Source organism: Methylobacterium sp. AC690 (assembly GCF_979256535.1).
On the sequence record NZ_CEEDOX010000003.1, the window covers coordinates 1 to 226603 of the forward strand.

Here is a 226603-nt window from a genome sequence, read left to right on the forward strand (position 1 = left end):
CGTTAAACGCACCAGCGCCCATGGTACTGTGTCTCAAGACACGGGAGAGTCGGTCGCCGCCAGACCTGCACAGAACACGTGACGCTCACACCGAGCCATTCCCTCAAACGATCCAAGGTGGCGCGGGGTGGAGCAGCCCGGTAGCTCGTCAGGCTCATAACCTGAAGGTCACAGGTTCAAATCCTGTCCCCGCAACCAAACCCAAACGCCGAGAGGCCCGCCGCGCAACACACGCGACGGGCCGCTCGGCGTTCTAGGCCTATACAAACAAAAGCCCGCCCCGGTGAAAACCATGGTGGGCTTTTCGGCGTTCAATGGCCTCACACGGCTACCGCAACCAAGACGTGAAAAAGTAGATCAACAGGATGATGGGGATCGGGATACCGATCAGCCAAAGCAATCCGCCCTTCAACATCGACTGGTTCCTCCCTCACGATCTGTTGTTCATCAACGGCGTCGAGAGGAAAGCGGTTCCGCCTACAGCGTTTCGCGCTGAGGCTTGCCATTGCGCTCGTAATAGTACGGGATGGTCCGGTAGGGCGCGAAGCCTCCCTGGGCCTGCGCCTCAAGGTCGTCGAGGACGACCCGGGTAATCCGAGGCAGATCGAGAGCGCGCGCCTCTGCGAAGCTCACCCAGACGAGTTCCACCAGTTCCGCGTCGGGCGAGACGACGCCAGGGATCTCGTCGGCGATGGCAGTCCGGTCCGCCGCGAAGAAGCGGGTGTCGAACCGGCGCGGGCGGCCCGGCGGGGTGATCGCTCGGGCGACGAAGTGCAGGGCCTCGAGATCCGGAAGGATGGCGGCCTCGCGAAAGGCGCTCCAGGTGCCGGCCGGGGCGGTATCCGGGGGGCCGTAATCGCGGGTTCCGAGCAGGAGGCCGGTCTCCTCGTAGGTCTCGCGGATCGCCGCGAGGGCGAGCACGCGCCCGAGGCCTTCACCCCCCCGTGCGACCTTCACCGCCAGGGCGTCGTTGCAGCGCGCCGGCAGCGCGCCGGCCACCGGCATGTGCCGGTCGCCCGGTTCGATCCGGCCTCCGGGAAAGACGAACTTGCCGGGCATGAAGGCGAGGCTGGCATGCCGGCGCCCCATCAGAATCCGAAGTGCACGCTTGCTCCGGTCGAGCAGGATCAGGGTCGCGGCGTTGCGTGGTCTCAGGGCCGCCTTGCGGGCTGATGCCTCAGGCGGGACCGAATCCGGCCGCTCGGTCGGCGGCACGCCCGTCGGCTGGTCCATGCGGCCTCTCCTCGCCCTGCGGCCCCGTCGCCGCGCCCGGCACCGGTAGCGTGGCGAAGCCGTGCATGCCAAGCGCATATTGCAGCCCCACCACTGCGCCCTTCACCGGCTGCAGCAGCCCCAGCGATCCGAGCAGGGTGACGAGGGGCCAGAAGGTCAGCTGAAACCAGAGGGGCACGTCGTAATTCATCTCGGTCTCGAGGAGGAAGTACCCGACGATGTGACCGACGATGAAGATGACGATGTAGGGCGGCAGGTCGTCGGCCCGGTGATGCGACAGTTCAAGGCTGCAGACGTCGCAATGCGGCCGGACCTTGAGGAATTTTCCGAAGATGCGGCCCGCGCCACAATGGGGGCAGCGGCCGAGGAAGCCGCGTCCCAACGCACGCAGGAGCGGGGTGCGTTCGGCCTGGGCCGGCTCGACGGTATCGGTCATCTCGACTCCTCGCATGGCGCTCAGCCTAGACCCTTCGCCTCAGCGACGCGAGCCGCGGTGGCGCGACCCGGTATTGCGGATGCCGGCCGGCCGGCCAGGAGCGCCGGGCTTGCGAACCGAGCGGTTCGGCCCGGGGCGCGTTCCGCGTTCCGGCCGTGCCTGTCCCTCCGACAGCAATTCGAAGCGCAGTGCTCCGGCGACCGCGGCCGCCTCCACCAGGCGGACCTCGACCCGGTCGCCCAGCCGATGGGTCTCGCCCGAGCGCTCACCCACCAGGGCATGCTTGGCCTCGTCGTGCCGGTAATAGTCGGCCCCGATGGTGGAGATCGGCACGAAGCCATCGGCCCCGGTCTCATCGAGCTTGATGAACAGCCCGGAGCGGGTGACGCCGGAGATCTGCCCGGTGAAGGTCGCGCCGACCCGGTCGGCGAGGTGATGGGCGATGAGGCGGTCGATGGTCTCCCGCTCGGCTGCCATGGCGCGGCGCTCGGCCGCCGAGATCTGCTCTCCGATCTGGTCGAGGGCCGCCACGGACATCTCCGAGGACAGGCCGTCCGAGCCGAGGCGGCACGCGGTGATCAGGGCCCGGTGCACGATGAGGTCGGCGTAGCGCCGGATCGGCGAGGTGAAGTGCGCGTAGCGCCGGAGGTTGAGCCCGAAATGGCCGAGATTCTGCGCGGCGTAGACCGCCTGCGCCTGGGAGCGCAGCACGACCTCGTTGATGAAGATGGCGTGCTCGGTCTCGGCCACGGTGGCGAGGATGCGGTTGAACAGGGCGGGTCGCAGGATGCCCTCCTTCGGCAGCTTGATGCCGATGGAGGCGAGGACCTCGCCGAGCGCCCGCATTTTCTCCAGGGCCGGCTCGTCGTGCACCCGGTAGATCAGGGGTTGGCGCGCCTGCTCCAGGGTCTCGGCCGCCGCGACGTTGGCCTGGATCATGAACTCCTCGATGAGCCGGTGCGCGTCGAGGCGGGCCGGGACCACCACGCGATCGACCGCCCCGTCCGCCGTGAGCAGCACCTTGCGCTCCGGCAGGTCGAGCGCCAGCGGTCCGCGGGCGTCGCGGGCCCGGCGCAGAGCCTCGTAGGCAGCCCAGAGCGGACGCAGCACGGGCTCGAGCAGAGAGGCGGTGGTCTCGTCGGCGAAGCCGTCGATGGCGGCCTGGGCCTGGGCGTAGCTGAGCTTGGCCCGGGAGCGCATCATCACCCGGTGGAAACTGTGCCGGCGCTTGGCGCCCTCGGCATCGATCACGATGCGGACGGCCAGGGCCGGCCGGTCCTCGGCCTCGCGCAGGGAGCAGAGGTCGTTGGAGATGCGCTCCGGCAGCATCGGCACGACCCGGTCGGGGAAGTAGACCGAGTTGCCCCGCAGGAGCGCCTCGCGGTCGAGGGCCGAACCCGGGCGCACGTAGGCGGCGACGTCGGCGATGGCCACGGTGACGACGAACCCGCCCGGATTGGCCGGGTCGGGATCGGGGTTCGCCATCACGGCGTCGTCGTGATCCTTGGCATCCGGCGGGTCGATGGTCAGGAGCGGCACCTCGCGCCAGTCCTCGCGTCCGTCGAGGCCCACCGGCACCACGGCGTCGGCTTCCGCCAGGGTGGCAGCGGCGAAGACATGGGGGATGTGGTGGAGATGCAGGGCGATCAGGCTGATCGCCTTCTCCGAGCCGAGGGAGCCCAGGCGCTCGCGCACCCGGCCCTGGGGCAGGCCCAAGCGGCTCTCGCGCTGAAGGGTGACGCTGACGAGGTCGCCGTCGCGGGCGTCCCCCTCCTCGCCGGCGGGAATCGCGACCTCCCGGCCCTGCGCCCGCTTCTCGACGGGGATGATCCGTCCGCCCTGGGGGCCGGCGCGGAAGATGCCGATGATGTCGGACTTGTTCTTGCCCAGCACCTTGATGACGCGGCCGGTGTAGCGGCCCGGCTCGCCGGCACTGGCCTCGACCCGCATGAGCACGCGGTCGCCGATGCCCGGCGCCGGCTGGCCCGGGCGCTTCCCGCCGCGGGGCGTGGCGACGGTGATCTTCGGGGCAGCGCCGTTGCCGATATCCCACTCGGCGGGACTTGCCAGGAACTCACCGTCGCGGTCCCGGGCGGTGATGTCGGCGAGCACCACGGGCGGCAGGCGGCCGGAGGGTGCGAGGCCGCCGCGACCGCGGGCGATGGCGCCGTCCTCCTCGATCTCCTTCAGGATGCGCTTGAGGCCGATCCGGTCGGCACCCTTGATGTTGAAGGCCGAAGCGATCTCGCGCTTGCCGACCTTCTCGGTGGAGGCGGCGATGAAGGCGAGGATCTGCTCGCGGGAGGGAAGGCCGGCGGCGCCGGGATTGGGATTGATGCGTTTTGCCAAGGGATCCGGCTCGCTGCGCGGGCGCGAAGCCGTACGCGAAGAGGACGTGTCTCGCCGGGGGCGGGAGCGCGACCCGACGACAGGTCCTTAACATGGGCGCTGGACCCCGCCCCGGCAACGGCGTGGGCCCGGCCCTCAACATGGTTCAGCCGGTGGCGGCGGACTTCCGCAGGCGCTCGACCGCCGCATCGACGTCGAAGCCGGGCGCGGTGAGTTCGGCCAGGGTGAACGGACAGAGCGCTGGGAAGCCGAACTCCACCTGCGACTCGGCCGCACGATACTCGGGCGCCTCGGCCTCCCTGACCGCCAGGGTCCAGAAGCCCTCGACATTCAAGCCTGCGAGCTTGGCCGGTTCGGCGGCCAAACCCGCCTGACCCTGCCGGGCGGCTTCGCGCCAGAGGGCGCTCGCCCGGTCGTCCGACATCAGGGCGGCTCGCACGAGGTTGGCGAGGAGCGTACGAAGTTCCGTGGTGGTCTCGGACATGAGGGGCACTCGGCATGAGGAAATCGACCCGGACCCTGGGGCAAGGCTCGCGCCAGACCGGGTCCCGACGCGCCTCAGTAGGGCGTTCCCTTCGCCCGCCGGGCTTGCAGGGCCTCGGCGTACCAGACCAATTCGTCGAGGAAGCGCTTCGCCGCCTTCGGCAGCCAGTCGTCCTGGGCCGCACCGGCCTCGTCCAGGACCTTGCCGATGCGCGGGATCGGCAGGAGCGAGGGGATGCTCGAAGCGCCGAGCTCGGCCATCATCGCCCGGAGCTGCATCGCCGCGCGCACGCCGCCGTACTGGCCGGCCGAGTAGCAGACGATGCCGGAGGGCCGCCAGGAATACTCCTCCAGGAAATGGTCGAGGGTGTTCGACAGGGCGGGCGGGATCGCGTGGTTGTACTCGGCCGAGACGACCAGGAAGGCGTCCGCGCGCCGGTACAGGGTGGCCAGATCCTCGAGGACGGCCGGCGCCTCGCCCTTGGGGTATTCCTTGTACATCCGGTCGAGGAGCGGGAGCTTCAGCACCGCCGGGTCCACCAGCGGCGCCTCGAGGCCGCGGCTCTCCAGTTCGCGGATGACGAAGCGGGCGGCGCGCAGGCCCTGCCGGTCGGAGCGGACGGAGCCGAGAATGACGGGGACGACGAGGGACATGGGATGACCTCCGGGGGATGCCGTCCCTGGATACGCCCGGGTGGCGGCGGCCACCAAGCCCGCCGCCCGGACAGCCCTGTCGTCAGAACCGCGTCGTCAGCCGCGTGAGCCAGTCCGGGGAGGCGTCGACGAGGAGTGTTTCCAGCGCCTTGTCGGCGCCGAGCACGATCGCGAGCCCCGTCACCACGAGGATGAGGCCGAGGGCGACCTTGAGGCCCTTGCCGAGGCTCATCATCCGGTCGCGCCAACCCACCAGGGTGGCGCGGGACAGGGTGCCCAGGACGCAAAGGGGAAGGGCGGCCCCGAGGCCGAACAGGAACATGGTGAGGGCGACGGCGCCGAGGTCGTGTCCCTGGGAGGCCAGGAGCGAGGCAGCCCCGAGGGTCGGCCCGACGCACGGGCTCCAGACCGCGCCCAGGAGAAGGCCGACGCCGAACTGTCCCGAGAGGCCGGTGGTCGAGAGCCCGCCGAAGCGCGTCTCGGTCCAGTTGCTCAGCGGACCGGCGGCGACCGCGAGACGCGTCTGTGCCGCCGGGAGCATCAGCACCAGGCCGAGCAGGATCATCAGGATGGCGGCGCCCGTCCGGAAGATCCCGGTGTCGAGCCCGAGGCCGAAGCCGATCGTGGCCACGAACAGGCCGATCGCCACGAACGAAAGGGCCAGGCCCCCGGCGAGCGCCAGGGGCCCGAAGCGGTGCTCGGAGGCTGCGGCACCGAGGACCAGCGGCAGCAGCGGCAGCACGCAAGGCGAGAGCACCGACAGCAGGCCGGCGAGGAAGGCCAGTCCCAGGCTGGTGCCCACCGCGGCGTCCTAGAGCGTCTTCTCGACGAGACCCTCGATCCACTCGGGCTGGGTCTCGCCCACCGAGCGGCCGGTCTCGGTCTCGCCCTTGAAGGCGATCAGGGTGCTCTGCATGCGGGCATTGAACTGCCGCAGCACGTCCTTCCGGGTGTCGAAATCGACATCGAAGATGACGAGGTCCTTGAACCGGGGCTGCTCGGCGAGCGTGGCCAGGATCGGCTTCTGGGTCTTGCAGATCGGGCACCAGGGCGCGCTGACCTCGACGAGGATCGGCTTGCCCGCTTTCTGCGCGGCCGCGAAGGCCTCGGGCGTGAACGGCACCGGTTCGGCGGCCGCGGCCGGTCCCGCCAGGGCGAGGGGTGCGAGCGCCAGCAGGGCGAGAAGCGAGCGGCGGTACAGCATGGAAGGCTTAGCCTCGGCTTGGAGTGAATCGGGCCTCAGGGCCCTGCGCCGTCCTTGGCGCGTCGCGTCCAGATTTCGTCGGGGTGGATCGCCGCCGTGTCGTGCCGGTCCTGCCAGTCCTCGATCCCCTCCGGATACCAATGCACGTTGCGGTAGCCGAGATGGACGAGGCGCTTGCCGAGGTTCCAGCTGCCCCAGCAATCCGGGTGGCAGTAGGTCACGATCGCCCGGCCGCGGTCTCCCTGCGTCAGGGCCGCGATCCGTGCGGCGAGGGCGACCTGCTCGGGCGCCGAGAGGGTCCCCGATCCCGCCCCCGGCAGCCAGGTGCTCTCCGGGATCGCCCGGTGGATCGGCCGCCACAGGCGTCCGGCCGGCGGGTTCGGCGGCGTCGGGTCGGCCTCCGACACATCGATCAGCACGGCCGGCCCGGCCGCCAGGAGGGCGTCGAGCCGAGGCCCGTCCAGCACCGTGGCACCCGCGAGGGACTTGGGGGTGTAGCCCTGGAGCGCGCCCTCCCACAGGCCGGCGGGTTCGGGCACGTCGACCGGCGAATCCGCCGGGGCCGCCGCGGTCAGAACCGTGGCCGCCAGGCAAGCGACGAGGCAAGCGACCGAGAAAGCCGCCGCGGCGCGGCGGAGGCGCTCAGTTGCTGGCGACCGGTGCATCGAAGCTGTGCTCCCAGCGTCCGCCCTGGTTATCCTGCGTCACCACCGTGATCGGGCCCTTGCCCTCCGGCAGCATGGCGAAGTTGATCACCGGATTGGCCGAGATCGAGATATCGCCCTCCATCACGAAGACGTTCTTGCTGCCGTAGGTGACGCTGATCCGGTTGATGTAGCGCGCGGGCGTGTACTCGCGGCTGACCTGGTTCATCTGCAGGCCGGTGAAGTTCGGATGGCGGATCATCAGGGTCGCGGCGATGGGTTTGCCCGGGGCCGCATCGGCGAATTTCAGGCGCATGTCGCCCATGCCCTTCATCGCCTCCTCGTCGGTCATGCCCATGGGCGCCGAGCAGCCGCCGGAGGCCTTCACGAACTGGGTGGTCTGCACCAGCGCCCCGTCCTTGGTCTCCGCGACCGCGTGGACGTTGGTGTAGGTGTTGACCCGGATGCGCAGCTTCAGTTCCTCCGGATCGGCCGCGGGACCGAAGGTGAAGTGGGCGGCGAGGGGCGCCGGGTTGTCGTCGATGACGAGGTAGAGGCCCTTGATCCGATCCTTGTCGGCGATCGTCATGGTCAGGGGCACGAGGGAGGCGTCGTTGGCCCGGTCCGGCAGGTCCATCCGCACCAGTGGCTTGGCGGTCTCCACCGGACGATCTCCGAAGATCGATTGCTGCAGTTCCTTCCAGCGCGCGTCGCGCTCGGCGGCATCGTCGCCCGCGGCGGCCCAGGTGGTACCGGGCACGGCCAGGGCCGCGAAGAACAGGCCGGCGCTCAGGGCAGCGGCGCGGTGGGACATCCGCATGGCGTTTCACTCCTCGCACGATCGTGCAGGCCTTGCCGCGGAAGCGGCGGTCTTTGCAGCCTGCTTACGCCAAGGCGCCGGGAAAGTCCGAGATCGGATCGCCGTACGCGGAGATATCTTGCGCAAGTTTGCGTGACGAGGCGCCCGGCGCGTCAGGGTTCGCGATAGGCCGAGCCCTCTGCAGCCGTCGCCGGCTTGGCGACGTAACGGCCCTGCTTCGGCACTGCAATGCGGTCGAAATCCTGCGCCAGCGCGTCGAGGGCGCGGCGCAGCTCCGGTCCCTGGAGCGGGCGCCCATGCCCGGTGACGGCTCGCTCCGGCTTCAGGGCGGCAAGGATCTCGACGGAGTGCCGTGCTGCCGCCCAGTCGGTGGTCAGGTACATGGGCGGGCCGTGCAGCTCGGGCGCCTGCGTCGCCACCGCGTAGGCGGATTCCTGCGCCGTGGTCACGAAGGCGTCGCCAGCGATCAGGGTTCGGTCGCCCTCGCGCCAGAGGGAGACATGGCCGGGCGCGTGCCCCGGCGTGTGGATCCAGCGCCAACCCGGCATCGGCGGCACGCTGCCATCCTCGGGCAGCAGGCGCAGGCGCTTCGAGACGTCCACCGGGCGCGTCGGATAGAGCGGGGCGATCCGTGCCATCAGGCCGCCGCCGACGCTTGGGTCGGGCGTCGGGTAGGCGGCCGAACCGTCGAGGTAGGGCCGCTCCAGGGCGTGTGCGTAGACCGGCACGTCCCAGGCCTCGGCCAGATCCTCCAGCACGCCCACATGGTCGAAATGGCCGTGGGTGAGGACGATGGCGGAGGGCCGCGCCCCGGTGCCGTACCGCGCGGCCGCGGCAGCCTCGATCCAGCGACGCGAGCCGGGGATCCCGGCATCGATCAGCACCCAGCCCCGGTCCCCGGCATCCGGCGGCCCGGCCAGAATCACGTTGACCAGGGCGAGGCGGCGATAGGCGAGATCCTCGGCGACGGGATGGGTGCCGCCGCCCGCGCCGTCGCGATCCTCGAAGTCGCGGTCCGTGATGACGGCCTCGCGCGAGACCGGAACCTGCTGTGCCATTGGTAGTCTCCCGGGGTCGTCTTCCGACGTGCTGTGCTCTTCCGACGTGGTTCGCTCCGCGGCTCGGCCCCTTAGGTCAGCCCCGGAGCAGATGCAGGCTGAAGCCACCCTCCGTGCCGGCCCAATGCCGCACCGGCGTCCAACCGTTCGCGGTCGCCAGGGCCGCGAAGGCCTCCGGCGTGTACTTGTGCGAGGTGTCGGTGCGGATGCTGTCGCCGGGCGCGAAGGCGAAATCGGTGCCGTCGAGCCGCGCGGTGGTGGCCTGCTGCGCCACGAGGTGCGCCTCGACGCGGAAGGGGGCGTCGCAGAGCCGGACGGCTTGGGCGAAGGCGTCGGTGTCGAATTCGGCGCCGAGCTCCCGGTTCATCCGCACCAGGATGTTGCGATGGAAGGCGTCCATCAGCCCGTCGGCACCGCCATAGGCGACCCGCAGGATGTCGGGGTCGACGGTGGGGTCGGCACCCACGAGGAAGAGGCAGTCGCCGAGGGCGTCCCGAGCCCGGGCCAGGAAAGCGCCGGCCTCCGCGGGCGTGAAGTTGCCGATGCTGGTGCCCGGGAAGAATCCGAGGACCGGCCCGCCCCCCGCCGGCAGGGGAAGGGTGAACGGCTTGGCGTAGTCGGCGCAGACCGCCTGCATGGCCACCCGCGGGTAGTCCGGAGCCAGCCGCCGGATCGCCTCGGCGAGATAGTCGCCGGAAATGTCCACGGCGATGTAGGCCGCGGGCCGATCAAGGGCATCCAGGAGGGTGCGGATCTTACGGCTGGCACCGCTGCCGAACTCCACCACGGTGGCCCCAGGCCCCACGTCCGCCGCCACCGCGAGAGCCACCTCCGGCAGCAGCGTCATCTCGCGCCGGGTCGGGTAATAGTCGCGGGTGTGACAGATCCGGTCGAACAGATCGGAGCCGATCGCGTCCCAGAGGTACTTGCCCGGCAGCGTCCGCGGCTCGGCCGAGAGCCCGGCCAGGGCATCGCGCAGGAACTCGGCACGTTGGGACTCGGCGCGGTCGGACTCGGCGCGGTCGCATTCGGCAGGCTGCCGCTCTATCACCATGCTCATGCGCGCGTTGCCGTGAGGATCACGAGGGCGATGCGCTCGACCCCGGCATAGGCCGGGTCCTCCAACTCCTCGCCGTAGGCGTCGGGATCGAACTCCCGGTACTCCCATGTGAGCCCCGCCGCCTCGCACAGGCCGCCGGCGGCTTGGCGGAACGGGTCCTCGCCGTCGACGATCGCCGCGCCGGTGAACAGCACGAGGCTGCCGCCCGGGGCGAGGCGCTCGCGGGCCGCCTCGACGACGCGCAGCGAGAGCCCGGCGCCGAGGGGGCCGCCGCCGTGGCGATAGGCCCGTGCGCCGCGGTCGATCATGAAGGGCGGGTTCGAGACGATGAGGTCGAAGTCCCCTTGTACCGCCTGGAGCATGTCGCTCCGCTGCAGGTGGACGTTGCCGACCCCCGCCGCCGCGGCATTCACTTCGGCGGCACGCAGGGCGGCCGGGTTGATGTCGACCAGGCAGACCGCCGCCTCCGGTGCCCGCTTGGCGATGCAGATGCCGGCCGCGCCGGAGCCGCAGCCGATATCGACCGCACGCCGCACCGGTGTCGTCCGCTCGGCGAGGTGCGCGAGCACCCCCGAGACGAAGCGCAGGGTGTCGGGACCGAAGAACACCGCGTCGGCGGCGCTCGGCGGGTAGGCCGAGTGCAGGAAGAGCTCGCCATCCAGGCTGGAGAGCCGGACCGTCGGGCGCCATGCCGCGCCGTCTCGGGTCACGGCACCGGCCCGTTCGAGGGTGGCGAGGAGATCGGGCGGCAGGAGGTCGGGCGTGAAGGGCCGGCTCCAGCCGAGCACGTCGCGCAGGGTCTGCGCGCGTCGGTTCTCGGCCCGCGCGTTCACCCGGGCATGGGTGGCGGGGGTCACCGTGGTGAAGCCGTAGCCCGTCTCGCGCACCGCCCGCGTCAGGGCGAGCAGCGCCTCGGGCGCGACCTCGGGGAATGCGGGGGCGGCGCTGCGTGCTTCCATCCTCAGCCCTCCATGCCTTCGGCCACGAAGGCGCCGTTGCGCAGGGCGGCGATCACCTCGTCGCCGTCCCAGGCCGCCGGCTCGGCACGGCGCTGATACGGGCAGGTCCAATCGTCCGGCACCGCGCGACCGCTGAACTGGCGTGCGGCGGAGCGCTCGCCATGGTCGGCCAGCATCGGGTTCGCGGTTCCGGCCAGGGCGACGTCGCGGGCGACGATGCTGTCGCGCAGGCGTTCGTAGCGCCCCTCCGCCCGCAGGCGCTGGAACTGGTCGTGCAGGTTGAACACCAGGGCCGGGGCCGCGAAGCGGCGGGCGAGGCGGCTCGCCGCCGGATGCAGACCGACGATGAAGAAGCCTTCGCCCCCGAGGCTCACCGAGAAATGCGGGTCCTCCGGGTCGGCGGCGACGCGGGAATCATGCGGCTGGCCGAGCTGGCCGTCGCGGTCGGTGAGGGCCTGCACCCGCGTCCACAGGGCGGCCTCGAATCCTTCCTCCGAGTCCGGTGCCTCGCCGTCGAACAGCACCGCGAAGCTCTGGAACAGCTCCGGTGCCTGACGGTAGCGCCAGACGAAGGCCAGGAGGGCCGCGTAGATCCGGGCATCGTCGGCCGGGGTCCCGATGCCCCGGGCCACCACCAGGGTCATGCCCCCGCGCGACAGGGCCGATTTGGCGCCGACACAGGGAAAGGGGCGATGGCGAATGAAGTCCCGGAAGCGCTGAGCCAGGGGATGCGACGTGTCATCGGGAGGCAGAAGCATAGCAACTCGAAATCTCGACCATCATCATCGTGCTGCGATGCGTCGATGTCCGAATTCAGACACAAGCAAGACCAACCAAGTGCCTGACGAGGCGGTGATGGCGGCCTTGGCGATACGCCCGCAGCCTCAGATGAAGATCACCCGCGTGACCCGTGTTCCCTGCAAAACTGCCGCAGGACTGTGGATAACCACGCGTGTCGAGCGCGTCCTACCAGAGCGAGAATTCGGTGCCGAAATCCGTGCTCTTCAGCCGCTCACAGGTCTGCGGTTCCGCCTGGCAATTCGCCTTGGCCTTCAGCGTGAGGGTGCCGTCTGGACCTGTCTCGAAAGTCAGGAGCACCGGGGGCTCGTCGCCCTTGGTATAGACGAGGCTGACCTCGAAGCGGACGAAGTCGAAACGGTCACGGTCGGCGTACACGATGAGATCGCGCGAGACCGATTCGCCGGGATTCAGGTCGGAGGGTTCGCCCCCCGCTTCGGTGGCGCCGGCGAAGAGTCGGCCCTCGCGCAGGATCGCCTCACCGGGGCCCGTGAAGCCGTAGGCGCGCGCCGTGGTGGTGCGATCGGCGGGCGCGCGTTCGCCCGCTGGCGTGCCGCTGGGCGCCGCATCGAAGCGCACCCGCACCCCGGTGACGTTGTAGACGAGGCCGAGCACGCGTACGCCGGTCTGGCCGACGTTCTTGCGCGTCACGGTGGAGCGGATGGCCACGTGCCGGTCGCGCTCTCCTGCCCGAACGAGGCTCGTCGTCACCGAGACGGCGGGCGGCTCCAGGGCCGGCTTGATCCGGGCCTCATAGATGAAGGTGTAGACCGCCCAGGCGCCGGCGGCGAGGATCGCCAGGGTCTGCACCAGGGCATTGGAACGCTCCAGGCGGTCGCTCCGCTGGGCTCGGGGAGTCTGGTCGTCCCGCTGCATCTCGGTCCCGGTCTCCGCGTCGGGGCGGCAAGCGCGCCGGAGCCGCGAAGGTTCCGTGGGCCCGGTCCCTCCCGGACAACCGACGCCCGGACCGTTCGGCGCGGTATCGAGGCCGGCCCACGGAAACGCGAAACGCCGGAGCCCCTCGTGAGGCTCCGGCGTTGCGTCGTCGTCCGGTGAGCCGGGCGCGCGGCCCGGCACGCGCGCTCAGAGCGAGTAGTACATCGTGAACTCGACCGGGTGCGGGGTCATCTCGTAGCGCATGACCTCGGTCATCTTCAGCTCGATGAAGGAGTCGATCTGGTCGTCGGTGAAGACGTTGCCGGCCTTCAGGAACGCGCGGTCGCGGTCGAGGTTCTGCAGGGCTTCACGGAGCGAACCGCAGACGGTGGGGATCTTCTTCAGCTCGCGCGGGGGCAGGTCGTAGAGATCCTTGTCCATGGCCGCGCCCGGATCGATCTTGTTGATGATGCCGTCGAGGCCGGCCATCAGCAGGGCCGAGAAGGCGAGGTAGGGGTTCGCCATCGGGTCGGGGAAGCGGACCTCGACGCGCTTGGCCTTCGGGTTCGTCGTCCACGGAATGCGGCAGGAGGCCGAGCGGTTGCGCGCCGAGTAGGCGAGCAGCACGGGAGCCTCGTAGCCGGGCACCAGCCGCTTGTAGGAGTTGGTCGACGGGTTGGTGAAGGCGTTCAGCGCCTTGGCGTGCTTGATGATGCCGCCGATGTACCAGAGGCACTCCTGCGAAAGGTCGGCATACTTGTCGCCGGCGAAGAGCGGCTTGCCGTCTTTCCAGATCGACTGGTGCACGTGCATGCCCGAGCCGTTGTCGCCGTAGACCGGCTTGGGCATGAACGTCGCCGTCTTGCCGTAGCTCTGGGCGACCTGATGGATGCAGTACTTGTAGATCTGCATGTGGTCGGCGAGCAGCGTCAGGGTGTCGAACTTCATGCCCAGCTCGTGCTGAGCGGAGGCCACCTCGTGGTGGTGCTTCTCGACCTTCACGCCCATGGACTGCATGGCGGCCAGCATTTCGCCGCGCATGTCCTGCGCCGAATCCTGCGGCGGCACCGGGAAGTAGCCGCCCTTGGTGGCGACGCGGTGGCCGAGGTTGCCACCCTCGTAGTCGGTGAAGCCGTTGGTCGGCAGCTCGGTCGAGTCGAGCTGGAAGCCGGTGTGATACGGGTCGGAGCCGAACTTGACGTCGTCGAACACGAAGAATTCGGCCTCGGGGCCGACATAGATGGTGTCGCCGATGCCGGTGGACTTGAGGAAGGCTTCGGCCAGCTTGGCGGTGCTGCGCGGGTCGCGGCTGTAGGGCGCGCCCGTGGAGGGCTCGAGCACGTCGCAGACGATCGACATGGTCGAGGCCGAGAAGAACGGGTCCATGCAGGCGGTCGCCGGGTCAGGCATCAGCAGCATGTCGGATTCGTTGATGGCCTTCCAGCCGGCGATCGACGAGCCGTCGAACATCGTGCCTTCGGAGAACATCTCGTCGTCGATGAGGGAGACGTCGAACGTGACGTGCTGCCACTTACCGCGCGGATCGGTGAACCGAAGGTCGACGTACTTGACGTCGTTGTCCCTGATTTCCTTCAGGACGTCGGCTGCAGTCTTGGCCATCCTTGGGGGTCTCCTTCATGTCTCGGCCCGTTGCGGCCGTGGTTTTGCCGCAGCGGGCACCGGCGCGCCGCAGAGCGGAAGGGTCTTGGGCGTCGAGCGTTTAGCGCAGCTGAAGCCTTCCGGCCAGCGTAATTTCACGCCGCCCGCCGTGGAACGACCGGGAGAAGATCCGCAAAAACAGAAACTTAGATCTGTCTTTCCCCCGATGGGGCCGGTCCGGGAGGGCGTGACGAAATCGGGTGATCGTGACGCGGCGCGCCGGACCGCCGGGCTTCGGGGTACGCTGGGCGGCGTGCCGGGACGGCGGACGGTTCCTCGAGACGGCGTCGCCGCCCCCAAGGGCCGGACTGTCACGCGTCGAAGCAAGCTGCCGCTTCCCGACCTTCTTCCCGGCGTCACGCCCGTCCTCGGGAGTCGGGTCCTGCCGCGTGGCCCGGAGGCCCGACGCCTCAGATCGCGTCGGTGCCGGTCTCGCCGGTGCGGATGCGGATGGCTTCCTCGATGGTGGAGACGAAGATCTTGCCGTCGCCGATGCGGCCGGTCTGGGCCGACTTGCGGATCGCCTCGACGGCGCCCTCCACGAGGGCGTCCGACAGGACGATCTCGAGCTTCACCTTGGGCAGGAAGTCGACCACGTACTCGGCCCCGCGATAGAGCTCGGTGTGCCCTTTCTGGCGCCCGAAGCCCTTCGCCTCGATCACGGTGATGCCCTGGAGGCCAACCTCCTGCAGAGCTTCCTTCACCTCGTCCAGTTTGAAAGGCTTGATGATCGCTTCGATCTTCTTCATGCCGGGCGGGCCTGACCTCGATGCTGCTTGATCCATCGTTGGTATCATCGCCGTCCGGCCTTCGCCACGCCGATTTGTTCGGTAAGGGCGGAAAACTGCACAACAACCAAGCACGTGCCGCAAATCGTTTGAGCGGAAGCCCGGCCTGAGGCGGTTTCGTGAGCCTCAGACGAGCAGCCGGGCAACAATCCCGGCATGCATCCCAGGAGAAAACCCCCATGACCAGCCTGCGTCTGCTCAACGTCGAGGCGATGCGCCGGGTCGATGCGGCCGCGATCGCGGCCGGAACCCCCGGTCTCGCCCTGATGGAGCGGGCCGGGGTCGCCGTGGCCGAGCGCGCCCGCGCACTGGCCGGGGCGGGGGCCCGCATCCTGGTCCTGTGCGGGCCGGGCAACAACGGCGGCGACGGCTACGTGGTGGCCCGCCGCCTCGCCGAGGCCGGCCATCCGGTCGACCTCGCCGGGCTGGTGCCGCCCAGCGCGCTGTCCGGGGATGCGGCCGAGGCGGCGAAGGGCTGGACCGGACCAGTGTCCGAGCTTTCGGCGGTCGGCGACCTCTCGGCCTACGGCCTCGTCGTCGACGCGCTGTTCGGCGCAGGCCTCGCGCGCGACCTCGAGGGGGCCGTCGCCGCCCTGGTGGAACGGCTCGGGCAGGCCGTCTGTCCCATCCTCGCCGTCGACGTGCCGAGCGGGATCGACGGGGATACCGGCGCTATCCGCGGCGTCGCGGTGAGCGCCACCGAGACCGTCACCTTCGTGGCCCTGAAGCCCGGGCATCTTCTCGAGCCCGGACGGAGCCATTGCGGCACCCTGCAGGTGGCCGAGATCGGTACCGGCGCGGACGCCCTGGAGGCGGGCCTCGCTGGGGCTGCGCCGGCCTGGCGCAACGGACCCGGCCTCTGGGATGCGGTCTTTCCGCGGCTGAGCGCTGCGAGCCACAAGTACACGCGCGGGCACGCCCTCGTCCTGTCGGGGCCCGCCACCCGCACGGGGGCTGCCCGGATGGCGGCCCGCGCCGCGCTGCGGGTCGGTGCCGGCCTCGTCACCCTGGTCTCGCCGAGCGCGGCGATGGCGGAGAACGCCGCCCACTGCACCGCCATCATGCTGCGCGCCTGCGACAGCGCCGACGACCTCGACGACCTCCTCGTGGACGAGCGTCTCAACGTGGTCCTGGCCGGCCCGGGTCTCGGGGTCGGCGCGGGCACCCGCGATCTCGTGGCGGTGGCCGCCGCGGCGGGGCGCACCCTCGTCCTCGACGCCGACGCCCTGACGAGCTTCAAGGGACAGGCGGCCCTCCTGGGGGCGCACCTCTCCGACGGTGATTCCGCCGCGGTGCTGACGCCGCACGAGGGCGAGTTCGCCCGGCTGTTCGAGGGGACGGACGCGGTGGATCCGGAGGCGGACAAGCTGGCGCGCGCCCGCCGGGCCGCTGCCCTGGCCGGTGCCGTCGTGGTCCTCAAGGGCGCCGACACCGTCGTCGCCGCCCCCGATGGCCGGGCCGCCATCAACGATCACGGCACGCCCTATCTCGGCACCGCCGGCGCCGGCGACGTCCTGGCCGGACTCATCGCCGGGCTCCTGGCCCAGGGCATGGCGCCGTTCGAGGCCGCCGCCGCGGCGGTCTGGCTCCACGGCGATGCCGGTCTGCGCCACGGGCCGGGCCTGATCGCCGAGGATCTGCCGGACATGATGCCCGAGGTCCTCGGCGCGCTGCTCGGGGCCTAGGTGACCTCGAACAGGGTCCAGAGACCGGTGTCGAAGCGCTCCAGCACCGTGGCGCTGATCAGCCAGCGCCCGGGATTGTCCGCCTTGAAGGCGATCCGCGCCGTCCGGCCCTCAAGGAGCTGGAAGGTGTCGAGCCAGTAGGGCTCCCAGCCGTCGTCGAGGGGGTGGAGCAGCCGGAAGACGTGGCCGTGCAGGTGCAGCGATTGCGGGAAGGCGGTCTCGTTCCGGATCGCCAGCACCACCACCTGGCCGCGCTTGACCGAGAACAGGGGCGCCATCCCGGCCGTGCCGGGGGCGCCGTTCACCGACCAGACCCGGGAAGGGTCGCCGGTATAGACCGGCTCGGCGGCGGGCTTGTCCTTGTCGACCCTGGCGCCGCCCGTGATGGTGATGTCGCGCCGGACCGCGTTCTGAAGCTTCACCTCCGCCGGCAGCAGCGGATTGTCGCCGATCTTGGCGATCGGCGGCCGCGGCGGTGCGGCGGCCTCACCCGTCGCCGCGAGGGTCGCGAGGGCGATGCCGTTGCCGATCAGCGCCGTGATCGCGCCCTTGGCGCCGGCCTCGGTGGGCATGTCGAGCATCAGGTCGTAGCGGGTGCCGGGCGGGAAGGGCAGGGTGGCCCGTAGGGGCTCGAAGGTGTCGGTCGGTTGGCCGTCGACCGCCAGCACGTAGACCTTCACGCCGTCGAAGCGGATGCGGGTGGCGCGGGCGTTGCAGACGTTGCCGAGGCGCAGGCGCAGGCGGCTGCCCGGCCGGGCCGTGATCGGGGCCGGCACCGGCACCCCGTTCAGGGTGACGAGGCTGCCGAGGCGCCCGGAGCTCGCCGCGAAGATCGGTTGGCCGAAGGGCAGCAGGGTGGTGGCGTCGTCGAGCCGCCAGTCCTGCATCAGCAGGGTCAGGTCCTGGTCCACGGCGGGGGGCGTGGCCTCCTCGACCACCAGGGCGCCGGCGAGGCCCCGGCCCGAGGGCTCGCTCGACCCGCCGACCACCAGGGGGCGAATCAGGAAGGTGCCGGCATCCGGCGGCACGAACGCGTAGGTGAAGTCGGCACCCGGGGCGATCGGCGCCTGGGTGACGCCGCCGACCCCGTCCATGGGATTCTGGTTGCGCACCCCGTGCCAGTGCAGGCTGAGCGGCTTGTCCGTCCTGTTCTCCACCTTCAGCCGCGCCGTCTCGCCGAGCCGGATCCGCACCACCGGGGGCGTCGCCCGGCCGTCGAAGGACCAGACCGGCGTCGGGGCCGCCGGCTCGGGCTTCAGGCGCAGGGTGCCGGGGGCCGCCGTCAGGGCGCGGGCGGATCCCGCCGCCGTAGGAGCGCTCGGGACTGCGGCGGGGGCCGGCGGTGCCTTGGTCCCCTGCGCGCGAGCGCCGCGAGGCAGCAGGGCCAGCGCCGCGACGCCGCCCAGCAGGGCGCGGCGCGAGGCCGAGACGGGATCGTTCGGGACGAGCGATCGGGTGTTCGGCATGAAACCTCGGTATCGGGGGAGGGCAGGACCGGGCGCGAGCGTCCAGGCGGTGTTCGTGGTCCGGGCAGCGCTTGTAGAATGCGGATTCGGCGGACGCCAAATCGTCGTCCGGAGGCGTCTGCCGGCGCCGGGACCGATCCGCGGCGAGCCCTGATTTTTTTGCTGCGGCCCGTGGCGCGCGTGCTATAGGACCCCGCTCTGGCGGCGGAAAGCGCGCTGGGCGTTGGCGCTTGCGGGCGTGGCGGAACTGGTAGACGCGCTGGATTTAGGTTCCAGTGTCGCAAGACGTGGGGGTTCGAGCCCCTCCGCCCGCACCAGTCCATCGCCATCGGGAACGGATTGGCTCAGTGCGATGGCCGGCCGGCCCGCTGCAGGAAGCCGGCCCCCGGCGGCGCATCATTCCGGCGCCGACCTCGTGGGGCCCGCAAGGGCGGGCTGCGAGGGACAAACCGAATTTGCGCGATCACACGGACGACAGCGGAAAGACGACCATGCAGGTGACCGAGACACTCTCCCAGGGACTGAAGCGCGAGTTTCAGGTCCTGCTCGCCGCGAACGAGCTCGAGGAGCGCCTGACCAGCGAGCTGTCGACCCTCAAGGACAAGGCCCAGATCAAGGGCTTCCGTCCCGGCAAGGTGCCGGTCGCGCACCTGCGCAAGCTCTACGGCCGCTCGGTCATGGCCGACGTGCTGCAGAACGCCGTCAACGAGGCGAACCAGAAGATCGTGACGGAGAACAATCTCAAGCTCGCCCTCGAGCCCAAGATCGAGTTCCCCGGCGAGCAGTCGATCGTCGAGCGGGCCCTCGACGCCAAGGACGACGTCTCGTTCAACGTCGCCCTCGAGGTGCTGCCGACCTTCGATCTCGTCGACCTGTCCGACGTCAGCCTGACGAAGCAGGTGGCCAAGCCCTCCGACGCGGAGGTCGATGAGGCCATCACCCGCATGGCTTCCTCCAACCGCGCCTTCGCGCCCCGCGAGGACGGCGCCGCCGCCGAGACCGGCGACCGCGTCACCATCGACTTCGTCGGTCGCATCGACGGCACCGAGTTCGACGGCGGCAAGGGCGAGGGCATCGACCTGGAGCTCGGCTCCGGCTCGTTCATCCCCGGCTTCGAGGATCAGCTCGTCGGCGCCAAGGTCGGCGATCAGCGCGTCGTGAAGTCGACCTTCCCGGAGGCGTACGGCGCCGCCCACCTCGCCGGCAAGGATGCCGAGTTCGACGTGACCGTCACGGCGATCCAGGCCCCCGGCGAGACCAAGATCGACGACGAGCTCGCCAAGACCTTCGGCATGGAATCTCTCGAGAAGCTCAAGGAGGCGGTCTCCACCGCCATCGGCAGCGACTTCGAGGCGCAGTCCCGCCGCAAGCTCAAGAAGGACCTGCTCGACGCCCTCGACACCAAGTACGCCTTCGAGCTGCCCCCGAGCCTCGTCCACCAGGAGTTCGCCGCCGTGTGGGCCCAGGTCGAGCAGGACCTGAAGACCCGCGAGAAGACCTTCGAGGACGAGGGCACCACCGAGGAGAAGGCGACCGCCGAGTACCGCAAAATCGCCGAGCGTCGCGTCCGCCTCGGCTTGGTGCTTGCGCAGGTCGGTGAGACCGCCGATATCAAGGTCTCGGACGACGAGGTGAACCAGGCGCTGATCGCCCGGGTGCGGCAGTATCCCGGCCAGGAGCAGCAGGTCTGGGACTTCTACCGCAAGAATGCCCAGGCGCTCGCCGAGCTCCGTGCGCCGATCTTCGAGGAGAAGGTCGTCGACCACGTGCTCGCGCAGGTGAAGCTGGTCGAGGAGCCCGTCTCGAAGGAGGCGCTGTTCGCCGACGAGGACGACGCCGAGGGCAAGTCCGAGCCGAAGAGCGAGACCGACGAGTCCGCCTCGGCCGGAACCGACGAGGGCCTGCCCGCCGTCGCCAAGGCCGACTGAGCCTCGCTGCTCCCACGAGGGCGGCGGGCCGAGAGTAAGGCGATGTTCACCATCGCCGTAGTTCGCTGAAACGTCCGGTGCGCGCCCGATTCGTGGCGCGGCCGGACCCCTTGTAGCTGGGGCACGTGATGATGAGAGATCCGGTCGACTATTATAACAGCGCGCTCGTGCCCATGGTGGTCGAGCAGTCGAGCCGCGGTGAGCGTGCCTTCGACATCTACTCGCGCCTGCTGCGCGAGCGCATCATCTTCCTCACCGGCCCGGTCGAGGATTACGGCGCGTCGCTGATCGTCGCGCAGCTGCTGTTCCTCGAGGCCGAGAATCCGAAGAAGGAAATCTCCTTCTACATCAACTCGCCGGGCGGCGTCGTGACCTCCGGCCTGTCGATCTACGACACCATGCAGTTCATCCGCTGCCCCGTGACCACGCTCTGCGTCGGCCAGGCCGCGTCGATGGGTTCGCTGCTCCTCACCGCCGGCGAGCCCGGCCACCGCTTCGCCCTGCCGAACGCCCGGATCATGGTCCACCAGCCCTCCGGCGGCTTCCAGGGCCAGGCCACCGACATCCTGATCCATGCCCGCGAGATCGAGGCCCTGAAGAAGCGCCTCAACGAGATCTACGTGAAGCATACCGGCCGCGACTACGACACCATCGTCCAGGCCCTCGAGCGCGACAACTTCATGACGGCCGATGCCGCCAAGGAGTTCGGGCTCATCGACGAGGTGATCCAGAAGCGGCCCGAGCCCGTCGCCGCGTAAACCCGACCGGGACCGCCGGGCCGTCCGGCCCGGCGCGTCGTTTCGAGGCGGGGCGCTTTTTCGGTGCCTGCCTTGATCCCGTCGCGGTCGCGTGCTTGCATCGCCAGTCTGATCGAAGCCGGCAGATGCGCGCAGGTGACTGTTTCTTTAGGCGGACGCCATTAAATTCGAAGGATGCGTGTGCGCCCCGGACCGGCGCCATGCCCGCGAACGGAGACCGATATGAGCAAGACTGGCGGCAACGACTCGAAGAGCACGCTGTACTGCTCGTTTTGCGGCAAGAGCCAGCACGAGGTCCGCAAGCTGATCGCGGGCCCGACGGTGTTCATCTGCGACGAGTGTGTCGAACTGTGCATGGACATCATCCGCGAGGAATCCAAGTCCTCCCTGGTGAAGTCGCGCGACGGGGTCCCGACCCCGAAGGAGATCCGCCGCGTCCTCGATGACTACGTCATCGGTCAGGATTTCGCGAAGAAGGTCCTCTCGGTCGCGGTCCACAACCACTACAAGCGCCTCGCCCACGCCTCGAAGCACAACGACGTCGAGCTGGCGAAGTCGAACATCATGCTGATCGGGCCGACCGGCTCGGGCAAGACGCTGCTGGCCCAGACCCTGGCCCGCATCCTCGACGTGCCGTTCACCATGGCGGACGCCACCACCCTCACGGAAGCCGGCTACGTCGGCGAGGACGTCGAGAACATCATCCTCAAGCTGCTCCAGGCCTCCGACTACAACGTCGAGCGGGCGCAGCGCGGCATCGTCTACATCGACGAGATCGACAAGATCTCGCGCAAGTCCGACAACCCGTCGATCACCCGTGACGTCTCGGGCGAGGGCGTGCAGCAGGCGCTGCTGAAGATCATGGAGGGCACCGTCGCCTCCGTGCCTCCGCAGGGTGGCCGCAAGCATCCGCAGCAGGAGTTCCTGCAGGTCGACACCACCAACATCCTGTTCATCTGCGGCGGCGCCTTCGCGGGCCTCGAGCGGATCATCTCGGCCCGCGGCAAGGGCACCTCGATCGGCTTCGGCGCGACCGTGCAGGCCCCCGACGACCGTCGCACCGGCGAGATCTTCCGCAACGTCGAGCCCGAGGACCTGCTGAAGTTCGGCCTCATCCCCGAGTTCGTCGGCCGCCTGCCCGTGCTGGCGACCCTCGAGGACCTCGACGAGACCGCCCTGAAGCGCATCCTGCAGGAGCCGAAGAACGCCCTGGTCAAGCAGTACCAGCGCCTGTTCGAGATGGAGAACGTCGACCTGACCTTCCAGGAAGAGGCGCTCTCCATGGTCGCCCGCAAGGCGATCGAGCGGAAGACCGGCGCCCGCGGCCTGCGCTCCATCCTGGAGACCATCCTCCTGGAGACGATGTACGACCTGCCGGGCCTCGAATCCGTCGAGCAGGTCGTGATCGGTCCCGAAGTCGTCGAGGGCAAGGCACGGCCGCTCTACATCCATGGCGACCGCAACAAGGAAGCCCCGGCCAGCGTCAGCGCCTGAGGCCCTTCCGGGTCGCGTCAGGTCTGGGTTGAGCCTCGGGGCGGATGCTTGAAAACATCCGCCCCGATTTCCATCTGAAGCCTCAGCGCGATGGCCGCACGCTCACCCTCTGAGGTGCGGTGTCCCGCCACCAGCCGCACAGTCCAAGACCGTTTTCCAGACTGTCTCACCAAGACTGTTCCACCAAGACACTTCCGACCCCCTCGCGGCCCGGTCGGCCCCTGGCAGGATGCTTGCTCCCTGGGAGGAGTGACTGCCCGGCGTCCATCATGAGGAAGTCCGATATGACTCAATCGAAATCGCGCCAACCCGTCGTTCCGGGCTCGACGGGCTCTTACGCCGTCCTCCCCCTGCGCGACATCGTCGTGTTCCCCCACATCATCGTGCCGCTCTTCGTCGGTCGCGAGAAGTCGATCCGCGCTCTCGAGGAGGCGGTCCGCACCGACCAGCACATCCTGCTGGCGACGCAGATCAACGCCAGCGAGGACGATCCCTCGACGGACGCCATCTACAAGATCGGCACCCTGGCCAGCGTGCTGCAGCTCCTGAAGCTGCCCGACGGCACCGTGAAGGTGCTGGTCGAGGGCGCCGGCCGTGCCAAGATCTCCCGCTTCACCAAGTCCGACACCTATTACGAGGCCGAGGCCGAGACCCTGACCGACGAGCTCGGTGACAGCGTCGAGGCGGAAGCCCTCGCGCGCTCGGTGATCGCCGAGTTCGAGAACTACGTGAAGCTCAACAAGAAGATCTCGCCCGAGGTCGTCTCCGCGGTGACCCAGATCGACGAGCCCTCGAAGCTCGCTGACACCGTCGGCTCGCACCTGGCGGTCAAGATCGCCGACAAGCAGGCGATCCTGGAGATCCCCACGGTGGCGCAGCGCCTCGAGCGCGTGCTGTCGCTGATGGAGAGCGAGATCTCCGTGCTCCAGGTGGAGAAGCGCATCCGGACCCGCGTCAAGCGGCAGATGGAGAAGACCCAGCGCGAGTACTACCTCAACGAGCAGATGAAGGCGATCCAGAAGGAGCTGGGCGACTCCGAGGACGGCAAGGACGAGCTGGCCGAGCTCGAGGAGAAGATCGAGAAGACCAAGTTCACCAAGGAAGCCCGCGACAAGGCGGTGGCGGAGCTCAAGAAGCTGCGCCAGATGTCGCCGATGTCGGCCGAGGCGACCGTGGTGCGCAACTACCTCGACTGGATGCTCGGCATCCCGTGGGGCAAGCGCTCGAAGATCAAGAAGGATCTGCTCGGCGCCCAGGTCATGCTCGACGAGGACCATTTTGGCCTCGACAAAGTGAAGGAGCGGATCGTCGAGTACCTCGCCGTGCAGCAGCGTGCAAACAAGCTCACGGGCCCGATCCTGTGCCTCGTCGGTCCCCCCGGCGTCGGCAAGACCTCGCTCGGCAAGTCCATCGCCAAGGCGACGGGCCGTGAGTTCGTGCGCATGTCCCTCGGCGGCGTGCGCGACGAGGCCGAGATCCGCGGTCACCGCCGGACCTATATCGGTTCGATGCCCGGCAAGATCGTCCAGTCGATGCGCAAGGCGAAGACCTCGAACCCGCTCATCCTGCTCGACGAGATCGACAAGATGGGCATGGACTTCCGGGGTGACCCGTCGGCCGCACTGCTGGAGGTTCTCGACCCGGAGCAGAACGCCACGTTCAACGACCACTACTTGGAGGTGGACTACGATCTCTCGAACGTGATGTTCGTGACGACCGCCAACACGCTGAACATCCCTGCGCCCCTGATGGACCGCATGGAGGTGATCCGCATCGCCGGCTACACCGAGGAAGAGAAGCTCGAGATCGCGCGCAAGCACCTGATCCCGGGCGCCGTGAAGAAGCACGGTCTCGACGCCAAGGAGTGGCAGGTCGACGATTCCGGTCTGTTGATGCTCATCCGCCGCTACACGCGGGAGGCGGGCGTCCGCAACCTGGAGCGTGAGATCTCCAACCTGATCCGCAAGGCGGTGAAGGAGATCCTCATCACCAAGGTGAAGGCCGTCAGCGTCACCGAGGAAAACCTCCCGGTCTTCCTCGGCCCGCCGAAGTTCCGCTACGGCGAGATCGACGAGGAGGATCAGGTCGGTGTGGTCACGGGTCTGGCCTGGACCGAGGTCGGCGGCGAGCTGCTGACGATCGAGGGCGTCATGATGCCTGGAAAGGGCAAGATGACGGTCACGGGCAACCTGCGCGACGTCATGAAGGAGTCGATCTCCGCAGCGGCGAGCTACGTCCGCTCGCGGGCCGTCGACTTCGGCATCGAGCCGCCGCTGTTCGAGCGCCGGGACATCCACGTCCACGTTCCCGAGGGGGCGACCCCGAAGGACGGTCCGTCCGCCGGCATCGGCATGGCGACCGCGATCATCTCGACGCTGACGGGCATCCCGGTGCGCCGCGACGTGGCGATGACGGGCGAGGTCACCCTGCGGGGCCGCGTGCTCCCGATCGGTGGCCTGAAGGAGAAGCTGCTCGCCGCGCTCCGCGGCGGCATCAAGACGGTCCTCATCCCGGAGGAGAATGCCAAGGACATCGCCGAGGTGCCCGACAGCGTGAAGAACGGGATGGAGATCATCCCCGTTTCGCGGATGGATCAAGTGCTCCAGCACGCCCTGGTCCGCGTCCCCGAGGCGATCGAGTGGGAGGAACCTGCTCCGAAGGTCCGCCCGGTCATCGCCGACGAGGATTCCGCGACGGTCATCGCCCATTGAGCGCGATGCGACCCTGACTCGAAGCGAGGCCCCGGCAACCCTGCCGGGGCCTTTTTCGTACCCGGACCCGGGGCCCGCCGGGGGAGGGGGTTGCGCCCCCGCCCGCCCTTCCGGTACGAAGCCTCGCATCGCGCGCAAACCTGCGGTGGCTCGGGCGGTTAGCTCAGTTGGTAGAGCGTCTCCTTTACACGGAGAGGGTCGGGGGTTCGAGTCCCTCACCGCCCACCATGCATTGCAACGACTTAGCCGTTTTGATTTTGACGGGCTGGTGGCCGATCCCCGAAAATCCTCGGAAACCCCGATTATGGGACTGATTTTGTCCTCTGAACCGCGTCGTTTTCCGACCCTAGGCGCCACATCGAATTGGCTGAAGCCTTCCGCATCGAGGCCGCTAGCAGCTTCGCCGTGGCCTACGTCTCTTTCTGCCACGGACGAAGAAGGACGGTCGGCGTCGGCGTTCCGGCGAGACGGGATTCGCCCGCTGAAGCGGGACTGGCGGACTCCAAGATCTTCGTTGATTGCGGCCTGAGCGGAGCAACGCGACCTAAGGCCTCGGCTCATCGAGCGTAAGCTTGACGTTCGAGACGTCGACCATAGCCCCCACCGTTCCGGTTAGATCGCATGTTTGCTGATCCGAACCACCGACCGCAGTGACGTCGCTCCATTGGCCATCCGGAATGTTCCGTGCGGTCGGGGTGCCCTGGCTTTCCCAGGCGAACCCGATCGCACCCCAGAGGCCGCCCCAGTCATTGGCTCCGAGGCCTGCTTTCCAGGTTCCTGGCGCACCGACCTTGTCACCTTTGATGCGCAAGGTGACGCGCGTCTTGGTCGACGTGACGGGAAAGGACTGAACGTACGAGCGACCGAGTTTGGAGAGCGATTTGTAGCCGAGCATCATGATCGACGCCGTGCAGTTCGGCAGTCCCGACGAAACCACGTCGAAGGAAAGCGTCGCATCTCGCGCCTCGGGTGTCCCATATCGGAAGCCCACGGCGTCCGCGGCTTGAATGTCCTGGTACAGGAAATTGCCCTGGTTCCCGTAGAACGTGACCTGTTGCCCCTCGATGACGGAGACGCCTGCCGGTGCCCCGGCCGGCGAGACAAGGGCTTGGCTCAGCGTGACGGTCGTATCTGTTTTGCTGACGACGTAGGTGCCGCGCCGGATCCCGTTGTTCGACCTGAATTGAGCGTCGAAGGCGAACTCCACGTTTGCGCCTCTCTGCACGCCAGCCGTGTTGGCGAAGGTCAGCATGGTGCTGCCTGCGGGAGACGCCGCCGACGTGACGAGCTTCGTTTGGCCCTGCTTCGTCGTACCCGATGCGCCGATCGTCCAATGATCGACGATACCCGAGCCGGCTACGACAGCGACATCCAGGACAAGCTTCGTACCCCTGTACGAAGCGATCGTTCCACGCATCGATTTCGAGTGATCGTGGGCCGCAACCGCATTGACCGGGAAACCAGCGGCAAAATTCAAGCCGCGAGCCACGGTGAAGGTCTTGAAGCCGGTTCCGATAGTGACCGGCCCCGAGGCTGCAAAGCCGTTGAGCATCCGGATGGCGGTGCTGCCGTCTGCCCACGTCACGCGCTGCCCGGTTACGTAGGGAGTCAGGGTTACCTGCTGGAAGATCCAGCGCCGAGGTCCGTAGACGCTCAGACCGTCGTTGTGGACGACCTTGGGGACCTGATCACCAACGGCACCATCCGGGTTGACCCACAGATTGCGCGATGCGCTGTCAATCCGACCCTGCCAGGGAAGCTGGTCAGCCTGAGAAGGCGTGCCAAGCAAAATGCCGGTGAACGCAGCAATGATAGTAGGAAGAGCAAGGCGGACCGAGGTGGATGTCATAGGTGGACCTAGCACGAGCGTACGCAGAACCGGAAACAAAGTGAGCGGGACCGCTATGACGGCAGATGACGGGCGTGATAGCCTGTTTTGGGACGGTAGCCGGAAATCGTGTGGATCGAAACTGATCAAGCTTACGCAAGGCTACAGTAATAAAAATTTGGACGACAAAAATGGCAAGTCATATCAATTTAAATGACCCGCAGACGATCACTTATCTAAGTGTTAGAGCGTTAATAGCCTCGGAAGAGGATAGTGCAGATAAAAATATATTTATTTTGTCTGACGGTTCGGTGGCCATACTCCATCAAATTGGTGCTAGATCCAGCAACGTTACGCGTGTCAAATTAGAATTGAGTAATGGGGGAAATAGGCGCTGGGGCGCTAAGGCTGTGCGTGACAGCGATTGGATCATAAAAATCCATGACGAATTGCTTCGCCAAGTACCCAATCAACATAAAGGATTTATTGAGGACTAAACGACTCGCGCCGGCGGACCCAATCAGCCGCCGGGCGACCTGCGTATGCGCATCAAGACTTTAAGTTCGCTTGATCAGCTTCATCGTAGAGCGTGCCATGCGGGTAATGACACCGCTGCTTCTAAGGTTGCCTAGAACGCTGGCTGGTGATGCGCCCGCGCCACGAGTGCTGTGCTCTAAATGCGAGAAATGCAGAGCGCGATCTAGATTGTCTGGTTCGTATGAATAAAGCGGCGGCGGCTCGAAAGTAGGCGTTCCAGCACAGTTGAGATTGATCTCATCACCTATGCCGCTACTCTCAAAGCAGTAGTGCGCCAAATAATGGGCCCGAGACCTGATCGAGTGAGCTTTAAGTATCTCGCTGCTGACAGCCTTGAGCGCCTCTAGAAATTGGTGGGGATATTTCCACGTTAGAGCGTTTGGATAAACAATATCTCGGCTGCTATGGAACCTTGTAAGGTAATTTTCTGCAATTAGAATGGGGATTCCCGCTCCCATGACTTCGAGCGTAGTTCTTGCGCCGCCAATCGGAAATGACGCGATGAACAGATCGACTTTTTTCTCAATCAGAAGTTCCCACAGATCTTTGACCCATGGGACGTGAACGAACCTCTGCGGGTCAACGCCCTTTTGTGCAAGTTCTGCCTTGATGCTTACCAGGTATCCATTGGGTATATTGCCTACATGGATATGAATTCCCGACCTCACTACAAGCCTATCTACGATCAGGCTTGTATAAGGATATAGATAGAAAGCAGCAAATTTATGAAATGTCGCGCAAGAACACGTAATAAGCTCATCGTTTTCGATAAAAATCGCACCGCTTCGATTGGATAATTTATCTCTGACGACGAGCGGAAGATAGACATTATCCCTGATCAGCTCTTTCTCTCTACAGTTGCAGTATCCAACGTTGTGTGGATCTACGTGGGTGACTCCTTCTAGATGGACGCCAAGGCACATGCTGTAATCAGCATGGTGATAAAATAGGACTTTGGTCTTTTTTAGAAATGGTTGGACCGCTGCAATAATTACCGAGTCTTGGTGATGGTTTAGTAGAAAAATGCGCGCTGGTTCTAGTTGGTCTATTTGTTCAATTATCCACTCTAATTTAGAGACTGCATTACCTTTGGGGCAGGTCAACAAATCAGCGGATGTATCGCCTATTCGCGCCGCGCTGATGTCCTGCTCGGTCATATCGTTGAGATAATCTGTAGCAATTACAGTGCATTCGCTTCCCGGGTGTGCCTTGATGAGATCGGCGATCACCAGAGATGTTCCACCGTATCGGTAAAGCCCTGTACAGATGAACAATACACGATCATTGCGGGCGGCAAACCCAGACTCAATCTTTTTGTCTTTTTCTGCGAAGACAGAGTACGAGGCGCCAATGCGCGCGCATAAAGCATCCAGCTTCGGTGATCCGTTGATGTTGCCGGGCGAAAACTGAGCATGCAGCATGGAGACGACAAAATCTCTGACGGAGTCGAGAGCTGCGGAATAATTATTTTCCACTAGTTTGTCGGTAACATATTGTTCCAAGTTATAGAAGGCTGAGTACATCCCTGACCCTGTTCGTATAATTGGAAGTCGATACCGCTAGCTTGGTAGCAACAATTGTTCCGTGCCAGCCGTCTGTGCTAATTGGCAGGCGGCAGACAACATCGTCAAACAGTAGTGCTTCCACACTCGAGGGAGCGGGAAGCTCGCGGAGTGATAGCAGGGATCAGATGGTGTGTCGCCCGGCCAAGCTCATGACAACCTTGCTGCGAAGACCGGCCAACGCGCGTCGACGTTAGCCTGGAACGACAAAAGCTCCGGGGCCGAAGCTCCGGGGCGCTGTGGACAGCCGTAGATAGCCGGGATCAGCGTGGCTTGAATTGACCATCCTCAAGACGGGCGAGGCGCTCGCCCTCTGCGTCCTCCGCGCGGACAGCCGGGCGACGTGGGCCTGCAGAGCCTCGCGCTCGTCTTGCGTCCATTCCTGCTCGTGAACCCACCGGGTAATTTCGTCGGTCTGCATCCTTGCAACGTCGGAGGTGATACCCGCGATCGGTGTTTCGATCGGCGCTCTCCACGACACGCCGATTGATCCGCGCATCATCAGCATTGCCGTGAAGTAGGAGATGTAGACGGACCACTACGGCTGCGAGCGCTTGTCCACCTTCTCGCCGTGGGAGTTGACCGCTGTGGCTATGCTCTGGACCGTGCCGATGATTCCCTCGACGCGCGTCTCGATTGCGCTGAGCCGCGCGGCTACGTGCCGGCCGTTCCGTGTCATGTCGGCCCCCAGACCAGAGGCCCGACGGTGTCCGGTCGCGCGGAAGAGGATCAGCGCGCCAAGTCGCGGCGAACGCTGTCGATCCAGTACACGGCACGAGCGCTGCAGGCGGTCTTGGCGTGGTCGAGCGCTTTGGCCTCGCCGATCAACTGCACCGCGTCCCGCTTCGTCAGCGCTCGGTCCGGGATCTGAAGGAAGGACCGGCGTAGGCATCAGGATTTGAGCACGAATAAACGGTGGGTTCGGCGTTGGGATTAGACGGTGCGGTTCAACGAGCCTGTATCCCTTCAGGTGTCAGTGTGAGGGAAGTAGATGGGACGCCTGCCACGGCGCGCCGCGCGCGATACGGAGATCGTTTCTGCGAACGTGCGCACGTTCTCAAGGGACGTGCGGCGCTGGTAAGCGCGCGTCGAAGGTTGTAAATCAGCGCACATCTGATCGACACGGAGAGGGGGGGCGGGGGTTCGCGGCACTCTCCATCCGTCATATGATGCAACGCGGCGATCGCGACCCTGCCCCAACGCTGAGGTGTCCCGTGGCGGATGATGCCGAGATCCAACCGCGGCCGGCCCGGGGATTCCCGCCGCCCTGGATCGTGGTCGAGCGCGACGGCAGCTTCTGCGTCGAGGACGGGGAGGGGTTGGCCGTGGCCTGGACCTACTTCTCCGAGGAAGCCGACGCGCGCACGGCCACGGGCGCGATGACTCGGGAGGAGGCGCAGCGCATCGCCAAGGCAATCGCCATGGTACCGGAGATGCGCACGATCATTCGCTCGCTGCAGGACGGGCTCGCCGAGGCGGATGCCGATGATGCGTAGGGCTGAGCCGCCGCGATCGGCTGGGACCGCGCGATGACCGGGCTCGGCATCGATGGGGTCGAGGCCATCGGCTATCTCGGCACGGCCCTCACCATCACGGCTTCGGCGATGACGACGATGATCCCCCTGCGGATCATCGCCCTCGTGGCCAGTGCGGCCGTGATCACCTACGGGATGCTGATCGGAAGCTGGCCGGTGGTTCTCACCGAGGCGATCCAGATCCCCTTCAACGCCTTCCGCCTCTGGCAGATGATCCGTCTCGTGCGCCAGGTGGAAACGGCGGCGGAGGGCGACCTCTCCCTCGACTGGCTCCGGCCCTTCGGCAGCGCGGTCCGCTTCAGGGCGGGGCAGACGGTTTTCCGCAAGGGGGATGACGCGGGCGAGATGTTCTACGTGGAGAGCGGCAGCTTCCGCATCCCGGAATACGGGATCGCGGTGCGGCCGGACGGGGTCGTCGGCGAACTCGGGCTGCTCTCGCCGGGCAACACCCGCACCGCCTCGCTGGTCTGCGTCGAGGCGGGGCAGGCACTGCGGATCTCCTATTCGGAGGTCAAGCAGCTCTACTACCAGAATCCGGAATTCGGCTTCTTCTTCCTGAAGCTCACCAGCGAGCGCCTGTTCCAGGGGGCGCAGGAGCAGGCCCAGTCCCGAGCTGCGACGGGACTTGCGGCCCCGACCGGGGCGCTCTGAGGCGTGTCCGACGGCGCCGAGGCGCGCGAATGCCTCAGCCTCCGGCCATGACCAGGGCCCAGTAGCGCTTGTAGCGCGTGCCCGGCGCGTCGACCCGGGCGATGCCGATGCGCCGGAGCTGCGGGATCAGCATGTTCTTGTTGTGCTCGCTCGAGGCTTTCCAGCGCGCCAGCACCTCGTCGAAGGTGGCCGAGCCGGCGCTGAGGTTCTCCGCGGCGTAGCTCCGGCCGAAGCCGGCCTGGGCCATGCGGGAATCGAAGGTGCCGCCGATCTCGTGGCTGAGGCGGCCGGCCTTGGCGTTCGACGCGGCCTGATAGGAGGCGGCCCGGATCAGGCTCGAATCGATCACCACCGGACCGAGTCCGTGCTGGGCCCGGTAGCGCGAGATCGCGGCGGCGGCCGCCTGCTCGTCCAGGATGACGAGGCTGGTGGGCTGGTCGGGGGCGAGGAGAGTCGGCGTGCCGCAGCCGGCCAGCGCCAGCAGGACGGTGAGGCCGAGGGCCGCCGTGCCGAGGCGGAGCGACGGGCGCAGAGGGGCGGAACGGAAAAAGCGCATCGGTGCGGACGGATCTCGAGGCTAGGGCTGTCGGCCCTCCGCCTCGGCATTCCATGCGGCGAAAACGCGGCGGTCTTCACGGGTTCGCTCGCCAGAGGAGTGCCTGTGTCTCCCGGGTCACGGGGCGCTGTCAGATCCGGGTTCCGTGATCGCGGGGCGGTGCGCCGCAGCGCCAAGCCGTAATGCGGAACTCGGGATGGCTGCCGATCCACCGTGCCAGCTGCGGCTGCGCCACGTGCAGGCAGGCCGGGGCGTCCTCGACGTCGAGGGCGAGCTTGCGCGATTCGCAGGTATCCGGCGCGCGGGTGAGGCAGACGGTGAAGTAGAGGAAGAAGACACCCGACATCCGTCGCCCTCCGGCACAGTCCTCGACGAGAGGATAGGGCGCGGAACTGGAAAGACGAGATGGGTGCATCTGGGACGCGATGGCGCGGGCGACGGGACTCGAACCCGCGACCTCCGGCGTGACAGGCCGGCACTCTAACCGACTGAGCTACGCCCGCTTGACGTCCCGCCCCGTTTCCGGCGGTGTCGGGGGTGTAGGTTCAGTGCCGGGGGCTGTCAAGCAATCCCGGAGCGCATTCGGCCGGGAATTTCAGGTCCCGCGCCGGCTTCGAGATGCGGCCCCGAGAACCGGCCCAAGATCCGGCCCCGAGACGCGGCATTGAAACCGCGTCGCTTTTCTGTCATAGCCCCCTCGCGTTGAACCGCCCGGCCGATCGGGCTGCCGTGGCGGTTCGTGCTGCTCCATCAGAAGCATCAACCGAGCGCATCTCTTCGATCCAACCGGATCGGAGCCGCTGCGCGTTCAGGAGAGCCAAATGCCCAAGCTGAAAACCAAGTCGGGCGCGAAGAAGCGCTTCAAGATCACCGGCACCGGCAAGGTCATGTATGCCCAGGCCGGCAAGCGCCACGGGATGATCAAGCGGACGACGAAGCAGATCCGCAACCTGCGCGGCACCACCACCCTGTTCGAGGGCGATGCTGCCAACGTGAAGAAGTACTTCCTGCCCAACAGCCGGTAAGCCTTCACGACGCCGACACTGCTTTTTTCGTAATCCAGGAGAACACCCATGGCCCGCGTCAAGCGCGGCGTGACCAGTCACGCGAAGCACAAGAAAGTCCTCAAGGCCGCCCGTGGTTATTACGGCCGCCGCAAGAATACGATCCGGATCGCCAAGCAGGCGGTCGAGAAGGGCATGCAGTATGCCTACCGCGATCGGAAGAACAAGAAGCGCACGTTCCGCGCCCTCTGGATCCAGCGCCTCAACGCCGCGGTCCGTGAGCATGGCCTGACCTATTCGCGCTTCATCAACGGCCTGTCGAAGTCCGGCATCGAGGTGGACCGCAAGGCCCTCTCCGAGCTCGCCATCCACGAGCCCGCCTCGTTCGCCGCCGTGGTCGAGCTGGCCAAGGCCGCCCTCCCGGCTGCCAAGGCCGCCTGAGTCGGGTTAGCCCGATTCGAGGCTGCCCGAGCCGGGCGCTGTTCTTCACGAAAGGCGCGGCACCCCTGGGGAGCCGCGCCTTTCGTCTTTCTGCCCGACGATCCGGGATTTTCGGCGCCCGACCGCTTGCGTTGCGGCCGGGGACCGGGAAAACCCACGCCCTGAAGCCGATCCCCCGATGCCGATCGAGCCCGCCCGGTCCCGCAAGGGGCCGGCGCCGCAGCCGGTGAGTGGAACCGATGACCGATCTCGACACCCTCGAAGGCGACCTGCTCCGTCAGGTCGCGGACGCCGCCGACGAGGCCGCCCTCGACGCCGTGCGCGTCGCGGCCCTGGGCAAGAAGGGGTCGGTCTCCGAACTCCTGAAGACCCTCGGGGCGATGACGCCCGACGCGCGCAAGGCGCGCGGCCCCCTCATCAACGGCCTGCGCGACCGGGTGCAGGGCGCGCTCACGGCCCGGCGGGACGCCCTGGCGGAGGCGGCCCTCTCCGCCCGCCTCGCGGCCGAGCGCATCGACGTGACCCTGCCGGTGCGCGAGGCGCCGGAGGTGCGCGGCCGCGTCCACCCGATCAGCCAGGTCATGGACGAGATCACGGCGATCTTCGCCGATATGGGCTTCTCGGTGGCCGAAGGGCCCGACATCGAGACCGACGACTACAACTTCACCGCCCTGAACTTCCCGCCCGGCCACCCGGCGCGGGAGATGCACGACACCTTCTTCCTGGCCCCCGACCGCAACGGCCAGCGCAAGGTGCTGCGCACCCACACCTCGCCGGTGCAGATCCGGACGATGCGCGCCCAGCAGCCGCCGATCCGGGTGATCTGCCCGGGCCGGACCTACCGGCACGATTCCGACCAGACCCACACGCCGATGTTCCATCAGGTCGAGGGCCTGGTGATCGACAAAGCGGCCAACATCGCCAACCTGAAATGGGTGCTGGAGGAGTTCTGCCGCAGCTTCTTCGAGGTCGAGGCGGTGAAGATGCGCTTCCGCCCGTCGTTCTTCCCCTTCACCGAGCCCTCGGCGGAGGTGGACATCCAGTGCTCGCGCAAGGGCGGCGAGATCCGCTTCGGCGAGGGCACCGACTGGCTCGAGATCCTCGGCTGCGGCATGGTCCACCCGAACGTGCTGCGCAATTGCGGCCTCGATCCGGACAGCGTGCAGGGCTTCGCCTTCGGCGTCGGCATCGATCGGATCGCGATGCTGAAATACGGCATGCCGGACCTGCGGCCCTTCTTCGAGGCGGACGTGCGCTGGCTGGACCATTACGGCTTCCGGCCCCTCGACATCCCGAGCCTGGTGGCCGGGCTGACGGGCTGATCCCCGGCTTTCGCGCCCCGGCCCCGGCCGGACGAGACCTTTCCTTTCCTGTTCGGCGCCGGCATCCCACCCTCCCGGGAGCCTCGGACGCCAGGGGATTCAAGCGATGAAACTCACCCTCTCCTGGCTCAAGGATCACCTCGACACCGAGGCGTCCCTCGACACCGTGGCCGAGACCCTGACGCGGATCGGGCTCGAGGTCGAAGGCATCGAGGACAAGGCGGCGAGCCTCAAGCCCTTCGTGGTCGCCCACGTGCTCACCGCCGAGCCGCACCCGAACGCCGACCGCCTGCGCGTCTGCACGGTGGAGACGGGCGACGGACAGCCCGTTCAGGTGGTGTGCGGCGCGCCCAACGCCCGCGCCGGGATGAAGACGGTGTTCGCGCCCCCCGGCACCTACGTGCCCGGCCTCGACAAGACCCTGGCGGTGGGCACCATCCGGGGTGTCGAGAGCCTCGGCATGCTGTGCTCGGGCGCCGAGCTCGGCCTCGGTGAGGAGGCCAGCGGCATCCTCGACCTGCCCGCGGACGCGCCCACGGGCCAGGCCTACGCCCTCTACGCCAAGCTCGACGACCCGGTGGTGGAGATCAATCTCACGCCGAACCGGCCCGACTGCACCGCCATCCACGGCATCGCCCGCGACCTCGCGGCGACCGGCCTCGGCGACCTCAAGCGCCCGCCGCAGCCGCCGGTGCGCGGGGAGGGCGCCTGCCCGGTGCCCGTCACCCTCGATTTCGCGGCACCCGACGCGGGCCTCTGCCCCTACTTCACCCTGCGCCTCGTGCGCGGCGTCAAGAACGGCCCCTCGCCGGACTGGATGCAGGCGCGCCTGCGGGCGCTGGGCCTGCGCCCGATCAACGCCCTGGTGGACATCACCAACTACCTGACCTTCGACCGCGGCCGACCCCTCCACGTCTTCGACGCCGCCAAGGTGGCGGGCGGCCTCGTGGTCCGCCGCGCCCGCGACGGCGAGGCCCTGAAGGCCCTCGACGGCAAGACCTATACCCTGACCGGCGACACCGTGGTCATCGCGGACGACAACGGCGTGGAGTCCATCGGCGGCATCATCGGCGGCGAGGCCTCCGGCTGCGATGCCGCGACCACCGACGTGCTGATCGAGTCGGCCCTGTGGGACCCGGTGAACATCGCCCAGTCCGGCCGCCGCCTCGGCGTCATCACCGATGCGCGCTACCGCTTCGAGCGCGGCGTCGACCCGGCCTTCACCCTGCCGGGCCTCGATCTCGCCACCCGCCTCGTGCTGGAGATCTGCGGCGGCAGCCCGAGCGAGCCGGTGATCGTCGGCGAGCCGCCCCAGACCGAGCGGGTCATCGACTTTCCCTGGACCGAGACCCGGCGTCTCGCCGGCATCGAGCTGTCCCGGGCCGAGATGAAGGTCACGCTGGAGGCCCTCGGCTTCCACGTCGCCGGCTCGGGCGACCGGGTGAAGGTGCTCACGCCCTCCTGGCGCCCGGATGTCGAGGGCAAGGCCGACCTCGTCGAGGAGATCGTGCGCATCGCCGGCCTCGACCGCATCGAGCCCAAGCCCCTGCCGCGCATCGAGGCGGCGGTAGGCAAGCCGGTGCTGACCGTGATGCAGAAGCGCACGCGCTTGGCCAAGCGGGCCCTCGCCAGCCGCGGCCTCGTCGAGGCCGTGACCTGGTCGTTCATTCCGCACGAGGATGCGGCGCTGTTCGGCGGCGGCGGCGCCGACCTCGCCCTGGCCAACCCGATCGCCGCCGATCTCTCCGACATGCGCCCGAGCCTCGTGCCGGGCCTGCTGCGCGCCGCCCAGCGCAACGCCGACCGTGGCAGCCCGGACGTCGCCCTGTTCGAGGTCGGCCAGTGCTTCGCCACCGACCAGCCGGAGGGGCAGACCATCCGGGCCGCCGCCATCCGTCGTGGCACCGCGACCCAGGCGGGCGCGGGCCGTCACTGGGACGGGCGCACCGACGGCGTCGACGCCTTCGACGCCAAGGCCGACGCCCTGGCGCTCCTGGCGGCCATGGGTGTCCCCAGCGGCGGCCTCCAGGTCGTGGCCGGCGGGCCGGACTGGCTGCATCCGGGCCGCTCCGGCACCCTGCAGTTCGGGCCGAAGAACCCGGTCGGCTTCTTCGGCGAGGTCCATCCCCGCGTGATGAAGGCCCTCGACCTCAAGGGCCAACTCGTCGCCTTCGAGATCACCCTCGATGCGGTGCCGCTGCCGAAGTACCGTCCGACCAAGGTCAAGCCGGCGCTGGCCCTCTCCGACTTCCAGCCGATCTCCCGCGACTTCGCCTTCGTGGTCGGCCGCGACGTGGCGGCCGGGGACGTGGTGAAGGCGGCCCAGGCCGCCGAGCGCAAGCTCATCACCGGGATCGACGTGTTCGACATCTACGAGGGCGTCGGCATCCCCGAGGGCGCGAAGTCGGTGGCGATCGCGGTCCGGCTCCAGCCGGTGGACCGGACCCTGACCGACGCGGAGATCGAGGCGGTCAGCGCCCGGATCGTCGCCGAGGTCGCGCGCAAGACCGGGGCGACCCTTCGCTCCTGACAGAAGAGACCCCCCATGCTCGATCCGGATCTCGTTGCCGCCCTCTCGGCCGCCAAGTACCTCCCGGTGCCCGAGATGCGCGCGGCCCTGGCGGAGCCGGATCGCATCGCCGACGCGGTCCTCGCGGTCCTCGATCGGGCCGCCCGGGAGCCTGACCTCGAGGAGGCTGAGGCCGACCTCCTGTTCTGGGGGCTGCACGTCCTCGCGGCGGCCCGGGACACCCGGGTCTACCGGCCGCTGATCCGGCTGCTCGCCCTGGACGGCGAGACCCTCGATGACCTCCTCGGCGACGCGGTGACGACGACCCTGACCCGGATGCTCGTCAGCGTCTTCGACGGGGACGCCGCCCCCCTCGGCGCCCTGCTGGTCGACAGCACGGTCGACGACGCCGTGCGGAACGAAGCCTTCGCCGCCCTGGCCTACCTGACCCAGACCGGCCGCATCCCGCCCCGGGAGACCCACGACCTCCTGGTCCGCTTCGACGACAAGCGGGCCGCCGTCGAGGGGGACCTGGCCTGGGCCGGCTGGGAGGAGGCGATCGCCCTCCTCGGCCTGCGCGACCTGGGGGACCGCGTGCTCGCCGCCCGCCGGGACGGCCGGCTCACCCCGTCGAACAGCGACCCGACCTGGTTTCCCCGGGCCCTGCGCGAGGCGGAGGCGGAGGGCGACGACCTCGCCCGCTTCGATCCCCAGCGCTTCGCTCCCCTGGAGGATCCCCTGGCGGACCTCGCCTGGACGGCGGAGGGCTTCGGCCAGCCGGTGCGCAATCCCTGGAAGAACGTCGGCCGCAACGACCCATGCCCCTGCGGCAGCGGCAAGAAATTCAAGAAGTGCTGTCTCGACAAGGCCGTCGCCTGAGGGGACCGCGCCGCGTCGATCGTCGCCCTGCGACGACCCGGCATTCCGGCGGGCGCTCAGACGCGGAGAGCTCCGATCTCACCACGGACCTTGGGGCCCGACTTGGTTAATTCCCCGCGCGCGCAATGCTCGCATGGTCAGGTCCCATTTTAATCCCTGCCGGACCGAACAAAATACCAGCATAGCCCCGTGCGATTCAGGGCTTTCAGCCTTGGCCGGCCCCTTGTGCAGGGCAGCGTGACCGAACATATTTCGCCGTGAGGCGCCGCTTGGCGCCAAGAGGTCCTGTGCGTGAGCCTCCTTCCGAAACCACACGCTGAGAGAGCGTCCAAGGGAAACTCCCATGGCATTCGATAACAGCCCCTTCCGGTATGGCGCCCAGCCGACCGGGTATGCCGGCAGCCAGGTCGAGATCGACCAGGGCCTGCGTACCTTCATGCTCGGCGTCTACAACAACATGGTCATCGGCCTCGGGATCTCCGGTCTCGTCGCGCTCGGCCTCAACATGGCCGCCGTCGCGCAGACGGCGACCGGTCGCGTCGCCCTGACGCCCTTCGGCCAGCTACTCTACACCAGCCCGCTGAAGTGGGTCGTCATGCTGGCGCCGCTCGCCTTCATCTTCATCTTCTCGATGCGGATGGACCGGATGTCCGCGTCCTCGGCGCGCATGACCTTCTTCGCCTTCGCGGCGGTGATGGGCGCCTCGATGTCCTCGCTGCTGCTCGTGTTCACGGGCGCGAGCGTGGTGCGGGTGTTCTTCATCACGGCGGCGACCTTCGGCGGTCTCAGCCTCTACGGCTACAGCACCAAGCGTAGCCTGTCGGGCATGGGCTCGTTCCTGGTCATGGGCCTGATCGGCCTGATCATCGCCTCGCTGGTGAACATCTTCCTCGCCTCTTCGGCGCTGCAGTTCGCGATCTCGGTGATCGGCGTGCTGATCTTCGCAGGCCTCACCGCCTACGACACGCAGAAGCTCAAGGAGATGTTCCTCTACAGCGGCGCCGATGCCGAGGGCGCGGCCAAGCTGTCTGTGAACGGCGCCCTGACCCTGTACCTGGACTTCATCAACATGTTCCAGATGCTGCTCTCGCTCCTCGGCGACCGCCGCTAAGCGAACCCAGTCTCTCGGACGCGTGACGCGAAGGCCCCGGCGGATCACCGCCGGGGCCTTTTTGCTGGGTTGAGCATCGGGAGGCGAAACATCGCGTTCGGCGGTTTCGCGCGGCTTCGGGGCGGGACGGTGGACTTATCCGTCGACCGCGACCGGAGGCGCGCCCGAGGCTTGATCCTGTGCGCGCCGGCCCCGTTTCCCCGAACGCTGCTCGGGCCGAAGCCGCGGCGGGGCAGCCAGGCCATGACGGATCCCCTAATCCGGAATGCCGGAAGACTGCGCGGGTCGCCGCTCCCGGCAGGCGAGGAGACCTCGCGCTTCCGGCGTCGATCCTCGGGGCGATCTCTCCGAGCCCATTCACGCGGCGGTGCGGTCAGACCGCCCGTAGCGGCGGCTCCAGGACGGCCAGGACTCGGGCCAGGTCGGTGCCGCGCTTCATCACGAGGCCGGAGGCCGCGACCACGGCGTAGGCGCCCTGGCGCCGGGCGAGCTTGGGGTCCTTCTCGACCCGGTACAGGGGCATTTCCGAGCTGCGCCGGTAGATCGAGAACACCGCCTTGTCGCGCCGGAAATCGAGGGCGTAGTCGCGCCACTCGCCCTGCGATACCATCCGTCCGTAGAGATTGAAGAGGACGCGCAGCTCGGCGCGGTCGAAGGCGATCTGGGGCTGGACCGGCGCGGTCGGGAAGGGGATGACCCGGGCAGCCGCCTCGGGCAATCGCGAATCAGCACCGGTTCTCTCGCTCATCGTCACTCCTGCTGCGGACCGATCCTTCATCATGGTGCCGGGCTTTCCCGGCCGCAAGGGCGGCGATTCGCGCCGGCGCGGGGAAACACATCATCACGATTTCGCCGCCATAAGGCCCAGCGTCGGCCTTGATGAGGCGCGACACCTGTGGCCGAAACTTCGTCGATCCCGTCCCGACGCGGCGTCCGATCTCCACGGCTCCCCAGCTTTTCGGACGGTGCCCGGTTCGGCGGGACCGACACTCCAGAGGTTTCGAGACCCAAGGACTTCAGGCCGCCTCTTCGGAGCGCGGCCCTTTTTTTGGCAGGCGCCGCGGAACGGGTGCCGGCGTCCCCGTCTCCCTGGGTGATCCAGCGCCCGCGACAGAACCCGCGAGACACCCGTGCATTCCTCGCAAGAGGGGCTGACACGACGACAGCGGAGCAACCGAGTGGCACGCTACTTTTTCGATATCCACGATGGGCGGGAGTTCCTCCAGGATTCGATCGGGCAGGACTGCATCGACGGGGACCACATCCGTCGCGAAGCGATGCGCGCCCTGCCGGAGATCGCGCGCGACGCCATTCCCCATCGCGGCGCCGATGCCCAGGCCTTCACGGTCATCGTCCGCAACGCCGACAACGCACCGGTCTACACCGCGACGCTGACCTTCTCGGGTTTGTGGATGAGCCCCCAGGCTCAGCTGGGTGAGCCCACCGACTGAGGGCCGGACGGCGTCGAGACCGTCGAATCGCGGAAGGCCTTGCGCGAAACTTCCGCTCCGCGGAGAAACTCCGTCTATGAAGGGGCGAGTTCATCGCCGGGGACGGGTCGTGGTCAGCTTCGATGCCGAGTTTCGCCAGACGCTCGCGACCCTGTTCGCCTGGCGCCGCGACGTGCGCCGGTTTCGGACCGACCCGGTGGACGAGGCGCTGCTGCGCCGCTGCCTCGATCTCGCGCGCTTCAGTCCCTCCGTGGGCAACAGCCAGCCCTGGCGCTTCGTCCGGGTGGCGGACCCGGCACGTCGGGCCCAGGTGCTCGCCAGCTTCGAGCGCTGCAACGCCGCCGCCGCCGAGGCCTACGCCGCCGAGCAGCGCGAGGCCTATGTCCGCCTGAAGCTCGCCGGCCTGCGCGAGGCCCCCATCCATCTCGCGGTGTTCTGCGACGAGGCCACCGCCACCGGGCACGGCCTCGGGCGCGCGACCATGCCGGAGATGCTGCGCTACTCCGTGGTCACGGCCGTCCAGACCTTCTGGCTCGCCGCCCGGGCCCACGGCCTCGGCGTGGGCTGGGTCTCGATCCTTGAGCCCGGCACGGTCTGCGAGACCCTGGAGGTACCCTGCGCCTGGAGCCTCGTGGCCTATCTCTGCGTCGGCTTCCCCGTGGAGGAACACGAGGACCCGGAACTCGTGCGCCATGGCTGGCAGCAGCGCCTCGACGGCGGAATGCCCCTGATCGAGCGCTGATCTTCCGGGCACTGTCAGAGTCAAGAAAGTCCGAAGGCGAAGCGGACGATTTACAGGGATTCCGGGGGCCGTGCTTTACCGCGCCGGAGGATTCCCGGGTATGACTGCGCCCGAGCACTTCGCTTTACCGGAACGCGAACCTGCCTCCGCCATTGATGGTCGGGCAAACGGTCACGCTTTCGGAGAGACAGGTCATGGTTCGGCACGGCAAGCTTCGCCCTCGCGCGTGGGCTGCGGCAATCCTGGGCGCCGCCCTCGGTGCGGGTCTTCTGGGTGCGCCCGCCCAGGCCCGGGAGGTGGTGGCCTTCCACGACGGCGTGATGCCGGGTTCGATCATCGTGCGCACCGCCGAGCGCCGGCTCTACCTCGTCAACGGTGACGGCACAGCGATCCGCTACCCCGTCGCGGTCGGCAAGCCCGGCAAGCAGTGGAGCGGCGCGACGCAGATCGACGGCAAGTACGTCGAGCCGGCCTGGTCGCCGCCGCGCGAGGTCAAGCGCGACAACCCGCGCCTGCCCGCCGTCATCGCCGGCGGCTCGCCCTCGAACCCGATGGGCGTCGCGGCGATGACCCTGGCCGGTGGCGAGTACGCCATCCACGGTACCAACCGGCCGAACTCGATCGGCACCTACGCGTCCTACGGCTGTATCCGGATGTACAACCAGGACATCACCGACCTCTACGAGCGCGTCTCGGTCGGCACGCAGGTCTACGTCACCCGCTGAGCCTGCAAACCCGCGCGACCGCGGCACGGCCGCGCGGGCCTTCCTCAGAGTTTAGCGCGCCGGCGGCGACGTCGCCTCGACGGCCGTGAAGGCCTCGAGGATGCGGTAGGTGTGCTCGGCGCCCTCGGGCACCAGCCAGGAATCGCCCGGCTCGAGCACCACCGTCTCGCCCTCGACGATCAACTCCGCCCGCCCGGCGATCACGTAGCCGACGGTCTCGTAGGGGCGCTTGGCCATGGGCTTGTCGGCGCTCGGCGATTCGTCGCGCCACATCCGCATCGCGACCACTTGCCCCCGGGCCAGGGCGACCTCGCCATGCGCACCCTCGCCCGCGTTCTTGCTCGAAACCTTGATCGCCATCGTCGTGCTCCCTCCGGTATGTCCGTGGCCGGAACAACGGGAGGGGATCGCCGCCGTTCCGGCGACGAAGTGCCCTCAGAAGTCGACGGCGATGCCCTTGATCTCCCAATCGTCGTAGCGCACCGGCTCCAGGCCGCCCCGGCCCTGGCGCTCCCGCTGTGCCGCGATCTCGGTCGCACGGGCATCGATCGCCGCCCGACGCTCCGCCGCCTCCGCCAGCGCCCGCGCCGCCTCCGGGGTCAGGGTCCGGGCCTCGGCCGGGGCCTCATCCGCAGCGTTTTCCGTCGGTTCCGGGCTGGTCATGGCTTGCATCTCGGTGTCTCGGGTGGAAGGGCATCGCAGGGAGGCCCGCCGCGCACGGGCTCATGGCTTGGCGGGTATTGGCTCGGCGGGCACGGGTTTGGCGGGCACGGGCTCAGCGGGCTCATGAATTAGGAAGTGGCACTCATGACGACACGCCGCAACACGGATGCGCCGATGGCGCCGCTCGATCGCGGCGTCGCCGGGCTCGGCGCCCGTCAGGTCGCGCACGGCGCGGTGGCCGACCTCATCGGCAAGACCCGCGGCTTCGCCCTCGAGGACGCCCTCGCGCAGGCGAGCCGGAATGCCGGCCTCGACGCCGCCGATGCGGGCCTCGCCCGCGCCATCGCCACCGCCACCTTTCGCCGCCTCGGCTTTCTCCGCCGGGTGCTCGCCGCGCGCCTGTCGCAGGGCCTGCCCGACGACCAGCCGCGTCTCGTCGCGCTCCTGGCCACCGGCGCCGTGCAGATCCTCGACCTGAACGTGCCGGACCACGCCGCCGTCGACCTCGGCGTCCGCCTCGCCAAGGCCGATCCGCAACTCCAGCACCTCTCCGGCCTCGTGAACGCGGTCCTGCGTCGGATCGTGCGCGAACGGTCCGAGATCGTGGCCGATCCCGGCGATCCGCTGGCCGACAACACCCCGGACTGGCTCGCCCGCCGCTGGCGCGCCGCCTACGGCGAGGAGACGGCCCGGGCCATCGCGGCGGCTCACCTGCAGGGCGCGGCCCTCGACATCACGGTGCGGGGCTCGGCCGCCGCGTGGGCCGAACGCCTCGGCGGGGTGGCCCTGCCGACGGGCAGCGTGCGCCTGCACGACGTTCATGCCGCCGTCGCGGACCTGCCGGGATACGCCGAGGGCCAGTGGTGGGTGCAGGACGCCGCCGCCGCCCTCCCGGCCCGGCTCCTCGCCGTACAACCCGGAGAGCGCGTCGCCGATCTCTGTGCCGCTCCGGGCGGCAAGACCGCGCAGCTCGCGGCTGCCGGCGCCTCGGTTCTGGCCGTGGACCGGTCCAGCCCGCGCCTGGAGCGCCTGTCGCAGAACTTCGCCCGTCTCGGGCTGGAGGCGGAGATCCGCGTCGGCGATGCCCTGGCGCTGCCCGACGATCTGGCCTTCGATGCCGTCCTGCTCGATGCGCCCTGCTCGGCCACCGGCACGCTGCGCCGCCACCCCGACGTGGCCTGGACCAAGACCGAGAGCGATATCAGCCGCTTGATCGGGCTGCAGAAGCGTTTGTTCGACAAGGCCGCCGCCCTGGTGCGCCCCGGCGGACGCCTCGTCTACTGCACCTGTTCCCTCGAGCGGGAGGAGGGGGAGTATCAGGTCGCGACCTTCCTCACCCGCAACCCCGCGTTCGAACGCGTCCCCGTCGAGGCCGCTGAACTCGGCGGCCTGTCGGAGCCGATCGACGCCGCGGGCGACCTGCGGACGCTGCCTGCCCACCTCGACGGCGCCACGCCGGAGCGACTCGGCGGCCTCGACGGCTTCTTCGCAAGCCGGCTGCGCCGAAAGACCTGAGCGATGCGCGCGGTCCGGTTCGGAGGCGCCCGTCACGGATTGGCATCGGTCCTGGTCCTGCTCGCAGCGCTCGCCGCGGGCGCGATGCCCGCCCGGGCGCAGGTCGATCCCCGCATCCTGCCGCTGCGGCCGGCCTACGCGCGCAATCCCACCTGCGCGCCGGTCGCGACCAGCATTCCCTTCGCGGCGCACGAGGGAACGCGCGACGTCGGACTGTCGCCGTCCCCGCGCGAGATGCCCCTGAACCAGGGCGAGAGCGCCATCTGCTTCGCCTACGCCACCGCCGACATGATCTCGCATCGGCTGGGGCGCCAGATCGCCCCCCTCGACGTCGCCACGAAATACTATTTCGCCGATCCCGAGCGCCTGACGGCCATTCCGGCCCTCCGCGAGCACCTGAAGGCGCATCCGAACTGGCGCGCCGACATCGCCTGGAGCCGCAACGCCGCCGAGATGTCGAGTCTCGGGAATCCGAAGCTGCTGCCCTATTTCGACAAGATCGAGGGGGGCGAGGAGGATACGGCCGCGCTCCTCTACAACATCGATGGCCTGTGCGAGGACCGCGACCTGCCGTCCAACGACGGCTACCGCTACGCCGCGCCGACCCTGCATCGCCTGCGCTATCGCAGCCGCCTGGCGCCCCGGCCGATGAGCTTCCGCAGCCTCGCGGGCACGGTCCCGCACCTTCGGCATCCGCGGACCGACACCTTCAATGCGGGCTGGATCGCCCATGTGGATGCCCGCTGTCGACGGGCCAGCCTGCCGGTGCCTCTGCTGCCGGTCTCCTATCGGGTGGCAGCCAATCAGGCCGAGTTCGTCGAGATGCGGGATTCCGGGACGCCGCCGAGCCCGCGGGCGATCAGCCGGATCCTGGCGATGATCGATTACGCCCTGGACCACCGCCGCGTGCCCACCATCGGCTACAGCTGGTACCTCCTGGAGGACCGCGATCCCAAGGACCCGGACCTGCACGCGGATCACGCCAGTCCCGTGATCGGGCGGCGAAGGATCGGCGGTCGCTGCCAGTACCGGGTGCAGGACAACACCGGCGAGTACTGCGCCCGCATGCGATCGGGCATGCGCGAGGCCTGCGAGAATGGCCGCGTCTGGGTCGACGAGGAGGCCCTGCGCCGCACCCTCTACAGTGTCACGTACCTGCGCTGAGCTGAGCGCCGACGCGGTCTTCGTTCGGGGCGGAAACAAACGACAGCCTTGGCCGTTGCCCCGTTAACCATGAGGGAGCCGAATATGTCGTCACGCTGGATGACCCTGCAGGACATCGCCGAGTCCCGCAGCATCAGTCTCGATCAGGCACGCCGCTGGGTCGATGCCGAGCATTGCCCGCGGGTCTTCCGCGCCGAGACCACGCTCTACCTCGTCTGAGACCGTCCGGGTCTCAGAGCAGGCGCCGGTCGAGCCTGAGGATGCGACAGGGGTCGCCGGCCTTGGCGGCCGGTGCATGGGGCGCGCGGATGAGCAGCGCTTCGGCCGAACCCAGGATGAAGAGCATCGAGGAATCCTGGCGGTTCTCGGGATGGACCACCGGGATGCGGTCGGGCCCCGTCTCGATCCGCGACCGGAGATAGTCCTGGCGCAGGTCGTTCTCGGGCAGATCGCTGCCGAGGATGGCCGGTTCGGACAGATCCGCGGACGCGCGCGGATCCCCCAGCAGGGCCCGGATCGCCGGGACCACGAACAGCAGCCCGCAGACCACCGAGGCCACCGGATTGCCCGGCAGTCCCAGAACGGCCATCCGGCCGAGGCGACCGTGCATCAACGGTTTGCCGGGCCGGAGCGCGACGCGCCAGAAACCGAGTTCGAGACCGCGGGTGGTCAGGGCCGATTGCACGAGGTCATGGTCGCCGACCGAGGCCCCTCCCAGCGTGATCAAAAGATCCGCATCGGCCGCCACCGCGCGCAGGATCGCGTCGTCGAGGGCCGCGAGCGTGTCGCCGGCGATCCCGAGATCGATGGCGTCCGCCCCGACCTCCCGGACCAGGGCCGCGACGGCGAGCCCGTTCGAAGCGACGATCTGGTCCCAGCGCGCCGGTTCCCCGGGCGCCACCAACTCGTCCCCCGTGGCCAGGATGGCCACCCGTGGGCGCCGCCGGACCGGGAGTGCGCCGTGCCCCCCGGCAGCCGCGAGGGCGATGCGGCGCGAATCCAGCACGTCACCGGCGGCGAGCAGGCGATCGTCCCTCCGGAAATCGAGGCCGCTCGGGCGGATGAAGCGACCCGCCGGTACGGGGTCGCGTCCGGTCACGCGGTCGGATGTCGCCTCGGCGTTCTCCTGGATCAGGATGGCGTCGGCCCCCTCCGGCACCGGCGCACCGGTGAAGATCCGCACGGCCTCACCGCGTCCCAGCACGCCGGCGAACCCGTGGCCGGCGGCGCTGCTGCCGATGAGCCGCAGGGTCGCGGGTGCTTCGGCGAGGTCGGCACTGTGGACCGCGTAACCGTCCATGGCCGAGGCCGGGAATGGCGGTTGCGTCCGGGTCGCCCGCACATCCGCCGCGAGCGTACGCCCGGCGGCCTGCCCGATCGGGACGGTCTCCGTCTCGACCGGTCCCGGAATGGATTGCAGGATGCGCGCCAGCGCCTCGGCGACCGGGATCATGCCCCCGGACCGCGATTTCTTCGAAGACATGCCGCTCAAGCGTGATCCTCGGCGCGATAGGCGCCGGAGCGGCCCCCATCCTTGGCGAGCAGCCGGATCCCCTCGATGCGCATGCCGCGATCGGCCGCCTTCACCATGTCGTAGATGGTCAGGCAGGCCACCGAGACCGCGGTCAGCGCCTCCATCTCCACGCCGGTCGGGCCCAGCACCTTCACCTCCGCGGTGACCCGAAGGCCCGGAAGGCTGTCATCGGGCTCGCAATCGACGCGGACCTTCGCGAGCAGGAGGGGATGGCAGAGGGGAATGAGCTCGTGGGTGCGCTTCGAGGCCATGATCCCGGCGAGACGGGCCGTGCCGATGACGTCGCCCTTCTTGGCGTCGCCTTCCCGGATCAGCCGCAAGGTCTCGGGCAGCATGACCACCGAACCGGTGGCCCGCGCCGTGCGCGTGGTCGCGTCCTTCTCCGAGACATCGACCATGTTGGCCGCGCCGGAGGCGTCCAGGTGAGTGAGTTCGGCCATCGCTGCGCTCAGGCTTTCGCGTCGCCGAAGAGCAGGCGGCGGGTTGCGGCGGTGACGTCGGCCTCGCGCATCAGGCTCTCGCCGACCAGGATGGTATCGAGACCGTTCTCGGCCAGCCGGACCACGTCGGCATGCCCGGCGATGCCGCTCTCGGCCACGGCGATGCGGTCGGCCGGCACGCCCTCGGCGAGGCGGATCGCCGTCTCGAACGAGACCTCGAAGGTCTTGAGGTTGCGGTTGTTGATGCCCACCAGCCGTGTACCGAGGGGCAGGGCCCGGGCCAACTCCTCGGCATCGTGGACCTCGACCAGCACGTCCATGCCGAGGTCGTGGGCCGTCTCCACCAGGGCGGCGGCCTCCTCGTCGTCGAGGCAGGCCATGATCACGAGGATGCAATCGGCGCCCCAGGCCCGCGCCTCGAACACCTGGTAGGGCTCGAACAGGAAGTCCTTGCGCAGGACCGGCAGGGCGCAGGCCGCGCGCGCTTCGGTGAGGTACTCGGGCTTGCCCTGGAACGAGGGCGTGTCCGTGAGGACCGAGAGGCAGGTGGCGCCGCCGGCCTCGTAGGCCGCGGCCAGGATCGCAGGATCGAAGTCGGCGCGGATCAGGCCCTTCGAGGGCGAGGCCTTCTTCACCTCGGCGATCAGCGCGGGACGCTTCTGCGCGATGTGCGCCGCGATGGCATCGGCAAAGCCGCGCGGTGCCGTGACATCGGCGATGCGCTTCTCGAGCTTCGTCTGCGGCACCCGCAGCTTCGCCTCGGCGATCTCGCGCCGCTTGTAGGTCTCGATGCGGGCGAGCACGTCCTTGCGCTCGGCCGGAGCGATCTCGGGGACAAAGCCGGGTTTCGATTTGGACTCGGACGTGGGCTCGGACATGACGGGCTTTCAGGCGTTCGAGCGAAGGTTCGAGAGACGGACCAGCGTCTGTAGTGTGGCGCGCGCAGCGCCGCTGTCGAGGGCCTGCGCCGCCCGGGCGACGCCGTCGGCGAGCGCGTGTGCCGCCTCGGCCACGACGAGGGCGGCCCCGGCATTCAGCACGGCGATGTCGCGATACGCGTTCCGCGCCCCGTCGAGGACGTCGGCCAGCGCCGCGGCGTTGTGCGCCGGATCGCCGCCGCGCAGGGCGTCCAGGCTGTGTAGGGGCAACCCGACATCGCGCGGATCGATGGTGAATTGCGAGACCCGGCCCCCCTCCAGGGCCACCACGGCCGTGGGACCGGTGACGGTGATCTCGTCGAGGCCGTCGCTGCCGTGAACGGTCCAGACCCGCTCGCTGCCGAGCTCGGACAGCACGCCCGTCAGCGGCTCGGCCCAGGCGGGCGACGAGACGCCGAAGAGCTGGCGCCGGACGCCGGCCGGATTGGCCAGGGGGCCGAGCATGTTGAAGATCGTGCGCGTCGGGAGCTCGGCCCGCACGGGCGCCACGTGGCGCATGGCGGCGTGGTGCGTCTGCGCGAACATGAAGCACAGGCCCGCTTCGGCCAGGCAGAGGCTCAGCTCGTCCGGGGCGAGCCCGATGCGCACGCCGAGGGCCGCGAGCACGTCGGCCGCCCCGGAGCGCGAGGTGGCGGCGCGATTGCCGTGCTTGGCCACGGGGACGCCGCAGGCGGCCGTCACGATCGCCGCCAGGGTCGAGACGTTGTAGCTGCCGGAATGATCGCCGCCGGTGCCCACGACGTCGACGGCCCCGGGAACGCTGCGCACCGGCAGCATCCGGGCGCGCATGGCCTCCACCGCCCCGACGATCTCGTCCGGCGCCTCGCCGCGGACCTTCAGGGCCATCAGGAAGGCGCTGGCCTGGACCGGGGTCACCTCGCCCGACAGGAGGTCGTCGAAGGCCCGGCGGGCCTCGTCGCGCGTGAGACTCGCACCCGTAGCGACCTTCGCGAGGAGGGGTTTGAAGGATTCCATGGGTCTCGGGCGTGAAGATCCGGCGCGGGAGGCCGGGATTGTTCCTGACGAGCGACAGGCTTCGTCAATGCACGCCGTCGCGGCCCTTGTCACGCGTTGCGTTCCAGGCCGCCGCGATGTCGAGGAAATTGCGCAGGATCTGCGAACCGTGGTGCGAGAGGATGCTCTCGGGGTGGAACTGGACCCCGTGCACGGGCAGATGCGCGTGCTGCAGCCCCATGATCAGGCCGTCGGCCTCCGCCGTCACGGTCAGGTCCGTCGGACAGCCGCCGCGCTCCACCACCAGGGAATGATAGCGCGTCGCATCGAAGGGCCCGTTCAGACCGCGGAAGATGCCGGAGGCCCGGTGCTGGATGCTGGAGACCTTGCCGTGCATCGGTGCCGGGGCCCGCACGACGTCTCCGCCGAAAGCCTGCCCGATGGCCTGGAGCCCGAGACAGACGCCGAAGATCGGGATCTCGGCCGAGAGGTCCTTGACCACGTCGAGGCAGATGCCGGCCTCGTTCGGCGAACACGGTCCGGGCGACAGCACCACGGCGTCGGGCCGACGGGCACGGATCTCCGCGGTGGTGATGGCGTCGTTGCGCACCACGTCGATCGAACCGCAGAGGGGGCCGATCAGGTGGACGAGATTCCAGGTGAAGGAATCGTAGTTGTCGATGACGAGGACGTCGGACATGGGCGGCTCACGCGCAGGCATGGAAGCGGTTTGACCGGACTCCCGCGAGGGGTCAACACATCCGGGGTCGACGCATCCATGTCGACGGATCGGGGTCGCCCCCGCCCGCACCGGGCGCTACTGCCCCCGCCGGGCCCGGCTCGCGAACAGCACCGCATCCTCGGCCGCCCGGAACAGGGCCTTGGCCTTGTTGACGCATTCCTGCTGCTCGGAGGCCGGGTCGGAATCGTAGACGATGCCCGCGCCGGCCTGCACGTGCATGCGGCCGTCCTTCACCAGGGCTGTGCGGAGCACGATGCAGGTGTCCATCTCGCCGCGCGCGCCGAAATAGCCGATGCAGCCGCCGTAGGGGCCGCGCTTCTCGTGCTCGAGCTCGTCGATGATCTCCATGGCCCGCACTTTCGGGGCACCGGAGACGGTTCCGGCCGGAAAGCCGGCGGCGAGGGCCGCGAGCGCATCGTGCTTCGGGTCGAGGTCGCCCTCGACGTTCGAGACGATGTGCATGACCTGGCTGTAGAATTCGAGGAAGAACGAACCCGTGACCGTGACGCTGCCGATCCGCGCGACGCGGCCGACGTCGTTGCGGCCGAGGTCGAGCAGCATGAGGTGCTCGGAGCGCTCCTTCGGATCGGCCAGCAGTTCCTCGGCCAGCGCCTTGTCCTCGGCGGGCGTGGCGCCGCGCCGACGCGTGCCGGCGATCGGCCGGATCGTGACGCGATCGTCACGGACCCGAACCAGGATTTCCGGCGAGGAGCAGACGAGCTGAAACGCCTCGAAATCGAGGTAGCACAGGAACGGCGCCGGGTTGGTCCGGCGCAGCGACCGGTACAGGGCGAGGGCCGGCAGGGTGAAGGGCGCCTCGAAGCGCTGCGACAGCACGACCTGGAAGACGTCGCCGGCGACGATGTACTCCTTGGCCCGGGCGACCATCCCCAGGTATTCGTCCGGTGTGGTGTTCGAAACGGGCTCGGGATGCGCGATGGCGCGCGGGTCGATCCGCGCCTCGACGGGGAGGGGGCCTTCGAGGATCTCGGCCACCCGCTCCAGCCGAGCCAGGGTCGCCTCGTAGGCGGCGCGTGCGCCGACCCCGGCGGCCGGGCGGACCGGGCCGACCACGGTGATCAGGTCGCGAACCGAGTCGAAGACCACCATCAGGCGCGGTCGCACGAGGATCGCGTCCGGCACGCCGAGCGGATCGGGGTTCGGGCGACCGAGGGTTTCCATGGCCCGGACCATGTCGTAGCCGAGGTAGCCGAACAGGCCGGCCGCCATCGGCGGCAGCACCTCCGCGTCGCGCTCCGCGCCGATCGCGCTCTCGGCGATCAGGTCCCGCAGGCTCGCCAGGGGCGCCGCTGCCTCGGGCGCGAAGACCGACAGGTCGGGACCGCGCGCGATCTCCGCCCGGCCCTCGCGGCAGCGCCAGGCCAGGTCGGGGTCGAGCCCGATCATCGAGTAGCGTCCGCGGACGACGCCGCCCTCGACCGATTCGAGCAGGAAGGCCGTGCCGGAATGCTGCGCCCGCAGCTTCAGGAAGGCGGCGACGGGCGTTTCGAGGTCCGCCACCAGGGTGATGTTGAGGAGGGTGGGACGACCCGCCTCGTAGGCTTCGACGAAGGCCGTGAAGGCGGAGTCCTCAGACATCGTCGGCTCAGTACTCGCCGCCGCCGATCGCCCGGCGGAAGGCCGCCTGGTTGATGGTCACGCCCACCGAGGTCTGCACGTCGCCGATGTACTGGCCCAGGACATCGTCGGCGATGGTGGGCTGGAAGCGCTTGGTAATCGCCTCGTCCTCCGGCGAGCCGGGAACGAAGGCGGGCATCGTCGCAGCGGTGACCTTGAACAGGGCGCGACTCTCGCCGGCCTCGGCGGAGGCCGACTTCTCGACCGCCGTCGCGAAGACGCGGTTGACCACCTCGGCCGTCAGATCGCCCTGGGCCTGGTTGCGGGCCAGGTCGGTGAGGGTCTGGACGTTCAGGCCCGCTTCCGCCGCGAGGGCCTCGACGGTCTCGCCCTTGTCGAGGCGCGCCGACAGCTCCTTGGCCTTGGCGAGGAGGCGGCTCTGGACCTCGGCGGCGCGCCAGCGGGCGACGACCTCGTCGCGCACCTCGTCGAGGGGCTTGTCATGGGCCCGGTCGATGCCGGTCACGTCGTACCAGACGTATCCCCCGGTCTTGGTGCGCAGGGGCTCGTTGTCGCCGCCCATCTCGGCCCGGAACAGGGCGGTCAGGGTGGTGTCGCGATCCGGGATGCCCTCGACGGTCTTGCCCGCGGGATCGAGGCCCTGCGCGGTGACGGCCGGGATGGTCGTCAGCGGCAGGTCGCGCTCCTTGGCGATGTCGGCCAGGGGCTTCGAGTTGGCGCGCTGGTCCTCGATCGCGTCGTGCGTCGTGTCGAGGCCGCTGTTGGCGCGCTCCAGGGCGATGGTCTTGGCGATGTCCGCGGAGACGTCGGCCAGCGGCTTCACCGTCTCCGGCGCGATGGCGGTGACACGCAGGAGAACGGTGCCGAAGCGGCCCTTCACCGGTGCGCTCACCGTGTTCAGCGGCAGGCTGAAGGCCGCATCCGCCACGGCGGGATCGAACAGCTCCGCCTTCGACAGCGTCCCGAGCGAGAGGTTCTTCGCATCGGCGCCGGTCTCGGCGGCGGCCGTCTCGAACGGCTTCTCACCGGCCTCGATCGCCTTGCGGGCCGCCTCGGCGGCGGCCTGATCCGGGAAGACGATCTGCTGGATCGTGCGACGCTCCGGCGTCCCGTAGCGCGCCTTCTCGGACTCGTAGCGCTGGGCGATCTCCTCGGCGGTCACGGCCTCCGGCTTGGCCATCGCCTGCGGGTCCAGGACCAGCAGGGTGACGGCGCGGGCTTCCGGCGCGCGGAAGGCGAACTTGTTGTCCTCGTAATACGCCTTCACCGCCTCCTCGGAGGGGGCCGGGATGTCCCCCGCCACGGAGGGCGGCAGCATCATCAGGGCGACCGAACGGCGCTCGGTGGTGTAGCGGTGCACCGCCTCGCGCAGCGCCTCGGGGACATGCAGGTCGGCGGCGACCGCCTCGGCGAGCTGCAGGCGGGCGGCGACCGAGCGCTGCTCGCGCACGAAGGTCGCCTCGTTGATGCCGGCCCGCTGGAGCGTCTGGTAGAACAGGGCGGGATCGAACTTGCCGTCGGCGCCCTGGAAGCTCTTCTCCTCCTGGATCGCGCGCAGCACGGCCGCATCGGGGATGCTCAGGCCGAGGGCCGCGGTCTGCTGGTCGAGGGAGGCTTCGCTCACGAGCTGCGCCAGGACCTGACGGTCGATGCCGAGCGCCCGCGCCTGGTCGGGCGTCAGGGTGCGGCGGGTCTGGCTCTGGTAGCGCTGGAGCTGGTTCTGATAGGCGCTGCGCACGGTCTCGGCGGAGATCTGCGCCCGGCCCACGGTGGCCACGCTGGTGGACGAGCCCGCCCGGAAGAACTCCTCGACACCGAAGATCGCCACGCCGGCGATCAGGAAGGTGAAGACCACCGTGAGGATGATCTTGCCGAGCCAGTGCTGGCTGGCCTTGCGCATGTTCTGCAGCATCGAACGTCCGGGTACCCGTCGCGTGGGCGCCGGAAGCGCCCCGTCATTCCTGGGAAGGTCGCCCGCGATAGACCATCCGCGCTGTCACCGCAAAGGGCGTTCGCGGTTTGCGCCCTTCCTGAGGCTCTGTTAGGGCCGGCGCGACCGCGAAGCGAAGCCATATCAGCGAGGAACGGGATGACGAAGTCGGGGCGACGGCCGCTGGTTGCCGGCAACTGGAAGATGAACGGCCTGCGCAGCTCTGTCGCCGTCGTGGAGGCCGTGCGGAGCGGCCTGACCGCGGCGTTGCTCGACACGGTCGACGTCCTCATCTGCCCGCCCTCCACGCTGATCGCGTCCTGCGTCGCCGCCGCCTACGGCTCGCCGATCGCCATCGGCGGCCAGAACCTGCACGCCAAGCCGAACGGCGCCTTCACCGGCAGCATCTCGGCGGAGATGCTGGCCGATCTCGGCGCCACCTACGTCATCGTCGGCCATTCCGAGCGCCGGGCCTACCACCACGAGACCGATGACGGCGTCCACGCCAAGGCGCTGGCGGCCCGCCGCGCGGGTCTCTGCGGCATCATCTGCGTCGGCGAGACCAAGGAAGAGCGCGAGGAGGGCCGGACCCTCGACATCGTTCGCGCGCAGCTCGCGATCGGCGTGCCGAAGGGCGCCTCCGCCAAGGACACCGTCATCGCCTACGAGCCGGTCTGGGCGATCGGCACCGGCCTGACGCCGACCCCGGCCGACATCGCCGAGGTTCACGCCTCGCTGCGCGAGATGCTCGGCCAGCTCATCGGCGCCGAGGCACAGGCGGTGCGCATCCTCTATGGCGGCTCCGTCAAGCCGAGCAACGCCCGCGAGCTGATGGCGGTGGAGAACGTCGACGGCGCCTTGGTGGGCGGCGCCAGCCTGGTGGCCGACGACTTCCTCGGCATCGCCCGCGCCTACCTGCGCTAGGGATCGGGCCCGGACAGTCCACTGCAGCGGACGTCCGCAGCCGGACCGTGACAGTCCGGCTCCGGCAGGAGTGGCCCAGGAGGCATCGGCGGACATGATCTGGCAGTCGGACGAGGATCGCGCCTGGGCCGTCGAGGAGGCCTGCCGCAACGCCCGACCTTCGCCGCTGGAGATCGGCCTCGGGGGCTGGATCCTGCGGGCCTCGGGCGGTCCGACGCGGCGGACGAACTCGCTCAATCCCCTGCGCGGCTGGCGCGACGATCCCGCCCGCATCATCGCGGAGGCCGAGAGCCTCTACAGGAGCCTCGGCCGGCCGCTGATCGTCCGGGTGCCGGATCTCGTGCCCGAGATGGGCGCCGTGCTCGATGGTCTCGGATATCGCTCCGAAGGAGAGGCCTGCACGCTGTTCGCGGCGCTTCCGCCGGACGACCGCGCGGTGCCGGACGACGTCATCCTGACCGATGCCCCCGACGCGGCATGGCTGGAGGCCCATGCCGCCTGCGAGGGCGTGGTGTCCGAGGCCGCTCTGCGAGCGTATCGCGACTCGCTCGCATGCCTGATCCTGCCCAGGATGTTCGCGCGTCGGATCGAAGCGGATCGGACGGTGGCCGTGGCCTACGGCGTCCTGCATCGCGGGATCCTGGTGTTCGAATCCGTCGCGACGCACCCGGCCCATCGTCGGGCGGGGCATGCGCGCAGCCTGATCGCGACGCTGATGGCCTGGGCGCGGCAGGAGGGAGCGACCGGCGCCTGCCTTCAGGTGATCGCGGGCAATGCGCCGGCGCGGGCGCTCTATGGCGGGCTCGGGTTCTCCCGCAACCTCTACGACTACCGCTACCGCCGCCGCGACTAGGCGCTGCGAGCGCGAGATCCTTCGGCGCGAGATCCTTCGGCGCGAGACCCTTCGGCGCGAGACCCTTCGGCGTCGGACACGCCGCGGCGCCGGATCTGCGCCGAAGCCTCGGTCCGGTTGGCGCGCGCGGTCATCTGGTGTATGGCCCCGCGGATATGTCGGCGGCGCCAGGACTCTCCGGCCCGTAATGCACCCGTGGCCGGTTCCCTCCCCGGAACCAGCGCGCGGATGACGAAGCTTCCGGAAACCCGATGCAGACCGTTCTGATCTCGATCCATCTCATCGTCGTCCTCGGCCTCATCGCCGTGGTCCTGCTCCAGCGCTCCGAGGGCGGTCTCGGTCTCGGCGGGGGTGGCAGCGGCGGTGTCGCGGGTTTCATGACGGGGCGGGGCCAGGCCAACGCGCTGACCCGCGCGACCGCCATCCTCGCCGCCCTGTTCTTCACCACCAGCATGGCGCTCGCGATCCTGTCGCACCGCAGTGCGGCCCCGCGCTCGATCCTCGAGGGAACCGGGACCAGCCAGCCCGCGACGCCGCCGAACGCCGGCAACCTGCTCGACACCCTGCGCGGGCAGAGCGGCGCCCAGCCCAGCACCCAGCCCGGCACCCCGGCGCAGGTGCCCGAGACGGCACCGGCCCAGCCGGCCGTGCCGCAGGCGCCGCAGTCGCGCTGATCGGGCGGTTCAGGGCGCCACGAACGTCGCCTTTGACCCCGTCTTAACCGCGGCGTGTTCGCTGGGGCCGGTCGCTCGCTGCGAGCGCCCGGGTGATCGAGATACGCGGCGTCCGAGGGTTCAGACGCCGATCATCGTTGCAAGGCCGATCGAACGGCGTCCTCGCCCCGCATGCGCAGACCTCGCGGGGGATAGGCGTTTTTGTTGTTTGGCGAATCGTCTTCCCTTGTTTATGGACCGAGGCCCATGACGCGGTACGTATTCATCACCGGCGGCGTGGTTTCCTCGCTCGGCAAGGGTCTCGCATCGGCCGCCCTCGCGGCCCTGCTCCAGGCACGGGGCTACAAGGTCCGCCTGCGCAAGCTCGACCCCTACCTGAACGTCGATCCGGGGACGATGAGCCCGACCCAGCACGGCGAGGTCTTCGTCACCGACGACGGTGCGGAGACGGACCTCGACCTCGGGCATTACGAGCGCTTCACCGGCCTGCCCGCGACCCGGGCGGACAACATCACCACCGGGCGGATCTACCTCGACATCATCACCAAGGAGCGCCGCGGCGATTACCTCGGCGCGACGATCCAGGTGATCCCGCACGTCACCAACGCGATCAAGGACTTCGTCCTCGAAGGCAACGAGGCCTTCGACTTCGTGCTGGTCGAGATCGGCGGCACGGTCGGCGACATCGAGGGCCTGCCGTTCTTCGAGGCGATCCGGCAGCTCGGGCAGGAACTGCCCCGCGGCGCCACCGCCTTCGTGCACCTGACCCTGCTGCCCTACATCCCGTCCGCCGGGGAGCTGAAGACCAAGCCGACGCAGCACTCGGTGAAGGAGCTGCGCTCCATCGGCATCCAGCCCGACATGCTGCTCTGCCGCTGCGACCGGCCGATCCCGACGGACGAGCGCCGCAAGCTCGGCCTGTTCTGCAACGTCCGCGAGACCGCCGTGATCGAAGCGCGCGACGTCGCCTCGATCTACGACGTGCCGCTCTCCTATCGCGAGGCCGGCCTCGACCGGGAGGTGCTGGCGCATTTCGGCCTGCCGTCGCAGGACGAGCCGGACCTGACGCGCTGGCGCACCATCTCCGAGCGGGTGAAGAACCCCGAGGGCGAGGTCTCCATCGCCATCGTCGGCAAGTACACGGGCCTCAAGGACGCCTACAAGTCGCTGACCGAGGCGCTGACCCACGGCGGCATCGCGCATCGGGTGAAGGTCAACTTGGAGTGGATCGAGGCCGAGGTCTTCGAGCGCGAGGATCCCGCGCCGTTCCTCGAGGGCATCCACGGCATCCTCGTCCCCGGCGGCTTCGGCCAGCGTGGCGCCGAGGGGAAGATCCGCGCGGCGCGCTACGCCCGCGAGCGCAAGATCCCCTATTTCGGCATCTGCTTCGGCATGCAGATGGCCGTGATCGAGGCGGCCCGGGCCCTCGCCGGCGTCTCGGACGCCAACTCGACCGAGTTCGGCGAGACCAGCGAGCCGGTGGTCGGTCTCCTGACCGAGTGGCTGAAGGGCAATGAGCTGGAGCGCCGCGCCGCGGCCGGCGACCTCGGCGGGACCATGCGTCTCGGCGCCTACCAGGCCAGCCTGCGCCCGGATTCGAAGATCGCCGAGATCTACGGCACGACCGAGATCTCGGAGCGCCACCGCCACCGCTACGAGGTCAACATGGCCTATCGCGAGTGCCTGGAGGCCAAGGGCCTGCGCTTCTCGGGCCTTTCGCCGGACGGGCTCCTGCCGGAGACCGTGGAGCATGTCGGGCATCCCTGGTTCATCGGCGTGCAGTTCCACCCGGAGCTGAAGTCCCGCCCCTTCGAGCCGCACCCGCTCTTCGAGAGCTTCGTCGGCGCCGCGATGGTCCAGAGCCGCCTGGTCTAGCCCCGGAGGGGACGGTCGCCCGCCGACCGTCCCTGCCGGAGCGCGGCCCGATACGCCGGCACCGGCCCAGGGCGAGAACCGACGACGGTCCGACGGAGCGCGGTTCCGGCCGGGCGCGGACGGACGCCGCCCGGACCGCGCACCGGACGAGCCGGCGACGCTTCTGCCGGGGGGAACGTCACCCCCGTTGCTCCATTGACTGTCCACACGGGGTCGCTTCCCCAGATGGAGTCATGGAATGCCGCCGATCTTCACCGCTGATTTCGAGACCCGCCGCGATGCCGAGATGAGCGTGGAGCACCTCGTGCAGGAGCACGGCCTCGACCGGAAGGCGATCACGGTCGTCTCGACGGGCGAGCGCAACAGTGCCGGAACCGAGCAGGCCGGCGGCGATCTGGAGGACGGGCGGAAGAAGGGCGAGACCGAGGGCGAGCCCGCGCTGACGGCGGCGATCCAGGTTCGGGTCGACGCCGATGCCGCGCAGAAGGGCGTCATCGACGAGTCGTTCTCTACCTTCGGTGGAAAGACCGTTCAGCGCTGACGCGCGAGGTTCAGGCCGCGAGCGCGGTGAGGCTCGTCTCGGGCCGCGCCGTGTCGCGCGGTCCGAACAGGTGCTGGTGCAGGGCGTTCGGGCAATGGACGCGCCCCGAGGGATCGGTGATCTTCACCTCGGTCATCCCCGCGGTCATCAGCGACCAGCCCTGCTCCACGGCGCCCAGGATCGAGCTGTGGCGGAAACTGAAGCACCGCTCCGAGACGCGCGCGCTGACGGTGAAGCTCACGGACTGAGATCCTTGGCTGATCGCTCGGTCACCCGGTCGCGGGTCGCCGGCGAGAATGGGGGGAAGAGACGACGATCGGGGGAAGACAGTTGGGCAGCGCCTGGGGTTGCGCCGCCGCCGGGTTGCGTGTGCACCGCAATAATGGCTTCCGGTTGACGAAGCCTGAGCAAAAACGAGCCCGGTGCGATTGAGACCGCGCTCACGCGGGAACGTGATCGGCGAGGGCGCGGACCGCGCCCAGGACGGCGTCGGGATGCTGGTGATGCAGCATGTGCCCGGTCCCCGACAGGAGGGTGAAGGCGGCGCCCGGAATCCGGTGCGAGGCCCAGTATCCGTGTCGCGGCGTACTGACCACGATGTCCGAGTCGCCGGCGAGGATCCGGACCGGCACCCGGCAGGCCTGATAGGACAGGGCGCTGCGGGTCAGGCCCGACATCAGGCCGGCCGCATCCTCCCCTTCGGCCACCAGTTGTTCCGCGGTTCCCGCGAGGCCGAACGGGTTGGCGGCCGCGTAGCCGGGGGGCATCGTGGCCGGCAGGAACATCGCGTTCCAGAGCAGGGGCAGCAGCGCCGGGTCCATCGCGCGGCCGAGGACGCGCGACGCGAAATGTCCGCCGGGGGCCGCCCGGGGGCCGAAGAGAAGGTGTTCCAGGCGCGGCTCGGGGAAGCAGATCGGCGCCAGGGCGACGACGCCGGCGATCTCTTCCGGGAACTGGAGGCCGTAGGCCAGCGCCACCGCACCACCGTAGGAATGCCCGACGATGATCGGCCGCTCCAGGCCGAGCGCCCGAACGCCGTCGCGGATCAGGGCCGCCTGTTGCCAGAGATGGGCATCGCTGGCGCCGCGGCGCCTGCTGAAGCCGTGGCCCGGTCGGTCGACGGCGATGACCCGGAACTGCTCGGCGAGGCGAGGCACCGGTCCGAGCCACATGTCTTCCAGGGTCATCAGCGTGCCGTGGATGACCACGACCGGCGCTCCGGTCCCGGCTTCGGCATAGGCCAGCGTGCGCCCGTCCGGCAGGTCGAGGGTCGATCGGGGCACGAGACGCTCGGAGACCGCGGGCGAGACCCGGCCGACCGGGCTGACGAGGGATCCGGCCGCCATCAGAGCGGACGCCGGCGACGGCGGCTCTGTCCGGCGAGGAAGGCGGTCGCGGCGAGGCCGAGACCGAGCCGAAGCGCCGTCGAGGCCGGATGAAGGGACGCCCTTGTGTAGGTGCTGCTTCGCTGCACGTAGCCGGGCTGGTCGCCCCGCGTCTCGCCGTCCTGTCCGGGGCCGTGCAAGGTGCCGTCGGGATTGCGCGGGGCCTCGCGGCGCTTCTGGAGGGCGATGATCGCGGGCGCCAGCAGATCGTAGGTGCCCGGCGAAAATTCCTTGAGACTGGTCAGGGCTTTGCCCCCGCCGCCGACGACGATGTCGCGCTCGGGATGCACGGCGGCATGCAGGATGGCGCGCGCCACCTCTTCCGGCCGGTAGACCGGGGGCGGCAGCATCGGCTCGTGATCCATGTAGTTGCGCGCGCGGTGCGGCAGCGGCGTGTCGATGGAGGTCGGCTTGATCAAGGTCACCGAGATCGGTGCGCCTTCATCGGCGAGCTCCATGCGGAAGGCGTCGGTGAATCCTTTGATCGCGTGCTTGCTGGCGCAGTACATGCCCTGGAAGGGGAAGGCGAGGTCGCTCGCGACACTGCCGATATTGATGATGCTGCCCCCCCGCTCGCGCAGGTGATCGGCCGCGATCAGCGTGCCGTAGACCGTGCCCCAGAGGTTGGTCTGAAGCAGGCGCTCGTGATCGGCATCGGAGACCTTGCTGAGTGGCCCGTAGATGGTCAGGCCGGCCACGTTCACCCAGGTGTCGAACCCACCGAAGGCAGCGATGGCGCGGTCCGCGACGGCCTGGACGTCGGCGCGCTGGCCGACATCCGCCGCCACGGCGACGGCGTGACCGCCCGCGCCCTCGATCTCCCGCGCAATGCGCGCGAGGGTGTCGCCGCTGCGGGCCGCCAGGACCACCCGGACCCCGGCCTGGGCTGCCATGCGGGCCGTGGCGAGACCGATGCCGCTCGAAGCTCCCGTGATCACCATCACCTGATCGCGCAGCGCCTTCCGGTGTCGCATCGTGCCCATTCCCCGCCCGTTCGCACGGATCGCCACCGGCGTCCTCGAACGCTTACTCGCGGGAGGCCCGCGGGTTCTGTTCCCAGGGCGCGCCTGCGCGGTTTTCACGCGCGGCTTCGCCCAGGGGAAGAGGCGCGGCGGGCGGCGATGCCGCTGGCTTTGGCGCGCCGCATGACTACCTTGCAGCCTGTGACCGAGATCCTGTTCTACCACCTCCAGAATCAGCCCCTCGAGACGGTGCTCCCGAACCTGCTGGAGCGCTCGTTGGAGCGCCAGTGGCGTGCGACCATCCAGGCGGCCAGCGAGGAACGGCTCCAGGCGCTCGACGACCAGCTCTGGACGTACAGCGACGACAGCTTCCTGCCGCACGGGACCGACCGGGACGCCGACGCGGCCAGCCAGCCCGTCGTGCTGACCCTGAAGGCGGTGAACCCGAACGCTGCCTCGATCCGCTTCCTGGTGGAAGGCGCCGACCTGCCGTCCGATGCCGCCGACTATGCGCGGATCTGCGTGCTGTTCGACGGCACCGACCAGGATTCGCTGCTGCGCGCCCGCGAGCAGTGGAAGGAGGCGAAGGCCGCCGGACACACCATCGCCTATTGGCAGCAGGACGAGGACGGCCGTTGGCAGAAGAAGGCCTGACGTCGTCCCCCTACCGACCATCGCCGAGAGGATCCGCCATGAGACGTCTCGCCATCGGCCTCGCGGCCCTGCTGATCGCGACCCCGCCCCTGCAGGCGCAGCCCGCCCCGCAGGGTGAGCGGCCGGCCGAGGCGCGAAGAGCGCCCGAGCCGCGCGCCCCCCAGGGCGGCAAGCTCCCCGCGGACGTGGTCACCGAACACAGCGTCACGCTCCCGGATGGGCGCACGCTCGCCTTCACGGCCCGCGCCGGCAGCCTGCCCCTGGTCGACGAGGCCGGCAAGCTCCAGGCGGAGATCGCCTTTATCGCCTACAGCCTGGCCGGCCAGGGCGGCGGCAAGACGGGGGACGCGGCGCGCCCCGTCACCTTCGCGGTGAATGGCGGGCCCGGCGCCGCCTCGGCCTACCTGAACATCGGGGCGATCGGGCCCTGGCGTCTGCCGGTGGAGGGCGCCAGCATCAGCCCGTCGGCACCGATCGGCCTGGTGCCCAATGACGGGACCTGGCTCGACTTCACCGACCTCGTGTTCCTCGACCCCGTGGGCACCGGCTACAGCCGCGCGGCCGATGGCGATGCCAAGCGCTACTGGAGCATCGATGCCGATGCCTCCGTGCTGGCCTCGGCCATCGCCCGCTGGCTGCGCACCAACGACCGCATGGCCGCGCCGAAATTCTACGTGGGCGAGAGCTATGGCGGCTTCCGCGGTCCGCTGATCGCCTCGAAGCTCCAGGAGGAGATCGGCGTCGGCCTGTCGGGCATGGTTCTGCTCTCGCCGGTGCTCGATTTCGCTTGGCTGCAGGCACCGCGCAGGACGCCCTGGGGCCACGTGATCAAGCTGCCGTCCTTCGCGGCGGCGGCCATCGAGCGGGCGGGCGGCAGCCCGACGCGCGAGACGATGGCGGACGCGGAGGCCTACGCCACTGGGCCCTACCTCGCCGATCTCCTGAAGGGGCCGTCCGACAGCGCCGCCGTGGCCCGGCTGGGCGACCGGGTCGGCGCCCTGACCGGGCTCGACCCGAGCTTCGTCCGGCGGCAGGCCGGCCGGCTCTCGGGCCAGAGCGTCCAGCGCGAGATCGGCCGCGATACCGGCCGCGTCGCCAGCGCCTACGATACCGGCGTGACCGGCTGGGACCCGGACCCGAATGCCGCCTATTCGGGCTTCGAGGACCCGCTGCTGACCGCGCTCCAGGCGCCGCTGACCAGCGCGATGATCGCGCTCTACAACGACACGCTGAACTACCGGGTGCCGGATCTGCGCTACGAGTTGCTCAACACCGCGGTGAACCGGGGCTGGACCTGGGGCGGCGGCCGCTCGGCGCCCGAATCCCTCGGCGCCCTGCGCGGCGTGCTGGCCCTCGACGGCAACATGCGGGTGCTGGTCGCCCACGGGTATACCGACCTGGTCACTCCGTATTTCGCGTCGAAGCTCCTGATCGACCAGATGCCGGCCTATGGCGGCGGACGCCTCGATCTCGCCGTGTACCCGGGCGGGCACATGTTCTATTCCCGACCGGATTCGCGCGCCGCGTTCCATCGGGACGCGGCGGCTCTCTACGCGGCCGCGCTCAGCGCGCGGAGCCCCGCGCAGCGCTGAGGACCCGTGTCGTGCCCGCTTCCCACCTCCCGCGCCTGCTCATCCTGGCCGCGCTTGCGGCCGGCGGCCTGTCCGCCTGCACCAGCACCAGCACCGAGACCCGGGCGCCCGAGCCGCTCCCCGTCGCCGCGCCGCGGCCCGCACCCGCCCCGACGTTCCAGGGACCCGTCCTGACCGGGGACGGGACCTGCACGGCGCCCGCGCCGGCCGGAGCCCCCGCGATCGAGATCGGCATCGGCGAGTGCGACCTCGTCCGGCTCAAGGGCAAGCCGCCCACCGACGTGCTGGTGGGGGAGGGGCGCGCTGGCCGCGAGGTGCAGGTGCTCTACAACGAGCCCGGCGCGAAGGAGCTGTACTTCTTCGTCAACAACCACCTCGACCGGATTGTGAAGTGAGGCACCGGCTCAGCGCTCGGTGAGCTTCATCTCGATGCGGCGGTTGCGGGCATAGGCCTCCTCGGTCGTGCCGGCCTCGATGGGCTGGAACTCGCCGAAGGCGGCGGCGAGGAGGTGCTGGGGCGGGATGCCCTTGGCCACCATCGCCTGCACGACCGCGATGGCGCGGGCCGCCGACAGCGCCCAGTTCGAGGGGAACTGCGCGCTGGCGATCGGCCGCGCATCGGTATGCCCGTCGATGCGCAGCACCCAGGGAATGTCGGCCGGGATCTGCTTGGCGAGGTCGAGGATCGCACCGGCGATGCGGTCGAGCTCGGGCCCGGCCTCCGGCTTCAGGCTGGCGGACCCCGCCGGGAACAGCACCTCGGATTGCAGGACGAAGCGGTCGCCGACGATGCGGATGTCCGGGCGGTTGCCGAGGATCTGGCGCAGGCGGCCGAAGAAGTCCGAACGATAGCGCGCGAGCTCCTGCACCTTCTGGGCCAGGGCCACGTTGAGGCGGCTGCCGAGGTCGGCGATGCGGGCCTGGCTCTCGCGGTCGCGAGTCTCGGAGGCCGCGAGGGCATCCTCGAGGGCGGCGAGCTGCCGCCGCATCGCCGCGATCTGCTCGTTCAGCAGGTCGATCTGCGAGACGGCCCGCGCCGTGTTGGCGCGCTCGGCCGCCAGCTGCCTGTCGACCTCGCCCTGGCGCCCCGCCGCGCCCTGGGACGCGTCGGCCTGAGCCTTGAGGCGGTCGCGGTCGGCCTGCGCGCCGAGCAGGGTGCTGCGCAGGGACGAGGCCTGCTCCTCCTGCGTCTTGCGGGTCGAGCGCTCCAGGGCCAGCAGGTCCGTCAGGTCGGCGATCTGGCGATTGAGCCGGGTCAGCACCGAATCGCGGCCGCTGATCTCCTGGGAGAGGAAGAACTGGCCGACCACGAAGATCGTCAGCAGGAAGACCACCGCGAGCAGCAGCGTCGCCAGGGCATCGACGTAGCCCGGCCAGACGTTCAGGCTCCGGTCGCGGCGACCGCGCGTCGAGGCCATGTCAGGTCCGCTCGCGGCCCAGGCGCTCCAGCACCTGCTTCAGTTCGCGCTCGCGCGTCGCCTGGGCCTCGACCCAGTCGCGAATCATCTGCTGCTCGGCGCGCATGTGCTGCACGAGCCCCTGGATGCCTTCCGCGAGATTCGTCATGGCCTGGGTGGCGACGCGCCCGTTGGCGCCCTCCGCCACCACGGCGGTCAGACGGTCCACGGCCTCTTTCAGTTCGCGGGCGCTGGCAGGGTCCTGTATCGGCAGGGGCGCGGGTTGCACCTTCGCCGGGGCCGCGACCTCGACACGACCCTGTGGTATTTCGCCGGAGAGGAGCCAGTCCTCCAGCTCGTTGTGGAAGCGCGCATGCGCCTGCCCGGCCTGCAGGTCGAGGAAGCCGATGATCAGCGAGCTCGCGAGGCCGAACAGCGAGGCCGAGAAGGCGAGACCGATGCCCGAAAGGGGCACCGCGAGGCCGTTCTTCAACTCGTCGAACATCGCCGCGGCCTCGCCGCCGCCCCGCATGGTCTTGATCACCGACCCGACCGCGCTCAGCGTGTCGATCAGGCCCCAGAACGTCCCGAGCAGGCCCAGCAGGATCAGCAGGCCCGAAACGTAGCGCAGAATTTCGCGGCCCTCGTCGAGGCGCGCGGCCGCGGTGTCGAGGAAGGCGCGGCTGGTGGTCAGGGTGAGGCCGTCGTGCCGGGCGGCGATGGCCGGTGCCAAGGGCGCCATCAGCGGTGGCGGCCGGCTCGGGCTCTCGCCCGCCGCCACGGCATTGACGTAGGTCACCTCCCGGTAGAGCCGCACCACCTGCCCGAAGGCCAGCAGCACGGCGATGAGCAGGACCCCGAGGATGAGCCCGTTGAGACCCGGATTGGCGAGGAAGGCCGGCGTGATCTGACGGAACAGGACGAAGGCGAGAAAGCCGACCAGGATCAGGAAGACCAGCATCCGGACGAGGTAGATGCCCGGCTTGGCGATCGTCGCGGGTGCGGGTGGGGTCGCCATCGGCTGGGGCACACTCTCAACGCGGAACTGTCGCCCCGCGCAGAGCGAGCGGGGCGAACGCGCCGGCACATTGCAGGGTGGTTCGGCGCCGATCAAGTCGCCCGCGGTTTCGTTCCGTGGATGGGCGCTCCGTTGCGCCGGCTAATCCCACGCTCGCGGCCACGTCTCCTCCAGATGCGGTCCGAGGCGTACCGCGGCCACGCTCCTGGCGAGGCCCGTCGCGTCGTCGGTCTCGACCGCGATCCCGCAGAGCGTCCCTTCGCCGTGGGCCACTTCCAGGCGGGCTCCCGGCGTCTTCTGCAGGAACCGGCGCAGGGGCTCCTCCTTCTGCATGCCGAGGATCGAGTCGTAGTCACCGCACATGCCGGCATCCGAGAGATAGGCGGTGCCGCCGGGGAGAATCCTGTGATCCGAGGTCGGGGTGTGGGTGTGGGTGCCCACGACCAGGCTGGCGCGGCCGTCGAGAAAGTGACCGAAGGCCTGCTTCTCGCTCGTGGCCTCGGCGTGGACGTCGACGATGACGGCATCCGCCACGGCGCCCAACGGGCAGACGGAGAGTTCCCGTTCGGCCGAGGCGAAGGGATCGTCCAGGGCATCCATGTAGAGCCGGCCCATGACGTTCAGGATGAGCACGCGGGCGCCCTTGCGGGTTTCCACCACGGTGGCTCCGCGGCCAGGTGTGCCCGGGGGATAGTTTGCCGGCCGGACCAGACGGGTCTGCCGCTGGATGAAGACGAGGGCCTCGCGCTGGTCGAAGGAATGGTTGCCGAGCGTCACCGCGTCGGCCCCTGCCTGGAGGAGTTCGTCGCAGATCGCTTCCGTAAGCCCAAACCCACCGGCGGCGTTCTCGCCGTTGATGACCACGCAGTCGAGGCGCCAACGTTCACGAAGGGCCGGCAGTCGGTCCGAGATGACAGTCCGGCCGGGACGGCCCACCACGTCGCCGAGGAAGAGAATGCGCATTGCGGGAAGTTAGGTCCGTATCAGCGGGACCGGCCCCGCTTCGGTGACGAGATGATCGAGGGGCTGATCGTGCGGCTCGGACGGGACCGCGTCGACGGCCTGGACCGAGAAGGCGATCCCGATGGTGAGCACGGGACCGTTCCGCGAAAGACGCTCGATCGCCTGATCGTAGTAGCCGCGACCGTAGCCGATGCGATGGCCACGGCGATCATAGGCCGCCAGCGGCACGAGGAGCGCGGTCGGATCGAGCGGCGGCAGGTCGTCGTGCGGTTCACTGAGACCGAAGCGACCAGCGACGAGGGCCTCGCCCTCACGCCATTCCCGGAACACCAGCCCTTCGGAAGTGACCTTCGGCAAGGCGATGCGCTGGCCTCGCGCAAACAGGAGGCGGGCGAGGGGACGCGGATCGACTTCGCTGCGGATGGGCCAGAAGGCCCCGACAATCTCGGCCTTGGTCAGCGCCCCGATGGTCATCACCGTCTCGGCAATCCGCATCGAACCAATGTGCCGATCCGCCTCTCGGAGGGCATCACGGCGGGCCAGAGCCTCGTTGCGGAGGGCCGCCTTGCGGCTGGAAACGGATATCTCGGAGGGAGAAAGATCTGAGTGCGGAGCCACGTGAGCCGTTGGAGTGTCGATCCCGGGAAACCTACAATGTAGGTGGGCGCCGTGTTGGCCAAGTCCAGGGACAAGGCCAGGGACAGCTCCCTGGGGAGTCGATAAGGCCCCGGGGAAAAGTTCTCCTGACGGACCCGGCAGCCCCGCAGATCCCATGTAGCGACGGTACGCGTCCCGCGCCAGGGGGGCGCCGGTTCGACCCGCAGAAAACACGAGCGAGATCAGCGCTCGACGCTTCGCTGACTGGCATTGAGTCGACCTAGCGTGTTCAGCCGGCCGAGATGACGTGCGCAAGGCGCTCGATCCGTTCGGCACAGCGCACGAGTCCCTCGGCAAGCCGCTCCTCCGCGGCTGCACGCACCGCTTCGGCCGACTCCACCGTTTCCCTGAGGGCGGCGGCTTCCTGCTCGAGCGCGGCTAGGCGTCCTTGTACCTCCTGTAATTCGTCAGCCTGCATCAAGGCGGCCATCACGTGGAGGCGCATGTCGCCGATTTCGCCGAAGGATCGGCGCATCTCCACGATCCGTCCATCGAGTCCCTCAGCCAGGGCAGTCAGGTGCGCCTCCTCACCTTCGGCGCAGGCCATCCGGTAATTCTTGCCGTCGATGGTAACGTTGATTTGGGGCATCGGGCGTTGGGTCGCTGGAGCGTTGAAGTGCGAAACTTAGCGGAGTGCGCGGGACGGCGTCAGTACGCCTTCGACGGCGTCGATCGCTCGCCCGAGGCGGTGATCGATATCGGACGAGGTCGCCTCGACCTCTGCGAGGCGCGCGCTCGCCGCATCGAGTTCGGCGGCGAGCCTCGCCCGGTCCTCGCCCATGATCGCGAGCTCGGTTTCCAAGTCGCTGGGATCGCGCTCGGCCTCGAAGCGCTGCGTGACCGCACTCTCCAGCCGTGAGAGCACGGCTTGGAGGCGCTGCAGCGCCAGATCGACGGTCTGGCTCACGGATGGATGCCCTTCACTTCTACCTGCTTCTATCCGACGAAGTCGTTCACGCCACGCCTGAACGCCAGCACGGTATCCACCGTGAAACGGTTATCCACCCCCTGCGCCGGGCGATGTAACCTTTGCCTCGATTTGTCACCATGTTAGAGACCGGCCGCTCGCAGACCGGCTATACGGCAGCACGCGACGGGCTCAGGCGATAGGGCAGGGATCTGTCCGCCGCCCTGGGCACCGTCCTGCCGCGCGCTACCTCGGTCTTGGGCTGTGTTTGCGTGCCCGAGCCTGCGCGGCAGTTCATCTGCCGTTCAATCGGGACTCGCACAGAGCGGGCAACGGATCGAGGCCTGACATCCGGTCAAGCCGCGACGATCAACTTGCTGGAGGGTGCTGCGTGGCCGGCGCCCGATTATGGGAAGGACTCACGCCGTGTCGGTGAAGGTTGCCATCAACGGGTTCGGACGCATCGGCCGCAACATTCTGCGCGCCATCCATGAGGCCGGCCGCCAGGACATTGAGGTGGTGGCGATCAACGATCTCGGCCCCGTCGAGACCAATGCTCACCTGCTGCGCTTCGACTCGATCCACGGTCGGTTCAACGCCAAGGTTGAGGTCGACGGCGACTTCATCGTCGTTGACGGCAAGCGCATCAAGGTCACCGCCGTTCGCAATCCGGCGGAGCTGCCGCATCGCGAACTCGGTGTCGATATCGCCCTCGAGTGCACGGGCATCTTCACCTCGAAGGACAAGGCCAAGGCCCACCTGGATGCTGGGGCCAAGCGCGTCATTGTCTCGGCACCGGCCGACGGAGCCGACCTGACCGTGGTCTACGGCGTCAACCACGACAAGCTCACCACCGACCATCGCGTGATCTCGAACGCGTCTTGCACCACCAACTGCCTCGTACCGGTGGCCAAGGTGCTGAACGATCTCGTTGGGATCGAGCGTGGCTTCATGACGACGATCCATTCCTACACGAACGATCAGCCATCGCTCGATCAGATGCACAAGGACCTTTACCGGGCCCGTGCCGCCGCACTTTCGATGATTCCGACTTCGACTGGCGCCGCGAAGGCCGTCGGTCTCGTGCTGCCGGAGCTTAAAGGCAAGCTCGACGGAACCTCGATCCGCGTGCCGACCCCGAACGTCTCGGCTGTCGACCTCGTGTTCACCGCCAAGCGCCAGACCACCGTCGAGGAGATCAACGACGCGATCCGCGCAGCTGCGGACGGTCCCCTCAAGGGCGTACTGGCCTACACGGACCAGCCGAACGTCTCGATCGACTTCAACCACGATCCGCACTCGTCGACCTTCCACCTCGATCAGACCAAGGTCATGGACGGCACCTTCGTGCGCATCCTGTCCTGGTACGACAACGAGTGGGGCTTCTCGAACCGGATGGCTGACACGGCCGTGGCAATGGGCAAACTGCTCTAAGCCGCATCGCCGTATCCTGACGGGTTGAACGTTCCCGAAGACCACGCGAAGACGAGCATGGTGCGCCTGACATGACAGAGACCTCCCCCTCCGGACGCGGCTTCGTTCCAGGCACTTCAGCAATCCCGCCGGCGGACTCCCCGCCGGCGGTGGCTACTGCCGGTCAGGCTCCTGCGGGTCCCGTCGTGGCCGGCAAGGTGGAACCTCTGTCATCGCACGGCGGCACTGCCGGCGGCGATCAGCTCGCCCGAATCGAGGATAAATGCTCCCGGATCGAGGACAAGTACGCTCGCTCTGAGGCGCTGTTGTCCCGCGTCGAGGAGAAGGTCGAGGGCGCCGCTGGCCGTATGAACGAGGCGGCCCGCCAGAGCGATCTCTCCGCCTTGCGCAGCGAGGTTCGCGCCATCGCGGATCGCACGCGCGGCCTACCCGGGTCCGGCGCCTTGGTGCTTACCGCCATCATCACCGCCGTTCTCACGGTTGCGCTCACCATCGCGGCGCAGCGCTTCCACCTCGATGCGATGCTGCCCCCGCGCTGATTTCCTCGTCCTGCCCGACTGAAGCCAAGGCCCCGATGACCGCTTTTCGAACCCTCGACGATGCCGGCCCGCTGAAGGGCAAGCGCGTTCTCCTTCGTGTAGACTTGAACGTTCCGATGGAGGGCGGGCGCGTCACCGACGCCACCCGCATTGAGCGAATCGTGCCGACGATCAATGAAGTCGCCGATAAGGGCGGCCGCGTCGTACTGTTGGCCCATTTCGGACGACCGAAAGGTAAGCCCGTCAGCTCCGAGTCGCTGGAGCCCGTGGTCGAGCCTCTCAGTCAGAAGCTCGGCCGTCCCGTTGCCTTCGCCGAGGATTGTGTGGGTTCGGCTGCGGCAGAAGCGGTCGCGCGCCTGGAGGACGGGGACGTTGTCCTCCTTGAAAACACGCGTTTCCACGCCGGCGAAGAGAAGAACGACCGGGCTTTCACCGAGCAGCTCGCGGCGAACGGCGACCTCTACGTGAACGAGGCCTTCTCGGCGGCGCACCGGGCGCACGCTTCCACAGAGGGGCTGGCACATCTGCTGCCGGCCTATGCGGGCCGCCTGATGCAGGCCGAACTCGACGCTCTCACCAAGGGGCTTGAGGCTCCTGCCCGCCCAGTCATTGCTCTCGTCGGCGGGGCGAAGGTTTCCTCCAAGATCGACCTTCTCCAAAACCTCGTGGAGAAGGTCGACATGCTGGTCATCGGCGGCGGGATGGCCAACACTTTCTTGCACGCGCAGGGTAAGGCGGTTGGCAAATCGCTTTGCGAGAAGGATCTTGCCGAGACTGCCCTTCGCATCATTGTGGCAGCCAAGGCGGCCAAGTGTCGGATTATTCTGCCGGTCGATGCCGTCTCGGCCTCTGAGTTCAAGGCCAACGCCGCGCACGAGACCGTCACGGTCGATGATGTGCCGGAAACAGGAATGATCCTTGATGCCGGGCCTGCCTCGGTCGCCGAGATCAACGCGGCCATCGACGAGGCCGCCACTCTGGTCTGGAACGGCCCCCTAGGTGCCTTCGAACTGACCCCGTTCGATGCCGCAACCGTGGCAGCCGCCCGGCACGCTGCTGAGCGTACGCAAGCTGGGAAGCTTGTCTCGGTGGCGGGTGGCGGTGACACGGTCGCTGCGCTGAACCATGCAGGTGTAGGCGAGACCTTTTCCTACGTATCAACTGCCGGTGGCGCCTTCCTGGAGTGGCTTGAGGGCAAGGAACTGCCGGGCGTCGAGGCCCTGCGCGCCAAAAGTTGATCGCATCCGCGACCCAGCGCGTCAGGGAATGACGGCCGCCGTTTATTGACGCTGCGCCCCCTGGCCGAAATGCTGTCTTGCGACAGTTGCAACGGATCCGCAAAGGTCCGAAAAGACGACCGAATTCGGATGGATCGCGTTTTCTGGCGCGACAACTGGTGGATCGCCTCGGCGGCGGTCGTATCTGTGGAGAAACCTATGGCCCGCATCACCCTGAGGCAGCTCCTGGACCATGCCGCCGAGCATGAATACGGCGTGCCGGCGTTCAACCTGAACAACATGGAGCAGGGTCTCGCCATTATGGCCGCGGCGGATGCGACTGATTCCCCGGTGATCCTGCAGGCGAGCAAAGGCGCGCGTGCCTATGCCAACGACATCGTCCTGGCCAAGCTCATCGACGGTCTTGTTGAGATTTATCCTCATATCCCCGTCTGCATGCACCTCGACCATGGTAGCGACGAGGCCACCTGTGCCACCGCTATTCAGTACGGCTTCACCTCGGTGATGATGGATGGGTCGCTGAAAGCGGACGGCAAGACCCCGGCCGATTACAACTACAATGTCGAGATCACCCGCAATGTCACGAAGATGGCCCACTGGGCGGGCGTCTCGGTGGAGGGCGAACTCGGCGTGCTCGGCTCGCTCGAAAGCGGACAGGGCGAGGCCGAGGACGGCCATGGCGCAGAGGGCGTGCTGAGTCACGACCAACTCCTTACCGATCCCGACGAGGCTGTGAAGTTCGTCGAAGCCACCAAGGTCGATGCGCTGGCGGTTGCCATGGGCACCTCGCACGGCGCCTACAAGTTCACTCGCAAGCCCGACGGCGACGTCCTGGCAATGAATATTATCGAGGAGATCCACCGCCGCCTGCCCTCGACCCACCTTGTGATGCACGGCTCGTCGTCGGTACCGCAGGACTTGCAGGACATCATCAATCAGTATGGCGGCGAGATGAAGCCGACCTGGGGAGTGCCGGTCGAGGAGATCCAGCGCGGCATCAAGCACGGCGTGCGAAAAATTAATATCGACACGGATAACCGGATGGCGATGACAGGCCAGATTCGGAAGATCCTGGCCGAGAATAAGGCTGAGTTCGATCCGCGCAAATACCTGAAGCCCGCCATGGAGGCGATGACGAAGCTCTGCAAGCAACGCTTTGAGGAGTTCGGTACCGCCGGTCAGGGTTCTAAGATCCGCCCGGTTTCCGTGGCTACCATGGCCAAACGCTACGCCAACGGCTCCCTCGATCCGAAGATCGGTGCGGCGGGCTGAGCGTCAGAAGGACCCTGTATGTCGGAAACTCGCACCCGCCTCGCCCTGCTTAGCCCCCACCGAGTCGAGGCCGGTGACGCCGACGCGCTTAGTGCAGCGATCACGGCCGCCTGTGCGGCCGGTGATGTTGCAGCTGTCATTCTGAGGCTTGCCCCAGCCGATGAGCGAAGCTTGGTGAACCTCGTCAAGCGCTTGGCACCGACGGTACAGGAGGCCGGTGCGGCCGTGGTTGTCGCCTGTACAAATTTCGACGGCGACCTTGTGAGCGTGTCGGCCCGCGGTGGCGCCGATGGCGTCCATCTCGACAAGCCGCGGGAAGGCGACTTACGCGGACTGCGCGAGCGCTTGGCCGACGGACGAATTCTGGGAGCCGGCGGTCACGAGCAGAAGCACGCCGCAATGGAGGCCGGTGAGGCTGGCGTCGACTACGTCATGTTCGGTGGTCTCTACGCGGATGGGATGGCTCCCGATCCTGAGACGGTTCTTGATCGCGCCGGGTGGTGGACCGAGATCTTCGAGACGCCGTGCATCGCCGTCGCACATGCCGCGGATCAAGTCGGGCCGCTCCTGGCCACGGGCGCGGAGTTCCTCGGCCTAGAAAGCCCGCTTTGGATCGGCCAGGACGCTGACGTCGCCACAATCCAAGTGCAGGTTGCCGCTGCCGCGGAGACGGCCGCGTGAGACTGTTGTTCAGCCTTCTGGCTCTGATGTTTGGCCTGTCTGACGTCTGGGCCGCGTCGTCCCTATCGCCGGAAGCAGCCAAGCCAGCGACGCGTGAGGTCTTCTCTGCCCCTCTGAAGGAACTGCCGACTCCTTATTCGCCCAACGCTATGCGGGCGGTACCCTTCACCGCGAAGCCTAGCGACAAGTCGGCGGATACGGCCTTTGGTGCCTACCAGCGTGGGCAATACACCACGGCGTTTCGCGAGGCGACAAAGCGAATTGCGGCGGATCCGAAGGATGCGGCGGCGATGACGCTGCTAGGCGAACTCTACAATCAGGGTCTCGGTATCAAACAGGATCCGGTCAAGGCCGCGGAATGGTACCGCCTTGCGGCGGCGCAGGGAGACGTGCACGCGATGGCGTCGCTGGGTCTGATGTCCATCGATGGGCGGGGCGGCGCCAAAGACATGAAGACCGGCCGGCAATGGCTCGAAAAGGCTGCTGAGACTGGCGACACTACGGCAGCCTACAATCTCGCCTTGATTCTTCTGGGGACCGGCACTGAGCCGGATCAAGCTCGGGCTGCCACCCTGTTCCGCAAGGCGGCCGAAGGGGAGATCGGTGCGGCTCAGCACGATCTCGGCGTCCTCTACCTACAGGGGCGCGGTGTGCAGAAAGATCCGACTCAGGCTGCCGAATGGTTTCGGCGTGCGGCGGATAACGGTGATCTGGCCGGCGAGGTTGAGTTCGCCATCCTTCTCTTCAACGGGACGGGTCTGCCGAAGGACGAAATGCGTGCGGCGCGTTATTTCCAGCATGCCGCCGCCCGCGGAAATGCGATCGCACAGAACCGGATTGCGCGCCTGTTCGCGGTCGGGCGTGGCGTTCAAAAGAATTTGGTCGAGGCGGCTGCCTGGAACCTCGCGGCGTCTGCGCAGGGTTTGTCCGACGCCTGGCTGGACGAGAACCTGAAAGGCCTTGAGCCGGCCGAGCGCACACGCGCCGAAACGCTTGCTGCGGATCGAGCGAAGGTCAATTAGCGGAGTCCCGTGGGGCAGCCCCGCATTCGATAGGGGTGAGCCGGCGCGCAAACGTGCTATTGCCGCGCCGAATGTTATGTGAACCGACGTTCTTTGAATCGGCCTGGACCTGAAGATCGATGATCAGCTCACCCCTCATGACCGTCATGGTCGACGCCGTGCGCAAAGCGGCCCGCGGCCTCAAACGCGACTACGGCGAGATTGAGAACCTCCAGGTCTCACGCAAAGGGCCCGGAAACTTCGTCTCGGCTGCCGATCGCAAGGCCGAGGAAGTCCTCAAGGATGCCCTGATGAAGGCGCGTCCAGGCTACGGGCTCATCCTGGAAGAGTCCGGCAATGTCGAGGGCGCGGACAAGAGCCACACTTGGCATGTTGACCCTCTCGACGGCACCACGAACTTCCTTCACGGCATCCCGCACTTCGCCATCTCCGTCGGGCTGGAGCGCGAGGGACAGATCGTCGCCGGCGTGATCTATGATCCGGCCAAGGATGAACTGTTCGTAGCCGAGCGTGGGAAGGGTGCTTATCTTAACAACCGTCGCCTCCGCGTCTCCGGGCGCACTGACATGGCCGATGCCCTTGTCGCCTACGGCTCACCCTATCTTGGTCGCGGCGACCATCCGAAGCTCCTGCGGGAGGTCGCCGCCGTGATGGCCGTCACCGGAGGCGCTCGCCGCTTCGGATCGGCCGCTCTCGATCTCGCCTATGTCGCCTGCGGCCGCTCGGACCTATACTGGGAGCGCGATCTACAAACCTGGGACATCGCTGCGGGGATCATCCTAGTGCGTGAGGCCGGCGGCTTCGTTACCAGCGCCGATGGTGGCGCCGAGCCGCTGGCAGCCCGTTCGGTCGCTTGCGGCAACGAGATTCTACACGGCGAGCTCGTGAAACTCCTACGCCGCGCCAACGCCTGAGGGGCGCGTCTTCGCCTCCAATCTCCTCGACAAGGGCTCCCCGATGGAAAGCCGCCGCCACATTGCGTTGAAGGACTCGATCCGGTCCATCCCGGATTACCCGAAGCCCGGCATCGTATTTCGCGATATCACCACCCTGCTCAGCGACCCGCGCGCGTTCCGTCGGGCGGTCGATGCGCTGGTGCATCCGTATGCGGGGGGACGCATCGATCAGGTCGCGGGTATCGAGGCGCGGGGCTTTATTCTTGGAGGGGCGGTCGCGCACCAGCTTTCGTCCGGCTTCGTCCCGATTCGAAAGAAGGGCAAGCTACCACATACGACAGTATCGATTGCCTACGCCCTCGAGTACGGCACCGACGAGATGGAAATCCACGTTGATGCCATCAAGCCGGGCGACCGGGTGCTTCTGGTGGATGACCTGATCGCCACCGGCGGCACAGCCTGCGCGGCTGTGAACCTGCTGCGTCGGATTGGCGCTGAAGTGGTGGCGGCCTGCTTCGTCATCGACCTACCGGAGATCGGCGGCGCTCAGAAGCTACGGGACCTTGATGTGCCGGTGCGGACCTTAATGGAATTCGAGGGCCATTGAGCGGTCGCGAGCCCCACACTTGTCTTTGGGGCTCGGGATTGTCTGACCGCGGGGCAGTCAGGAGAGGATACAGAGCCTCTCCGGACCCATCGTTCACCTCGACCCGACCCGCCCCGCCGTTGGCCAGCCTCTTCCTGCGAAGAAGAGGCTTATGAGGGCGCTACGCCGCCAAGCTGGTGAAGAGTCCACGTCCGTCGGTCCCACCGACGAGGTCCTCTACGAAGTTCTCCGGGTGCGGCATCAGGCCGAGTACGTTCAGGTTCTCGGAGTAGATGCCAGCGATGGAATTTAGCGAGCCGTTGCGATTGGCGTCCACCGTGAGGTTGCCCGCAGCGTCGGAGTAACGGAACGCCACCCGTCCATCGCCTTCGAGGCGCGCGATCGTTTCTGGGTCTGCAAAGTAGTTGCCCTCGCCATGGGCTACGCAAACGTCGATGACCTGATCTTTGGCGTAGGCTGACGTGAAACGGGTATCGGCGCGCTCCACCCGGAGCAACTGCCGATGACAGATGAAACGCCGGTCAACGTTCCGCATCAGGACGCCGGGCAGCAGGCCAGACTCGCACAGGATCTGGAAGCCATTGCAGATGCCAAGCACAAGGCCACCCCGCGCGGCATGCGCGCGGACGGCGTCCATCGCGGCAGCGCGGCCGGCGATAGCACCGCAACGGAGGTAGTCACCGTAGGAAAACCCACCTGGCAGCACAGCGAGATCGGTGCCGGCCGGCAGGGCTGTATCCGCGTGCCAGACCTTAATGACCTCGGCACCGGATTGGGCCAGGGCTCGGGCCACGTCCGCGTCGCGATTAGAGCCCGGGAAAACGATGATGGCGGCGCGCATCAGGCGATCTCGATGACGTAGTTCTCGACGACGGTGTTGGCGAGCAGCTTCTCGCAGGCGCTTTTCAGCGTCGTTTCTGCGGCCGTGCGGTCTTCCCCCGCGACCTCGACGTCGAAGACTTTTCCTTGGCGAACGCTGTCGATACCCGATAGCCCGAACGATGTCAGGGCCGCTTCGATCGCCTTGCCCTGCGGGTCTAGCACGCCGGTCTTAAGGGTGACGATGATGCGTGCTTTCATGGGTTCGAACTCGTCTAGTGTCGGGGCATCCAGCCGATAATCGGGAAATGCCAAGCAAGCAACGCGAAACGGCCCCGGAGGGGCCGCGCGTAGAGGTCGAAGGTGTGATTTCCGCTCAGCGCCTAATGGTTTCTGGTCCGCGCAGTGGCTCAATGCTCGTCGCGCGTCGCCATAGTTGTAGCATCACCCAGGCGGCGAAGAGACTGAACAGCGCCATCAGAACATGGCCTACCGTGTCACCAAGATCGAACAGACCGGCCAAAGCCCAGCCGGCTGCGATGGCCACGGCGAACACCTCCGTGCCGACGAGAACCATCATGCTCAGGATGGTGACGAAATTGCGCGTGTTCACAGGAGTGTCACCCCGTTGCCAACTTCACGCCCAGGAAACCCGGCGTTGAAACGATGAAGGGCGGCGTAGCGCGAACCGAACCGGTTGCGCAACGTCGCCCTTGTTTTCCCCAGACGTCAGCGCGGAGCGCGCTTGGCCAGGATACGCTGGAGCGTCCGGCGATGCATGTTCAGGCGACGCGCCGTTTCAGAGACGTTCCGTCCACAAAGCTCGTAGACGCGTTGGATGTGCTCCCAGCGCACCCGGTCCGCCGACATCGGGTTCTCGGGCGGGTCGGCTCGCTCGCCGGGCTGCGCCATGAGTGTCCCGTGGATCTCATCGGCGTCGGCTGGTTTGGCCAGGTAGTCAAACGCACCGAGTTTCACGGCCGTTACGGCCGTTGCGATATTGCCGTAGCCAGTCAGAATGACCCCTCGTGCATCCGGTCGACGCTCCTTGAGCCGAGCGATGACGTCGAGCCCATTGCCATCGCCGAGCCTCATATCGATGACTGCGAAGGCCGGCGGACGAACATCGACCATCGAGACGCCTTCGGCGACACTCTCAGCAACCTGTACCTCGTAGCCTCGCATCTCCATGGCACGGGCTAGACGCGTCGAGAAAGGCTTGTCGTCATCGACGATCAGCAGCGAACGATCGTGGAAAGCGGCCAGGGGATCATTGTCGGCAAGCTGAGCGATATCGGCACTCGGCGCCGTTGTTCCAGTCTGCGTCAGCATCCGACGCTCCTCCGTAGTTCACGAACCAACTTCGATTGGGTTCTGCTCTGGTCGTTATATAGGTGTCGCACCCGTTTCCGTCAGGGGTTGCCCACTACTCAATTGCGCATGATCGACCGCCAGCGCGCCTCGCTCGAAGATGTGACGCGCCCAGCTGACGCGGACCACCGCGCCTGTCGCGTCGTGTTGAGAGACATTTGACAGTGTTAACTGAGCTCCGGAGCGCTCGATCAGCGTCTTGGCAATGAAAAGCCCGAGGCCGAGACCGGCGCCGGTGCTGTCCGGGCTGCGTGAGCGATCCGGGCTTCGTGTCGTCACGTAGGGCTCGCCGGCCCTCAGCAGGACATCGCTCGAGAAGCCTGGGCCGTCGTCCCGAATCTCTAGCCAAACCCGTTCAAGGGTCCAGCGCGCCTCGATGATCACCCGCTCGGTGGCGAAGTCGACGGCGTTATCCACGATGTTGGCCAACCCGAACATCACTCCCGGATTGCGCCTGCACGCAGGCTCCCGACCTTCGCCCTGGTTCGAGACGTCGAGGATGATGCCCATGGCACGCTGCGGCTCGACGAGCTCCTCCACGAGGTGGCTGAGGCTGACAGTCTGGAGGAAGCCGGCCTCATCACTATCGAGGGACGTCAGCTTCGAAAGAATGCCACGGCAGCGATCGACCTGATCACGTAGGAGCGCCAGGTCCTCCCGCACAGAGGGGCTGGCCGTCGTCGCCAACTGACGGGTCAGTTCCTTTGTCACCACCATGATGGTCCCAAGCGGCGTACCGAGTTCGTGGGCGGCGGCGGCAGCGAGCCCATCGAGCTGCGACAGGTGTTGCTCCCGGGCCAGCACCAGTTCCGTGGCGGCCAGGGCCTGCGCGAGCTGACGCGTCTCCTCCGCGACTTTCCAGGCATAAACCCCCGTGAAGGCCGTCCCGAGCAGGATCGCGGTCCAGATGCCCGAAATGTACAGGAAGGGCAGTTCCAGCCGCCCATCGGCAAACCAAGGCAAGGGGCGGTGCACGAGGGCGAGCAGCGTCGCGAGACCAATCGCCAGGAGACCGAGCGCGAGGGTGCGCTCGGGCGGCAGGGCGGTGGCCGAGATTAGCACCGGGGCGAGGAACAACAGCGAGAACGGGTTCTGCAATCCGCCGGTGAGGAAGAGCAGAGCGGCGAGCTGGATGATGTCGAAGGCGAGGAGCAGGGCGGCGGAATCGTCGCTGAGGCGGTAGCTCGCGGGAAAGCGGATGCGCAGCGCGAGGTTCAGCCAGGACGAGGTGGCGATTACGAGGAAGCACCACCCGAAGGGCAGTGGCAGGCCCAACCCGAATTGCGCCCCGACCACCGCCGCGCTTTGGCCGGTGATCGCGAGCCATCGCAGGCGCACGAAGGTGTCGAGACGCAGGTGCCGTGCGTCGCGGACGAAGCCGTTGGTGCTCATGTCGATCATATCAGGGGAACGATAGGGCCCGGCTGTCTCGCGTCTATCCCTCCAGGCTCCAACATCCGCTCTTGTCGACATCGCTTTTGCGCTAAATCGAGCGGATCGCATCCGCGCAAATCGATGCGGAGTGCCGTGCCGACGGCGGATTTCGTAGGCGACCCTCGGAAGCGACGTCGACAAAAGGGGGGAATGGTCCGTGAACTTGTCCTATCTCTGGTACGAGGCCGCCCGACTGATGACGACGCCGGCGCGACTTGTCGCCGACGTCGCACGGCACAGCCTACAAAACCCCGCCAATCCATTGGCCTACTCGCCCTATGCCCGCTCGATAACGGCCGCCTGCGAGATGTTCGAGCGGGTCACCCGGCGCTACGGCAAGCCGTCTTTCGGCATCCTCAGCACCGATGTTGACGGCACGAGCGTTCCGGTGAGTGAGCGTGTGGTCTGGGAGCGGCCGTTCTGCCGTGTGATCACCTTCGATCGAAGCTTCGTGCGCGGCCCCACTGCGCCACAACCGAAGCTGCTCATCGTCGCGCCAATGTCGGGCCACTACGCCACGCTCCTGCGCGGCACCGTGGAGGCCATGTTGCCCGATCACCAGGTCTTCATCACCGATTGGGCTGACGCCCGCATGGTGCCGATCGGGGTTGGACGGTTCGATCTGGATTCCTACATCGACTACCTCATCGACATGTTCCGGGACCTCGGACCGGAGCTGCACGTCATGGCCGTGTGTCAGCCGGCCGTGCCGGTCCTGGCGGCGGTCGCCGTGATGGAGGCACAGGGCTACGCGCCAGTGCCGCAAACGATGACGCTGATGGGAGGTCCCATCGATACGCGGCGTTCACCGACAGCCGTCAACTGTGTGGCGCAGGAGCGCGGGACGGCCTGGTTCGAGCGCAACTGCATCACCACCGTGCCTGCCGGCTATCCCGGCGTCTGGCGCAGCGTCTATCCGGGCTTTTTTCAGCTGTCAGGGTTCATGGCGATGAACCTCGACCGCCACGTGAACGCTCACGCCGAGATGTTCGACCACCTTGTGACGGGGGATGGCGATTCGGCGGAGAAGCATCGCGAGTTCTACGATGAGTATCTCGCGGTGATGGATCTGACGGCAGAGTTCTACCTCCAGACGGTGAAAACGGTTTTCGTCGATCACGCCCTGCCGAAGGGATCGATGATCCACCGCGGGGCTCGCGTCGACCTCGGCGCGGTTCGCACGTGTGCCATTCTCGCCATCGAGGGGGAAAACGACGACATTTCCGGCGTCGGCCAGACCCAAGCGGCCTTAGACCTCACGCCGAACCTTCCCCCGGAACGGAAAGCGTATCATTTGCAGCACGGTGTCGGCCATTACGGCGTGTTCAACGGGTCGCGCTACCGCACCACCATTGCACCCCGGATCGCCGCCTTCATTCGCCAGATGGGCAATCTTGAACGGGTCGAAGCGGCGATCACCCACCGGCCGGAGCCCGACCTGTCTGAGGCACCGGTGTGAGGACGGAGGCGTCCGCGCCAATGGCGAAGGCGGGCGACAGCGGTTAAGCTGGCGGGATGCGATTGGCGTTGTTGCGCGGGGCGGACCCGGATCACCTCGACATCCTGCACGAGGGTGAGACCCTTCGCGTTCTGCTGCGTCGCCGGCCGACCGCACGCCGGCTCACCCTGCGCGTCTCGAGTGCGACCGGAGAAGTCGTCATGACGCTTCCGACGCGCACCTCGATCGGTGTTGCCCGGACCTTCGCCGTGAGCCACGGAGGATGGATTGCGGCACGGCTCGCCCGCATGCCCGAGCGTGTGCTGTTCGCGGCGGACGCCGTCCTGCCGATCCGGGGTGTGCCTCACCGGGTTCTGCATCGTGATCGTCGAAGCGGACTCACCCGGCTCGAGGTGCTTGCCGCGGAGCCCGTCCTATCCGTTGCCTGCGACGCGCCGCACATCGCGCGGAGGATCACGGATTTCCTGCAGCGGGAAGCCCGGCGCGATCTGACCGAGGCGGTGGCGCGCTACACCGAGAAGCTGGGACAAGGGCCGACGCGCATCACCCTGCGCGACACGCGGAGCCGTTGGGGCTCCTGCACGGTGCGTGGCGAGCTGAATTTCTCCTGGCGGCTGATCCTCGCGCCGCCGATGGTGCTCGATTATCTCGTGGCGCACGAGATGGGGCATCTCCGGGAGATGAACCACTCGACACGGTTCTGGACTCTGGTGGGGTCGCTCTGCCCGCATGTGGACGAAGCCGAGCGTTGGCTGAAACGCAACGGCGCCACCCTCCACCGTTACGGCTGAGGTCGTCTCAGCCGCGGACGCGAAGCGCCCGGCCGCGAACGACCTGCTCGGCCGGCCAGGTCGGGCGGGGATCGACATCGCCCGGGTTCAGGGTGCGCGGCGCGACGCTGTCGCAGACCTCGCGCTGGCGCAGGATCACCGGCTGGCCGAACTCGTCCCGACGACGGATGATGCCCCCATCGCGGCAAAATCCCGCGATCTCGGCCGAGCTTCCGCCACGGCGACCGCCCGGCGTGCGTGCCACCGGACGGTGCTCGATCACGAGGGGACCGTCCCGGTTGAGGGAGCGCTCGATATAGGTGGTCTCGCCGACGGGAAGCGGCTCTGCGACGGCCGGACCGGTGAGAGCGAGGGTGGCGAGGAGGAGGGGGGCGCGCAGTCGCATGGATCGGTCCGTTGTCGGGCAAGCGTGGCTGTCAGCACTAGAGGCTGTACGCGCGGCGCGATAGTCGGTTCCCGCAGGCCGGCCTTCGCTTGACATGCGATGGCCCAGCATGGTCGGAACACCCGTGTTTTCCGTTAACGGTTCGCGGGGCGGCGGGCCATGCGAAAGGGTCGACGCGTGGGGTTTCGAGGAATGGCGCAGCTTGCACGCGGCCTGGTCGCCCGGGGCGTCGCGGTCGGCCTGCTCGCTGCGGGAATCCTGCTCGCCGGCTTCGGGCCCGAGGGTGCAGCCGCCCAGGGGATGGTTCGGAACACGTTCGGCGACTGGCAGCTCCGGTGTGAGACACCGGCAGGCGCCAAGGCCGAACAATGCGCCCTGGTGCAATACCTGGCTGCCGAGGACCGGCCGAACCTCACGCTGGTCGTGATCGTCCTGAAGACGGCCGACAATCGGGGCTATCTTCTGCGCGTGGTTGCGCCGCTCGGGGTCCTGCTGCCGTCCGGCCTCGGTTTGAAGATCGATAAGACCGATGTGGGCCGCGCCGGCTTCGTCCGGTGTCTGACGACGGGCTGCGTCGCCGAGGTCGTCATGGATGATGGCCTGATCAAGCAGTTCAGCGGTGGGGCGCAGGCCACCTTCATCGTGTTCCAGACGCCGGAGGAGGGCGTCGGCATTCCTCTGTCGATGAAGGGATTCGCGCAGGGCTTCGATAGCCTCAAGTGATGGCCCCCGCGGGGGTGCGGGTGCGACGGACGGTGCGAAGAGAGCGGGATCTCGGCATGTATCTCAGCATGATGACGGGCCGGCAGCGGTTCGGGCTCCTCCTGGCGGCAACCCTCGCGGCGAGCGGCCTCGGGATCGACGCCACTTTTGCGGAGGAGGGTAACTTCTTCACGAACATGCTGAAATACGGCGGAACCTCGGTGCCGCCGTCGCAGCCGGACGATGCCGATCCGCCCTATTGTCCGACGGTGGCGGTTCCGGAAGGGGGGGCGGCGCTCCAGAGCTATACGGGCCGGGCCGGAGACGGCAGCAGCCTTCGACACCAGGTGACGATCGGTCGTCTCGCCCGGGAATGCGCCAAGCTTCAGGACGGCTCCGTCTCGGTGAAGGTCGGCGTCGAAGGGCAGGTGCTTCTGGGTCCCGTCGGGAAGCCGGGTCGCTTCGATGCACCGGTCTCCATCAGCATCAAGGCCGGCGACAAAGTCGTGCAGTCGCGGGTTCACCGCGTGGCGGTCACGGTGCCCGCGGGGGCGGCGCAGGGCCTGTTCTCCTTCGTCGAGGACAATCTCGTCGTCCCGGCGGCGATGGCCCGCGACTACGACATCGAGGTGCGTCTCGGGGCTGCGCCCCAGAAGGCTGCGCCGCGGAAGACGAGGAAGCCGGCGGTCGCTGCCACGTCGGAGGATCGGGTGGCGGCGCCCGCAACGGATGCCGCCGAGTGAGCTTTGAGCCTGCGCAGGTGATGTCCTGACCGCATCCGGACGCTCCGTCGCCTTCTCGCTCGATGCTACGGATGATCCCCTCTTCGACCGCCGGCTTCGCCTCGCCGAGAACGGGCGCGGCTGCTGGATCGTCTTGATCTATCGCGCGAATCCCCGGGTTCGTCCGCTGCGGCCGCTGCTGCGCCTGACCCGCGACGACGGTCGGCGCGAAGTTTTCGTCCTGCCCGGGACGGGGCAGGGGGCGGCCGAGTGGCTCGGCTGGCTTCCGCCGGATACCGCGGCGATCGACCTCGCCACCGACGGACGCAGCGGCTTCGTGCTGGAGCGGGTCGGCCTGCGTTCGGAGGCGAGCGTGTTCGCCGAATGCCTGCGCGTACGCCCACTCCGGGCGATGTCCGCTTTCTATCAGAGGCTTAGGCGAAACGAGCGGCGCACCCGCGACATCCTTCGGGGCAGTTGCGGCGTGACCCCGATCGCGGATTTCGCGGACTGGGCGCGCCACCGTGCCCGCGCCGACGCGACTCCGGTACCGGCGGGGCCGGCGGTTCGGATGGTGATGCCGGCCGGGCCGGCGGACGGCGAGCGGGTCGCGGCGACAATCGCGAGCCTGAAGGCCCAGCGTGACGCCGCCTGGCGCCTCGTCGTGGGCTGGTCGGACACGGGGCTCGCTGTCGCGGAGGACGATGCGCGGATCGAGCAGCACGTCTGGGCGGCCTCGGCCTGCCTCGGCGATTTCCTGAATGATGACAGCGCGTTGATGGTGCTGGCCCCGGGCGATGCTCTCGATCCGGACGCCCTGGCGATCCTGGTCCGCGCGCTGGCGGAGCCGGATCGCCCGCAGATGGTCTACGCGGATTCCCGGGTCGAGGGCTCTGACCCGAGACCGGCGCTGAAGCCGGACTGGAGTCCGGACCTGGCCCTGACCACCGCCTATCCCGGGACGCCGACCCTCTATGCCGGGGGCCTGCTCGAGCGACTGAGGACTCGTCCGCTCGGAGCGCCGGACGGGTTCGCCCTCCGCCTCGGGTTGGCCGCCGTATACCACGTGGGTTTCGACGAGGTCGCGCATGTCCCGCGTGTTCTCGCCCGCGCGGCGCCTCCGCCGCCAGATTCGGCCGAGCGCCACGCGGCGATTCTCCAGACTCACCTCAACGAGACCCGCCGTCCGGCGCGGGTCGAGGCGAACCCCACCGGGTTCGATCTGCTCTGGGCGTTGCCCGAGCCGCCGCCGCTCGCCAGCGTGATCATTCCGTCGCGGGACCGCCTGGAGCTGATCCGGGTCGCCGCCGACGGGGTGCTCAACGGGACGGACTACCCGGCGATCGAGCTCGTCATCGTCGATAACGGCTCGACCGATCCGGACGTGCTCGCCCATTACGAGACCCTGCGGCAGGATTCGCGGGTCCGTATCCTGTCCTATCCGGGGCCGTTCAATTTCTCCGCGATGATCAATGCCGGGGTGGCCGGGTCGCGGGGGGCGGTGGTGGTCCTCCTCAACAACGACGTCGCGGTGCTGCGCGAGGATTGGCTCACCGCTTTGGTGCGCCAGGCCTGCCGGCCGGAGATCGGCGCGGTGGGCGCCAAGCTCCTCTATGCCGACGGGACGCTGCAGCATGCCGGCGTGGTGGTGGGCCTCGGGGGGCGGGCCGGGCACATCCTGCGCCGGCGGCCGGCCGATACCCCAGGAATGCTCGGCCGGATGCGGGTCGCCCACGAGGTCTCGGCCGTCACCGCGGCTTGCCTGGCGGTGGGGCGGGCCAAGTTCGACGCGGTCGGGGGCCTCGACGCGGACGCCTTCGCGGTGGATTTCAACGACGTCGATTTCTGCCTGCGCCTCAATGCGGCCGGCTACCGGACGATCTGGACGCCGCGCGCCGTGATGGCCCACCTCGAATCGACCAGCCGCGGACCCGCCGTCGGGGCGGCGCGCTTGCGCTTCGAGCAGGAGGCCGACCGCTTCGTCGAGCGCTGGCGCGACACCATCCGGCACGATCCCTATTACCACCCGGTGCTGTCGCTGACGACGTTCGGGGAAGACCTTGAGTAGGAGGGCCGACGCCGCGCTCGCCTTCGCGGGCGTCGCCCGGCATCCGGTCTGGCTGCGTTGGGGCCGTGCCGCCGCGCTCCTGCTCCGGCATCGGGGGGAGGGGCTGGCGATCCTGCGGGCGCGGCTGGCGGGCAAGCGCGTCCGCGCCGGCCAGGCGGCGGCCGCCCTGTTCGGCCTCAATCATGCGGGACTTCTCTGCGGCCCGGCGGCGCAAGGCCGGCTCCTGCAGGCGCCGGCCGCCGGGGGCGCTGCGGGGCCACGCGACACCGTCGCAGTCCTGACGCTCGCGGACCTGGCATCCGCGGACCTGACATCCGCGGACCTGGCATCCGCAGACTTGGCGCAGGGTCGTCCGTCGGAGGCGTCGCGCGCCGGTGCCGAGATTCTCGTGCTCACGGCGCCGGGTCATGCCCTGCTGCCGGGCGCACCCGCGATCCTGGCCGAGGCCTTCGCCCGGAGCCCGGCGCACCAGCTCGCCTACGGCGATGCGCTCCTGGGGTCCGAGACCGGGCTCGCGATGCCGCTGCTGCGTCCGGCCTTCGACCCCGACTACGCCTGCGCGGTGGCGTATTGCGGCCCGGTGCTGGCGCTCCGGGCCTCGGCCCTCGCCGCCGTCACCGAGCGGGAGGGGCCGGTGACCGATGCCCTCGACCTCATCCTGAGGGTGGCGGAGCGGTTCGGGCACGGGGCGATCGGGCACCTGCCGCGCCTGCTCTCCCGCAGCGACGCGGCCTCCACCGGGATGCCAGATCCGGCGGCGCGGGCCGCCACCCTGCGCCGGGCCCTCGACCGCAGGGGCGACCACGCCGTCACGATCCAGGTGGAGGCGGACGGCGTGCTGACGCTCGCGCACCCGCTGCCGCAGGCGCGCCCCCGCGTCAGCCTCATCGTGCCGACCCGCGACCGGGTCGACCTCCTGCGGACCTGCATCACCAGCCTGGTCGGGTGTACCGACTGGCCGGAGCGGGAGATCCTGATCTGCGACAACGACAGTCGCGCGCCCGAGACCCTGGCGTATTTCCGGGAGCTGGAGGCGGCGGGCATCGCACGAATCGTGTCCTGTCGCGGCCCGTTCGACTTTGCCGGCATGAACAATCGGGCCGCGGCCGCGGCGCAGGGGCAGGTGCTGGCCTTCATCAACAACGACGTCGCGGCCCTGCACCCGGACTGGCTCGAGCGGCTGGTACGCGAGGCCCTGCGGCCGGATGTGGGCGCGGTCGGCGCCAAGCTCATCGACGGGCGGGGCCGCATCCAGCATGGCGGCGTGCTGCTCGGGCCGGGTGGCCTCGTCACCCATGCGCACCGATTCTTCTCCGGAGAGGCGCCGGGCTACCTGGCCGGCCTGCGGGCGACCCGCGCGGTCGCGGCGGTCACGGCCGCCTGCCTCGTGGTGGAGGCGCACAAGTTCGCGGCGGTCGGAGGCTTCGATGCGGCGGCCTTCGCGGTCGACTTCAACGATGTCGACCTGTGCCTCCGCCTGAACGCGGCCGGCTACCGCACCCTGTTCGTGCCGGGGGCGGTGCTGCGCCACGACGAGGCGGCGAGCCGGCGCTGGACGCCCGCCGCGCAGGAGCGCCACCGGCGCGAAGTCGCGGCCTTTCAAGACCGATGGGGGCCGCTGCTCGCGCAGGACCCCCATTATCACCCGGGGTTCGACCCCGATCTCGGCACCTATGCGCGGCTGCGTCCGGGCTGGCCGGAGGCGGGGCCGGTCGATCTGCGGTGAGCCTCTCGCAGGCTGCCGGATACGGGAACCCGCGCGCAGCACCCCGTCACCCCGGGGCCGCGCCGCGGAGCCCGGGAGCCGGACACGCAGCGCGTGCCGGAGGTGACGCCGTCGGCGGCTCGGGATCGCACGCCGCTGCGCGCCCCTTGCGGGTCCCGGGCGCGCCGGCGGCGCCCCGGAATGATGGCGCCGGACGACCCCTGGGTTCAGGCGTCGCCGTCGGTCGAAGACCAGCCGGCGCGGGCCGGAGAGACCCGCGGGGCCGGCCGGTCCTTTACTGGACGAGGCGCGGGCCGCCCGTCTGGACCTTCTCGTTCTCGGACATGATGCCGAGGCGCTTGGCCACCTCGGTATAGGCCTCGATCAGGCCGCCGAGATCCTTGCGGAAGCGGTCCTTGTCGAGCTTGTCCGACGACTTGATGTCCCAGAGGCGGCACGAATCCGGGGAGATCTCGTCGGCGACGACGATGCGCATCATGTCGCCTTCCCAGAGGCGGCCGGTCTCGATCTTGAAGTCGACGAGGCGGATGCCGACGCCGAGGAAGAGCCCGGACAGGAAGTCGTTGACCCGGATGGCCAGCGCCATGATGTCGTCGATCTCCTGCGGGGTCGCCCAGCCGAAGGCGGTGATGTGCTCTTCCGACACCATCGGGTCATTGAGCGCGTCGTTCTTGTAGTAGAACTCGATGATCGAGCGCGGCAGCTGCGTGCCTTCCTCGAGGCCGAGGCGGGTGGCGAGCGAGCCGGCGGCGACGTTGCGCACCACCACTTCGAGCGGGATGATCTCGACTTCGCGGATCAGCTGCTCGCGCATGTTCAGGCGGCGGATGAAGTGCGTGGGCACGCCGATGTCGTTGAGGTGCTGGAAGACGAACTCGGAAATCCGGTTGTTCAGCACGCCCTTGCCGTCGATGACATCATGCTTCTGCGCGTTGAAGGCGGTGGCATCATCCTTGAAGTGCTGGATGAGCGTTCCCGGCTCCGGACCCTCGTAGAGGACCTTCGCCTTGCCCTCGTAGATGCGACGGCGGCGGTTCATAGGCGTGTACCGTGGTTTGAGGAAGTCCATGGGCCGTGACTCCTTGCGAGCGAACGATGCGGAATCCGCGGCGTGGCGGCCTGTGGGTGGGGCCGGGCCGAGAGACACGTCGTACGTCGAAAGCCTCCGCGACCGTGGCGCAAACTACCCGAAGGCGGCTGGCAGCACAACGCGCTGGCCGGATGGGACCCATGCCGTCCTGGGAGGACACCGGTGATAAAGCGGTGTGCGGGTCGGGGGCAAGGGGACCGGGCCTCGCGGACCGGGCCTTCAGGACGGGGCCTTCAGGACCGGGCCTTCGTGAGGACTGAGCCTTGGCGCGGGTTGCGCCTTGGCGCGAACCGAGGCTTCGCGCCGACCGGACCTCGGAGCGGAACGGCTCAGCCCCGTCCCGGCGAGCGGGCGGGCGGCTGTCGGTGGGCCGGCTCGTCCGGCCGGGTCACGGGGCGGCCGTCTTGGCCGGGAAGCGGCACAGGTCGGCGATCGGGCAGCGGTAGCATTCGGGCTTGCGCGCCTTGCAGATGTAGCGGCCGAACAGGATCAGCCAGTGATGGGCGTTGAGCCGGTAGGGCGCGGGTACGATGGCCTCCAGCCCGGCCTGGACCTTGTCGGTGGTGGGGGCGACCACCAGCGGAATCCGGTTGGAGACCCGGAAGATGTGGGTGTCGACCGCGATGGTCTCCTCGCCGAAGGCGACGTTGCGGACCACGCTGGCGGTCTTGGCGCCGACGCCGGGCAGCACCTCCAGCGCCGCCCGGGCGCTGGGGACTTCGCCGCCATGCTCCTCCACCAGGATGCGCGACAGGGCGATGACGTTCTTCGCCTTGGTGTTGAACAGGCCGATGGTGCGGATGAAGTCGCGCACCCGCGCCTCCCCGAGGGCCAGCATCGCGGCCGGCGTGTCGGCGATGGCGAAGAGCGGCGCGGTGGCGAGGTTGACGCTGCGGTCGGTGGCCTGGGCCGAGAGCACCACCGCCACCAGGAGGGTGAAGGGGTTCTCGAACTCGAGTTCGGCGCGCGGCTCCGGGTTGGCCGCGCTGAGCCGCGCGAAGATCTCCGCCACGGTGTCCGGGCCCACGGGGTCCGGCGTGGCGGGCGCCGCTGCGACGATCGGCGCGGCGAGCCGCGCGGAGATCGGCGATTTCCGTGGTTTGGTCGGCTGTCGGCTGGGCATCCCTGCGTTATATTCCTCGCATGGCGAGCGGCAATGACCACGTCCCTCCGATCGGCCGGCATCCGGACGGCCTCGATCCCGACAGCATGGATCGGCCTGTCTTCCAGGCCACCATCCGGCCGCACCAGTCCCTGGGGCCGGACGGCTTCCGCAACGTCATGATCGGCTGCTGCGCCGTCTCCCTCGTCACCTCGATCGCCTGCGTCCGGGCCGGGTTCTGGCCCGTGGCCGGGTTCTTCGGCCTCGACATGCTCGCCCTCTACGTGGCGCTGAAGGCGAGCTTCCGGCGCGGCCGCTCCTTCGAGGAGGTGATGATCACCCCGATCGAGGTGATGCTCGCCCGGGTGACCCACCGGGGCGAGCGCCGGGAATGGCGCTTCAATCCGCTCTGGACCAAGCTGACCCGGGTGGAGGACGACGAGTACGGCATGCAGACCCTGACCCTCGAATCCCGCCGGGAATTCGTGGTGGTCGCCCGGGACGCCTCGCCGCCGGAGCGCGAGGTCATCGCCGACGGCCTGACCCGTGCCCTGGCGCAGGTGAAGAAGGGCTACTGACGGGGGCCGAGCCTCGAGGCCCGGGGGCGCCGGTGTCACGGCAGGGCAGGGCCTGTCCGGTCGGAGCGATTCACAGGAGCATGAGCGGATGAGGCGCCACAGTTTCGCGCAACGGGCGCTTTCCGCCTCCCTTGTCGTGGCCGCCCTCGCCTTGGCCGCCCCCGCCTTGGCTGCCCCCGCCTTGGCCGCACCGGCGGATGCGCGCGTCACCGTCCGCTTCGTCGCGCCCGAGCGCTACACCGACGCCGACGACCGCTACGGTTCGGGGCCCGGCCTGCGGGGCACCCTCGCGGAGATCCGGCGGATCATCGCGGCGTCCGCCCTGCGGGTGATGGGACCGGACGAGACCCTGTCCGTGGATGTCCTCGATATCGACCGGGCCGGCTTCGTCCGCCCGGACCTGAACAGCCCCTCGGGCCTGAGGATCGTCAGCGACGCGACCCCGCCGGCGATCCGCCTGCGCTACGACCTGCGCCGCGGCGGCCGCCGGATCGCCGGGGGCGAGGAGCGCCTGACCGACATCAACTTCCTGTTCGGCGCCCGCGCCGCGGCCGCCGGCGGGAGCTTCGGCTACGAGGAAGCCCTCCTGCGCGACTGGGCCCGCAGCCGGCTGTCCGCGCCTGCCGGCGGCGCGGGGCCGCGCCCGGACTAGGCCGGCTTCAGGCGGCTTCGTCAGCTCCGTCGTCCCCAGACATGACCAAAGCGTCATGTTGCCGCCAGGGTCGTGCAACCCACGGCTGCCCATGGTCCGGCTCATCGACCCAGCGCGGAGGGATGCGGCATGAGCGTTGCCGGACAAGGCGGTTTCGCGAGGACGGGCGAGACCCTATCACTCCGTCCCATGCGTCTGCTCATCATCGAGGACGACCGCGAGGCGGTCGCGTACCTGATCAAGGCTTTTCGCGAGGCCGGTCACATGCCGGACCAGGCCTCCGACGGCCTCGACGGCTACGCCCTGGCGCAGGAGGGCGATTACGACGTGCTCATCGTCGACCGCATGCTGCCCAAGCTCGACGGCCTGTCGCTGATCCGCTCCCTGCGCGAGCAGGGCGTGACCACGCCGGTGCTGATTCTCTCGGCCCTCGGGCAGGTGGACGACCGGGTGAAGGGCCTGCGGGCCGGGGGCGACGACTACCTGCCCAAGCCCTACGCCTTCTCCGAGCTGCTCGCCCGGGCCGAGGTGCTGGCCCGCCGCCGGGCCGGGCCGGGCACCGCCGCCGAAGCGACCGCCTACCGGGTCGGCGACCTCGAACTCGATCGCCTCTCGCACCGCGTGACCCGGGCCGGCCAGGAGATCGTGCTGCAGCCGCGCGAATTCCGCCTGCTCGAGTACCTGATGCGCCATGCCGGCCAGGTCGTGACCCGGACCATGCTGCTGGAGCACGTCTGGGACTACCATTTCGACCCGCAGACCAACGTCATCGACGTCCACGTCTCGCGCCTGCGCGCGAAGGTCGACAAGGATTTCGAGCACCCGATCATCCACACCGTGCGCGGCACCGGCTACGTGCTGCGGGTCGACGAGGCGCGGGCACCGGGACCGTCGGCGTGAGGCGCAGCGTGAGGCTCAGGCCGTGACGACTCTCGACGACGCCCCGGCCGGGCGCCTCGGGAACCTGTTCCGCACGACGGCCTTCAAGCTGTCCTTCGCCTACCTGGTGGTGTTCGCCACCTTCGCGCTGCTGGCGCTGGGCTACGTCGCCTGGAACGCCAGCCGCGCCCTCGACGACCAGATGGTGTCCACCATCGAGGCCGAGATCAACGGCCTGTCGGAGCAGTACAAGGTCGGGGGCCTGCGGCGCCTGATCTCCGCGGTGGAGCGGCGCGCCGGCGAGCCCGGGGCCTCGCTCTACCTCGTCACCAACGCCGCCGGCGAGCGCATCGTCGGCAACATCGACGCCCTGCCCACCGGGCTCATCGTCGATCCGGGCCAGACCGAGGCCAACTACGCCCGCATCGGCGGCGCGCAGAACCTCGAGCACCGGGCGATCATGCAGATCTTCGTCCTGCCCGGGGGCTTCCGGCTCCTCGTCGGCCGCGATGTCGCCGAGCGCGACCGGCTGCGGGCGGTGATCGGACGGACCTTCGGCTCCTCCGTGGGGCTGGTGATGGTGCTGGGCGTGATCGGCACCTGGTTCATCGCCAGCCGGGTCCTGAGGCGCGTCGACGCCATGACGGAGACCACCCGCCGGATCATGGCCGGCGACCTCGACGGGCGCCTCGCGGTGGCGGGGACCGGCGACGAGCTCGACCGGCTGGCCCACAACCTCAACGCCATGCTGGAGCGGATCGGCGAGCTGATGCGCGGCCTGCGCGACGTCTCCGACAACATCGCCCACGACCTCAAGACGCCCCTGACCCGCCTGCGCAACCGGGCCGAGGAGGCCCTGCGCACGGCCGAGACGCCGGACGCCCTGCGGGCGGCGATGGAGGGGGTGATCGAGGAGAGCGACGGCCTGATCCGGATCTTCAACGCGCTCCTGATGATCGCCCGCCTGGAGGGCGTGAACGCCCGCGAGGATTTCCAGACCTTCGACGTCGCCGCCGTGGTCCAGGCCGTGGCCGAGCTCTACGAGCCCCTGGCCTCGGAGCAGGGCCTGGCGCTGCAGGTCGAGACCGAGGGCGCGCCCCTGACCCTGCGCGGCAGCCGGGAACTGATCGGACAGGCGCTCGCCAACCTGATCGACAACGCGGTGAAGTATGGCGGGCCCAGCGGCGAGATCCGGCTCAGCGCCGCGCGGGTCGGCGACGCCGTGCGCCTCGGCGTGGCCGATTCCGGGCCGGGCATCCCCAGCGAGGCCCGCGGCCGGGTGCTCGACCGCTTCGTCCGGCTGGAGGAGGCGCGCTCGCGGCCGGGCTTCGGCCTCGGCCTCAGTCTCGTCAACGCGGTGGTGCGCCTGCACCAGGGCACGCTGGCGCTGGAAGACCATGCCCCCGGGCTCTCCGTCGTGATAACCCTGCCGGCCGGAGATCCGACGGGAGGGTAGGGCATGAACCAGGCCGCCGACGCGCAACGCCGCAGTCTCCGGGCGCGCCTGTCCGCCGCCCCGGTCCTGTCCGATCCCGACGCGGCCGCCGCGCGCCTCGCCGCGGTTGCGCCCGCGTGGCCGGCGGGCTTCCTCGACGTCCCCCTGCGCGCCCTGCTCCTCGGCCTCGCCGACCATTCCGCCTTTCTCTGGCAGCTGGTCGCCCGGGCCCCCGACCGCCTCGCGGCCCTCGTGGAGGCCGAGCCGGAGGCCGCCCTCGCGGCCGTCATCGCCCGCCAGCGGACGGCCGGGCAGGCGCCGGACCTCGACGCCGTCGCGCGCGCGCTGCGACAGAACCGGGCGGAGCACGCGCTCCTGGTGGCCCTGGCGGATATCGGCGGGCTCTGGCCCCTGGCCACGGTGACCCAGGCCCTGTCGGACTTCGCCGACGCCTCGGTACGGGCCGCCGCCGACGCCATGCTGCTCCAGGCTTCGGCCGCCGGGCGCTTCCTGCCCCGCGACGCGGCCGAGCCGCAGGCCGGCTCCGGACTCATCGTCCTGGCCCTCGGCAAGCACGGGGCGGGCGAGCTCAACTACTCGAGCGACATCGACCTCGTGGTCTTCTTCGACCCCGAGACCGCCCCCCTGAAGGCCGACCTGCCGCCGACGCCGTTCTTCAGCAAGCTGGCGCAGGGGATGGCCAAGCTGCTGCAGGAGCGCACCGCCGACGGCTACGTCCACCGGGTCGATTACCGCCTGCGTCCGGACCCGGGCTCGACCCCGGCGGCGCTCTCCCTGAATGCCGCGTACGTCTATTACGAGAACCTCGGCCAGAACTGGGAGCGGGCGGCCTACATCAAGGCGCGGGCGATCGCCGGCGACATCCCGGCCGGGGAGGCGTTCCTGGCGAACCTGCGCCCCTTCGTCTGGCGGAAATACTTCGACTTCGCCTCCATCGCCGACGTGCACGCGATGAAACGCCAGATCCACGCGGTGCGCGGCCACGACACGATCGCGGTGGCGGGCCACGACATCAAGCTGGGACGCGGCGGCATCCGCGAGATCGAGTTCTTCGTCCAGACCCAGCAACTCGTGTTCGGCGGGCGTCGGCCGGAGCTGCGCGGGCGCAGCACCGTCGCCATGCTCGACGGCCTGACCCGCGACGGCTGGATCGACGCCACCGCCCGCGACGACCTCACGGCGGCCTACGACTTCCTGCGCACCATTGAGCACCGCCTGCAGATGCTGCGGGACGAGCAGACCCAGCGCCTGCCGAGCGAGGCCGACGAGCTCGCGCGCTTCGCCCGCTTCGCGGGCTTCGACACGCGGGACGCCTTCGAGGCGGCCCTGTTCCACCACGCCCGCCGGGTGCAGGGCCACTACGCCCTGCTGTTCGAGGCCGAGCCCGACCTGTCCTCGGAGGTCGGCGACCTCGTGTTCAGCGGCACCGGCGACGACCCCGCGACCCTGGCGACCCTGACCAAGCTCGGCTTCCGCGAGCCCGAGCGGGCGGTGGAGACCGTGCGCGGCTGGCATTTCGGCCGGCGCCCGGCCGTGCGGACGCCCCGCGCCCGCGAGGTGCTGACCGAGCTGGTGCCGGTGCTGATGCAGGCGCTGGGCGGCACCGCCCACCCGGACGCCGCCCTCGACACCCTCGATCGGGCCTTCGCCCGGATGCCGGCGGCCCTCGAACTCCTCACCATCCTGCGCTCGAACGAGCGCCTGCGCCTGCTCTTCGCCGACCTCCTCGGCACGGCGCCGCGGCTCGCCGAGACCGTCGCCTTCAGCCCGCACGTCCTCGACGCGGTGATCGACCGGGATTTCGCCGATGCCGGCACGGATGCCGAGGCCCTGGCGCAGCAGGTCCGCGCCCGCCTCGGACAGCCGAGCGACCATGAGGACTTCCTCGACCGGGCCCGCGATGCCGCCCGCCAGCTCCGCTTCCTCACCGGGGCTCGGCTCCTCTCGGGCATCCTCTCGCCCGAGGAGGCCGGCCGCGCCTTCGCGGGCATCGCCGACGCGGTGATCGCCGTGACGGTGGAGCGGGTCTCGGCGAGCTTCTTCGCCGAGCACGGGGCGGTGCCCAAGGGACGCCTCGCGGTGCTCGGCCTCGGGCGCCTCGGCGCGCGCCAGCTCACGGCGGATTCCGACCTCGACCTCGTGCTGGTCTACGACTTCGACCCCGACGACCGCACCAGCGCCGGCCCGAAACCCCTCGACGCGGCGGTGGCCTACAACCGCCTGGCCCAGCGCATCGTCGCCGCCCTCACGGTGCCGACCCGGCGCGGCCATCTCTACGAGGTCGACCTGCGCCTGCGCCCCGGCGGGGGCCAGGGCCCGGTGGCGGTGCAGTGGCGCAGCTTCCGCAGCTACCATTCCGAGGAGGCGGAGCTCTGGGAGCACATGGCTCTGACCCGCGCCCGGGTGGTCGCCGGCGACGCGGGCCTCGGCGCCGAGCTCGAGGGCGAGATCCGCGCCATCGTCGCCCGCCCGCGGGACCCCGCCGAGGTCCGGCGCGCGGTGCGGGAGATGCGAAGCCTCGTGGAGCGGGAAAAGGGGCATCGCGGCCCCCTCGACCTCAAGCTCGCCCCCGGCGGCCTGCTCGACCTCGATTTCCTGGCCCAGGCCCTGGTGCTCGGTCAGGCCCATCGGCGACCGGACCTCGTCGGCCTCGGCGCCTGCGCGGTGTTCGCGAAGGCCGCCGATCACGGCGACCTCGCCCGGCCTGATGCGCAAAGCCTGCTGGACGCCTATCGCCACTTTGACGACGTGCTGCACTGGCAGCGCCTGATGGTGGAGGGCGACCCGGCCGAGGCCTCGCCCGTGGCCCTGGCGCGCCTCGCCGTCGCCATGGGCGCCCCGGATTCGGGCCGGCTGATCGCGCAGCTGGACGAGGCGCGAACCGGGATCCGGGCGCTGTTCGAGCGCCTGATGGCGGGGTGAGGACAGGGGGCGGGCCGAGGCCCTCCGCCCGGGACCAGCGTTCGTGCGAGACGAGAGACATCGTGTAAGCGGCGGATCGTTCCGACGCTCTGAGGCGCTCCGTCCCGGCAGGGCGATCGCCGTCCGCCGCGGGGTTCCGGGCCGACGGGGTGCCGCACGCGGATCTCGTGCCTCGACTGCGGTCGCGAGCGGACGTTTGCCGATGGCACCGCACCATCATTCCCGGGTGCCGCAGGCGAGCCCGGACTCCCGAACCGCCGACGCTGGATCAGTCCTGCATCGCCGGTGTGTCTGGATCCCGGACGCCGCTGCGCGGCTCCGGGATGACCTCGTGCGGCGCGCGGGCCTTCGACGCGCCGACCGGCCTCTTCGATCCCCCTGCCGGCAGGGGGCGCCGCCCCGAAAACCTCAGACCGGCTCCGTCACCGCCTCGGGCGGGCGCGGGGTGGCGCCGGCAGCGTCGCGGAGGGAGGCGACGGTTTCCTGGGCGGCGTCGGCCACGAGGTTGCGGCGGTTCTCCGCGGTGGGGATCGGCATCCGCACCATCACGATGGTGCCGAGGCCTTCCTGGGAGCGGATGCGCAGGGCGCCGCCATGCAGCTCGGCCATCGAGCGCGCGATGGCGAGGCCGAGGCCCGAGCCCTTGTGGCTGCGGGTGAGGTTGGTCTCGACCTGCTGGAACGGCGCGCCGAGGCGGCGCAGGGCCGATTTCGGGATGCCGATGCCGGTATCCTCGACGTAGATGTGGACGTTGGCCCCGGCCGGCCGCGCCTTGATGATGATGCGGCCGTCGCCGGCGGGGGTGAACTTCACCGCGTTCTGGACGAGGTTGGTGAGGATCTGGTGCAGGGCGCGCTCGTCCGCCAGCACCGTCAGGGCCTCGACCACGTCCACCGCGATGGTCAGGGACTTGGCCCGGGCCGCTTCGCCCACGAGCTTCAGGGTGCCCTCGATCGCCCCGGCCACCGCGATCTCCCGCGGGGCGAGCTTCACCGTCTGGGCCTCGATGCGCGACATGTTGAGGATGTCGTCGATGACCGAGAGCAGGTAGTCGCCGCTGGTGCGGATGTCGCGGCAGTAATCGGTGTAGCGGGGCGAGCCGAGGGTGCCGTAGACCTCGCTCTCCATCAGCTCGGCGAAGCCCATGATCGCGTTGAGCGGCGTGCGCAGCTCGTGGCTCATGTTGGCGAGGAATTCGGACTTGGCCTGGTTGGCGCCCTCGGCCTGCGCCTTCTGGTCGAGGTAGCGCTCGGCCAGGTCGGCGAGCTGCTGGGTCTGGAGCTCCAGGGTCCGGCGCGAGCGCTTCAGATCGCGCACGGTCTCGATCAGCTCGCGCTCGGACTGGACCAGCTGCTCCTGGTGGCGCTTGAGGCTGGTGATGTCGGTGCCCACCGAGACGTAGCCGCCATCCTTGGTGCGGCGCTCGCTGATCTGGAGCCAGCGCCCGTCGGTGAGCTCGGCCTCGAAGGTGCGGGCGGTGGCGCCGCTCGGCTCCAGGTCGCGCAGCTCGCGCCGGACCGGCGGCAGCACGCCCCGCCCCATGATCTCGGCGTAGCGCCGGCCCGGGATCGCATCCTCGGGGCTGAGGGCGTGGAGGTGGCGGAATTTCGAGTTGCAGAGGACGAGGCGGTTGCCGGTGTCCCAGAGCACGAAGGCCTCGGAGATGGCCTCGACCGCGTCGCGCAGGCGCATGTCGGCGGTGGCGTTGAGCTCGGCGAGGTTGCGCTGCTCGGTGACGTCGAGGGCGATGCCCACGAGGTGGCGGCCGCCGTCGATGGTGTCCGGCACGATCTCGGCCCGCATCCGCATCCAGACCCAGTTGCCGGTGGCGCCGCGCACCCGGAACTCGTGGTCGACGGTGGACTGGCTGGCCGCGAGGTGGCGGGCCAGGCTGTAGAGGTCGCCGTCGTCGGGATGCACCAGGGCGTTGACGTCGCCGAAGGACAGGAACTCGCGCTCGCGGTGATAGCCCAGCAGCGCGTACATCGAGTCGGACCAGTAGATCCGCCCGCGCGGGATGTCCCAGTCCCAGAGGCCGCAGCGGCCGCGGCCGAGGGCGGTGTCGAGGCGCTGCTTGATCTCCTCGCAGACCCGGTCGACGGCGTAGGCCCGGCGGGTCTGCAGGGCATAAGCGATGCCGGTGCCGATGATGACCAGGGCGGCGGCGCCGAGGAGGATCGCTTGGTTGCGCATCCGCGTGGTCCAGGCGGCCGTGATGTCGGTGAGCGGCTGGAGCACCGCGACCTGGCCCCGCCCGCCGGGCAGGTTGCGCAGGGCCGCGATCACCACGGAGCCGTCCGCCAGGGTCACGGTCATGACGCCGGCGCTCTCGCCCAGGGTGGAGAGCGCCTGCATCTCCCCGAGATGCTGGGTCAGGGTGCGGCGCGGGCCGGGCAGGGGCGGATTGGCCGCCACGATGACGTCGTTGGGGGAGATCAGCAGGATCTGGCGGCCGGCATGGAGCAGGCCCGGCGGCAGCAGCGCGCCGAGGTTGCGGTGGGCCGCCTCGCCCTTGGCCTCGCCGTCGATGTCGACCCCGGCGAAGGCCGCCGCGGCCAGGCGGGTCACCGCCTCCACGTCCGTGGTGGCCGCCCGGATCACCTCCTCGCGCTGGGCCTGCAGCAGCATGGCCGCCACCGCGCCGAGGCAGATCAGGAACGTGGCGAAGAGCGCCGGCAGGGCGAAGCGCAGCCAGGTCTCGGCTCGCACGAAACGGACATGAGCGGCGTGTTGGGGCCGGTGGATGCCAAGAATCGTATCCGCGCGCGCGGAGAGGGAAGCGGAATCCGCCTCCAGCATGGACTAACTCCGCCGTTGGGATTTGGGCACCGGGAAGGCGGGTCGCCCGCTTTCCGAATCGTATACGATTCAACATTTCCGGTGGGGTTTTGTCCACGCGTTTTTTCCGGCCACGCTTGACTCCCAACGCGAATCCAAGGTGCGGAATCGACGTCGGGAGAGCCTGAAAAAACGATTCTCTTCAGGCACTTGCTAGCCGGCGAGGGTCCGCCCGAGGATGTCTCCGACGTCCCGTGACAGGCCCGCAACAGCGCGAATTTTCAGCAATCTGGATTCGGCCTGGGCACGCCGCTCCGGTTCCATCATCCGCCACGATCCGAAGGCCGTCAGGAGCCGCGCGGCCACCTGCGGGTTGGTCTTGTCGAGCGCCAGAACCGCCTCCGCCACAAGGGCATAGCCCGCGCCGTCGGGGCGGTTGAACTGGGTCGGATTGCCCATGCTGAAGCTGCCGATCAGGGACCGGACCCGGTTGGGATTGGTCATCGAGAAGGCCGGGTGATTCTGCAGGCGGCGGATCCGGTCGGGGGTCTCGGCCTCCGGGATCCCGGCCTGGATCGCGAGCCACTTGTCGAGGACTAGGGGCTCGGCGCGGTAGGCCTCGGCGAATCGGTCGAGCGCCGATTCGCGCTCGGGACCCGGAACCTGGGACAGGACCGAGAGGGCGGCGAGCCGGTTGGTCATCGTCGTCGCCGCGTCGGTCTGGTGCGCGGCGAGCAGGGTCGCCGCGGCCGGATCGGCGGCCGCGACGAGGTCGAGGGCCGCGTTGCGGAAGGCGCGCCGGCCGGCCGCCGCGGCATCGGGGCTGAACGGCGTGCCGGGGGCCTCCGCCAGGGCGTCGCGCAGGGCGAGGAGCTGCGGCTTCAGGCGCGTCCCGAGCGCCCGGCGCAGGGCGTGCCGGGCCCGGTGGATCGCGTCCGGGTCGATCTCCGTGGCGATCTCGTTGGCGACGTCCGCCTCGCTCGGCAGGGCGAGCACCAGGGCGGCGAAGGCCGGGTCGGCCAGGGCCTCGCCCTCCAGGAATCCCGCCAGGGCGGCGCCGAACCCGTCCGCCCCGGCCTCCGGCAGGGTGCCCGACCGCGTCCCCTGCACGAGGAGGCGCATGGCCACGCTCTGGGCCGCCTGCCAGCGGTTGAACGGGTCGGTGTCGTGGCGCAGCAGCGTCAGCGTGTCGGCATCGGTCATCTCGATCTCGACCCGCACCGGGGCGGAGAAGCCGCGGAACAGCGAGGGCACGGCGCGCGCGGGGACGTCGGTGAAGGTGAGGCTGTCGCTCGCCTGGTCGAGCACGAAGACGCCGTCCGCGACCCGGTCGCTCGCCGCCCCGGCGAGGGGGCCGTCCGGGCCGATCAGGCCGAGGCGGATGGGGATCACCAGGGGCGGGGCGTCGGCGGCGCCGGGCAGGCTCTGGCGGAAGGCGAGGTGATAGGTCCGCGCCGCCGCGTCATAGCGGCCCTGCACCCCGACCCGCGGCGTGCCGGGGCGCTCGTACCAGCGGGCGAAGGCGCCGAGGTCGCGGCCGGAGGTTTTCGCGAAGGCGGCGAGGAAGTCCTCCACGGTGGCGGCGGTGCCGTCGTTGTCGGTGAAGTAGCGGTCCATCCCGGCCCGGAAGGCCTCGGCGCCCAGGAGGGTGCGCAGCATCCGCACGATCTCGGCGCCCTTCTCGTAGACGGTGGCCGTGTAGAAGTTGTTGATCTCGGTGTAGTGCCGCGGCCGCACCGGGTGGGCCAGCGGCCCGGCATCCTCGGGGAACTGGCGCGCCCGCAGGGTGCGGACCTCGCCGATGCGGTGCACCGCGCGGGAGCGCATGTCGGAGGAGAATTCCTGGTCGCGGAAGACCGTCAGGCCTTCCTTGAGGCAGAGCTGGAACCAGTCGCGGCAGGTGATGCGGTTGCCGGTCCAGTTGTGGAAGTATTCGTGCGCGATGATCGCCTCGATGGCGGCGTAGTCCGCGTCGGTGGCGGTCTCGGGCGAGGCCAGGACGTAGCGGTCGTTGAAGATGTTGAGGCCCTTGTTCTCCATCGCGCCCATGTTGAAGTCGGAGACCGCGACGACGTTGAAGACGTCGAGGTCGTAGGCGCGGCCGAAGGCGGTCTCGTCCCAGGCCATCGCGCGCGCCACGGCGTCGAGGGCGTAGTCGGCCCGCTCCGCCTTGCCGGGCTCGACATAGACGGCGAGCTCCACCGTGCGGCCCTCGCTGGTGGTGAAGGGGCGCCGGACAGAGTCGAGGCGCCCCCCCACCAGGGCGAAGAGGTAGGCGGGCTTCGGGTGGGGATCGTGCCAGATCGCGTAGTGGCGGCCGGGGCCGGCCGCGCCGGATTCCACCAGGTTGCCGTTGCCCAGCAGCACCGGCGCCGCGTCGCGATCGGCCTCGATCCGCGTGGTGTAGACCGCCATCACGTCGGGCCGGTCGAGGAAATAGGTGATCCGCCGGAAGCCGTCGGCCTCGCACTGGGTGCAGTAGACCCCGTTCGAGCGGTAGAGCCCCATCAGCTTGGTGTTGGCGCTCGGATCGATCCGGGTCTCGATGCCCAGGCTGAAGGGGCCGGCCGGCGGCCGGTGCAGGGTCAGGCCGGACGGCGTCAGGCTGTAGGCCTCGGGTGCGAGGGCCGCTCCGTCGAGGGTCAGGCTCTCCAGGGTCAGGTCCTCGCCGTCGAGGACGAGGGGGGCGCCCGGAAGCCCGGCCGGGTTGGGCGTCAGACTGAGCCGGGCCCGGACCCGGGTGGCGGTGGGATGCAGCGCGACGTCGAGATCCACCGTGTCGATCCGGTAGTCGCTGGGGCGGTAATCCTCCAGGCGGATCGTGATCGGGGCTTCGGTGCGCATGCGGACTCCTCGGGCTGAGCCCCCACTGTGCGGGGTGCGCCGCGGCGGCGCAACGCGCGCGGGCTCCGGCTCGTTGACGCGTGCCCCGCGTTGACCCGTGCCCGCGCCGGACCACATAGGCGCTAGTCCCCTGGAGAGCCCCCACCCATGCGATTCCTGCACACCATGGTCCGCGTCGCGGACCTCGACCGCGCCCTCGACTTCTACGTGAACACCTTCGGGCTTCAGGAGGTGCGTCGCGTCGACAACGAGAAGGGTCGCTTCACCCTCGTGTTCCTGGCCGCCCCCGACGATGCCGGCACCGCCAGGGAAACCCAGGCGCCCGTGATCGAGCTGACCCACAACTGGGACCCGGAGACCTATTCGGGCGGCCGCAACTTCGGCCACCTCGCCTACGAGGTCGACGACATCTATGCGTTCTGCGCCAAGCTGCAGGCGGCCGGGGTCACGATCAACCGCCCGCCCCGCGACGGCAACATGGCCTTCGTGAAGTCCCCCGACGGCATCTCGATCGAGCTGCTGCAGAAGGGCCCGGCCAAGCCGCCGCAGGAGCCCTGGTCCTCGATGGAGAACACCGGCTCCTGGTAGGCGTCCGGTCCGGGCGAACGACCCCCGCGCGGGGCCGTTCGTCCGGGGCCTCGGGCCCTCGTCTCAGGCGTCCCCGGTCTCCGGCACGGGCGTGATACCGAGCTGGCTCAGCTTGGCCGCCACGATCTCGATCGGCCGGCGCAGCTTCAGGCTCATGACCGAGACCGGAATGCCCTCGCGGGCCATCGCGGTGAGTTGCTGGACGGATTCGAGCGTCCAGGCGGTGTCGTTCGTCGCCATCGCGTCCTCCTGCTCCGTTGCGGCCCCTTGATCCGGTCGGATCCGGGAGCCCGGATGGTCCCTGGCGGCGCCGGACCTGCCGGTGCGCCAGCCCCGAAGACCTGGCGCGGGGCGCCGGCTCCGCAAGCGGCCTGGCCAAAATCCCGCCATGCCGCTCCCAGCGGCAATCGTCGTCTCGGCATGCCGCTCCCGGCGGCAATCGTCATCTCGGCATGCCGCTCCCGGCGGCAATGGGTCTCTCGGGATGCCGCTTTGCGGGTGAATCGTCGAGCGTCACCGCTGCTGCGCCCGCGCGGCGACATCTGGGCCTTGACCCCCGGGCCGTGCCCGGCGCACACCCGCGCCGGATCAGTCGGCCGGGCGGCCGCTCCGGGCCGCAAGGTCCGGGGAGGAAAGTCCGGGCTCCATGGAGAGACGGTGCCGGATAACGTCCGGCGGGGGCGACCCCAGGGACAGTGCCACAGAGAGCAGACCGCCACGGACCGGCGCGAGCCGGGCCGCGGTAAGGGTGAAAGGGTGCGGTAAGAGCGCACCGCGGACGCGGCAACGCGGACGGCACGGCAAACCCCACCGGGAGCAAGACCGAATAGGGGCGACAGGGCGGGCCTCGCGGTCCGCCAGGCCCTCTCTCCAGGCCCGTCGCCCGGGTTGGTTGCTTGAGGCGGTCGGCAACGATCGTCCCAGAGGAATGGCCGCCACGTCCGGGGACCGCGAGGTCCCCGGGCCCTACAGAACCCGGCTTATAGGCCGGCTGATCCGCTCGCCGAGTCACCGTCGCGCCGCCCCGAGACCGGCGGCGATCGCGATGGCCAGCGTTCGCGCAGGCCATCGCAGGTGTCGCGGTCGCAATGCCCCCGCATCGCCAGAATTCGATGTGCGGAGGCAGGTCGGCCGGCTCGCGCGCCGTGCAGGCGCACCGCAATCGCCCTCACCGAAGCTCCGATCGACCACGGCGTTGTCGCGACACGCGCGCTGAGATCGTGCGGCCGGGGCGTGCACGGCTTCCGATAGACTTGGCTCGCAGTAAGATCAGCTTCCGGTCTATGCTGATGTAGCGATGGGAAAGATTGTTTCTCGAACTAGGAAAAGCTTAAGATCGGACCGATAGACGAAGGCTGAGCCGGCCGGAGACACGATCTCGCGGGTCTCTGTTGTGATTGATCCGAGGTTTCGCGATGCCGTTTCTGCGCGGGATGATGATGCTGGCCGCCGGCGCCCTGCTCTGCGCCGGGCACCTTGCGACGGCCTCCGAACGCGACGATCCGCGGACCCCCTACCGGCGGCCGACCTCGATCCCGTTTCCGGAGAACGCCCCGTACTCGCCGCAGATGGCGACGCTGGGCAAGATGCTGTTCTTCGATCCGCGCCTGAGCGGCAAGCAGAACCTCAGCTGCGCGAGTTGCCACAACCCGTCCTTCGGTTTCGAGGTCCCGGTGCCGGGCGCGATCGGGGCGACCAACACGCCCCTGGGCCGCAAGGCTCCGACGGTGCTGAACGCGGCCTGGATCCCGACCCTGTTCTGGGACGGGCGCGCGCCGGACCTCGAGACGCAGGCGATGGGCCCGATCACCGCCGATGCGGAGATGGACGGCAAGTTTCCCGAAATCATCGCCCGCCTCAAGGCCCGGCCGGAATACGAGGCCTGGTTCGCCCGGCTCTTCCCCGGCAAGGGAGTGACGCAGGAGGGAATCCTGACCGCGATCGCCACCTACGAGCGGACGGTGGTCTCGGGCTGGGCCCCGTTCGACCGCTGGGTCGATGGCGACGAGACCGCGATCGCGCCGGCCGCGCAGCGTGGCTTCGCCCTCTTCACCGGCAAGGCGGGCTGCGCCAGCTGCCACACCGGCTGGAACTTCACCGACAACCGCTTCCACGACCTCGGCCTGCCGACCCGGTATCTCGGCCGCGCGGCCTTCGAGCCGGATTCGGTCCTGGCCCGGCACGCCTTCAAGACGCCGGGCCTGCGCAACCTGACCTATCGCGCCCCCTTCGGCCATGCCGGTCAGTTCGCCGACCTCGAGGCGATCGTCGCCTTCTACGAGAGCGGCGGGATCGCCCGACCCTCGAAGTCGCCGCTGATGAAGCCGCTCCGGCTGGCCCCGGAGGAACGGGCGGACCTGATCGCGTTCCTGCGCGCCCTCACGGCCGAGCAGACCCGGACCGCGCTCCCCAACCTGCCGAACTGATCCCAACCGAACTGCCCCGGCCGAACGGCCCCGACCGAACTGCCCTGACCGAACTGCCCTGACGCCGAGAGCCACCGCGATGTCGATCCGCTACACGATCCTGCTTCCGCTGCTCGGCCTCATGCTCCTGGCGGGGATTCTCTCCGGTGTCACCGGGTGGGTCGGCCTCGGGGCCGTGGACGACCTGTCCCGCCTGGGCAGCCGCACCACCGAGATGAACGAGGCGAGCCGCATCGCCCGCGACCGCTTCCACCGCGCGGAGGCGCTGATCGCGCGGGTGAGCGCGATGACCGACCTCCTCGACATGGCGCCGATCCAGGCGGAGTTCACCGCCGCCGGGGATCAGCTGATGGCGCTGCTCGACCGGCTCGAAACCCTCGCCGAATCCGAGCGGATGGTGACGCTGGCCCGCAGCGCCGCCGCCGAGGCGCGGCAATGGCGCGGGGACGCGGAGGTCCTCCTGGGAATCCGCCCCGCCCGGGAGATCCCGACCCTCGACCGCATGGCGCAGGAAAGCCGGCGCCTGCGGCAGCGCTTCGACGAGGCGGTGGCGCTGGCCGCCGCGGATACGCGGAGCCGGATCGAGGCGACCCGGGCGGCGACCCTCTGGCAGATCCGGGCCATGCTCGGCCTCGTCGCCGTCGTCGTGGTCCTCGGCTCGGGCACGGCCTGGTGGCTGGCCGGCACGCTGGCCCGGCCCCTGGTGCGCCTGACCGCCGACACCACCCGCCTCGCCGGCGGCGACACCTCCGTGACGCTTTCCGCAACGGGGCGCCGCGACGAGATCGGCGACATCGCCCGCGCCGTGATGCGGATCCGGGACATGTCCCTGGCGGAGGCCGCCCGGCAACTGCAGACGACGGAGGCCGCGCGCCTGCGCGAGGAGCAGGCCCGGCGCAGCCTGTTGTCCGACCTTGCCGACCGGTTCGAGCGATCGGTGGGCGGCATCGTCGCGCATGTGGGCGAGGCCGTGACCGGCCTGCAATCCGCTTCCGAGACGATGCAGGTCGCGATCGCCGGAACCGCGGCCCGCTCCACCAGCGCGGCCGAGGCCGCGCGGCAGACGTCCGGGAACGTCACCGCCGTGGCCGCCTCCGCCGACCAGCTCGGTTCGACGGTCGCCGATATCGGCCGGCAGGTGGTGCAGGCGGCGGAGCTGTCCTCCGCCGCCGTGACGGCGGCCGCCCGCACCGGCGAGACCATGGCGGCTCTCTCCAGTGCCGCGACCCGGGTGGGGAACGTCGTCGGCCTGGTCTCGACCATCGCGGGCCAGACCAACCTCCTCGCCCTCAACGCCACCATCGAGGCCGCGCGGGCCGGCGAGGCCGGACGCGGCTTCGCCGTGGTCGCCACCGAGGTGAAGGAACTGGCGTCGCAGACGGCGCGGGCGACGGAGGAGATCCGCCAGCAGATCGCCGCGATCCAGGGGGCCACGGACGGCGCCGCGCAGGCGATCGCCGAGATCACGGCGCAGATCCACGCCATGAGCGGCGTCACGACGAGCATCGCCGGGGCCGTGGAGGCGCAGGGGACCACCACCCACGCGATCGTGCGGAGCATGGCGGAGGCGTCCGCCGGCACCGATCGGGTCACCGCCGACATCGCGGAGGTCGCCCACTCGGCCGACGACGCGGGCGGCGTCGCCCGCGCCGTCGCCTCCGCGGCGGATGCCCTTGCCGGGCAGTCGCGCATGCTGCGGACCGAGATCGAGGAGTTCCTCGGCAATGTCCGGGCGGCCTGAGCGGCGGCCCCGTCGCAGCGCCGGAGGAGGGACCCCGACCGGTCCGGAACGACGCCTTTGCGTGCGAAAACTTACGCTCGGTTAACCTTGCTGAGGTCTGATCCGTCCGAGCCGCTCCCCCTCGGCCAGGTTCGTTGACGGCGCTCAGAGGCCCATGGTACCCCGATTCATCCCGTCAACGGCGATTTTCGGATCGACGGACGCAGCCTGTCCCAGGCAGGCCGGTGTCCGCATGCGCGGTCGCGTGACGCGTCGACCCGGAGACGCCCCGTCTCTCCGAGCCGCGCCCGCGCGCTCCAGCCCCGTGGAAGGGACGCATGCGCCGCATCAGTCCGGTCGAGTCCTCGCTCCGTCCCTCCGCGCCCTCGGTCGCGCGACCGCCGCGCGTCGGGATCGCCCGATGACGCGCGCCCCCCGCGAGGCGCGGGTGAGCCGGGTGTCCGACGGGGCGCCCCACGTCCCCGTCCTGCTGGCGGAGGTCCTCGAAGCCCTCGACCTGCCGGGCCGGACCCTGGCCGTCGACGGCACCTTCGGGGCCGGCGGCTACACGCGCGCGATGCTCAAGGCCGATCCGTCCGTTCACGTTCTGGCGATCGACCGCGATCCCGGCGCCATCGCGGGCGGTGCGCCCCTGGTGACCGAGGCCGGCGGCCGCCTGACCCTGGTCCCGGGCCGCTTCGGCGGCCTCGACGCCTGCGTCCGCGACGCGGGGCACGCGTCCGCCGACGCGGTCGTCCTCGATATCGGCGTCTCCTCGATGCAGATCGACCAGGCCGAGCGCGGCTTCTCCTTCCGCAACGACGGCCCCCTCGACATGCGCATGGAGCGCGCCGGGCCGAGCGCCGCCGACCTCGTCAACGAGTCCGAGGAAGCCGACCTCGCCGACATCATCTTCCACTACGGCGAGGAGCGCCGCTCCCGCGCCGTCGCCCGGGCGATCATCGAGGCGCGCCGCAAGGCCCGCATCGAGACCACCGCGGCCCTCGCCGACATCGTCGCCAGCGTGGTCTGGGCCGATCCGGCCAGCGGCATCCACCCGGCGACCCGGACCTTCCAGGGCCTGCGCATCGCGGTGAACGACGAGCTCGGCGAGCTCGTCCAGGCGCTCCACGCCGCCGAGCGCATCCTGCGGCCGGGCGGCCGGCTCGCGGTGGTGACCTTTCACTCCCTGGAGGACCGCATCGTGAAGCAGTTCTTCTCGGCCCGCAGCGGCCGGGCGGCCCAGGCCTCCCGCCACCTGCCGAGCCTGGACGCGCCGGCGCCCCGCAGCTTCGCGGTGGTGACCAAGGGCCCGGTGCTGCCCACCGACGCCGAGACCGCCGCCAATCCCCGCGCCCGCTCGGCCAAGCTGCGCGCGGTGGAACGCACGGACGCCCCCGTGCCCGCCCCCCTGGCCGCCATCGAGACCCTGGCCGCGCTGCCCGCGCGGACAGGTCGGAGCGGAGGAGCACGCCGGTGATCCGTTTGCTCAACCTGATCGCGGTGCTCGGCCTGATCGGCTCGGCGATCTACGCCTACTCGATCAAGTACGACACGCTCTACCAGGCCGGGCAGGTCTCGAAGGCCCAGACCCAGCTCAAGAAGGAGCGCCAGGCCATCGCGGTGCTGCGCGCCGAGTGGCAGCTCCTGACCCGGCCGGACCGGCTCCAGGCGGCGGTGGAGCGCTACCTCGCCCTCGAGCCCATCGGCACCGCCCATCTCGGCCGCCTCGCCGACCTGCCGGCGCGGCCCGACCGCGGCGACGAGATCGGCCGGCTGCTGGCGGCCACCGCGACGCCGAAGGAGAAGCCGGTGGCGGGGCGCGGCGGTGACGAGCCGCGCACCACCGGCAGCATCACGCCGCGCACCACCACGACCAGAACCCCGACCACGACTTCGAGGTAGTGCCCGTGTCCGAAGTCCCGCCGCCCGGCCAAGACCCGATCCATTCCCCGGAGACCGCCTCCGCCGCCGAGCCGACCCGCGCGCCCGTCGAGGCCGGCGCCGGCGCGCCGCCGGACGCGCGCCCGGTCGAGCGGACGCGGCTGGAGCCGGCCGCAGAGGCCGTCGCGTCGCCGGCCCTGTCGAAGCGCGCCTGGGTCGCCCGCAACGCGCGGGCGATGTTCCACCTCGCCATCGAGCGCTCCTACACCCGGGTCGGCCTCGTGGGCCTCGCCTTCACCCTGGTCTTCACCACCATTTCCGGGCGCCTGATCCTGGGCGCCGCCTTCCCGGAGGCGGATAACGGCGACCGCCGGATCGCGGCCGCCGCCACCACGGCGATCCGGCCGGACATCGTCGACCGCAACGGCGAGATCCTCGCCACCGACATCCGCACGGTCTCGATCTTCGCCGAGCCGCGCAACATCTACGACAAGGACGAGGCGGTCGAACTCCTCACCGCCGTGCTGCCGCAGATCAACGCCACCGAATTGCGCGCCAAGCTCTCCACCAAGAAGGGCTTCGTCTGGGTCAAGCGCGAGATCACCCCGAAGCAGCAGGCGGAGGTCCACCGCCTCGGCATCCCGGGCATCGGCTTCCTGCCCGACCACAAGCGCGTCTACCCGAACGGCGTCGCCGCCGCGCACATCCTCGGCGTGACCAACCTCGACAACATCGGCATCGCCGGCATCGAGAAGTACATCGACAACCAGGGCAACAAGGCGCTCAACGATTTCGGCCTCGTGGCCAAGCAGACCGACCTGTCGCCGATCCAGCTCTCCATCGACCTTCGGGCGCAGTTCGCCGTGCGGGACGAGCTCGCCTGGGGCCTCGACCACTTCAAGGCCAAGGCCGCCGCCGGCATGATCCTCGACGTCCAGACCGGCGAGGTGATCGCGCTCGCCTCCCTGCCGGACTTCGATCCGAACGACCCGGCCGACGCGCTCAACCCCGACCGCATCAACCGCATGAACGTCGGCGTCTACGAGATGGGCTCGACCTTCAAGGCGATGACCCTGGCGATGGCGCTGGATTCCGGCAAGTTCAACGTCAACTCGACCTTCGACACCCGCGGCGGCGTGCTGAACTGGGGCCGCCAGAAGATCCACGAGTACCACGGCACCAACCGCGTCATCACCATGCCGGAGGTGTTCACCCACTCGTCGAACATCGGCTCCGCCAAGATGGCGCTGGGCATCGGCGTGCCCGGCCACAAGGCCTTCCTGAAGAAGATGGGCCTGACCGACCGGATGCGGACGGAACTGCCCGAGAGCGCCGAGCCCATCGTGCCGGCGCGCTGGACCGAGATCAACACCATCACCATCGCGTTCGGCCACGGCCTCGCGGTGGCGCCGATCCAGGCGACCGCGGCGGTGGCCGCCATCGCCAACGGCGGCTTCCTGATGACCCCGACCTTCCTCAAGACCACGCCCGAGGCGGCAATGGCCAAGGCCACCCGGGTGCTGAAGACCGAGACCAGCGAGGCGATGCGCTTCATCATGCGCCTCAACGCCGTCGAGGGCTCGGCCAAGAAGGCCGCGATCCCGTACTACTTCGTCGGCGGCAAGACCGGCACGGCCGAGAAGGTGATCCACGGCCGCTACGTGAAGAACCGCCTGTTCACGACCTTCATGGCCGCTGCCCCCATGAACAACCCGAAATACCTCTTCGTCACCATCATGGACGAACCCCAGGGCCTGCCGGAATCCGGCGGCTACGCCACCGCGGCCTGGAACTCCGGCGTCGTCACCGGCCGGGTGATCGAGCGCGTCGCCCCCGTCCTCGGCCTGCCGCCGCAGTTCGATCCGCCGGTGAAGCCCTTCCCCCTGATGGTGAAGCTCGGCGCCTACCACGCCACGCAGGTGGACGGACGATGAGCGGGCCGACCCTCGGCGCGCTCTTTCCCGAGGCGGAGGCCGGCCTCGCCGGCCTGCCGGTCGCCGGGCTCACGGCCGATTCGCGCAAGGTCGCGCCGGGCTTCGTCTTCGTCGCCGTGCCCGGCACCGTCGCGGATGGCCGGCGCTTCGCCGCGACCGCCGCGAGCGCCGGCGCCGTGGCGGTGGTGAGCGAGGGCGCGCGGCCGAAGGGGCTCGAGGCCGGCGTGCCCTACCTCGCCGTGGCGGACGTGCGCCGCAGCCTCGCCCTCGCGGCCCGGGCCTTCTCGGGCCGGCAGCCGGCCGAGGTGGTGGCGGTGACGGGGACGAGCGGGAAGAGCTCGGTCACGGATTTCGTGCGCCAGATCCTGGCCCGCCTCGGGGCCGAGGCGGCCAGCCTCGGCACGGTCGGCATCGTCACCAACCGGGGCGCCACCTACGGCTCCCTGACCACCCCCGACCCGGTGACCCTGCACGCCACCCTGGCGCGGCTCGCCGAGGACGGCATCGACATCCTGGCGATGGAGGCGTCCTCGCACGGGATCGAGCAGCGCCGCCTCGACGGGGTCGCGCTCGCCGCAGTGGGCTACACCAATCTCGGGCGCGACCACCTCGACTACCACGCCACCATGGACGACTACCTGGCGGCCAAGCTGCGGCTGTTCACGACCCTGGCGCAGCCCGGCATCCCGGCGGTCATCAACATCGACGGCGCCTATGCCGACGTCGTCGTGGCGGCCGCCGCCGCCCGCGGCCTCGACGTCCACACCACGGGGTCGAAGGGCGACACCGTGCGGCTGATCTCCGCGCGCACCGAGGGCTTCCACCAGCACCTCGTCCTGCAGGCCCCGGGTCCGACGGGCCGGCTGGACGAGTATGCCGTGCGCCTGCCGCTGGTCGGTGCCTTCCAGGTCGAGAACGCGCTGCTGGCCGCCGGACTCGTGCTGGCGATCCCCGCCGGCCGGGCCGACCCCGCCGGCGTCATCGCCGCCCTCGACCATCTCACCGGGGTCCCGGGCCGGATGGAGCGGATCGGCGAGGTCCATGGCGGCCTCTGCCTCGTGGACTACGCCCACAAGCCGGAAGCCCTCGCGGGCGTGCTGACGGCCCTGCGCCCCTTCGCGACCGGCCGGCTGCGCGTCGTCTTCGGCTGCGGCGGCGACCGCGACACCGGCAAGCGCCCGATCATGGGCGCCATCGCGGCCGAGAAGGCGGACGCCGTCATCGTCACCGACGACAATCCGCGCAGCGAGGACCCGGCCGCGATCCGCGCCGCGATCCTGGCCGCCGCCCCGGGCGCCGTCGAGATCGGCGACCGGGCCGAGGCGATCCGCACCGCCGTGCGGGCGCTGGAGCCCGGCGACGTGCTGGTGGTGGCCGGCAAGGGCCATGAAACCGGCCAGATCGTGGGGTCACAGGTCCTGCCCTTCTCGGACCACGACGTCCTCCGGGCTGCGATCGCGGAACGCTCAGCATGACCGACAAGACGCCGCCCGGCACGACTCCGCCAGGCACGACCCAGCCGGGCACGACTTCGCCAGGCACGACCCCGCTCTGGACGCCCGAAGCCCTGGAAGCCGCCACCGGCGGGACCCTGCTGGGGCCCCGCAGGCCGATCACCGGGGCCTCGATCGATACCCGCACGCTGGCGCCGGGCGACCTGTTCTTCGCCATCCGGGGCGAGGCCCGGGACGGGCACGACTTCGTCGCGGCCGCCCTGGGGCGCGGTGCCGGCGCCGCCGTGGTCGCGGCCGACCGGGCGCAAAGTTTCGCCGAAGCCGGGCCGGTGCTGGCGGTCGCGGGCGCGGGCGAGGATCCCGTCCTCGACGCCATGCGCACGCTCGGCGCCGCGGCCCGGGCCCGAACCGGGGCGGGCATCGTCGCGGTGACGGGCTCGGTCGGCAAGACCGGGACCAAGGAGGCCCTGCGCCACGTCCTCTCCGCGCAGGGGCCGACGCACGCCTCCATCGCCTCCTACAACAACCATTGGGGGGTGCCCCTGACCCTGGCGCGCATGCCGGCCGACACGCAGTTCGGCGTGTTCGAGATCGGCATGAACCACCCGCGCGAGATCGTGCCGCTGACCGCGATGGTGCAGCCCGACATCGCCCTGGTCACCACGGTCGAGCCCGTTCACGTCGAGCACTTCGCCTCCGTCGCGGCCATCGCCGACGCCAAGGGCGAGATTTTCTCCGGCCTCAAGGCCGGCGGCACCGCGATCATCAATCGCGACAACCCGCATTATGCCCGCCTCCTCGCCCATGCCCAGGCCTCGCGGGCCGGCCGGGTCGTCAGCTTCGGCGAGCACCCGGAGGCGGATGTCCGCGCCCAGCGCATCGTGCTCCGCCCCGACCTCTCGGTGGTCGACGCCGTGGTGATGGGCATCCCGGTCACCTACCAGCTCGGCACGCCGGGCCGGCACACGGCCATGAATTCGCTCGGCGTGATGGCGGTGGTGCATGCGCTCGGCGCCGACCTCGCCCGCGCGGCCCTGTCGCTGGCGGCCCTGCGGCCCCCGGTCGGCCGCGGCGAGCGCACCGCCCTGGCGATCGGGGAGGGCGAGGCCTTCCTGGTGGACGAGAGCTACAACGCCAACCCGGCCTCGATCCGCGCCGCCCTGGCGACCCTGGCCGGCATCGAGACCGGCCCGCGCGGGCGCCGCATCGCTGTGCTGGGCGACATGCTGGAGCTCGGGCCGGAGGGCGAGGCCCACCACCGCGCCCTCGCCGGGCCGGTGGAGGCCGCCAAGGTCGACCTCGTCTTCACGGCCGGCCCCCTGATGCGCAACCTGTTCGAGGCCCTGCCGGTGAGCCGGCGCGGCGCCTCCGCGGCGACCTCCGCCGACCTGCTCGAGCCCGTGCTCTCGGCCCTGCGCCCCGGGGACGCCGTGATGGTGAAGGGCTCGAACAGCATCCGCATGGGCCGGATTGTCGAAGCGCTCAAAGCCCGTTACGCGAACGCCCAAGCCGAACCGCCGCGCGCCGTCGCGCGCTGAGGCGACCTTCATCACGGCCGGGGAGGGGTGCTGCGCGCCCCTGAGCCTCCGGCTGATTTCGCATTGAACCACGGCCGGGTGCTGGATGCTGTATCTCCTGTCGGACCTGAGCGGCACCGTCTCCGCCCTCAACGTCTTCCGCTACATCACCTTCCGCACCGGCGGCGCGCTGTTCACGGCGGGCCTGTTCGTGTTCTGGTTCGGGCCGCTGATCATCTCCTCGCTGCGCCTGCGCCAGGGCAAGGGCCAGCCGATCCGCGAGGACGGCCCCCAGTCGCACCTGCTGACGAAGCGCGGCACCCCGACCATGGGCGGCCTGATGATCCTGGCCGGCTGCGTGGTCGCGATCCTGCTCTGGGCCAACCCGCGCAACCACTACGTCTGGGTCACCCTGGCGGTGACGCTGGGCTTCGGCGCGATCGGCTTCTACGACGACTACCTCAAGGTGACGAAGCAGTCGCACAAGGGCTTCTCGGGCAAGTTCCGCCTGCTGCTGGAAGCCTGCATCGCCATCGCGGCCTGCGTGCTCATCTCGGTCTACTCGGCTCCGACCCTGCAGAACCAGCTCGCCTTCCCGATCTTCAAGGACGCGCTGCTCAACCTCGGCTGGTTCTACGTGCTGTTCGCCGCCTTCGTGATCGTCGGTGCGGGCAACTCGGTGAACATGACCGACGGCCTCGACGGCCTCGCCATCGTGCCGGTGATGATCGCCTGCGGCACCTTCGGCGTCATCGCCTACCTCGTCGGCAACGTCTTCACGGCCGGCTACCTGCAGGTGAACTACGTCCGCGACACCGGCGAGCTCGCGGTGGTCTGCGGCGCGGTGATCGGGGCCGGGCTCGGCTTCCTCTGGTTCAACGCGCCCCCCGCCCAGGTCTTCATGGGCGATACTGGGTCCCTGGCGCTGGGCGGCCTGCTCGGCACCATCGCGGTGGCGACCAAGCACGAGATCGTGCTGGCGATCGTCGGCGGTCTGTTCGTGCTCGAGATGATGTCGGTGATCATCCAGGTCGCGTCGTTCAAGCTGACGGGCAAGCGGGTCTTCCGCATGGCCCCGATCCACCACCACTTCGAGCAGAAGGGCTGGAAGGAGCCGCAGGTCGTGATCCGGTTCTGGATCATCGCCGTGATCCTGGCGCTGGCCGGCCTCGCCACTCTGAAGCTGCGCTGAGCCCGTCGCCATGCTGAGCCCGTCGTCATGACGCCCGTCACCACCTTCGCCGGCCAGAAGGTCGCCCTGTTCGGCCTCGGCGGCTCCGGCCTCGCCACGGTCCGCGCCCTGATCGCCGGCGGTGCCGACGTCCTGGCCTGGGACGACAGCCCGGAGAGCACGGGCCGCGCCCGCGGCCAGGGCATCACGGTGTCCGACCTGCGGGAGGCCGACTGGAGCGGCTTCTCGGCCCTCATCCTCGCCCCCGGCGTGCCCCTGACCCACCCGGCGCCGCACTGGACGGTGGAGAAGGCCGGCGCGGCCGGCCTCCCGGTGATCGGCGACATCGAGCTGTTCTGCCAGGAGCGCCGGGCGCGCGCGCCGGGCGCGCCGTTCGTCGCCATCACGGGGACCAACGGCAAGTCGACCACCACGGCGCTGATCGCCCACATCCTCGCCTCCGCCGGGCGCGACGTGCAGATGGGCGGCAACATCGGCACGGCGATCCTGTCCCTGGAGCCGCCGGCGCCGGACCGGATCCACGTGATCGAACTCTCGTCGTTCCAGATCGACCTGACGCCGAGCCTCGACCCGAGCCTCGGCATCCTCCTCAACATCACGCCGGACCATCTCGACCGCCACGGGACGCTGGCCGACTACGCCGCCATCAAGGAGCGGCTGGTGGCGGGCGCGGACCGCACCATCGTGGGCGTCGACGACGACCTCAGCCGGGCCATCGCCGACCGCCGGGGGGGCCCCTGCGTGCGGATCCACGTGGGACTGCCTGAGGCGGGCTTCGACGGCCTGTCGGCCCGCGACGGGACGGTGTTCGACGCCGACGGCGCAGCCATCGCCGACCTCGCCGGGATCGGGTCGCTGCGCGGGGCGCACAACTGGCAGAACGCGGCGGTGGCCGCCGCCTGCGTCCGGGCCCTCGGGATCGACGACGCGGACCTCGTCGCCGGCCTGCGCAGCTTCCCCGGCCTGCCCCACCGCATGGAGGAGGTCGGCCGGCGCGGGCGCGTGCTCTTCGTCAACGATTCGAAGGCGACCAACGCCGATTCCACCGAGAAGGCGCTCACCGCCTTTCACGACATCCACTGGATCCTCGGCGGCAAGGCCAAGGAGGGCGGCATCGCCCCCCTGGCGCCGCTCTTCGGCCGCGTGGCCCACGCCTACCTCATCGGCGCGGCGAGCGACGCCTTCGCCGCCACGCTGGAGGGCCGGGTGCCCTACACGGCCTGCGGCACCCTCGCGGTCGCCACCGCTCGGGCGGCCGAGGCCGCCGCGGCGTCGCCGGCGGCCGAGCCCGTGGTGCTGCTCTCGCCGGCCTGCGCCTCCTACGATCAGTTCCGCAGTTTCGAGGATCGTGGGGATCAATTCCGGAATCTGGTGCGCGCGCTGCCCTGAGGCGGGCCGCGCGCGGATTCGCCATCCAAATTCTCAATCATTCTCGCGTCCCATCGGCGGCGTGTAGCGCGGTCCCGCCCTGTCGGCGGCGCGGTGATGGGTTGAGTGCATGGCGTTCACGATGGCACCCGGCGCGTCGCGCTGGCAGGCGGGAGCCTGGGCCCACATCCCCGTCCTGCACGTGCTCCGGCGCCTGGCGACGCTGCTCCTCGTCGCCTTCATCTTCTTCGCCTGCTTCGCCTTCTCGGACACCTCGCCCTACGACGTGGTGGCGATCCCCACCATCGTGCTCTGGCTCTGTCTCGGCCTGCGCCTGCACCGGGGCATGGTGCCGCTGCTCGGGCTGCTGATCCTCTACGTCGGTGCGATCACGGTGGCGCTGCTGCCCTATATCGACCAGGCCCTGCCGGTGACCTGGACGATCCAGCTCGCCTACCTCGCCATCACCGGCGTGTTCTTCGCGATGCTGTTCGCCGACGACACGCAGGCGCGGATGGAGCTGGTGCTCAAGACCTTCGTGGCGAGCTGCCTCCTGTCGAGCGCCTTCGGCATCGTCGGCTATTTCGGGTTCATCCCCACCGAGGACCTGTTCTACAAGTACGGTCGCGCCTCGGGCACCTTCCAGGACCCCAACGTCTTCGGCTCGTTCCTGACCCTCGGCGCCCTCTACCTGATGCACGGCCTGCTCCTCGGCACGAGCCGGCGGCCGGTCCTCGCCTGCGCGATCCTGATGGTGATCGTGGCCGGCATCTTCCTGTCCTTCTCGCGCGGCTCCTGGGCCGGCTCGCTCATCGCCGTCGCGGTGATGGTCGGCAGCGTCTACACCACCACCCCCTCGGCGCGCCTGCGCCGCCGCATCGTCACCCTGACGGTGCTGGCCCTGGTGGCCACCGCGGTCGCCATCGTCGGCCTGCTGTCGATCGGCGACACCGCCGAGATGTTCTCGAAGCGCGCCGCGGTCACGCAGGACTACGATACCGGCGAGACCGGACGCTTCGGCAACCAGCTGCGCGGCCTCAACATGCTGGTGGACGAGCCCTTCGGCATGGGCCCCCTGCGCTGGCGCCTGATCTTCGCCCTGGAGCCGCACAACACCTATATCGGCAGCTTCGCCAATGGCGGCTGGCTCGCCGGCGTCACCTTCATCGGCCTCGTCGTGATGACGAGCGTGGTCGGCTTCCGCCTGATGCGCCGCGACACGCCCTATCGCCGCCACGCCCAGATCGTCTGGCCCGCCCTGCTGATGTTCTTCCTGCAGGCCTTCCAGATCGACATCGAGAAGTGGCGCCACGTCTACATGATGCTGGGCATGATCTGGGGCCTCGAGGCCGCTCGCCTGCGCTGGCTGACGGGTGGGCGGGTGTCGGTCAGGCCGACCCCTCGCTAGGCCCGGGCCTCCGGTCCGGCTTCTCCGCCCCCCGCTCGCGGGGAGAGGAGGGACGCACGCGCCCGCAGAAGCCTAGTCCGGCTTGTCCTGCGCGTCGTCCGCCGCGTTCGTGTCGTCCGGCTCCTCCGGCTCCGGATCGGCCGTCCAGCGCGTCGCGAAGGCGGCGAGGTGGCGGGCATCCGCGAAGGCCAGGACGGTGACGGCCCGGTCCGCCGGCATGCCGCCGGGATAGGGCGACAGCAGCACCTTCTCCTCGGACAGTTTCGCCCCCGGGGCGTGCGCGGCGAGCCAGGCCTCGGCCTCGTCCGACAGGCGCGACGGGTCGGCCGCGTCGCGCGCCCGGGAATCGCCGCGCAGGACGAGGACGTAGGAGCCGAGCGCCGGATTGCGCTGCTGCACCGCTTTGACGATGTCGAGAAACATGCCGATCGGTTCCCAGTCGTGCTCAGTGCAGCTTCACGCGCGACTCGGTGCGCCGGGTCAGGGCCCGGGCGACCGCGTCGAGGGTGGTCTTGACCGTGCCGTGCAGGGCCTGCTCGTGCATCTTGTACAGCGAGCGATACATCATCCGGGCGAACAGTCCGGCGATGAACATGTTCTTGCCCTTGATGAACCCCATCAGGCTGCCGACCGTCGAGTATTCGCCCAGCGAGACCAGCGAGCCGAAGTCGCGGTACTTGAAGGGCTTGAGCGGCCTGCCGGCCATCTTCTCGGGGATGATCTTGATGAGGTGCGTCGCCTGCTGGTGGGCCGCCTGGGCGCGGGGCGGGATCGGCGTGTCGGAGCCCTTCTCCACCAGGTAGGCGCAGTCGCCCATGGCGAAGATGTCGGGATCGCGGGTGGTCTGCAGGGTCGGCGTCACCACGAGCTGGTTGTTGCGCGTGGTCTCGAGGCCGCCGATCTCGTGCAGGAAGGGCGGTGCCTTGACGCCGGCGGCCCAGACCACGAGCTCGGACGGGATGAAGCCGCCATCGGCGAGCTGGACCCCGTCGGGCCGGACCTCGGTGACCCGGGCCCCGGTCCGGACCTCGACGCCGATCTTGTCCAGCAGCACCATGACGTCGCGGGACATGCGCTCCGGCACCGCCGGCAGGATGCGGCTCGCCGCCTCCACCAGGGTGATCTTCAGGTCCTTGGCCGGGTCGATGCGGTCGAGCCCGGTGGCGGCCACGTCGCGGGTGGTGCGGTGGAGCTCGGCGGCGAGCTCGGTGCCCGTCGCCCCGGCGCCGATGACCACGACGTGGAGCTGGCCGGCCCGCACCGGCCCCGGCTGGGTGTGGGCCCGCAGCATGCCGTTGATCAGGCGCTGGTGGAAGCGCACCGCCTGGCCCTGGGTGTCGAGGGCGATGGCGTTCTGCTGCACGCCGGGTGTGCCGAAGTCGTTGGTCGTCGAGCCCACCGCCATCACCAGCGTGTCGTAGGGGATCTCGCGGATCGGCGTGACCTCGCGCCCCTCGGTGTCGTGGCTGGCCGCGAGGTGGATCACCCGCTTGGAGCGGTCGAGACCGGTCATCTCGCCGATGCGGTAGCGGAAATGGTGCCGGTGGGCGTGGTGCAGGTAATCTACCGCGTGGTGGCCGACATCGAGGCTACCGGCGGCGACCTCGTGCAGCAGCGGCTTCCAGATGTGGGTCCGCGCCCGGTCGACCAGGGTCACGTGCGCCTTGCTCGTGCGGCCGAGCTTGTCGCCCAGTTTCGTGGCGAGCTGCAGCCCCGCCGCGCCGCCGCCGACGACCACGATGCGGTGCAGATTGTCCTCGGTTTCGCCCGGTACCATGTCGCTCAGGTCCTCGTGTCTCACGATTGTGCGGATGCGTGCCCCCACGGCGAGCGCCGCATCGTCATCCCGGTGTTCAGCTTAGAAGGATTGTAAATCGACCGCCATTCCCATCACGCCGGCGCGCCCGGCTGACGCAGGGGATGGGCCCGGGCGAAGGCGTCCTGGGCTAGGCAGTCCTCGGCGATCCGGCGCACCGTGGGGAAGGGCGCCGTGTCGACGCCGAAGATGCCGGTGCCGACCCACAGGCTGACGAGGCAGAGATCGGCGTGGCTCACCGCGTCGCCCTGGGCGTAGCGGCCGGTGCCGGGCTCCCGGGTCAGGCGCGTCTCCAGGGTCTTCAGCCCGGTCGCCATCCAGTGGCGCACGAAGTCGAGCATCCGCTCGCGCGGCAGGTCGTAGGTCTCCATCAGGAAGTTGCGCACCCGCGGCACGTAGAGCGGATGGGTGTCGCAGGCGACGACCTGGGCAAGGGAGCGGGCGCGGGCCCGCGCGCGCGGCTCGTCGGGCAGCAGCGGCGCGGCCGGATGGATGTCCTCGAGATAGTCGAGGATGGCCAGGGACTGGATCAGCGGCGGGCCGTCGCCATCGAAGAACGCCGGCACCGCCCCCTGCGGATTGATCGCGAGGAAGTCGGGCTTGAACTGCTCGCCGGCATCGAGGTCGAGGAAGATCTCCTCGTAGGCGATGCCCTTGAGGTTGAGGGCCACCCGCACCCGGAACGCTGCGGCCGAGCGCCAATTGCCGTACATCTTCATGCGCGCAACGTTTCCTCTTCGCGGAGTCTTATCCGTCTCTTAGCGCCCAGGACCACACCCGACATCGCGCTCGCCCGCAAGCCCGTTCTGCCGGCGAAGGCCCGTCGGATGCACGATTTGGCAGCGCCGTGATCATCGCGCATAGGAGGAGACGAGGTGTTCATCCTCGGCCGATGAGTGACGCGATGCAGATCGAAACGCCCTACCTGATGTTCCTCGGCGACGTGCCCGACCGCCTGGCCGCCAAGACCGCCTACGGCATCAAGGACTGGCGCCCCGAGTGGTGCGTCGGCCAGCTGCGCCTGCCCGGCTGCGCCGCCGACCTCGGGATTCCGGACCTCACCCTGGCGGAGGCCGTGGCGCAGGGCTGCCGCACCCTGGTGATCGGCGTCGCCAACGCGGGCGGCATCCTCCCCGAGCACTGGGTCGCCGAGGTGGTGGCGGCCCTGGAGGCTGGGCTCGACATCGCCAGCGGCCTGCATGCCCGCCTGGGAGCGGTGCCGGCGATCGCCGAGGCCGCCGAGCGCCACGGCCGGCAATTGCACGACGTGCGGCACACCGCCGAGACCTTCGCCACCGGCAAGGGCACGCGGCGGCCCGGCCGCCGCCTGCTCAGCGTCGGCACCGACTGCTCGGTGGGCAAGAAGTACACCGTGCTCGCCCTGGAGCGCGGCATGCGGGAGCGCGGCCTCGACGCGGATTTCCGCGCCACCGGCCAGACCGGCGTCTTCATCTCGGGGCGCGGCGTCGCCATCGACGCCGTGGTGGCCGACTTCATCTCCGGCGCCGTCGAGTGGATCGCCCCTGCGGCCGCGCCCGAGCACTGGGACCTGCTCGAGGGCCAGGGCTCGCTGTTCCACCCGTCCTTCGCCGGCGTCAGCCTCGGGCTGCTGCACGGGGCGCAGGCCGATGCCTTCGTGGTCTGCCACGAGCCGACCCGCACGACCATGCGCGGCGTCCAGCACCCGCTGCCCACCATCCGGCAGGTCATCGACCTCACCGTCCAGCTCGGGCGCCTGACGAACCCGGACATCCGCCCGGTGGGCATCGCCGTCAACACGCAGGACCTGGAGGAGGGGGCGGCCCGCACGCTGCTCGCCGCTCTCGCCCGCGAGCACGACCTGCCGGCCACCGACCCGGTCCGCTTCGGCGTCGAGGCCATCGTCGATCGGATCGTCTCCGAGTTTCCCCCGGCCCATACGGGGGCGAGCGCGTGACCCGGCACCTCGACGTCGCGGTCGAGACGTTCCCGATCGCCGGGGCCTTCACCATCGCGCGGGGCAGCCGCACCGAGGCGGTGGTGGTGGTCGCCACGGTCACGGACGGGGAGGGCCGGATCGGGCGCGGCGAGTGCGTGCCCTATGCCCGCTACGGCGAGACCGTGGAGAGTGTCGTCGCGCTGATCCGCGACCATGCCGAGGCCATCGCCATGGGGGCGACCCGGGCCGACCTGCAGGTCGGCATGAAGCCGGGTGCCGCCCGCAACGCCCTCGATTGCGCCCTGTTCGACCTCGAGGCCAAGCAACTCGGGCGCCCGGCCTTCGAGATCGCCGGCCTGTCGGCCCCGCAGGTCGCCACCACCGCCTACACCCTGAGCCTCGGCGACCCGGAGAGCATGGAGGCGGCGGCCCGCCAGGCCGCCCACCGGCCCCTGCTCAAGGTCAAGCTCGGCGGGACGGGCGACCCGGAGCGGATCGCCGCGGTACGGCGGGGCGCTCCCGATTCACGCCTGATCGTGGACGCCAACGAGGCCTGGCGCGCGGAGACGATCGAGGCCAACCTGGCGGCCTGCGTCGCCGCCGGCGTCGGCCTGATCGAGCAGCCGCTGCCCGCCGGCGAGGACGCGCTCCTCGCCGAGATCGCCCGGCCGATCCCGATCTGCGCCGACGAGAGCCTGCACGACCGCGCCGGCCTCGATGCCCTCAGCCGGCGCTACGACGCCATCAACATCAAGCTCGACAAGGCCGGCGGCCTGACCGAGGCGGTGATGCTGGCCCACGAGGCCCGGGCGCGGGGCTTCTCGCTGATGATCGGCTGCATGGTCGGCACCTCGCTGGCCATGGCGCCCGCCATGCTGCTCGCCCACCACGCCGACTACGTCGACCTCGACGGTCCGCTCCTCCTGTCCCGCGACCGGGAGCCGGGCCTGCGCTTCGAGGGCAGCCTGATCCATCCGCCGGAGCCGGCGCTCTGGGGGTGAGGGCGGCGTGACCTGCGGATCCGTCCCTGCATGCAGCGGGGACGGATCGCCGAGCGGTCCTCGGAACGCCGGTCTGCCTCGGGGAAGCGGAGCGGGCGGAACGGCTGCGGCCGAAGGGCCACTACAGACGGCCCCCTACGGACGGGTCCCTGCAGACGGGCCGTCGGGCGCCCATCACCCCTTCACGATGGCGCGCAGGAAGTAGACCAGCGCCGTGAAGGTCACGAGGCTCGCGGCGTAGAAGGCGACGAACCAGAGCAGCCGGCGGCCCTTGGCCCCGGATGAGCCCCCGCTCAATGCCCGTAGCCCCCGGATTCGAGGTCTTCCGCCACCTTCCCGCGGAAGACCCAGTAGGCGTAGGCGGTATAGGCCAGGGTCAGCGGCATCACCACGGAATAGCCGACGAGGGCGAATTGCAGGGCGCTCACCGCGTTGGCCGCCTGCCAGATCGTGTAGTGCGGTGGCACGATGTAGGGGAACAGGCTGATGGCGAGGCCGAGGAAGCCGAGCAGGAACAGCGCGACGGTGAGCAGGAAGGGCGCCACGTGGCGTCCGTTGCGGATGCCCTGGAAAATGCCCCAGGCGACGAGGGCCGTCACCACCGGAACGGGGGCCACGTAGAGGATGTTCGGCCAGGCGATCCAGCGCCACTGGATGTCGAGGCCGAGGAACGGCACCCAGGCGCTCACCACCGCCATCGACACGATGGTGGCGGCCAGGAATTGCAGGCTCTTGCGCCGGGCCCAGATCTCGAGCTCGCCCGAGGTCTTCATCACGCACCAGGTCGCCCCGAGGAGGCCGTAGCCGCAGACGAGGCCGATGCCGGTGAGCACGCTGAAGGGAGTGAGCCAGTCCATGGTGCCGCCGGCGAAGCCGCGGCCCTCGACCTTGAAGCCCTGGACGAAGGCGCCGAGCACCATGCCCTGCGCGAAGGTGGCCAGCAGCGAACCGTAGTGGAAGGCATTGTCCCAGACGAACTGCGAGCGGTCGGCCTTGAACCGGAACTCAAAGGCGACCCCGCGGAAAATCAGCGCGATCAACATCAGGATGATCGGGATGTACAGCGCCGGCAGCAGGATGGCGTAGGCGACGCTGAACACCGCGAACAGGCCGCCGCCGCCGAGCACCAGCCAGGTCTCGTTGCCGTCCCAGATCGGCGCGACCGAGAGCATCATCCGGTCCCGCCAATTGCCCTTCCGCGCGGCCGTGAACAGGATGCCGACCCCGAGGTCGAAGCCGTCGATGACCACGTACATCGCCACCGCGAGCGCCAGCAGGCCCGCCCAGACCACGGGCAGCCAGAAGGCGGCGCCCTCGTATTCCATCCCGAAGCCGAACATCCGCTGGATTCCTCGCCGCGTCGCGAACCAACTACCCCCTTACGGGGACGCGCGTTCCCCGCGTTGCGCCACCGTAGCGCGATCGGCATGCGTTTGCGCGCCCCGCCACGGGACTTTTCTGTCGCTGTCCAACAGGGTGTCGCGGGAGGCGGGCCGACCGCTGGGCGAGGCCGCGAGGGCCTGCCCGGCCCGCCGCCCGATCTCCGCGGCCCCCTCGCGCAGGGCGGCGTCGCGCACGGGCGCGGGCAGGGCGTCCCAGGCCTCCGCCGCCGCATCCGCCACCGCCGGCGGTGTGGGCGCGGGCTCGCCCTGGTGCTGAAGCGCCAGCCAGGACAGGACGCCGATGACCAGACCGGCACGGATGAGAAAGGACATGGGTTTGTGGCCCGGACGCGCCCCGGCCGGGGCGCGAGCACCGTCGGGCGCGAGCGGTAAAGAGGGCCTGACGCACCGCCGGCAAAGCGCCGGAATGGTGAACACAAGCTTATCCCGGTGTCATTCTAGGCTTTTTCGTGTCGTGCCCCGAAAAGGTCTATCGGACAGACCGGTGACAGTTACGTCCCGGAAAGCATGCGGAGACAATCGGACTGTCTAGCGCAAGACTCGCTTAAGTCGGCTCTGCGAAGTTGGCCTCAGTCGAGTTCTCGTCGAGCCAAGGGGCGTCGGGGTGGCCGTCGGGCCGTGTCCGCGCTGTGCGTGTCGGTATTGCGTATCTACGGTGCCCTGGCTTCCCTCATCGATGTCCGCCTCGCGGGGCTCGTCCATGAGTCGGTGAAAGAGGATGGCGGCGTGCGCTTCCGGCACGAGCGCTTCCTGGTCTCGCGCCTCGCCACCGGCCTGATGATGATGCTGGGCCTGCCGCCCTACCTGGTGCTGCGCGGGGTGCCCACCGGCGTCGAGGCCCTGGCCATCGCCAGCCTGATGCTGCCCGTCTTCGCCGCCGTGCTCCTGTCCCGCACCGGCATCCTCTGGCTCGCCCACGCCATCTCCTCGGCCGGCCTCACCGGCGTGGTGGTCTGCCTCGCTATGATGACGGGCGGCGCCGAGTCCGCCGCCGCGATCTGGCTGGTGGCGATCCCCCTGGAGGCCGTGGTCTCGGGCTCCCGGCGCGCCACCCTGGCGGCCGCCATCGTCGCGGCCCTCGGGGCCCTCGCGGTCGCCCTGCTGCCGCCGCTGGCCGAGGGTACTCCGCTGCCCGAGTGGTCGCGCGCCCTGGCGATGCCGGTCTTCGCCATCACGGCGATCGGGCACATCGCGGCCCAGGCCCTCGAGCATTTCCGCCACGAGGGCCGCTGGCTCGCCCGCCTGCGCGACAACGAGCGCCGCGACCGCATGCTGCTCTCGGCCATCGACGACCTGGTGACCTGGCACGACCCGAACGGCCGCGTCCTCGAGGCCAGCGCCTCGGCCACCCGCTTCCTCGGCGCCGATCCGGCCTCCCTGCAGGGCCACGGCCTGCTGGAGCGCGTCCATGTGGGCGACCGCCCCCTGCTGCTGCAGGCCCTGAGCGACGTCGCCGCGCATGGCCGCCCGGCGCGGGTCCAGTTCCGCCTGCACCTCGACGTCGCCTCGGCCCGCGGCGAGACCGCGCCGCGGGTGATCTTCGCCGAGATGCGTATTCATCGGATCGACGGTCAGGCGGCGGAGACGGTCACGGCCGGCCGCCTGCAATCCAGCGTCGTCGCGGTCACCCGCGACGTGACCGAGCACCGCCGCCACGCCGAGGAGCTGGAACAGGCCCGCGCAGAGGCCGAGCGCGCGGACGAGGTGAAGAGCCGCTTCCTCGCCAATGTCAGCCACGAGCTGCGCACGCCGCTCAACGCCATCATCGGCTTCTCCGAGGTGCTCTCGGGGGAGGGCGGGATGGTGACCGATCCCGAGCGCACGCGGGAATATGCCGGCATCATCCGAAATTCCGGCCAGCACCTCCTCGAAGTCGTCAACACGCTCCTCGACATGTCGCGGATCCAGAGCGGCCATTTCGACTACACCCCGGAGCCGTTCGACCTCTCGGCCCTGATCCAGACCTGCTGCAACCTGATGCAGCTGAAGTTCGACCAGGCCGGCGTCACCCTGGTGCGCGATGCCAGCGTCACGCCGGTGGAGATCACCGCCGACATGCGCGCCTGCCGCCAGATGGTCATCAACCTCCTGTCGAACGCGGTGAAGTTCACCCCGCGCGGCGGGCGGGTCGAGGTCGGCCTGCGCGGCTCGGGCCGGCACCTCGACCTCATCGTCGCCGATACCGGCATCGGCATCAGCGAGGCCGACCTGCCCCGCATCGGCAGCCCGTTCTACCAGTGCGCCGGCGGCTACGAGCGCACCCACGAGGGCACCGGCCTCGGCCTCTCCGTGGTGCAGGGCCTCGTCGGCCTGCATGGCGGCGCCATCACCATCGAGAGCACCCGGGGCGAGGGCACCACGATCATCGTCACCCTCCCGCGCGCCTGCCGGGTCGGCACCGGCGCCATCCCGTCGGCCCCGATCCGCACCCGCCTGCGCCTGCCGGTCTCGGGCGGCAGCCTCGTCGCCGCCGTGAACGACGGACCCGTGCCGATGCGCCGGCCCATGGGCCTGTTCGAATCGAGCCCCGAGCCGGTGCGCGAGAGCTACGTTCCCCTGCGGCGCGCCGGATGAGTGCGCCGCGATCCTGCCGGCACCGGATGGTCCGGACCCCGCATTGCGCGGGGCCCGGACGCCGGTGCGAACAGTCCTGAGGAGATCGAATGCGCGAGCCGCCAGCACGCCGCGACCAGCGAGAGATCATCGTTCCGTCCCGCGGCCGCGAGGCCCGGCCCGTCGCCCGGCGTCGGCCGGCCCCCGGCGGCGTGGCGGGGTTCGGGAGTCTGGCGGGGTTCGGGGCCCTGGCGGGAGGCGCGGGCCGCGCCATCCTGCGCCATCCCGGCGAGGTCCTCGGAGTCGCCGTCGTTCTCGGCGCGGTGTCGATGATCTGCCTGAACGCGCTCGGCTACCAGATGGGCCGCCATCCCGCGCCGATCTTCCCCAAGCTGCCCGCCAAGCCGGCGCTCGCCCGGGCCGCCGAGGCCCCGAAGCCGGCTGCCGCCGCGGTCGCGAAGCTGGAGGCCGCCAAGCCTGAGGCGTCCGGAAAGCCCGAGGCGTCCGGAAAGCCCGAGGCATCGAAGCCGGACCCGGCCCGGGTCGAGGCGGCACGCGCGCCGCGGGACGGCATCGGCGAAATCATCCGGTCCGGCGAGCCGGCCGGTGCGGAGACCACCGCCTCGGTGACGACCCTCGGGGGCCTCTCCGTCGCCCAGGCGCAGCGCGCCCTGGTCAAGCTCGGCTACGGGCCGCTGAAGGCCGACGGCCTGATGGGCGCGAGCACCCGGGCGGCGATCGAGAAGTTCGAGCGGGACCGCAAGCTGCCGGTCAAGGGCGAGCCCTCGACGCGGACCTTCCGTGAACTCGCCACCCGCGCGGGCGCCTCACGGGGCTGATCCGGCGGGGCGGCGTGCTATAGACCGGCGCATGGCACGCCTGCGCTCGGATTTCTGGGTCTCCGCCCATCTTCGCCGCCTCGGGATCGAGGGCATCGCCGCGGTCCAGCGCCGCCGCGGCGCCCCCGAGGCGGGAGCGATCTTCGTGAAGGTCGATCGCCTCGACGGCAGCGCCGATCTCTACGGCCCGGCCCCGCAATCCCTCGTGGACACCGAATCCGACGGCGACCGCCGCTTCGTGGCCCTGCTCAGCGAGGCCACGCCCGCCGACGTGGAGGTGCGCCTCGGCAAGGAGCTGCGCTTCGACGACGACCTCTGGATCGTCGAGATCGACGACCGCGCCGGGCGCCACCGCCTCGACCTCGCCGAGTAGGCGGATTCGCGCGGGCGTTTCGCGCGCGGCCGGTTCGAGGGTGAATCAGTTCGCCTGGCGCTGCCGGCTCGGCAGGGGCGTGCGCAGGGGCGGGCGCTCGCTGGCCGAAGCCTGCGCCCGGGGGCGCTGCGCGTCCGGGGCATGGTAGGGCTGGTGCGCCGCGCCGGCCGCCCGCTCGGGCGGGGTCCAGTCGAGGATCGCCGCCAGCAGGTCGCGGGCAGCGACGCGCGGCAGGGTGCGGAACAGCTTCACCAGGTTGAACACCCGGTCGACCGACTGGGCCACGGTCTCGTTCAGGGTGAGGTAGATGTAGACCGCCTCCTCCTCGTGCAGGCCGGCAGCGCGCAGGGCGACCGTCAGCAGCTCGTAGCGCAGCGACGGATCGGGGGTGGTGGCGAGGAAGCCCTTGGGCAGGGCGAGCAGCTCGGTGAGGGCGGCCACGAACCCGGCCACGTCGCCCCGGGCGGAGAAGCCGGTGAGCACGGCACCGGCCTCGCGCGGCGCCGGCGGGGCCGGCCGCAGGGCCGCCGTCGCCATCATCGCGTGACCGATCGCCTCGCGGCGGGCCTCGTCCGCCAGCAGGAACAGCGGCGCCACGTCGGCATGGGCGAGGTCGTGACGGGCGAGGAGCGCCCGGGCAAGGTCCGGAATCTTGCGGGCCCGGGCGACGATGCGGGCCAGCATCTCGCCCTGGAGGGCTACGGCCGGATTGGCGGCCAGCGCCCGGTCGATGGCCGGATCCTCGCGACCGATCAGGTCCAGGACGGTGGCGCGGCTGAGGTCGTGCCGGGTGGCGATGGCAGGGCCGAGTTCGGCATCCTCGGCCAGGGCGGCCTGGATCATGGCCTGCGTCAGGATCGGCGCGTGGGCGATGACGGCGTCCCGGGCGCCGCCGCCGCGTTCCACCAGGGCGGCCAGGAGGGCGGGCGGCGTGTCGGGGAAGGGCGCGAGCTTGCGGGCGACGATCTCGGCGGTCTCGGCGTCGACGATCGGGATCAATCCCCCGGCCAGGGAGGCGAAGGCCGCGAGCGTCTTCCGGTCCCGGACCACCGCCGAGAGAAAGAGATCCGTCTGCACCCGAAGGATGACGGGTTTCAGATCGAGGTTGTCGAGACGCGACAATTCGATCAGGCCGGAGAGGTCCGGCGCATCGTCGAAAGATGGGGACATGGCACTTCGGTTACGCAGAACTCGCTGATCGGGAGGATTAGCGGAATTGCGTGAACCGACCTTTAAGGACGGTCGCTCGGAACCGTCCCTGCATGCGCCATGCTGGCCCGGAGCCCGGTGACGTAACCGGGCCCGGGGCGACGTTCGCCGATCAGCCGGCGCGGCGGGGCTGGGTGCCCTCGCCGGCCTTCGGCGGCGGAAACACCACGGGGGTCGGCGACTTGGCCACGAGGGGCCCCGCGGCCGCGGCCGGGGACGCATTGCCCGCAGCGGACGGCGCGGCGGCGGCCGCCATTCCGGCGGCCACCGGTGCCGTCTCCTTGGTGGTGGACGGGAACAGCACCGTCGTGGGCTTCGGCTCGGCCGCGCCATCCGCCTTCGACGGCGCCGACGGCATCGGCATCGCGGTGGTGGCCGGCGCAGGGGCGGCCGTCGGACCGGCGAGAGCGCCCTCCGGGGCCGTCTCGTCCGTGTCGTCCGGCGCCTCGGGACCGGCGATGAGCTCGGTCGGGGTCTTCCAGACGAAGGCGTCGAGGCGGCCACTCACCGGCGAGACGGGCGCCCAGGTCTCGGACGCGATGCCGTCGGCGATCCAGAGCGGATCGCGCGGGGCATGCGCGGCGCGGGAGAGCCACTCGCGGGCCCGGCCCGAACCGGAGCCGTGCTCGGCCTCCTCGATGCGGGCCATGGTCAGGCAGGCGCGGACCGTGGGCCGGTCGGCCAGGAGCGGCGCCAGGGCGTCGCGGGCCTGGCCGAACTCTCGGGCCTCGTAGGCCGCCTGCGCCATGGCGAGGCGTGCTTCCGGGTGCCAGGACGAGATCTTCGCCAGGGTCTCGGCGCGGGCCATGCGGTCGCGGACGGAATCGCCGGTGCGCAGGTTCAGGTAGGTCTTGGCGAGGTCCGGGTGCGGCCCGGCGCGCCATGCGGCCTCGATGATCTTGGCGCCCTTCCGCAGGTCGCCCCGGCGCACCATCAGGCGCGCGGCCAGCACCGCGGCCGGGACGAGGTCGGGGGCGAGCTTGACCGCCTTGAGGACACGCTCGGTGGCGGCCTCCGGCTCGCCGGCCTCGCGCTCCTGCGCGGCGGCGGTGAGCAGGACGGCGCGCTGGCGCCGGGCGGTCGCCTTTTCGATCAGGCCGAGGGAGGCACGCCGCTCGACGGTCTCGTTGGCGCCGCTCCAGTCGCCATCGGCGCATTGCGCCTCGAGCACGGCCTCGTTGGCCCAGGTGACGCTGGGTGCGAGGCGGGCGGCCTCGGCGGCGTAGGCACGGGCGGAGGCGTCGTCCTCGCGGCGGCGGGCCTCGACGAACAGGCCGCGCAGGCCGAGCACGCGGGTCTCCGGGTCGTTGACCATGCGCTGGAAGGCCTGCTCCGCGGCCTCGCGATCACCGGAGATCTGGGCGGCCTGGGCCTTGAGGAGCAGGGTCAGGGGCTCGGCGCCGAGCAGCCGCTCGGCATCGTTGGCGTGGCGGCGGGCGGCGAGGGGATCGCCCGACCCCACCGCGACCATGCCGCGGGACAGGGCCGAGAAGCCCTTGGCCCGGCGCCGGTCGCGCGAGCCGCGCACCAGCGTCTCCGGCAGGGTGATGAAGCCCCGCACGATGGCCCAGATGAAGCCGATCAGGATGGCGGCGATCAGGACGCCGATCAGCCCGATGGCCAGGCTGGTAGCCACCTCGTAGCCGTTCCACACGATGGTGACGGTGCCGGGATGGTCGGCGACCCAGGTCGCGCCATAGGCGGCAACCGCGAGAAGGGCCAGGAAGGCGAGGGCGCGCCACATGAGATCAGAAACTCCTGGGAGTGGCGTCGGCCGGTCCGGCGACACCGAGAGTCGGGGGCGGGAGCGTTCGGCGCTCCCGCGCGAAATCCGGGTGGCCGCGCAGTCCGCCGGAGGGCAGGGCGCGCGGCCGCACGCTCAACGGGAGGCGCCGGTGGCAGGCAGGCCCTTGAAGGCGTCGGCGAGCAGGCCCTGGGCGGCGTCGCCGGCGGCGGCACGCGAGGCCAGCTTGGTGCCGAAATCGCCGGCTTCGGCCCGTGCCGCCTCGGGCAGCGCCGCGAAGGCTTCGGCTGCCTCCTTGATCGCGCCGCGGTCGAGGGCGTCCTGCACCTTCGGGGTGGTGTCGGGGGCCTGCGCGGTGCCGTTGCCGCCGGCGGCCGGGCTGTCGACGCGCCGGACCTGGACGATCGACTCGGCCATGCTCATCAGCTTGGTGCCGATGTCACCGGTCTCGGCCACGGCCTTGCTCTGGGCGGCCCGGCGCTTCGCCGCGATCTTCTCGGCGATGGGACGGAACTCGGCCGCGAGCGAACGGGCCGTCGGCGCGCCCTTGTCGGCGAAGGCCGCCACCGCCGTGAGGCGGGCCGGGTCGCCCGGCTCCAGCCCACGCAGGGCCGAGAGCGCGTCCGCATAGGGGGCTCCGGTGTTCAGGGCGGTCACGATCCGATCGGCCGACACGACGCGCAGGGCGGCCTGTAGGGTCGCGGTCTCGGCCCGCTCGGAGACGGCCTTGTCGAGGCCGGCGATCTTGTCGGCCTGGGCCTGGAGCTGGCGCTCCACCGCCTTGGCCGTCTCGGCCGCCTGGGTCTTGTTCGCGTCGGCGACCTTCTCGCTCGCCTGGGTCGCGGCCTGGACCGCCTCGGTGGCGGCCTGGACGCGGGCGTCCAGCGACTGCTGGAGGGCTGCCACCTTCTGGCTCAGCGCCTGGGCCGCCTCGGCATTGGCCTTGGTCTTGGCCTCGACGTCGCCCTGGAGGGCGGCGAGCTTCGGAGCGAGGTCGGGCTGCGCGGCGGGCTTGGGCGCGGACTCGACCTTGCCCTCGACGGTCTTCAGGCGCTGCTGCAACTCGGCGAGCTGCGGTCCTGCGGATGGGGTGACCGCCATCCGCGCGTCGGAGCCCTGGTCGCGGCCCGGCTCTTCCTGCAGCGCCGAGACGCGCTGGTCCAGGGCATCCAGGCGGGCGACGAGATCGGCCGGCACGGCGGCCGGGGCTGCCGCCGCGGTCGGCGCTCCCTCGACCGGAGCCGGCGCGCCGCCCTGGGCCGCGTTCGCCTTCTCGAGGGCCTGGCGTGCCGCCGACACCGCCTCCGGAACCGCCTTGAGCGCCGCCTCGTTCGCCGCGACCCGCTTGTCCAGGCCCGCCACCGCATCCTTCGGGGCGAGGGCGGCGATCCGCTGGTCGAGGGCGGTGATGCGCGCATCCTCGCCCGGCGCCATCAGGCCGCTGCGCGCGACGCCGAACAGGAGGCCGGCCCCCACCACGCCGCCGAGCAGGCCGGCGGTGACCAGGGAGCCGAAGCCGGCCCCTGTGGACGCGGCCGGTGCGGTCGCGGCGGCCGGGGTGATGCGCGGTGTCGTCGGACCACCGGCCTTCGGAGGCTCCGCGGAGGCCTTCGAATCTGAGAGCTTGCTGTCCGCGGACTTGCTGTCCGCGGTCTTGCTGTCTGTGGTCTTGCCGTCCGCCGGCTTGCCCGGCATCCCTGCGGCAGCACCGGCAGCACCGGCAGCACCGGCAGCACCGGCAGCACCGGCAGCACCGGCAGCACCGGCCGGCTTCGCCGGCGGTACTGGATCCGGCATGCGCTTGGCCTTCAGGTCGATGATCGGACCGTCGGTCACCGACTGGCCCGGACGCGCGCCGGGCTGCGTTCCGGCGAACCCGCCGGGTCGGGGCGGCTCGGTTTTTCCGGTCTCGGCCTTGAACGGATCGGTCTTCGAAGCGTCGGGCTTCGCGGGATCGCTTTTCGAAGCGTCGGGCTTCGAGGGATCGAGCTTGAGGCCGTCCGGCTTCGGCGCGTCGGCCTTGATCGCATCGGTCTTCGCGGAGCCGACGGCCAGCGGATCGGGCCGGGTCAGGTCCGGCTTGGAGGCATCGGGTTTCACGGCGTCGGACTTGGCGGCGTCCGCCTTCGCGGCGTCGGGGGTGAGGATCGCGGCCTTGGCGGCTTCCGTCTTCACGGCATCCGTCTTCGTCCCTTCCGTGACCGGCTCACCCTTCGGGGGTGTCCCCGGAGTGCTGCCGGGCTGACCCGGCTTGGTCGAGGTCTCGACCTTCGGCGGAACGGAGCCGCCCGGCGTGCCGGGCTTGCCGGGCTCGGCCGGCCGGTTGCCGGTGGGAGAGCCCGGACGGTTGGCGTCGCTGTTGGGTGGTTTCACGGTTCAAGGCTCCCTTCCCGTCTCCCGCCGCCCGGCCCGTTCGGCGCATCCGGCGCCCGGTGGGTCGAGGCTGGCGGCGCAGCTTCTTGCGCTCGTCCTAGCACCAGGGCCGCCGCCGGAGCGAGGCCCTTATCGAAATCCTGTTGGCCCGGGGGCCGGCAATCCCGCGAGGAGCGCGTCCTCTCCGGGGCGGTCGGGCACGAAATGGACCGCGACCCCGGCGGTGACCAGGGGCACGGCGACATCGGCCGACAAGCAGTAATGCGTCAGGTCTCCGAAGGCTCCGCCGAGCCCGGCCGCGTTGGCGAGATCGTGTGCCGCCTGCGCACTGCGCCGGGAATAGTGCAGCGCCCCGTCCAGGCGCCCGGCCGCGAGGGCATCCGCCGCCGCATCGGGCAGCCTCGCCACCACCTGCGCGACATAGAGTTCCCGCACCGTGAGGCGGTATCCGGCCGCGACCAGGGAAGCGGCGGGTTCGGCCTTGCGCTCGGCCCCCGCCGCGTGGACGAGGTGCGCCCCCTCGGGCAGGGACTCCCGGACCAGCCGGGCGACGGCATGGGCGTTGCCCTCCGCCGCGCGGACGTCCGCGAAGCCCAGAGCACGGGCCACGGCGGCGGTCCGCGCGCCCACTGCGAAGGTGGGGATCGTGCGCAGGCGCGCGCGATCCTCCGGTGCTAGCGCGGAGGCCGCGTTGGCGCTCGTGAGGATGAGGCCGGCGAAGGCCTCCGCGGGCAGGTCGATCCCCGTCGGTTCGACGGCCAGGACCGGGGCGACGAGGGGCCGGTGTCCCAGGGCGGCGAGGCGCGCGCCCGTTCGCGCCGCCCCCGGTTCCGGCCGCGCCACCCAGATCCGCATTCCGCCTCGCGCTCCCAGAACCCCGCCCCATCCATGCCGGTCTCGCCGCCCCTGGCAACCCGTCGTTGCCGCCGGGGGAGGCGGACGATAGGGTGCCGCGCAATCCACGGGATACCCCGCACGCCTCCGACGAGGCCCTTTTCGAGATGATCCGCCGTCCATGAACGTCCTCGGCATCGAAACCACCTGCGACGAGACCGCCGCCTCCGTGGTCGCCCCCGGCGAGAACGGGCGCGGGCGCATCCTCTCCAACGAGGTGCTGAGCCAGATCGCCGAGCACGCGGCCTATGGCGGCGTCGTCCCCGAGATCGCGGCCCGCGCCCATGTGGAGGTGCTCGACCGGCTGATCGACCGGGCGCTGGGCAGCGCCGGCCTGCGATTGGCCCAGGTCGACGGCATCGCGGTGGCGGCCGGCCCCGGCCTGATCGGCGGGGTCCTCATCGGCCTCGTCACGGCCAAGACCCTGGCGCTGGTGGCGCGCAAGCCGCTGATCGCCGTGAACCACCTGGAGGCGCACGCGCTGACGGCGCGGCTCACCGACGGCATCGGCTTTCCCTACCTGCTGCTGCTCGCCTCCGGCGGCCACACCCAGCTCGTGGCGGTGAAGGGCGTGGGCGATTACGTCCGGCTCGGCACCACCATCGACGACGCCATCGGCGAGGCCTTCGACAAGGTCGCCAAGCTCCTCGGCCTCGGCTACCCGGGCGGCCCCGAGGTCGAGCGCCTGGCCGAGACCGGCGATCCGGAGCGCTTCGCCCTGCCGCGGCCGATGCTCGGCCGGCGCGAGGCGAATTTCTCCCTGTCCGGCCTGAAGACCGCCCTGCGGATCGAGGCCGAGAAGCTGGCGCCGCTCTCCTCGGTCGACGTCGCCGACCTCTGCGCCAGTTTCCAGGCGGCGGTGGTCGACGTGGTGGTCGATCGCCTGCGGGTGGCGATGCGCGACTTCGCGAGTGTCGCCGGCCATCCCACCGCCCTGGTGGCGGCCGGCGGGGTCGCGGCCAACGGCGCGATCCGCCGGGCGCTGACCACCCAGGCCGGCGAGGCGGGCCTCGCCTTCGTGGCCCCGCCGCTGTCCCTGTGCGGCGACAACGGCGCGATGATCGCCTGGGCCGGGATCGAGCGCCTGCGCCTCGGCCTCGTCGACGACCTCACCGCGCCGGCCCGGGCCCGCTGGCCCTTCGCGGAGCCGAAGGCGGTTGCCTGAGGCCGCGCGGCTGCGCTGGCGCGACCTCGTCGAGCGGCGCCTGCCCGAGGCGGCCCGCCCGGACTGGCCGGTGCACCGCGACCATTGCTTCGCGCGCATCCTCCTCGACAACACCTGCGGCGGGCCCTGGCGCGAGAGCGTGCCGGCGCCCGCCTGGGCGAACCTGTCCCTCGACCAGCTCGACGCCGCCACCGACCTCGGCGAGGCGGTCCTGGTCGGACGGGCCGACCTGTTCGCGCTGAACCGGCGCTCGCTGGCCCTGCGCGGCAAGCTGCGGCAGGCCGAGGCGGTGCCGCCGCCGGAGGGCCTTCGTGACGGGGATCTCCTGTTGCGGCCCTGGCAGGCGGGCGACGAGGCCCGTTTCGCCGCCCTCAACGCCGACCCGGAGGTCATGCGCCACTTCCCCGCCACCAAGGACGTGGCCGCGAGCCGGACCGAAGCGCGGACCTGCGCCCGGCGCTTCGTGGCGGACGGCTTCGGCCCCTGGGCCGTCGCGCTCGAGGGACACGGGTTCGTCGGGATGATCGGCGGCGCGCGTCTGCTGCGCCCCATGCCGTTCCCGGGCGGCGAGCGTCCGGGCGAGACGGTCGAGATCGGCTGGCGCCTGGCACGCGCGGCCTGGGGCCGCGGGATCGCCACGCGGGGCGCCCGCCTCGCCTTGGCCGACCTGTTCAGCCGCTGCGGCCTCACCGCGGTCGTCGCCTTCACGGCCGAGGTGAACGCGCCGTCGCGCCGGGTGATGGAGCGCCTCGGCATGCGCCCGGAGGGCGGCTTCGCGCATCCGGCCCTGCCGCCGGGACATCCGCTGCGTCCGCATCTCCTGTATCGTCTGCGGGCGGACCACTTCACATCGCGAGGGACCAGCGCATGAGGCGGATCGGAGTCGTCGGCGGCGGTGCCTGGGGCACGGCCCTCGCCAACGCGGCCGCCGCGGCCGGGCACGACGTGACCCTGTGGCTGCGCGACCCGGAGGCCGCGGCGCGCCTGCAGGAGGCCCGCGAGAACGCGCGCTACCTGCCCGGCGTGCCCCTGCACCGCCGCATCGCCGTCACCGCCGGCTCCGCCGACCTCGCCGAGGCCGGGACGGTGCTGATGGTGACGCCGGCCCAGACCCTGCGCGGGGTGCTGGCCGAGCTGGCACCCGCCTTCGCCCGGGACGCCGCCATCGTGCTCTGCGCCAAGGGGATCGAGCGCGGCACCGACGCCTTCATGAGCGAGGTCGCGGCCGGGCAGCTGGGCGCCGCCGCCCCCGTGGCGGTCCTGTCCGGCCCGAGCTTCGCCGCGGACGTCGCCCGCAACCTGCCCACCGCCGTGACGCTCGCGGCGGCGGATGCCGGCCTGGCCGCGCGCCTGGCCGGCACCCTCTCGGGCCCGACGCTCCGGGTCTACCACACCGACGACGTGCGCGGCGTCGAGATCGGCGGGGCGGGCAAGAACGTCCTGGCCATCGCGTCGGGCATCGTCGCCGGGCGCGGCCTCGGTGAGAGCGCCCGGGCCGCCCTGATCGCCCGGGCCTTCGCCGAATTGATGCGTTTCGCCCGCGCCTATGGCGGCCGGCCGGAGACCCTGATGGGCCTGTCGGGCCTGGGCGACCTGGTGCTCACCGCCTCCTCGCCGCAATCGCGCAACTTCGCCTTCGGCGAGCGCCTCGGCGCCGGGGCCTCGCCCGAGGCGGCCGCCGGCGGCAAGCTCGCGGAGGGTGCCTTCACGGCCGCCGCCCTGGTCGACCTCGCCCGCGCGCGCGGCATCGAGATGCCGGTGGCCGAGGCGGTCGCCGCCATCGTGTCGGGCGGCGCCAGCGTCGACGGCGTCATCGCCGCCCTGCTGGCGCGGCCCCTGCGGGGAGAAGCCGAGTGAGCCAGCACCCCGTCCGCGCCTTCCTGGCCGGCACCGGCGACGATGGGGCCGGGCGCCGCCTGACCGACATCCTCGCCTTCGACGACGCCCATATCGAGGGCGTGCACGACTTCGTCCAATGGTGCTTCCCCCTGCACGAGGCGAGCCTCGCCGTGCCGGGCGCGCCGGTGCTGAGCCGCGCCGAGGCCGAGGCGATCCGCAACGATCCGGCGGCCCTCTCGGGCGTGCGGGCCGCCCTCGGGCGGATGACCCGCTTCTATGCCGAGACCGACGGCTGGCTGCGCGCGCACGACCACAACCACCTGCGCATCACCCGCATCCTCTCGGCCCTGTCCGATCTCCTCGGGCCCGAGGCGGCGGCCGAGTTCCACGCCTTCGTCACCGCCCGAAACGCGGGGGCCGGCGCCCCGATCAACGCCGCAAGCCTGGACTACTGGGAGTCCGCGCTGCGCCGGGCCTGACGGCCACGCTTGATTATCGGAATTTACGGGGCCTGACGGCCACGCTCGGCGAATGGGATGTGCGGGGCCTGACGGTCACGCTTGGTTATCGCAATTTGCGGGGCCTGACGGCCACGCTTGGCTTCTGTGATGTGCGGGGCCTGACGGCCACGCTTGGCCGGTGCTATGGAGCCGACGTCTCTGGAGAAGCGCATGGCCTACTGGCTCTACAAGTCCGAGCCCTCGACCTGGTCCTGGGAGCAGCAGGTCGCCGCCGGCGGCGCCGGAACCCACTGGAACGGCGTGCGCAACCACGTCGCCAAGAAGCACCTCATGGCCATGGAGGTGGGCGAGCGCGGGTTCTTCTACCACTCGAACGAGGGCAAGGCCGTGGTCGGCATCGTCGAGGTGATCCGGCCCTATTACCCGGATGATTCCGACGCGACCGGCCGCTTCGGCATGGTCGACCTGCGCGCCGTGGAAGCGCTGCCCCGCCCCGTCACCCTGGAGGCGATCAAGGCCGAGCCGCGCCTCGCCGCCATGGTGCTCGCCAACAATTCGCGCCTGTCGGTTCAGCCGGTGACGGAGACCGAGTGGGCGGTGGTGCGCGCGATGGGCGGCTTCGGCTGAGCGTTTCGCCCCGGCGCCGCGTGGGCTTGCCGAAAGGGTTCCCATCCTTGCCGGGCGGGACCCGTCTCAGCCCTGGCGCTGTGCCTGCGTCACCGCAACGTGGATCAACTCCGCCAGGGTGCGCAGGCCGAGCTTCTGGCGCATCATCGAGCAGGCATTGGTGATGGTCTTGTAGCTGACCGACAGGTCGCTCGCGATGGCGCCGTAGGACTTGCCCTGCGCCAGGCGCTGCAGGATCTGCAGTTCGCGCGGCGTCAGCTGGGTCTCGGGCGTGCGCTTCGGGTCGGTGCGCAGCATCGCCACTTCGGTGGCCAGGCGCGGATCGAGGTAGGGGCGGCCGGACCGGACCCGCTCGAAGGCCTCGAACAGCTCGCCGGAGGCGTGGTCCTTGAGCACGTAGCCCAGGGCGCCGGCCTCCAGGGCCCGCGAGACGATGACCGGATCGTTGTGCATGCTGAACACGAGGACGCGCACCCCCGGATGGGCGGCCCGCATCCGGCGGATCAGCTCCAGGCCAGCGAGCCCGCTGCCCTGGAAGGTCAGGTCGCAGATCACCGTGGCGGGGCGGGCGCGCAGGAAGTGACGGTAGGCCGCGACCACGCTGGTGGCCTCGAGGATCCGCTCGATGCCCGCATCCTCGAGCACCCGCCGGCATCCCTGGAGCACGATCGGGTGATCGTCGATGACGAGGGTGGGGGCCTCGGGGGGGGGGCGATCGCGTTCATGCGCTGGGAATCGGACTCGTTTCGGCGTCCCGCTCATCATCGAGCGGAATCATGATCCGGACAACCGCGCCGGGCGGGGCATTGTCAAGCCGGAACGTGCCGCCCAGGGCCTCCACGCGCTCGCGCATCCCCGACAGTCCGAGCCCGAGGCCGTGCTCGGGGGCGATGCCGCTGCCGTCGTCGCGGATGGTCAGGTGCAGGGCCCGGCCGCCCGCCATTCCCGCGACCGCCTCGTCGCGGGCCCGGACGGTGACGTTCAAGGCGCGCCCATGGCGGACCGCGTTGGTCATGCTCTCCTGGATGCAGCGGAAGACGGTGAGGTCCGTGACGTCGCCGTAGCCCCGCGCCAGCCCGTCGAAGCTGCCGGCGAAGCGCGTGCCGGCATGGCGCCGGCGGAAGTCGCGCAGCAGCAGGTCGAGGCAATCCGGCAGCGGCACCTGCCCGAGGGCGTGCGGGCGCAGGCGGTTGAGGAGGTCGCGGTTCTGCGTCTGCACCTGGCCGACGATGCTGGCGATGTCCTGGGCCCGCTGCCTCAGGCGGTCCCGGTCGGGGGGCGCTTCGGCCTCGGCCATGCGGACCACCGAGGCGGCGGTGGCTTCCAGGGCGAAGAGGCAGGGGCCGAACTCGTCGTGCAACTCCAGGGCCGTGCGCCGGCGCTCGTCGTCCTGGGCCGAGAGGAGCTGGCGGTTCAGGCGCCCGTTGGCGGCGCGGGTCTCGGACAGGGCCTGCGCCACGCGGTTGAAGCGGGCGGCGATGGCGGCGAGCTCTCGGGAGGCGGGCGGTTCGAGGCGCGCGGTGTAGTCCTGCTGTTCGAGCTGGATCAGGCCCTCGGAAAGCTGCGTCAGGGGGGCCAGGACCCGGCCGAACGCCACCGTCAGGGCGCCAAGCAGGCCGAGGCTGAGACAGAGGCTCGCGAGCGACAGCGACAGGGCGTAGCCCCAGACCTCGTCGATCTCGTCGCGGGGCTGCGTGGTGATGCGGGCCGTGCCGATGCGCCGTCCCTGGGCCACGATGGGCAGGTCGTGCTCCCGGATCGCCGGGGCGATCAGCGCCGCGAACCAGGCCGGCGCGGCGTGCTGGTCGCGCCGGACCCGGCCGAGGCCCCCCGTCACGACCTTGCCCTCGGCGTCGAGGACGGTGACGCGGACGTGGCGCAGGTCGTGGATGCGCAGGGTCAGGGTCTGCAGGATGCCGGCGGGCGGGCCGGCCTGGGCGAGGTCGATGGTGTCGGAGACCAGAAGCTCGACATTCGTCATCGCCGCCTGCATCTCGACCTCGACGGCGGAGCGGGCGTTCAGCACGATCAGGGCGCAGGAGACCAGGGCGGCCAGGATGTCGATGGCGAGGACGAGGACGATCATCCGGGTGCGGGTCGACCACGAGGCCCAGTACGGCCAGCGGCCGATCCGCTCCCGCGGGGCCGGGTCGCTAGCCGTCCGGGCGATGAGGCCCCACCGGGAGCGGGGAGCGGAGGCGGCGTCGTGAGGCATGGCGACTTGGGTGGGGCCCGTCGGGGAAACGATGCGCGGTGGTCACCCCGTGTGTAGCGAACCCGAGGCCGGATGGCAGCGTCCCGAGGCGGTTTCGCGCCTGGTGGCCGAAGCCCTGGCCGATCCGGAGACCACCTGGACGATGGGGGGCTTCGGTGCGCTCGCGCGTTTCGGGCGCCGCCGCGACCCGTTCTTTGCCGCTCCGGCGGACGGCCGCCCCGGCCACGTCACGGCGTTCGGCGGGATCGCGCTCGAGCCGGCAGCGGCGATTCCCGTGGCCTACGAGACCGCCTTCACCGGCGGTTGGAGCCACGCCGTCGCCCTGTGTCTGCCCGGGGCACGCTGCCCTCGGGCGGGGGCCGGACCGATCCGCGACGTGGGACGCGACCACGGGGCACTTCGCGCGCAGAATCGTGGGGATAAGTGGTTCGACCTCGGCCTCGACCTGCCGCAGGGCCGCCTGCTCCTGCGCTCTGCAGACCCGGACACGCTCGCGCACCTCGCCGTGCTGGCCGGTCGGACCGTGGCGGACACGATCGAGGCGGTCCGGGGCCCGATGGCCGCCGCCGACGTGGTCGTCACCACGCCCCTCGGCCGGATCGAGGTCTTCGCCGGTGCGCCGGCGTCTTCGGACGGGCCGCGGGCCTTCCTCGACCCGAAGATCCTCGGCCTCGGCCGCACCCACGCCGCCACTGCCCCGATCCCGTCCGGGCTGGTGCCCGTCGCGCAATTCACGCCGCCGCATCCTTGCCGGGACGGCGCGGGCCGATTCCGCCCCTTCGATCCTGGGGCGCATGCGAGCTTCCAGGCGGTGCTGAGCCGCTGGGGCGACCCGGAGCTGGTCCGCCTGAAGGCGCGCCTGCTCGCGGGGGACACCGTCGCGCCGCTGGCGGCGAATCGTGCGACGCGCGCCGTTTCGCGCCTCGTTCAGGTTCAGATCGCTGCAGCGGCGAACCAGGACAGTGCCAAGTCGTCTACAGACACCCCTCGTTAAACCTGTTGGCTCTATTCAGATTCGTGCCGCGCCTGATCCGAGCCTGTTCAAGGATTGGGTTAAGGACATCTTCATGCCCCATTGCGGCGCCTCTTTCGTTACACGCAGGTGTCGCCGCTCCGGCGTCGCCGCGCCGGTCGTGCACGACCAGCGCCGCGTGATCGACCGGCAACGGTCAATCCGAACCTCTTGAAGCGTGCGAGATGTCTGAGACCCTGATGTCCGTAACGATCGACCCCTCCGAGACCCGGCGCCCCGCCCCGCCGGCGCCGCGCCCGTCCCGGGCGAACCTCCGGCTGGTGCTGCTCTCCGGGGCCGGCCTCCTGGGCCTCGCCGGCTTCACCGCCTTCGCCTTCGCGACCCTCGGCAGCCTCGCGGGACCGCAATTCGCCCGGCCGACCCTCGCCACCGCGTCCGCCACGCCCGCGAGCCTCGGACGCAACGCCTCCGAGTGGCCGGACCTGCGCGATGGCGTCCCGGTCCTCGCGCCGGCGCAGCCGAAGCCCGTCGCGGCCGTGCCGGATCAGCCTGCCGCGGCTCCGAAGGCGGCGCTCCTGCCGGCAGCGATCGCCCCACCCACGGCGCCGGTCGCTGAGGTCAAGCCGTCGCAAGCGAAGCCCGCGGATGCAAAGCCCGTGGATGCGACGTCCTTGCAGGCGAAGTCCTTGGAGCCGAAGTCCTGGGAATCGAAGCCTGCCGGCGTGACACTTGCCGAAGCACGGCCTCCCGAGCAGCGGGTATCCGAGGCGCTGCCGGTTGAGAAGCCGACGGCGGCCCCGGTCGCGACGAAGCCGGCCCGCCTGCCGCCGATCGAGAATGCCGCGGTTCTGCCGCCGGCGCGTCCCGCCTCGCTGGTTCCGGCAACCCGTACGGCCGCCCTGATCGCGCCGCTGCCCAACGAGACGACCCGGTCGCGGGCGACGAACGGCACCTTCACGGCCCTGGCGCCGGAGGGGCCGAAGCACAATCCCGTCGCCAAGACGCCGGAAACCAGGGCGTCCGTCGACAAGCCCGTCGTTGTCAAACCTGTCGCGACCAAGCCGGTGGTCGCCAAGGCCGCGAGCGCCAAGCCGGCGAAGCCGGAGACGGCGCCAGCGCCTCAGGTCGCGCAGGCGGAGCCTGAGCCGGAGCAGACCGAGTTCCTGGGCGTGAAGGTGCCGTCGCTGGCGCCGGCCGGGCGCAAGATCGCCGAGAGCGTCGAGGCCCTCGGAAATGCGGTGAGGAACCTGCCCGACCACTTCTAGCGCGGGCGCCCGGCTTCGGGCGTTCTTCAGCGCATAAGCATGCCCGGCTTCGGGCGCTCTTCATCGCGTGAGCACGCCCGGCTTCGGGCGTTGTCCGTTGCGTTGGCGCGCCCGGGCCGCGGGCGCGCCCCGTCGGGTCAGCGTGCCCGGCTGGCGCGGGGCTTCTTGGCGATCTCGCGCTCGTGGCGCGCGCCGCGCGGGCTCTTCAAGCCCTTCGGTCCCTTCTCCTCGCGAGCCGGCTCGTCGTCGAGGAGCGGCTCCACCTGGATCTCGGGCGAGCCGTTCTTGGCGAAGGTCTGGGCGAAGCGCGAGGCGGCGCCACCCCGGACCTCGAACTTGGTCTCCCGATCGAAGATGCGGATCGCACCGATCTCCTGGCGGCCGATATTGCCGCGCCGGGTCAGCATCGGCAGCAGGCGGCGCGGATCGGCGTTGTCGCGCCGGCCGAGGTTGAGCCGGAACCACACGGCCGGGCCCTGAGCGTCGATGCGGTCCGCGTCGGCGGGATCGTAGACCGGGCGGGACTTGCGCTCCGGGCCGGCACCCGGATCGGTGACGTCCTCGGGGGCGGGCAGGCGCGAGCGGTAGATCCGCGCCAGGGCCGCGGCGAGTTCCTGCGGCGTGCGCTGCGCCATCAGGGTCTCGGCCATGGCCACGTCTTCCTCGGCCGGCTCCTCGGTGAAGATCGGGTCCTGCCACATGCGCTCGCCGTCGAGGCGGCGGATCTCGTCGGCGGTGGGCGGGCCGGCCCACTCGAACGAGACCTTGGCGATCATCAGCATCTGCTCGGCCCGGCGCCGCTTCGAGGCCGGAATCAGCAGGAGGCTGGTGCCCTTGCGCCCGGCGCGGCCGGTGCGGCCGGAGCGGTGCTGCAGCACCTCGGCATCGTGCGGCAGGTCGGCGTGGATGACGAGGCTGACGGTGGGCAGGTCGATGCCGCGGGCGGCGACGTCGGTGGCGACGCAGACCTTGGCCCGACCGTCCCGGAGCGCCTGGAGGGCGGCGTTGCGCTCGCCCTGGCCGAGTTCGCCCGAGAGCGCCACGGCCGAGAAGCCGCGCTCGGTGAGCACCGCCTGGAGGTGGCGCACCGCGTTGCGGGTGTTGCAGAAGATGATCGCCGTCGGCGCATCCATGAAGCGCAGGGTGTTGACCACCACGTGCTCCAGCTCGCGCGGCACAACGCGGATGGCCTTGTAGGTGATGTCGGCGTGGCCGCGCTCCTGGCCCTTCACGGCGATGCGCAGGGCGTCGTTCTGGTAGCGCTCGGCCAGCGTCGCGATCGCCTTCGGCAGGGTCGCGGAGAACAGCAGGGTGCGCCGCTCCTTCGGGGTCACCGACAGGATGAATTCCAGGTCGTCGCGGAAGCCGAGGTCGAGCATCTCGTCGGCCTCGTCGAGGACGACGGCACGCAGGTCCTGAGTGGCGAGGTTGCGGCGCTCCAGGTGGTCGCGCAGGCGGCCCGGGGTGCCGACGACGATGTGGGCGCCGTCGTTGAGCTGGCGGCTCTCGCGGCGCGGGTCCATGCCGCCGACGCAGGAGATGACGCGGGCGCCGGTCTCCGCATAGAGCCAGGACAATTCGCGCTCGACCTGCAGCGCGAGCTCGCGCGTCGGGGCGATGACGAGGGCGAGCGGCGCGCCGGCGGGGCCGAATCGCTCGGCGTCGCCCAGGAGGGTCTCGGCGAAGGCGAGGCCGTACGCGACGGTCTTGCCCGAGCCGGTCTGGGCCGAGACGAGCAGGTCGCGGCCTTGCGCGGCCGCCTCGATGACGGCGCTCTGGACGGGCGTCGGGTCTTCGTAGTCGCGCGCGGTCAGCGCTCGGGCGAGCGGGGCCGGCAGGGTGGGGAAGGGCACGGTGACGGAAGCCTTAGGGGGCAAGCAGGCGAAGAACCCGCCGGGGAGCCGTCGCGATGGGCGCGATCCTCTCCAAACCGACGTGATTCCGGCCTCGAACGGTTACGGATGGCGTCTCTTGTAGCCGGAACTGCGGCCCAGCGCCATGACCGCGGATGCATGCCCCTCCACCCCTGGGCGCCCGGGCCCGCGGTGGACGCGTGCCATGTTGTGTTCCCGGTCCGTCTCGTGCTCATCTCCGGCCCGTCATGGATATCCTCGTCGTCGGTGCCGGAATCGTTGGTCTCGCCGTGGCCCGGGCCCTCGCGCGCCGGGGCCACGCGGTCATCGTCGCGGAGGCCGAGGGGGCGATCGGCACGGGCATCTCGGCCCGCAATTCCGAGGTCATCCATGGGGGGATGTACTATCCGGCGGGCTCCCTGCGGGCGCGGCACTGCGTGGCCGGCGCGGCCATGCTCGCGGCCTTCTGCGACAGCCACGGCGTTGCCTACCGTCGCTGCGGCAAGCTCATCGTGGCCACCGCGGAGGCCGAGCGCGAGGCCATCGCGGCGCTCAAGGATCGCGGCGACGCCAACGGGGTCCCGGGCCTGGCGCTCCTCGACGGGGCCGAGGCCCGGGCCCTGGAGCCGAACCTCGCCTGCGTCGCGGCGCTGCACGCGCCCGGCACCGGGATCGTCGACAGCCACGGGCTGATGCTGGCGCTCCAGGGCGACCTGGAGGATGCCGGAGGCGCCATCGCCTTCAACAGCCGGATCACGGAGATCGCCCGGAGGCCGGAGGGCTGGAGCGTCACCGTGAACGGCGAGGCCCTGCCGTTCGAGGCCGTGGTCAATGCCGCCGGCCTCGGGGCCCAGGCCGTCGCGGGGGCGGTCGAGGCCTATCCCGCCGCGCGCATCCCGCGCCAGGTCCTGGCGAAGGGCAGCTATTTCGGCTGCACCGGCCGGCCCGCCTTCTCGCGGCTGATCTATCCGGCCCCCGTCGAGGGCGGCCTCGGAATCCACCTGACGCTGGACCTCGCCGGCCGCATGCGCTTCGGGCCCGACGTCGAATGGGTGGAGACCCTCGACTACCGGGTCGATCCCGCCCGCGCCGATCATTTCGCCCGGGCGATCCGCCGCTATTGGCCGGGCCTGCCGGACGGGGTGCTCACCCCGGACTATGCCGGCATCCGACCGAAGCTGACGGGGCCGGGCGAGCCCGCCGCCGATTTCCGGATCGATGGCCCGGCCGAGCACGGGCTCCCCGGCCTCGTCCACCTCTTCGGGATCGAGAGCCCGGGCCTGACTTCGAGCCTGTCCCTGGCCGAAGACGTCGCGGATCGGCTGGTCGGCGCCTGAGCGCACTCTCCGATCGTCGGAACACGCAGGGGCGAGGGGTGCGTCTCGCGGCGTGATGGACATCGCCCACCCCAGCATCCGCAAACAATTTTTCCTCACGCCTGAGAAGCGCGAAGAATTTTATCGCTCGCGGAAACGCAAGGGAAATAGTGTTTATGACTTTTTAAGTGAAAGTTCCTAAGTACCGCAGGATCGATTTTCTCTTGGGTTACCGTGATGCGCATCCTCCGAAATGCCAAGATCATCGTCAAAGTGGCCTCACCGCTTGTTATCCTTGCGCTCGTCGCGGCTGGTCTTGCGTTTTACTCATACGCCACTCTGAAAAATCTGTCGCAGCAAACGGTGAACATCGTCGATGTTCAGGCCGCGCGCCTCGAAAGTATTCTGAGTATCCGCATCAACGTGAACGAGGCTTCGGTCCAGGCGCGCAACATCATCCTCGAGACCCGCGAGCAGGAAATGGCCGGGTACAACTCGCGTTACGATACGGCCACGAAAGCGGCCCTGGATGGGGTCGAACGGTTGATGGCGCTGGCCGATACCCCGGAGCGCAAGGCGGTGCCGGTGAAGCTGCGCGACGCGCTCGGTGATTTGATCACCATCATGAACCGGTCCAACGCCCTCGGCCTGAAGAACCAGGGAGATGAGGCCGCCAAGATCCTCCTGATCGAGGGGTCCGTGGCGCGGACCAAGGTCCGGGAGATCATCCAGCCCCGCCTCGAGATCCTGACCGCCGAACTTCGCCAGGCCCGTGACGAGGCCGAGCGGGCCGTCGGCGCCGCCAGCACCATGCTCATCACCGCCACGGCGGCAGGCCTGCTCGGCGTGATGGCCCTGGCCGCCGCGATCGTCGCCTTCGGAATCACCCGGCCCATGAGCCGTCTCGTGCAGGTGCTTCAGGGCATGGCGAAGGGCGATATCGAGGCCGAGATCGCGGAGGCGTCCCGCGGTGACGAGATCGGCGCCATCGGTCGCGCCGTCGAGGGCATCAAGGCCATGGTGGCGATCAAGGCGGCCGAGCAGGCCGAGATGAAGCGCATCGCCGACGCGGCTGCCGCCCTCGAGCGCAAGCGGACGATGGTGGAGCTGGCGGATTCCTTCGAGCGCGCGGTCGGCGGCATCGTCGGCATGGTCTCGTCCTCCGCCACCGAGCTGCAGGCGACCGCCCAGTCGATGACCACCACCGCCAGCGACACGGCCAGCCAGTCCAGCACCGTGGCGGGCGCCGCCGAAGAGGCCGCCGCCAACGTGCAGACCGTCGCGGCCGCCGCCGAGGAACTCGGCTCCTCCGTGCAGGAAATCGGGCGTCAGGTCTCGGGCTCCTCGGATCTCGCCCAGACCGCCGTGGGCGAGGCCGACCAGACCATGCAGCTGGTCCAGGCCCTGAGCCAGGCCTCCGCACGGATCGGCGACATGGTCGGGCTGATCTCGAACATCGCCAGCCAGACCAACCTGCTCGCGCTGAACGCGACCATCGAGGCGGCCCGGGCCGGCGAGGCCGGGCGCGGCTTCGCCGTGGTCGCCACCGAGGTCAAGGAACTGGCGGCCCAGACCGCGCGGGCCACCGATGAGATCGGCACGCAGATCGGCCAGATCCAGGGTGTCACCGGGCAGGCGGTCGCGGCCATCGGCTCCATCAGCACGCGCATCCGCGAGATCAACGGCGTCGCCGCCTCGATCGCGGCCGCGGTGGAGGAGCAGGGCGCGGCGACGCAGGAAATCGTGCGCAACGTCGCCCAGGCCTCCAGCGGCACGAGCCAGGTGACCAGCAACATCGCCAGCGTCGCGCAGGCCTCCGAGGAGACCGGCGCGGCGGCCAGCCAGGTCCTGGGCGCCGCCTCCGAGCTCTCGCGCCAGTCCGAGCAGCTCGGGACGGAAGTCGCCCGCTTCCTGGCAACCGTTCGGGCGGCCTGATCGCCGGAACGGCCCGTGACGGCCACGGGCTCAATGCCGGCCGCGACCTTCGGGACGCGGCCGGATTCCGACCTCCCCGGAGTCCGACCTCCCCGGAGTCCGACCTCCCCGTAGTCCGACCTCCCCGGAGTCCGAACGGGCGCCTAGCGGGCGGGGACGAAGCGCAGCGTGCCGGCGAGCCGGCTCGATCCGCCGGTGTCGCTGGGATGGTTGACGCCGTCGACCACCGGGATCTCGGCGAAATCGAAGGGGCTGACGCCGTCGAGGCAGGCGACGTTGACGCCGTACTGGTTGGGATTCGAGCGGCGCTGGTGGTGCGTGTAGATCCCGCAGCACGCGCAGAAGAAGTGCTGCGCCACGCCGGTGTTGAAGCGATAGCTGGTCAGCAGGTCCGCGCCCCGTAGGATCTCGACGCCGTTGGTTTCCGCCGAGACCACCACCGCTCCCCGCATCCGGCAATACGAACAAGTGCAACGCCGGACCGTGTCGAGCCCGTCGCTCAGGGTCGCCCGGAACCGGACGCCGCCGCAGTGACACTGTCCCTCGTGCTGGGGGCGCTCCGCCGACGGATTATCTGCCGATATTGTGTCGTCTGACTTGGAGTCTGCTGACATGGCGTTCCCTCCCGTCTGCCGAAACCTGCGCGGTCCGTGATCCGTGGCGGAGCCGGCCCGGCCGAAACCCGCGATTGCCGCTCAGCCGCCGAAGCGCTCGGTCCGGACGCGGGCGGGGTCCACCCCGGCGTCGAGGAGGAGCTCCGCCACCGCCCCGACGAAGGGATTGCCGCCGCAGAGATAGGCATGGCGCGGCGGACCGAGCCGGTCCAGCGCCTCCGCGATCACCGCCGCGTCGACCCGACGGCCGCCGGCCCGGGTCAGGTTGAGCATCAGCTGGAACTGCGCCTCGTCGCGGGCGCGCACCGCCAGCTCCTCGGCGGCGATGATCTCGCTGGCATCGCGCACGGAGTAGAGAAGGAGGGCGGGCACGCCAGGCGCCGTCGCCGCACGGTGGCGCAGCATCGACAGGAGCGGCACCACCCCCGAGCCGCCGCCCGCCAGGAAGAGGGGGCCGCCATCCTCCGGGCGCCAGACGAAGGATCCGCCGATCGGGCCGCGCAACTCGATCGTGTCGCCGACCTCCGCCACCGCGTCGAAGAAGCCCGAGACCTCGCCCTCCGGAAGGCCCTCGATCAGCAGTTCGATGGTGCCGTCGCCGTCCGGCGCGGAGGCGATCGAGTAGCTGCGCTGGGCCTGGTACCCGTCCGGCGCGGTGAGGCGCACGTCGACGTGCTGCCCGGCCAGCATCGGCCGGTCGAAGGCGACCCGGAAGCGGTAGCTCTTCACCCGCCGCGTCACCGGACGGATGGCCGTCAGGGTCGCGGTCTGCCAGGGGAGGGGTCCTGGCGCGGGATCAATCACCGGTGAAGCGCTGCTCGCGCCAGGGATCGCCGTACATGTGGTAGCCGCGCAGCTCCCAGAAGCCGCCCTCGTCCCGCCGGGTGAAGCGCAGGCCCTTCACCCACTTGGCGCTCTTCCAGAAATACAGGTGCGGCACCAGGAGCCGGGCCGGGCCGCCATGATCCACCGGGATCGGCGCGCCGTCGTAGTGGGTCGCCACCATGGCCTTGCCGCCGGTGAGGTCCGCCACCGGCACGTTGGTGGTGTAGTCGTCGTAGCCTTCGGCGAGGAGGAAGGCCGTCGGTGCGTCGAGGCCGGCATCGGCCAGGAGGTCGTCGAAGCTCACGCCCTCCCAGGCGGTGTCGAACTTCGACCACTTCGTCACGCAGTGGATATCGCCGCCCCAGCGGGTGCGGGGCAGGGCGTTGAAGGCGTCCCAGCTCCAGCTCTTCAGGGGCCGCGACCCCTCACGCAGGGTGAACGACCAGGTCGCGAGGTCGATTCGCGGGTTCGGGCCGATCTGGAGCACCGGGAAGTCCTCGGTGAGGTATTGGCCCGGGGGCAGACGCTCGCGGGTCGCCTCGGGCGGCTTGCGCCCCGTGAAACCTCGTGTGCTCATGCTCCCCTCGCCCTCGTCCGACCGTTCAGGGCGATCGCGCCTCGACGATCATCCCGCATGGCAGGCTATCATTCCCTCAGCGATCGCGCAGCACCAGCCACAGGGCATGGATGGTGCCCGGCAAAACGCCCAGCAGCGTCAGCAGGATGTTGAGGAGGAACTGCAGGCCGATGCCGGTGGTCATGAGGACCGCGATCGGCGGCAGGAAGATCGCGAGGATGATGCGGACGAGGTTCGACACGGTCGCTCCGGGGAGACTGCGCCCGCGGGACTGCGGTCGCAATGGCCCAACCGCAACGGGATCGTCGCGGCCAAGTTCCCCGGTGGGGCCAAGTTCCCCGGCGGGGCCAAGTTCCCCGGCGGGGCCATCGGGGATTTCATTTTCTTAATCTCTGCGTCCACAGAATGTGCGGGGCAAGACCGAAGGACGGGCCGCGCAGGGATTCCGCGTATGATCGAAACCCTCGTGCGCGACATCGAGCAGGTGGTCCGATCCGGCGGGCTGCGCCAGCGCGGACGGGTGCTGCAACGGCTGTCGACGCTCTTCACCGAGCGGGCCGCCGAACTGCTCGAGGAGCAGGTGGAGGTCTTCGACGCCGCGATGCTGCCCCTGGCCCGCGCGGTCGATGCAGCCGCCCGCGTGATCCTGGCGGACGACCTGGCGGACGTGCGCAACGCACCGCGCGCCGTGGTGCGGGACCTGGCCTTCGATCCGGACATCGCGGTGGCCCGTCCCGTGCTCCAGCGCTCGCCGCGCCTCGACGAGGCCGATCTCGTCACCGTCTCCGAATCGCGCGGCCAGGAGCACCTGCGGGCCGTCGCGCAGCGGCCGACGCTCGGCGAGCGCGTCACCGACGTGCTGGTCGCACGCGGGGACCGGCAGACGGTGCACGTGGTCGCCGCCAATGCCGGGGCGCATTTCTCCGGCGCAGCCTACACCGCGCTCGGGGAACGGGCCCGCGGCGATGCGGTCCTGCGGGCCATGCTGGTGACCCGCGTCGCCCCTCGGGGACAGCCCGCCGTCTCGGCGGGCGGCTTGGCGGGCGGCTCGGCGGCCGGCTTGGCGGTCGGCCTGCGGCGGGACCAGACCCTCCCGCGGGCGACGGATGCGGATGAGCAGCGCATCGACGACCTGATCCGGGCCGGAGACCTCGACAAGGCGTTGGCCGAGGTCGCGCGCCTCGCCGCGGTGCCGCCCACCTTCGCCCGGCGCGCCTACGATGCGACGGACCACGATCCCCTGCTGTTTCTCCTGCGCTCGATCCGTCTGGGCTTCGGGACCCTGAAGCTGTTCCTGCGGGCGAAACCCGGGCCGGTTCGGCGGCCCGAGGAATGGAGCGGGATCCAGACGGCCTTCCAGGCCCTGTCGGTCACCACGGCGCAGCGGGTGGTCCGCCTCTCGGCGCAGTCGGGCGGCGAGCGGGAGGGGCGGGGTCCTTCGGGCTCGGCCCTCTGATCCGGGGGGCGGCGTGCTCGTCGAACTCCTCCACCTTCTCGTCACGCCGGTGTCCCTTGCCCATCGTCGGAGGGGCTACCTGCGCGAGAGCGTCCTGCTGATGTCCCGGGGGCGCCGCTGCCGCCGCGCCTGGGCCCCCCATCTCGCCGCGGCGCGGGCCGCGATCCTGGAGGCCTGCGACGGGCTCCCACAGCGGCGCGTGGCCGTGGTGCTGGGCTCCGGCCTTCTCCAGGACGTTCCGCTCGCGGAGCTCGCCGCGCGCTTCGAGCGGGTCGACCTCGTCGATGCCGTGCATCTCTGGCCGGCCCGCCTCCGCGCGCGGGCCCATCCCAACGTCCGGCTGATCACGGCGGACCTCGCCCTCCAACCCGATCGGCCCGAACCCCTGGCCGCCCTGTGCGGCGGCGAGACGGTCGACTTCGTGGTCTCGGCCAACCTCCTGTCGCAGCTGCCGATCCTGCCCCTGGACCGGCCCGGCTTCGTGCCGCCGGATCTCGGAAGCCGGATCGTGCGGGCTCATCTCGACGGCCTTGCGGGGCTGCGGGCCCGCGTCTGCCTGGTCACGGACGTCGAGCAGATCGAGGAGGACCGGGCCGGGCAGGAGATCGCGCGACTCGACCTGCTGCACGGGTTGCGCCTGGGCCGGGCCGATCGGCGCTGGACTTGGGACCTCGCCCCCTTCGGTGAGGCGACGCGCCATCGCCGGCTGATCCATCGGGTCGAGGCTTTTCTCGACTGGCGTGGCCCTTAGAAACGCGAAGAAGCCGCCCGGGGGGGCGGCTTCCAAGAGTTTCGCAACGTGGAACCGAGCTTACTCGGTCACCGGTGTCGGATCGTCGCTGCCGATAGCACCGTCCGAACCTTCGAACCGAGCGCGGCGGCGGCGGCGGGGCTTGGGGGCCGGTGCGCCGTCATCCTGTGCAGCGGAGGTCGATTCGCCCTGAGTGTCCGACTGCGCGGCCGGCTCGGCGACGGGAACGGGACGCGGTGGCGTCATCAGGAAGGCCGGCAGGGCGGCGACGTCCTCGGCCGGTCCGGCCGAATCCCGCTCGTCGCGGCGTCGGCTGCGCCGGGGCGGTGCCTCGTTGGCGCGGGCAGGCCGGGGCGCATCCTGGCGTCCGGATTCCTGACGTCCGGTTTCCTGGCCACCGAAGTCGGCGCGCGGTGCCTCGTTCCCCGAGTTGTCCGCGCGCCCGTTCTCGTAACGGGGGGCGTCGGACCGGACCGGAGCAGGCCGGAAATCCTGGCGCGGCTGATCTTGCCGCGGCTGATCTTGTCGGGACTGATCCTGACGATTGTAGTCCTGGCGCGGAGTCTCCTGCCGAGGGCTTTCCTGCCGCGGATTGTCCTGGCGGTTCTGATCCGCCCGGAAATCCTGCCGGTTGCCGTCCTGCCGGTTCGAATCCTGCCGGTTGGCATCCTGGCGCGTGTAGTCCTGCCGGTTGCCGTCTTGCCGATTGCCGTCCTGCCGGTTGCCTTCCTGGCGACCGAAGTCGTCGCGACGGTTGTTGTTGTAGTCCGGACGGTTGCCGTCGCGCTGATTGTCGAAGCGCTGCGGACGGTCGCCGCGATTGGCGAAGCGGTCGCGACGATTCTGCCGGTTGTTGTCCGGACCGGTATCCTGCCGATTCGAATCCTGCCGGTTCGAATCTGGCCGGTTGTAGTCCTGCCGGTAATTGTCCGCGCGGGTGTTGTCGGGGCGGGAATCCTGCCGCGCCTCCTGCCGGGGCTCGTAGCCCGTCGGCTGGGGCTGCTGGCTCGGGTCGGCGTATTCCTCGTTGTAGCCGTTCGCGCCGTAGCTCGAGGCGGCGTAGCCCTGCGGGGCGCCCTGGCCCTCGTCGTCACCCTCGTCGCCCTCGTCGTCGAAGCCACGGGCGTAACCACCCACCTGCTGGCGGGTCTGTTCCTGGGCACCGGAGATGATCCGGAAATAATGCTCGCCGTGCTGGAAGTAGTTCTCTGCCGCCACCGGGTCGCCGCTGGCCTGCGCGTCGCGCGCGAGCTGGGCATACTTGTCGGCGATGTGTTGGGCGGTACCGCGAATCTTGACGTCCGGTCCGTTGGATTCGTAGGAACGCGTAAGCGGATTGGGACCTTTGGGGCGGTTGCGACCGCGCATCCGTCTATTCTGGTTTGGTCTCATCGGTCTCGATTGACCCTCGTTCGTCTCGGAGCGTCTGATGATGCGGCGGGTTCCAGGCGGCCACGACGCGTCCTGTCATCAGGCTCGTCGCTGGCGCCGCGTGATCCGGGTCCGGTGTGTCCGTGATCGATTTCGCCGTGCTTGTCGTCTCTGTCCGTTGACCAAGGCGCGCTCTGAGCGTCCAGGCGTCCTTCGGTTTTCAGGCACGAAGTTGACCAAGCTCCTGCGCCTCTGCCCGCGCGCGCCAGCTTGATCGTGGGGAGACCGTCTAAGAGCGTCGCGGACCTGAGCCGCCACCCGTCTTACCACGATCCATCTTAATGGACCGTTCGCGATCTGCCTGCGACACTAGCGGTTCGCCGAGGGGGCAACAAGCGTTTTTTGCCGCGATGCATCCGAAGGGCGCAGTTTTTTTCGGGTTTCCCGCAGAATTTTCGTGTCGATTTCCGCTCACACGGGCCCGAAGCGAACGACGCGGGCGTGCCCGGCGAGATCGTGATGGCGCGTGGCGGGGCCGAGACCCGCCCGCGTCCCGAGCGTCGCGACGGCCTCGGCCTGATCGTAGCCCACTTCGAGGGCGAGTGCACCGCCGGGACCGAGGCGGACCGGCCCGCCGGCCAGGGCCTCCACGATCGCCCGGTAGGCGTCGAGGCCGTCCACGCCGCCGTCGAGGGCCGCCCATGGGTCGTGCGCCCTGACCTCGATGTCGAGGCCCCGGATCGTGTCGCGGGCGATATAGGGCGGGTTCGAGACGATGAGGTCGAAGCATCCGCTGAGACCCGCGGTCCAGTCCGCGCAGACGAAGGCCGCCCGGGTCTCGACCCCGTTCCGCCCTGCGTTGGCACGGGCCTGGATGAGGGCCGCGGCGGAGCGGTCCAGGCCGATCCCGGTGGCGTTCGGCAGCTCGCTGAGCAGCGCCACGAGGATGCAGCCGGAGCCGGTGCCGAGATCGAGGATCCGCAGCGGGCGCCTGCGGTCGGGATGGAGGGCCAGGGCGGCCTCCACCAGGGTCTCGGTGTCCGCTCGCGGGACCAGGGTCTCGGGGGCGAGTCCGAAGGGCAGGCCCCAGAATTCCCAGGCACCGACGATCCGGGCGACCGGTTCGCCGGCGATACGGCGCGCGACGGCCCCTTCGAGCCTCGTAGCCCCCTCCGGTCCGAGGGGCAGGTCGCCCCGCAGGATCAGGTCGGTCGCGCTGAGCCCCAGGAGGTCGAGCAGGAGGAAGCGGGCGTCGCGTGCCGGGAGGTCGTGGGCCGCGAGCGCCTCGCTCATGCAGCGTAGGGCGTCGGTACGGCTGAGCGCCGGATCGAGGCGCATCGGCTCCGGCCCGTCCATCCGGCTCAGGCCATGCCCTCGGCGGCCAGCAACTCGGCCTGATGCTCGGTGACGAGGGCGTCGACGAGCTCGTCCAAAGCCACGCCCGCCAGAACCTCCTCGAGCTTGTACAGGGTCAGGTTGATGCGGTGGTCGGTGACGCGGGCCTGCGGGAAGTTGTAGGTGCGGATGCGCTCGGAGCGATCGCCGGAGCCGACCTGCGACTTGCGATCGGCGGCCCGGGCCGCGTCCTTGGCGGTCCGCTCGGCGTCGTACAGCTTGGAACGCAGCAGCGACATCGCCCGGGCGCGGTTCTTGTGCTGTGAGCGCTCTTCCTGGACGAAGATCACGATGCCGCTCGGCATGTGGGTGATGCGGATGGCCGATTCCGTCTTGTTGACGTGCTGTCCGCCGGCGCCCTGCGAGCGCATGGTGTCGATCTTCAGGTCCGCATCGTTGATGACGATGTCGACCTCCTCGGCCTCGGGCAGCACCGCCACGGTGGCGGCCGAGGTGTGGATGCGCCCCTGGGTCTCGGTATCCGGCACGCGCTGCACCCGGTGGGCGCCGCTCTCGAACTTGAGGCGCGCGAACACGCCCTTGCCCTTCACCTCGGCGATCACCTCGCGATAGCCCCCGACGGTCCCCTCGCTCTCGGAGATCACCTCGACCTTCCAGCCCTTGGCATCGGCGTACCGGCCGTACATCCGGAAGAGGTCGCCCGCGAACAGGGCGGCCTCGTCGCCGCCGGTCCCGGCGCGGATTTCGAGGATGGCGCTCTTCTCGTCGGCGGAATCCTTCGGCAGCAGGATGAGCTGGAGCGCCCGGTGCGCCGCCTCCAGCCCGGCCTCGGCCTCCGGCTTCTCGTCGGCGGCGAGGGCCCGCATCTCGGAATCGCTGCCCGGCTCGTCGATCAGCGCCTCGATGTCGGCGAGGTTCTGCGCCGCCGCCCGATAGGCGTGGATGGCGGCGACGACGCCCTCGAGCTCCGACAATTCGCGCGACAGCTGCACGAAGGTGTCGGAATCCGCCGAGCCTGCGCTCAGCGTGGCGGTGACGATGTCGTGGCGCGTCAGGATCGCGTCGAGACGGTCTGCAGGAATGGGGGTCATCGCCCGTGGAAAACTCTCATCAGAACAAGGGCTCGTCGGGCCGGAGGCCTGGTCGACGACGGGGCCGCGGCACGACCCATGGAGATAGGCACGCCGAGGCTAGATGGGCACACCCTGCGCCTTCGCGAAGGCCGCGAGGGCCGGGCGGAGGGTGGCGCCGTCTCCGGCGCGGGCCATTTCGGTGTCGAGCAGCGCCGCCACCGCCTTGACGTCCAGGCCCAGCACCATGGCCTTCACGGGGCCGATGGCGGCCGGCGACATCGAGAGGTGGCGGAAGCCGAGGCCGATCAGCGCCATGGCCTCGAGGGGCCGTCCGCCGATCTCGCCGCAGACCGTGGCGGGGCAGCCGGCGGCGGCCGCGCGCTCGGCGATGACGCGGAAGGCGCGGAGGGCCGGAACGCTCAGGGTGTCGAAGCGGTCCGCGACCCGGCGGTTCTCGCGGTCGACGGCGAACAGGAACTGCATCAGGTCGTTGGAGCCCACCGACAGGAAGTCGGCGGCCCGGGCGATCTCGTCGATCTGGAACAGCAGGGAGGGCACCTCCACCATGACGCCGAGCTTGCAGTCGCTCGGCAGGGCGTGGCCGTGCCGCCGCAGGTGCGCCTTCTCGCGCTCGACGATGGCCTTGGCGCGGGTGAACTCGTCCACCGTCGCCACCATCGGGAACATGATCTTCAGGGGCCGCCCGCCGGACGCCTTGAGCAGCGCCCGCAACTGAACCCGCAGGAGGGCCGGGCGGTCGAGGCCGATCCGGATCGCCCGCCAGCCGAGGGCCGGGTTCTCCTCCTCGAGGGCCGGCATGTAGGGCAGGATCTTGTCGCCCCCGATGTCGAGGGTGCGGATCGTGACGGGCAAGTCGCCCGTGGCCGCGAACACGGCCTCGTAGAGCGCCTGCTGCTCGGCGGCCGAGGGCATGCGCTGGGCCACCATGAACTGCAGCTCGGTGCGGAACAGGCCGATGCCGTCCGCGCCCGTCTCGTGCAGGTGGGTCAGGTCGATGAGGAGGCCGGCATTCAGCTGCAGGCCGATCTGCGTGCCGTCGAGGGTGACGGCCGGCACGTCGCGCAGCGCCCGGTACTGCTCCTGCCGGCGGGCGCGCAGGCGCACCATCTCGGCATAGGCCGCCTCGATCTCCGGGCCGGGCCGGACCTGGATCTCACCGGTGGCGCCGTCGACGATGATCGCGTCGCCGGCGTCGCAGAGGGCGGTCGCGTTGGCGATCTCGCCCACCGCCGGGATGCCGAGCGCCCGGGCCACGATGGCGATGTGGCTCGTCGGTCCGCCTTCCTCGAGCACGACGCCGCGGAGCGCCGTACGGTCGTAGTCGAGGAGGGCGGCCGGACCCATCGAGCGGGCGACCAGGATCGCGTTCTCGGGCAGGACGCGCTGCGCGCCGTGGCCCTCCGCCCCGATCAGCGTGCGCAGCAGCCGGTTCGCCAGGTCGTCGAGGTCGTGCAGGCGGTCGCGCAGATACGGGTCGCTCTGGCGCATCATCCGGGCGCGGTTGTCCGACTGGACGCGCTCGACGGCGGCCTCGGCGGTGAGGCCCGAATGGACGGCTTCGCGCATCCGGCGCAGCCAGCCCTTGTCGTGCGCGAACATGCGCACGGTCTCCAGCACCTCGCGGGACTCGCCGGTGCCGATGCTGTCGCCGCGCTCGACGAGGTCGTCGATGGCCGAGCGCACCTCGCCGATCGCCAGCTCCAGGCGCTCGACCTCGCGGTCGACGTTCTCGGCGATGAGCTGCTTGATGACGATGCGCGGCTCGTGCAGCACCACGTGCCCGAGACCGATGCCGTCGGCGAGCGCCACGCCGCGCTGGCTCACCGGACGGCGCGCGGCCGAGCCGGCCCCCGGCGCCAGCGCCTGCAGCTCGCCCGAGGCGATCATCTCCGAGAGCACCATCGCGGTGGTCTGGAGGGCCTCGATCTCCTCCTCGGAATAGACCCGGTAGGTCTTGTTCTGGACGACGAGCACCCCGAGGGTGTTGCCCGCGCGCAGGAGCGGCACGCCGAGGAAGGCGTGATAGGCCTCCTCGCCCGTCTCCGGACGGTAGGAGAAGGCCGGGTGGGACTGCGCGTCGGACAAGGACAGCGGCTCGGCGGTCTTGGCGATGAGGCCGACGAGGCCCTCGTCGGCCCGCAGCCGGGTCAGATGGACCGCCTCGCGGTTCAGACCCTCGGTTGCAAACAGTTCGAGGATGTTGTCATCGCTGAGCACATAGACCGAGCACACCTCCGCGATCACGTTGGCGGCGATCAGCGTGACGATGCGGTCGAGACGAGCCTGTGGGCTGACCGGCTCCGCCATCGCTTCGCGGAGGCGGCGCAGAAGCAGGCGCGGGCCTCCGGGCGCAGCGGGCATGGTCTCCTCGATCCGGCTTCGGCCTCGTGTCCGGTTGGCGCGCGGGCGTTCGCGCGCTCCGGTCCTTCAGGCCTGGTCGAGGCCGTATAGCGAGTGGAGCGTGCGAACGGCAAGCTCCGTGTAGGCGGCATCGATCAGCACGGAGAACTTGATCTCCGAGGTGGTGATAGCCCGGATGTTGATCCCCTTCTGCGCCAGGGCCCGGAACGCCTTGGCGGCGACGCCCGCATGACTGCGCATGCCGACGCCGATGGCCGAGACCTTCACCACGTCGGTGGCACCCTCGATCTGCGCGAATTCGATCGCACCGCTCTGCGCGTCGAGGATCTTGCGCGCCCGGTCGTAATCGGCCGACGGGACCGTGAAGGTCATGTCGGTGGTCGACTGGTCGCCCGACACGGTCTGGATGATCATGTCGACGTTGATGTTGGCGTCGGCCAGCGGTCCGAAGATCGCGGCGGCGATGCCGGGGCTGTCCTTCACGCGACGAAGCGTGATCTGCGCCTCGTCCCGGGAGAAGGCGATCCCGGTGATGATCTGCTGTTCCACGATGTCGTCCTCGTCGCAGATGAGGGTGCCGGGCCGGGCGTTGTCCGGCGGATCGAAGCTGGAGCGCACCGTGGTCGGCACGCGATGGACCATGGCGAGCTCGACCGAGCGGACCTGCAGGACCTTGGCGCCCAGGGACGCCATCTCCAGCATTTCCTCGAAGGTCACGCGCTCCATGCGCCGGGCCTTCTGCACCACGCGCGGGTCGGTGGTGTAGACGCCGTCGACGTCGGTGTAGATATCGCAGCGCTCGGCCCCGATGGCGGCGGCGATGGCTACCGCGCTGGTGTCGGAGCCGCCGCGGCCGAGGGTGGTCACCCGGCCGGTGGCCTCGTGCATGCCCTGGAAGCCGGCGATGACCGCGACCTCGCCGCGCTGGAAGCCGGCATCGAGGCGGGCGCCGTCGATGCCCTCGATCCGGGCGGAGCCGTGGGCATCCGAGGTCAGGATCGGGATCTGCCAGCCCTGCCAGGAGCGGGCTTTGATGCCGTCCTTCTGCAGCGCGATGGCCAGCAGGCCGGCGGTGATGAGCTCGCCCGAGGCGACCACCGCGTCGTACTCGGCCTCGTCGTAGAGCGGGTTCGCGTCCTTGACCCAGGCGACGAGTTCGTTGGTCTTGCCGGACATGGCCGAGACCACGACGGCCACGTCGTAGCCGGCCGCGACTTCGCGGGCCACGTGGGCCGCCACGTTGCGGATGCGCTCGACATTGGCGACGGACGTACCGCCGAACTTCATCACCAGACGGGGCATGTTCTCACCAGACGGAGCCTGTCGCGTCCGCGACACGTCGCTTGAGCCAGGGATCGAGCGTGACCAGGGATCCGGCGGGCCGCGGGACGGAGTTCCCCGACACCGCACGGCCTGCCGCGTCGCTTGGCTGCTGTACCGGACAGGGCTTCGGCGGGTACAAGGGCCGCCCGGGCGTGTCAACAATGGGACGCGCCCACCTCGCACGAGACATGTCGAGACGATGACACATGCCGAGACGATGACCGGCCCCACAGGCGCCTCCATCGACCGCGACGAGGTCGCCCGCTTCGAAGCCATCGCGGCGACCTGGTGGGACGAGGCCGGACCGATGCGGGTGCTCCACCGCTTCAATCCCGTCCGCCTTACCTACATCCGCGACACGGCCTGCCGGCATTTCGGACGGGATCCGCGGGCGCCCTTCGCCCTGGAGGGCCTGACTCTCGTGGACATCGGCTGCGGCGGCGGTGTCCTGTCCGAGCCGCTGGCGCGCCTCGGCGCCCGGGTCACTGGCCTCGATCCGGCGCCGACCAACATCAAGGTGGCGCAGGCCCATGCCGACGCCGCGGGCGTGCCGGTGGATTACCGCGCCCGCACCATCGAGGACGTGGTGGCCGGGGGCGAGCGCTTCGACCTCGTGCTCGCCATGGAGGTGGTGGAGCACGTGGTGGACATGCCGGCTTTCGTGGCCCAGGCGGCCCGGGCGGTGAAGCCCGGCGGCCTCCTGTTCGCCGCCACCCTCAACCGGACTCTGCGTTCCTTCGCGCTGGCGATCGTCGGGGCCGAGTACGTCCTCGGCTGGCTGCCCAAGGGCACCCATGACTGGGAGAAGTTCGTGCGGCCCGACGAGCTCAGCCGCGCCGTGCGCGCCGGCGGCCTCACCGTCACGGACACGACCGGGGTGGTGCTCAATCCCCTGGACGGCTCGTGGCGGGCGAGCCGTGACACGGCGGTCAACTACATGATCACGGCGCAGCGCCCGGCCTGAACCTTCGGGCACGCCCGCGGTTGGTCGGCGTACCCCGTGGGAGACCGACCTTGCTCGAAAAGATACCGCACGCCGTGGGCGCCGCCTTGTCCGGCCTGAAGGCCGGGCTCGACAAGACCGCCTACCGGACCACCTTCGCCACCGTGCCCGAGAGCCTCGGCCTCACCAGCCTCGCCTTCACGGACGGGACGGCGATGCCGGCGCGCGTCACGGCCGACGGGGCCGGCGCCTCGCCGCCCCTGGCCTGGACCGGATTGCCGCCGGGCACGGCCCGGGTCGTCCTGCTCTGCGAGGATGCCGGCAGCCCGACGCCGAGTCCGCTGGTCCACCTGATCGCCTGGAACCTCGATCCCGGCGCGGCGCTGGCCGAGGGCGCGGCGAGCCAGGCCGAATCGGGGCTCGATCTCGGCAAGAACAGCTTCCTCAAGCCGGGCTGGCTGCCGCCCGATCCACCCACCGGCCACGGCCCGCACGCCTACCTGTTCCAGGCCTACGCCCTCGACCGGGCGCTGGAGCTGCCCGAGCATCCCGGCCGCGGCGCACTCCTGGAGGCGATGGCGGGACGCATTCTCGCCAAGGGCTGCCTCGTCGGAACCTACGAACGCCCCTGACGCCTTCGGCGCTTGCGCGGACGGCCGCGTCGGTGCAAGCGCCGATGGGACGACCAGGGAGGTTTGGGCATGAAGGCGCTGCTGTGTACCCGTCTCGGGGGACCGGAGGATCTTGAGCTTTCGGATCTGCCGGACCCGGTGGCCGGCCCCGGCGAGGCCGTGGTCCGCATCACCCTGGCGGCGCTCAACTTCTTCGACACCCTGATCATCGCCGGGCGCTACCAGGTGAAGCCCGAGCTGCCGTTCTCGCCCGGCGGCGAGGCCTGCGGCGTCATCGAGGCCCTGGGCGACGGCGCCGAGGGTTTCGCGGTGGGCGATCGGGTCATCGTGCACCAGAAGTACGGCACCTGCCGCGAGCGGATCGCCGTCGCCACCCGGCACCTCACCCCTGTGCCGGCGGGGGTCTCGGACGAGCAGGCCGCCGGGCTGACGATCACCTACGGCACCTCCCTGCACGCCCTGCACGACCGGGCCCGCCTGCAGCCCGGCGAGACCCTCGCGGTGCTCGGGGCCTCCGGGGGCGTCGGGCTCGCGGCGGTGGAACTCGGCGTCATCATGGGGGCCCGGGTCATCGCCTGCGCCTCCTCACCCGAGAAGCTGGCGACGGCGCGGGCCCATGGCGCCACGATGACGGTGGACTACGCCGCGGAGAACCTGCGCGAGGCCCTGCGCACGCTGACCGAGGGCACGGGCGTCGACGTCATCTACGACCCGATCGGCGGCGACTATGCCGAGCCGGCCCTGCGGTCCCTCGGCTGGAAGGGCCGCTACCTCGTCATCGGCTTCGCGGCCGGCGACATCCCGCGCATTCCGCTGAACCTGGCGCTCCTCAAGGGGATCGACATCCAGGGGGTCCACTGGGGCGTCTTCGTCGAGCGCGAGCCGGACGCGCACCGGGCCAACCAGGCGCAGCTTCTCGCCTGGGTGGCGGAGGGGCGCCTCACCGCGAAGGTGCACGGCGTCTACCCGCTCGCCGCGTACGAAGCCGCGCTCGGCATCCTCAAGCGGCGCGAAGCCGTCGGCAAGGTGCTGCTGCGCTTGTGAGCGCCGGTCCGAGCACGGGACGGAGCCCGGGCTTCTCCGGACTCCGCGCTCTGCACCGTCTTCGCGCCGTCGCCGGCCTCAGAGCAGGCCCTGCGCCTTGGCGAGGGTGACGAGGTCGTGCTGGGGCCGGGCGCCGATGTGCTGGATCACCTCGGCGGCGGCGAGCGCTCCGAGGCGGGCGCTGTCGCGGTGGTCCAGGCCGCGGGCATGGCCGGCGAGGAAGCCCGCCGCGAACAGGTCGCCCGCGCCCGTGGTGTCGACGAGTTCATGGACCGGCGAGGCGGGCACCGACTGCACGGCGTCCCCCTGGATCACCAGGGCACCGTCCGCCGAGCGGGTGACGAGGCCGAGAAGATCCCGGCCGCGGGCCGCGCTCTCCGCGCGCAGGGCGCGGACCGCGACCTCGGGATCGTCGGTCTGGTAGAGGCTCTGCAACTCGCCGATATTCGCGAACAGGATGTCGATGCTGCCGTCGCGGATCAGGCCCAGGAACTCCTCCCGGTAGCGCCCGACGCAGAAGGCGTCCGATAGGGTCAGGGCGGCGGCGTTGCCGGCGTTGTGGGCGATGGTCACGGCCTTGCGGAATGCATCCTTGGCGGCCGGCGGGTCCCAGAGGTAGCCCTCGAGATAGACCACGCGCGCAGCGGCCACGGTGGCCTCGTCGACATCGGCCGGCGACAGGCCCTGGCAGGCGCCCAGGTAGGTGTTCATGGTGCGCTCGCCATCCGGCGTCACCAGGATGAAGCAGCGGGCGGTGGCCGGCCCGTCGGTGGCGGCGGCGACGGGGAAGCGGACGCCGGTGGCCTTGAGATCGTGGGCGAAGAGGCCGCCGAGCTCATCGTCGCGGACCTTGCCGACGAAGCCGGTCTTGGCGCCCAGCATCGCCGCACCCACCGCCGTGTTGGCGCCTGAGCCGCCCGACACGATGGTGGCCGGACCCATGGCGGCGAAGAGTGACTCGGCCCGCGCCTCGTCGATCAGCTGCATCGCGCCCTTCGGCACGCCCTGCGCCGCGAGGAAGTCCTCCTCGGTTCGGGCGATGAGGTCGACGATGGCATTGCCGAGAACGAGGAGGTCGAGGGATTCGGGCATCGGGCCGTCCAGTCTGGCGGTGAGCGGAAACTGCGCCGGGCTGTGGCACCGCCCCTGGCAGGGGTCAAGCGACGGCCGCCGCCCTCAGGGCTCTGTCAGGCAGGCGGAGACGTCCAGCCTGAAGCCCGGAGGCGTCAGGTCGATGGTTCCGCCTGCCGCGATGCGGGTCTCGATCAGTCCGTCGGCCCCGCGCTTGTGGTGGATCATCATGCGCTTGACCGGATCGACGATGAGGTAGTGCATCAGGCTCGAAACGCGGAAATATCCGACGAGCTTCTGGCCCGTATCGATCCGCCCGGTGCTCGGCGACAGCACCTCGACCACGATGACGGGCGCAGGCGCCGCGATGGCATCGGCATCGAGGCGCGGACCGCTAGAGACCAGGGCGTCCGGCTCGAAGCTCGTCGCGTCGTCGATTCGAACCGTCACGCCGTCCGGCAGCATGTGGCAGGGCAGCCCGGCCTCCCGGATGCCGCCCCGCAAGGCCAGCTGCACGGCGAATTTCGCCTCCACGTGACGCACGCGCTGTGGCGCCATCGCGAAGACCTCGCCGTCAAACAGCTCGAACCGATCCGGCTGGTGCTCGGCCCAGGCCAGGAACTCCTCGACGCTCATGCGGGCTTCGGGCTGAATGCTCATCGACGGGGACCCGGCCCGACCTCGCTGGCTGAGCGCGTCGCTGAGCGTAACATGCGTCTGGCGTTCGCCGAAGGCGTCGCGCGTCCCTATTGCAGCGTCTTCACCTCGCACTGCGCGTAGTCGCTGCTCGCCTTCACGTAGGCGTTCAGCGCCTTGACGTAGGCCTCGGCCAGGGGACGGAACGCGGCGGCCTTCTCGTTGTAGGCCTTGATCGCGTCGTTGTAGCTGTAGGCTTCCCAGCCGGGACAGCCGCCCTTGGCATCGAGGCAGGCGGGCTTCACCGGGGCGGGGGGCTTGGCCGGACGGGACGTCGTCGGGGGCGGCTCAGGCAAGGTGCAGGCGGCGCGCGCTCCGTTCACCGACAGCAGGGTGCCGAGGCCGAGGGCCGCAGCCCGCAAGATCCGTATCCGCATGCGGGCTTTCCCCCTCCGTGGCGACACCCGCTTCATGCGCGTGCCGCTGATCCGGAGCAAGACCGCTGATCCGGAGCAAGACCGCGCGCCGGAGGTCAGCGGGCGGCCACGGCCTCTCGCGCCGGCGCGGGGCGGGGCGCCGGTGCAGGCTTCGGCTTGCCGCGCCCGCTCTTGTCCATCCGCGCCCGAACCGCATTGAGGATCGGCACCGCGAGGCCGAGGGCCAGCACCCACCAGGCCGGGCGAATGGTGTCCGGCACATCGAGATTGGCCGACAGGACGAGACTCGCCGGAATGCCGCTCGCGACGCCGTACCAGGCCGCTTCCAGCAGCGCGGTCACGAGGGTGGCCACCACCGCGAGGCCGACCAGGGTCAGCGGGTTGCTCGGCCAGCCGAGGCGCTGAATGGCGCGGTGACCCATCAGGAGCAGGAAGGCCCCGGTCCAGAACACCGGGTCGGACACGTCGATCTTGGCCTGCAGGTAGTAGTGGATCAGGCCCAGGATCGCGATGACGTAGACGGTCTTGTGCAGGCGCGGCCAGGCCTTGCCCAGGCGGCGGATCATCCCGTCCGTGGAGGTGACGCCGAGCACCACGAGGCCGAGCAGCGCCACGAAGCCGATGGTCAGGTAGATCCGGGATACGATCTCGCTGACGACCTTGGTCAGCACGAAGTTCTGGTCGACGACGTAGAGCATCAGGTGGATCAGCCCGTAGGCGAGCACCGTCAGGCCGAGCATGCGCCGCACCAGGATGAGCTTCGGCGCGTGCGCGATGCGGCGCAGGGGCGTCACCGCCAGCGACAGCATCAGGAAGCGCACCGCCCACTCGCCGGTGCCGTGCAGCAGCGCCGTGATGGGCTTCGCCCCGAGGGCGTCGGCCGCGTAGGCCCCGGCGAGCCACAGGCCGGGGGCCAGGGCGAGCAGGAAGGTCGCGAGCTTCAGGCCGGAGACGCGTCCGGCGCGGTCGCGCCAGGGCGCGGAGAAGGCGGGCAGGGCTGGCATGGCGATCCGGGATCGTTGGACGGTTGCGTCGAAAGATAGGGGCCGGGGCGGATCCGTGAGGCGGCGCGGGGTCGCAGCCGGCTTCGCGGAGGCGCCGGAGCCTCGGGGTGTGGGGATGTATTCGCTTGGGCCGCGTGCGGGTTACACAGCTGTGCAGAGCTCCGGGCGGTCCGGAACCTTGGCCGGTGCCGCAACGGTTGTCGATTGCTATAAGCCGACGCCGCGCCCGCCCCCGATCACGAAGCCCCTCCATGCCCGCAGACAGCCCCGCCGACAGCCTCGAGACGATGACCGCCGAGACGGCGCGGACCGAGCACGCGGACCTCTCCGAACGGATCGCCGAGGCCGACCGGCTCTATCACCAGGAGGACGCGCCCGAGATCACGGATGCGGCGTACGACGCCCTGCGCCGGCGCCTGGAGCAGATCGAGGCGCGGTTTCCGGATCTGGCCGGAACCGGGGCTGCCAGCGTCTCGGTGGGTGCCAAGCCGTCCGAGAAGTTCGCCAAGGTGCGCCACGCGGTACCGATGCTGTCCCTCGGCAACGCCTTCGCGGACGAGGAGGTGGCGGAGTTCGTGGCCCGGGTCCGGCGCTTCCTGAACTGGCCCGAGGCCGAGCCCCTGGCCTTCACCGCCGAACCGAAGATCGACGGGCTATCCCTCGCCCTGCGCTACGAGGACGGGCGCCTGGTCACGGCGGCGACCCGCGGCGACGGCGAGGTCGGTGAGGACGTCACGGCCAATGCCCGCACGGTCTCCGATATTCCGCAGCGGCTCGCCGGGACGGACGTGCCGCCGGTCTGCGAGGTCCGCGGCGAGGTCTACCTCAGCCACGCGGATTTCGCCGCGATCAACGCGCGTCAGGAGGCGGCCGGCAAGGCCCTGTTCGCCAATCCCCGCAACGCGGCGGCGGGCTCCCTGCGCCAGCTCGACCCCGAGATCACCCGCGCACGGCCGCTCAAGTTCTTCGCCTATGCCTGGGGCGAGGTGGTGCCGGCCTTCGAGGGCACCCAGCACGGGGTGCTGGAGCGGTTCCGCGCCTGGGGTCTCCCGGTCAACGACCGCACCCGGCTCTGCGCCGACGCGGAGGCGATGATCGCGCATTACCGGAGCATCGAGGCGGAGCGCGCCGACCTCGGCTACGATATCGACGGCGTCGTCTACAAGGTCGACGACCTGACCCTGCAGCGTCGCCTCGGCTTCGTCTCGCGCTCGCCGCGCTGGGCCCTCGCCCACAAGTTCGCCGCCCAGAAGGCGCTGACGGTGGTCGAGGACATCGAGATCAACGTCGGACGCACCGGCTCCCTGAACCCGCTGGCCAAGCTCCGTCCGGTCACGGTGGGCGGCGTCGTGGTCTCGAACGCCACCCTGCACAACGAGGGCTACGTCCAGGGCGTCGGGGCCGACGGCGAGCCGATCCGCGACGGGCGCGACATTCGGGTCGGCGACACGGTCGTGGTCCAGCGCGCCGGCGACGTGATCCCGAAGGTCATGGACGTGGTGCTGGAGAAGCGCCCGGCCGAGGCGAAGCCCTACGCCTTTCCGACCCACTGCCCCGCCTGCGGCAGTCGGGCGGTGCGCGAGATCAACCCGCGCACGGGCAAGCCCGACGCCGTGCGCCGCTGCACCGGCGGCCTGATCTGCCCGGCCCAGGGGGTCGAGCGCCTGAAGCACTTCGTCTCGCGCAACGGCTTCGACCTCGAGGGCTTCGGCCAGACCTATATCGAGGTCCTGTTCGAGGCCGGTCTGGTGCGCCAGCCCGCCGACCTGTTCCGTCTCGAATTCGAGCCCCTGAAGGCCGCCATCGTGGCGCGGCGCGAGGCGCTTTCCGCCGAGCGCCGGGCCGAGGGCACCCCCGCACCGAAGAAGCCGACCAAGAAGAAGGGCGAGGAGGAGGACAAGGCGATCAAGAATCTCCTCGCCTCGGTGGAGGATCGCCGCAGCCTGCCCCTGAACCGCTTCCTCTTCGCCCTCGGCATTCCGGAGATCGGCGAATCCACCGCCAAGGCCCTGGCCAAGCGCTTCCCCGACACGCCCGCCCTCATGACGGGCGTCGCCGCCGCGGCGGGCGACCAGGCCGGGGCGGACTGGATCGAACTCTCCGCTGTGTCCCGCATCGGCCCGACCACCCGCGACCGCCTGCTGGAGCTGGGCTATCCCCGCGCGTCCGGCGAGCCCGAGGCCGGCGAGGACGAGGAGGCGGAGATCCAGCCCCAGGGGCGGGTCCGCCTGTCGGCGCCCCAGCGCGCCAGCCTCCTCGGCCATTACGGCGACGACGACGCCATCGTGGCGGCCCTCGCGCGGGCGGCCGAGCAGCGCCCCGGCGATGCCTACCGCCACTTCGCCGATGACGGCGAGATCGGCCCTGTCGCGACCGACTCGCTGATCGCCTTCTTCGCCGAGCCCCACAACGACGCCGCGGTCCGGGCCCTGCTCGCCGAGGTGAAGACCGAGCCGATGGCGGCCCCGGCCTCCGCCACGGCCTTCGCCGGCAAGACGGTGGTGTTCACCGGCAGCCTCGAACAGATGACCCGGTCCGAGGCCAAGGCCACCGCCGAGCGCCTGGGCGCCAAGGTCTCGGGTTCGGTCTCGGCCAAGACCGACCTCGTGGTGGCGGGGCCGGGCGCGGGCTCCAAGCTGAAGGACGCTCAGAAGCACGGCGTCGAGGTCATCAGCGAGGCGGCATGGCTGGCGCTCGTCGCCAGCGCTTGAGCCGGGAATCGCGGGGGCCTAAACTCGTCCTTCTGCACCTGCAGGAGCTTGGCCGCGTCCGGCCGGGACAGGGCCCCGCCATTCTCGCATGACCGTCATCGCCCTCGACTTCGAGACCGCCAACGAGCGGCGCGACAGCGCCTGTGCCGTCGGCCTCGCCTGGATCGCCGGCGGCCGGGTGGTGCGGCGCGAAACCCGGCTGATCCGTCCGCCGGAGCTGCGCTTCTCGCCGGGCAACATCCGGGTGCACGGCATCCTCCCGGCGGACGTGCGCGGCGAGCCGGATTTCCCCACCGTGATGGCGGAGTTTCTGCCCGACCTCGCCTCCGGGCTGATCCTCGCGCACAATGCCGGCTTCGACCTCGGGGTGCTGCGGGCGTCCCTGGCCGCGCACGGGCACCGGCCCCCGGCCTTCTCGTACCTCTGCACCCTGCAGATCGCCCGGCGGGTGTTTCCGGCGGAGGAGGGCTGCGGCCTCGGCAAGGTGGCGGCGCGCCTCGGGATCCGCTTCGAGCACCACGATGCGGGCGAGGACGCCTATGCCTGTGCGGAGATCGCCCTCGCGGCGGTGCGGGAGACCGGTGCGCCGGACGTGCCCGCCCTGTCGCGGGCCCTCCACCTGCCGATCACCACGGTCCCGGCGGGGCCCGATCTCGCGATGCCTCCGCGCAGCCGTCCGGGCTCCCTCACGGAGCGGGCCCGCCTCGCCGCGGGCGCACGGCCGGCATCCGCAGCGGGCCTGCACTTCGCGGTGCGCGGCAGCAGCGGCAACCGCTACGCCGTGACCCTGGAGGATCGCACCAGCGGGCCGCACCTGCGCTGCACCTGCATGGCCGGCCGCTACGGCACCCGCTGCCGCCACGTGAAGGCGCTACTGGCCGGCGACATCACCGACCTGCTGTCGAGCAACCACGACGACGTCGAGGCGCTGCGGATCCGGATGACGGCCGCGTCGGTCGGGTGAGGCGGCCGCCTCACCCGCCGTGAGGTCCGCCCGGCGTCGCGCCGGGCGGGACCGGCGCCTCAGGCCGCCTGCTTGACTGCTGCGTCGCCGTAGAACGTGCCGCCGCGGGCCGCCATGTCCAGGAGGTTCTGCGGCACGGCGAAGCGCGGCCCGTGCTTGGCTTCCAGGCCCTGCGCCAGGGTCACGAACGCCTGGGCGCCCATGAAGTCGATGTAGGACAGGGCGCCACCGGTGAAGGGGGCGAAACCGAAGCCCAGGATCGAGCCGACATCGGCCTCGCGCGGGTCGGTGACGACGCCCTCGCCGACGGTACGGGCCGCTTCGAGGGCCTGCACCACGAGGAGGCGCTGCTTCAGCTCGGTGAAGTCCACCGCGTCCGGGTCGACCTTGGTCGCCTGAAGCCCGGAGAGGCCCGGCCACAGGCGCTTGGGCGCACCCTCGGGGTAGTCGTAGAAGCCCTTCTTGTTCTTGCGGCCGAGCCGGCCCTCGCCCTCCACGAGGGTGCTGAGCAGGGCCTTCTGGGCCGGATCGATGCTGTCGGCCCCGAGCTGCGCCTCCGTCGCCTTGACGATCTTCAGGGCGAGATCGACCGCCACCTCGTCGGTCAGCGAGAGCGGGCCGACCGGCATGCCCGCCTGGCGGCCGGCATTCTCGATCATCGCCGCGGGGATGCCCTCGTTGAGCATCTTGTGGCCCTCGAGCAGGTAGGCGCCGACGCAGCGGTTGGCGAAGAACCCGCGCGCGTCGTTGACGACGATCGGGGTCTTCTTGATCGCCCGGACGTAGTCCAGGGCGGTGGCGAGGGCGGCGTCGCCGGTCTGGTCGCCCTTGATGATCTCGACGAGCATCATCTTCTCCACCGGCGAGAAGAAGTGGATGCCGACGAACCGCTCCGGCCGGGCCGAGGTCTTGGCGAGGCCGGTGATCGGCAGGGTGGAGGTGTTGGAGGCGAAGATCGTCTCCGGCCGGATCACGGCCTCGACCTTGGCGATGACCTCGGCCTTGACCTTCGGGTCCTCGAACACCGCCTCGATGACGAGGTCGCAGGTGGCGAGGTCGGCGTAGTCGGCGCTCGCGCTGATGCGGGCCAGGAGGGCGTCGCGATCGGCGGTCTTCGCCCGACCCTTGTTGATCTGGTCGGTGACGAGCTTGTGGGCGTAGGCCTTGCCCTTCTCGGCCGCCTCGACCGACTGGTCGACGAGGACGACCTCCATGCCGGCATTGGCGGTGACGTAGGCGACGCCCGCCCCCATGAAGCCGGCGCCGACGACACCGACCCGTTGGACCCGGGTGGCCGGCACGTCCTTCGGGCGGCGCGCGCCCTTGTTCAGCTCGCCCATGGAGAGGAACAGCGTCCGGATCATCGCTGCCGCCTCCTTGGTGCGCAGGATGTGGGCGAAGTACCGGCTCTCGACGCGCAGGGCCTGATCCATCGGCAGCTGCAGGCCCTCGTAGACGGAGGCCAGGATCGCCTTGGCGGCCGGGTAGTTGTCGTGCGTCTCGCGCCGGTAGATGGCGTTGGCCGGCGGCCAGATCATCATTCCGGCAGGCGAGTAGACCTTGCCGGACGGCGCCTTGAACTTCGGCTGGTCCCAGGGCGCGACGGCCGATCCACCGGCGGCGATCCAGGCCTTGGCCTTGGCCACGATCTCGTCCTTGGCCGCGACCTCGTGGGCGAGGCCCATGTTCCGGGCCATCAGCGGCCGGATCTGCTCGCCCTTGAACAGCATCTGCAGGGCGTCGCCGGTCTGCATCAGGCGCGCGACGCGTTGGGTGCCGCCGCCGCCGGGGAACAGGCCGACCTTGATCTCGGGCAGGCCGACGCGGGTCTTCGGATCGTCCGAGAGCACCCGGTAGTGGCAGGACAGGGCGAGTTCGAAGGCGCCGCCGAGGCAGATGCCGTTCACCGCCGCCGCGAAGGGCTTGCCGCAGGTCTCGAGCTTGCGGAAGACGAGGCTGAGCTTGCGCGATTCCTCGAAGAAGTGGCGCATCGCCTCCTCCTCGCCGCGCTCGGCCTTCAGGGTCTCGAAGGCGCGACCGAGGCCCTGGAGCATCGTCAGGTCGGCGCCGCCCGAGAAGTTGTCCTTGCCCGAGACGATGACGCAGCCCTTGATCGCGGGGTCTGCCACCACGGCGTCCACCACCTGGCTCAGTTCGTCCATCACCGCGTCGGTGAAGACGTTCATGGAGCGGCCGGGCATGTCCCAGGTCGCCAATGCGATCCCGTCGGCGTCGGTTTCGAATCGGAAGTTTGTAGGATTCATGACGGATCCTCGAATATGCGGCGGGTGGGCGGCTTCGGCGGGTCTGCTTAAGCCTATGTCAAAACTTGCGTAGGCATCTCGAATGGCCAGGGGGCACTTTTCCGCGACAGGACACGACCATGACCGCACGGACCGGCTGCCAGGGCTGCCGCGATGGAGCCGAGCTCGACTTCAATTTTACCATGGCGTTCCAGCCGATCCTCGACCTCCCGGCCAACCGGGTCTGGGGCTACGAGGCGCTCGTCCGCGGCCCGGCGGGCGAGTCCGCGGCGTCGATTCTCGGCCGCGTGACGCCCGAGACGGTCTACCGGTTCGACCAGGCGGCGCGGGTCAAGGCGATCGAGCTCGCGGGCCAGCTGTTTCCCACCGACGACGCGACCCGTCTGTCGATCAATTTCATGCCGAACGCCGTCTATGAACCGGCCGCCTGCATCCGCTCGTCCCTGGAGGCAGCCCGCAAGGCGGGGTTCGCCCACGACCGGATCATGTTCGAGTTCACCGAGAACGAGAAGTTCCGCGACACCGCCCACGTCTCGCGCATCGTCAGCGAGTATCGTCGCCAGGGCTTCCTGACCGCCCTGGACGATTTCGGCGCGGGCTTCGCCGGCCTGAGCCTGCTGGCGAATTTCCAGCCCGACCTCCTCAAGATCGACATGGACCTGCTGCGCGGCATCGACACCGACCAGCGCCGTCAGATCATCGTGGCGGGCATCATCGGTATCGCCCGCTCCCTGGACATCGCGGTGATCGCCGAGGGCGTCGAGACGGCATCCGAACTCGACACCCTGCGCAGCCTCGGCGCGAGCCTGTTCCAGGGCTACCACTTCGCCAAGCCCCACCTGGAGGCGCTGCCCCCGGTCCGCGGCTTCCCGGTGGCCGGCTCTCCGGCGGGCGAGGTCTCCCGCGCGCATGTGGCTTGAGCCGGCCATCGGGTTCTCCGCCGGTCCGCCTCAGCGTGCCGGCATCGGCATCGGCGCACCGGGCGCCCCGTTGGCCACGGAATCCCCGGCCGAGGCGATCGCCAGCATGTTCAGGAGCTTGGTCACCGACGCTTGCGAGATCGTGGAGACGGTCGAGGCCGGGTCGGCATTGACCGCCTGGAACTTCTGGTAGGTCTTGTCGCCGTAGATTTCGCTGAGGTGCTTCAGCTCGTCGAGGCTGAACTTCTCGGCATAGGCCTTCGACAGGCCGTCGAGCATCGTCTCGCGCTGCTTGTCGAACTCGGCGCGGATTTCCTTGCGCACGGCCTCGGCCTTGTCTTCCTTCATCGGCGCCACGGTCTTCTCGAGGGCACCCGTGAAGCCGACCTCCAGGTTCTTGATCGTGGTCTTCTGCACCAGGTCCTTGGCGACGGCGATGCGCTCGGCGGCATCGTCGGCGCGGGCGGCCATCGGCAGGCAGAGGGCCGTGGTCAGGCAGAGGGTGGCGAGCAGGCGCGTCATCGTGGCGTGTCCTCAGAGGTTCTTGTTGTGCGCCCGGCGCCGGGCGGCGGCGGGCGCCGCCCTCTACCCCACTTGCGCGGGGTTTGGGAGGCGGCGCAGGCTCACACCCGCTCGATGATGGTGGCGGTGCCCATGCCGGCGCCGATGCACAGGGTTACCAGGGCGCGCTCCTTGCCGGTGCGCTCCAGCTCGTCGAGCACCGTGCCGAGGATCATCGCGCCCGTCGCGCCGAGGGGATGGCCCATGGCGATGGCGCCGCCGCAGACGTTGATCTTGGCCGGGTCCACGTCGAAGGCCTGCTGGAAGCGCAGCACCACCGCGGCGAAGGCCTCGTTGACCTCGAACAGGTCGATGTCCGACAGGCTCATGCCGGCCCGCGCCAGCACCTTCTTCGTCACGTCCACCGGGCCGGTGAGCATGAGGGCCGGGTCCGAGCCGATATTGGCGAAGGCGCGGATGCGGGCGCGGGGCTTGAGGCCCGCGGCGTTGCCGGCCTCGGCCGAGCCGATCAGCACCGCGGCCGCGCCGTCGACGATGCCCGACGAGTTGCCCGCGTGGTGGACGTGGTTGACGGTCTCGACGTCCGGGTGGGCGTCGATCGCCACGGCGTCGAAGCCGCCCATCTGGCCCATCTGGACGAAGGAGGCCTTGAGCTGGCCGAGGGACTGCATGTCCGTGGATGGCCGCATGTGCTCGTCGCTGGCCAGGAGCGTGATGCCGTTGATGTCGCGCACCGGCACGACCGCGTTGGCGAAGCGGCCCTCGGCCCAGGAGGCGGCCGAGCGCTTCTGCGACTCGACCGCGTAGGCGTCGCAATCGTCGCGGCTGAAGCCGTATTTCGAGGCGATGAGGTCGGCCGAGACGCCCTGGGGCATGAAGTACGACTTGATCGCGATGGCGGGATCCACCGGCCAGGCGCCGCCGGAGGCACCGAGGCCGACGCGGCTCATGGACTCGACGCCGCCGCCCACCGTCAGGTCGTGCTGTCCGGCCATCACCTGCGCGGCGGCGAAGTTCACCGCGTCGAGGCCCGAGGCGCAGAAGCGGTTGATCTGGACGCCCGGCACGTGCGTTCCGTAATCGGCCACCAGGGCCGCGGCACGGGCGATGTCGCCGCCGGCCTCGCCCACCGGATCGACGCAGCCGAGCACCACGTCGTCGACGCGGCGCGTGTCGAGGTCGTTGCGCTCCTTGAGGGCGCGGAGGGCCACCTCGGCGAGGCGCAGGGCGGTCACCTCGTGCAGCGAGCCATCGGGCTTGCCGCGGCCCCGCGGGGTGCGGACATGGTCGTAGATGAAGGCCTCGGGCATGCGTGTCCTCGTTCTCTTGACCCTGGCGGCGCGGGCATCACCCCGCCGCGGGAGGGGCGGGGCGCAACGGTCGCGATGGTCTAAAACGCCTCGGGGCTGAGCGCCATCGTCGTCTCGGCGCCGGCCTTGATCCGGACCAGCCGGGTCGCGGTCTCGGGCAGGAGGCGCTCCATGTAGAAGCGGCCCACCACCAGCTTGGCGGCCATCGCCTCCGACGCGGCTTCGGCCTGGCGGGCCAGGGCGGCCTTGGCGATGCGCGCCCACATGTAGCCCATGGCCACGAGGCCGAGCAGGTGCATGTAGTCGGTGGCCCCGGCGCCCGCGTTGTCGGGCTTCGTGAAGGCGTTCTGCATGAACCACATGGTGGCGCCCTGCAGGTCGTTCAGGCCGAGCTGGAGGGGGGCGACGAAGGGCTTCATCGCCTCGTCCTCGCCGTGGTCCTTGATGAAGGTCTGCACCTCGCCGAGGAAGCTCATCATCGCCCGGCCGCCATCCTTGGGCAGCTTGCGCCCGATCAGGTCCATGGCCTGGATGCCGTTGGCGCCCTCGTAGATCATCGCGATGCGGGCATCGCGCACGAACTGCGACATGCCCCATTCCTCGATGTAGCCGTGGCCGCCGAACATCTGCTGGGCCTCGACCGCGTTGGCGAAGCCCCGGTCGGTCAGCACGCCCTTCACCACCGGGGTCATCAGGCCCATGTGGTCCTCGGCACTCTGCCGTTCGCTCGCATCGTCGGAGCGGTGGCCGATATCGGCCTGGAGGGCGGTCCAGAGCACGAGGGCGCGGGCGGCCTCGTTGAAGGCGCGGATGCCCATCAGGGTCCGGCGCACGTCGGGATGGACGATGATCGGGTCCGCGGCCTTCTCGGGCGCCTGGGCGCCGGTGAGGGCGCGGCCCTGGAGCCGGTCCTTCGTGTAGGCGACGGCGTTCTGATAGGCGACCTCGGATTGTCCGAGACCCTGGACGCCGACCGCGAGCCGGGCCTCGTTCATCATCACGAACATCGCGTTGAGGCCGCGATTCTCCTGGCCGACGAGCCAGCCCTGGGCCCCGTCGTAGTTCATGACGCAGGTCGAATTGCCGTGGATGCCCATCTTGTGCTCGAGGGAGCCGCAGGAGACGGGGTTGCGCGCGCCGAGCGAGCCGTCGCCATTCACGAGGAACTTCGGCACCACGAAGAGCGAGATGCCCTTGGTGCCGGCCGGCGCACCCTCGATGCGGGCGATGACGAGGTGGATGATGTTCTCGGCGAGGTCGTGCTCGCCGGCCGAGATGAAGATCTTGGTGCCGGTCAGGCTGTAGGAGCCGTCGCCGTTGGGCACCGCCTTGGTCTTGAGGAGGCCGAGATCCGTGCCGCAATGGGGCTCGGTCAGGTTCATGGTGCCGGTCCAGGCGCCTTCCACCATCTTCGGCAGGTAGAGCGCCTTCTGCGCCTCGGAGCCGTGCACCAGGAGGGCCGCCATCGCGCCCTGGGTCAGGCCGGGATACATGCCGAGCGCGAGGTTGGCCCCGGAGGCGAATTCCTGGATCGCGGTGTTGAGGGTGTGCGGCAGGGCCTGCCCGCCATATTCCTCCGGCATCGACAGGCCCATCCAGCCGCCGCCCGCATAGGCGTCGTAGGCGGCCTTGAAGCCCTTCGGGGTCGTGACACTGCCGTCGGGGTGGCGGGTGCAGCCCTCGCGGTCGCCGATGGCATTGAGCGGCGCGAGCACCGTCTCGGCGAGCTTGGCACCCTCGTTGAGCACCGCCTCCATCACGTCGGGGGCGGCGTCCGAGAAGCCGCGCAGGTTGTCGTAGCGGTGGAACCCGAGCACGTCGTTCAGCAGGAACAGGACGTCCTCGACCGGTGCCTTGTAGCTTGGCATCGCGCATCATCTCCCGGAAACGGCTGCGTTCCTGGACGGTCTTCCGGCCGCCGGCGCACCTGATGGTTCACATATAAACTATTTTGCGGCGGGCGAAAGGGGGTCCCGCGGGGTGCGGGGAGACTCGGTCATTTGCCACCAATCGGCCAAGCCTTAACCGACTGTTTACCAAGACTACCAAATGTCGGGGAGGACGGATCTGCCGTTAACCCCTCCCTCGCTTTCGCGTGGCCGGGGAGCGCTCGCGGATCGAACCATGGACTTCGCCGGGTCAGGTTTGACGATGACACGCAACGCGACGCTCGACCTCGAAGGCTTCGATCCCGACGTTCTCGAAGCGGCGCGGGATGTCGCCCGCCGCGCCGGGATCCCGGTCGAGACCTGGATCGCCTCCATCGTCGATCCTCAGACGCTCGCGGACAAGCCTGCCCCCGAATCACGCGGCGTGCAGCCGGCGCCGGTCGCAGCGACCGGGACGCCCGCGGGCGCCGCCGCACCGGCACCGGTCGAAGGGCGTCCTTCGGCGAGCGCCGGGCCCACCGGGCCGACCGGCAAGAACGCGGCCCTCACCGAGATGATGCGTCGCCTGGACGGCATCGACCAGCGCATCGGCGCGGAGGCGCCTGCCTTGCCCGCGCCTGCCTCGTCCGGGCCCGTGCCGTCGGCGCCCTTCGCCCCGCAGGCCGAGCCCGCCAGCCCGCCACCCTCCGAGATGGCGCAGCGCCTCGCGGACATCGAGCGTCGGATGACGGAGATCGGCGAGCAACTGGCCGCGCCCCGTCCCCTGGGCCGCCGCGGCCGGCCGGTCGTCACCGAGATCCGCGACGCGGTCACGGAGATCCGCCAGCGCCAACGCGAGCTGGCCGGCGCTCCCGCTGCGCCCGTGCAGGCCACCGCCCCGGTCCTCGACGCCGCCCCGGTCCTAAACGCCGCCCCGGCCCCGAGCGCGGACCCGGTCCTGGCCGCCCCCGTCATCGCCGAGCTCCAGAGCGAGACGGTCCGGCTGCGCGAATCGATCGGCAGCCTCGCCAGCGGCCGCGACGTCGGCGCGCTGGAGAAGGCGATGCAGACCCTCGCGGACGGTGTCGAGAAGGCGAGGGCGCCCGGCGACCTCGCCGCGATCGCGGCCCCCATCGAGGCGATCCGCGCGCAGGTCGAGCGCCTGGCCGAGGACGTCGCCGACAACGTTCACGCCCGCGTCGCCGCCGATGTCGAGCGCCTCGCCGCCAAGATGAACGGGACGCTCCAGGGCGCGTCCACCGGCATCGCCGATCAGGATGTGGTGGCCGGGCTGTTCCGGGAGCTCGACGAGATCCGCCGCCTGATCGGCGCTCTCGCCGGGCCCGAGCGGATCCAGAGCCTCGCCAACGGCCTCCAGGCCATCAGCACCCAGATTTCGCAGCTCCAGGCCGGCATGCCCGGGGAAACCGCCAGCATGGCGGAGCTCCGCCCCCTGCTGGAGGAGATCCGGATCGGCCTGCGCTCCAGCGCGGATGCCGGTATCGGCGAGCAGATCCAGGAGATGGGCGCCAAGCTCGATGCCCTGCGCGGCGCCGGGCCGATGGCCGCCCACCAGGATTCGGACGTCATCCTGCACCGGATCGATGCCCTGTCGGAGAAGGTCGACCGGGTCAGCATCAATCCCGTCGGCGACCTGATCGGACGCCTCGAAGACATCGGCGCGACCCTGCGCCGGCCGGCCTTGCCCGACGAGAACCTCGCCTCGATCCACGGCATGCTGCACGAGCTGACCGTCAAGCTCGATCGCATCGGCACGGGCGAAGGCCCGCGCGACGAGGGCCTCGACGCCCTGGAGCAGCAGGTCCTGGCGCTGGCCGAGCGCATCGACACCCGCGACGCCGATCCGGCCCTGGCCGGACTCGAGCGCACCATGACCGACCTCCTCGACCAGGTCTCGGCCCTGCGGGCCGAGGCGCCGATGGAGGCGGCCGTCGAGCGCGCCGCCCGCAACGCGGTCGCGGAGACCATGGGGGCGGCCGCGGAGACCGGCGAAGTCGCCCTGCTGCGGGCCAGCCTCGCGGATCTGCGCGCGCACCAGGTCGCCTCCGAGCAGCGGATGCAATCGACGCTGACCGGGGTCTACGCCGCCCTGGAGCGCCTGGTCGGCCGGATCGGCACCCCGGACACCGACGCCGCCCTCCTGGGCAGCGCCCGCAGCCCGCGCGACATGTCCGCGAAGGATATCCTGGCCCGGGAGATGCTGGCGCGGGATCTGGCGTCGCGGGACATGACCAAGGAGTCCGTCCGTGAGCCGGGGGCCGAGCAGGCCGCCGGTGGTGCCCCGTCGCGCCGGCCCGACGCCGTCCGGATCGAACGCCCCCTGGTCTCGGGCCCCGATCTTCCGCTGGAGCCGGGCGCCGGACGCCCGAGCCGCGAGCGCCCGGCGAGCCGGATCGAGCCGAGCGAGGCCGCGGGTGCGGCCGACAGCGACATCAAGACCAGCTTCATCGCCGCCGCCCGCCGTGCCGCGCAGGCCGCCCAGGCGGAGGCTGCCGGGCAGGCCGAGGCACAGGATGGCGACGGAGCCCGCAACGGGTCCGACGGCGCCCGCCGCGACGGTCGCCTCGCCCGCTTCCGCGAGGGCGTCGACCGCCGCCGCAAGCCGCTCCTCCTCGGCCTCGCCGCGGTGGTGCTCCTGCTCGGCGCCCTCCAGGCCGTGACGGCCCGCCGGACCCCGGACATCGCCGCATCGGGGACCGAGCCGGTCGCCTCGCTCGCGGCGCCCGCCGGGGCCGCAACGCCGGAGGCCGGCCTCACGGCCGAGGCGTCCGCCAAGCAGCAGGATTCGAAGGCCCCGGATTCGAAGGCTCAGGACGCGAAAGCGCAGGATGCGAAGGGCGGGACGCCCACGGTGTCCGATCCGCAGACGACACAGAGTCTCGCCGAGAGCGCGCCCGCCAAGGGCACGGCGCCCGCCGTGGCTGCCCGGTCCCCGGTGCCGCACGTGGCGACGATGGCCGGCCTCACCGCGGACCTCGCGGCCGTGCCGCCGAACCTGGTGAAGCTGCGCCAGGCCGCCCTCGCCGGCGACGGCGCCGCCGCCTACGACCTCGGCATGCGGGCGGCCGAAGGCCGCGGCATGACGCGCGACCCGGCCCTCGCCGTGAAGGTGTTCGAGCAGATCGCGGCCAGCGGCTTCGCGCCGGCGCAGTACAAGCTCGGAAGCCTGTACGAGAAGGGCGTTGGCGTGACCCGCGACCTGGCGCAGGCGAAACTCTGGTACGGCCGTGCTGCCGAACTCGGCAATGCCCGCGCGATGCACAACCTCGCGGTGATCTACGCCGAGAACCCGGCGGCCGGCGGCAAGCCCGACTTCGCCACCGCCTCCCTCTGGTTCAAGCGCGCGGCCGAATTCGGCGTGCGTGACAGCCAGTACAACCTCGCGGTGCTCTACGCCCGGGGAATGGGCGTGCAGCAGGATCTCGGACAGTCCCTCCTGTGGTTCTCGGCCGCCGCCGCGCAGGGCGACGAGGACGCCGCCAAGAAGCGCGACGACGTGGCCTCGAAGCTCGACGCGAAGGCCCTGAGCGCCGCGCGGGCCCAGGTGACGGCCTTCAAGCCCAAGGTCCCGGAGCCGGCGGCCAACGAGATTCCGGCCCCGTTGCCCACCGAGAACACGATGAGCCTCCTCGGTGCGGCGCCGCCCTCCGGCAACGTTCCGCCGGCCCGGCGGATCTGAACGGCAGCGCGGGGCACGGGGGATGCGGGCTTCTGACGCCGTTCCGCTGTGCGCCGAACCTCGGTTCCCGGCGTTGTCGAAGCGGTGATCCCCGGACCATAGTGGCCGGGTGACCCATTCCGAAGCGCAGGTTGCCGCCGTCAGGCGGTCCGGACAAGCGGAGAGCCGATGGCGCGCGTGACGACGGTTCCACCGGCCGCCCTGATCCTGGGGATCGCCGGGCTGATTCCGTTCCTGGGCTTCGCCCTGCTCGCCTATAGCGGAACCGATGGCGGCCTCGGCACCATCGGCCTCAGTCCCCGCCTGATGCTCTCGACTTACGGTGCCGTGATCGCGTCGTTCCTGGGCGGCATCCGCTGGGGCGCGGCAGCCGCGCGCAACTCGGGCGGCGCGGATTACGCCATCGCGATCCTGCCGTCGCTGATCGCCTGGGCGGCCCTCGCCGCGCCGATGCCCTGGGACCTGCGCATCCTCGGCATTCTCGTGCTCGCCTGGGGCCTCGTCGACCAGGACCTGCCGCGCCGCGGCCTCGTCCCGCTCTGGCTCGGCCGTCTGCGCCTAGCCCTGTCGGGCGTCGCCGGGGCCTCGCTGCTCATCGCGGCCTGAGCCCCGGTCCCTGAGACCCGCGCGCCTCAGTCCTTGCTCAGCATCGCCTTGCCGATGGCGAAGACCCGGCCGTCACCGAGGAGGTGCGCCGTGAAGCCGGCCGGAAACAGCGGCTCGAAGGCGGCGTTGCGGACGTTGAGGCCGCCCGCATAGGCACCGAAGGCGGGCATGATCAGGCGGCGCCCGTCGGTGACGAAGCAGCGTCGGCGCACGGCACGCCCGCGCATCGCGACCTTGCCGCAGGGATGCAGGTGGCCCGAGACCTCGCCCTCCGGGGCATCGACGGTCGGCTCGTGCCGCAGGGTCAGGGCGCCCACCGTCAGCGTCTCGGCGTAGCGGCCGCCGACGCCCTCGCTGACCGCATGGTCGTGGTTGCCGGCGATCCAGACCCAGTCGCGGCCCTCCTGAAGGGCCGCCACCATGGCGCGGTCGCCCGGCTCCATGCGCTCCGGCCCCCGGGAATCGTGGAAGGAATCGCCCAGCGCGACGACGCAGGCCGGGTCGAGGCGCACGATCACCTCGTGCAGGCAGGCCAGGGTCTCGCGGGTGTCGTAGGGCGGCAGGAACTGCCCGGACCGGGCGGCGAAGGCCGAGCCCTTCTCCAGGTGGAGGTCGGACACCACCAGGGTGCGGTGCTGCGCGAGCCAGAGGCCGCCACAGAGGTCGAGGGCGAGGGCTTCGCCGGCGAGGGTCAGGCCGGGGGCCCGGATGGTCTTCTCAAGTCTCTGGCCGAGCGCCAAAACCGCATCCTCTGCGTTCGGGGCAGGGCGTTTCACCACGCGTTCAGGCCAGCGCTTCTTCGAGCAGCTGCGCCTCGGCTTCCGCCAGAATCTCGTCGGCGCCCTCGCCGTAGACCCGTTCACGCCCGATCTCGAGCATGACGGAGACGGAGAGCGGCGAGACGCGATCGAGCGCCTTGTGGATGATTCGCCCCTGGATGCGCCTCAACATCATACCGAGGCGCTTCACGTCGAGGAGTCCGGTTGCCGCATCCTGCCGCGCCGCCCTGAGCAGCAGGTGGTCCGGCTGGTGCTTGCGCAGCACGTCGTAGACCAGATCGGTGGAGATGGTGACCTGCCGGCCGGTCTTGGCCTGGCCCGGATAACGCCGCTCGATCAGCCCGGCGATCACGGCGCATTGCCGGAAGGTGCGCTTCATCATGGCGGATTCATCGAGCCAGGCCTCGAGGTCGTCCCCGAGCATGTCCTCGGCGAACAGGGTTTCGAGGAAGTCCGGCTCCCGACCGATCTGTTCGCCGACATCGCGGTTGAGCCAGATGGCGATGCCGTAATCGTTGGCGGCAAAGCCCAGGGGCCGCATCCGCGCCCGTTCCAGCCGGCGGGTGAGCAGCATGCCGAGGGTCTGGTGCGCCAGTCGCCCCTCGAAGGGGAAGGCGGTGAGGTAGTAGCGCCCGGCACGGGGGAAGGTCTCCACCAGCAATCCCGTGGGACCGGGCAGGACCGAGCGGGTCCGCTGCTGCAGGAGGTAGTCCGAGACCTGGCGGGGCAGCCGGTCCCACTCGAACGGGTCGGCGATCAGGGCGCGGACCCGGGCGGCCAGGAAGGTCGAGATCGGGAACTTCGCACCCGCGTAGGACGGGATCGCCGGGTCGGTGCCCGGCCCCGCACGGGTCGCCAGGGCCTCGTCCTCCGACAAGCCCTCGAAGCGCAGGACCTCGCCGGCGAACAGGAAGGTGTCGCCCCGGGTCAGGGTGTCGGCGAAATCCTCCTCGATCTCGCCCAGCACCCGGCCGCCCTTGGGCAGGATCGCGCCCGGCTTGCCGCGCACGCCGCGGGCGAGCCTGACCTTCACCTTGGCGGATTCGACGATGGTGCCGACGTTCATCCGGTATTGCTGGGCGATGCGGGCATCGCGCACCCGCCAGAGGCCATCCGGCCCGCGCAGGATCTTTGCGAAGCGCTCGTAGGCCCGCAGGGCGTAGCCGCCGGTGGCGACGTAATCGACCACCGCCTCGAAATCCTCCCAGGATAGGGTGGCGTAGGGGGCGGCCGAGACGATCTCCTCGTAGAGCTGCACCGCGTCGAAGGCGTCGGCGCAGGCCATGCCGAGGACGTGCTGGGCCAGGACGTCGGGGGCGCCGAGGCGGGCGTCGGGCGTGTCCTGTGCGGCGGCCTCCACGGCGTCGAGGGCCGCTTGGCACTCGAGCATCTCGAACCGGTTGGCCGGCACGAGATAGGCCTTCGACGGCTCGTCCATGCGGTGGTTGGCGCGCCCGATGCGCTGCATGATCCGACTCGCCCCCTTGGGAGCGCCGATATTGACCACGAGGTCGACGTCGCCCCAGTCGATGCCGAGGTCGAGGGTGGCGGTGCAGACGATCGCCCGAAGCTGGCCCGCCGCCATGGCGGCCTCGACCCGTCGGCGCTGGGTGGCGTCGAGGGAGCCGTGATGCAGGGCGATGGGATAGTTGGCGTCGTTGATGCGCCAGAGTTCCTGAAAGGTGTACTCGGCCTGGAGCCGGGTGTTCACGAACACCAGCACGGTGCGGTGCTGCCCGATCAGGTCGTAGATCGCCGGCATCGCCTGCCAGGCGGTATGGCCGGCCAGCGGCAGGGTGAGGCCGGTCTCCAGCATGTGGAGGTCCGGCGCGGCGCCGCCCTTCACCACCACGAGCTCGGCCATGGCCGGGCCGCCCTCCGCCTCTTCGGGGGACGAGGGGATGTGCTGCGGGAGCAGGTACCGCCGCAGCTCGTCCGGCTCGCGCACGGTGGCGGAGAGGCCGATCGCCGTGAGCCCGGGACTGAGGCGGTGCAGGCGCGCGAGCGCGAGGGACAGCAGGTCGCCGCGCTTCGAGGTGACGAGGGCGTGCAGCTCGTCGAGGACGACGCAGGACAGGCCGGCGAACAGGTCCGCCGCCTCCCGGTGGGCGATGAGCAGGGCGAGCTGCTCCGGCGTGGTCAGCAGGATGTCGGGCGGTCGCGCGATCTGCCGGGTGCGCTTGTGCGAGGGCGTGTCGCCGGTGCGGGTCTCGACCCGGACGGCCAGGCCCATCTCGGCGATGGGTGCCTCGAGGTTGCGGGCGATGTCGACGGCCAGGGCCTTGAGGGGCGAGACGTAGAGCGTGTGCAGGCCCCGCGGCTTGGCCGAGGCCGGCCGCGCCGCCAGGGCCGTCAGGCTCGGCAGGAAGCCCGCCAGGGTCTTGCCCGCGCCCGTCGGTGCCACGAGGAGGGCCGAGCGGCCGCGGCCGACGATGTCGAGGAGGTCGAGCTGGTGGGGCCGGGGCGCCCAGCCCCGCGCGGCGAACCACGCGGCGAAGCGCTCCGGCAGCGGGGATGCGGCCGCGCGCTTGCTCAGGCCAGGGCCATCAGGAAGCGGTCGATCAGCTCCAGCGCCCGCTCGGTCATCGCCCCAGGATAGCGCACGAAGATGTGGCAGCCGCCCGGATAGATCGCCGTGTGCCCGCCATTGCCGGCGGCCGCCCAGCGGGCCGACATGTAGAGTGTATCGTCGAGGAGCGGATCGTGGGTGCCCACGGTGAACAGCGCCGGCGGCAGGCCCTTCAGGTCGGCATAGACCGGGGAGACGTCGGGCCGGCGGCGGTCGATGCCCTCGCGAACGTAGACGTTGGCGAAGTTGGTCAGGTCCTGGGTGTTCACCACCAGGCGCTCCTCGCCCCAGTTGCGCACGCTCGGGGTCAGGCCGAGATCGAAGAAACCGGCATTCAGGTTGGCACCCCGGAAGGCGCGGGGCAGGCCGTGCCGGTCGCGCAGCCGCAGGAGCACCATCACGGCGAGCTGCGCCCCGGCGGATTCGCCCCCGATGGTGAGGGCGGAGATGCCGAACTCGGCGCGGCCGGGACCGGCGAGCCAGAGGGCGGCGGCCTCGCAATCCTCGAGGGCCGCCGGGTAGGGATGCTCGGGCGCGAGGCGATATTCCACCGACAGGCAGACGAAGCCGCAGATGTCGGCGATGCGCTCCAGCCAGGGGTCCTGCTCGTCGGCCGAGCCCCAGACCCAGCCACCGCGATGGATGTGCAGGTAGGCGCCGCGCAGCTTCGTCCATTTGCGGGCATCGGGGCGGATGACGCGCAGCTGCAGGGGGCCGGCGGGCCCGTCGATGGTCAGGATCTCGGCCCGGGCGCTGCGCGGCATGGCCGGCGAGGCCTGCGTGCCCTGGCGCCGGCGGGCCCGGACCTCGGTCATGGGGATCGCCCACGGATCGGTCAGCGCGGCATGCGCGGCCACGATCTCGGCGTTCAGGCGCTGGGTCTCGGGATCGATCATCGCCGGATCGAACAGGGCGTGGTCGATCATGGAGCGGTTCGTTTCATGGACGGGTCAGTCTGCGGGGCGAGAAGCGGTCGGGGACGACGCAGATCGCATCCTAAGATGGGACCGTGCACGCGACGGTGCCATCCGTCCTCCCTGCGAAAACGCGTTACGCTCTCGCATGTGTCGTGTTTCGTGCAAACTGTGTCGCCCGCGTCACGGTTCCGCCGGGTTCCCCGGGTTGAGAGGCGGCACCGCACGGCCCCAGGGCACGGCCCCAAGGCACGGCACCGAGAATCCGCGTCAAGAATCCGCGGCAAGAATCGGCCGCAAGTATCTGCCGGACGCACGGCCAGGATGACGGCCAAGGGATAGGACCCGATGACGCTCGACCACGATCCGCGCCGCCCGCCGCCCTACGGAGGCCAGCCCTATGCCGGCACGCCGTTCCCGGAGCAGGGCCGGCGCTCGGCCCTGCGGCGCTTCCTCGGCGGCTCGCCCGCCGCCGTCTTCATGAAGCTGCTGTTCCTGTCGGTGCTGGTGGGCGCCGTGATGGCGACCCTGGGCGTCACCCCCGGCCTGCTGTTCTGGCACGCCTACGACGCGGTCCGGACCCTGATCGACCTCGGCCTCGCCACCTTCCACGATTTCGGCCGCTGGATCCTTGCCGGTGCGGTCGTGGTGGTGCCGCTCTGGCTCCTGTCGCGCTTCTTCGCGGTGTCGAAGTAGCGCTTTCACGCCTCACCCGCGATTGCGCGTCACCCACGAGAAAGGGGCCGGTGTTTCCACCGGCCCCTCAAGAAGTGTCAGGACGCGTACGGCGCGTTCAGCGCTGGACGATGACCTTCGCGCCGACCTTGGCGCGGGTGTAGAGATCGGCCACGTCGTCGTTGGTCATGCGGATGCAGCCCGAGGACACGGCGGTGCCGATCGTCTCCGGCTCGTTCGAGCCGTGGATGCGGTAGATCGAGTTGCCGAGGTACATGGCGCGGGCGCCGAGCGGGTTCTCGATCCCGCCCTTCATGAAGCGCGGCAGGTCGGGACGGCGGCGCAGCATCTCGGCCGGGGGACGCCAATCGGGCCACTCGCGCTTCATGGTGATGGTCTGCACGCCACCCCAGGTGAAGCCCGGGCGGCCGACGCCGACGCCGTAGCGCAGGGCCTTGCCGTCGCCCAGCACGTAGTAGAGGCGCCGTTCGCCGGTGGAGACCACGATGGTGCCCGGGGCGTAGCTGCCGGCGTAGGCGACTTCCTCGCGCTGGATCGCCGACATCTGCGGCACGGCCGAGGACGGGGCCATCGGGTCGACGGCCGGCAGGGAGGCGTTGGCGGTCGGGAGCGCGACGGGCTCGTTCTGCGGCCGCACCCGGATCACCAGGGCGTTATCCAGCGGCTGACGGGTGAGCGGGTCGATCTCGTAGGCGGCGGCGGGCGACGCCCACGCGCCCAGCGCGCAGACGAGCCCGGTCAGGGCGGGGGCGAAACGGCGCATCGGAGCCTCTCAAAGGCGAACGTATTCTGTGGAAACGGCTTGGAAAACTTGACGCACGTTACGGTGCGAAGTGTGCCCAAGACGTAAACGCTCACGCTTCAAAGCCAAGCCGAATTCGCACCGCAGCGACGCTTGCCGCGGCGTCGTGATTTCATGGCAACACCGTGGCACCTTGGCCGTGGGGCGCCCCTCAGACCGCGTCGAGGCCGAGGTCGATGATCGGCGCGCTGTGGGTGATCCAGCCGCACGAGATCAGGTCGACGCCGGAGGCTGCCACGGCGCCCACGGTGTCGCGGTTGATCCGGCCCGAGGCCTCCGCGATGGCCCGGCCGTCGATCATCGCCACGGCCTCGGCGAGCTGCTGCGGGGACATGTTGTCGAGGAGCACCGCGTCGGCATTCACCGAGAGCGCCTGCTCCAGCTGCGCCAGGGTGTCGACCTCCACCTCGATCTTCACGAGGTGGCCGGCATAGGCCCGGGCGCGCGTGATCGCCGGCACGATGCCGCCGGCCACGGCGACGTGGTTGTCCTTGATCAGCACGGCGTCGTCGAGGCCGTAGCGGTGGTTCGAGCCGCCCCCGGCGCGCACCGCGTGCTTCTCCAGGGCGCGCAGGCCCGGGGTGGTCTTGCGGGTGCAGACGATGCGGGCCTTGCCGTGGGGCCGGGCTGCCTCGACGAGGGAGGCGGTCGCGGTGGCGACGCCGGACATGCGGCACAGGAGATTGAGGGCGACGCGCTCGGCGGTGAGGATGGCCCGGGCCGGCCCGGCGAGGCGGATCACCACGTCGCCCGGCTTCACCCGGGTGCCGTCGCCGCGCTCCACCGTCACGGCGACGCTCGGGTCGATCAGCCCGAAGGCGATCACCGCCGTGTCGACGCCGGAGATCACCCCGTCCTGGCGGGCGGCGATGACGCCGTCCAGGCGGGCGCTGGCCGGCACGATGGCGTCGGTCGTGATGTCGCCGGCCCGGCCGAGATCTTCCAGCAGCGCCGCGCGGACGATGGGCTCCACCGTCAGGCGGGGCAGGGGAGGCAGCTCTGAGGGGTCGGACATGGTCCAGCTTCCGGTACGGAGGACGCGGGGCCGGCCGCGGTGATGAAGCCGGTCCGGATTCGCAGGGCTCAGGCGGCGACGACGGCCCGGCCGGGCTCGACCGCCTCGGCCATCGCCCAGAGGTCGGACAGCGCCAGCTCGGTATGCACCGGCGCCTCCTGGGCGGGATGATCGCTGCGCCAATGCGCGCCGCGGCTCTCCCGCCGCGACAGGGCCGAGGCCGCGATCAAGAGGCTCGTCAGGGCGGCGTCGCAGCCGGCCCGCGCCGCCGGGGCGAGGTGACGGACGGCGTCCGCCAGGCCGTCGGCCTCGCGCACCACGCCCACCTGCCGCTCCATCACGGCGCGCAGGACCTCGTAATCCCCCTCGCTCCGGGGCGCCGCGGCCTCGGCGCGGGCCTGGCCCGGGGCCGGCACCGCGGCGGCGGCCTCGGCGATCGCCGGCGCGAAGGCCATCGCTTCGAGCAGCGAGTTGCTGGCGAGCCGGTTGGCGCCGTGCAGCCCGGTCGAGGCGACCTCGCCGCAGGCGAACAGGCCCGGCACCGTGCTCGCACCGGTCGCGTCCACCTTCACGCCGCCCATGTGGTAATGCGCGGCGGGCCGGACCGGGATCGCCGCGACGCGCGGATCGATGCCGGCCGCGGCGCAGAGGCCGGCGACGGTGGGAAACCGCGTGGCCATGCGGACACCGAGATCGCCCCGGCAATCGAGGAAGACCTGCGCGCCGCGCGCCTGCGCCTGGAAGATGCCCCGCGCCACCACGTCCCGCGGGGCGAGATCGCCGCCGGCGATGCCGGCCATGACGGGCGCGCCGGTCTCGTCGATCAGCCGCGCGCCCTCGCCGCGCAGGGCTTCGGTGGCCAGCGGCATCGGGTCCGCGCCGGTGGCGATGGCGGTGGGGTGAAACTGCACGAACTCCATGTCGCGCAGCACGGCGCCGGCCCGGGCCGCCAGGGCGAGGCCCTGCCCGGTGGCGCCCCGCGGGTTGGTGGTCGAGGCATAGAGCGCTCCGACCCCGCCGGTGGCCAGGACGACGGCCCGGCCGGGCAGGGGGAAGCGGAGGCCGTCGCGCTCGCAGACCACGCCGGCTACGGCACCGCGGGCATCCCGCATCAGGTCGCGGGCCGAGGCTACGAGGATCGTGACGGAGGGCGTGCGCGCGACCACCCGGACCAGGGTTTCGAGCACCATCCGACCGGTGGAATCCCCGCCGGCCCGGACGATGCGGCGGCGCGAGTGGGCCGCCTCGAGGCCGAGGGCGAGCGCGCCGGCGGCGTCCCGGTCGAAGGGGGCCGCGAGGCCGACGAGCCAGTCGATCAGGCCGGGGCCGGCTGCGGCGACGCGCAGGGCGACGTCGGCCTCGGTCAGTCCGGCGCCCGCCGCCACGGTGTCGGCGGCGTGCAGGGCCGGGGCGTCGTCGCTGCCCATGGCGGCGGCGATGCCGCCCTGCGCCCAGCCGGTGGCGGTGCCGAACCCCAGGGGCGCGGCGGTGACCAGGGTGACGGGGCGCGGCGCCAGGCGCAGGGCCGTGGCGAGGCCGGCGATGCCGGCACCGATGACGATGATCCGGTCCGAACCCGGAGGCGCGAAGGAGAAGGGCGCGTGCGCGTTCATCGCGTCCGCACCGCGAGCATGCGCTCCACCGCCATCCGGGCGCGCTCGGCGAGTTCGGGCTCCACGGTGACCTCCTGGGTCATGGTCTCCAGGGCGTGGCGGATGTTCTTCAGGCTCATGCGCTTCATGTGCGGGCACAGGTTGCAGGGCTTGATGAACTCGATGTCCGGATTGGCCGCCGCGATGTTGTCGCCCATGGAGCACTCGGTCACGAGCACCACCTGCTTGGGCCGCTTTTCCAGGACGAAGTTCATCATCATCGCGGTCGAGCCCGAGAAATCGGCCTCGGCGACGACCTCCGGCGGGCATTCCGGGTGAGTGATGACGGTGACGCCCGGATAGCTCTCGCGCACCTCGCGGATGTCGGCGGGCGTGAACTGCTCGTGCACCTCGCAGTGACCCGCCCAGGTCAGGATCTCCACCTCCGGCACCATCGCCTGGACGTTCTGGGCGAGGAACTCGTCCGGGATCATCAGCACGCGCGGCGCATTCAGCGAGCGCACCACCTCGACGGCGTTGCCGGAGGTGCAGCACAGGTCGGATTCCGCCTTCACCGCCGCCGAGGTGTTGACGTAGGTGACGATCGGAACGCCGGGGTACTTCGCCCGCAGGCCGCGCACGTCCGCCGCCGTGATCGAATCGGCGAGGGAACAGCCGGCGCGACTGTCGGGGATCAGCACCGTCTTGCCCGGGTTCAGGAGCTTGGCGGTCTCGGCCATGAAGTGGACGCCCGCGAGCACGATGACGTCCGCATCCACCGTCACGGCCTCGCGGGCCAGCGCCAGGCTGTCCCCGACGATGTCCGCCACCGTGTGGAAGATCTCCGGCGCCTGGTAGTTGTGCGCCAGGATGACGGCGTTGCGCGTCTTCTTCAGCGCGAGGATCGCGGCGACGTCCCCGGCCAGGGCCGGCCACTCGATCGCCGGCACGTGACGGCTGACGCGCGCGTAGATCTCGGGCAGGGGAAAGCCCGCGGGAAACTCCTGGCCCGCGTGAAGACCCTGGCCTGCGGGAAGGCCTTGGCTTGCAGGAAGACCTCGAGAAGCCGGGCCGATCGGGAGACTGGTCGCCGCCATTGACGCGTCCTCACTTATGCTCAAATTGAGCATTGTGCCGACTAACGTAGGCGGCCCCGATCGCCTTGTCCAGATATGCAGGGTTTGAGCATAACGTTTTTGCGATGCGAAAATGACGCTGCACCGCGAATGTCATCGGGGTTCGTCGCGGGGTGTTCGCCGGATCAGGCAGGCCGGCGGGCCGGGCGCAGGCGGAAGCCCGGAGCCGGGCGCTCCAGCAGAACCTCCCGGCGGAAGCGCACGAGGCGGGCCGGCCGGCCGGTGGCGCCGCTGGTGACGTCGTCGGTTTCCTCCACCAGGCCTTGCTGCGCCACGAGGCGGCGGAAGTTCTGCTTGTGGAGGTTGGTGCCCGACAGGGCCTCCACCGTGCGCTGGAGCTGAAACAGCGTGAAGGTCGGGGGCATCAGCTCGAACACCACCGGGCGGTACTTGATCTTGCCCCGCAGGCGGCCGATGGCCGTGGCGAGCACGCGGCGATGATCGAGGGCCATGGGCTGGCCCGTGATCGCGACATCCGCCTCGCGGACCTCGCCGGACTGGCCCTGCGCCTCCGGGATCAGCCCGGCCTCGAACAGCAGCTCGTAGCGCTCCAGCACGCGCTCCTCGTTCCAGGCACCGCCGCAGAGCCCGAAGGTCAGGCCGAGGCGGTCCTCCCGCCGGCGGCGCAGCTTCGGGTCGAGGGCCTGCTCGGCCCAGGCCAGGAGCTGGGTCTCGATCTCGCCGAGCGATGCGGGCCGGCCCTCCCGCCAATCCTCCCAGGGCAGGTAGCGGTACCAGTTGCGCCAGGAGGCCTCCGCCAGTCCGCCGGGGCGCACCTCGCGCACCAGGGCGAGGTAAGCCACCGACAGGGAATGCAGGCCGCCGGCATCGTCGCCCTGCCGGTCGCGGTCGCCGAAGGTGTAGAGCTGCTCGACATAGCCCAGGCGCTGGTGTGTCTGGCGCTCGACCCAGGCGCGCAGGCCGCGCTCCAGGGTCGGGTGCTCCGGCACCAGGGGGCCCGCCGGGAGCCCGTCCGAGCGGCCTCGGGCCTGACCGCCGACCTGGACCGTGAGGGCGCGCGGCTCGCCGTCGGTGGCCGCGATGATGACGGCCACGAGCCCGACGGCGGAGGGATTGGAGAGCGCGCTCTCCGAATCCCGCTGGGTCTCCTCCGCCGTGGTCACGCGCCCCGATCCCCGCCGCTATCCGTCTCGTCCGCTCAGCCTGTCCCTGCTCATGGCACATCGCGGCGGCGTGATGAATGTGGAAAAACCGCCGCGGCGGATTCGTCCCAAGCGCGGATCGGAGGTCGCAGGCGGGGATCGGGCCACGCCGGCATCGCGCCGGGCCGGACTCGTCCGAGTTCGGATCCGGGCGGACGTCTCAGGCCGGGCTGCGGGGCAGGGCGCGGGCGGGGTTGCCCACCACCGTGGCGCCCTCGGGAACGTCGCGGGTGACGACGCTGCCGGCGCCAATGATGGCGTGGTCGCCCACGGTGATCCCGGGGAGCAGGATCGCGCCGCCGCCGATCCAGACGTTGCGGCCGATCCGGATCGGGCGGGCGAATTCGAGGCCGGCCTCCCGCGGACCCGGTTCGCGCGGATGGTCCGGCGTGAGGATCTGGACGCCGGGTCCGATCTGCGTGCGGTCGCCGATGCTGACCGGGGCGCAATCGAGGATGACGCAGCCGAAATTCAGGAAGACGTGGGCGCCGAGGCTGATGTGCAGCCCGTAATCGCAGTGGAACGGCGGGCGGATCACCGCGCCCTCGCCGACCGCGGCGAGGCGTTCGCGCAGGAGCTCGCGGCGGATCGCGGGCGTCTCCGCCAGGGCGGCGTTGTAGCGTTGCATCCAGACCTTGCAGGCATGGCTGTCGGCGTGAAGCTCCGGGTCGTCGGGATTGTAGATCTCGCCGGCGAGCATCTTCTGCTTCTGCGTGCGGTCCATGCGCGGGGCGTGTCCCTGTCTGGGGGCGGGTTAGGCTCGGGGGTGGTACACGGAGCCGTGTCGGAACGCTCCGCCGGGGCCGGACCTTCCGATCGTGGCGGTGCAGCCCTACACTACGCGAAACCAACGACGAAACCGGGGAAACGCAGCGTGATCGGACGGGACGAAGCCATCGGTCGGGGCCGGCCGGTCGACCTGCGGCTCTACGGCCTCCTCGATACCGGCGTGTCCGGCACCGACGGCAACCGCCTCGCCGCGATGGCGGCGGAGGCCGTGCAGGGCGGATGCACGCTGCTGCAGTACCGGGAGAAATCCATCCCGGATGCCCGGGCGGCCCTGGCCCGCATCCGGGCGATCCACGCGGCGCTGGCGGGTACGGGCGTGCCGCTCCTGGTCAACGACCGGGTCGACCTCGCGCTCGCGGCCGGCGTCGAGGGCGTGCATCTCGGGCAGAGCGACCTGCACCCGGCCGAGGCCCGCCGCCTGCTCGGCCGCGAGGCGCTCATCGGCCTGACCCTGAAGACCGGGACCCAGGCCGACGAGCTCTACCGCCTGCCGGTGGATTACGCCTGCATCGGCGGCGTGTTCGCCACCACCAGCAAGGACAACCCCGACCCGCCGGTGGGCCTCGACGGCCTCGCCCGCATCGTCTTCCGGGGGCGCCTCGCCCGCGGCGCCGCCTTCCCCCTCGGGGCGATCGCCGGCATCGACGCGAGCAACGCCGCGGCGGTGATCGAGGCCGGGGCCGACGGGATCGCGGTGATCGCGTCGCTCTTCGGCGGCGAGTCCGTTGCCGGCCGCGCCCGCGACCTGCGCTTCCGGGTCGATTCGGCCCTCGCCGCGCGGGGCGTCGCGGCCTAAGCTTCAGGAACGCCAGGATTTTTTTAAGCCAGGACCCCGACACCATGACCTTCATCGCCGTCACCATCGCGGGATCCGACTCGAGCGGCGGGGCCGGCATCCAGGCCGACCTGAAGACCTTCGCGGCCCTGCGGGTCTACGGGGCCAGCGTGCTCACCGCCCTGACCGCGCAGAACACCCGCGGCGTCCAGGCCATCCACGACGTGCCGGCCGACTTCGTGGCGGCGCAGATCGACAGCGTGTTCTCGGACCTCGCCGTCGGGGCGGTGAAGGTCGGGATGCTGTCGCAGGTGGCCACCATCGAGGCGGTGGCGGCCGGCCTCGCCCGCCACGCGGGCAGGATCCCGATCGTGCTCGACCCCGTGATGGTCGCGACCTCCGGGGACCGGCTGATCTCCGAGGCCGCCGTGGAGGCCCTGCGCCGCCACCTCCTGCCGCTCGCCGACCTCGTCACCCCCAACCTGCCGGAGACCGCGACCCTGATCGGCGAACCCACCGCCGAGACCGAGAACGCCGCCGTGCCCCAGGGCCGCCGCCTCCTCGCCATCGGGGCCAGGGCCGTCCTGGTGAAGGGCGGTCACGGCGACGGCGACGAGAGCGTCGATCACCTGATGAGCGGCGACGGCACGCTCCGGCGCTTCGCCGCCCCGCGGATCCGCACCCGCAACACCCACGGCACCGGCTGCACCCTGTCCTCGGCGGTGGCGGCCGGCCTCGCCCGCGGCCTGCCGATGGTCGAGGCGGTAGCGCAGGCCAAGCGCTACGTCTCCGCCGCCATCGCGGGGGCGGACGGCGTTCCCGTCGGGCACGGCCATGGCCCGGTGCACCATTTCCATGCCCTCTGGGCCTGACCGCGCCTTGCGTCGCTCCGCCGTTTGCGTTTGAAGTAACGCACAAGCGTCCGCTTAATGGAACGGACGCGCGGATGTCGGAACCGATGGACGACCAGTTGACGACGCCCGAACGCGGGCGGCAGCGGGACATACTCACCGGGGCGCAGGTGCTCTCCGGGCAGCTCGGCAAGACGATCCAGCGCCTGCGCAAGGCCTACAACCTGTCCCTGTCGGAGCTGGCCGAGCAGTCCGGGGTGGCCAAGTCGATCATCAGCCAGATCGAGCGCAACGAGACCAACCCGACCCTGGCCACGATCTGGCGTCTGAGCCAGGCCCTCGACGTCTCGATCGAGCGCGTGCTCGCGACGAGCGACGAGGAGCCCTTCATCGAGAAGACCTCCCGCGCCGACACGCCGATCCTGGTCTCGGACGACGGCAAGATCCGCCTCGCCATCATCGGCTGGATCAAGACCGTCGAGTGGCTGCAATGGTACGACCTCACCGCCGATCCGGGCGGCGTGCTCGATTCCGACCCGCACCAGCGCGGCTCGGTGGAATCCCTGACGGTGACCTCGGGCCTGCTCGAGGTCGAGGTCGCGGGCACCGTCCAGCGCGCCCGGGCCGGCGAGACCCTGCGCTACCGCTGCGACCGCCCGCACACCGTGCGCTGCGTCGGGCCGGAGCCGGCCAAGGCCATCATGGTCGTCATCATGAAGGCGGCCGTGATGGAGTGAGGCCGGCGGGGGCGCCCGGCCCCCTCGCGCCTCAGCGGCCGGAATTCACCCAGGCCACCATCTCGCCCAGCACCCGCGCCAGCGCGGCGTCGAGGCCGACCGCGGCGGTGCCGGCATCGACCTTCGGCACCGGCACGCGGGCGGTGAAGATCCGCGCCGCGATCACCTTGCCGGTGCCCTCCGTGATGATCTTGGCCGAGATGTCGACCACGGCCTCGCCGGAGCCGGCCGCGATGTCGAAGGCCCGGATCTCGCTGATGAGCTGGTAGTCGGAGACGATCTTGTCGCCGGGGCGGCTCACCGATTTCAGGCGGCCGGAATTCTCCAGGCTCTGGATCAGCCGCGTCTGGATCAGGCGCGGCAGGCGGTCGGCCCACTGGCCGCCGCCGAGGAAGGACAGGGCCCCGCCCGGCTCGCGCACGATGATGCGGTCCGCCTCGAAGGGCTGGATGCCCACGGGCTCGGCCACGGTGAACGACCGCGCCGCACCGACCGTCCGCCCGGTGGGGGGCAGCGCCGCGAGATCGAAGGTGAGCGGCACCGCGCCGCCGCCGCAGCCGCCGAGGCCGGCGGCAAGGAGCATCGCGACGAGCGCAGGGGCCGTCTGGTGAAGTGTCATACGCATTCCGGAAACCCGTCGCCGCACTGACGCACAGCGTGGCGGTAAACTAACGCAAGTCCGGAATGTTGCCGTGCGCCGCAGCACGCTTGGCCGGAGGGCGGTCGCTTCAGCGGCCACCGTTGTATTCCGGCAACGAAGGCTTGCCGCCGAAGATGACCTGGGAGGGATCCCGCTCCAGGCTCTTCACCGTCCGGTTCAGGGTGTTGAGCGTGCGCTGGCCGTCGGTCGAGAGCGCCTCCACCTCGCGCCGCCCGGTGCCGCTCAGCCGGTTGAAGCTGGTGGCGATGTTCGAGGTGCGCTTGTCGAGGTTCTCGGAGAGGGTCCGGAAGGCCTTCCCGGCATCGCGGACGGAGATCGCCGCCTCGCGGACCTCGGTGAAGGTGCTGGTGCCGGCCGAGCCGGAGGCCGAGCCGAGGAAGCCCTCGGCCCCCTTCAGCACGGCATCGACGCGGTCGGCGGAGGCATTGAGCTTGGCGGCCAGGGAGCGCGCATCCTTGAGGGCGCCCTCGATGTCCGGGCTCCCGGCGGCGAGGGCCCCGGAGAAGCGCTCGGCATTGTCGATGACGCGGTTGAGCTTCTGCCCGTCGATCGCCTTCACCAGGCCGCTCACGGCCGGTCCGGCCTCCGCGAGGGTCTTGGAGAAGGCTTCCACGTTGGCCAGGGTCCGGGTGATCGCGCCCTCGTTGCCGGCCACCACCTTGTCGAGGCGCTGGAGCACGTCGTCGGCGCGCTGGGCGATCTGCTTGGCCGCCGCCATCATGTCCTGGATGTCGGAGCTGTCGGCGAAGATCGTCGGCATCTGGTCGCCCGAGCCCGGGGTCAGGGCCGGGGCGTCGGCATTGCCGCCCGACAGGGAGATCGTCGAGACGCCGGTGAGCATCGCCGAATCGAGGCGGGCGCGGGTATCGGCGCGCAGGGGCGTGGTGCGCTCCACCTCGACGATGGCGACGACGCGACGCGGATCCTGCGGCAGCAGGCGCACATCCATGACCTCGCCGACCTTGATGCCGTTGAAGGCCACCGTCGAGCCCTTGGCGAGCCCGCCGACGCTGCCGGAGAAGACGATGCGCACGGCCTGCCGGACCTGGCTCCGGGATCCGCCCTGGAGCCAGAAGACGAAGCCGAAGGCCGCCACCAGCACCGCGAGGGTGAAGGCGCCGATCAGCGCGTAATTCGCACGAGTCTCCATCGGATCAGTAATACCTTGACGGGGTGGGGCGCGGGCGGTGCGCGGCGGCACGCTGGAGGCGGCGGGCGTCAGGCCGGCGCATGGTGCGTGCCTGGCGGGACGACCGCGCGTCCGCGCTTGCCGTGGAAGTAGGAGCGCAGCCAGGGATGGTCGCTCTCGAGCATCTCCGCGATCGTGCCCTGCGCGATGATCTGGCCGTCGCCCAGGGCCGCGATGCGGTCGCAGGCGGTGTAGAGGCTGTCGAGGTCGTGGGTGACCATGAAGACGGTCAGGCCCAGGGTCTGCTTCAGGGTCGCGACGAGCTCGTCGAACTCCCCGGCGCCGATCGGGTCGAGGCCCGAGGTCGGCTCGTCGAGGAACAGGATCTCGGGATCGAGGGCGAGGGAGCGGGCGAGGGCCGCGCGCTTGATCATGCCGCCCGACAGTTCGGAGGGCAGCTTGTCGGCGGCATCCGGCTTCAGGCCGACCATCTCGATCTTCAGGCGGGCGAACTCGTCGAGGAGGCGCTCGGACAGGTTGAGATGCTCGCGCATCGGCATCTGGATGTTCTGCTTGACGGTGAGCGCCGAGAACAGCGCGCCCTGCTGGAAGAGCACGCCCCAGCGCTGCTCGATCTGGCGGCGCCGGGTCACGGTCAGGCCGTCCACGTTCTCGCCGAACACCTCGATGGTGCCGGCCCGCTTCGGCACGAGGCCGAGGATCGTCCGGGTCAGGACCGACTTGCCCTGGCCGGAGGGGCCGACGAAGCCCAGGATCTCGCCGCGCCGGATGTCGAGGTTCAACCCCTTCATCACGATCTTGCTGCCGAAGCCGACCACCAGATCGCGCACGCGGATGATCGGCTCCGGCGCGGTCGCGGGCTCGGTCGTCTGCAGATGCGGGCTCGTCTGGAGATGCGGGGCGGACACGTTCGGGACCAGCCTCAGAAGTCGATCGCAGCGAAGAAGACGGCGAACAATCCGTCGAGGACGATCACCATGAAGATAGACTTGACGACTGAGGCCGTGACGTGGCGGCCGAGGGACTCTGCGGAGCCCTCCACGGCGAAACCTTCGATCGTCGCGATGATGCCGATGATCAGCGCCATGAACGGCGCCTTGATCAGCCCCACCGCCACGTGGTGCAGCGAGACCGCGGCCTGCAGGCGCGCCAGGAAGGCGTCGACGGTCATGCCGCCGTAGAGCGAGGCGGTGAGGCCGCCGCCGGCCAGGGCCGCCAGGGAGGCCAGGAAGGTCAGGATCGGCAGGCCGATCACCAGGGCGAGGATGCGGGGGACGATCAGGATCTCGATGGGATCGAGGCCCATCACCCGCAGGGCGTCGACCTCCTCGCGCATCCGCATCGAGCCGATCTCGGCGGTGAAGGCCGAGCCCGAGCGTCCCGCCACCATGATCGAGGTGAGCAGCACGCCGAGCTCGCGCAGGATGAGGAGCCCGATCAGGTTCACGACGAAGCTCTGGGCGCCGAAGCGCTGGAGCTGGAAGATGCCCTGCTGGGCGACGATGCCGCCCACGAGGAACGAGATCAGCACGATGATCGGCACGCCCCGGAAGGCGACCTGCTCGATCTGGTTGACCAGGGCGGTGCCCCGGAAGGTGCCGGGCCGGGCTGCGACCCGGATGCAGGCGGTGACCACCTCGCCGAAGAAGGCGAGTCCCGTGACGAGATCCGACTTCGCGCCGACGACCCGCCGCCCGAGATCGTCGAGGAAGCCGAAGACGCGTCCGCGGCGCGGCGGCGGCGGCTCGGCCTCGCGCAGCTTCACTTCGCTGAGAAGGATGCGGTGCTCGGGAGTCGCGCCCGCATAGGCCAGGCGCCCGCCGGCGGCCTCGATCTCCCCGCGGGTCCGCTCCAGCACCCAGGCGCCGAGGGTGTCCAGGCGGACGATCCGGCTGAGGTCGACCAGGAGGGCCGTGCCGGCGGCGCTGCCGGCGATGCGCGCGGCGGCGACCTCCACGGCCGCGCCCTGGTCGGCGGTCCAGCGTCCGGACAAGCCGATGCGACCGCCCTCGAGGATCGCGGCGTCGGCAGCCTCCGGAAGGGTCCTGATCTCGGCTCTAGCCAATGACGCCGCACTCCATGCCGCGATCACGTAACACCGATCACGGTTACCGGACGGTCAAGGTTAATCGGGTTGTCCCGCCCCGTGACCCACAATCGTGGTGCTGTGAAGGCTGAAAGCGCGGGCGGCCTGCGCGGCGCGTGCCACGAGGCACAAGCCGAGGCCGGCCAGCGGCGCCATCAACACGAAGGCGAGCGGTCCCCCCCCGGCCTGGTAGGCGACCCCGGTCATCAGGGTCGCGCTGGCCGAGGCGAGGGCGCCTGCCGAGCTGACGGTGCCCTGGGCCCGCCCGCGGGCGCCGTCCGGGGCAAAGCGCGAGACCGCCGCCATGGCGCCGAGCTGCGTCGCCCCGAAGGTCAGGCCGTGCAGGACCTGGAGGGCGATCACCGGCCCGAGGCGATCCCCGAAGGCAGCCATGCCGACGGCGCGCAGGAGGGCGGCCCCGCCGCCCAGGGCGAGCAGCGCGAAGGGGTTGCGCCAGCGCGGCGGCAGGCGGCCGATCAGGGCGAAGAGCAGGATCTCGGAGGCGACGCCGATGGCCCAGAGCGTGCCGATCCACGCGGTGGGAATGCCGTGCGTGCTCCAGTGGATGCTGCCGAACGCGTAGATCGCCGCGTGGCTCGACTGGATCAGGGCCGCCGCCCCGATCGAGAACCACAGGACGCCGGGCAGGGCGGGCCGGCCGGCCTCGGGATGGCGGGGTGGGACCGGGGGCGCCTCGATGCGGGACGTCGCCACGACCCCGGCGGCGATCAGCGCCAGCACGGTGAGGAGGAGGGGGACGGCGAGGCGCTCGCCCATCGCCCCGAGGGCGGCGCCGCCGGCGAAATTGGCGAGGAGGAAGCCGATGGAGCCGGCCATCCGGATCCGCGCGTAGTCGAGGCGGCGGCTTCGGCGCACGGCGCCCAGGGTCAGGTAGTCGATGCTGGGCACCAGGGGCGCGGCCGCGACGGCGTTCAGCGCGATGAGGAGCGCGAGCACGGGCCAGCCGAGGGCGGCGCCCGTGGGCATCAGCACGTAGGTTCCGGCCAGGACGAGGCTGCCGGCGAGCAGGATCCGCGGCGCGGCGATCCCCCGGTCGATCAGCCCGACCAGGGGGGCGGTGGCGACGATGCGGATCGCGATCGGCAGGGCGAGCAGGGCCCCGATCACGGTCGCGTCGAGGCCGAGGGCGTTCAGCCAGACCGGCATGAACGGCATGGCGATGCCGATCTCGACGAAGACGACGGCGTAGAGCAGCGACAGCCGAAAGGCGTTCGGCTCCGGGAGCGCAGGAGAGGGGTCAGACACGGCGACCGGATCGGGACGAGGGGGGCCTGGGAGAACGTCGCGTCAGGCGGAAGCTGCGTAAAGCCGGCGTTAAAGCGATCCTGTCAACCTGCGGCGGCTTGGACCCGGCGATGGCGTGCCGGTCCCCGCGGCCAAGGACACGTGCTTGATGTCGAGTTCCCATTCGCTGACGTCCCTCGACATCTCGGAATACGATCGCATCGAAGCGGCGATGACCGAGAGCGAGCGCGGTCGCTGGTTCCTCGACGCCTATCTCCGCCGCAATCGCACCAACGATACCGGGATCGTCCTCGACGCGATCGCCAGGCTGGAAAGCGTGGTCACCCGCGATCGCGAGAGCAGCCAGATGGGGCGCGTGCGCGGCGACCTGATGGACATGGCCCACGCCATCGCCCGGACCAAGGCCGAGATCGCGGCCATCCACGCGCCCGACCAGGACCAGAGCCGGCTCGGCGGTGCCTCCGCGGCCCTCGACGCCATCGTGCGCTCCACCGAGAACGCGACCTCCGACATCCTCAGCGCGGCCGAGCACGTGCAGGAGGCCGCCTGGACCCTGCGCGAATCCGGCTCCGACGCCGCAATCTGCGACGAGCTCGACCGGCGCGCCACCGCCATCTACACCGCCTGCTCGTTCCAGGACCTCACCGCCCAGCGCACGGCGCGCATCATCCACACCCTGCGCTACCTCGAGGAGCGCCTCGCCGCCATGATGGCGATCTGGGGCGATGCCCTCGATCCGGTCCCGGCGGGCCCGGGAGGCGCGGGTGCGCCGGAGGTCCAGCCCGACCTCTGCCAGAGCGACGTCGACCGCTACATCGACATGGACGGATCGTCCGCGGAGCCGGCGCCGTCGGCCGCCTTCGCCCGGGCGCCGCTATCGGACGACCCCTCCGCCGCGGACGACATCGTCTTCCTCGAGGCGACCGACGCCCTGGCGGACGCGGCCTCCGCCCTGATGCTGGCGCAGGTGCCCGCTGAGGTGCCCGCGGAGGCGGCCGCTGAGGTGCCCGCGGAGGCGGCCGAGCCGTCCGCCGAGGACGCGCCGTCGTCCCTCGAAACTGCCCTCGACACTGCCTTCGATGCGCCCGGAGAGGCCGAACCCGCGCGTGCGGAGGACGGGCGCGCGGAGGAAGCCGTGGATGTGACCGCGGATGACGACGCGGCGATGTTCGCCCTGGAAGAGCCCGAGGCCGAGCCCGAGGCCGAGATCGAGCCCGAGACCGAGGCAGCCCTGCCGGACGCCGAGGCGATCGATCCGGTTGCGGATGAGCCGGAGATGGTGCCGGCGGCGATTCAGGTCTCGGAGCAGGCGCAGACCGATATCGCGACGGCCTTCGCCGAGATCGATGCGCTCTCCGAGGACGAGAAGCGGGCGCTGTTCTCCTGAGCACCGGACGCTGAGCGGCGCGGGGTCGCGCCGCCCACGGAGGAGGCGCGCGGTTTCGGCGCGGCTGCTACAACGCCGCCATGCCTCCCGCCATGTCGCCCGCCATGCCTCGCGCAACACCCGCCGCCCACGCCCTGCATCTGCTGAAGCTCTGCGTCGGTCCCGCCAGCATCGGTGATCTCGAGGAGCGCATCGCCCGCAACCGCGAGGCGGCCCTGCGCGAGGGGCGCGATCCCGCCCCGGTGCACACCACCCGCATGGTGCCGACCCGCGCCGGCGACATCGTCGGCCGCGGCTCGATCTACTGGGTGATCAAGGGCACGCTGCTGTGCCGCCAGTCGATCACCGCCATCACGCCGTTCACCGATACGGACGGGATCGGCCGCTGCCGGCTGATCCTGCAACCGGAGGTGACCGCCGTCTCGCCGCGTCCGTGCCGGCCGTTCCAGGGCTGGCGCTACCTCAAGGCGGAGGATGCGCCGGCCGACCTCGACGCCCGCACGGCGGGCGGTCTCGCCGAGATGCCGGAATCCCTGCGCCGCGAACTCGCCGGCCTCGGCCTGATCTGATCTGCCCGATCCGACGTAACGCGGCGTCCAACGGGAAACCCCCGCCCTCCGGGGGGGAGGGCGGGGGTCCGTTGGTCCGGCGCGCTGCGTCCGAGGCCTAGGCCCCGTCGAAGCGGCCGCTGGCATGGGCCAGCATGGTGTAGACCTTGCCGGTCTCCGAGGTGAGGTAGGCATCCGCCCGCGAGGAGTCGCGGTCGTTCTTCGAGACGTCGCCGAGCAGGCGCTCGAACTCGCCGACGTAGCGGTCGACCGTGCGCCGGAAATCCGCATCCGCGGCGTAGCGGCGGCGGACCTCCTCGAAGGTCTGCCGGCCCTGTGCCGTGTAGATCCGGCGGTCGAACAGGTTCGGCTCGCCCCGGCGGTAGCGCTCCCACAGCTCCACCGCGGTCTGGTGGTCGATCATCTTGCCGATGTCGCTGGAGATCGTCTCGAGGGCGGTGCGCCCGCGCTCGGCCGCGGTCTTCTGGGCCTCCGCCTGCTGCTTCGTGGCCGGCGCCGGAGCGCTCGGCGCCGGATCCGCGTCCTCGTCCAGGGAGGCCCGCGTCAGCAGGTCCGAGAGCCAGCCCCGGCCCTCGCCGGCCCGGGCATCGGGACGGGCCGCCGGCGCCGTCCGGCCCGTCGCCGGGGCGGAGACGAGGTTCATCGACGTGCCGGGCCGGCCGGCCGCAGCCGCGGGCTTCGCCGTCGCGGCGGCCGGTGCGGCGGCGGACGGCTTGGCCGGGGCGGCCTTCGCCGGAGCCGCCGGAGCGGCCGCGGCGGGAGCCGGCGTCGGCGCCGGTGCCGCGGCGGCGGGGCGCTTCGGCTCCGACACCTGCGGGACCGCCGCATCCACCGCCCGTCCCGAGCTCTGGACCAAGCTGGACAGCTCGGTCAGGGCCTTGAGCTGCTCGGAGACCACCCGGCGCATCTCGCCGGTGGCATCCTGCGTCTCCCGCGGGATCTCCAGGACGCCGCGCTGGAGGTCGGCCCGGGTGGCATCGAGCTCACGCCGGATCTCGGCCGCCATCTCGCGCAGCCCGGAGACGGATTCTCCGAAGCGGCCGGAGGCGGTTTCGAGGACTCCCATCATCTGCTGCGACGCCGCCTCGATCGCCGTGCGCACGGCCTCGGCGGTGCGCCCGCTCTCGCTGTCGGCGCTGGCGCGGAGGCCCTCGAACGCCTTGGCGACGGTGGTCCCGGCGCCCGCGGCGGTGTCGGACAGGCTGGTGCCCAGGGCCCGCGCCCGCTCCTCGGCGGCGCGCAGGGTCTCGCCGATCATCGCGTCGAAGCGTGCGGTCTGCGCGTCGAGGGTGCCGGAGCGCTCCTCGATCCGCGACAGCACGTTGGCGATGGCGGCCTCGCGCTCGCCCAGCCGGTCCGCGAGGCGGCTCTCGGCGCCCTGGATCTGGCCGGCCGCGCCCTGCAGCTGCCCGGCGGCGCCTTCGAGGTGGCCGACGGCCTGGCGCAGGGTCCCCGCATGGGTGCGGCCGATCTCGTCGAGGGCACGGCCGCGCTCGTCGAGGGAGACCGCCAGTTCGGCGGCGTCCCGCAGGGCGCCCTCGGCCACGTTCCGGAGAAGGTGGACCTGCTCGGACACCCCGGCGCTGGCGCGCTCGGTCTCGCTCGCCACGGCCGCCAGGCCGTCGCGGATGTCGGCGATCCGGTGCGAGAGGCTCGCCTCGATATGGCCGAGGTTCTGCCCGGTCCCGGCCAGGAGTTCGCGCAGGGCCTCGTTGGCCCCGTCGATGCGCTGGAGGACGGTCGTGAGTTCGCCGCGCATCTGGTCGTTGGCGTCGTTCAGGGACGCGATGGCGCGGGTCGCACCGCCGTCGATGGCCGAGAGCAGCGCCTCGGCGGAGGCGCGCGACTGGGCGGCCAGGGCCTCGGTGCGCTCGCGGATGGCGGCGACCAGCGGCGCTCCGCTCTCCTCCAGGGCCCGCTCGATGGCATCGCCGCGCAGCGCCAGGGCTTCGACGAGCTGGGCCGCCGGTCCGTCCACGATCGCGCGCAGGCGCTCCGACTGATCGGTCAGCTGGGCGACCACCGCGTTCCCGCGTCCATCGAGCGTCTCCACCAGGGCACCACCCCCGGTCTCGATGGCCCGGGTGATGGTCTCGGCACTCTCCGCGAGCCGGCGGGCGAGCGCCTGGCCGCGGGCCTCGACGAGGCCGGCCAGGGCCGTCGAGCGACGGTCGAACGCCTCGGTCATGGCGCCGGTGCCGTTGTCGAGCAGGGCCGCCACGGCCTCGTTGCGCTGGTCGAGGGCTGCGGCCAGGGCCTGGCTGTGCGCCTCGGCGAGGGCCGCGTGGCGATCGACGCGTTCGTCGAAGGCCGCAAGCATCGCGGCGGTGCGTGCGTCGACCAGGGACGCGTAGGCGTCCTGACGGTCGTCGAAGGCCGTGGCCAGGGCATCGCCGCGCGAGGCCACGAGGGTGGCGAACACCTTCATCCGATTGTCGATGCGGTTCGTGAAGGCCTCCGACCGGCTGTCCACCGCCTCCGTCAGGGCCTGGCCCTGGGTGTCGATGGTGCGGGCGAACTCCGCCGCGCTGGCCTCCACGAGGCCGCCGAGGGCCGTGAGGCGCTCGTCGAACATCGCCGCCAGGGCGCTGCCGCGGTCCTCGGCCTGCTGTGCCAGGACGTTGGCGCGGTGATCCACGGTCTCGTCGAGGGTCCGGAGCTGGGCGTCGAACACCGATGCGAGGGTGCGGGTCCGCTCCTCGACGCGGTCGGCCAGGGTGCCGGCGCGGCCGTCCACGAGGCCTTCCAGGGCCCCCAGGCGCTCGTCGAAGATCGCCACGAGGGCGCGGGTGCGGTCGTCGGCCTGCGTGGCGAGGCCCGATGCGCGCTCCTCGAACAGGGACACGAGGGTCTGCGCCATGGCCTCGGCCTGCTGGCGCAGGGCGCCCGCCCGGGCATCCACCACTTGGTCGAGGGCACCGACCCGCGTGTCGATGAGCGAGACCAGCGCCTGGGCGCGGGCATCGACTTCGTCGGACAGGGTGCCGGTGCGGTGATCGACGAGGCGGTCGAGGGCGCCGAGCCGCTCGTCGAACAGGGTGGTGAGGCCCCGCGTCTGGGTGTCGACCCGGTCGGTCAGGGCCTCGGTGCGGCCGTCGACCAGGCCGTCGAGGGCGGTCAGGACCTCGTCGAACAGGCTGCGCAGGCCCTGGGCCCGGGCATCGAGCGACTGGGTCAGGTGGTTGCCGCGGCCGTCGACGATCGCGTCGAGGGCGCCGATGCGCTGGTCGAGGAGGCTGGTCAGGGCCTCGGTCCGGCTCTCGAGCGTCTCGGTCAGGTGCGCGCCGCGATGGTCGACGAGCTGGCCGAGAATGTTGATGCGATGGTCGAACAGGTTGGCCAGGGCGCGGGTGCGCTCGTCCACGGCCTGGGCCATCTCGCCGCTCCGGCGCTCCACCACCGCGTCGAGGCTGCTGAGGCGCTGGTCGAACTGCTCGACCAGGGTCTGGGCCTGGGCACCCAGGTTCTCGGCGAGGCGCTTGCCCCGGGTGTCCACGAGCTCGTCGAGGACACCGATGCGCTGGTCGAAGGTTTCCGCGAGGGCGCGGGTCCGGGCCTCAACCGAGTCCGCGAGGCTGCCGCCCCGACGGTCGACCACCTCGTCGAGCTGCTCGATGCGCTCGTCGAACAAGCTGGCCAGGGCCCGCGTGCGGGCCTCGACCGCCTCGGCGGCACTGCCGAGGCTGGCCGCAATGGTGTCCACGAACGCCCGGCCGCGCTGGTCGAGCGTGTCGTGCAGCGGCGCGATGCGGTCGCTGAAATTCGAGCCCAGCGAGCTGGCGTGGTTGTCGAGCAGCGCCCGGATCTCGCCCGTGCGGTCGTCCAGCAGCTGGTGGACCGTGCGCACGCCCTCGTCGAGGAGCGAGCTGATATCGGACGTCCGGCGGTCGAGGGTGGTGCCGAGGCGACCCTCGCCCTCGCTGAGCTGGCGATCGGCCTCGGCGACCATCTCGCGCAGGCGGGCCAGGATCGTCTCGCCGCGCTGCTCCAGCACCGCGCCGAGGGAGTTGCTGCCGAGGTCGAACAGGCGGGCGAGCTCGGTGATGCGGCCGCCGAGGGCGCCGAACACGGCGCGCCCCTTCTCGTCGAGCTCGGTGCCCATCGCGGCGGTCCGGGCATCGATCAGGCGGACGAGTTCGTCCGCGCGCTGCGAGAAGGCCTCGCGGATCGCCACGGCCTGGGTGTCCAGGGCCTCGTTGGCGCCCCCGGTGCGCTCGACGATCATGTCCACGAGCTCGCGGGTGCGGGTGGCCAGATCCTCGTCCACCGCACGGGTGCGGCTCTCGATGAGGCGGATCGCCTCGAAGGCCTGGGTCCCGAAGGATTCCTCGATGAGGCGGCTGCGCTCCTCGAGGGCGGTGCCGATCGCCTCCAGGCGACCGAGCACGCCGGCGTCGAAGCGCCCGGCGCCCTCGTCGAGGCGGCGGGACAGTTCCAGGGTCTGCTCGTCGAGGCGGCGGGCGATCTCCGCCGAGCGCTCGCCGAGGACGTCGCCGAGGCTGGCGCCGCGCTGGGCGATGTCGAGGGCCATGGTGTCGGCCCGCGAGTCGAGGGCCTGGACGAGGTCGCGACCCCCTTCGACCATGACGCGCGCCATCTCGGCGGTGCGCACGATCAGGGCTTCGTTCAGCGCGGTGGCACGGCCGCCGAGATGGCCGTCGATCTGCGCGACCAGGTTGGCGAAGGTCTCGCCGATCTCGGTCGAGCGACGGGCGGAGCGCTCCTCGAGGGCGCCGAGCTGGCTCTCGACGGCCTCCTGGGCCTCGCGGGTGCGCTCGGCGATGCTGTCGGCCACCACCTTGCCCTGCACGGTGATGACGCGGTCCATCTCTTCGAGGCGGCCGGACACGGACTCGGTGAGGGCGGCGGTGTCGCGGGAGATGCGGTCGGCAAGGATGTCGCCGCGGGCGATGGTCTCCTGGAGGGTCGCGAGCCGGTCGTTGAGGACGCGGTCGATAGCCTGGACCCGGGTCTCGGTGGTGTCGGCGAAGCTGGCGCCGGTCTGGCTGAGGGCGTCGTTCACCCGCGCGCCCTGCGCGGTGACGGCCAGCACGATGTCGCGCCCGGTATTGGCGAGCTGGGTCTGGGCGTCCTGCGCCTGGGCGGCGATGAGGTCGCCGAGGGTCCGGCCGTGGTTGTCGAAGACCGTCTCGACGTCGCGGATGCGGGCGATGAGATCGCCGCCGAGACCGTCGGCCGCGCGGGCGATCGTGCCGGCGGCGTCCTCGGCGCGCCGGGCCAGCTCGTCGTTGACGGCGTCCAGGGTGCTGCGCAGGGCTTCGATGGAAGCGCTGGCCTTGCTGCCGACCGTGTCGCCGAGGCCGTCGGCGGCGCTGCGCAGGAGCTCGGCCGCCTCGGCGGTCCGGGCCGCGAGATCCGCCGACGTGGCGGCCAGCCGGTTCTCGAAGATCTGCACCGCCTCGACGGTGCGGGCCTCCAGCTCGCCGGTGGCACTGGCCGAGGCGCGGCGCAGGGACTGCGCGGCCTCGGTGGTGCTGGCGCCGAGGGCCACGGTGGTCTCCTCCGCGCTGCGGCGGAAGGTGTCGGCGGCCTCGGCCGTCCGGCTGCCGATCTCGGATTCGAGCGTCGCGGCCGTGACGCGCAGGCTGTCCACCGCCTCCAGGGCGCGGGTCTCGAAGGTGTGGCCGAGGGCCGACAGGGCGCCCTCGAGCGTCTGCGTGGCTTCCTGGGTCCGGGACCGCACGAGTTCGCCGACGCGATCGCCGGTCGTCCCGAGGGTGGATTCGAGGTTCGCGCCCTCGACCGTGACGGTCCGGTGCAGCTGGTGCGCCACCGTCTCGATGCGCTCGGCCAGGGCCGAGCCGTGCTGGTCGAGACCGTTGGCGAGGCCTTCCACCGAGCGGAGCAGGTCGTCGCGCACGCCGCCGGCGCGGTTGCCGAAGGTCTCCACGATGGCGCTGGCGGCGAGCGCCAGGGCGGCCTGGGCCTCGCGGCCCGACGCGTCGATGCGCTCGGAGACCGATCCGCCATGGACGTCGATCGTCTCCCGCAGGCGGTTGGCCGCGGCCTCGATGCGCTCGGCCAGGGTGCCGCCGCGCTCGTCGAGGCGGGTGGTCGCGTCCTCGACCGAGCCGATCAGGGTCTCGCGGAGGGCGTCCGCACGGGCGCCGAAGCTCTCGATGATTGCGCTGGCGGCCAGGGCCAGGCCGGCCTGGGTGTCGCGGCCGCGGGCCTCGAACAGGTTCGAGACCTCCGCGCCGTGGACCGTGATGGTCTCGTGGAGGTGGGCCGCGGCGGTCTCGATGCGCTCGGCCAGGGCGCCGCCCTGGGTGTCGAGGCCGGAGGCGATGCCGTCCACCGAGCGGATGAGATCCTCGCGCACACCGTCGGCGCGGGCCGTGAAGGTCTCGATGATGCTGCCGGCGGCGGCGGCGAGACCGGTCTGGGCCTCGCGGGCCCGGGCCTCGATGAGGGCGGACACCCCGGTGCCGGCGGTCTCGATCTCGCTGCGCAGCGTATCGCCGCGGACGGAGATGTCGTGGGTGAGGGCGGCGCCGGTCTCGGCGAAGTGGGCGCGCAGGGCGTCGCCCGTCTCGGCGAAGTGGGCGCGCAGGGCGTCGCCCGTCTCGGCGAAGCGCGCGGTGATCTCGCCGCCCGTGGAGGAGAACTGGGCCGTCAGCTCGGAGCCGCGGGCCAGGAAGGCCTCTTCCAGGCCGCGCGTGGACTGTTCGAAGGTCTGGCGGACGTCGCCGCCCTGGCGGTTCAAGGCCTCGATGACCTCGGAGCCGGTCTGGGCCAGGGTGCGCGCCACCTGCCCGGCATTCTCCGCCAGGGTGGTGGTGAGGATGCCGCCGGTGCGCTCGAAGGCCCGGGTGACCTCGTCGGCCCGGGTCTCCAGGGACAGCGTGAGGGCGCTGCCGACCTCCGCCAGGCTGCCGCGAACGCCCTCGCTGGTGGAGGCGAGGCGCTGCACCAGGTCGTCGCCGCGGCCGGAAACCAGCTCGACGACGCGGTCGCCGGCCTCGCCGAGGGCGGCGGTGATCGCGTCGCCGCGGTCGCCGAGGGCCGACGTGATGGCCTCGCCGCGGGCGTCGAGGGCGCTGGTGACCCGGTCGCCGGCGCCGTTCACCGCCGAGACGATGCGCTCGGCGGCGCCGTCGAGCTCGGCCGTCAGGCTCTGATGGGTGCCCGTGATGGCACCGCGGACCCGCTCCGCATTGGCGATGATCGACTCGCGCTGGGCGACGAGCTCCTCGACGAGGGAGCGGATGCGGATCTCGTTGTCGGAATAGGCCCGCTCCAGGGTCGCGATCTCGCCGCGCACCAGGGTCTCGAGTTCGCCTGCCCGGGCCAGGGCCCGCTCGACGCCGTCGCCGACCGCCGCGACCTCGCGCCGGACGGTCTGCGACATGGTGAGCACCGCGTCGGTGGAGAAGTTCTCGGGCTCGGCCAGGCGGATCGCCACCTCGCCCACGGCGCGGGCGACGAGGCGCATCTCCTGGGCACGCACGGCGAGCATCCCCATGATGGCGAACAGCACCACGGGGCCCACGAGGGCGGTCGCCGCCACGGCGCCCTGGATCGCGCTCAGGCCCTGGAAGAAGCCGCGCAGGTCGCCGGAGGACTGCACCCAGGCCAGGGCGAGGAGGCCGGCGATCCAGAGGCCGCCGGCTGCGGCGGCGATGAGGTAGGGCGTGCGCGAGGGGCGGACGCGCAGGGTCTGCTGCAGGATGCCGATGTTCTGGCGGTCGTCGTTGGCCACCATGGAGCGGTCGGGCGGCAGGAGGCCACCCTCGCGGCGCGGGCGGTTGCGGTCCGGCGGCGGCAGGTCCGAGGCGAGGGGCTGGTCGAGATCGAGGCGCGGCGGCGCGAGGCGACCGCTGGGATCGCGGAGGGGATCGCCGTCGCCGACATCCGGAAGGCGGGGTTCCGCCCGCAAGGCCTCGTCGCCCTGAGCGAACGCATCGAGGTTGAGAGCCTGCTCGATCGCCGACAGAGCCGCCTCGGCCGGATCCTTGAGCTTCTTTTCCGTGGCCATACAACGCCTCGTTACGCGTATCCCGATCGTCGGCCGCGCCCGCCGATCAAGGTTACTTTTACCAATTTACCAAGGAACTTTAGACTTCGGCACGAGGCTCCGATACCCGAGCCCGCCGCAGCGCCCAAAAAACCTTAACGGAATGGTTACCAAGCCGAGGGCCGGTGCCGCTCCGTCGTCTTTCTGCATGATGCCTCAACGCGTAGACGGAAGCGAACGACGGCGGGGCTCAGCTGTGGATAGCCAGGATGGCCGTCGCCCCAGGCGCGAGGATGTTTTGCCAGATCCCGATTCCCGAGACCCGTCGGAGGCGGTGCTGTTCGACGCCGACCACCTCTCGCGCCAGACATTCGGCGACGCCGCACTCGCCGCGGAACTGCTCGGACTCTTCGCCGACCAGTGCCGCCGCCTCCTGCCGGGGATCGTCGATCCGGACCTGGCTCCCGCCGCGCGGGCGGACCTCGCCCACACCCTGAAGGGGTCCGCGCTCGGGATCGGCGCGGTCCGCGTCGCGCGAATCTCCGCTGCGATGGAGGACGGACTTCGTGCGGGCGGCACGGCCGCCCCGGCTGGAACGCTCACCGTTGCCGTCGCCGAAACCCTCGCGACCTTGACACGACCCCTGTGAAATACCGGGCTCGGACGTCGCGTCGCGGTTCGTCGATGGAACGGCACGGCCGCTGCGGCGTAAGGGCAGGAAACATCGCTCGGTCGGCGAGCGCGCTTGCATTCGGAGGCCTGCCCCTTCAAGGCAGGCTTTGCGCCGCACAACCGGCCGTTCTACGCGTTGTCCGAGCCCGGAGTCCCCGATGCCCAAGATCACCTACGTCGACCACGCCGGAACGGCCAGGACCGTGGAGGGCGACGTAGGATCGACCGTGATGGAAGCGGCGATCCGCAACAACGTGCCGGGGATCGATGCGGAATGCGGCGGCGCCTGCGCCTGCGCGACCTGTCACGTCTACGTCGATGCGGCTTGGGCCGAGGTCGTCGGGCCCGCCGAGGCCATGGAGCAGGACATGCTCGATTTCGCGTCCGATGTGCGTGCGACCTCGCGGCTCTGCTGCCAGATCCGCATCACGCCCGAGCTGGATGGGCTCAGCGTCACGACCCCGGCGCGTCAGGGCTGAGCGGGTCGCGCTCGGGGCCCCGGATGGCGCGAGGCGCCTGAGACCGGCCCCCCGAACGTCGAGGGCGCTGGCGGAGCCTACCGGACGAGCGCCCGCATGGCGCCATCGATGCCTTCCAGGTTGAGCGGGAACATCCGCTCCCCCATCAGCCGGCGGACCATTCCGATCGACTGGGTGTAGGCCCAGTGGTCCGCAGGAACGGGGTTCAGCCAGACCGCTTTCGGAAACCGCTCGAGGATCCGCGTCAGCCAAGCCTCGCCCGGCTCCTCGTTCCAATGCTCCACCGATCCGCCCGCCATGGCGATCTCGTAGGGGCTCATGGAGGCGTCCCCCACGAACACCACGCGATAGTCCGGCGGGTAGGTCCGCAGCACGTCGAGAAGCGGCAGCGTCGCGTCGTGCCGGCGCCGGTTCTCGCGCCAGACGCGCTCGTAGGGGCAGTTGTGGAAGTAGAAGTGCTCGAAGTGCTTGAACTCCGAGCGCGCAGCGGAGAACAGCTCCTCGGCCAGCGCCACGTGGAAGTCCATCGAGCCGCCGACGTCGAGGAACAGCAGCACCTTCACGGCGTTCCGCCGCTCCGGCCGGAGTTTGACGTCGAGATAGCCCTTCGCCGCCGTTTCCCGGATTGTGCCGTCGAGGTCGAGTTCCTCCGCCGCGCCCGTGCGAGCGAAGCGGCGCAGGCGGCGCAGAGCTACCCGCATGTTGCGGGTGCCGAGTTCGACCGAGTCGTCGAGATCGCGAAATTCGCGCTTGTCCCAGACTTTTACCGCGCGGAAGTTGCGGTTGCCGTCCTGGCCGATCCGGATGCCCTCCGGGTTGTAGCCGTAGGCCCCGAACGGCGAGGTGCCGCCGGTGCCGATCCACTTGTTGCCGCCCTGATGGCGCTCGCGCTGCTCGGCAAGGCGCTGTTTCAGGGTTTCGAAGAGCTTGTCCCAGCCGAGCGCCTGCAACTCCGCCTTCTCGGCATCGGTGAGGTACTTCTCGGCGAGCTTGCGCAGCCATTCCTCCGGGATCGCCGTCGGCGCGGAGGCCTCGCCCAGGGTCTCGATGCCTTTGAACACGGCCCCGAACACGCGGTCGAACCGGTCGAGGTTTCGCTCGTCCTTCACCAGGGCCGTGCGGGCGAGGAGGTAGAACTCCTCGATCCGCTTCCCGGCAAGATCGCGGTCGAGGGCACCCAGGAGCGTCAGGAATTCCCGCAGCGTGACGGGGATTTTGGCCTCGCGCAGGGCGGTGAAGAACTGGAGCAGCATGGCGCGACAACGCGGGAAGCCGGTGCCGGGGTCAAGGCCCGTCCAGGCCCCGACGCTCGGCAGAGTCACATACGTTAATCTGGGTATAACCCAGGATTTCTGTTGATATCGCCATGCCACCGTTATTCGGGCGGACAGGACTTGTCATCTGAATCGAACATCTTAGCCGCACGGTCTCGTGCAAGTCAGGACAAGTCGTCAGGGCGCATGGTCTTCGGGTTGAGTTAGGAGTGACCAACATGGCGCTCGCGTTGCGCTCGTTGAGCGATTTCAAGCGGTTCCTCTCGGAGCCGGGCGCGACGATTCAGGTGGTGCGCAACACCTTCATCGACCGTCAACCCGCCTCCTTCGCGGACGCCTACCGAGCCAAGGGGATGTACGAGCCGCGCACCATTCGTGCGGTCTCGAAGAAGGCGGCGATCTTCTCGATCCAGGGGCATCCCACAACGATCTGGCTGTACTGGGACAAGGGCACACGCAAATGGCGCTTCAACGACGATACGGTGACGATCCCGCTCGACACCGGCCTCGGTCCGCCGGATGAGATCGTGTACCGCTGTAGCTACGCGCCCGGCATGGATCCGGCCGCCCATTCCTCCATCCGCCGGGCCAAACCTCGAACGCCAAAGCCGCCCGATGCGCTCAAGTCAGCATCGTCGAAGCCACCATCGGGGTTGAAGGCTGGGCGAGGCGGTACGGTCCCCGTTTCCTCCAAATCAGCCGCTTCAAGCTCTCTCGCTGCGCCCGTGATGCCGGCCCGCGGCCAGGGCCGGCTACTCTGAAGCGGTCCAGTTCGTTCCTCAGGCGGTCTTGCTGACCGGTTTGGACTCGTCTCCCGGCGTCGCGTCCCGAGCTTCGACGCCTTTGCCGACGGTGCGGCGAGCACGAAAGGCCGGCCGAACTTCGGTCTCCTTCTTCTTCAGCATCGCACGATATTCGTCGCGCCGCTCGTGGATCGAGGCGATGACGAGGCCCATCGGCACTCCGACATCGACCAGGACGGCCTCCGAGAGTTGGAGCGACGCCTCGATGGTTTCGGGAACCGCATCATCGACGCCCATCTCGTAGAGCGCAGTGGCGTGGCGGGCATCGCGCGCCCGCGCCACGATGGTGATGTCGCGCCGCTCGGCCCGGGCCGCTTCCACCACCGCCTCAACCGCCCTGGGATTGTCCAGGGTGACGACCAAGGCCCGGGCGTTGGCAATATCGCAGCGGCGCAGCAACTCGGGATTGGCCGAGTCTCCGAAATAGACAGGATTTCCGAGCCGGCGATGTTCCGTGACCCGGGCTGCATCCGCGTCGAGCGCGAGATACGGGATCTTGTGGCGAACCAGCATCTCGCCCACGAGTCGTCCGACGCGGCCGTACCCTGCGATGATCACCCGGTTCTGCTGACGATCCGGCACCGGCTCCGCCCGCGCGCGGCCGAGTTGGGCGCTGGAGAACCGCTTACCGAGGCGTCGTGCCAGCACGGCGAGGGCCGGAATTGCGATCATGGTGACGGTGGTGACGATCAGGGCGGCCTGCCCGACCTCCTCGGGGACGAGGCCGCCTGCCAGGGCGCCGCCGATCAGCACGAAGGCGAATTCACCGCCGGGGCCCAGCAAAAGCGCCGCCTCGATGGCCACTGATCGCGAGAGCTTCAAGAAGCGCGCGGCGATGACGATGACGGTGCTCTTGATGAGGATCAGGGTCAGGGCAAGGCCCAACACTGCGCCCGGTGCCGACATGAGGTGGGCCGGATCGAGGTTCATGCCCACGGAGACGAAGAACACGCCGAGCAGCAGGCCCTTGAACGGGTCGATCGTCGCCTCGATGGCACGGCGATACTCGGTCTCCGCCAGCAGCAGCCCGGCGACGAAAGCGCCGAGCGTCATCGAGAGGCCGGCGGCGGCAGCCGTCACAGCGGTGCCGATGATGACCAGGAGGCAGGCCGCCATGAACAGCTCGGGCGAGCGCGTCCGGGCTACCAGTTGGAACAGCGGGCGCAATGCGACGCGTCCGACTACCACGATCACCACGATTGCGACCGCCGCCTGACCGAGGGCCAGGGCCAGGGCGCCCCCCACATCGGAGCCGTCGTTCCGGCCGAGCACCGCGATGGCGAAGAGGACCGGGGCTACGGCAAGGTCCTGGAACAGCAAGACCGCGAAGCTGGCGCGCCCCGCCGGGGTATTCAACCGTTTCTGATCCGCCAGGACCGGCAGCACGATCGCGGTCGAAGAGAGGGCGAGGGCCAGTCCGACGATGATCGCGGCGGCGAGTGGCACCGAGAGAGACAGAAGGATCAGGCCGATAACGATCGAGGAGGCGAGGACCTGGATCGAGCCGAGTCCGAAGACGAGGCGACGGAGCGTTCGCAGACGCTCCCATGAGAGCTCGACGCCGATCATGAACATGAGGAAGATGACGCCGAACTCGGCGAGGTGCGCGATCTCCGCGCGATTGGCGATGGTGAAGGTTGAAACCCAATGGTGCGTCTCGGCGAAGCGCCCGAGACCGAAGGGACCGAGCAGTGCACCCGCGCCGATGAAGCCCAACACCGGGCTGATACGCAGCCGATGGAACAGCGGCACCACCACGCCTGCGGTGACGAGGAATAGGATCACTTCCTTGTAGGATCCGGCGTGCACGTCCGTCATCGGTCGGGGATGTCTCCTGGTGCCGGAAGAGACGGCGGGGCGCACAGGTATTGTCCGGCCTCTCCGTTCCCGACCATGGGCACCGGCGGCATCCCGGCGCAACAGCGCACACGCCCGGAAATTACAAAATGGTCGGCTGCGACCATTCGGATGGGGAGACCGTGCTGGTCAGCACGTCTGATGCGGCGCAAAAACGGCACAATATGCGCATAAGGCAAAGCCTTAACGGACGGTTAAGCGCGCAGCGTCGCGTTTCGAGATACGAGTGCCCCATGCGAAAGACGCCGCCCAACCGCGACGTGCAACGTGAAGCTCGAGAATGGCGTCGGGAGACCGACCGCTGGTCTCACGAACGGCATATCGAGAGGGGCTACCGCATCAAGTGGGGCTACGTCGCGATCGCCTATCTCGTGGAATTCATGGTCATCGGTGCCTCGCTCTGGGGTGCATGGCTGTTCGCGGGCGTCTACAGCGACGGCGACTCCCAAGCCTTCTACTTCATGCTCCTCGCGCCGCTGGTCTACGCGGCCGTGGAACTCTGCCGCGTCCCCCTTGGTATCCTGGCCCGGACGCAGCGCTCCTATTTCATCCGCGCGCTGGCGATCGTGGGCATCATCTTCGCGGCCGGCGTGACCACCAAGTCGGTGTCCCAGCTCGGCGAGATGATGTTCCATCCGCGCCTGATGGATGCGGCCAAGGCGAAGACCGCCCTGAAGGATGCCCAGGCCGATCGCGGCACCATCGACAATCGCATCGCCGCGGCGGATGCGCGGGTGGCGCAGTATACGAGCGAGCTCGATCAGATCGAGAAGCGCGCCGCCGAGAATTCCAGCCAGCTCGCCGGATTGCCGGCGCAGCGCTGCGAGCGCGTCTACGGCACCAACAGTCGCGGTCAGCGCTACTCCAACATGAAGTGCGTCACCGATCCGCGCACGGCGACCCTCAACGCAAGCGTCGCCAAGGCCGGCGCTGACCGAGGCGCCGTCACGAAGATGCTCGAGGAAGCCCGCAAGGCTCGCAGCGAACTCGACCGCGGCGCCGCGGAGCGCAAGGTTGCGGATGCCGAACAGGCCTATCGCAACTCGGTGAATCGCTCACAGCTGCATTCCTTCACCGCCATGGTGTACGGCGTCGATCCGATCGACGTCAGCGAGGCACAGGTCCACGCCTTTCTGCGCATCTTCGTGTTCGTGCCGGCACTCTGCGCCGCCTTCGCCTCCACGATCCTCGCCCTGTGCGCCGTTTCGGTGCGCAAGACCTTCATGGACGAGGACGACCTCGGCGCCACCGTCGACCCGGCCGCAACTCCCTACATGCTCGATTCGATCACTGATGCCTTGCGCGAGGAAATGGCTCTGCACCAGCCTCGAGGCGTGCCGAATGAGCCGTCGGTGGCCGCCCCAGCCCCAGCCGCTGCGACCGCTGCGGCCCCGGCAGCGGCCGCGCCCGGCGGCGCGGTGATCCCGATCGATCGACGCGGTCCAGCCCAGGCCGCTAGTGCGGGAGCCGGCGCGTGAGCATCCACACCCCCGGTACCCCCGAGAACGTCGTCCTCGCTCAGAGCGTGAACGGGCGCCTACGGGCCGAGGCGCGCATCGTTGCCGCGCGCGCCTTCCTGTTCCGCTCCGTCGGTGCAGGGGCTTTCCTGCTCCTCGCTGGCGCCGGGGTCGGCGCAGCGTCCTACGGCTACGCCTACATGAACCAGTTCGACTCGGCGGCCGAGAAGATCGCGGCCGCGATGCAGGCTGCCCTGTCCGACGTGACCCTCAAGACCAAGGGCGAGGTCACACTGACGGATAACGTCTTGAAGCTTGAGGGTGGATTGCCGAAGGCGGGCGGAGCGCCGACGCCGACGAAGGCGCAACTCGGCAACGACGCAGCGCCGGCCTCCAAGGCCCCGGTGAACACCACCTTCACGGTGTTCAAGCAGGTACCCTACATGGACGGCCAAATCGTCACCGGTTGGAACTTCCGCGCAAACGAGGACCAGCCGTTCCAGCAATACTGCTACTTCTCCCGTCGCCAGAACGAGCAGAAGGGTCAGGTCGAGATCAAAATCGACTTAGCCATGGACGGGAAGACGTTGCCCCAGCCCCAGAAGTCCGACGTCAACCTCGGTATCTTAGCCTCGAATTGCGTCTGGCACGACGGGAAGACGCTCTGAACGGACTGGTCTTCGTCGGCAGCGGCCGGTGCCTTGCGGGGATCCTGGCCGCGCCCTAACCACGGACGTTCCAGCGTCCCCATCCCGCGAGTACCGTCATGCGCTTCACCGGCACCGCCGACTACGTCGCGACCTCCGACCTGACCACGGCGGTGAACGCCGCCATCGTTCTGGAACGTCCGCTGCTGGTGAAGGGGGAGCCCGGCACTGGTAAGACGGTGCTGGCGGAGGAAATCGCCAAGGGGCTTGGTGCACCGCTCCTGACCTGGAACGTCAAGTCGACCACCAAGGCGCAGCAGGGTCTCTACGAGTACGACGCGGTTTCGCGCTTGCGCGACAGTCAGCTCGGAGACCCGCGCGTCTCGGACATCGGCAACTACATCCGGCGCGGCAAGCTGTGGGAGGCCTTCACCGCGCCCGAGCGGCCGGTGCTGCTTATCGACGAGATCGACAAGGCCGACATTGAATTCCCGAACGATCTCCTGACCGAACTCGACCGGATGGAATTCCACGTCTACGAGACCGGCGAAACGGTTCGGGCTGAGCGGCGCCCGATCGTCATCATCACCTCGAACAACGAGAAGGAACTGCCGGACGCCTTCCTGCGACGCTGCTTCTTCCACTACATCAAGTTCCCCGACGCCGAGACTTTGAAGGCCATTGTCGAGGTGCATTATCCCGGCATCAAGTACCGCCTCGTCGAGGAGGCCCTACGCGTCTTCCTGGAGACCCGTGAAGTCCCGGGCCTGAAGAAGAAGCCCTCGACCTCGGAACTGCTCGATTGGCTCAAGCTCCTCGTTTCCGAGGACGTCACGCCCGAGACCCTGCGCGAGCGCGACGGCCGGAAGCTGATCCCGCCGCTCCACGGCGCACTCCTGAAGAACGAGCAGGATGTGGGACTGTTCGAAAAGCTCGCCTTTCTGATGCGGCGCGAGCAGCGCGGCGGCTGAACCGCACCGCTGGGCATCGGCCCTGGGGCTGCAGAGTCGGCCGGACCCAGATAGAGTGGGGCTCTTGCGCAAGCCTCGTTCCCAGCGGAACGCTCGTGATGAAACTGAAGAGGCCGAGCTACGGGGTTGCCGAGCGCGGTCCGCCTCCCTGGACCCGCATCCCGTCATCGGATTGACCTGAAAGACCAAGCTCGCATGCGTCGCCTGATCCTCCTGCGTCACGCCAAATCCGACCGTCCGCCTGGCATCGTCGATCTTGATCGCCCACTGAACGATCGCGGCAAGCGCGCTGCCCCGCAGATGGGCGCGTACCTTGCCGCCGAGGGGCTGATTCCCGAGGCGGTCGTCGTGTCTCCAGCAAAGCGGACTCGCGAGACCTGGGAGGCGATTCAGAGTGCCCTGACGGGGCCCGAAGCTGAGATCGTCCCCTCGATCTACGAGGCGCCTGAGGCAGCCTTGCTCTCAATCGTGCAGACCACGCCGGATACGGCTGGGAGCCTCCTGATGATTGGTCACAATCCCGGCCTGCAGGACTTGGCGATGCGGTTGGCCGGCTCTGGTGAGAAGGCCGGGCGCAAACGGCTGTCGCTGGAGTTTCCCACCGCCGCCGTGGTGGTTCTGGACTTCGAGGGCGACGACTGGAGTACGGTTGCGGCCGGCACGGGGCGACTCGAGCGCTTCGTTGCCCCGAGAGACATCAAGATCGGGGATTGAACCCTTCGCGCTCGGACGCCGTTGCCCTGATCCCGATCAAGCTTCGCAGATCCCGTGCTCCTCACCACGCTTCTCCTTCTCACGACGCTGCTGCCGCGCCTGGAGGGGACGGTCGAAAACCTTCGACCGGACGCAACGCGCTGGCGGCTGACACTGGCGGCGCGCGACAGGAGTCCGCCGCCTGTCCCGGTCTTTCAGGCGGAGAGCCGGGCCGTGTCGAACTGGCGCTATGAAGCGGCGGAGAGCCTGCGCCCGGCTTCGCTCGCCCTGGTGGCCCGCTACAGTTCCAGCGAGCCGGCCTTCGTTGCCCGCTGCGTCAAGCTGAACAATTTCTGGTGCATCAAGAAGGCACGCTGGAATGGCGAGATCGGCGCCGACAGTGAGGGCCATACGGGATTTGCCTCCGCAGCCGATGGCGCAGACGCCGCGGCACAGTTGCTTCGGCGCTACTATCGCGAATTCGGCCGTCGCTCGGCGCTCGCCATCGTGCGGCGCTGGGCGCCCGCCGAGTGCCGGACCGCCGGGTCGGTCGCACCCCTCGCGAACCGTCGAACGGGTGCAAAGATCGCTCTCGCGATCGCGCCCCGTGGAATCGGCGGCACACTCAGGGCGCGATTCCTCGCTCGCTATCCGCGCGGTGGAATCTCCCGCCCGTCGAACGCGGCGCGGGGCGGCCCCTTGAGGGTTCAGCCCTGGTCACCGTTGGCCCGCATGCGGGGGCGTCAGAGCCCAGGGCAGGGGATGGTCAAAGCTCCGGCTTCAGCCCAGCCGGCAACCGTGATGGCATCAAGATCGGCCCTCCTGGTCAGGCCTTCAGAAATCCTCGTGAAGCCCTCCACGGTGATCGCCAAACCATCCGTACTGATGGTCGAGCCGAGCGCTGTTCTCGGCGCTGCATCGCCGGGCCAGCGATCTGCGACGCTGCAAAAATCCGGGTCGGCCGCGAGCTTGCAGGAGCGTTTCGTGGCAGAGTCCGCTGCCTTGCCGTCGATTGCGGCGGGTCTACCCGGCCTGCCCCTACTCGATCTCAGTGTGCCAGCGCCTTTCTGCGGCAACGACGAGACCCGAATTCGTAATTATGCCACCCGGATTGCCGCCAGCGCCGGCCTGAAGATCGAGGACGATCTTAAACTGTTCGGACCGGATGGACGTCCATTGCCGAACCTACGCCCCGTCATGCTGGCGATGTCGAGCGTGGAGCTTGGAGCCCTGCGCGCCGGCCCTGCCTTGGTTGAGGCCGCCATTGTACGTCTCGACGCTACGAACCTTGCCGCCGTCAACCCACCATGATCGCGAGCGCCTCGCCTTCGAGTCTTGCGGCGGCGTCTCTGTCGCGCCACCTCAGCGACATCGCCGCGGCGTCACGTATAACTCTTCCCAGCCCGTCTCTCGAATAGGTTGCCATGAACAGCTTCGCCGCGCGTGCGGGTTCCGCGGTCAAAGCCTTTGCCGAGGCATCAAGCGACCTGCTGATTCAGCCGACCCTGCGGCTTGGCGTGACCGGCCTTGCACGTTCGGGCAAGACCGTCTTCACCAGCGCCCTGATCCACCATCTCGTGGAAGCTCATGCGCTCCCGGCCTTTGCGCCAGCCCATGAGGGCCGCTTGCGCCGGGCGCGCCTCGTGCCGCAGCCGGACGACGACATTCCGCGCTTTCCCTACGAGGAGCACTACGCGGCCCTGACCGAGCAGCGGCTTTGGCCACGTTCGACCGACCGAATCAGCCAGTTCCGCCTAGCCATCGAGTACGAGCGATCCGGCGGCTGGCGCTCCGGTCCCGGAACACTGATGCTCGATGTCGTGGATTACCCGGGGGAGTGGCTACTCGATCTTGCGCTGATCGACCAAACTTACACCGCTTGGTCGCGTGCAACGATCGCGGGTACGCGCCGGAGTGGCCGCGGGACCATGGCCGCGCCCTGGCTCGAGACTCTGAAGGAGCTGGACCCGCTCGGACCTCTCGACGAGGTGGTGGCCGAGCACGCCAGCACCGCTTTCAAGACCTATCTCTCGGCCCTCCGTGCTGGTCCCGAGGCGGTGGCGACGACCCCGCCTGGACGCTTCCTCATGCCTGGCGACCTCGCCGGTTCTCCGGCCCTGACCTTCGCGCCGCTCGATAGCCTGCCCGAGACGCTGGCCCCGGACACGCTCGGCGGGCTGATGGAGCGCCGCTTCGAGGCCTACAAGGCGAAGGTCGTCGAGCCGTTCTTCCGCAATCACTTCCAGCGGGTCGACCGACAGATCGTCCTCGTCGATGTTCTCGCTGCCGTGGATGCCGGGCCGGCCGCGCTGGCCGAGCTCGAGGAAGCTCTTGATTCCGTGCTCCTCAGTTTCCGTATCGGGCGCAATACGATCCTGTCCCGGATGTTTGCACCGCGCGCCGAGCGCATCCTGTTCGCCGCCACCAAGGCCGACCACCTGCACCAGACCAGCCACGATCGCCTCGACGCCCTGCTACGGCTCCTCGTCTCCCGGGCGATGCGGCGGACGGAGGCCGCCGGTGCACGGGTCGGCACCGTCGCCTTGGCCTCGGTCCGCGCGACGCGCGAGACCACCGTGCATGACGGCGACGAAATCCTCCGTGCCGTATCCGGGACACCGGAAGCGGGTGAACGTGTCGGCGACGAAGTCTTCGACGGTTTGAGCGAGGCAGCGATCTTCCCCGGGGAGCTGCCGGAGCGTCCGGAAGCGGTACTGGAGGGTGCCGTCCCGCCGGGATCCTTACGGTTTCCCCGCTTCCGACCGCCTGTCGTGAAGCCCGACGCGCTCGGCCGCCCGGGGGACCTGCCGCAGATCCGGCTTGACCGCGCCATGCAGTTCCTCATTGGCGACAAACTCACCTAAGGCCTCCGGGATCTCTCAGCTATGAGCTCAAGCAACCGCCCCCGCGCGTTCCGCATTCCGCCGAGCGGATCTGAGCCGACCACCGACGGTGCTGCACCGCCTTCCACGGCATCGGCGCAGGTCCGCATCGTCGAGGAACCTTTCGAGATCGTCGATGCCGCCGACGGTGTCGCGGTGCCTGTCGCGCCAAAGGCGCGTGCTCCATGGCTGAGCTTGTTTCTCGTCGCTCTTGGAGGTCTTATTTCACTCGGCGTCGGATTGTCGGTAGAGCGCCTGATTGCCGATCTGTTCAGCGCTGCGCCCTGGCTCGGCGCTGTCGCCCTGGTCCTGCTGGCCATTGCGGCGGTCGCATTCTTGGCTCTCGTCGCTCGGGAGCTCTCCGGAATCTGGCGCGAACGACAGATCGAGCGGGTCCGCGGCAAGGCGATGGAGGCGATTGCCGCCCGCGACCATTCCGCGGCACAGGCCGTCGTCCGGGATCTGATGAGTCTCTACGCCGAGCGCTCTGCACTGGCAGCAGGCCGTGCTCGGCTCGCCACTCTCGGTGATGCCATCCTTGATGTCGACGACCGCCTTGGCCTTGCCGAGCACGAGTTGGTCGCGCCTCTCGACCGCCAAGCCCGCAACGCCATCGCGGCAGCGGCTAAGCAGGTCTCGGCGGTGACCGCCCTAAGCCCGCGTGCCATCGTCGATGTTGCCTTCGTGATCTTCGCTGCCGTGCGCCTGCTGCGCCGGATCGCCACGATCTATGGCGGACGCCCGGGCTTCCTCGGATTTCTGCGCTTGGCGCGTGCCGCTTTCGCGCATCTCACCGTGACGGGCGGGATGGCGGTGGGGGAGAGCATGATCCAGCAGGTGCTCGGCCTCGGCATCGCCGCCCGCGTCTCCGCCAAGCTGGGTGAGGGTGTGCTCAACGGGCTGATGACCGCTCGCTTCGGCCTCGCGGCGATGGCCGTCTGCCGGCCCCTGCCGTTCGTGCGAGAGGCGCCGCCGCGTCTCTCGGACGTGGCGGGCGAACTGCTGAAGCCCTTAGCAGATGAGGCGAAAGGCTGACCGCTAGAGGGTCTTCATGAAGCCGGCGAGGCGCATCAGACCCTCCGGCCAGGGGCCGTGCCCGCTCTCCACGTTGATGTGTCCAGACTCGCCTGCATCGACCACGACAGCACCCCAGGCATAGGCGAAGTCCTCGGCTCGGGCGTAGCTGCAGTAAGGATCGTTGCGGCTGGCAACCACCAAAGATGGAAAGTTCAATGGATCCCGCGGCACCGGCGCGAAAGCGGTTACGCTGACGGGCAGGTTCGGCGTCGTCTCGACGTCGGGGAAGGCTACGAGGAGCGCGCCGCGTACGATGCCCGGTGCGAAGTTTGGAGCGGCCTGCACCGCCGCCACGACGCCGAGGCTGTGCGCGATCAGGATCACGGGGCGGGTCGCGCTGTTCACGGCCTCGACGATCCGCCTGCGCCAAGCCTCTGCATCGGGGTGATGCCAGTCATCCTGTACGACGATGCGGCCTGTGGAAAGTCGATCGGCCCAGCGAGCTTGCCAGTGCTCGTCTTCGGACCCGGCATAGCCCGGCAGGATCAGGATCTCGCAATCGGCAATTTTCATGGCTCTTCCGATAACGGCTGGGCTCTGCACCGTCGAGCCATCCGTGACCTTCCACGCGGAAAGGGGCGGCACGATCACGTGCCGCCCCTTCATGCCAATTATGGAAGATCTGTGGTCCGGTTCAATGAGGCTTAGGCGCGGAGGCGGGAGACGAAGCTTGACCCTGATCCCGGTTCCCGGGTTGCTCGCTCCCGGCAGCCCGCTGGACGGCCGCGTTGAGGTTCTCTGGATCGAGGGCGCTCGCCACGAATTCGCGACCGCGATGGGTGACGTCGCGTGCGTAGCGCAGACCCTGGTCACGCACTTCGTCCGCCCAGGGACCGACATTCTCGTCCTCGGTACGCGTCCGCGGAAGCAAGGCGCCGATCAGGAGACCGGCCGCGAGACCGACCACGCCGACGAGCAGCGGGTTCTCGGAAACGAAGTCCTCGACGGCCGAGCGACCATCTTGAAAACGCGCGCTGCCGCGCTCGCTCAGATCGTTGATGCGACGTCGCCCTTCCTGGCGGGTGTCCGAGGCCCAGCTTCGGGCGTCGTCGTAGACATCCGAGGCGCGGTCGCGCAGGTCCTGGGCCTTGTCGGACACCTGGTCTCGAACGTCGGCTGCCGTTTCGGATGCACGGTCGCGGAGGTCGCTGGCGCGCGACTTCATTGCATCGGAGGTCGACGAAGTATGGCTTCCCTCGGTCGTGTAGATGCTGTGGGTTTGAGTGCCTGTGTGTTGAGATGTAGGGCTGGGCACATCGTGCAGAGAGCCTTCCACCTGATGGCCACGCGGCATCCCGGCGGCGAGGGCGATATCGTCCGGGAGCGAGCGGTGCTCGTCACCGGGTTTCTGGGTCGAACTCATGGGTTACTCCTGAAGGTCGCCGATGGCCGCGGGGGCCGGGTCAAATCATGTGTGATCGCCAACGAGAGCTTAAATCTGCGTTTCGCTGGTGAGATGGTTCACGGGATGCTGCGTCGGGAGGTCTGGGTCGTAGACGCGGTCTGCACCAGTTTTCGTCACGGGGAGGCCGTCGACCGCGAGGCGCGCGCGTCGGCGAACCCCCGGCGTCGGCTGGTTGGTGGACATGCGGTGAATCAGCCAGCCGACACCTGCGGCGATCAGGAGCACCGGAACCGGATTGCGCCGGACAGCCTCCAAAGCCCCGTCATAGGCGCCGCTGAGAGGCGTACGCCGGGCATTGCCCAGCATCTCGTCGACGATGCTGGAGACCGAGAGGCGCTCCTGAATCTGGTCGATCGTCTGGTCGAGGCGGGCGCGGCTCGCCTCGATGTCCTTCTCAAGATCGTTCAACGATTCGGTCATCCCGAGACCCTCTCAGACAACGTACGGGCGTCCTCGCGGACCTGGCGGGTCGTCCGGACGGGGGCGAGGGTGGAGAGCGACATGGCATTCCGCCCGATCAGGGCCAGGGCCACCGCAATGACGAGGAGGACACCGCCGACGATCAAGGCAGCCAGCGCTTCAGAATGAACGACGGTGGCAAGCCATTTCACCAGGGCGTCGACGAGGACGAAGAGGGCGACGACGCCAAAGACGGCAGCGCCGACGAGGAGCCCGAGCCCGATGAACAAGGCTCGGACGTTGCTGGTCATCTCGTTGCGAAAGAGAGCAATCTCTTTTCGCGCGAGTTCGTTGGTTTCCCGCAGGGCGTCGCCGATCAGGCCCTGGATGCTGGATTGCGGACCGGTGGTCATCGAACGGTCCTTAGAGGCGATGGTGAGTCGGGTAGGTGTCGTCCAGGGGTGCGGCGCTCGTCGACTTGATGAAGCGGGCCACCACGAAGCCGGTAAGGAAGGTCGCGACCGCAACCGCCACGGGCGCGCGCCGCGCGAACGCTTCCGCATCCTCATAAAATTCGGAGAAGCTGCGTTCCTCGATCGAGGAGCCCAGATGTTCGAGACCATCAGCGGCACTGTCGAAGAAGGCACGGATGTTCGGTTGTGCCTCAAACGTCTTGCTCGACTCCCGCACGGACTTGGCGAGGTCAGTCACGGACCGTGCGGCGTCACCTTTGCGCTGGTCGATGTAGTCCGTGGCATGTGAGCGCGCAGACTCTACGAAGCTGCGCCCGCGCTCCGCTGCGACATCCGCGATTCCCTCGACATCGCCGCGCAGGGCCTTCCAGTCGGCCGTCTGGTTCGCCGGCTCCGCGCCCATGGGGCCTGTAGGTTGGTTTGCGGTCACGGGGATACTCCTCGGCACGAGTGAAAAAGAACTGGCATTTGCGACGGTTAAACAGCAGCGGAAGAGACAGGGTTCCGCTTGCGGGCAGCGCGTCTCGACCAAGGCTTAACCCGACCCGCGTCAGCCTCCGTTCAGCCACCCATCGGTAAGCCGCAGAAGCTTGACCGCTGGACGGTCGGTGAGGTGTGAGGTTTGCAAAGGCGCGCGCTGGAATGCGACAGGACGCATTTGGAAGCGCGTTTGTTTGCCGTGAACCCCACGCACTCAGGTCTTGACCCAGGTCCATCGAACGCGCTTGGCTACACCGACGGATCGCGCTCGGCTTCCGCGCGTTCACCCAATGTATCATTCTGGTCGCGCGCAATTCTGCGCGGGACCCGTGAGGACCGGAGCCGGCTTCGTGGCACGTCTCGTCATCGTATCGAACCGCGTTGCAATCCCCGAGGAAGGGGGAAAAGCCGTTGCGGCGGGTGGCCTCGCGGTCGCCGTCAAGGAGGCGTTCACCGCTTACGAAGGTCTCTGGTTCGGCTGGAGCGGCAATGTCGTCGAGAACCCCTCCAGCGAGCCGACTCTGATCGATCGGGGGCATATCAGTTACGCCGTGGTCGATCTGTCACCGCAGGATCATCGGGAATATTACAGCGGGTTCGCCAACCGGGCCCTCTGGCCGATTATGCATTACCGCCTCGGTCTCGGAGCTTTCTCGCGGTCCGATTATGCCGGCTACCAGCGCGTGAACCGCATCTTCGCCCGAGCCCTCGCAAACCTCGTGGAACCCGACGACATCATCTGGGTGCACGACTACCACCTGTTGCCCCTGGCCTCCGAGCTTCGTGGTCTCGGTATCGCTAATCCAATCGGGTATTTCCATCACATCCCGTGGCCGGCGGCTGACGTATTCAACACGCTTCCCGCCAGCGGAGACCTCCTGCGCGGCATCGCCGATTATGACCTGATCGGCCTGCAAACCGATCCGGATGTGCACAACCTGACGCGCAACCTGATCGACGAATTGCGAGCGATCCCCCTCGGTGGCGGCTCCTTGATGGTGGACGGGCGCCGCACGCGCATTCGCAGCTTCCCGATCGGAATCGATGTGGCCGGCTTCAAGGAAGCGGCCGAGAATGCCGGTTCCAACCGCACCGTGCGTGAGACCATGGCGGGTTTGCGGACACGCAAACTTCTGATCGGCGTTGATCGGCTCGATTATTCGAAGGGTGTGCCCGAGCGAATGGAGGCGGTGGACCGGTTCTTCGCTTCGAACCCGGACCAGCGCGGGAACGTGGTCTATCTTCAGATCACCCCGAAATCGCGTACCGAAGTTCCGGAATACGAGGATCTCAGCCGCGAGGTGAATGAGACCGTCGGGCACATCAACGGGACCCTGGGCGAACCGAACTGGACGCCGATCCAGTATGTTACCAAGGCCTATCCCCGCCCCGTCCTGGCGGGCCTCTATCGTGCGGCGCGGGTCGGCCTCGTGACACCGATGCGAGACGGCATGAATCTGGTCGCCAAGGAATACGTCGTCGCACAGACCGAAGAGGATCCCGGCGTCCTCGTCCTGTCGAAGTTTGCCGGCTCGGCGCGGCAGTTGCCCGAAGCGCTTCTTGTCAATCCCTACGACCGCTTCGAGGTTGCCGAGGCGATCCGTACGGCGCTCTACATGCCGCGTGGTGAACGCCTCGAACGCTGGAAGCCCATGGTCGAGCGCATGACGCGCGAGGACGTGGATTGGTGGGCGCGCAACTTCATGGCCGAGCTCGAGAATTTTCGAACGATCGAGCGGGAGCCACCCCGTACTGCAGCCGCTGCGGAATGATCTGTTGGCGTCACCTGGCGGCGCCTAAACCCGGGACGACATCAGCTACTTGATCGCAACTGACCACATGATCGGCGTCGATGACGGCGTGCCGGCGCCGCTTGGCGCGCATTTCGACGGGCGCGGTGTCAACTTTGCGCTGTTTTCGCAGAATGCCACGGCCGTCGACCTCTGCCTGTTCGATCAGGGGGAGCGCCATGAAACCCGGAGGATCCGCCTACCTTGCCGCACCGACGACGTCTGGCACGGCTACCTGCGCGGCGTATTCCCGGGCCAACTCTACGGCTACCGCGTCCATGGTCCCTGGGACCCGGCCCAGGGCCACCGCTTCAACCCTGCCAAACTGTTGCTCGACCCCTATGCTCGCGACATCCAGGGGCGCATCCGCTGGCACGACTCCCTGTACGGCCATCGCCGCGGCCTGCAGCGTGCCGACCAGATCGACCGGCGCGATAGTGCCGCCTTCATGCCGCGCGGCATCGTCACGCCGCCGGAGGTGCCTGATCTTGCGGTGAGCCCGGTCCGTCGACCCTTGTCCCAGACGGTGATCTACGAGGCGCACGTCAAGGCCCTGACGCAGACACACCCGGACGTGCCGGAAGCGGCACGCGGCACTTATGCAGCACTCGCCCATCCGGCGATCATCGAGCATCTTCTGAAGTTGGGCGTCACCGCCATTGAGCTCCTGCCGATCCAATCCTTCGCCGACGACCGCTTCCTCGTCGACCAGGGCCTCGTGAACTTCTGGGGATACTCACCGCTGAACTACTTCGCTGCCGATCCGCGCTACCGTGGGCCGGCCGGAATCGGTGGTCTGCGCGCGGCCATCCGGGAGCTTGCCGCCGCTGAGATCGAGGTGATCCTCGACGTCGTCTACAATCATACGGCGGAGGCCGATCACGCCGGCCCGACCCTATCGTTTCGCGGCATCGACAACGCCAGCTACTACAAGCTCAAACCGGACAACCGTCGCGAAGAGATCGACTGCACGGGCTGTGGCAACACACTCGACCTTGACCATCCGCGCGTCATGCAGATGGTGCTCGACTCTCTGCGGCACTGGGTGACGGCCTACGGCGTCGCCGGTTTCCGCTTCGATCTGGCGACAAGTCTCGGTCGCAACCCCCATGATTTCTGCCCCAAGGCCGCCTTCTTCCAGGCCGTCGCGCAGGATCCCGTTCTTGCCCCTGTGAAGATGATCGCCGAGCCCTGGGACATCGGCGCCGGGGGTTACCAGCTCGGTGGCTATCCCCGCGGCTGGAGCGAGTGGAACGATCAGTTCCGCGACAGCATCCGAGGCTTCTGGCGCGGCGATCGTGGCACCCTGGCCAAGGTCACGCAGGGGCTCTCGGGTTCACGTGAAATTTTTGCGGCCTCCGGGCGGTGGCCCCTGTCGAGTATCAACTTCGCTGCCTCCCATGACGGCTTCACGCTGGCGGACGTCGTGGCCTATGAAGAGA

The 226603-nt window shown here is 70.1% G+C and carries 203 protein-coding genes, 4 tRNA genes and 2 other RNA genes (1 of these 209 cut by a window edge); 104 read left to right on the top strand and 105 right to left on the bottom strand.

The window, feature by feature from the left end:
- The first annotated feature begins 121 nt into the window (after window positions 1-121).
- A tRNA-Met gene (locus tag AC0IY1_RS04095) sits at window positions 122-198 on the top strand.
- Window positions 199-477: 279 nt separating this feature from the next.
- Here the strand turns inward: AC0IY1_RS04095 and AC0IY1_RS04100 are convergent.
- The 16 genes from AC0IY1_RS04100 to AC0IY1_RS04175 all read right to left on the bottom strand — a co-directional run bounded on the left by AC0IY1_RS04100 (window position 478) and on the right by AC0IY1_RS04175 (window position 14982).
- A complete protein-coding gene (locus AC0IY1_RS04100) occupies window positions 478-1233 on the bottom strand; it encodes an NUDIX hydrolase (protein WP_055955422.1) in 756 nt (251 codons plus the stop codon).
- Complete coding sequence (locus AC0IY1_RS04105; RefSeq protein ID WP_055955419.1) at window positions 1178-1669, bottom strand: DUF983 domain-containing protein; 492 nt, start codon at window positions 1667-1669, stop codon at window positions 1178-1180. The genes AC0IY1_RS04100 and AC0IY1_RS04105 overlap by 56 nt, the downstream gene beginning before the upstream one ends.
- Window positions 1670-1708: 39 nt before the next feature.
- Entirely contained in the window at window positions 1709-4018 is a 2310-nt protein-coding gene (rnr, locus tag AC0IY1_RS04110; RefSeq protein ID WP_055955417.1) for a ribonuclease R, read from the bottom strand.
- Between the two features lie 145 nt (window positions 4019-4163).
- Complete coding sequence (locus AC0IY1_RS04115; RefSeq protein ID WP_055955414.1) at window positions 4164-4502, bottom strand: hypothetical protein; 339 nt, start codon at window positions 4500-4502, stop codon at window positions 4164-4166.
- A 74-nt stretch (window positions 4503-4576) separates the two neighbouring features.
- Entirely contained in the window at window positions 4577-5155 is a 579-nt protein-coding gene (locus tag AC0IY1_RS04120; RefSeq protein ID WP_055955411.1) for an NADPH-dependent FMN reductase, read from the bottom strand.
- An 82-nt stretch (window positions 5156-5237) separates the two neighbouring features.
- Window positions 5238-5957 (bottom strand): cytochrome c biogenesis CcdA family protein, encoded by a 720-nt coding sequence (locus AC0IY1_RS04125; protein ID WP_055955408.1) that lies wholly within the window; start codon window positions 5955-5957, stop codon window positions 5238-5240.
- A gap of 9 nt (window positions 5958-5966) precedes the next feature.
- Window positions 5967-6359 carry a thioredoxin family protein gene (locus tag AC0IY1_RS04130; protein ID WP_055955405.1) on the bottom strand — a complete coding sequence of 131 codons (393 nt, stop codon included), beginning with the start codon at window positions 6357-6359 and terminating at the stop codon, window positions 5967-5969.
- Between the two features lie 35 nt (window positions 6360-6394).
- Window positions 6395-7024, bottom strand: a complete 630-nt coding sequence (locus AC0IY1_RS04135) for a rhodanese-like domain-containing protein (protein ID WP_471767975.1) — start codon at window positions 7022-7024, stop codon at window positions 6395-6397.
- Window positions 7002-7817 carry a quinoprotein dehydrogenase-associated SoxYZ-like carrier gene (locus AC0IY1_RS04140; RefSeq protein ID WP_055955508.1) on the bottom strand — a complete coding sequence of 272 codons (816 nt, stop codon included), beginning with the start codon at window positions 7815-7817 and terminating at the stop codon, window positions 7002-7004. The genes AC0IY1_RS04135 and AC0IY1_RS04140 overlap by 23 nt, the downstream gene beginning before the upstream one ends.
- Before the next feature lie 158 nt (window positions 7818-7975).
- Window positions 7976-8881: an MBL fold metallo-hydrolase gene (locus tag AC0IY1_RS04145; protein ID WP_055955402.1), complete on the bottom strand. Its 906-nt coding sequence runs from the start codon at window positions 8879-8881 to the stop codon at window positions 7976-7978.
- Window positions 8882-8957: 76 nt separating this feature from the next.
- Window positions 8958-9935 carry an L-histidine N(alpha)-methyltransferase gene (egtD, locus tag AC0IY1_RS04150; protein ID WP_055955398.1) on the bottom strand — a complete coding sequence of 326 codons (978 nt, stop codon included), beginning with the start codon at window positions 9933-9935 and terminating at the stop codon, window positions 8958-8960.
- A 2-nt stretch (window positions 9936-9937) separates the two neighbouring features.
- A complete protein-coding gene (locus tag AC0IY1_RS04155) occupies window positions 9938-10900 on the bottom strand; it encodes a methyltransferase (RefSeq protein WP_055955395.1) in 963 nt (320 codons plus the stop codon).
- A gap of 2 nt (window positions 10901-10902) precedes the next feature.
- Window positions 10903-11658, bottom strand: a complete 756-nt coding sequence (gene gntA / locus AC0IY1_RS04160) for a guanitoxin biosynthesis heme-dependent pre-guanitoxin N-hydroxylase GntA (protein WP_103708751.1) — start codon at window positions 11656-11658, stop codon at window positions 10903-10905.
- A gap of 208 nt (window positions 11659-11866) precedes the next feature.
- Window positions 11867-12574, bottom strand: coding sequence for a hypothetical protein (locus tag AC0IY1_RS04165; protein ID WP_471767978.1), 708 nt, complete (start codon window positions 12572-12574; stop codon window positions 11867-11869).
- A 207-nt stretch (window positions 12575-12781) separates the two neighbouring features.
- On the bottom strand, window positions 12782-14194 hold the full coding sequence (gene glnA, locus AC0IY1_RS04170; protein WP_055955386.1) for a type I glutamate--ammonia ligase: 1413 nt from the start codon (window positions 14192-14194) through the stop codon (window positions 12782-12784).
- Between the two features lie 449 nt (window positions 14195-14643).
- Window positions 14644-14982, bottom strand: a complete 339-nt coding sequence (locus AC0IY1_RS04175) for a P-II family nitrogen regulator (RefSeq protein ID WP_003600526.1) — start codon at window positions 14980-14982, stop codon at window positions 14644-14646.
- Between the two features lie 218 nt (window positions 14983-15200).
- Between AC0IY1_RS04175 and AC0IY1_RS04180 the strand changes: the two genes are divergently transcribed.
- Window positions 15201-16706 (top strand): NAD(P)H-hydrate dehydratase, encoded by a 1506-nt coding sequence (locus AC0IY1_RS04180; protein WP_471767981.1) that lies wholly within the window; start codon window positions 15201-15203, stop codon window positions 16704-16706.
- On the opposite strand, the gene AC0IY1_RS04185 is transcribed toward AC0IY1_RS04180, so the two are convergent.
- Entirely contained in the window at window positions 16703-18172 is a 1470-nt protein-coding gene (locus tag AC0IY1_RS04185) for a multicopper oxidase family protein (protein WP_055955381.1), read from the bottom strand. The two genes, AC0IY1_RS04180 and AC0IY1_RS04185, sit on opposite strands and share 4 nt — an antisense overlap.
- A 232-nt stretch (window positions 18173-18404) precedes the next feature.
- Between AC0IY1_RS04185 and AC0IY1_RS04190 the strand changes: the two genes are divergently transcribed.
- The 6 genes from AC0IY1_RS04190 to AC0IY1_RS04215 all read left to right on the top strand — a co-directional run bounded on the left by AC0IY1_RS04190 (window position 18405) and on the right by AC0IY1_RS04215 (window position 25291).
- Window positions 18405-18489 (top strand) — tRNA-Leu (locus AC0IY1_RS04190).
- 174 nt (window positions 18490-18663) lie between these two features.
- Window positions 18664-20100, top strand: a complete 1437-nt coding sequence (gene tig / locus AC0IY1_RS04195) for a trigger factor (RefSeq protein ID WP_471767984.1) — start codon at window positions 18664-18666, stop codon at window positions 20098-20100.
- 131 nt (window positions 20101-20231) lie between these two features.
- On the top strand, window positions 20232-20858 hold the full coding sequence (locus AC0IY1_RS04200) for an ATP-dependent Clp protease proteolytic subunit (RefSeq protein ID WP_055955505.1): 627 nt from the start codon (window positions 20232-20234) through the stop codon (window positions 20856-20858).
- A gap of 222 nt (window positions 20859-21080) precedes the next feature.
- Window positions 21081-22352 (top strand): ATP-dependent Clp protease ATP-binding subunit ClpX, encoded by a 1272-nt coding sequence (gene clpX, locus AC0IY1_RS04205; protein WP_055955375.1) that lies wholly within the window; start codon window positions 21081-21083, stop codon window positions 22350-22352.
- A 284-nt stretch (window positions 22353-22636) separates the two neighbouring features.
- A complete protein-coding gene (gene lon, locus AC0IY1_RS04210; RefSeq protein ID WP_471767987.1) occupies window positions 22637-25063 on the top strand; it encodes an endopeptidase La in 2427 nt (808 codons plus the stop codon).
- A 152-nt stretch (window positions 25064-25215) separates the two neighbouring features.
- Window positions 25216-25291 (top strand) — tRNA-Val (locus AC0IY1_RS04215).
- Between the two features lie 316 nt (window positions 25292-25607).
- Here the strand turns inward: AC0IY1_RS04215 and AC0IY1_RS04220 are convergent.
- Window positions 25608-26912 carry a hypothetical protein gene (locus tag AC0IY1_RS04220; protein ID WP_156375770.1) on the bottom strand — a complete coding sequence of 435 codons (1305 nt, stop codon included), beginning with the start codon at window positions 26910-26912 and terminating at the stop codon, window positions 25608-25610.
- 170 nt (window positions 26913-27082) lie between these two features.
- Here AC0IY1_RS04220 and AC0IY1_RS04225 point away from each other — a divergent pair, with 170 nt between their 5' ends.
- A complete protein-coding gene (locus AC0IY1_RS04225; protein ID WP_471767988.1) occupies window positions 27083-27388 on the top strand; it encodes a hypothetical protein in 306 nt (101 codons plus the stop codon).
- Between the two features lie 60 nt (window positions 27389-27448).
- Here the strand turns inward: AC0IY1_RS04225 and AC0IY1_RS04230 are convergent, their stop codons facing one another.
- Window positions 27449-28951, bottom strand: a complete 1503-nt coding sequence (locus AC0IY1_RS04230; protein WP_471767990.1) for a hypothetical protein — start codon at window positions 28949-28951, stop codon at window positions 27449-27451.
- 1253 nt (window positions 28952-30204) lie between these two features.
- Here AC0IY1_RS04230 and AC0IY1_RS04235 point away from each other — a divergent pair.
- Both AC0IY1_RS04235 and AC0IY1_RS04240 read left to right on the top strand, forming a co-directional pair.
- Entirely contained in the window at window positions 30205-30486 is a 282-nt protein-coding gene (locus AC0IY1_RS04235) for a hypothetical protein (RefSeq protein WP_244477375.1), read from the top strand.
- A gap of 48 nt (window positions 30487-30534) precedes the next feature.
- The gene (locus tag AC0IY1_RS04240) at window positions 30535-31176 is read left to right on the top strand and encodes a Crp/Fnr family transcriptional regulator (RefSeq protein WP_055955499.1); all 642 of its coding nucleotides are present in this window, start codon (window positions 30535-30537) and stop codon (window positions 31174-31176) included.
- A 34-nt stretch (window positions 31177-31210) separates the two neighbouring features.
- Here AC0IY1_RS04240 and AC0IY1_RS04245 read toward each other — a convergent pair whose 3' ends face one another.
- The 3 genes from AC0IY1_RS04245 to AC0IY1_RS04255 all read right to left on the bottom strand — a co-directional run bounded on the left by AC0IY1_RS04245 (window position 31211) and on the right by AC0IY1_RS04255 (window position 32235).
- The gene (locus AC0IY1_RS04245; RefSeq protein WP_055955358.1) at window positions 31211-31732 is read right to left on the bottom strand and encodes a CAP domain-containing protein; all 522 of its coding nucleotides are present in this window, start codon (window positions 31730-31732) and stop codon (window positions 31211-31213) included.
- A 130-nt stretch (window positions 31733-31862) separates the two neighbouring features.
- Complete coding sequence (locus tag AC0IY1_RS04250; RefSeq protein ID WP_055955355.1) at window positions 31863-32078, bottom strand: hypothetical protein; 216 nt, start codon at window positions 32076-32078, stop codon at window positions 31863-31865.
- 80 nt (window positions 32079-32158) lie between these two features.
- Window positions 32159-32235: transfer RNA gene (locus tag AC0IY1_RS04255), tRNA-Asp, on the bottom strand.
- Window positions 32236-32553: 318 nt separating this feature from the next.
- On the opposite strand from AC0IY1_RS04255, the gene rpmI reads away from it, so the two are divergent.
- The 6 genes from rpmI (at window position 32554) to AC0IY1_RS04285 (ending at window position 38998) form a co-directional block, all read left to right on the top strand.
- Window positions 32554-32757, top strand: coding sequence for a 50S ribosomal protein L35 (gene rpmI / locus AC0IY1_RS04260; protein ID WP_018044555.1), 204 nt, complete (start codon window positions 32554-32556; stop codon window positions 32755-32757).
- A gap of 48 nt (window positions 32758-32805) precedes the next feature.
- Window positions 32806-33177 carry a 50S ribosomal protein L20 gene (gene rplT, locus AC0IY1_RS04265; RefSeq protein WP_055955353.1) on the top strand — a complete coding sequence of 124 codons (372 nt, stop codon included), beginning with the start codon at window positions 32806-32808 and terminating at the stop codon, window positions 33175-33177.
- 239 nt (window positions 33178-33416) lie between these two features.
- Complete coding sequence (pheS, locus tag AC0IY1_RS04270) at window positions 33417-34499, top strand: phenylalanine--tRNA ligase subunit alpha (protein ID WP_055955349.1); 1083 nt, start codon at window positions 33417-33419, stop codon at window positions 34497-34499.
- A gap of 106 nt (window positions 34500-34605) precedes the next feature.
- On the top strand, window positions 34606-37029 hold the full coding sequence (gene pheT / locus AC0IY1_RS04275; RefSeq protein WP_055955346.1) for a phenylalanine--tRNA ligase subunit beta: 2424 nt from the start codon (window positions 34606-34608) through the stop codon (window positions 37027-37029).
- A gap of 15 nt (window positions 37030-37044) precedes the next feature.
- A complete protein-coding gene (locus tag AC0IY1_RS04280; RefSeq protein ID WP_055955344.1) occupies window positions 37045-37887 on the top strand; it encodes a DUF1186 domain-containing protein in 843 nt (280 codons plus the stop codon).
- A 343-nt stretch (window positions 37888-38230) separates the two neighbouring features.
- On the top strand, window positions 38231-38998 hold the full coding sequence (locus AC0IY1_RS04285; protein WP_055955341.1) for a Bax inhibitor-1/YccA family protein: 768 nt from the start codon (window positions 38231-38233) through the stop codon (window positions 38996-38998).
- Window positions 38999-39371: 373 nt separating this feature from the next.
- On the opposite strand, the gene AC0IY1_RS04290 is transcribed toward AC0IY1_RS04285, so the two are convergent.
- The gene (locus AC0IY1_RS04290) at window positions 39372-39746 is read right to left on the bottom strand and encodes a DUF2794 domain-containing protein (protein ID WP_055955339.1); all 375 of its coding nucleotides are present in this window, start codon (window positions 39744-39746) and stop codon (window positions 39372-39374) included.
- 430 nt (window positions 39747-40176) lie between these two features.
- On the opposite strand from AC0IY1_RS04290, the gene AC0IY1_RS04295 reads away from it, so the two are divergent.
- The 3 genes from AC0IY1_RS04295 to AC0IY1_RS04305 all read left to right on the top strand — a co-directional run bounded on the left by AC0IY1_RS04295 (window position 40177) and on the right by AC0IY1_RS04305 (window position 41916).
- Window positions 40177-40449 (top strand): DUF6894 family protein, encoded by a 273-nt coding sequence (locus tag AC0IY1_RS04295; RefSeq protein ID WP_055955336.1) that lies wholly within the window; start codon window positions 40177-40179, stop codon window positions 40447-40449.
- Window positions 40450-40525: 76 nt separating this feature from the next.
- Window positions 40526-41191: a 5,6-dimethylbenzimidazole synthase gene (gene bluB / locus AC0IY1_RS04300; RefSeq protein WP_055955333.1), complete on the top strand. Its 666-nt coding sequence runs from the start codon at window positions 40526-40528 to the stop codon at window positions 41189-41191.
- 194 nt (window positions 41192-41385) lie between these two features.
- Entirely contained in the window at window positions 41386-41916 is a 531-nt protein-coding gene (locus AC0IY1_RS04305; RefSeq protein ID WP_055955329.1) for a L,D-transpeptidase, read from the top strand.
- Window positions 41917-41967: 51 nt separating this feature from the next.
- Here AC0IY1_RS04305 and AC0IY1_RS04310 read toward each other — a convergent pair whose 3' ends face one another.
- Window positions 41968-42276 (bottom strand): cupin domain-containing protein, encoded by a 309-nt coding sequence (locus AC0IY1_RS04310; RefSeq protein ID WP_055955326.1) that lies wholly within the window; start codon window positions 42274-42276, stop codon window positions 41968-41970.
- A 75-nt stretch (window positions 42277-42351) separates the two neighbouring features.
- Window positions 42352-42579: a DUF1674 domain-containing protein gene (locus AC0IY1_RS04315; RefSeq protein ID WP_055955498.1), complete on the bottom strand. Its 228-nt coding sequence runs from the start codon at window positions 42577-42579 to the stop codon at window positions 42352-42354.
- A gap of 144 nt (window positions 42580-42723) precedes the next feature.
- Between AC0IY1_RS04315 and AC0IY1_RS04320 the strand changes: the two genes are divergently transcribed.
- From AC0IY1_RS04320 to AC0IY1_RS04330, 3 genes are all read left to right on the top strand, one after another.
- A complete protein-coding gene (locus AC0IY1_RS04320; RefSeq protein WP_082513146.1) occupies window positions 42724-44094 on the top strand; it encodes an RsmB/NOP family class I SAM-dependent RNA methyltransferase in 1371 nt (456 codons plus the stop codon).
- Between the two features lie 3 nt (window positions 44095-44097).
- Window positions 44098-45258 carry a hypothetical protein gene (locus AC0IY1_RS04325; protein WP_055955323.1) on the top strand — a complete coding sequence of 387 codons (1161 nt, stop codon included), beginning with the start codon at window positions 44098-44100 and terminating at the stop codon, window positions 45256-45258.
- A gap of 84 nt (window positions 45259-45342) precedes the next feature.
- Window positions 45343-45477 (top strand): hypothetical protein, encoded by a 135-nt coding sequence (locus AC0IY1_RS04330; RefSeq protein ID WP_471767995.1) that lies wholly within the window; start codon window positions 45343-45345, stop codon window positions 45475-45477.
- Window positions 45478-45490: 13 nt separating this feature from the next.
- Here the strand turns inward: AC0IY1_RS04330 and AC0IY1_RS04335 are convergent, their stop codons facing one another.
- From AC0IY1_RS04335 to AC0IY1_RS04365, 7 genes are all read right to left on the bottom strand, one after another.
- Entirely contained in the window at window positions 45491-46741 is a 1251-nt protein-coding gene (locus tag AC0IY1_RS04335) for a molybdopterin molybdotransferase MoeA (protein ID WP_055955320.1), read from the bottom strand.
- Between the two features lie 5 nt (window positions 46742-46746).
- Complete coding sequence (moaC, locus tag AC0IY1_RS04340; protein WP_055955316.1) at window positions 46747-47232, bottom strand: cyclic pyranopterin monophosphate synthase MoaC; 486 nt, start codon at window positions 47230-47232, stop codon at window positions 46747-46749.
- Between the two features lie 8 nt (window positions 47233-47240).
- Complete coding sequence (trpC, locus tag AC0IY1_RS04345) at window positions 47241-48110, bottom strand: indole-3-glycerol phosphate synthase TrpC (RefSeq protein ID WP_082513145.1); 870 nt, start codon at window positions 48108-48110, stop codon at window positions 47241-47243.
- 9 nt (window positions 48111-48119) lie between these two features.
- Window positions 48120-49145 carry an anthranilate phosphoribosyltransferase gene (gene trpD / locus AC0IY1_RS04350; protein WP_055955312.1) on the bottom strand — a complete coding sequence of 342 codons (1026 nt, stop codon included), beginning with the start codon at window positions 49143-49145 and terminating at the stop codon, window positions 48120-48122.
- A 64-nt stretch (window positions 49146-49209) separates the two neighbouring features.
- Window positions 49210-49824 (bottom strand): anthranilate synthase component II, encoded by a 615-nt coding sequence (locus AC0IY1_RS04355; RefSeq protein WP_055955309.1) that lies wholly within the window; start codon window positions 49822-49824, stop codon window positions 49210-49212.
- Between the two features lie 117 nt (window positions 49825-49941).
- Window positions 49942-51465, bottom strand: a complete 1524-nt coding sequence (trpE, locus tag AC0IY1_RS04360) for an anthranilate synthase component I (protein ID WP_055955306.1) — start codon at window positions 51463-51465, stop codon at window positions 49942-49944.
- 7 nt (window positions 51466-51472) lie between these two features.
- Window positions 51473-53377, bottom strand: a complete 1905-nt coding sequence (locus AC0IY1_RS04365) for a peptidylprolyl isomerase (RefSeq protein ID WP_055955303.1) — start codon at window positions 53375-53377, stop codon at window positions 51473-51475.
- 177 nt (window positions 53378-53554) lie between these two features.
- Here AC0IY1_RS04365 and tpiA point away from each other — a divergent pair, with 177 nt between their 5' ends.
- The 5 genes from tpiA (at window position 53555) to AC0IY1_RS04390 (ending at window position 58262) form a co-directional block, all read left to right on the top strand.
- A complete protein-coding gene (tpiA, locus tag AC0IY1_RS04370; protein WP_055955300.1) occupies window positions 53555-54319 on the top strand; it encodes a triose-phosphate isomerase in 765 nt (254 codons plus the stop codon).
- 94 nt (window positions 54320-54413) lie between these two features.
- Window positions 54414-55172, top strand: coding sequence for a GNAT family N-acetyltransferase (locus tag AC0IY1_RS04375; RefSeq protein WP_055955298.1), 759 nt, complete (start codon window positions 54414-54416; stop codon window positions 55170-55172).
- A gap of 251 nt (window positions 55173-55423) precedes the next feature.
- Window positions 55424-55846: a preprotein translocase subunit SecG gene (secG, locus tag AC0IY1_RS04380; protein ID WP_055955295.1), complete on the top strand. Its 423-nt coding sequence runs from the start codon at window positions 55424-55426 to the stop codon at window positions 55844-55846.
- A 246-nt stretch (window positions 55847-56092) separates the two neighbouring features.
- Complete coding sequence (locus AC0IY1_RS04385) at window positions 56093-57721, top strand: CTP synthase (RefSeq protein WP_055955292.1); 1629 nt, start codon at window positions 56093-56095, stop codon at window positions 57719-57721.
- A gap of 238 nt (window positions 57722-57959) precedes the next feature.
- Window positions 57960-58262: a hypothetical protein gene (locus tag AC0IY1_RS04390; RefSeq protein ID WP_055955290.1), complete on the top strand. Its 303-nt coding sequence runs from the start codon at window positions 57960-57962 to the stop codon at window positions 58260-58262.
- A gap of 10 nt (window positions 58263-58272) precedes the next feature.
- Here the strand turns inward: AC0IY1_RS04390 and AC0IY1_RS04395 are convergent, their stop codons facing one another.
- The 3 genes from AC0IY1_RS04395 to AC0IY1_RS04405 all read right to left on the bottom strand — a co-directional run bounded on the left by AC0IY1_RS04395 (window position 58273) and on the right by AC0IY1_RS04405 (window position 60621).
- Window positions 58273-58503 (bottom strand): hypothetical protein, encoded by a 231-nt coding sequence (locus AC0IY1_RS04395; RefSeq protein ID WP_055955287.1) that lies wholly within the window; start codon window positions 58501-58503, stop codon window positions 58273-58275.
- A gap of 199 nt (window positions 58504-58702) precedes the next feature.
- A complete protein-coding gene (locus tag AC0IY1_RS04400) occupies window positions 58703-59608 on the bottom strand; it encodes an alpha/beta fold hydrolase (RefSeq protein ID WP_471768000.1) in 906 nt (301 codons plus the stop codon).
- Window positions 59608-60621: an SDR family oxidoreductase gene (locus AC0IY1_RS04405; RefSeq protein WP_055955492.1), complete on the bottom strand. Its 1014-nt coding sequence runs from the start codon at window positions 60619-60621 to the stop codon at window positions 59608-59610. The genes AC0IY1_RS04400 and AC0IY1_RS04405 overlap by 1 nt, the downstream gene beginning before the upstream one ends.
- Window positions 60622-60810: 189 nt before the next feature.
- On the opposite strand from AC0IY1_RS04405, the gene AC0IY1_RS04410 reads away from it, so the two are divergent.
- From AC0IY1_RS04410 to AC0IY1_RS04420, 3 genes are read left to right on the top strand one after another with little or no spacing between them, the layout of a single operon-like run.
- On the top strand, window positions 60811-61263 hold the full coding sequence (locus AC0IY1_RS04410; protein WP_055955281.1) for a DNA polymerase III subunit chi: 453 nt from the start codon (window positions 60811-60813) through the stop codon (window positions 61261-61263).
- Between the two features lie 38 nt (window positions 61264-61301).
- Window positions 61302-62855, top strand: coding sequence for a S10 family peptidase (locus AC0IY1_RS04415; protein WP_471768002.1), 1554 nt, complete (start codon window positions 61302-61304; stop codon window positions 62853-62855).
- Between the two features lie 11 nt (window positions 62856-62866).
- On the top strand, window positions 62867-63250 hold the full coding sequence (locus AC0IY1_RS04420) for a hypothetical protein (RefSeq protein ID WP_156375767.1): 384 nt from the start codon (window positions 62867-62869) through the stop codon (window positions 63248-63250).
- Window positions 63251-63259: 9 nt separating this feature from the next.
- Here AC0IY1_RS04420 and AC0IY1_RS04425 read toward each other — a convergent pair whose 3' ends face one another.
- The 7 genes from AC0IY1_RS04425 to AC0IY1_RS04455 all read right to left on the bottom strand — a co-directional run bounded on the left by AC0IY1_RS04425 (window position 63260) and on the right by AC0IY1_RS04455 (window position 67797).
- Entirely contained in the window at window positions 63260-64273 is a 1014-nt protein-coding gene (locus AC0IY1_RS04425; protein ID WP_055955275.1) for a peptidoglycan -binding protein, read from the bottom strand.
- A gap of 1 nt (window position 64274) precedes the next feature.
- Complete coding sequence (locus AC0IY1_RS04430) at window positions 64275-65270, bottom strand: MotA/TolQ/ExbB proton channel family protein (protein ID WP_471768004.1); 996 nt, start codon at window positions 65268-65270, stop codon at window positions 64275-64277.
- A 141-nt stretch (window positions 65271-65411) separates the two neighbouring features.
- Window positions 65412-66233, bottom strand: a complete 822-nt coding sequence (locus AC0IY1_RS04435; RefSeq protein WP_055955269.1) for a TIGR00282 family metallophosphoesterase — start codon at window positions 66231-66233, stop codon at window positions 65412-65414.
- Between the two features lie 9 nt (window positions 66234-66242).
- On the bottom strand, window positions 66243-66851 hold the full coding sequence (locus tag AC0IY1_RS04440; RefSeq protein ID WP_055955267.1) for a 5-formyltetrahydrofolate cyclo-ligase: 609 nt from the start codon (window positions 66849-66851) through the stop codon (window positions 66243-66245).
- Window positions 66841-66998: non-coding RNA, 6S RNA (gene ssrS / locus AC0IY1_RS04445), on the bottom strand. Before ssrS ends, AC0IY1_RS04440 begins: the two co-directional genes overlap by 11 nt.
- A gap of 121 nt (window positions 66999-67119) precedes the next feature.
- Window positions 67120-67479: a cell division protein ZapA gene (locus AC0IY1_RS04450; RefSeq protein WP_055955265.1), complete on the bottom strand. Its 360-nt coding sequence runs from the start codon at window positions 67477-67479 to the stop codon at window positions 67120-67122.
- A 36-nt stretch (window positions 67480-67515) separates the two neighbouring features.
- Window positions 67516-67797 carry a DUF4164 domain-containing protein gene (locus AC0IY1_RS04455; RefSeq protein WP_055955263.1) on the bottom strand — a complete coding sequence of 94 codons (282 nt, stop codon included), beginning with the start codon at window positions 67795-67797 and terminating at the stop codon, window positions 67516-67518.
- A gap of 426 nt (window positions 67798-68223) precedes the next feature.
- Between AC0IY1_RS04455 and gap the strand changes: the two genes are divergently transcribed.
- The 8 genes from gap (at window position 68224) to AC0IY1_RS04495 (ending at window position 75486) form a co-directional block, all read left to right on the top strand.
- Window positions 68224-69231, top strand: a complete 1008-nt coding sequence (gap, locus tag AC0IY1_RS04460) for a type I glyceraldehyde-3-phosphate dehydrogenase (protein ID WP_055955260.1) — start codon at window positions 68224-68226, stop codon at window positions 69229-69231.
- Window positions 69232-69302: 71 nt separating this feature from the next.
- Complete coding sequence (locus AC0IY1_RS04465) at window positions 69303-69770, top strand: hypothetical protein (RefSeq protein WP_055955257.1); 468 nt, start codon at window positions 69303-69305, stop codon at window positions 69768-69770.
- Window positions 69771-69805: 35 nt separating this feature from the next.
- Window positions 69806-71008, top strand: a complete 1203-nt coding sequence (locus AC0IY1_RS04470; RefSeq protein ID WP_055955254.1) for a phosphoglycerate kinase — start codon at window positions 69806-69808, stop codon at window positions 71006-71008.
- A 198-nt stretch (window positions 71009-71206) separates the two neighbouring features.
- Window positions 71207-72280 (top strand): class II fructose-bisphosphate aldolase, encoded by a 1074-nt coding sequence (gene fba / locus AC0IY1_RS04475; RefSeq protein WP_055955251.1) that lies wholly within the window; start codon window positions 71207-71209, stop codon window positions 72278-72280.
- Between the two features lie 18 nt (window positions 72281-72298).
- The gene (locus AC0IY1_RS04480) at window positions 72299-72961 is read left to right on the top strand and encodes a thiamine phosphate synthase (RefSeq protein ID WP_055955248.1); all 663 of its coding nucleotides are present in this window, start codon (window positions 72299-72301) and stop codon (window positions 72959-72961) included.
- Between the two features lie 26 nt (window positions 72962-72987).
- The gene (locus tag AC0IY1_RS04485; protein WP_082513154.1) at window positions 72988-73983 is read left to right on the top strand and encodes a tetratricopeptide repeat protein; all 996 of its coding nucleotides are present in this window, start codon (window positions 72988-72990) and stop codon (window positions 73981-73983) included.
- A gap of 119 nt (window positions 73984-74102) precedes the next feature.
- The gene (locus AC0IY1_RS04490; RefSeq protein ID WP_055955245.1) at window positions 74103-74897 is read left to right on the top strand and encodes an inositol monophosphatase family protein; all 795 of its coding nucleotides are present in this window, start codon (window positions 74103-74105) and stop codon (window positions 74895-74897) included.
- 43 nt (window positions 74898-74940) lie between these two features.
- Window positions 74941-75486, top strand: coding sequence for an adenine phosphoribosyltransferase (locus AC0IY1_RS04495; protein WP_055955242.1), 546 nt, complete (start codon window positions 74941-74943; stop codon window positions 75484-75486).
- A gap of 160 nt (window positions 75487-75646) precedes the next feature.
- Here the strand turns inward: AC0IY1_RS04495 and purQ are convergent, their stop codons facing one another.
- From purQ to AC0IY1_RS04520, 5 genes are all read right to left on the bottom strand, one after another.
- Complete coding sequence (gene purQ / locus AC0IY1_RS04500; protein WP_055955240.1) at window positions 75647-76327, bottom strand: phosphoribosylformylglycinamidine synthase subunit PurQ; 681 nt, start codon at window positions 76325-76327, stop codon at window positions 75647-75649.
- Complete coding sequence (gene purS, locus AC0IY1_RS04505) at window positions 76327-76566, bottom strand: phosphoribosylformylglycinamidine synthase subunit PurS (protein WP_055955237.1); 240 nt, start codon at window positions 76564-76566, stop codon at window positions 76327-76329. Before purS ends, purQ begins: the two co-directional genes overlap by 1 nt.
- Window positions 76567-76681: 115 nt before the next feature.
- On the bottom strand, window positions 76682-76918 hold the full coding sequence (locus AC0IY1_RS04510; protein WP_055955233.1) for a hypothetical protein: 237 nt from the start codon (window positions 76916-76918) through the stop codon (window positions 76682-76684).
- 116 nt (window positions 76919-77034) lie between these two features.
- On the bottom strand, window positions 77035-77637 hold the full coding sequence (locus AC0IY1_RS04515; protein WP_055955230.1) for an ActR/PrrA/RegA family redox response regulator transcription factor: 603 nt from the start codon (window positions 77635-77637) through the stop codon (window positions 77035-77037).
- Between the two features lie 54 nt (window positions 77638-77691).
- Window positions 77692-79077 (bottom strand): ActS/PrrB/RegB family redox-sensitive histidine kinase, encoded by a 1386-nt coding sequence (locus AC0IY1_RS04520; RefSeq protein WP_471768008.1) that lies wholly within the window; start codon window positions 79075-79077, stop codon window positions 77692-77694.
- Between the two features lie 190 nt (window positions 79078-79267).
- Between AC0IY1_RS04520 and AC0IY1_RS04525 the strand changes: the two genes are divergently transcribed.
- Both AC0IY1_RS04525 and AC0IY1_RS04530 read left to right on the top strand, forming a co-directional pair.
- Window positions 79268-80569 carry a polyhydroxyalkanoate depolymerase gene (locus tag AC0IY1_RS04525; protein WP_055955225.1) on the top strand — a complete coding sequence of 434 codons (1302 nt, stop codon included), beginning with the start codon at window positions 79268-79270 and terminating at the stop codon, window positions 80567-80569.
- 56 nt (window positions 80570-80625) lie between these two features.
- A complete protein-coding gene (locus AC0IY1_RS04530) occupies window positions 80626-81360 on the top strand; it encodes a M48 family metallopeptidase (protein ID WP_055955222.1) in 735 nt (244 codons plus the stop codon).
- A gap of 7 nt (window positions 81361-81367) precedes the next feature.
- Here AC0IY1_RS04530 and AC0IY1_RS04535 read toward each other — a convergent pair whose 3' ends face one another.
- Window positions 81368-81745: a hypothetical protein gene (locus AC0IY1_RS04535; RefSeq protein WP_055955219.1), complete on the bottom strand. Its 378-nt coding sequence runs from the start codon at window positions 81743-81745 to the stop codon at window positions 81368-81370.
- 192 nt (window positions 81746-81937) lie between these two features.
- Here AC0IY1_RS04535 and AC0IY1_RS04540 point away from each other — a divergent pair, with 192 nt between their 5' ends.
- The 4 genes from AC0IY1_RS04540 to AC0IY1_RS04555 all read left to right on the top strand — a co-directional run bounded on the left by AC0IY1_RS04540 (window position 81938) and on the right by AC0IY1_RS04555 (window position 86963).
- The gene (locus tag AC0IY1_RS04540; protein ID WP_103708712.1) at window positions 81938-82468 is read left to right on the top strand and encodes an invasion associated locus B family protein; all 531 of its coding nucleotides are present in this window, start codon (window positions 81938-81940) and stop codon (window positions 82466-82468) included.
- A gap of 56 nt (window positions 82469-82524) precedes the next feature.
- Window positions 82525-83190 carry a hypothetical protein gene (locus AC0IY1_RS04545; RefSeq protein ID WP_244477373.1) on the top strand — a complete coding sequence of 222 codons (666 nt, stop codon included), beginning with the start codon at window positions 82525-82527 and terminating at the stop codon, window positions 83188-83190.
- A 133-nt stretch (window positions 83191-83323) separates the two neighbouring features.
- On the top strand, window positions 83324-85237 hold the full coding sequence (locus AC0IY1_RS04550) for a glycosyltransferase (RefSeq protein ID WP_471768011.1): 1914 nt from the start codon (window positions 83324-83326) through the stop codon (window positions 85235-85237).
- The gene (locus tag AC0IY1_RS04555; RefSeq protein ID WP_471768012.1) at window positions 85230-86963 is read left to right on the top strand and encodes a glycosyltransferase family 2 protein; all 1734 of its coding nucleotides are present in this window, start codon (window positions 85230-85232) and stop codon (window positions 86961-86963) included. Before AC0IY1_RS04550 ends, AC0IY1_RS04555 begins: the two co-directional genes overlap by 8 nt.
- Before the next feature lie 274 nt (window positions 86964-87237).
- Here AC0IY1_RS04555 and purC read toward each other — a convergent pair whose 3' ends face one another.
- Both purC and nth read right to left on the bottom strand, forming a co-directional pair.
- The gene (purC, locus tag AC0IY1_RS04560; protein ID WP_055955211.1) at window positions 87238-88032 is read right to left on the bottom strand and encodes a phosphoribosylaminoimidazolesuccinocarboxamide synthase; all 795 of its coding nucleotides are present in this window, start codon (window positions 88030-88032) and stop codon (window positions 87238-87240) included.
- Between the two features lie 409 nt (window positions 88033-88441).
- The gene (gene nth, locus AC0IY1_RS04565; protein WP_055955209.1) at window positions 88442-89176 is read right to left on the bottom strand and encodes an endonuclease III; all 735 of its coding nucleotides are present in this window, start codon (window positions 89174-89176) and stop codon (window positions 88442-88444) included.
- A 20-nt stretch (window positions 89177-89196) separates the two neighbouring features.
- On the opposite strand from nth, the gene AC0IY1_RS04570 reads away from it, so the two are divergent.
- The 5 genes from AC0IY1_RS04570 (at window position 89197) to AC0IY1_RS04590 (ending at window position 95642) form a co-directional block, all read left to right on the top strand.
- On the top strand, window positions 89197-89733 hold the full coding sequence (locus tag AC0IY1_RS04570) for a DUF2244 domain-containing protein (RefSeq protein WP_055955206.1): 537 nt from the start codon (window positions 89197-89199) through the stop codon (window positions 89731-89733).
- A gap of 88 nt (window positions 89734-89821) precedes the next feature.
- Window positions 89822-90385 (top strand): DUF3016 domain-containing protein, encoded by a 564-nt coding sequence (locus AC0IY1_RS04575; RefSeq protein ID WP_055955204.1) that lies wholly within the window; start codon window positions 89822-89824, stop codon window positions 90383-90385.
- 189 nt (window positions 90386-90574) lie between these two features.
- Window positions 90575-91285, top strand: coding sequence for a response regulator transcription factor (locus AC0IY1_RS04580; protein WP_055955201.1), 711 nt, complete (start codon window positions 90575-90577; stop codon window positions 91283-91285).
- Between the two features lie 22 nt (window positions 91286-91307).
- Complete coding sequence (locus tag AC0IY1_RS04585; protein WP_055955198.1) at window positions 91308-92720, top strand: sensor histidine kinase; 1413 nt, start codon at window positions 91308-91310, stop codon at window positions 92718-92720.
- A 3-nt stretch (window positions 92721-92723) separates the two neighbouring features.
- Window positions 92724-95642 (top strand): bifunctional [glutamine synthetase] adenylyltransferase/[glutamine synthetase]-adenylyl-L-tyrosine phosphorylase, encoded by a 2919-nt coding sequence (locus AC0IY1_RS04590; RefSeq protein WP_055955195.1) that lies wholly within the window; start codon window positions 92724-92726, stop codon window positions 95640-95642.
- Window positions 95643-96050: 408 nt separating this feature from the next.
- On the opposite strand, the gene AC0IY1_RS04595 is transcribed toward AC0IY1_RS04590, so the two are convergent.
- Both AC0IY1_RS04595 and pepN read right to left on the bottom strand, forming a co-directional pair.
- Complete coding sequence (locus AC0IY1_RS04595; RefSeq protein ID WP_055955192.1) at window positions 96051-98441, bottom strand: PAS domain-containing sensor histidine kinase; 2391 nt, start codon at window positions 98439-98441, stop codon at window positions 96051-96053.
- A 192-nt stretch (window positions 98442-98633) separates the two neighbouring features.
- Window positions 98634-101264: an aminopeptidase N gene (gene pepN / locus AC0IY1_RS04600; RefSeq protein WP_471768015.1), complete on the bottom strand. Its 2631-nt coding sequence runs from the start codon at window positions 101262-101264 to the stop codon at window positions 98634-98636.
- 147 nt (window positions 101265-101411) lie between these two features.
- On the opposite strand from pepN, the gene gloA reads away from it, so the two are divergent.
- Window positions 101412-101852: a lactoylglutathione lyase gene (gene gloA / locus AC0IY1_RS04605; protein ID WP_055955186.1), complete on the top strand. Its 441-nt coding sequence runs from the start codon at window positions 101412-101414 to the stop codon at window positions 101850-101852.
- A gap of 63 nt (window positions 101853-101915) precedes the next feature.
- Here the strand turns inward: gloA and AC0IY1_RS04610 are convergent, their stop codons facing one another.
- A complete protein-coding gene (locus tag AC0IY1_RS04610) occupies window positions 101916-102092 on the bottom strand; it encodes a hypothetical protein (RefSeq protein WP_181017248.1) in 177 nt (58 codons plus the stop codon).
- A gap of 348 nt (window positions 102093-102440) precedes the next feature.
- Between AC0IY1_RS04610 and rnpB the strand changes: the two genes are divergently transcribed.
- The 11 genes from rnpB to AC0IY1_RS04665 all read left to right on the top strand — a co-directional run bounded on the left by rnpB (window position 102441) and on the right by AC0IY1_RS04665 (window position 116755).
- Window positions 102441-102851: RNase P RNA component class A (rnpB, locus tag AC0IY1_RS04615), an RNA gene on the top strand.
- Between the two features lie 434 nt (window positions 102852-103285).
- Window positions 103286-104278: a cytochrome-c peroxidase gene (locus AC0IY1_RS04620; RefSeq protein ID WP_055955481.1), complete on the top strand. Its 993-nt coding sequence runs from the start codon at window positions 103286-103288 to the stop codon at window positions 104276-104278.
- A gap of 79 nt (window positions 104279-104357) precedes the next feature.
- Window positions 104358-106019 carry a methyl-accepting chemotaxis protein gene (locus tag AC0IY1_RS04625; protein ID WP_055955184.1) on the top strand — a complete coding sequence of 554 codons (1662 nt, stop codon included), beginning with the start codon at window positions 104358-104360 and terminating at the stop codon, window positions 106017-106019.
- 400 nt (window positions 106020-106419) lie between these two features.
- Window positions 106420-107478: a 16S rRNA (cytosine(1402)-N(4))-methyltransferase RsmH gene (gene rsmH, locus AC0IY1_RS04630; protein ID WP_055955181.1), complete on the top strand. Its 1059-nt coding sequence runs from the start codon at window positions 106420-106422 to the stop codon at window positions 107476-107478.
- Window positions 107475-107903, top strand: coding sequence for a cell division protein FtsL (gene ftsL, locus AC0IY1_RS04635; protein WP_055955178.1), 429 nt, complete (start codon window positions 107475-107477; stop codon window positions 107901-107903). The genes rsmH and ftsL overlap by 4 nt, the downstream gene beginning before the upstream one ends.
- A 140-nt stretch (window positions 107904-108043) precedes the next feature.
- Entirely contained in the window at window positions 108044-109816 is a 1773-nt protein-coding gene (locus tag AC0IY1_RS04640) for a peptidoglycan D,D-transpeptidase FtsI family protein (protein ID WP_055955479.1), read from the top strand.
- On the top strand, window positions 109813-111291 hold the full coding sequence (locus tag AC0IY1_RS04645) for a UDP-N-acetylmuramoyl-L-alanyl-D-glutamate--2,6-diaminopimelate ligase (protein WP_055955175.1): 1479 nt from the start codon (window positions 109813-109815) through the stop codon (window positions 111289-111291). Before AC0IY1_RS04640 ends, AC0IY1_RS04645 begins: the two co-directional genes overlap by 4 nt.
- On the top strand, window positions 111288-112808 hold the full coding sequence (locus AC0IY1_RS04650) for a UDP-N-acetylmuramoylalanyl-D-glutamyl-2,6-diaminopimelate--D-alanyl-D-alanine ligase (RefSeq protein ID WP_082513143.1): 1521 nt from the start codon (window positions 111288-111290) through the stop codon (window positions 112806-112808). Before AC0IY1_RS04645 ends, AC0IY1_RS04650 begins: the two co-directional genes overlap by 4 nt.
- Window positions 112809-112893: 85 nt before the next feature.
- Window positions 112894-113979 carry a phospho-N-acetylmuramoyl-pentapeptide-transferase gene (gene mraY, locus AC0IY1_RS04655; protein WP_055955172.1) on the top strand — a complete coding sequence of 362 codons (1086 nt, stop codon included), beginning with the start codon at window positions 112894-112896 and terminating at the stop codon, window positions 113977-113979.
- Between the two features lie 27 nt (window positions 113980-114006).
- A complete protein-coding gene (gene murD / locus AC0IY1_RS04660; protein WP_055955169.1) occupies window positions 114007-115368 on the top strand; it encodes a UDP-N-acetylmuramoyl-L-alanine--D-glutamate ligase in 1362 nt (453 codons plus the stop codon).
- A gap of 109 nt (window positions 115369-115477) precedes the next feature.
- Window positions 115478-116755: an O-antigen ligase family protein gene (locus AC0IY1_RS04665; protein WP_055955166.1), complete on the top strand. Its 1278-nt coding sequence runs from the start codon at window positions 115478-115480 to the stop codon at window positions 116753-116755.
- 72 nt (window positions 116756-116827) lie between these two features.
- On the opposite strand, the gene AC0IY1_RS04670 is transcribed toward AC0IY1_RS04665, so the two are convergent.
- From AC0IY1_RS04670 to maiA, 3 genes are all read right to left on the bottom strand, one after another.
- On the bottom strand, window positions 116828-117178 hold the full coding sequence (locus AC0IY1_RS04670) for a hypothetical protein (protein ID WP_055955163.1): 351 nt from the start codon (window positions 117176-117178) through the stop codon (window positions 116828-116830).
- Window positions 117179-117200: 22 nt separating this feature from the next.
- A complete protein-coding gene (locus tag AC0IY1_RS04675; RefSeq protein ID WP_055955160.1) occupies window positions 117201-118532 on the bottom strand; it encodes an NAD(P)/FAD-dependent oxidoreductase in 1332 nt (443 codons plus the stop codon).
- 113 nt (window positions 118533-118645) lie between these two features.
- Window positions 118646-119290, bottom strand: coding sequence for a maleylacetoacetate isomerase (maiA, locus tag AC0IY1_RS04680; protein WP_055955157.1), 645 nt, complete (start codon window positions 119288-119290; stop codon window positions 118646-118648).
- A 185-nt stretch (window positions 119291-119475) separates the two neighbouring features.
- On the opposite strand from maiA, the gene dgcN reads away from it, so the two are divergent.
- Window positions 119476-120507 carry an N-acetyltransferase DgcN gene (gene dgcN / locus AC0IY1_RS04685; protein ID WP_055955155.1) on the top strand — a complete coding sequence of 344 codons (1032 nt, stop codon included), beginning with the start codon at window positions 119476-119478 and terminating at the stop codon, window positions 120505-120507.
- On the top strand, window positions 120504-121490 hold the full coding sequence (dgcA, locus tag AC0IY1_RS04690; protein ID WP_471768022.1) for an N-acetyl-D-Glu racemase DgcA: 987 nt from the start codon (window positions 120504-120506) through the stop codon (window positions 121488-121490). Before dgcN ends, dgcA begins: the two co-directional genes overlap by 4 nt.
- Before the next feature lie 174 nt (window positions 121491-121664).
- Here the strand turns inward: dgcA and AC0IY1_RS04695 are convergent, their stop codons facing one another.
- From AC0IY1_RS04695 to AC0IY1_RS04705, 3 genes are read right to left on the bottom strand one after another with little or no spacing between them, the layout of a single operon-like run.
- Entirely contained in the window at window positions 121665-121787 is a 123-nt protein-coding gene (locus AC0IY1_RS04695) for a hypothetical protein (protein ID WP_280137553.1), read from the bottom strand.
- The gene (gene cydB, locus AC0IY1_RS04700; protein ID WP_055955150.1) at window positions 121784-122830 is read right to left on the bottom strand and encodes a cytochrome d ubiquinol oxidase subunit II; all 1047 of its coding nucleotides are present in this window, start codon (window positions 122828-122830) and stop codon (window positions 121784-121786) included. The genes AC0IY1_RS04695 and cydB overlap by 4 nt, the downstream gene beginning before the upstream one ends.
- 39 nt (window positions 122831-122869) lie before the next feature.
- Entirely contained in the window at window positions 122870-123205 is a 336-nt protein-coding gene (locus AC0IY1_RS04705) for a hypothetical protein (RefSeq protein ID WP_055955147.1), read from the bottom strand.
- 321 nt (window positions 123206-123526) lie between these two features.
- Here AC0IY1_RS04705 and AC0IY1_RS04710 point away from each other — a divergent pair, with 321 nt between their 5' ends.
- The 3 genes from AC0IY1_RS04710 (at window position 123527) to AC0IY1_RS04720 (ending at window position 126658) form a co-directional block, all read left to right on the top strand.
- A complete protein-coding gene (locus AC0IY1_RS04710) occupies window positions 123527-125467 on the top strand; it encodes a sensor histidine kinase (RefSeq protein ID WP_055955474.1) in 1941 nt (646 codons plus the stop codon).
- 89 nt (window positions 125468-125556) lie between these two features.
- A complete protein-coding gene (locus AC0IY1_RS04715) occupies window positions 125557-126285 on the top strand; it encodes a peptidoglycan-binding domain-containing protein (protein ID WP_055955144.1) in 729 nt (242 codons plus the stop codon).
- 31 nt (window positions 126286-126316) lie between these two features.
- Entirely contained in the window at window positions 126317-126658 is a 342-nt protein-coding gene (locus AC0IY1_RS04720) for a DUF1491 family protein (protein WP_055955141.1), read from the top strand.
- 45 nt (window positions 126659-126703) lie between these two features.
- Here AC0IY1_RS04720 and AC0IY1_RS04725 read toward each other — a convergent pair whose 3' ends face one another.
- From AC0IY1_RS04725 to AC0IY1_RS04740, 4 genes are all read right to left on the bottom strand, one after another.
- Complete coding sequence (locus AC0IY1_RS04725; RefSeq protein WP_055955138.1) at window positions 126704-127828, bottom strand: DUF2336 domain-containing protein; 1125 nt, start codon at window positions 127826-127828, stop codon at window positions 126704-126706.
- Between the two features lie 151 nt (window positions 127829-127979).
- On the bottom strand, window positions 127980-129611 hold the full coding sequence (locus AC0IY1_RS04730; protein ID WP_055955135.1) for a heme biosynthesis protein HemY: 1632 nt from the start codon (window positions 129609-129611) through the stop codon (window positions 127980-127982).
- A 135-nt stretch (window positions 129612-129746) separates the two neighbouring features.
- A complete protein-coding gene (locus AC0IY1_RS04735) occupies window positions 129747-131984 on the bottom strand; it encodes a hypothetical protein (RefSeq protein ID WP_055955133.1) in 2238 nt (745 codons plus the stop codon).
- A gap of 129 nt (window positions 131985-132113) precedes the next feature.
- Window positions 132114-132839, bottom strand: a complete 726-nt coding sequence (locus tag AC0IY1_RS04740; RefSeq protein ID WP_471768025.1) for a uroporphyrinogen-III synthase — start codon at window positions 132837-132839, stop codon at window positions 132114-132116.
- Between the two features lie 160 nt (window positions 132840-132999).
- On the opposite strand from AC0IY1_RS04740, the gene tsaD reads away from it, so the two are divergent.
- The 5 genes from tsaD (at window position 133000) to AC0IY1_RS04765 (ending at window position 136970) form a co-directional block, all read left to right on the top strand.
- Window positions 133000-134043, top strand: coding sequence for a tRNA (adenosine(37)-N6)-threonylcarbamoyltransferase complex transferase subunit TsaD (gene tsaD / locus AC0IY1_RS04745; protein WP_055955126.1), 1044 nt, complete (start codon window positions 133000-133002; stop codon window positions 134041-134043).
- Window positions 134036-134914 carry a GNAT family N-acetyltransferase gene (locus tag AC0IY1_RS04750; RefSeq protein ID WP_055955124.1) on the top strand — a complete coding sequence of 293 codons (879 nt, stop codon included), beginning with the start codon at window positions 134036-134038 and terminating at the stop codon, window positions 134912-134914. The genes tsaD and AC0IY1_RS04750 overlap by 8 nt, the downstream gene beginning before the upstream one ends.
- The gene (locus AC0IY1_RS04755) at window positions 134911-135900 is read left to right on the top strand and encodes an NAD(P)H-dependent glycerol-3-phosphate dehydrogenase (protein ID WP_055955119.1); all 990 of its coding nucleotides are present in this window, start codon (window positions 134911-134913) and stop codon (window positions 135898-135900) included. Before AC0IY1_RS04750 ends, AC0IY1_RS04755 begins: the two co-directional genes overlap by 4 nt.
- Window positions 135897-136361: an opioid growth factor receptor-related protein gene (locus tag AC0IY1_RS04760; protein ID WP_055955117.1), complete on the top strand. Its 465-nt coding sequence runs from the start codon at window positions 135897-135899 to the stop codon at window positions 136359-136361. The genes AC0IY1_RS04755 and AC0IY1_RS04760 overlap by 4 nt, the downstream gene beginning before the upstream one ends.
- Before the next feature lie 192 nt (window positions 136362-136553).
- Window positions 136554-136970: an EVE domain-containing protein gene (locus AC0IY1_RS04765; protein WP_055955113.1), complete on the top strand. Its 417-nt coding sequence runs from the start codon at window positions 136554-136556 to the stop codon at window positions 136968-136970.
- A 66-nt stretch (window positions 136971-137036) separates the two neighbouring features.
- Here AC0IY1_RS04765 and AC0IY1_RS04770 read toward each other — a convergent pair whose 3' ends face one another.
- Window positions 137037-137732 (bottom strand): response regulator, encoded by a 696-nt coding sequence (locus AC0IY1_RS04770; RefSeq protein ID WP_471768238.1) that lies wholly within the window; start codon window positions 137730-137732, stop codon window positions 137037-137039.
- Entirely contained in the window at window positions 137692-139185 is a 1494-nt protein-coding gene (locus AC0IY1_RS04775) for an ATP-binding protein (protein WP_055955106.1), read from the bottom strand. The genes AC0IY1_RS04770 and AC0IY1_RS04775 overlap by 41 nt, the downstream gene beginning before the upstream one ends.
- A gap of 49 nt (window positions 139186-139234) precedes the next feature.
- On the opposite strand from AC0IY1_RS04775, the gene AC0IY1_RS04780 reads away from it, so the two are divergent.
- Together AC0IY1_RS04780 and AC0IY1_RS04785 are read left to right on the top strand one after the other, a co-directional pair.
- On the top strand, window positions 139235-140179 hold the full coding sequence (locus tag AC0IY1_RS04780; protein WP_471768027.1) for a DUF6925 family protein: 945 nt from the start codon (window positions 139235-139237) through the stop codon (window positions 140177-140179).
- Window positions 140180-140397: 218 nt separating this feature from the next.
- Window positions 140398-141423: a hypothetical protein gene (locus tag AC0IY1_RS04785; protein ID WP_156375764.1), complete on the top strand. Its 1026-nt coding sequence runs from the start codon at window positions 140398-140400 to the stop codon at window positions 141421-141423.
- Between the two features lie 137 nt (window positions 141424-141560).
- On the opposite strand, the gene AC0IY1_RS04790 is transcribed toward AC0IY1_RS04785, so the two are convergent.
- Complete coding sequence (locus tag AC0IY1_RS04790) at window positions 141561-143276, bottom strand: DEAD/DEAH box helicase (RefSeq protein WP_055955471.1); 1716 nt, start codon at window positions 143274-143276, stop codon at window positions 141561-141563.
- A gap of 248 nt (window positions 143277-143524) precedes the next feature.
- On the opposite strand from AC0IY1_RS04790, the gene AC0IY1_RS04795 reads away from it, so the two are divergent.
- Together AC0IY1_RS04795 and AC0IY1_RS04800 are read left to right on the top strand one after the other, a co-directional pair.
- Window positions 143525-144613, top strand: coding sequence for an NAD(P)/FAD-dependent oxidoreductase (locus tag AC0IY1_RS04795; protein ID WP_055955098.1), 1089 nt, complete (start codon window positions 143525-143527; stop codon window positions 144611-144613).
- A gap of 216 nt (window positions 144614-144829) precedes the next feature.
- Complete coding sequence (locus AC0IY1_RS04800; protein ID WP_055955095.1) at window positions 144830-146527, top strand: methyl-accepting chemotaxis protein; 1698 nt, start codon at window positions 144830-144832, stop codon at window positions 146525-146527.
- 143 nt (window positions 146528-146670) lie between these two features.
- On the opposite strand, the gene AC0IY1_RS04805 is transcribed toward AC0IY1_RS04800, so the two are convergent.
- The 4 genes from AC0IY1_RS04805 to AC0IY1_RS04820 all read right to left on the bottom strand — a co-directional run bounded on the left by AC0IY1_RS04805 (window position 146671) and on the right by AC0IY1_RS04820 (window position 148784).
- Entirely contained in the window at window positions 146671-147111 is a 441-nt protein-coding gene (locus tag AC0IY1_RS04805; RefSeq protein ID WP_055955468.1) for a GFA family protein, read from the bottom strand.
- 111 nt (window positions 147112-147222) lie between these two features.
- Window positions 147223-147945 (bottom strand): ferredoxin reductase, encoded by a 723-nt coding sequence (locus AC0IY1_RS04810; protein ID WP_055955093.1) that lies wholly within the window; start codon window positions 147943-147945, stop codon window positions 147223-147225.
- Complete coding sequence (locus AC0IY1_RS04815; protein WP_055955090.1) at window positions 147938-148543, bottom strand: sulfite oxidase-like oxidoreductase; 606 nt, start codon at window positions 148541-148543, stop codon at window positions 147938-147940. Before AC0IY1_RS04815 ends, AC0IY1_RS04810 begins: the two co-directional genes overlap by 8 nt.
- Window positions 148544-148619: 76 nt before the next feature.
- Entirely contained in the window at window positions 148620-148784 is a 165-nt protein-coding gene (locus tag AC0IY1_RS04820; protein ID WP_082513141.1) for a YqaE/Pmp3 family membrane protein, read from the bottom strand.
- A 210-nt stretch (window positions 148785-148994) separates the two neighbouring features.
- Between AC0IY1_RS04820 and AC0IY1_RS04825 the strand changes: the two genes are divergently transcribed.
- Together AC0IY1_RS04825 and AC0IY1_RS04830 are read left to right on the top strand one after the other, a co-directional pair.
- Window positions 148995-149999: a DUF2336 domain-containing protein gene (locus AC0IY1_RS04825; RefSeq protein WP_055955088.1), complete on the top strand. Its 1005-nt coding sequence runs from the start codon at window positions 148995-148997 to the stop codon at window positions 149997-149999.
- Window positions 150000-150012: 13 nt separating this feature from the next.
- A complete protein-coding gene (locus tag AC0IY1_RS04830) occupies window positions 150013-150750 on the top strand; it encodes a hypothetical protein (RefSeq protein ID WP_055955086.1) in 738 nt (245 codons plus the stop codon).
- Between the two features lie 60 nt (window positions 150751-150810).
- On the opposite strand, the gene AC0IY1_RS04835 is transcribed toward AC0IY1_RS04830, so the two are convergent.
- From AC0IY1_RS04835 to AC0IY1_RS04855, 5 genes are all read right to left on the bottom strand, one after another.
- Window positions 150811-152118, bottom strand: coding sequence for a DUF4167 domain-containing protein (locus AC0IY1_RS04835; RefSeq protein WP_055955084.1), 1308 nt, complete (start codon window positions 152116-152118; stop codon window positions 150811-150813).
- Window positions 152119-152592: 474 nt separating this feature from the next.
- Entirely contained in the window at window positions 152593-153459 is an 867-nt protein-coding gene (gene prmC / locus AC0IY1_RS04840) for a peptide chain release factor N(5)-glutamine methyltransferase (protein WP_471768031.1), read from the bottom strand.
- 23 nt (window positions 153460-153482) lie between these two features.
- Window positions 153483-154568, bottom strand: a complete 1086-nt coding sequence (gene prfA / locus AC0IY1_RS04845) for a peptide chain release factor 1 (protein ID WP_055955081.1) — start codon at window positions 154566-154568, stop codon at window positions 153483-153485.
- A 99-nt stretch (window positions 154569-154667) separates the two neighbouring features.
- Window positions 154668-156932 (bottom strand): phosphoenolpyruvate--protein phosphotransferase, encoded by a 2265-nt coding sequence (gene ptsP / locus AC0IY1_RS04850; RefSeq protein ID WP_055955078.1) that lies wholly within the window; start codon window positions 156930-156932, stop codon window positions 154668-154670.
- A gap of 66 nt (window positions 156933-156998) precedes the next feature.
- The gene (locus AC0IY1_RS04855) at window positions 156999-158234 is read right to left on the bottom strand and encodes an aspartate kinase (RefSeq protein WP_055955075.1); all 1236 of its coding nucleotides are present in this window, start codon (window positions 158232-158234) and stop codon (window positions 156999-157001) included.
- 238 nt (window positions 158235-158472) lie between these two features.
- Here AC0IY1_RS04855 and ubiG point away from each other — a divergent pair, with 238 nt between their 5' ends.
- From ubiG to AC0IY1_RS04870, 3 genes are all read left to right on the top strand, one after another.
- Window positions 158473-159219, top strand: a complete 747-nt coding sequence (gene ubiG, locus AC0IY1_RS04860; RefSeq protein ID WP_471768034.1) for a bifunctional 2-polyprenyl-6-hydroxyphenol methylase/3-demethylubiquinol 3-O-methyltransferase UbiG — start codon at window positions 158473-158475, stop codon at window positions 159217-159219.
- A gap of 50 nt (window positions 159220-159269) precedes the next feature.
- Window positions 159270-159830, top strand: a complete 561-nt coding sequence (locus AC0IY1_RS04865; protein ID WP_471768036.1) for a YbhB/YbcL family Raf kinase inhibitor-like protein — start codon at window positions 159270-159272, stop codon at window positions 159828-159830.
- A gap of 69 nt (window positions 159831-159899) precedes the next feature.
- Window positions 159900-160874: an NADPH:quinone oxidoreductase family protein gene (locus tag AC0IY1_RS04870; protein ID WP_471768038.1), complete on the top strand. Its 975-nt coding sequence runs from the start codon at window positions 159900-159902 to the stop codon at window positions 160872-160874.
- 78 nt (window positions 160875-160952) lie between these two features.
- Here AC0IY1_RS04870 and AC0IY1_RS04875 read toward each other — a convergent pair whose 3' ends face one another.
- The 4 genes from AC0IY1_RS04875 to AC0IY1_RS04890 form a co-directional block, all read right to left on the bottom strand.
- Window positions 160953-161966 (bottom strand): adenosine kinase, encoded by a 1014-nt coding sequence (locus AC0IY1_RS04875; RefSeq protein ID WP_055955067.1) that lies wholly within the window; start codon window positions 161964-161966, stop codon window positions 160953-160955.
- A gap of 84 nt (window positions 161967-162050) precedes the next feature.
- Complete coding sequence (locus AC0IY1_RS04880; protein WP_471768039.1) at window positions 162051-162605, bottom strand: Uma2 family endonuclease; 555 nt, start codon at window positions 162603-162605, stop codon at window positions 162051-162053.
- Between the two features lie 86 nt (window positions 162606-162691).
- Complete coding sequence (locus tag AC0IY1_RS04885; protein WP_055955061.1) at window positions 162692-163018, bottom strand: hypothetical protein; 327 nt, start codon at window positions 163016-163018, stop codon at window positions 162692-162694.
- A 95-nt stretch (window positions 163019-163113) separates the two neighbouring features.
- Complete coding sequence (locus AC0IY1_RS04890; RefSeq protein ID WP_471768041.1) at window positions 163114-164022, bottom strand: protein-methionine-sulfoxide reductase heme-binding subunit MsrQ; 909 nt, start codon at window positions 164020-164022, stop codon at window positions 163114-163116.
- Between the two features lie 251 nt (window positions 164023-164273).
- Here AC0IY1_RS04890 and ligA point away from each other — a divergent pair, with 251 nt between their 5' ends.
- On the top strand, window positions 164274-166733 hold the full coding sequence (ligA, locus tag AC0IY1_RS04895; protein ID WP_471768043.1) for an NAD-dependent DNA ligase LigA: 2460 nt from the start codon (window positions 164274-164276) through the stop codon (window positions 166731-166733).
- Between the two features lie 88 nt (window positions 166734-166821).
- Window positions 166822-167697, top strand: a complete 876-nt coding sequence (locus AC0IY1_RS04900; RefSeq protein WP_055955051.1) for a 3'-5' exonuclease — start codon at window positions 166822-166824, stop codon at window positions 167695-167697.
- 59 nt (window positions 167698-167756) lie between these two features.
- Here the strand turns inward: AC0IY1_RS04900 and AC0IY1_RS04905 are convergent, their stop codons facing one another.
- Complete coding sequence (locus AC0IY1_RS04905; RefSeq protein ID WP_471768044.1) at window positions 167757-169961, bottom strand: 3-hydroxyacyl-CoA dehydrogenase NAD-binding domain-containing protein; 2205 nt, start codon at window positions 169959-169961, stop codon at window positions 167757-167759.
- A gap of 119 nt (window positions 169962-170080) precedes the next feature.
- On the opposite strand from AC0IY1_RS04905, the gene AC0IY1_RS04910 reads away from it, so the two are divergent.
- Complete coding sequence (locus tag AC0IY1_RS04910) at window positions 170081-170881, top strand: EAL domain-containing protein (protein ID WP_055955045.1); 801 nt, start codon at window positions 170081-170083, stop codon at window positions 170879-170881.
- A 30-nt stretch (window positions 170882-170911) separates the two neighbouring features.
- On the opposite strand, the gene AC0IY1_RS04915 is transcribed toward AC0IY1_RS04910, so the two are convergent.
- The 3 genes from AC0IY1_RS04915 to AC0IY1_RS04925 form a co-directional block, all read right to left on the bottom strand.
- Window positions 170912-171403: a DUF2059 domain-containing protein gene (locus tag AC0IY1_RS04915; protein ID WP_471768046.1), complete on the bottom strand. Its 492-nt coding sequence runs from the start codon at window positions 171401-171403 to the stop codon at window positions 170912-170914.
- A 101-nt stretch (window positions 171404-171504) separates the two neighbouring features.
- Complete coding sequence (locus tag AC0IY1_RS04920) at window positions 171505-172713, bottom strand: acetyl-CoA C-acetyltransferase (RefSeq protein WP_055955039.1); 1209 nt, start codon at window positions 172711-172713, stop codon at window positions 171505-171507.
- A gap of 80 nt (window positions 172714-172793) precedes the next feature.
- Window positions 172794-174581 (bottom strand): acyl-CoA dehydrogenase C-terminal domain-containing protein, encoded by a 1788-nt coding sequence (locus tag AC0IY1_RS04925; RefSeq protein ID WP_471768047.1) that lies wholly within the window; start codon window positions 174579-174581, stop codon window positions 172794-172796.
- A gap of 283 nt (window positions 174582-174864) precedes the next feature.
- Here AC0IY1_RS04925 and AC0IY1_RS04930 point away from each other — a divergent pair, with 283 nt between their 5' ends.
- Together AC0IY1_RS04930 and AC0IY1_RS04935 are read left to right on the top strand one after the other, a co-directional pair.
- A complete protein-coding gene (locus AC0IY1_RS04930) occupies window positions 174865-178281 on the top strand; it encodes a hypothetical protein (RefSeq protein WP_471768049.1) in 3417 nt (1138 codons plus the stop codon).
- A 168-nt stretch (window positions 178282-178449) separates the two neighbouring features.
- Complete coding sequence (locus AC0IY1_RS04935; RefSeq protein ID WP_471768052.1) at window positions 178450-178887, top strand: DUF3429 domain-containing protein; 438 nt, start codon at window positions 178450-178452, stop codon at window positions 178885-178887.
- A gap of 26 nt (window positions 178888-178913) precedes the next feature.
- Here AC0IY1_RS04935 and pdeM read toward each other — a convergent pair whose 3' ends face one another.
- From pdeM to AC0IY1_RS04950, 3 genes are read right to left on the bottom strand one after another with little or no spacing between them, the layout of a single operon-like run.
- Window positions 178914-179627: a ligase-associated DNA damage response endonuclease PdeM gene (gene pdeM, locus AC0IY1_RS04940; protein ID WP_055955027.1), complete on the bottom strand. Its 714-nt coding sequence runs from the start codon at window positions 179625-179627 to the stop codon at window positions 178914-178916.
- 43 nt (window positions 179628-179670) lie between these two features.
- Window positions 179671-182202, bottom strand: coding sequence for a ligase-associated DNA damage response DEXH box helicase (locus AC0IY1_RS04945; RefSeq protein ID WP_471768241.1), 2532 nt, complete (start codon window positions 182200-182202; stop codon window positions 179671-179673).
- Entirely contained in the window at window positions 182199-183161 is a 963-nt protein-coding gene (locus AC0IY1_RS04950; protein WP_471768055.1) for an alpha/beta hydrolase, read from the bottom strand. The genes AC0IY1_RS04945 and AC0IY1_RS04950 overlap by 4 nt, the downstream gene beginning before the upstream one ends.
- 336 nt (window positions 183162-183497) lie before the next feature.
- Between AC0IY1_RS04950 and AC0IY1_RS04955 the strand changes: the two genes are divergently transcribed.
- A complete protein-coding gene (locus tag AC0IY1_RS04955; protein ID WP_055955020.1) occupies window positions 183498-183845 on the top strand; it encodes a DUF6460 domain-containing protein in 348 nt (115 codons plus the stop codon).
- A 97-nt stretch (window positions 183846-183942) separates the two neighbouring features.
- Here the strand turns inward: AC0IY1_RS04955 and AC0IY1_RS04960 are convergent, their stop codons facing one another.
- From AC0IY1_RS04960 to AC0IY1_RS04985, 6 genes are all read right to left on the bottom strand, one after another.
- Entirely contained in the window at window positions 183943-184608 is a 666-nt protein-coding gene (locus AC0IY1_RS04960; RefSeq protein WP_055955017.1) for a L,D-transpeptidase, read from the bottom strand.
- Between the two features lie 190 nt (window positions 184609-184798).
- Complete coding sequence (gene nadC / locus AC0IY1_RS04965) at window positions 184799-185662, bottom strand: carboxylating nicotinate-nucleotide diphosphorylase (RefSeq protein WP_471768058.1); 864 nt, start codon at window positions 185660-185662, stop codon at window positions 184799-184801.
- Between the two features lie 68 nt (window positions 185663-185730).
- The gene (locus AC0IY1_RS04970) at window positions 185731-187275 is read right to left on the bottom strand and encodes an L-aspartate oxidase (protein ID WP_471768060.1); all 1545 of its coding nucleotides are present in this window, start codon (window positions 187273-187275) and stop codon (window positions 185731-185733) included.
- Entirely contained in the window at window positions 187272-188384 is a 1113-nt protein-coding gene (gene nadA / locus AC0IY1_RS04975) for a quinolinate synthase NadA (RefSeq protein WP_471768062.1), read from the bottom strand. The genes AC0IY1_RS04970 and nadA overlap by 4 nt, the downstream gene beginning before the upstream one ends.
- A gap of 131 nt (window positions 188385-188515) precedes the next feature.
- Window positions 188516-189514, bottom strand: a complete 999-nt coding sequence (locus AC0IY1_RS04980) for an NUDIX hydrolase (protein ID WP_055955009.1) — start codon at window positions 189512-189514, stop codon at window positions 188516-188518.
- Between the two features lie 199 nt (window positions 189515-189713).
- The gene (locus AC0IY1_RS04985; protein ID WP_103708652.1) at window positions 189714-190277 is read right to left on the bottom strand and encodes a sugar O-acetyltransferase; all 564 of its coding nucleotides are present in this window, start codon (window positions 190275-190277) and stop codon (window positions 189714-189716) included.
- A 150-nt stretch (window positions 190278-190427) separates the two neighbouring features.
- Here AC0IY1_RS04985 and thiE point away from each other — a divergent pair, with 150 nt between their 5' ends.
- The 3 genes from thiE (at window position 190428) to AC0IY1_RS05000 (ending at window position 192705) form a co-directional block, all read left to right on the top strand.
- Window positions 190428-191138: a thiamine phosphate synthase gene (gene thiE, locus AC0IY1_RS04990; RefSeq protein WP_471768064.1), complete on the top strand. Its 711-nt coding sequence runs from the start codon at window positions 190428-190430 to the stop codon at window positions 191136-191138.
- Window positions 191139-191182: 44 nt separating this feature from the next.
- Window positions 191183-191989, top strand: coding sequence for a bifunctional hydroxymethylpyrimidine kinase/phosphomethylpyrimidine kinase (gene thiD, locus AC0IY1_RS04995; protein ID WP_471768066.1), 807 nt, complete (start codon window positions 191183-191185; stop codon window positions 191987-191989).
- Window positions 191990-192075: 86 nt separating this feature from the next.
- Window positions 192076-192705, top strand: a complete 630-nt coding sequence (locus AC0IY1_RS05000; protein WP_471768069.1) for a helix-turn-helix domain-containing protein — start codon at window positions 192076-192078, stop codon at window positions 192703-192705.
- Between the two features lie 31 nt (window positions 192706-192736).
- Here the strand turns inward: AC0IY1_RS05000 and AC0IY1_RS05005 are convergent, their stop codons facing one another.
- From AC0IY1_RS05005 to AC0IY1_RS05025, 5 genes are all read right to left on the bottom strand, one after another.
- The gene (locus AC0IY1_RS05005; RefSeq protein ID WP_103708649.1) at window positions 192737-193330 is read right to left on the bottom strand and encodes an ABC-type transport auxiliary lipoprotein family protein; all 594 of its coding nucleotides are present in this window, start codon (window positions 193328-193330) and stop codon (window positions 192737-192739) included.
- 103 nt (window positions 193331-193433) lie between these two features.
- Entirely contained in the window at window positions 193434-194516 is a 1083-nt protein-coding gene (locus AC0IY1_RS05010) for an MlaD family protein (RefSeq protein WP_055954995.1), read from the bottom strand.
- A gap of 68 nt (window positions 194517-194584) precedes the next feature.
- Window positions 194585-195307 (bottom strand): ABC transporter ATP-binding protein, encoded by a 723-nt coding sequence (locus AC0IY1_RS05015; RefSeq protein WP_348628834.1) that lies wholly within the window; start codon window positions 195305-195307, stop codon window positions 194585-194587.
- Window positions 195308-195438: 131 nt separating this feature from the next.
- Entirely contained in the window at window positions 195439-196581 is a 1143-nt protein-coding gene (locus AC0IY1_RS05020) for an ABC transporter permease (RefSeq protein ID WP_103708648.1), read from the bottom strand.
- Window positions 196582-196641: 60 nt separating this feature from the next.
- On the bottom strand, window positions 196642-197868 hold the full coding sequence (locus AC0IY1_RS05025) for an MFS transporter (protein WP_471768072.1): 1227 nt from the start codon (window positions 197866-197868) through the stop codon (window positions 196642-196644).
- A gap of 148 nt (window positions 197869-198016) precedes the next feature.
- Here AC0IY1_RS05025 and AC0IY1_RS05030 point away from each other — a divergent pair, with 148 nt between their 5' ends.
- Together AC0IY1_RS05030 and AC0IY1_RS05035 are read left to right on the top strand one after the other, a co-directional pair.
- Window positions 198017-199255 carry a hypothetical protein gene (locus AC0IY1_RS05030; protein ID WP_471768075.1) on the top strand — a complete coding sequence of 413 codons (1239 nt, stop codon included), beginning with the start codon at window positions 198017-198019 and terminating at the stop codon, window positions 199253-199255.
- Between the two features lie 104 nt (window positions 199256-199359).
- Window positions 199360-199824, top strand: a complete 465-nt coding sequence (locus tag AC0IY1_RS05035; RefSeq protein ID WP_055955449.1) for a DUF1489 family protein — start codon at window positions 199360-199362, stop codon at window positions 199822-199824.
- A 97-nt stretch (window positions 199825-199921) separates the two neighbouring features.
- On the opposite strand, the gene AC0IY1_RS05040 is transcribed toward AC0IY1_RS05035, so the two are convergent.
- A complete protein-coding gene (locus AC0IY1_RS05040) occupies window positions 199922-207823 on the bottom strand; it encodes an apolipoprotein A-IV repeat region-like domain-containing protein (RefSeq protein ID WP_471768077.1) in 7902 nt (2633 codons plus the stop codon).
- A 277-nt stretch (window positions 207824-208100) separates the two neighbouring features.
- Between AC0IY1_RS05040 and AC0IY1_RS05045 the strand changes: the two genes are divergently transcribed.
- On the top strand, window positions 208101-208451 hold the full coding sequence (locus tag AC0IY1_RS05045) for an Hpt domain-containing protein (protein ID WP_471768079.1): 351 nt from the start codon (window positions 208101-208103) through the stop codon (window positions 208449-208451).
- Between the two features lie 181 nt (window positions 208452-208632).
- Entirely contained in the window at window positions 208633-208953 is a 321-nt protein-coding gene (locus AC0IY1_RS05050; RefSeq protein ID WP_055954982.1) for a 2Fe-2S iron-sulfur cluster-binding protein, read from the top strand.
- 77 nt (window positions 208954-209030) lie between these two features.
- Here the strand turns inward: AC0IY1_RS05050 and AC0IY1_RS05055 are convergent, their stop codons facing one another.
- A complete protein-coding gene (locus AC0IY1_RS05055) occupies window positions 209031-210206 on the bottom strand; it encodes a vWA domain-containing protein (protein WP_471768244.1) in 1176 nt (391 codons plus the stop codon).
- A gap of 239 nt (window positions 210207-210445) precedes the next feature.
- Between AC0IY1_RS05055 and AC0IY1_RS05060 the strand changes: the two genes are divergently transcribed.
- A complete protein-coding gene (locus tag AC0IY1_RS05060) occupies window positions 210446-210988 on the top strand; it encodes a hypothetical protein (RefSeq protein WP_471768082.1) in 543 nt (180 codons plus the stop codon).
- Window positions 210989-211006: 18 nt separating this feature from the next.
- On the opposite strand, the gene AC0IY1_RS05065 is transcribed toward AC0IY1_RS05060, so the two are convergent.
- On the bottom strand, window positions 211007-212848 hold the full coding sequence (locus AC0IY1_RS05065; protein WP_471768084.1) for a cation:proton antiporter domain-containing protein: 1842 nt from the start codon (window positions 212846-212848) through the stop codon (window positions 211007-211009).
- 272 nt (window positions 212849-213120) lie between these two features.
- Between AC0IY1_RS05065 and AC0IY1_RS05070 the strand changes: the two genes are divergently transcribed.
- The 7 genes from AC0IY1_RS05070 (at window position 213121) to AC0IY1_RS05100 (ending at window position 220572) form a co-directional block, all read left to right on the top strand.
- Complete coding sequence (locus AC0IY1_RS05070) at window positions 213121-214365, top strand: ATPase (protein ID WP_471768247.1); 1245 nt, start codon at window positions 213121-213123, stop codon at window positions 214363-214365.
- Window positions 214362-215012 carry a hypothetical protein gene (locus tag AC0IY1_RS05075; protein ID WP_471768086.1) on the top strand — a complete coding sequence of 217 codons (651 nt, stop codon included), beginning with the start codon at window positions 214362-214364 and terminating at the stop codon, window positions 215010-215012. The genes AC0IY1_RS05070 and AC0IY1_RS05075 overlap by 4 nt, the downstream gene beginning before the upstream one ends.
- Before the next feature lie 98 nt (window positions 215013-215110).
- A complete protein-coding gene (locus AC0IY1_RS05080; RefSeq protein ID WP_471768089.1) occupies window positions 215111-215962 on the top strand; it encodes an AAA family ATPase in 852 nt (283 codons plus the stop codon).
- Window positions 215963-216157: 195 nt separating this feature from the next.
- Window positions 216158-216676, top strand: a complete 519-nt coding sequence (locus tag AC0IY1_RS05085) for a SixA phosphatase family protein (RefSeq protein ID WP_471768091.1) — start codon at window positions 216158-216160, stop codon at window positions 216674-216676.
- Between the two features lie 54 nt (window positions 216677-216730).
- Complete coding sequence (locus tag AC0IY1_RS05090) at window positions 216731-217966, top strand: hypothetical protein (protein WP_471768094.1); 1236 nt, start codon at window positions 216731-216733, stop codon at window positions 217964-217966.
- 113 nt (window positions 217967-218079) lie between these two features.
- A complete protein-coding gene (locus AC0IY1_RS05095) occupies window positions 218080-219519 on the top strand; it encodes a YcjX family GTP-binding protein (RefSeq protein ID WP_471768096.1) in 1440 nt (479 codons plus the stop codon).
- A 21-nt stretch (window positions 219520-219540) separates the two neighbouring features.
- Window positions 219541-220572 (top strand): YcjF family protein, encoded by a 1032-nt coding sequence (locus AC0IY1_RS05100; RefSeq protein WP_055954955.1) that lies wholly within the window; start codon window positions 219541-219543, stop codon window positions 220570-220572.
- A 3-nt stretch (window positions 220573-220575) separates the two neighbouring features.
- Here the strand turns inward: AC0IY1_RS05100 and AC0IY1_RS05105 are convergent, their stop codons facing one another.
- From AC0IY1_RS05105 to AC0IY1_RS05125, 5 genes are all read right to left on the bottom strand, one after another.
- Window positions 220576-221127, bottom strand: a complete 552-nt coding sequence (locus AC0IY1_RS05105) for an RBBP9/YdeN family alpha/beta hydrolase (protein WP_055954952.1) — start codon at window positions 221125-221127, stop codon at window positions 220576-220578.
- Between the two features lie 121 nt (window positions 221128-221248).
- Window positions 221249-221977: an ElaB/YgaM/YqjD family protein gene (locus AC0IY1_RS05110; RefSeq protein ID WP_082513137.1), complete on the bottom strand. Its 729-nt coding sequence runs from the start codon at window positions 221975-221977 to the stop codon at window positions 221249-221251.
- Window positions 221978-222046: 69 nt separating this feature from the next.
- Window positions 222047-222439: a DUF3618 domain-containing protein gene (locus AC0IY1_RS05115; protein WP_055954949.1), complete on the bottom strand. Its 393-nt coding sequence runs from the start codon at window positions 222437-222439 to the stop codon at window positions 222047-222049.
- Complete coding sequence (locus AC0IY1_RS05120; protein ID WP_055954947.1) at window positions 222436-222831, bottom strand: phage holin family protein; 396 nt, start codon at window positions 222829-222831, stop codon at window positions 222436-222438. The genes AC0IY1_RS05115 and AC0IY1_RS05120 overlap by 4 nt, the downstream gene beginning before the upstream one ends.
- Before the next feature lie 10 nt (window positions 222832-222841).
- Window positions 222842-223321, bottom strand: a complete 480-nt coding sequence (locus AC0IY1_RS05125) for a hypothetical protein (RefSeq protein WP_471768098.1) — start codon at window positions 223319-223321, stop codon at window positions 222842-222844.
- 400 nt (window positions 223322-223721) lie between these two features.
- Between AC0IY1_RS05125 and AC0IY1_RS05130 the strand changes: the two genes are divergently transcribed.
- The gene (locus AC0IY1_RS05130) at window positions 223722-225143 is read left to right on the top strand and encodes an alpha,alpha-trehalose-phosphate synthase (UDP-forming) (RefSeq protein ID WP_055954941.1); all 1422 of its coding nucleotides are present in this window, start codon (window positions 223722-223724) and stop codon (window positions 225141-225143) included.
- A 67-nt stretch (window positions 225144-225210) separates the two neighbouring features.
- Window positions 225211-226603 carry the 5' portion of a glycogen debranching protein GlgX gene (gene glgX / locus AC0IY1_RS05135; RefSeq protein ID WP_471768100.1) on the top strand. It continues 707 nt past the right edge of the window, so only the first 1393 of its 2100 coding nucleotides appear in the window; its start codon is at window positions 225211-225213; its stop codon lies beyond the right edge, outside the window.

Bases quoted from the DNA above. Each gene is read 5' to 3' on its own strand.
- pheS (WP_055955349.1), top strand. From the start codon at position 33,417: ATGACCGATCTCGACACCCTCGAAGGCGACCTGCTCCGTCAGGTCGCG.
- AC0IY1_RS04230 (WP_471767990.1), bottom strand. From the start codon at position 28,951: ATGTACTCAGCCTTCTATAACTTGGAACAATATGTTACCGACAAACTA.
- AC0IY1_RS04665 (WP_055955166.1), top strand. From the start codon at position 115,478: ATGGCGTTCACGATGGCACCCGGCGCGTCGCGCTGGCAGGCGGGAGCC.
- AC0IY1_RS04880 (WP_471768039.1), bottom strand. From the start codon at position 162,605: ATGAGCATTCAGCCCGAAGCCCGCATGAGCGTCGAGGAGTTCCTGGCC.
- prmC (WP_471768031.1), bottom strand. From the start codon at position 153,459: ATGCGCCTCGATCCGGCGCTCAGCCGTACCGACGCCCTACGCTGCATG.
- AC0IY1_RS04985 (WP_103708652.1), bottom strand. From the start codon at position 190,277: ATGGACCGCACGCAGAAGCAGAAGATGCTCGCCGGCGAGATCTACAAT.
- AC0IY1_RS04250 (WP_055955355.1), bottom strand. From the start codon at position 32,078: ATGTCGGGTGTCTTCTTCCTCTACTTCACCGTCTGCCTCACCCGCGCG.
- AC0IY1_RS04405 (WP_055955492.1), bottom strand. From the start codon at position 60,621: ATGCGACACCGGAAGGCGCTGCGCGATCAGGTGATGGTGATCACGGGA.
- AC0IY1_RS04955 (WP_055955020.1), top strand. From the start codon at position 183,498: ATGACGCTCGACCACGATCCGCGCCGCCCGCCGCCCTACGGAGGCCAG.
- AC0IY1_RS04720 (WP_055955141.1), top strand. From the start codon at position 126,317: ATGGCACGCCTGCGCTCGGATTTCTGGGTCTCCGCCCATCTTCGCCGC.
- AC0IY1_RS04590 (WP_055955195.1), top strand. From the start codon at position 92,724: ATGAACCAGGCCGCCGACGCGCAACGCCGCAGTCTCCGGGCGCGCCTG.
- AC0IY1_RS04575 (WP_055955204.1), top strand. From the start codon at position 89,822: ATGAGGCGCCACAGTTTCGCGCAACGGGCGCTTTCCGCCTCCCTTGTC.
- AC0IY1_RS04800 (WP_055955095.1), top strand. From the start codon at position 144,830: ATGCGCATCCTCCGAAATGCCAAGATCATCGTCAAAGTGGCCTCACCG.
- AC0IY1_RS04320 (WP_082513146.1), top strand. From the start codon at position 42,724: ATGACGACACGCCGCAACACGGATGCGCCGATGGCGCCGCTCGATCGC.
- AC0IY1_RS04825 (WP_055955088.1), top strand. From the start codon at position 148,995: ATGATCGAAACCCTCGTGCGCGACATCGAGCAGGTGGTCCGATCCGGC.
- lon (WP_471767987.1), top strand. From the start codon at position 22,637: ATGACTCAATCGAAATCGCGCCAACCCGTCGTTCCGGGCTCGACGGGC.
- AC0IY1_RS04925 (WP_471768047.1), bottom strand. From the start codon at position 174,581: ATGCCAAGCTACAAGGCACCGGTCGAGGACGTCCTGTTCCTGCTGAAC.
- rplT (WP_055955353.1), top strand. From the start codon at position 32,806: ATGGCCCGCGTCAAGCGCGGCGTGACCAGTCACGCGAAGCACAAGAAA.
- AC0IY1_RS04540 (WP_103708712.1), top strand. From the start codon at position 81,938: ATGGCGCAGCTTGCACGCGGCCTGGTCGCCCGGGGCGTCGCGGTCGGC.
- AC0IY1_RS04325 (WP_055955323.1), top strand. From the start codon at position 44,098: ATGCGCGCGGTCCGGTTCGGAGGCGCCCGTCACGGATTGGCATCGGTC.
- AC0IY1_RS04620 (WP_055955481.1), top strand. From the start codon at position 103,286: ATGATGATGCTGGCCGCCGGCGCCCTGCTCTGCGCCGGGCACCTTGCG.
- tig (WP_471767984.1), top strand. From the start codon at position 18,664: ATGCAGGTGACCGAGACACTCTCCCAGGGACTGAAGCGCGAGTTTCAG.
- trpE (WP_055955306.1), bottom strand. From the start codon at position 51,465: ATGTCTGAGGACTCCGCCTTCACGGCCTTCGTCGAAGCCTACGAGGCG.
- AC0IY1_RS04960 (WP_055955017.1), bottom strand. From the start codon at position 184,608: ATGCGCCGTTTCGCCCCCGCCCTGACCGGGCTCGTCTGCGCGCTGGGC.
- trpC (WP_082513145.1), bottom strand. From the start codon at position 48,110: ATGTCCGAGCCCACGTCCGAGTCCAAATCGAAACCCGGCTTTGTCCCC.
- AC0IY1_RS04470 (WP_055955254.1), top strand. From the start codon at position 69,806: ATGACCGCTTTTCGAACCCTCGACGATGCCGGCCCGCTGAAGGGCAAG.
- AC0IY1_RS04330 (WP_471767995.1), top strand. From the start codon at position 45,343: ATGTCGTCACGCTGGATGACCCTGCAGGACATCGCCGAGTCCCGCAGC.
- AC0IY1_RS04200 (WP_055955505.1), top strand. From the start codon at position 20,232: ATGAGAGATCCGGTCGACTATTATAACAGCGCGCTCGTGCCCATGGTG.
- AC0IY1_RS05100 (WP_055954955.1), top strand. From the start codon at position 219,541: ATGAGCTCAAGCAACCGCCCCCGCGCGTTCCGCATTCCGCCGAGCGGA.
- murD (WP_055955169.1), top strand. From the start codon at position 114,007: ATGACGCCCGTCACCACCTTCGCCGGCCAGAAGGTCGCCCTGTTCGGC.
- AC0IY1_RS04130 (WP_055955405.1), bottom strand. From the start codon at position 6,359: ATGCTGTACCGCCGCTCGCTTCTCGCCCTGCTGGCGCTCGCACCCCTC.
- purS (WP_055955237.1), bottom strand. From the start codon at position 76,566: ATGAAAGCACGCATCATCGTCACCCTTAAGACCGGCGTGCTAGACCCG.
- ptsP (WP_055955078.1), bottom strand. From the start codon at position 156,932: ATGCCCGCTGCGCCCGGAGGCCCGCGCCTGCTTCTGCGCCGCCTCCGC.
- AC0IY1_RS04135 (WP_471767975.1), bottom strand. From the start codon at position 7,024: ATGCACCGGTCGCCAGCAACTGAGCGCCTCCGCCGCGCCGCGGCGGCT.
- fba (WP_055955251.1), top strand. From the start codon at position 71,207: ATGGCCCGCATCACCCTGAGGCAGCTCCTGGACCATGCCGCCGAGCAT.
- AC0IY1_RS04905 (WP_471768044.1), bottom strand. From the start codon at position 169,961: ATGAATCCTACAAACTTCCGATTCGAAACCGACGCCGACGGGATCGCA.
- prfA (WP_055955081.1), bottom strand. From the start codon at position 154,568: ATGACCCCCATTCCTGCAGACCGTCTCGACGCGATCCTGACGCGCCAC.
- thiD (WP_471768066.1), top strand. From the start codon at position 191,183: ATGACCTTCATCGCCGTCACCATCGCGGGATCCGACTCGAGCGGCGGG.
- AC0IY1_RS05050 (WP_055954982.1), top strand. From the start codon at position 208,633: ATGCCCAAGATCACCTACGTCGACCACGCCGGAACGGCCAGGACCGTG.
- AC0IY1_RS04535 (WP_055955219.1), bottom strand. From the start codon at position 81,745: ATGCGACTGCGCGCCCCCCTCCTCCTCGCCACCCTCGCTCTCACCGGT.
- AC0IY1_RS04650 (WP_082513143.1), top strand. From the start codon at position 111,288: ATGACCGACAAGACGCCGCCCGGCACGACTCCGCCAGGCACGACCCAG.
- AC0IY1_RS04610 (WP_181017248.1), bottom strand. From the start codon at position 102,092: ATGGCGACGAACGACACCGCCTGGACGCTCGAATCCGTCCAGCAACTC.
- glnA (WP_055955386.1), bottom strand. From the start codon at position 14,194: ATGGCCAAGACTGCAGCCGACGTCCTGAAGGAAATCAGGGACAACGAC.
- AC0IY1_RS04930 (WP_471768049.1), top strand. From the start codon at position 174,865: ATGACACGCAACGCGACGCTCGACCTCGAAGGCTTCGATCCCGACGTT.
- cydB (WP_055955150.1), bottom strand. From the start codon at position 122,830: ATGTTCGGCTTCGGGATGGAATACGAGGGCGCCGCCTTCTGGCTGCCC.
- AC0IY1_RS04385 (WP_055955292.1), top strand. From the start codon at position 56,093: ATGACGCGGTACGTATTCATCACCGGCGGCGTGGTTTCCTCGCTCGGC.
- AC0IY1_RS04185 (WP_055955381.1), bottom strand. From the start codon at position 18,172: ATGCCGAACACCCGATCGCTCGTCCCGAACGATCCCGTCTCGGCCTCG.
- AC0IY1_RS05070 (WP_471768247.1), top strand. From the start codon at position 213,121: ATGCGAAAGACGCCGCCCAACCGCGACGTGCAACGTGAAGCTCGAGAA.
- AC0IY1_RS04545 (WP_244477373.1), top strand. From the start codon at position 82,525: ATGTATCTCAGCATGATGACGGGCCGGCAGCGGTTCGGGCTCCTCCTG.
- mraY (WP_055955172.1), top strand. From the start codon at position 112,894: ATGCTGTATCTCCTGTCGGACCTGAGCGGCACCGTCTCCGCCCTCAAC.
- AC0IY1_RS05030 (WP_471768075.1), top strand. From the start codon at position 198,017: ATGTCGAGTTCCCATTCGCTGACGTCCCTCGACATCTCGGAATACGAT.
- AC0IY1_RS04580 (WP_055955201.1), top strand. From the start codon at position 90,575: ATGCGTCTGCTCATCATCGAGGACGACCGCGAGGCGGTCGCGTACCTG.
- AC0IY1_RS04765 (WP_055955113.1), top strand. From the start codon at position 136,554: ATGGCCTACTGGCTCTACAAGTCCGAGCCCTCGACCTGGTCCTGGGAG.
- rpmI (WP_018044555.1), top strand. From the start codon at position 32,554: ATGCCCAAGCTGAAAACCAAGTCGGGCGCGAAGAAGCGCTTCAAGATC.
- AC0IY1_RS04915 (WP_471768046.1), bottom strand. From the start codon at position 171,403: ATGACGCGCCTGCTCGCCACCCTCTGCCTGACCACGGCCCTCTGCCTG.
- AC0IY1_RS04855 (WP_055955075.1), bottom strand. From the start codon at position 158,234: ATGCCCCGTCTGGTGATGAAGTTCGGCGGTACGTCCGTCGCCAATGTC.
- AC0IY1_RS04920 (WP_055955039.1), bottom strand. From the start codon at position 172,713: ATGCCCGAGGCCTTCATCTACGACCATGTCCGCACCCCGCGGGGCCGC.
- pheT (WP_055955346.1), top strand. From the start codon at position 34,606: ATGAAACTCACCCTCTCCTGGCTCAAGGATCACCTCGACACCGAGGCG.
- AC0IY1_RS05040 (WP_471768077.1), bottom strand. From the start codon at position 207,823: ATGGCCACGGAAAAGAAGCTCAAGGATCCGGCCGAGGCGGCTCTGTCG.
- AC0IY1_RS05055 (WP_471768244.1), bottom strand. From the start codon at position 210,206: ATGCTGCTCCAGTTCTTCACCGCCCTGCGCGAGGCCAAAATCCCCGTC.
- AC0IY1_RS04400 (WP_471768000.1), bottom strand. From the start codon at position 59,608: ATGGCGGCCGGATCCCTCGTCAGCCCGGTCGGCCGGGTCTCGCCCGCG.
- AC0IY1_RS04625 (WP_055955184.1), top strand. From the start codon at position 104,358: ATGTCGATCCGCTACACGATCCTGCTTCCGCTGCTCGGCCTCATGCTC.
- AC0IY1_RS04310 (WP_055955326.1), bottom strand. From the start codon at position 42,276: ATGGCGATCAAGGTTTCGAGCAAGAACGCGGGCGAGGGTGCGCATGGC.
- trpD (WP_055955312.1), bottom strand. From the start codon at position 49,145: ATGGAATCCTTCAAACCCCTCCTCGCGAAGGTCGCTACGGGTGCGAGT.
- AC0IY1_RS04835 (WP_055955084.1), bottom strand. From the start codon at position 152,118: ATGCGCGGTCGCAACCGCCCCAAAGGTCCCAATCCGCTTACGCGTTCC.
- AC0IY1_RS04970 (WP_471768060.1), bottom strand. From the start codon at position 187,275: ATGAACGCGCACGCGCCCTTCTCCTTCGCGCCTCCGGGTTCGGACCGG.
- AC0IY1_RS04595 (WP_055955192.1), bottom strand. From the start codon at position 98,441: ATGCTGGAGGCGGATTCCGCTTCCCTCTCCGCGCGCGCGGATACGATT.
- AC0IY1_RS05010 (WP_055954995.1), bottom strand. From the start codon at position 194,516: ATGGAGACTCGTGCGAATTACGCGCTGATCGGCGCCTTCACCCTCGCG.
- nadA (WP_471768062.1), bottom strand. From the start codon at position 188,384: ATGCTCAATTTGAGCATAAGTGAGGACGCGTCAATGGCGGCGACCAGT.
- AC0IY1_RS04485 (WP_082513154.1), top strand. From the start codon at position 72,988: ATGTTTGGCCTGTCTGACGTCTGGGCCGCGTCGTCCCTATCGCCGGAA.
- AC0IY1_RS05080 (WP_471768089.1), top strand. From the start codon at position 215,111: ATGCGCTTCACCGGCACCGCCGACTACGTCGCGACCTCCGACCTGACC.
- ligA (WP_471768043.1), top strand. From the start codon at position 164,274: ATGCCCGCAGACAGCCCCGCCGACAGCCTCGAGACGATGACCGCCGAG.
- AC0IY1_RS04675 (WP_055955160.1), bottom strand. From the start codon at position 118,532: ATGGTACCGGGCGAAACCGAGGACAATCTGCACCGCATCGTGGTCGTC.
- AC0IY1_RS04740 (WP_471768025.1), bottom strand. From the start codon at position 132,839: ATGCGGATCTGGGTGGCGCGGCCGGAACCGGGGGCGGCGCGAACGGGC.
- AC0IY1_RS04120 (WP_055955411.1), bottom strand. From the start codon at position 5,155: ATGTCCCTCGTCGTCCCCGTCATTCTCGGCTCCGTCCGCTCCGACCGG.
- AC0IY1_RS05065 (WP_471768084.1), bottom strand. From the start codon at position 212,848: ATGACGGACGTGCACGCCGGATCCTACAAGGAAGTGATCCTATTCCTC.
- AC0IY1_RS04285 (WP_055955341.1), top strand. From the start codon at position 38,231: ATGGCATTCGATAACAGCCCCTTCCGGTATGGCGCCCAGCCGACCGGG.
- purC (WP_055955211.1), bottom strand. From the start codon at position 88,032: ATGGACTTCCTCAAACCACGGTACACGCCTATGAACCGCCGCCGTCGC.
- AC0IY1_RS04785 (WP_156375764.1), top strand. From the start codon at position 140,398: ATGTCCGTAACGATCGACCCCTCCGAGACCCGGCGCCCCGCCCCGCCG.
- secG (WP_055955295.1), top strand. From the start codon at position 55,424: ATGCAGACCGTTCTGATCTCGATCCATCTCATCGTCGTCCTCGGCCTC.
- AC0IY1_RS04910 (WP_055955045.1), top strand. From the start codon at position 170,081: ATGACCGCACGGACCGGCTGCCAGGGCTGCCGCGATGGAGCCGAGCTC.
- AC0IY1_RS05000 (WP_471768069.1), top strand. From the start codon at position 192,076: ATGGACGACCAGTTGACGACGCCCGAACGCGGGCGGCAGCGGGACATA.
- AC0IY1_RS05120 (WP_055954947.1), bottom strand. From the start codon at position 222,831: ATGACCACCGGTCCGCAATCCAGCATCCAGGGCCTGATCGGCGACGCC.
- AC0IY1_RS04725 (WP_055955138.1), bottom strand. From the start codon at position 127,828: ATGTCCCCATCTTTCGACGATGCGCCGGACCTCTCCGGCCTGATCGAA.
- AC0IY1_RS04935 (WP_471768052.1), top strand. From the start codon at position 178,450: ATGGCGCGCGTGACGACGGTTCCACCGGCCGCCCTGATCCTGGGGATC.
- AC0IY1_RS04355 (WP_055955309.1), bottom strand. From the start codon at position 49,824: ATGTCCGACGTCCTCGTCATCGACAACTACGATTCCTTCACCTGGAAT.
- AC0IY1_RS04145 (WP_055955402.1), bottom strand. From the start codon at position 8,881: ATGGCACAGCAGGTTCCGGTCTCGCGCGAGGCCGTCATCACGGACCGC.
- AC0IY1_RS04115 (WP_055955414.1), bottom strand. From the start codon at position 4,502: ATGTCCGAGACCACCACGGAACTTCGTACGCTCCTCGCCAACCTCGTG.
- AC0IY1_RS05095 (WP_471768096.1), top strand. From the start codon at position 218,080: ATGAACAGCTTCGCCGCGCGTGCGGGTTCCGCGGTCAAAGCCTTTGCC.
- AC0IY1_RS04465 (WP_055955257.1), top strand. From the start codon at position 69,303: ATGACAGAGACCTCCCCCTCCGGACGCGGCTTCGTTCCAGGCACTTCA.
- AC0IY1_RS04315 (WP_055955498.1), bottom strand. From the start codon at position 42,579: ATGACCAGCCCGGAACCGACGGAAAACGCTGCGGATGAGGCCCCGGCC.
- AC0IY1_RS04280 (WP_055955344.1), top strand. From the start codon at position 37,045: ATGCTCGATCCGGATCTCGTTGCCGCCCTCTCGGCCGCCAAGTACCTC.
- AC0IY1_RS04225 (WP_471767988.1), top strand. From the start codon at position 27,083: ATGGCAAGTCATATCAATTTAAATGACCCGCAGACGATCACTTATCTA.
- AC0IY1_RS04140 (WP_055955508.1), bottom strand. From the start codon at position 7,817: ATGTCCCACCGCGCCGCTGCCCTGAGCGCCGGCCTGTTCTTCGCGGCC.
- AC0IY1_RS04375 (WP_055955298.1), top strand. From the start codon at position 54,414: ATGATCTGGCAGTCGGACGAGGATCGCGCCTGGGCCGTCGAGGAGGCC.
- AC0IY1_RS04715 (WP_055955144.1), top strand. From the start codon at position 125,557: ATGCGCGAGCCGCCAGCACGCCGCGACCAGCGAGAGATCATCGTTCCG.
- AC0IY1_RS04165 (WP_471767978.1), bottom strand. From the start codon at position 12,574: ATGCAGCGGGACGACCAGACTCCCCGAGCCCAGCGGAGCGACCGCCTG.
- AC0IY1_RS04100 (WP_055955422.1), bottom strand. From the start codon at position 1,233: ATGGACCAGCCGACGGGCGTGCCGCCGACCGAGCGGCCGGATTCGGTC.
- AC0IY1_RS04175 (WP_003600526.1), bottom strand. From the start codon at position 14,982: ATGAAGAAGATCGAAGCGATCATCAAGCCTTTCAAACTGGACGAGGTG.
- AC0IY1_RS04490 (WP_055955245.1), top strand. From the start codon at position 74,103: ATGATCAGCTCACCCCTCATGACCGTCATGGTCGACGCCGTGCGCAAA.
- AC0IY1_RS04390 (WP_055955290.1), top strand. From the start codon at position 57,960: ATGCCGCCGATCTTCACCGCTGATTTCGAGACCCGCCGCGATGCCGAG.
- AC0IY1_RS04450 (WP_055955265.1), bottom strand. From the start codon at position 67,479: ATGCCCCAAATCAACGTTACCATCGACGGCAAGAATTACCGGATGGCC.
- gloA (WP_055955186.1), top strand. From the start codon at position 101,412: ATGCGATTCCTGCACACCATGGTCCGCGTCGCGGACCTCGACCGCGCC.
- pepN (WP_471768015.1), bottom strand. From the start codon at position 101,264: ATGCGCACCGAAGCCCCGATCACGATCCGCCTGGAGGATTACCGCCCC.
- AC0IY1_RS04435 (WP_055955269.1), bottom strand. From the start codon at position 66,233: ATGCGCATTCTCTTCCTCGGCGACGTGGTGGGCCGTCCCGGCCGGACT.
- AC0IY1_RS04515 (WP_055955230.1), bottom strand. From the start codon at position 77,637: ATGCTGACGCAGACTGGAACAACGGCGCCGAGTGCCGATATCGCTCAG.
- rsmH (WP_055955181.1), top strand. From the start codon at position 106,420: ATGACGCGCGCCCCCCGCGAGGCGCGGGTGAGCCGGGTGTCCGACGGG.
- AC0IY1_RS05105 (WP_055954952.1), bottom strand. From the start codon at position 221,127: ATGAAAATTGCCGATTGCGAGATCCTGATCCTGCCGGGCTATGCCGGG.
- AC0IY1_RS05015 (WP_348628834.1), bottom strand. From the start codon at position 195,307: ATGAAGGGGTTGAACCTCGACATCCGGCGCGGCGAGATCCTGGGCTTC.
- clpX (WP_055955375.1), top strand. From the start codon at position 21,081: ATGAGCAAGACTGGCGGCAACGACTCGAAGAGCACGCTGTACTGCTCG.
- AC0IY1_RS05110 (WP_082513137.1), bottom strand. From the start codon at position 221,977: ATGAGTTCGACCCAGAAACCCGGTGACGAGCACCGCTCGCTCCCGGAC.
- AC0IY1_RS04770 (WP_471768238.1), bottom strand. From the start codon at position 137,732: ATGAGCGGGACGCCGAAACGAGTCCGATTCCCAGCGCATGAACGCGAT.
- egtD (WP_055955398.1), bottom strand. From the start codon at position 9,935: ATGGTGATAGAGCGGCAGCCTGCCGAATGCGACCGCGCCGAGTCCGAC.
- tpiA (WP_055955300.1), top strand. From the start codon at position 53,555: ATGACGAAGTCGGGGCGACGGCCGCTGGTTGCCGGCAACTGGAAGATG.
- AC0IY1_RS04950 (WP_471768055.1), bottom strand. From the start codon at position 183,161: ATGATCGACCACGCCCTGTTCGATCCGGCGATGATCGATCCCGAGACC.
- gntA (WP_103708751.1), bottom strand. From the start codon at position 11,658: ATGCTTCTGCCTCCCGATGACACGTCGCATCCCCTGGCTCAGCGCTTC.
- tsaD (WP_055955126.1), top strand. From the start codon at position 133,000: ATGAACGTCCTCGGCATCGAAACCACCTGCGACGAGACCGCCGCCTCC.
- AC0IY1_RS04730 (WP_055955135.1), bottom strand. From the start codon at position 129,611: ATGTGGCGCGCCCTCGCCTTCCTGGCCCTTCTCGCGGTTGCCGCCTAT.
- AC0IY1_RS04670 (WP_055955163.1), bottom strand. From the start codon at position 117,178: ATGTTTCTCGACATCGTCAAAGCGGTGCAGCAGCGCAATCCGGCGCTC.
- purQ (WP_055955240.1), bottom strand. From the start codon at position 76,327: ATGCGCGCCGCCATCATCGTTTTCCCGGGCTCTAATCGCGACGCGGAC.
- AC0IY1_RS04245 (WP_055955358.1), bottom strand. From the start codon at position 31,732: ATGCGCTTTTTCCGTTCCGCCCCTCTGCGCCCGTCGCTCCGCCTCGGC.
- maiA (WP_055955157.1), bottom strand. From the start codon at position 119,290: ATGAAGATGTACGGCAATTGGCGCTCGGCCGCAGCGTTCCGGGTGCGG.
- AC0IY1_RS04520 (WP_471768008.1), bottom strand. From the start codon at position 79,077: ATGATCGACATGAGCACCAACGGCTTCGTCCGCGACGCACGGCACCTG.
- AC0IY1_RS04870 (WP_471768038.1), top strand. From the start codon at position 159,900: ATGAAGGCGCTGCTGTGTACCCGTCTCGGGGGACCGGAGGATCTTGAG.
- AC0IY1_RS04335 (WP_055955320.1), bottom strand. From the start codon at position 46,741: ATGTCTTCGAAGAAATCGCGGTCCGGGGGCATGATCCCGGTCGCCGAG.
- AC0IY1_RS04875 (WP_055955067.1), bottom strand. From the start codon at position 161,966: ATGCCCGAATCCCTCGACCTCCTCGTTCTCGGCAATGCCATCGTCGAC.
- dgcN (WP_055955155.1), top strand. From the start codon at position 119,476: ATGCAGATCGAAACGCCCTACCTGATGTTCCTCGGCGACGTGCCCGAC.
- AC0IY1_RS04290 (WP_055955339.1), bottom strand. From the start codon at position 39,746: ATGAGCGAGAGAACCGGTGCTGATTCGCGATTGCCCGAGGCGGCTGCC.
- AC0IY1_RS04430 (WP_471768004.1), bottom strand. From the start codon at position 65,270: ATGGCGACCCCACCCGCACCCGCGACGATCGCCAAGCCGGGCATCTAC.
- AC0IY1_RS04885 (WP_055955061.1), bottom strand. From the start codon at position 163,018: ATGCGGATACGGATCTTGCGGGCTGCGGCCCTCGGCCTCGGCACCCTG.
- nadC (WP_471768058.1), bottom strand. From the start codon at position 185,662: ATGTCCGACCCCTCAGAGCTGCCTCCCCTGCCCCGCCTGACGGTGGAG.
- AC0IY1_RS04815 (WP_055955090.1), bottom strand. From the start codon at position 148,543: ATGAGCACACGAGGTTTCACGGGGCGCAAGCCGCCCGAGGCGACCCGC.
- AC0IY1_RS04495 (WP_055955242.1), top strand. From the start codon at position 74,941: ATGGAAAGCCGCCGCCACATTGCGTTGAAGGACTCGATCCGGTCCATC.
- AC0IY1_RS04530 (WP_055955222.1), top strand. From the start codon at position 80,626: ATGCGATTGGCGTTGTTGCGCGGGGCGGACCCGGATCACCTCGACATC.
- AC0IY1_RS04645 (WP_055955175.1), top strand. From the start codon at position 109,813: ATGAGCGGGCCGACCCTCGGCGCGCTCTTTCCCGAGGCGGAGGCCGGC.
- AC0IY1_RS04890 (WP_471768041.1), bottom strand. From the start codon at position 164,022: ATGCCAGCCCTGCCCGCCTTCTCCGCGCCCTGGCGCGACCGCGCCGGA.
- AC0IY1_RS05035 (WP_055955449.1), top strand. From the start codon at position 199,360: ATGCCTCGCGCAACACCCGCCGCCCACGCCCTGCATCTGCTGAAGCTC.
- AC0IY1_RS04775 (WP_055955106.1), bottom strand. From the start codon at position 139,185: ATGCCTCACGACGCCGCCTCCGCTCCCCGCTCCCGGTGGGGCCTCATC.
- AC0IY1_RS05085 (WP_471768091.1), top strand. From the start codon at position 216,158: ATGCGTCGCCTGATCCTCCTGCGTCACGCCAAATCCGACCGTCCGCCT.
- bluB (WP_055955333.1), top strand. From the start codon at position 40,526: ATGAAGGGGCGAGTTCATCGCCGGGGACGGGTCGTGGTCAGCTTCGAT.
- AC0IY1_RS04365 (WP_055955303.1), bottom strand. From the start codon at position 53,377: ATGCTGCAGAACATGCGCAAGGCCAGCCAGCACTGGCTCGGCAAGATC.
- AC0IY1_RS05060 (WP_471768082.1), top strand. From the start codon at position 210,446: ATGGCGCTCGCGTTGCGCTCGTTGAGCGATTTCAAGCGGTTCCTCTCG.
- ubiG (WP_471768034.1), top strand. From the start codon at position 158,473: ATGACCGGCCCCACAGGCGCCTCCATCGACCGCGACGAGGTCGCCCGC.
- AC0IY1_RS04570 (WP_055955206.1), top strand. From the start codon at position 89,197: ATGGCGAGCGGCAATGACCACGTCCCTCCGATCGGCCGGCATCCGGAC.
- AC0IY1_RS04795 (WP_055955098.1), top strand. From the start codon at position 143,525: ATGGATATCCTCGTCGTCGGTGCCGGAATCGTTGGTCTCGCCGTGGCC.
- nth (WP_055955209.1), bottom strand. From the start codon at position 89,176: ATGCCCAGCCGACAGCCGACCAAACCACGGAAATCGCCGATCTCCGCG.
- AC0IY1_RS04220 (WP_156375770.1), bottom strand. From the start codon at position 26,912: ATGACATCCACCTCGGTCCGCCTTGCTCTTCCTACTATCATTGCTGCG.
- AC0IY1_RS04305 (WP_055955329.1), top strand. From the start codon at position 41,386: ATGGTTCGGCACGGCAAGCTTCGCCCTCGCGCGTGGGCTGCGGCAATC.
- AC0IY1_RS04755 (WP_055955119.1), top strand. From the start codon at position 134,911: ATGAGGCGGATCGGAGTCGTCGGCGGCGGTGCCTGGGGCACGGCCCTC.
- AC0IY1_RS04105 (WP_055955419.1), bottom strand. From the start codon at position 1,669: ATGACCGATACCGTCGAGCCGGCCCAGGCCGAACGCACCCCGCTCCTG.
- AC0IY1_RS04180 (WP_471767981.1), top strand. From the start codon at position 15,201: ATGACCAGCCTGCGTCTGCTCAACGTCGAGGCGATGCGCCGGGTCGAT.
- moaC (WP_055955316.1), bottom strand. From the start codon at position 47,232: ATGGCCGAACTCACTCACCTGGACGCCTCCGGCGCGGCCAACATGGTC.
- AC0IY1_RS04425 (WP_055955275.1), bottom strand. From the start codon at position 64,273: ATGGCCTCGACGCGCGGTCGCCGCGACCGGAGCCTGAACGTCTGGCCG.
- AC0IY1_RS04900 (WP_055955051.1), top strand. From the start codon at position 166,822: ATGACCGTCATCGCCCTCGACTTCGAGACCGCCAACGAGCGGCGCGAC.
- AC0IY1_RS04480 (WP_055955248.1), top strand. From the start codon at position 72,299: ATGTCGGAAACTCGCACCCGCCTCGCCCTGCTTAGCCCCCACCGAGTC.
- AC0IY1_RS04155 (WP_055955395.1), bottom strand. From the start codon at position 10,900: ATGGAAGCACGCAGCGCCGCCCCCGCATTCCCCGAGGTCGCGCCCGAG.
- AC0IY1_RS05005 (WP_103708649.1), bottom strand. From the start codon at position 193,330: ATGCGTATGACACTTCACCAGACGGCCCCTGCGCTCGTCGCGATGCTC.
- AC0IY1_RS04415 (WP_471768002.1), top strand. From the start codon at position 61,302: ATGAGACGTCTCGCCATCGGCCTCGCGGCCCTGCTGATCGCGACCCCG.
- AC0IY1_RS04705 (WP_055955147.1), bottom strand. From the start codon at position 123,205: ATGTCCTTTCTCATCCGTGCCGGTCTGGTCATCGGCGTCCTGTCCTGG.
- AC0IY1_RS05115 (WP_055954949.1), bottom strand. From the start codon at position 222,439: ATGACCGAATCGTTGAACGATCTTGAGAAGGACATCGAGGCGAGCCGC.